The sequence below is a fragment of the Umezawaea tangerina genome (assembly GCF_003002815.1).
GTDB classification, from domain to species: Bacteria; Actinomycetota; Actinomycetes; order Mycobacteriales; family Pseudonocardiaceae; genus Umezawaea; species Umezawaea tangerina.
The window spans coordinates 401,023-631,708 of sequence record NZ_PVTF01000006.1; the positions used below are offsets into that span (position 1 = coordinate 401,023).

The following is a 230,686-nucleotide window of genomic DNA, read 5'->3' on the forward strand; positions in this document are numbered from 1 at the left end:
GACCGGTGTGGGCTGCACGAGTACGCACAGGAGGACGGCGTGAGCGCGCTGCGGGTCGACCCGATCGCTTGCCGGGCGCACGGTCTGTGCGCGGAGCTGCTGCCGGAGGCGGTCGACCTGGACGAGTGGGGCTATCCGCTGCTCCGCGGCAGTGAGCTGCCCGCGGGACTGCTCGCGGACGCCCGGCGGGCGGCCGCGGCGTGCCCGGCGCTGGCGTTGCGGGTCGCCGCCGGGCGATGAGCACCGTGGCGGGCCCCCGAAGAGCCCGCCACGGCGGGTCTCAGTGCCTGCTCAGGCTGGCGGGGAGCATCGAGTCCGCCGACGGCAGGTCGAAGTCGCCGAACACCCAGGTGCCGGGCGCGGACGGGTCGTCGCCCGCCCAGAACTCCGCCCAGAGCAGGGCGAACTCGTCCTCGGTGAGACGACCGTCGCCGTCGAGGTCCAGGCGGCCGAACACCTCGTCGGTCTCCGTGCGGCTGCCGGTCCACGCCTCGATGAGCTGGCGGTACTCCCCCGCGGTGATCTCGTTGTCCGCGTTCTCGTCGATGGCCTCGAACATCGCCCGCGCGGTGCCCGTGACGACGTCGAGCATGGTGGGCAGGCGCTCGACGACGTACAGCACCTCCTCGATGGTCACCTTGTTGTCGCGGTCCAGGTCGGACGCCTCGAGCAGGGTGTGCCACCAGCCCATCATGATCGACGACAGCCGCGCGTGGTCGCGGGTGCCCGGAGCCGCCCTGCGCAGCTCGGTCCACCTCATCGTCAGCTCGGCGAAGTCGGACTCCGTCAGGAAGCCGTCGCCATCGGTGTCCATCGCGTCGAACACGAGCGCGATCTTGCGTCTCTGGAACTCACTGGCCATGGCACCCAAGGTCACCCATCGGACACCACTACGACAATTGGCCACTCGGGTTCCGCCGACTACACGACCAGGTGACGCAAGCCGTTACTCCGTGTGCCCGAGCGCCAGCCACGCCTCGCGCCGCGCGCGTTGCAGCACGGGGTCGGCGACGGGTGCGGCGGCCAGCAGCCGACGGGTGTAGGGGTGCAGCGCCTCGGTCAGCACGTCGCGGGCCGGGCCCAGCTCGACGACCCGGCCGCCGTGCAGCACGGCGACCCGGTCGGCCAGCCGTTCGACGACGGCGAGGTCGTGGCTGATGAACAGGCAGGCGAACCGGAGCTCGGTCTGCAGCGAGCGGAACAGGTCCAAGATCCGGGCCTGCACCGAGACGTCCAGCGCGCTGGTCGGCTCGTCGGCGATCAGCAGCTCCGGGTCCAGCGCGATCGCCCGCGCGATGCCGACCCGTTGCCGCTGCCCGCCGGACAGCTCGTGCGGGTACCGCTCGCGCAACGACGTCGACAGCTGCACGGCGTCGAGCAGCTCGTCCACCTTGGCGGTCAGCTCGGCACCGCGCAGGGAACCGTGCAGCACCAGCGGTTGCGCGATGCTGCGGGCGATCTTGGCGCGCGGGTTGAGCGAGGACGCGGGGTCCTGGAACACCATGCCGATCCGGCCGCGCGCTCGTTTCAGCTCGCGGCCGCGCAGCCTCGTCAGGTCCTTGCCCGCCAGGCTGACCACACCGCCGCCGATGGCGGTGAGGCCGGTGATCGCGCCCGCGATGCTGCTCTTGCCGGACCCGGACTCCCCCACCAGGCCGAGGACCTCGCCGCGGGAGACGTGCAGGCTGACGTCGTCGACGGCCCGGAAACGGCCGTAGGACACCGAAAGCCCGGCCAGCGTGAGCACCGGGTCGTCACCGGGCACGTCCGGCACGGACCACGTCGGCTCGGTCACCGCCACGTGCTCGCCGCGCGCCACGACACCCGGCGACACCTCGGTCGCGTCGGGCAGGTCCGCGGGTGGCGGTGTGCTCAGCGAGACCACCGCCGACAGCAGGCGCTTGGTGTACTCGTGCCGCGGGGCCTCGAAAACCTCGGCGACCGGACCCTGTTCGACCACCCGGCCGTCGTGCATCACGACGACCCGGTCGGCCAGGTCCGCCACCACGCCCATGTCGTGGGTGATGAGCAGGACCGCAGCGTCCAGCCTGCCGCGCAGGTCGCGCAGCAGCTGGAGGATCTCGGCCTGCACGGTCACGTCGAGCGCCGTGGTCGGCTCGTCGGCGATCAGCAGCGTCGGCTCGTTCGCGACCGCCATGGCGATCACAACCCGTTGCAGCTGGCCGCCGGACATCTCGTGCGGGTACTTCCGCCGCGCCGTAGCGGGCAGGCCCACCAGTGCCAGCAGCTCGACCGTGCGCTGCTTCGCCTGCGCCGCGGTGCACTCCCGGTGCGCGCGGACGACCTCGGCGAGCTGGTCGCCGATCCGGAACACCGGGTTGAGCGCGGTCATCGGCTCCTGGAACACCATGCCGACCTCACCGCCGCGCACCGCCCGCAGCTCACCCGCGGGCAGCGTGAACAGGTCGCGCCCGGCGAGCAGGGCCCGGCCGGTGACCGACGCCGTGCCGGGCAGCAGGCCCAGCAACGACATCGCGGTCACCGTCTTGCCGGAACCCGACTCGCCGACGACGGCCACGACCTCCCCCGCGGCCACGGAGTAGCTGACCTCCGTGGCCGCGGGGATCCCGAACGCGACCGAGACGCCGTCGAGGACGAGCAGGGGCGAGGTCACTTGGCGATACCGGCCTGGAGGTAGTTCGGGTAGGACGGGAAGTCGGCGATGAAGAAGTTCGCCACCTTCGAGCCGTGCAGGAACGAGTTGCGGGTGTAGATCAGCGGCACGACGGGCGAGTCGGCCAGGATCTTCTTGTCCAGCTCCACCCACTTCTTGCCCGCGGCGGCCGGGTCGACCTCGCTCTGCGCGGCCTCGATCAGCTTGTCCACCTCCGGGTTGCTGTAGCGGGACGTGTTGTACCCGCCGTTGCCGATCTCCGACGAGGCGAACAGCGGCTGGATGTTCGCGTTGGCGCTGGGGAAGTCGGGCTGCCACGAGGCGAGCGTGAGGTCGTAGACGGCGTCCTTGGCGAGGTTCGTCTCGGCCTCGTAGGCGTCGGCGTCGAGCACGCGGATGTTCACCTTGATGTTCGCCTTCGCCAGCGACGCCTGGATGGCCTGCGCCTTCGTCGGGCCGTCGTTGCTCTTGGACACCACGAAGTCCAGGTTCTCCAGCCCGTTGGGGAAACCGCCCTCGGCGAGCAGCTGCTTGGCCTTCTCCGGGTCGCCCGCGGGCTGCGTCGGGTAGAGGTCGAACTGCTCGCGGCCCGCGATGCCCTGGGTGATCAGCGTGGTCGCCGTGTCACCCGCGAGCTGCGCGCTGCCGGCGGTGGCGATCTGGTAGGAGGTCTTGTCGACCGCGTACTGGAAGGCCTGGCGCACCTTGGGGTTCGTCAGCTTCTGGGTGTTGAGCGCCAGGTAGGCGAGCGCGCCGGTCTTCGACGTGACGAGCCGCTGCTTCGCGGAGGCGTTGCCCTGGAGCTGGGCGAGCTGCGCGGGCGAGGCGAACGAGGAGCCGAACGCGTCCTTGTCGTCACCGCTGTCCGCGACGAGCCGCTGCGAGACGACGGAGGCGTCCTGGCCGAGCTGGAAGACGATCTGGTCCGGCAGACCACCGCGGATCTGGTCGCTGCCCTTGTCCCAGTTGGGGTTGCGGGTCAGCGTGGCCTTCACACCGCGCTGGTACTCGGAGAGCTGGTAGGGGCCGGACGCGACCGGGTGCTCGCTGTAGTCGGCCTCGGCGCCCTTGCCCTCGGGGACCGGCGCGAACGCCGGGGTGCTGGTGATCCACGGCCAGTCGCCGTAGGGGCGGACCAGGTGGAAGATGATCGTCTTGTCGTCCGGGGTCTCGATCGAGTCGAGGCTCTTGCCCTCGAACGGACCCCGGTAGTCGGCGCCGCCGACGAGGAGCTGCTTGTGGTAGGCGAGGCCGCCGGAGAACGCGGGCGCGTAGGTGCGCTCGACGCCCCACTTGACGTCCTTGGAGCGGATCGGCGTGCCGTCGCTGAACTTCTGCCCCTCCTTGAGGGTGAAGGTCCAGGTCTTGCCGCCGTCGCTGGCCTTGCCCGTGTCGCCGAGGTCGGGGACGACCTCCACCTGCTTGCCCTCGGCGTTGAGCCAGCCGGTAAGCCTGCGGTGCACGAAGCCGAGCGAGGTGATCGGCAGGCTGCTGCTCTTGGCCGGGTCGTAGTTCAGCGTCTGACCCTCGTTGAGGATGCGCAGCGTGCCGCCCTGCTCCGCCTTGGACTGCTCGGCGCCCGTCGTCTTGGGGTCGTTCGCACCGCACGCGGCGAGCACACCGAGTGCCGCGACCACGGAGACCAGCTTCTTCGCTTGCATCGCCTTCTCTTCTCTCACAGGGACATCAGGTCAGGCGGGCCCGTGGGTCGAGCACGCCGTAGCAGAGGTCGACCAGCACGTTGGCCAGCACGATCAGGAAGGCCGCGAACAGCGTGCAGCCCAGCAGCAGCGGGAGGTCGCGCTGGGTGACCGCGTCGATCAGCAGCCCGCCGAGACCGGGCAGGCTGAACACCCGCTCGGTGATCACCGCGCCGCCGAGCAGCGTGCCGAGGTCGAGGCCGAACACGGTGACGATCGGCAGCAGGACGTTGCGCAGCGCGTGCTTGCCGATGACCTTCGACTCGCGCAGCCCGTTGGCGCGGGCCGTGCGGATGTAGTCCTCCCCCAGCGTCTCGAGCATCTGGGAGCGGGTCAGCCGGACGTAGACGGCCGCGTGCGAGAACGCCAGCACCAGCCACGGCAGCACCAGGTGCCACGCCCAGTCGACCGGGCTCTCGGCGAACGGCACGTAGCCGCCGACCGGGACCACGTCGAGGGTGAACCCCAGCACCAGGATGCCCAGCAGGCCGACGAGGTAGACCGGCGCGGACACCCCCGCGACCGAGCCCGCCAGCGTGACCCGGTCCAGCGCGGAACCCCGGCGCAGCGCGACGAGCACGCCCGCGCCGACCCCCGTGACCAGCCAGATGACCGCCGCGCCGAGGCCGAGCGAGAACGTGACCGGCAGGCGTTCGGTGATGAGCACCACGACGTCGGTGTTCTGCTGGAACGAGTAGCCGAAGCACGGCACCGAGCAGTGGATCGAGGTCGCGCCGACCCCGAACGTCCGGCCGGTCACGATGCCGCCGAGGAAGTCGAGGAACTGCCGCCACCACGGGTCGTCCAGGCCCATGAACTCCCGTGCCAGCGCGAGGTTCTGCTCCGTGCACGGGCGGCCGCAGGACAGCTGGGCCGGGTCCGACGGCACGAGGTAGAACACGACGTAGGTGATGAACACGACGACCAGCAGCACCAGCAGGGTGCCGACCAGCCTGGACGCGGCGAACCGGAGTGCCCTCATCAGCGCCGCACGTCCGTCTTGGGGTCGAGCGCGTCGCGCAGCCCGTCGCCGAACACGGTGAACGCCCAGGTCGCCAGGAACAGCGCGACACCGGGGAAGAACAGGAACATCGGGTCCGTCGACACCCAGTCGACCGCCGTGCTGATCGCCCGGCCCCAGCTCGGTGTGGGCGGCGGGATGCCGACGCCGAGGAACGACAGCGCCGCCTCCAGGCCGATCTTGCCGGGGATGGACAACGTTCCCAGGACGATGACCGGCGCCCACAGGTTCGGCAGCAGCTCGGACCGGAACACCTGCCACGGGCTCGCGCCCAGGATCCGCGCCGCCGACACGAAGTTCCGCTTCTTCAACGTCAGCACCTGCGACCGCACGATCCGCGCGATGGACGGCCACCCGAAGAACCCGATGACCAGGATCAGCAGCAGCGGCCGCGACACGCTGCTCGGCACCACGGCACCGAGCGCGATCATGAACACCAGGTACGGGAACCCGAGGAACACGTCCGCGGTCCACGTGACGACCCGGTCGTACCAGCCGCCCAGGTACCCCGCGCCAGCCCCGATCAGCACTCCCACCAGCACCGACACCGCCGTCGCTGCCAACCCGATCAGGAACGACGTCCGCGCCCCGTGCACCACGATCGCGAACAGGTCACGCCCGGTCAACGGCTCCACCCCGAACCAGTGCGCCCCGCTCACCCCACCCAGCACACCCGCCGGACCACCGGTTTCGGGGTTGAGCGCCCCGGTGCTGTAGCTGTACGGATCCTGACCCTCGATGGCGGTCAGCAGGTCCGCCGCGACCGCCGCGATGCCCAGCACCACGATCGTCACCGCCCCCGCCAACGCCCAGTGGTCCCGACGCAGCATCGCCCTGATGGCCGCACCCACCGACCTCGCGGGCGCCCCGACGTGTTCTGACAACGTTGACCTGCCTTGCCGTGGGCGAAGAAGCCCTCACCATAGGAAACGTTCCCGCTGGTCCGAACCAGCTCTCACCATGTGGGAACCGACGTCTCGATAGGGCCTCGCGGGGGAAGCACGCACAGGCCGGATGATGGCGGACCCACCCACCCCCGGCAATGCCCCCATCGGAACCTCGAAGTCCCACCCGTGTTCCCCTTGCGCCCGCCCGCGTCCCACTTGCGCCCCACCCGCGTCCTGCTTACGCCTCGCCCTCCGTCTCACTTGCGTCCTGCTTGCACCCCACCCTCACCCTGCTCACGCCTCACCCTCCGTCTCGTCCGCGTCCTACTCGTGCCCCACCCACGTCCTGCTCACGCCTCAACCTCCATCCTGTTTACGTCCTGTTCACGCACCACCCGAACCCTGCTCGCGCACCACCTGCGTACGCCCGCGCCCGCCCGCGTCCTACTTTCGCCCCACCCTGGTCCCACTTGCGCGCCGCCTTGTCCTGCTGCGCCCCGCCTGCGTCCAAGCCCGCGCTCGCCCACGTGTTACTTGCGGCCTCTCCGCGGCCGCCCGCAGCACGGTTACACCTTGTCGGTGACCTGGCTGCGTCTATGTCCGGCCAGGGAGCCCACCATGACGGACGCCGTCGCCACGTCGCTCTCCGGTGCGACCACCGTGCGGGCCGAGGCGGAGCGGAGCGCGGACCCGCCGAGCGAGCTCGCCGGCTGGCCGAGTCCCGTCCGCACCAAACCTGCGCCTGTTCGCGGCCTAGCCGCGTCGTGGTCTTGCCTGCGTGGTGCCGAGTCCGGCCTGCTCGTGCCGCGGTGGTGCGGGCGGTCGTCGATACTGGCGGTATGCGGGTCATCGCGCGCGACGGCGTCCACGAGATCGAGATCCAGCGGTCCCGCTTCCTGTGCAGCGCCGCCAGGGTCGCCGACGAGGCCGAGGCGGTGGCGTTCATCGCGGGCGTGCGCAAGGAACACTGGTCCGCCAACCACAACTGCACGGCGTTCCGCGTCGACGGCACCCAGCGCTCCAACGACGACGGCGAACCCTCGGGCACAGCAGGCGTCCCCATGCTCGAAGTCCTGATCCGACGCGAGCTGACCGACACCGCCGTCGTCGTCACTCGCTACTTCGGCGGCATCAAACTCGGTGCGGGCGGCCTGGTCCGCGCCTACGGACGCGCCGTCTCCGAGACCGTGGACGCACTCGGCGTCCGTGACCGAGCCGCATTCGCCACGTTCACGATCACGGTCGACCACACCGACGCGGGCAGACTCCAAAACGCCCTGCACAGCGCAGGCCACCTCATCGCCGACGTCGGCTACACCAACCAGGTCACCCTCACCGTCCACATCCCCGAGGCAGACGCCCCCACCTTCCACGACTGGCTCGCCACCCAGTCCAACGGAACCGCCACCGCCCTCCAAGGCCCACCCGTCACCCTGGACGTCTAGAGACACCGGGATCGCACCCCTAGCACCCGACCAGGCGCGGCCGGATCGCCCTGCTCGCACCTCTCTTTCACCACCAAGTCGAAGGCCTACAGCGATCAGCCGGCAGAACCGCGCCGCATCCTGCGCAACGGCGACCTCTCCTGGCAGACCACGGCACCGACCACCACGACAACGCCGAGCAGAACACCGCCCTCAGCGCTCACCTCCACTGGCGCAACGCCCAAGCCATCCCGAGACCGGCTTCGCCGTCAACTCACTCCTCCGCACCTGGGCCATTCCCCAGCCCGACACACCACCGGCTCTGCCCCGCGGCCAGCTCGGCATCGCCGCGGTCACCCGCCTGGATACCGCGATCGCACAACCCACGACCGGACACGTGGCGACTGCGTGACCGGCCGTGATTCCGGGATCACGACGCCTCTGCCGATCAGGTGGTGGCGGCCAGGCGTTCTTGGGCTTCTGCCATGTCCTCCTCGGTGGGTGGGTCGTCCTGGGTGAGCGCCTGACGCCAGTGACCGGTGAAGTCGACGGCGTTCTTGGACAGGCCGCGGTCGTGGACGAGGTGGCGACGCAGGGTGCGGACCGCGGTCGCTTCGCCTGCGAGCCAGGCGAAGGGAGCGCCGGGCGGGAACCGGGCTTGGCGGATGGCGTCGATCAGCAGTGCGCCCGGTGCTGCCGGGGTGTGGTGGCGGTGCAGCCAGTGCACGGTGGTGTTGTCGTTGTGCGACAAGGGTTGTTCTTCGTGCTCGTCGGTCACCTCCAGGTAGGCGATGGCAGGGATGTCAGCGGGCAACCATTCGAGGAGTGAGCCGATGGCGGGTAGGGCGGTGGCGTCACCCGCGAGGAGGAGCCAGTCGGCAGTGGTGATGGAAGTGGTGAGCGGGGTGGGTCTGGCGAAGGACTGGGAGGGGCCGAACATGGCCAGTCGATCGCCCGGAGCTGCTGTCTCGGCCCAGCGGGTCGCCGGGCCGGCGTGGTCGTGGAGGACGAAGTCGATGTCGATCCGACCGCTCTCGGGATCGTGACGACGGACGGTGTAGCTGCGCATCCACGGGCGTTGCGGCTCGGGGATGTCGTTGTACGCCTGGTACCAGGACATGAAGTCGATGTCCGGGTCCGGCAGCACGGGTTGCGGTTGACCCGGTCTGGGGAAGTAGAGCTTGACCTGCTGGTCCGGTTCGACCTGGACGTAGTCCGCCAGATCGATGCCGCCGAAGGTGATCCGGGCCATGTGCGGGGTCAGGCGGCCGACCTCCACGACCTCGATGTACCGGATCGGCAGTCGTTCCACGATGTCCTCCCTGAGGTCAGGCGCCCACGTAGGTGCGCAGGTGGCGGGCGGTGAGCGAGTCGCCGGACTCGACCAGGTCGGCAGGCGTGCCGGTGAACACGACCTGGCCGCCGTCCTGGCCGGCGCCGGGACCCAGGTCGACGAGCCAGTCGGCGTGCGCCATGACGGCCTGGTGGTGCTCGATGCAGATGACGGTGTTGCCGTCGTCGACCAAGCGGTCGAGCAGCGCGAGGAGCTGGTCGACGTCGGCCAGGTGCAGACCGGTCGTCGGCTCGTCGAGCACGTAGATCGTGGCCTTCTCGGCCATCTGGATGGCCAGCTTGACCCGTTGGCGCTCACCCCCGGACAGGGTCGTCAACGGCTGGCCGAGGCCGAGGTACCCCAGACCCACGTCCGCCAGGCGGTCGAGGATCGCCCGCGCCTGGCCGGTCGGGAAGAACTCGCGGGCCTCGGTCACCGGCATCGCCAGGACCTCGCTGATGTTCTTACCCCGCAACGTGTACGTCAGCACCTCGGGCGTGAACCTCTTGCCCTCGCACTGTTCGCAGATCGACGCCACCCCTGCCATCATCGCCAGGTCGGTGTAGACGAGGCCGATGCCCTTGCAGTTGGGGCAGGCGCCTTCGGAGTTCGCGCTGAACAGCGCTGCCTTGACGCCGTTGGCCTTGGCGAAGGCGGTGCGGATCGGGTCGAGCAACCCGGTGTAGGTCGCCGGGTTGCTGCGCCGGGACCCTCGGATCGCCGACTGGTCCACGACCGCCACCCCTTCCCGGCGCGGCAGCGAACCGTGGATCAGCGAGCTCTTGCCCGAGCCCGCGACCCCGGTGACGACGGTCAGCACCCCCAGCGGGATGTCGACGTCGACGTTCTTCAGGTTGTGCCGGTCGGCTCCCCTGATCTCCAGGTACCCCTGCGGTTCGCGCGGCTTCTCCCGCAGCTGAGCCCGGTGGTCGAGGTGCCGCCCGGTCAGGGTGTCCGACGCGCGCAGGGCGGGGACGTCACCCGCGAAGCACACCTGACCGCCCGACGGCCCCGCACCGGGACCGAGGTCGACCACGTGGTCGGCGATCTCGATGACCTCGGGCTTGTGCTCGACCACCAGGACCGTGTTGCCCTTGTCCCGCAGCAGGAGCAGCAGGTTGTTCATCCGCTGGATGTCGTGCGGGTGCAGGCCGACCGTCGGCTCGTCGAACACGTAGGTGACGTCCGTCAGGCTGGAACCCAGGTGGCGCACCATCTTCACCCGCTGGGCCTCACCGCCGGACAGCGTCGCCGACTCCCGGTCGAGGCTCAGGTAGCCGAGACCGATCTCCACCAGCGAGTCGAGCGTGCCCCGCAGGGTGGTCAGCAGCGGACCGACCGACGGGTCGTCGATCCGGCGGACGAACTCGGCCAGGTCGCTGATCTGCATGGCCGCGCACTCGGCGATGTTCCGGCCCGCGATCTTCGACGACAGCGCGGCCGGGTTGAGCCTCGTGCCACCGCAGGAGGCGCACCGGGCGAAGGTGACGGCCCGGTCGACGAAGGCCCGGATGTGCGACTGCATCGACTCGCGGTCCTTCGACAGGTACAGGCGCTGCACCTTCACCACGAGGCCCTCGTAGGTGACGTTGGTGTTGCCGATCTTCACCTTGGTGGAGGCCTTGTGCAGGAAGTCGTCCCACTGCTGCTCGGTGTAGTCCTTGAGCTTCGCGTCCGGGTCGAGGAAGCCGGAGTGGGCGTAGGTCTGCACGTACCAGGTGTCCTGGGTGAAGCCGGGGACGGTGATCGCGCCCTCGTTGAGCGAGCGCTCGCGGTCCACCAGCTGGTCGATGTCGATCGCCGACACCCGCCCGAGCCCTTCGCACACCGGACACATGCCCTCGGGGCTGTTGAACCCGAACGCCGTCGACGTGCCCACGTGCGGGACGCCGACCCGGCTGAAGACGATCCGCAGCATCGTCTGGGCGTCGGTCGCCGTGCCCACGGTCGACCGCGAGTTCGCCCCCATCCGCTCCTGGTCGACGATGATCGCCGCGCTCAGGTTGCGCAGCGCGTCGACGTCCGGTCTGCCCTGGCTGGGCATGAACGACTGGATGAACGCCGTGTACGTCTCGTTGATCAGCCGCTGCGACTCCGCGGCGATCGTGCCGAACACGAGCGACGACTTGCCCGACCCGGACACGCCGGTGAACACCGTCAGCCTGCGCTTGGGGATGTCGAGCGAGATGTCCGCCAGGTTGTTCTCCCGCGCGCCGCGGACCTCGATCACGTCGTGGCTGTCCGCGGCGGACCGCGGCTTGGCGGTCATCGGCCACTCACCTGCGTCATGGCGGCATGCATGCGGCCAAGGATCCCCCGGCACCCGCCGGATCGCCCGGTCTCGCCACTCGGATGGGACATTGTTCCCCACTCCCCCAGAGTCTCTTTATGGTGTAAAGTGATGCCTGGCTCACAGTACTTTATGCCGTAAGGAGATGCAAGATGGTCGTCTACGCCGGTCAGGGCGACGCACGGCGGTCCATGGACCTCATGTGGGGGCACAGGGGTCAGGACAGTCGGACGGCGCCCGGGCCGAAGCCCGCGCTGAGCGTGGAGGCGATCGTCCACGCGGCGATCGGCGTGGCGGACGACGACGGGATGGGCGGGCTGTCCATGCGCGCAGTGGGCCAACGGCTGGGGCGCACGGCGATGGCGCTCTACACCTACGTGCCCACCAAAGGCGACCTGGTCGACCTGATGTACGACCGGGTGCTGGGTGAGCTGCCCACCCACTACGACGTGGGGTTCGGGTGGCGGGGAACGGTCACCTCGTGGGCGGAGGACAGGCTGGAGTTCCACCTGCGGCACCCCTGGACGTTGCAGGTCTCGCAGGCGCGGCCGGTGCTCGGTCCCAACGAGTTCGCGGCGCTGGAGACGGTGGCGGAGATCCTGCACCGGACCGACCTCGGGCCTCGTCAGCTGCGCGGGATCCTCGGAGTGGTGCTGCACTTCGTGCGCGGGCAGGCGCAGACGATCGCCGAGGCGAGGGAGGCCGCGATGGCGACGGGGGTGTCGGACGAGGAGTGGTGGTACGCGCGGTCGCCACTGCTCGCGGAGGTGGCGCCGGACTTCGCGCGGCGGTTCCCGATGGCGGTGCGGATGGAGGAGGAGAAACCTGGGCCGGGGGAAGGGGAGGTGTACATGGAGAGCGCGATCTCGGAGTCGTTCGCGGTGGGGTTGGAGGTGATCCTGGACGGGATCGACGCGACGATCGCGAAGGCGGGGCGGGGATGAGCCGGGGCTTGGCGGGCGACAGCACGACTCCTGTTCAGAGGTCGAGGGCTCGGGACGGACCTGGCAGCGGAAGGCATAGGTGCAGCCTGGCAACCGAGTGGCCTAGTTACGACTCGACGACCGAAGAGTCGGGTTCACCCGGAGGTGGGAGGTTCGGGGCCGCCCCGGCGGCGGAGGGCCTTGATGCTGCCTTTTGATCAAGGGGCTCGGTTGCGGCTCGATGGCCGACGGCTCAGGGCCGACCCAAGTCGATCGAGAGCTTGGGTCCGACCTGGCGGTGGAAGGCCTGGGTGCGGCCATGCGGCCGAGGAGCCCGATTGCGACTGGACCTCCGAAGTCGGGACCCACCCGAAGGGTGAAGATCCGGGCCTGAACCGGCAGGGGAAGGGCTGGATCCAGCCTTGCAACCGAAGGGCCAGGTGCAACCGGGCGACTGAAGGGTCGGGGCCATCCGGAGGTCGAGGGGCGGGCCCCAGGTCGAAGGCTCGGGGCTGATCAGGCAGCGGAAGGCCTGAGTGCCGCCTTGTGATCGAGGGGATCGGTTGCGGCTCGGTGGTCGGAGGCTCGGAGCGGACTCGGGGGGCGGCAGCACAGGTCCGGTCTCGTGGTCGGACGGTCGGGTTGGTCTCGTGGTCGGATTTGAGCAGGGCGTGGCGGAGCAGGGTTGGCAAGGTTTGCCCAGTGGTGACGGTGGAAGGGGTGCGGTGGCGAAGCGGGTTGTGGTGTTCGGGCTCGGGGGCACGATTGCGATGGGGCCGTCGAGTGGTGGTGGGGTGGTGCCCGCGTTGTCGCCTGGTCAGTTGTTGGCGGCGGTGCCCGGACTGTCGGAGAGCGGGGTGGAGGTCGAGGTCGTCGACTTCCGGCAGGTGCCGGGTGCGTCGGTGACGTTCGAGGACGTGGCCGCGCTGGTCGAGGCGATCGGGGAGGTCGACGCGGACGGTGTGGTGGTCACGCAGGGGACGGACACCATCGAGGAGACCTCGTACCTGGTGGACCTGACGTACTCGGGAGAGGCGCCGGTCGTGGTCACCGGGGCGATGCGGAACCCGACGCTCGCCGGAGCCGACGGGCCCGCGAACCTGCTGGCGGCGGTTCAGGTCGCGGCCAGTGAGGAGGCGCGGGGGCTCGGGTGCCTGGTGGTGTTCGCCGATGAGATCCACGCCGCGCGGCGGATGCGCAAGACGCACAGCAGCAGCACCGGGGCGTTCCGGTCGCCCAACGGCGGGGCGCTCGGGTACGTGGTCGAGGGCCAGGTGCAGTTGCTGCAACGGGTGGCGCGTCGGGGAGTGTTGCCGCACAACGCTTCCAACCAGGCGCGGATCGTCATCGTCACCGCGGTGCTCGGGGACGACGGAGAACTGCTCGCCGGGCTGGAGGGGCGGGTCGACGGGGTCGTGGTCGCGGCGTTCGGTGCGGGCCACGTGCCGGTCTCGTGGGTGGAACCGTTGCAGCGGCTGGTTTCCCGTGTTCCTGTCGTGCTGTCGTCGCGCACCGGTGGCGGGTCCGTGTTCGCGGGGACCTACGGGTTCGCCGGGTCGGAGAAGGACCTGTTGGAACGCGGACTGATCTCGGCCGGGTTCCTGGATCCGTTGAAGGCCAGGCTGTTGCTGCGCGCGCTGGTGGGAACCGGCGCGGACGACACGGCGATCCGGGCGGCGTTCGACGAGGCGGGGAGGTGAGGTGAGGTCAGGAGGAGTGCAGGAGTAGCGGAACCGACTGCTCCGCTGTGGTGAGCGAGCCGTGTTGCCCTAGCAGGCGGGCGAACACGGGCTCCACGACCGAGCGGACGACGACCGCGGTGCCGTGGGCGGCCATCACCAGGTCGCCGATGCGCGGTCGGACACGGGCCGAGACCACGGGGCCGAAGAGACCTGCCGCGATGGCGTCGTCGCGACGCAGGAACCAGGCCTTGTCGCCCAAGAGGTGTTGCCAGGCGGCCAGCACGTCGTCGGTGGCACCGGGTTCGGTGTGGATGTGGCGGATGCGCGGTTCGCCGCCGAGCAGGCGGACGCCCGCGGACAGGGAGGGGGTGGTGTCGTAGTCGATCCGGTCCTCGTCGCCGACGGTGACCATGCCGTGGTCGGCGACCACGGCGAGGAGGGTGTCCTTCGGGAGGCCGCGGGCGATCGAAGCGGCCAACTGGTCGACGTAGGTGAGCTGCAGGCGCCACGGCTCGGTGCCGGGGCCGTACAGGTGGCCGAGTTTGTCCAGGTCGGCGTGGTAGGAGTAGCAGAACACGCGGTCGGCGGAGCGCAATGCGTCCAGGCTCGCACTCGCCAGGTCGCCCATGGCGTGCACGCCCGCGAACGGCGCACCGCGCAACACGGCCCGGCTGAGCCCGCTGCGCTGCTGCTCGTGGGGTGCGACCACGCGCACGGTCAGCCCTGCTTCGGCCGCGCGGTCGAACATGGTCGGGTGCGGCTGGACCTCCTCGGGGACGAGGGTGTCGCGCAGGTCGGTGAACGACGGCGCGCCGTGGTGGCTCCACGAGAGCGCGTTCAGCACCATGTCCTCCCCCGCCACGAACGTCGTCCCCACGACGCCGTGCTCCCCCGGCGTCAACCCGGTTCCCAGAGCCGCGATGCTCGTCGCGGTCGTCGACGGGAACCCCGCGGTGATCGGGTCACCCGCCAGCGAGGCGAGGAACGGCGCGGCATCGGCGTGCTCACGCAACAGCTCCCACCCGAGCCCGTCGACGAGCAACAGGCACGCCCGCCGCGCACTCGGCACACCAAGCACGTTCACCATGCCCGCCACGCCCAAGGCGGCCAGCAGCGACGGCACCACGTCGGACAGGGCACCGGCACCGTAACGGGGAACCATCTGCGTCTCCACGCCCACCGACACTAGTGCGCCGTTTCCTCGCCGGCGGGTCGACGGCCGGGGAATGAGGGGTGCGGCGTGCGGCAGAAGGGACAGGCGGTTGTGGGGCCTGGTCGGCCGGACAGGCGGGCACGGCCGGGGAGGCTGGCGGGGTGCGAGGTGGGACGGGTGGCACGTGGGTTAGCGGGGGCGAGGGGACGCCGTGGCTGGAAGACGTGGCGGACGACAAGACCGAAGGCGTTGCCGGGGGAGGTGACCGGAAGACGCGGCTGGCACGTGATCGGACGATGTGGTCGGGGTACGTGGTCGAAGGATGTCACCAGAGAAGGTCGCCAGCACGTGACCGGATGATACGGCCGAAGCAACATGACTGAAGCAGGTGATCAGAGGAGGCAGCCACCACACGACGGACGACGTGGGCGAAGCACATGACTGAAGCAGGTGACCGGACGAGGCAGCCAGCAGATAGCCGGACGAAGTGGGCGAAGCACATGGCTGAAGCAGGTGACCGGACGAGGCAGCCAGCAGATAGCCGGACGAAGTGGCCGAAACACGTAACCGGAGCAGGTGACCGGAGGAGGCGGCCAGCACATGACCGCACGACGTAGCCGAAACACATGACCGAGGCAGGTGACCAGAGGAGGTGACCGGCACGTGACCGGAAGACGTGGCCGGGGCAGGTGACAGGAGGAGGCGGCTGGTGCAGGTGGCCAGGAAACGTGACCGGAGTATTTGACCGAACCGAGCGACAAGAGGTGGGGGTGGAGCAGGTGGCCGGGAGATATGCCTGGAGCACGTGGCCGGAGGAGGTGGCTGGAGGACATAGTCGGAGCAGGTGACCGGTGGAGGTAGCTGGGACAGGTGACCGGGAGACGCGAGCGGAGCGCGTGACCGGACCAGGTGACCAGGGGAGGCGGTCAGTTGGTGGCCAGGAGACATGGCCGGAGCACGTGACCGGAAGAAGTGGCAGGAAGGCGTGGCTGGCCGGCTGCATGCCTATGTGGGCTCGGGCGCTGGTCACGATCCGTGGCAGCCCCGTCCCCGCACCGGGCCGTGGCCGCGATGGTCGGGGCTGGGGTGGTGCATGGGAGTTGTCTTAGGCGAGGCATTCGTGGAGTGGGATTCGGTCTCGTGGCGAGCGGGGAGCTAGCCGAGGCCGGCGAGTAGTTCTTCGCGGCTGTGTACGTGGGTCTTGCGGTATATGGATTTGAAGTGGTCGTTCACGGTGTGCGGTGAGAGGTGGAGTCTGCGGGCGATCTGCTTGCCGGGTAGGCCCTGCAAGGCCTGTTCGATGATCGTGCGTTCCGCCGGTGTGATGCCGTACCACGCGGCCACGGCTGGTAGGAGGACTGTACCGGCGGCGGGTTGGATGGTGATGACGACGTCGGTGTCGGGGGCGGGGGCGGTGCGTTCCGCGTGCAGGGCTAGCCAGCCGGTGGGGGTGGGGAGGCGGCTGAGGGTGGGGGCTTGGCGGGCGAGGTGGGTGATGTTGCGGATCGGGTCGAGCAGGTTGCCGCTCGAGGTCAGGGCGCGCAGTGCCGCGCGGGCGCTGGGTGTGCTGGTCGTGATCTCGTCGGCGGAGTTCACGACCACGACGCCCGGCGGGCTGTGGTGGACCGGGTGGAGGGGGTTGTCCGTCACGAAGCGCCGCACGCGGTCGGCCAAGGGGGTGACCAGGCGTTCGACGGCGGCGGACTCGGCGGTGGTGAACGAACGTCCGTGGCCACGCAGCAGCACCAGCTCGCCCCATCGGACGGCGACCCGTAGCGCGGCACCGAACCCGTCGGCGGCCATGGCCGAGCGCACCTGCGGGCCGTGCCGGACGGTCGCGTCCGGGCCCAGTCGGAGCACGGGGCCGGGTGTGCGCCACGGGCTCGGGCCGGACGCCGCCTCCTCGATCTCCAGCTCCCGCTTCGCCGACGGGCCGTAGGCGTTCTCCTCGGCGAGGAAGCACCCGGCGCCGGTGACCGGGTCGAGGCCGACCAGCAGGTAGCCGTCGTGCGGCACCCACCGCCCGACCCGCTCGGAGATCTCGGCGCCCAGCTCGGCCACGGTGCTCATCACGCCAGTGTGGGCCGCGGACATCCCCAAGTCGTGGGATTTTCGCGCGCACGGCGGCGTCGCAGACTGGCGACGTGGAACTGCACGAGTACGCGAACCTGGACGCCGTCGGACTGCGGGAGCTGATCGGCGCGCACGAGGTCAGCGCCGAGGAAGTGGAAACCGTTGCGCGCCAAGCACTGGAACGGGCGAACGCCGACGTGAACGGGCTGGCGGTGCCGCTCTTCTCCCCCGCACTGGCGCACGCGGACGACGGACCGTTCGCCGGTGTTCCCTTCCTCATCAAGGACAGCGGGCCGTTCGCCGAAGGCGTGCCGTTCTTCCTCGGCAGCAACAGCCTGGGACCTGGCGTCGTCGCGCGCCACGACCACGAGCTGATGGCCCGGTTCCGCGCCGCGGGCCTGGTCGCCCTCGGCCTGACGACCGTGCCCGAGCTGGCGGTCAGCTTCTCCACCGAGTCGGTCAGGCACGGTCCGACGCGCAACCCGTGGGCACTCGACCGCGGGGTCGGCGGATCGAGCGGCGGGGCCGCGGCGCTGGTGGCGGCAGGCGCGGTGCCGGTGGCGCACGCGAACGACTCGGCCGGGTCGATCCGGGTGCCCGCGTCGTGCTGCGGCCTGGTCGGGCTGAAGCCGAGCCGGGGGCGCACGCCGTGCGGGCCGGACCTGGGGGAGGCGGTGTTCGGCACGTCGTCCGACTTCGTCCTCACCCGCACGGTCCGCGACGCCGAGGCGCTGCTCCACGCCGTCGCCGGGCCGGGTGTCGGCGACAAGTACGGCGCCCCTCCCCTTCCCTCCGAGCCGGGCACCGGGCCGCTGCGGGTCGCGGTGACGACGCGGGCGTGGTCGGGCGTGGCGGTGGACCCCGAGGTGGCCGCGGCGGCCGTGCGCGCGGGCCGGGTCCTGGAAGGACTCGGGCACGTCGTCGTGGAGGCGAGTCCCGCGGTCGACTGGGACACCGCCCTGCGCGCGGCCGTGGTGCAGGTGATCGCTTTGGGCGCACCGTTCCTGACCGCTCCCCGACGCCCCGACCCGGCTCGGATGGAGGCGGTGTTGCGGCGGATCCTGGAGCTGGCCGGGACCGCGTCGGCGCTCGACCTGGTCGCCGGGTTCGACGCGCAGAACACCGTGAGCCGTTCGGTGGGCGCGTTCTTCACCGACCACGACCTGCTGGTCACGCCGACGCTCGGACGGCTTCCGCTGCCGCACGGCGCTTTGCGCTACGACGACCCCGAGCACACCGTGACGAGCTGGCTCGACTCGGTCTTCGCCTACGGCCCGTTCACCCTGGTGTTCAACATCTCCGGGCAGCCCGCGCTGAGCCTTCCCCTGGGGCACAGCGCGAACGGGCTCCCGATCGGTGTGCAGCTCGTCGCGCCGACCGGTCGCGAGGACCTGCTGTTCCGGGTCGCCCGCCAGTTGGAGGACGCGCTGCCGTGGCGGGACCGCGTCCCGCCGCACCACGTCGGCCGCGGGCTCAGAGCTCCGTCGTCGCCTTGAGCTTGACCAGCAGGCGGTCGAACGTGACGACCTCCTTGGCCGTGAGCACGGCGAACGCCTGGTGCAGGCCCTCGGCGTGCAGTCCCGCGACGCTTTCCAGCTTGCGCGTGCCCGCCGCGGTGATGCCCGCGAACAGCACCCGACGGTCGTCCGGGCACGGGCGTCGCTCGACGTACCCCGCCGACTCCATGCGGTCGACCAGCCGGGTGACCCCGCCGGTGGTGAGCACGATCTGGGCCGCCAGCACACCCATGGCCAACTGCCCGTCCTCGGAACGCGCCAGCCGCAGCAGCACTTCGAGCCACCCCAACGGAAGCGACTCGCGCTCCTCCAGCACCTGCCCGAGTGTTCGCTGGAGCCTGCCCGACACCTCGATGAGGTGGCCGAAGGTCGTGAGCAGGGGGTCGTCCAGCGGGGACTCGTCGTTCACCACCGAGCAACCATAACCCAGCTGACTTAACGGTCAGTTTGTTCTCCGACCTTTTTCCCGCAGAGGGATTCCGGTCCGGTCGACAACGGCGCGACCTGCTGTGACAGCGGTCATCATCATCCGATGACCATTCCTCCGACCTGTACTTATCAATGAACGAGATCAATACCAGCAGCAATTTTCGTTGGACGTGATGACAGTCCGGGCACACGCTGGTGACGTCGAATTCCACGTCCAGGAGGCACCCGTCATGGCGAACACCACCACCGCGCTCCCCGACACCGGGGCGCCGAGCCGCCGCCCGGTCGGCGCGGGCCCCGGCTTCTGGGTGATCGCCGCCGCGTTCCTCGTCGCGATGGCCTTCTCCACCGTGCCGACCCCGCTCTACGTGCTCTACCAGCAGCGCGACCACTTCTCGTCGTTCGTCGTCACGGTGCTGTTCGCCGCGTACGCGATCGGCGTGGTGCTCAGCCTGTTCCTCGCGGGCCACGTCAGCGACTGGGTGGGCAGGCGCAAGGTCCTCGTCTTGGCGCTGCTGCTGGAGGCAGCAGCGGCTGTGCTGTTCGTGGTCGCCACGACGGTACCCGAGCTGTTCGTCGCCCGGCTGCTGACCGGTGTCGGCGTCGGCATGCTCACCGCGACCGCGGCGGCCTACCTGTCCGAGCTGCACCGGACGCACCGGCCGCACGCCGGGCTGGGGCGCGCCGAACTGGTCGCCACGGCCGCGAACCTCGGCGGGCTCGGCGTCGGGCCGCTGGTCTCCGGCGTGCTCGCCCAGTACGCCACGGGCCCGTTGACCACGTCGTACGCCGTGTTCCTGGTGCTGCTGCTGGTGAGCGCCGCCGCGGTCGGGTTCGTGCCGGAGACGGTCGCCGTGGAGTCGCGGACCTACCGGCCGCAGCGGGTGTCGGTGCCGGAACTGGCGCGGGCGCACTACTTCGCCGCCGGTGCCGCCGCGTTCGCGGCCTTCGCCACCCTCGGCCTGTTCACGTCGCTGGCGCCCGCGTTCGTCGCGACCACCCTGCACCTGCCCTCGCGCGCGCTCGCCGGTGCGGTGGCGTTCCTGGTGTTCGGTGCGGCCGCGTCGACCCAGATCCTGTTCCGCCGCAGGAAGACCCGCCACCAGCTGGCGATCGGGATCGCGACGATGGGCGTCGGGCTGGCGGTCGTCACGCTGTCGATGTTCGTGGTGAGCCTGCCGCTGTTCCTCGTCGGCGGTGTCGCCGCGGGCGCGGGAATCGGCGTGCTGTTCAAGGGTTCCGTCTCGACGGTCGCCGCGCTGTCGTCGCCCACCTCGCGCGGTGAAGCGCTGGCGGGGCTGTTCCTGGCGGGTTACGTCGGGCTTGTGGTGCCCGTCCTGATCCTCGGTGCCGCCACCCAGTTCGTCGCCACGAGGTACGCGCTGCTCGGGTTCTCCGCCGCGGTGCTCGTCATCTCGGTGGCCGCCGGGCGCAGGCTGCTCAAGGACTAGCGCGGACGTACTGGTCGACCATGGCCAGCAGGGCCCGCAGCGCGGCACTCGGTCGCCTGGTCCCGGAGGTCGCGAGGGACAGCGTCCACCTCAGGTCCACTCCGGACAGTGCGATCGGGTGCACGTCGTCCGCGCAGCCGAGGTCCCAGTCCGGCACCAGCGCGACGCCGAGGCCCTGGTGCACGTAGTCCGGCACCGCGCCGAGGTTGGCCACCTCCACGGTGACCCTCCGCTCGACCCCCGCCGCCGCGAACGCCCGGTCGACGATCACGCGGTTGCCCCAGCCGGGCGGGGTGTCCACGAACTCCAGGTGCGCGAGGTCGGTCAGCCGCACCCGGTCCCGCCGCGCCAGCGGGTGGTCGTCGCGGACCAGCAGCACCATCGGGACCACCACCAGCTCGCGGGCGGCCAACCCGGCGGGCGGGGAGTCGGCCAACGCCAGGAAGGCCACGTCCAGCTCACCGTCCACAAGGGACTTCGCGAGGCCGCTCGTCCCGCTCGTGGCGGCGCGCAGCCTGATCGTCACCTCGGGGTGCTCGAGGTGGTAGCGGCCGAGCAGCCCCGGCAGGTCGACCAGCGACAGCCCGGTCATCGTGCCGAGGTTGATCGTGCCCCGGACGCCCTCGACGACCTCCTGCACGGCGTCGCGGGCCGCCTGCGCGGCGTCGAGCGTCACGCGCGCCTCGCGCAGCAGGGCACGCCCAGCGTCGGTGAGGGCCACGTCGCGGGTGGACCGGTCGAACAGGGGCGCACCGAGTTCGCGCTCCAGCGCGCGGATCACCGTGGACACGCCGGACTGCACGACCCGCAGCCTGCGCGAGGCGCGGGTGAAGCTCAGCTCCTCGGCGACCGCGACGAAGTACTCCAGGTGGCGCAGCTCCATCGGCGGAGTATCACACGATCCGGCGCGCCCGCCGAGGAGCGCCGCGGCCACCCGCGATTAGGCTGATCAGGTGCGTGACATCGCGGTATTCACCGGCACTGCCCATCCCGAACTCGCCGCCGAGATCTGCACCCACCTCGGCACGCCACTACTGCCCACCCGCGTCCAGCGGTTCGCGAACGACTGCCTGGAGGTCCAGCTCCAGGCGAACTGCCGCGAGCGGGACGTCTTCATCATCCAGCCGCTGGTCCCACCCGTCCAGGAGAACCTGGTCGAGCTGCTGCTGATGCTCGACGCCGCCCGCGGCGCCTCCGCGGCCCGCACCACGGTCGTGATGCCCCACTACGCCTACGCCCGGTCGGACAAGAAGGACGCGCCGCGCATCTCGATCGGTGCCCGGCTGGTCGCCGACCTGCTCGTCACGGCGGGTGCGAACCGGGTGCTGGCGATGACCCTGCACTCGCCGCAGGTGCACGGGTTCTTCAGCATCCCCGTCGACCACCTGCACGCCCTGCGCGAGCTCGCCGCGCACTTCAAGCAGTACGACCTGGGCAACACCGTCGTGGTCTCCCCCGACCTCGGCAACGCCAAGGAGGCCGCGCACTTCGCCCGCATCCTGGGCGTGCCGGTCGCGGCGGGCGCGAAGCAGCGGTTCGCCGACGACAAGGTGCACATCAGCGCGGTCATCGGACAGGTGCGCGGCAAGGACGTGATCGTCCTGGACGACGAGATCGCCAAGGGCAGCACCGTGGTCGAGCTGCTGGACCGGTTGCGGGAACGGGAAAGCGGCACGATCCGCGTCGCGTGCACGCACGGCCTGTTCTCCGACGGTGCGCTGGAACGGCTCGGCGCGGAGCCGGACGTGCTGGAGATCGTGTGCACGAACACCGTGCCGATCGCCGCGGAGAAGCACGTGCCGAAGCTGAAGGTGCTGTCGGTGGCCCGGCCGCTGGCCGAGGCCATGCGGCGCATCCACAACGGCGAGTCGGTGAGCACCCTGTTCGAGGCCCCCTAACCTGCCCCCTGCCCACCCCTGTCGACGTCCGCGACCGACGACACCGCGAGGTGCCCGGCAATACCGTTGGAGCACCACATTTGTGACTCCCCGGAGGCGAGAAATGGTCACACGCGAGACGTCATGGCCCGCAGGAACGCCGTGTTGGGCCGACCTCGGCGCGGACGTCGACAAGTCCACGGCGTTCTACTCGGCGCTCTTCGGGTGGGAGGTCGACAAGCTGGAGACCGCCGTGCTCGGGTACTGGACCGCCACGCTCGGCGGCCGCAACGCCGCTGGCCTGGGCGCCCAGCAGGACATGGCCCAGCCGCCGCAGTGGACGACCTACCTCGCCACGGACGACGCCGACGCGACCGCCGCCAAGATCTTCGAGGCAGGCGGGCACGTGGTCGTCGCGCCCATGGACGTGGAGGACCAGGGTCGGATCGCCATCGCGGTCGACACCGCCGGCGCGATGTTCGGCATCTGGCAGGCGGGGTCCCACACCGGGCTCCAGGTCACCGGTGAGAGCGGCTCCATCACCTGGAGCGAGAACACCACCCAGGACTTCGACGGTTCCCAGAAGTTCTACGCCGACGTGTTCGGCTACAGCTACGCCGACCTGAGCGACGACGACTCCCAGTACGCCACCATCACGCTGGGCGGCGACACCGTCGGCGGCATCGGCAGCGCGTTCGGCGACGCGCCCTCGGCGTGGCTGACGTACTTCGCCGTGGCCGACACCGACGCCGCGGTCGCCAAGGTCGCCGAGCTCGGCGGCTGGGTCGTCATGCCCCCGACCGACAGCCCGAACGGCCGCGCGGCCGTCGTCAGCGACGACCAGGGCGCCGTGTTCGCGGTGATCGACCCGTCCACGAAGGCCTGACGCGACAAGCGGAACACGACGGCCGCGGCCACCACGAGGTGGGCGCGGCCGTCGTGCTGTCAGCGGGAAGCCTTGCGGCGCTGGTGTTCCGCGACGTCGTCGAGCAGCGCCTTGAACCGCGCGTAGGCGTCCGGGCCGAGGCGGCGGGCGTGGCGGCGTTCCATCGCGGTCATGAAGGTGTCGGCCGCGCGCATCTGGTCGAGGCCGCGGCCGGTGGGGACGATGAGCTTCGCGCGGCGGTCGGCCGGGTCGGGGCGGCGCTCGACGTAGCCGAGGCGTTCGAGCTCGTCGACGACGGTGCCGATCACCTGCTTGTGCACGCCGGACGCGCGCGAGAGGTCGGTGGCGCGCACGCCTTCCCTGCGCAGGTGGGCGAGCACGGTGCCGTGCCGCGGCTGGAGGTCGGCGAAGCCCTTCTCGGCCAGGGTCGCGAAGAGGTCCCGCTGCACCGCCGACAGGAGACGCCCGGCCAGGACCCCCAGGTCCGGTGGCGAGTCCGGTCGTCCGGTGCGCGATGCCATGCGGTGGTCTCCTCGTGGTCACTGCGGGTGGCGGTCAAGCCTAGTTTCCGGCGTACCCCGCCACCTGTCGGGTGATGCGTCCGGACCGCGGAAATCCACGTCGCGTCGAGGACAGGAGTTGTCCGCGATCGCTCGTAGTGTCATCACCGACGGACCCGAACGATCGAAGGCGGACACCATGACCGGCAGCCTCACCACCACGACGACCGGCGAGCGGGCGGACCTGTTGGAGACGCTGGGCAAGCACCGGTTCTTCCTGCGGCACACCGCCCAGGGGCTGACCGACGAGCAGGCCGCGCTGAGCCCCACGGTGAGCGCGCTGTCGCTCGGCGGGCTCATCAAGCACGTCGCGAACACCGAGGCCGCGTGGCTGCGGTTCGTGCTGGGCGGCGCGGAGCTGATGGAGAAGGACAGCACGCCGTGGGACGAGCAGCACCGGATGATGCCGGGCGAGACCATCGCCGGGCTGCTCGAGCGGTACGAGGAGGTGGCGCGCGAGACCGACGAGGTCATCGCGACGCTGCCCGACCTGGACGCGGGGCACCCGCTGCCCGTGGCGCCGTGGTTCGAGAAGGGCAAGAGCTGGTCGGCGCGCCGGGTGTTCCTGCACCTGATCGCCGAGACCTCGCAGCACGCCGGGCACGCCGACATCCTGCGCGAGTCGATCGACGGCCAGAGGACGATGGGCTGACCGTCAGCCGGGCGGGGTGCCGCGCCAGAGGTCGAGCGCGGGCTTGAGGCCCTCGGCCAGGATCGGCAGCTCGGGGACCAGGGCGAGGCAGGCCACGACCTGGAGCTGGGCCGCGGCGTTCACCGCGGCCAGCACCCGGCGGTCCAGGGTCGGCAGGCCGAGCTCGGTGGCCGCCTCGTCGTAGGCGTCCTCGGCCTCCGGTCCGATCATGGCGAGGTCGAGCTCGACCGGACCCGTGGTCACGAGCTCGAAGTCGGCGTGCAGGTCACCACCCGCGGTGTGGACGAGGTTGTACGGCGGAGAGTCGCCGTGCACGGTCTGCACGGCGACGCCGGGGAACGCCGCGGCGAAGCCCGCGCGGGAGGTGAACGCCGGTTCGAGCCCGGCCCACTCGTGCCGGGCGCGCTCCAGGTCGGCCGGGGCGAGCAGCTCGGGGTGGGCTTCCAGGACGTCGAGGCTCTCCCCGATCGAGCCGTCGAACGACGACAGGAACGGCAGCTCACCGGGGTACTCGCGCAGGGCGGCGTGCAGGGCGACCGTCGAGGCGGCGTTGCGGGCGTAGTCGGGCTCGCGCTCCTCGACCTCGACGAACCGCCAGAACGTCATCGAGAACCCGTCGCGCACGACCGGCGAACGGGGCACCAGCGGACTGGGCGGGATGACCGGGAAGCCCTGCGCGGCAAGCCATCCGACCACGTCCAGCTCGTGGCGCTGACGGCGTTGCCGAGCGGCGAGGTCGGCCCGCAGCGATGGGGGCAGGACGGTGGGCACGCGCACGACCACGGGTGCCGGGGCGAGGTGCACGACGACCGAGAACACGTCGTGCAGGACCTCCGGCTCGCCGACCTCCAGCCCCAGCTCACGGCCCGCACCGACGGCGGCGGCGACGGCCCGTGCGGTGCGGGCGGCCAGGTCCTCGGGGGTCAGCGTTCCGGACACAACGCCCATCGTGCCATCGGCGTCCGCCGTCACGCCTCCCGATAACGGAGCGGGGGCCGTCCCACTTCCTCGGACGGCCCCCGCTCCCACCACCGGACTCAGATGCGCGGGGCCTCGGTCACCGTCCGGCCGTTGAGCGGCTGGGTCGCACGGGCGTTGCCCGCCGTGAACAGCGCCTGGAACCGGGCGATGGTCGCGGGCGACACCGTCTTCTCGGTGGTCAGGAACCACTGCACGCCCTCGGTGAACGGCGCGGTGGTCAGCGACCCGTTGTAGCGGAAGGTGGCGCGGTTGACGGGCAGCAGCGAGTCGAGGTCGACGTCCCGGACCAGCACGTCCTCACCGCACTCGGGGGTGAGGTGCGCCAGCACCTTGTCCACGGTGGACGGTGCGCCCGCGCGCAGCGGCACGCCGATCACCAGCAGCCCGCCCTCGGCGCTGCGGTGCACGAAGTGCATCTCCAACGGGTCGGAGCGGCCCGCGAACCTGTGCTCGGACGGCGTGTGGAAGTGGAACTGCTCCAGCTCGTAGCGGACACCGGCGAGCGTGACGTGGGCGGCGCCGGGCGTGACGAAGGCCTCCTCGGTCTCCTCATGGTCGCGCGTGGTGCACCCGGTGGCGCTCGCGGCGTCCTTGCGGATGTACTCCAGCTCCAGGTCGGAGTGCCCGTAGGCGACGTGCAGCTTCGGCAGGCCAGGGTCGATCCTGATCGAGCCGAGCGTCACGTCGATCGGGCTCTGGCTGGGCACCTGCGACTGCGCGGTCCCCCCGGTCGTCACGACGGTGACGGCGAGCGCCAACGGGAGGAGAGCGGTGAGGAGGCCTCTGCGTGCCACGATCAGAACCTTTCGGACGCCGCGGAGAACCGGTCGGCCCTCGACGGACGGTCAGCATGATCACCTGGTCAGGTGACGCCTGAGATGAGTTCGCACATCGTGGGACGCGGGTGATCCTTCCGGCAAGACCCCTGAAATGGACATACAGTTCAAACATCCAGCAATCGCACCGGTTTCCGGCGCTCGACCGGGTGATCTCCGCTACTCCCTGTCCACGGGCGCGTGCGGACCGGTCTCCGTAAGGTGCGGCCGGTGCCCTTTCGCCCCGTGCTGGCCGCCGCGCTGCTGGTCCTCGTCGTGCCGACCCCCGCCGCCGCGACTCCCGCGTGCACCGGGGTGGCGGTCGCGGTCGACCTGCCCGACGGGCTCGTGGTGCGCTGCGCACCCGGTGACTCCGGCGACGCCCGGACCGCGCTCGAACGGACCGGGCTCGCGGTGCGCGCGGGGACGTCCACCGGTCCGTACGGCGACCGGGGTTACGTCTGCCGGATCGAGGGCGTGCCCGCGGCGGCGGCCGACGCGTGCGACGGGCACGTCGACGGCAAGGCGCACTGGAAGGTGTGGCGGGTCGGCGTCGACCCGGTGGCGTGGCGGGGCAGCGGGACCGGCGGAGGTCCGGGAGCCCTGCGCGTCTGCCCCGGCTCGCTCGTCGGGTTCAGCTACGGCGCGCGGTCGAACACCATGTCCGCGCCACCGGACCGCGTGGTCGCCGAACCGGGGTGGCTGCCGCCGAACTGCTGACCCGCGGCGGCCGGTGGACCACTGTCCCACCCGGACCAGACCTGGGACGTGTGCTGCGGGCGGGAGCCGCCTTGTCCTACCTACTGGTGAGTCCGTCCACCGCACTGGCCGTCAGTGGACCATTGTGCGGATATCCTGCGCTCCTCGGACAGCGGAAGGTATCTGGTGGACTCGGCTGCGCGGACCAGTTCGACGGGGATGCGGTTCTCGGTGCTGGGGCCGCTGCGCGCGTGGCGCGGCGACGAGGAGCTGGACCTCGGCCCGCGGCAGCAGAGGCTGGTGCTCGCGGTGCTGCTCGTGCGCGCGGGCCAGCCGGTGCCGTTGAGCGAGCTGGTGGACGCGCTGTGGGACGAGGACGCGCCGAGCAGCGCGGTGAACGTGGTGCACCGGCACGTCGGGCAGCTGCGCCGGGTCCTCGAACCGGACCTGCCGCTGCGCGCGACCGGGCGGTGGCTGGTGCGCGACGGGAGCGGCTACCGGCTGCTGGTCGACGCGGACTCGACCGACGTGCTGCGGTTCCGCGCGCTGGTCGTGCGGGCCGCGGAGGCCGCAGCCCGCGGTGGGAACGCCGAGGCGGTCGCGGTCTACGTGGCGGCGCTGCGGCTGTGGCGCGGACCGTGCGCGCTGGGGCTGCGGCCGAGCTCGTGGGCGGACCCGACGTTCACGGCCGTCGACCGGGAGTGCCTGTCGGCGGCCACCGACGCCGCCGACGCCGCCCTGGCCTGCGGGCTGGCCAGGGACGTGCTGCCGACCGTGCGGGCCGTGGCCGCGCGCGACCCGTTGAACGAGGAGCTGCACGCGCGGCTGGTCCTGCTGCTCAGCGCCTCCGGGCACCAGGCGGAGGCGCTGGCGGAGTACCGGTCGACGGCCGCCCGCCTCGCCGCCGAGCTCGGAGTGGATCCGGGGCCCGCGCTGCGCGACGCGCAGCGGCGGGTGCTGCGCCAGCAGGTCCCCATCGGCGCCCCCGCCGAGGCGGAGCCCCCGGTGGTGCGGCCGGCGCAGCTGCCGAGGGACCTGTCGACGTTCAGCGGTCGGGACGGGGACCTGACCCGGATGCTGACCGCCCTGGACGCCGCGGACCTGCCGATGACGATCGCGCTGATCGACGGCATGCCGGGGGCGGGCAAGACCACGGTCGCCGTGCGGCTGGCCTACGAGGTCGCCAACCGCTACCCGGACGGCCAGCTGTTCGTGAACCTGCGCGGCTTCGACCCCGGCGGGTCCGCCGTGGAGCCCGCCGAGGTGCTGCGCGGGTTCCTGTACGCGCTGGGCGCGCCCGGCGACCGCGTCCCGGCCGACCTGGCCGAGCAGACCGGCCTGTACCGCGCCCTGCTCAGGGACAAGCGGATGCTGGTCGTGCTCGACAACGCCCGCGACGTGCGGCAGGTGCTGCCGCTGCTCCCCGACTCGCCGCACTGCCTGGTGATCGCGACCAGCCGCAACCGGCTGACCGACCTGGTCACCGACGAGGGCGCGCACCCGTTCACGCTGGACCCGATGCCGGTCCCGGAGGCCCGCGCGATGGTGGCGCTGCGGCTCGGGGTGGCGCGCAGCGCCCGCGAGCCCGAGGCCGTGGACCGGATCGTGGCGATGTGCGGACGGCTGCCGCTCGCGCTGGCCGTGGTCGCGGCCCGCGCGGCGACCTACCCGGACGTGCCGCTGTCCTCGATCGCCAAGGAGCTGGAGGACGCGCAGGGCAGCCTGGACGCGTTCGGCTTCGACGACACGAGCGACCTGCGCGCGGTGTTCTCCTGGTCCTACCGCACGCTGACGCCGGGGTCGGCCCGCGTGTTCCGGATGCTCGCGCTGCACTGGGGCCCGGACATCTCGCTGGCCGCGGGTGCCAGCCTGCTCGGCGTGCCGCCGCGGGAGGCGCGGGCCGGTCTGGCCGAGCTGACCCGCACGCGGCTGATGACCGAGCACAAGCCGGGCCGCTACCAGTTCCACGACCTCGTCCGCGCCTACGCGCTGGAGCTGGGCGCGGAGCTGGACTCCGCCGACGAGCGGCGCGAGGCGGAGAGCAGGCTGCTCGACCACCTGCTGCACTCCGCGAACAACATCCACCTGCTGCTGCGGGGTCCCCGGCCGCCGGTCCCGCTGGACGACCCGCTGCCGGGCGTGACACCGGAGACGGCCCGCGACTACGACGACGCGCTGGCGTGGTTCGGGGCCGAGCGGCACGTGGTCGAGAGCTCGGTCGCGACCGCGATCACCCACGGCGCCCCCGCCAAGGCGTGCCAGCTCGCGCTGACCATGCAGCAGTTCTACCAACGGCACGGCCTGCACCACAGCTGGTCGGTGGTCATGGAGCTCGGGCTGAAGGCCGCGCGCGAGGCGGGCGACCGGTACGGCGAGGTCCGCGCCCAGCGGAGCCTGGCGGGCGCCTACTACTACCTCGCCGACAACCAGCGCGCGCTGGCGCTCCTGCGCGAGGCCGAGCCCCTGATCGAGGAGCTCGGCTGGGACAGCGAGAGACCCTACGTGCAGCGCAACATCGCCGACGTCCTCTCCTACACGGGTCCCTCCGGCATCGCCGACTACCCGACCGCGCTGGAGTACTACCAGAACGCGCTGGAAGGGCACCGGGCCATGGCCAACGACCACGGCATGGCGCTGTCCATCGAGGGCATCGGCGAGTGCAAGCTGCGCCTGGGCCAACCGGAGGCGGCGATCGCCCTGCTCACCAGGTCGGCCGCCCTGTACCGGGAGATCGGCGACCGCAACGGCACGGCGAGCAGCTTCGCCACGCTCGGCGAGGCCCACCTCGTGCTCGGCAGACCGGAGATCGCGGCCACCCACCTGATGGCCGCGCTGGTGCTGCACCGGGGCGTGCACGAGCGCCGGGGCGAGGTCAACGACCTGGTGCTGCTGGGTGACGCGAGGGCCGCGCTGCAGGACCTGGACACCGCCCGCGCCGCCTGGGAGGAGGCGCTGGCCATCATGGTCGAGCACCACCTGACCTGGGCCGGCCCGACCGGCGGCACGCCCGCGGAGATCCGCGACCGGATCGAGGGCCACCCGTCGCACACCCCCTGACCGGACGGGGTGGGGGTCCCGACGTCGAGTCCCCCACCCCGTTCGCCTACTTCTTGCGCGCCTTCGTCTCGCGCGCCGAGTCCGTGCACACGGCCCCGACGTCCACGGTCTGCCCGCGGTCCACGTACACGTCAGCCAGTCCGACGATCTTCCCCCGCCGGTCCTTGCAGGTGAGCGTGTACGACTCCTTGGGCCCGTAGGTCGGCGGCACCGGCGACTCGAACTGCGCCCTGCCGCGGCCCCAGTCGTCGACCACCGACGGGTCGGCCTGGTGGAAGTTCACGAGCACCGCCGTGTACTCCCCCGCGGGCGGGTCGTACAGGACGGCCGTCTCGGTGTTCGTCCCGCCGCTGGCCGACGACGTCACCGTCTGCCCGGAGGCGTCGACGATGTAGAGGTCCCAGTCCGTCGCCGTGGTCCCCCAGTCGACCGTCACGGCCACCTTGCCGTTGTCGACCTCCGGCATCCCCTTGATGGTGAACGGGATCCGCTCGGCGGTCTGGTCCACCGGGAACCGGGTGTTCTCGGCGGGCACGCCCGCCGGGTTGGCCAGCTGGATGCTCTGCTGCGGGGGCGCCTGCGGCTCCCGGCCGTACCGACCGGCCACGTACGGCCGGGTGGACGGGTTGACCGCCCAGGAGAACTTCCCGCCGGTGGCGGTCAGCTTCGAGTCCAGCGTGTCCTGCACGTAGATCGGGGGCGCGGTCGAGCCGTCCGGCTGCCGCACCGGCGAGGTGGGCGTCTGGAACGACTTGTGCAGCGCCAGCTCGTACCCGCGCGGGGCCGTGCCGGTCAGCGTCGAGTGCGCGGCGGGCGTGGCGGCGTTCCTGAGCATGTCCAGGAAGGCCGCGCGGTTGCCGCCCTTGCCCGCGCCGGGTGCCGGGGCCTGGCCCAGGTACTCCGCGACGACACCGGTCTCGTACGGCGGGTGGAACCCGTCCAGGCCGATCTCCATCGTGTACCCGTACCCGCCGGTGGCCCAGTACGACCAGTCCTCCGTGGTGCCCGAGGTGTCGTAGAGCGCCCAGGAAGGCTGGCTCGTGTAGCCGTTGCGCGACGCCATCAGGTCGCCGAGCGCCTTGTTCGCGGGCTCGTCCAGCGGCGGCCGGGTCCCGAAGACGCCGGGGACGCGCAGCACCAGACCCGAGTAGGTGTGCAGGGTCAGCAGGTTCGTGACCTGGCGTGCCGACACGAGCTCGCGGATGTTCCGCGTCTCCGGCTCGGAGAACGGCGCCGCGCCGCGGAACGTCTCGCCCGACCAGCTCGTGGTCGCGCCCGCGCCGCCCCAGAAGCCCGCGTAGTTGCGGTTCGGGTCGGTGCCGCGCTGCGCGCCCGCCGGGTTCGCCTTGCACACACCGGTGCGGTACTGCTCCGGCGAGTCGGAGGCCTGGCAGTTCTTGCGCTTCATCTCGTAGTCGAACCGGGAGAAGTCACCCTTGGGCTCGGCCTCGCGGGAGATGGAGAAGCCGTCGGCGTTGACCACCGGGACGACGATGTTGCGGGTCCGCTTGACCAGGTCGCGGATCTCGGTGTCGTGGGCGTAGCCGTCGACCAGCTCGTAGACCCACTCCATGGCGTGCTCGGCCGACGGCCACTCACGGGCGTGGTGGGTGGCCATGAGCAGGTTGACGGGCTTGCCGTCGGCCTTGTTCGCGACGTTGGCGGCGATCTCCACGCCGACGACGTCGACGCCCTCGACGGTGGGGTGCGGCAGCGTGAACGCCTGGACGAGTCCGGGGTTCTTGCGCGCCAACTCCTTCATCTCGAAGTCGTACTCCCACAGGTGCCGGTAGGTGGTCCGACCGGAGGGGAGCCCGGTGACCTTGGTCCGCTCGGCGAACTCGACGTCCTTGCGGGCGTTGTCGCGCGAGGTGGCGGAGAGGTCGGGGTTCAGCACCTCGAACCGGAACCCGCTGTCCTGCAGCACCTTGCGGTCGTCGGCGCCCGCGAGCACCACGTCCACGCCGGTCGCGTCGGCCTTCTCCGTGACGTCCAGGCCGAGTCCGAGGAGCTTGTTCTTGTCCTGCTGGTCGGCCGTCGCCACCCGGACCAGCTCGGCCTGTTCGGGCGCGGTCTTCGCGGCCACACCGGGAGTGGGCGTGCCCTGCGGGGTGATGGCGAGGAAGTCGACGCCCAGCACGGCGCTGCGCGCGTCACCGGCGTAGCGGCAGCCCTGCACGACGAGCTGCTGCCCCTTGACCACGAAGCTCTCGGCCAGCTCGCGCGAGCCCAGCGCGGCGGAGGCGGCGACCAGCTTGCCGGTGGTCTTGTCGAACACCGCGACGTCCCAGTCGCCCGCGGTCTTGTCCTTCGCGGCCAGCCTGGCCTGGATGAGGCCGTCCACGGTGGAGGTCACCTCGCGGCGGTCCACGCCGGGCGTGCGGGCGGGCAGCGCGCTCGCGAAGCAGGACCTCGCGACCGCGCGGTCGGCGCGCAGGACGTTCTCCGCGGCCGCGCTCGTGGGAGTGGTCAGCCCGACCACCACGGCGGAGCCGATCCCCACCGCCAGCACTGCTCTGAGCACAGGTTTCCGTTGGGAAGACACCATGGACCACACCCCTCAGTCGGCCGGCAGCGTGCCGTGCGCGCGACACCGTACCCAGCGCGGATCGCGGCGCAGCACCCCTGGAAGTAGGGCTTTCTCAGCGTCTTGACAGGCGGTTCTGGGCGATTTCTTCGGTTCGACGGGCTTCATGGAGGCAGAGCGAACGACGAGGAGGACGCCATGCTGGTGGAACAGGTGACTCGGCCGGTCCGGTTGACCAGCGGGGCGTGCAGCGAGCGGGGCAGGCGCACGTACAACGCGGACGCCACGGGCGCCCACCGCGACCCGGTGACGGGCGGGCTGGCGTTCGCCGTCGCGGACGGCATCGGGGACTCCGAGCGGGCCGGGCACGCCGCCCGGCTCGCCGCGACGACGGCCGCGCGCGAGGCGGCGCACGTCGGGGCGGGCCGCGCGGTGGCCGCGGCGCGGGCGGCGCTGGAGGCGTGGCAGCCCGGCGACGAGCACCACCTCGCGGGCGACGCCGTCCTGGTCGCCGCCGCGCCCCGGCTCGGCGGCGGGTTCACCGTGGCGTGGGCGGGTGACGCGCGGGCGTACTTCTGGGACGGCGCGGCGCTGACCCAGCTGACCACCGACCAGACCGTGGCCGAGTACTTCCGCGAGCACGGGCAGAAGCCGACCGCGCGGATGGAGCACGTGGTGACGAACTCGGTGCGGCTCAGCGCGCCCGCGACGATCGGCCTGGCGCACGCGCCGCGCGGTCCCGGCAGGCTGGTGCTGACCTCCGACGGCGTGCACGGGCGGCTCACGCCCGAGGGTTTCCGGCTCATCATGGCCGGCGCGGGTGATCCGGGGACGACCGCGGCGCTGCTCGTGGCGACCGCTTTGCGGGCCGGCGGCACGGACAACGCGACCGCGTTGGTGGTCGACGTGGCGTGACGGCGGTTCATTTTCGGAACATTTTCCACCGCAAAACAGGAAAATGTGTGATTCACATCACATAGCCCGGTGAAGTTTCATCACAGCCGCTTCAGGCGTCCAGTTCACTCGATCAGGTGGCCACACCCCGGAAATTCGGCTCGAAGGGCCCGAAAATCACCGTGACACGAACCAAAAATATGGCTTTGACCAGCGTGAACGATGTGATTTGGCCCGCTCTTCCAAGTACGACCACGCGAAACCGACGCAGACGTGGCAAGATACCGGGAGAGATCAGGGTTCCTCGTCGTGAGGACCTGACTCAGGCTTACAAGGAGTTAGTCGCATGGCGCAGGGCACTGTTAAGTGGTTCAACGGCGAAAAGGGCTTCGGCTTCATCGAGCAGGACGGTGGCGGTCCTGACGTCTTCGTCCACTACTCGGAGATCACGGGCAGCGGTTTCAAGTCCCTCGACGAGGGTCAGCGCGTGGAGTTCGAGATCGGCCAGGGCCAGAAGGGCCCGCAGGCCCAGCAGGTCCGCACCGTCTGATCTGTTCGTGAAGTTGTGGGCTCGTACTCCAAGGGGAGTGCGGGCCCACACCGCGTTGTGGGGCCGGAAATCGCGTTGACCTCGACCTAGGTCGACGTCCTACGGTCGCCCCATGAGCATGGATGTCACCGCGTGGATGTCGTTGCACCACGTCATGAACGCCCAGGACAAGCGACCGTTCTCGAAGGCGACAGTCCGCCGCATCGCCCGGTTCGCGCGTCCGCACCGCGCACAGCTGGTCCGCTTCCTCGCCGTCAGCGTCGTCGCCGCCGTCCTCACCGTGGCCACACCGGTGATCGCGGGCCGGATCGTCACCGCCATCAACGACGGCGGCCCCCTCGACCTCGTGCTCACCCTCGCGGGTCTCATCGCCGTGATCGCCGTCGTGGAGGCGGGCATCGGACTGCTGTCCCGGTGGCTGTCCGCGGGCATCGGTGAAGGCCTGATCCTCGACCTGCGCACGGCCGTCTTCGACCACGTGCAGCGGATGCCCATCGCGTTCTTCACCCGCACCCGCACCGGCGCGCTGGTGAGCAGGTTGAACAACGACGTCATCGGCGCCCAGCGGGCGTTCAGCGACACCCTGTCCGGTGTCGTGAGCAACCTGGTGACGTTGCTGCTCACCCTGGTCGTGATGGTCGGCATCTCCTGGCAGATCACGCTGTTGGCGTTGGTGCTGCTGCCGGTGTTCGTCCTGCCGGCCCGCCGGATGGGCGGCAGGCTCGCCGCCCTGGAACGCGAGGCGGCCAACCACGACGCCGCGATGAGCACCCAGATGACCGAGCGCTTCTCCGCGCCCGGCGCCACGCTCGTGAAGCTGTTCGGCGACCCCGCGGGCGAGTCGGCCGAGTTCGCCACCCGCGCCCGGCGCGTGCGCGACATCGGCGTCCGCTCGGCGATGGTGCAGACGGTGTTCCTGACCGCGTTGACGATCGTCTCCGCCCTCGCGCTCGCCCTGGTCTACGGCCTCGGCGGCTTCTTCGCCCTGCGCGGTTCGCTCGAACCCGGCGCGGTCGTCGCGCTGGCCCTGCTGATCACCCGGCTGTACTCGCCGTTGACCGCGCTGGCCAGCGCGCGGGTCGAGGTGATGAGCGCGCTGGTGAGCTTCGAGCGCGTGTTCGAGGTGCTCGACCTCAAGCCGCTCATCGCCGAGAAGCCTTCCGCCACAACGGTTCCCGACGGTCCGGTCGCCATCGAGTTCGACGGCGTCACCTTCGGCTACCCGTCCGCCGACCGCGTCTCGCTGGCCTCGTTGGAAGAGGTCGCGACCCTCGACACCAGGGGCGGCGTCGACGTCCTGCACGACGTCTCGTTCCGCGCCGAACCCGGCCAGATGGTCGCGCTGGTGGGGTCGTCGGGCGCGGGCAAGTCCACCATCGCCCAGCTCGCCGCGCGCCTCTACGACGTCGACTCCGGCGCCGTTCGGCTCGCCGGTGTCGACGTGCGCGACCTGACCGCGGCCACGATCCGCTCGACGCTCGGCATGGTCACCCAGGACGGCCACCTGTTCCACGAGTCCATCCGCGCCAACCTCCTGCTCGCCGCCCCGTCGGCCACGGAGGCAGAACTGTGGGAGGTGCTGGAGCGCGCCCGGCTCAAGTCGCTCATCGCGAGCCTGCCCGACGGGCTGGACACGGTGGTCGGCGAGCGCGGGTACCGGTTGTCCGGCGGCGAACGGCAGCGCCTCACCATCGCCCGCCTGCTGCTCGCCCGCCCTCGGGTCGTCGTGCTGGACGAGGCCACCGCACACCTGGACTCCACGTCGGAGGCCGCGGTCCAGGAGGCGCTCGGCGAGGCGCTGGCGGGCCGGACCTCCGTCGTGATCGCGCACCGGCTGTCCACGATCCGCGCGGCCGACCTGATCCTGGTGATCGAGGACGGGCGGGTCGTGGAACGCGGCACGCACACCGGCTTGCTGGCCGCGGGCGGCCGGTACGAGGAGCTGCACCGGACGCAGTTCAGCCAGGAGAGCTCCGCGGCCTGACCGCTACTCCGGCACCCACTCGATGAGCTGGTCGAGGATGCGCGGGTCACCGGCGACCTTCAGCCGGTCCACCGGAACGCGGTCGTAGAACGACAGCACCAGATCGCTGGCCGTCGCCGTGGCCGACATGTCCGCGACCTCATCCGTCGCGGCCAACCGGTCGACCCACGCACCCTTGTCCGACAACCGGAGCCTCCAGGACTCCCCCTCGATCGCGTGGTAGTGCACCACCGCGGGCTCGTGCGGCCACGCGATCGTCGTCGAACAACAGGTCTCCTGGAACTCCTCGACCCCGTCCAACGCCACCTCTTCCGGCAACGGCCGCGGCACACCCGCCGTCACCTGCGCGTCGTAGGTGTGCACCGCGATCTCCTGCACCTGGTGGCGCGCAACAGCTCCACAGGTCGCAGGCGACTGCGCCCTCCCCCACCCGACCCAACACCCACGATCAGGCCCCGCCTCCCGAAGCGCGTCGAGCAGTTCCCGAGTCGAGTCCGCCATCCACCCAAGAAGCGCCTCCCGCTCCTCCGGCGCCGCCGGCACCACCGGCTGCGCCTTCGCACCAGCCGGCCCCGCCGCAACCGTGGCCGCCCAGGTACGACGCCCCACACCCAGGTGCTTCACCAGGTCGAACAACGTCCAGTCGGGGCAGGTGGGAACCTGCGCGTGGAGATCAGGAGCAGAAGCGACAGCCGCGCAGAAGGCGGCAGACCTTTCGTCGATCATGCGAAGCAGGTCGGCGAAGTCCGGGGTGTTGTGCACGCAGGGTGTCTACCACTGCGGTCCGAGAGGGGACAGCGAATTTCGCCACGGCCCGGTGGGGCGGTGGAGAGGCGGGGCGTCAGAGCCGGGCGGCGGGCTAGCAGGTTGGCGGGGCAGCGAGGCAGCGGGCGGCGGCAGCGGGCTAACAGATTGGCGTGGCGGCAGGGCAGCGGGCGTTGGGCAACGGGTCAGCAGACGGTGGGCTAACGGAGCGGCGGGTCAGCGCGGCGGCGGCAGGGGCTGCGGGGCAGTGGCAAGAGCGGGGCCAACGGGGCGGCGGCAGGAGCAGCGGGACAGCGGCAGGAGCGGGGGCGGTGGGCCAACAGGGCAGCGACGGCGATGGAGCTGCGGCGGGCAGCAGGACACCAAGTGGCCCATCAACACATGGCGGGCAACCTACCCAACGAAGCTGGAAGCGAGCACGCTCGTCCGCTCGTGCGGTCGGCTTGACTTGGGGTTTTTGGGCTTAAAATCGGTCGGCGGGCAGGCTCTACCACCTGCCCTTTTTCGCCCGACGAAGCCCAAAAAAGGGGCCCCAAGTCAAGCCGACCGCACCCGGAGACGGCTGTAGCGACACCCAGTGTCGAGCACCACCCAATCAATCCCCTCTGTCCACTATAGACACACCCCACCAGAGGTCCCCCCACCGCGCCCCCCCGAATCCGATGCTACGACACCCCACCGACAATTTCGTCACCCCCAAAACTACCCACCAGAAATTGTCGTACCCCATCACTACACTCAAATTCGGGGGGGGACCCCCGCGACGGGACACACACAAGAAGCTCCGGCCCCCCGCAAATCAAGCAACAGCGTGCAAATTGCCATCAGCACCCACGATGCACCGGGCGCTGTTCGTACCCCCCTGGACGAACTCGGTCACGCAGCGGCCGAGTTGGGCGTGGCCGTCGGCGTTGGGGTGGAAGGACTGCTGGGCCAGGTGGATGCCGATGGCGTCCAGGCCGCCGTGCACGAGGGCGTCGGGGTCGACGGTGATGCGGCGCTGCCATTCGCCGGTGGAGCTGGCGCCCTTGCTGCACGCCTCGTGGTTCTCGGTGGCGCGGGAGAAGTCGAGGAACTTCACGCCCGCGCGGGTGGCGGCGCCGCGCAGGGCGTCGGCGAACTGGGGGACGGCGACGGTCCGGCCGTACTGGGCGTCTGCCAGGCGCAGCGGGCAGCCGTAGGGACCGTGCAGGACGGAGTCCATCTTCTCGGTCAGCGGTGAGGCGTAGGAGGTGAGGACGAAGCTGTAGGACGAGTTCGAGTAGCCGGCCTGGGTCATCGCGGAGCGGACGTCGGCGATCGCGGCCTCGACCTTCGGCGCCATCGCGGCGAGGCGGGCGGGCCACTCGGTTTGCAGGCTGGAGCGGCAGGACGGGCCGAACGGGTTCAGCCAGGCCTCGATGCAGTCGACGATGGTGTCGGCGAACTGCGGGTCGTCGTTGGCGCCGATCTGCAGCACGACCGCGGTCACCCGGTTCTGCCGGGCGATGTCGATCAGGCGCCTGGCCTGCGAGCCCTCGGTGTAGTGCACGGTGTCGGCCAGCGACACGTTCGCCGAGTCGGCGCCGGAGCAGGCGAGGTTGAACGTCCGGTCGGCCACGTGGGTCTGGTGCACCAGCGCACGGGTCGAGCGGTGGCACCAGTTGCCGTTCTCGCCCTCGGTGCCGGGCTCGTAGGACCCCGCGCCCTCACCGGAGATGGCGCTGTCGCCGAGCGACACGATCGCCGTCGGCCGGGTGTCGCGCGGGGCGGCGGACACGGGTTGGGCGATGGCTCCGGTCAGGACCAGAGCGGCGAGTACTGCTCGAAGCGCACCGACGCGCATGGCGACTCCAGGAAGATCACGGCCATTTCGCGCCGGTCGACGCAAAACGACCGTAATATCGGCGTTACCGCACGACAATGACCCGAACGGTGCTCAAACCCCGTGGGTTCGGGTTCACGAACCGGTCGTTCTGCCCAGCCGGAACGTGAAGTCGAGCCGCCGCCACCCACCGTCGACGACCCGGCCGTCCGGGGTCGGCCCGCCGGTGGGGACGAAGTCGACGACGAGGTCGTCCTTCACGCCGAAGACGGTGTCGGAGTCGAGGTACTCGCCGCCTGCCACGAACAGCTGGGTGATGAGCTTGTGGTGGCCGGGCGCGGAGATCATGAAGTGCACGTGCGGCGCGCGGTACTGGTGGCGCCCGGTCGCCTGGAGCATCCGGCCGACGGGGCCGTCCACGGGGATCGGGTAGGCCGACGGCAGGATCGACCAGAACGCGAACCGGCCGTCGGCGTCGGTGCGGAACCGGGCGCGCAGCACCGGGCCGTCCAGGTCGGGCAGCTGGATGTCGTAGAACCCGTCGTCGTCGGCCTGCCACACGTCCACGACCGCGTCCGCGATCGGCGCGCCGTCCGGGTCGGTGACCCGGATGTCCGCCCACAGCGGGGTTCCGGCGACGCCCTCGGCGAGGTCGGTGCCGGACTCGACCGCGGGCGGGCCGTCCACGTAGAACGGCCCGAGCACCGCGGACGACGTGGAGTCGGGGGTGCGCGAGTTGGTCAGGGCGTCGACCACGCTGGAGAGCCCCAGGGTGTCCGACAGCAGCACGAACTCCTGCCGCACGTCGCTGCTGATCTGCCCCGTCCCGGTCAGGAAGTCGACGGCGGCCTGCCACTCGGCCTGGGTCAGGTCGTTGGTGGTGGCGAAGGAGTGCAGCCGCCGCACCAGGTCCGTCAGCAGCGAGCGGAGGCGCTTGTCCGGGGTGCGGGCGAAGCTCGCGACCACCTCGTCGGTGAGCCACCCGAGGTCGGGCACGCGGCTCGCGGGCCGCTTGCCGTGCCACGCGTCGGACAGCAGCGCGGCGACGCCCTCGCCGGTCACCTCGCGCGGGTTCTGGTAGACCCGCGAGGTGGAGAGCTCGACCGCGAGGGGCAGGTCCTCCCGCGGGAAGTCCAGCTGCCGCAACGAGGTCGGGCCGCCGACCGACTCGACCAGGTCGAACACCCCCGCGGGCGCGTCGGGCACGCCCAGCGCCCCGGCGATGCGCTCCATCACCTCGGGCACGGCCTTCGCGTTGTAGGCCATGACGTGCGGCAGGACCACGGTGTGCGTCTCGGCGTGCGGCAGGCCGAACGAGCCGCCGAGGGTGTGGCAGATCTTGTGGTGCAGGCTCATCCCGACCGAGCCGAGGCAGGTGCCCGCGAGCCACGCGCCGATCAGCAGGTCGGCACGGGTGTCCACATCGGACGGATCGGCTGCCAGCGCGCGCAGGCCCCTGGAGATGCGGGCGACCGCGTCCAGCGCGATGGAGTCGGTGACCGGCTCGGACTGCGGCGAGTACAGCGCCTCGACGGCGTGCGCGAGGGCGTTGACGGCGCTGGTGACCGACAGGTCGACCGGCAGGCTCAGGGTGAGGTCCACGTCGTAGACCACGGTCTCCGGCCGGATCTCCGGCGCGGACCTGGTCGTCTTGCGGCCCTCGGCCGTCTCGCCGAGCACCGCGGTCACCTCGGACCCGGAGTAGGTGGTGGGCACGATGACCTGCGGCACGTTGGTGCGCGCGGCCAGCGCCTTGGACAGCCCCGTGGTCGAGCCGCCGCCGATCGCGACCACGCAGTCGGCGCTGTTGGAGCGCAGCACGCCCAGCGCGTGCTCGGTCACCTCGACCGGGGTGTGCATGGCGGCGCCGTCGAAGCGGGCGGCCAGCAGCGGGCCGAGCGACTCCCCCACCCGCTGCGCCACGTCGTCCAGCCGCTTGCTCGCCAGCAGGAGCACGCGGTTGCCGCCGACCCTCTCCACCTCCGCCCGCACCTGCGAGATGGTGCCGGAGCCGAAGACGACGCGGGTCGACCGCACTTCGTGGACGAAGGGCTTCATCAGGCGCTGAACTCCGGGGTTCGGTCGGGGCTCGCGGCGGCGAGCAGCTTGGGCAGCGTGTCGAGTGTCGCGTCCGCACCGTAGCCGGGGCTACCCGGCTGCTGGCGCCAGGACTCGTCCAGACCGCCCGCGTCGAGGGCGTCGAAGCCCAGCTCGTCGACGAGCGCCAGCACGACCGCCTTCGCCGCCGCGTCGTCGCCCGCGACCGGCAGGGCGATGCGCCCCTCGGTGCCCGCGGGGACGCCCTTCTCCAGCAGGTGTCCGGCGTAGATGCCGTTGAACACCTTCACGACCGGGTGTCCGAGCTGGTCGGAGACCCAGCGGCTCTCGGTGGCGCCGTCCTCGATCGCGTCGATGCGGCCGTCGCGCCCTGGGTAGTAGTTGCCCGTGTCGATCACCGCCACGCCCTCGGCGGCCCCGTCGAGCAGGCCCTTCGGCAGGTCGGCGACCTTGCCCTCCGGGATGGCGACTACGACCACCTCGGCGCCGCGGGCCACCTCGGCGAGCGGGACCGCCCGCGCGCCGGTCTGCGTCGCCAGGTCCGCGAGCGTCGCCGGGCCGCGCGAGTTGGCCACGGACACGTCGTGCCCGAGCGCGGTGAGCCGCCGGGTGAGGGCACCGCCGATGTTGCCCGCTCCGATGATGCCGACCTTCATCGAGATCACTTCCCGTCCGAGTCGCCTGGGTGCAGCTTGCCCTCACGCGGTCCAACGCGCACCGCCATCCGGATCATTCCGCCGGGCCCGCAAGACTGCGGTCGCGGCGACCCGGCGCAGGGGGAAGATCCTCGCGAATCCGAGGAACGGGGTGGACCAGTCGGTGGCGCACTTACCCGAGTCCGGCGATCCCGGTCTGGACCCCGAGGTCGTGCGGCGGGCGGTCGGCGGCGACCAGGCGGCGACGAGGGCGCTGCTGGAGGCGATCAGACCGGTGGTGGTGCGCTACTGCCGGGCGCGGGTGGGGCGCCACGAGCGGACGTTCGGCTCGGCCGACGACGTCGCCCAGGACATCTGCCTCGCGGTGCTGACCGCGCTGCCGACCTTCCGGGACCAGGGCAGGCCGTTCCTGGCGTTCGTCTTCGGCATCGCCGCGCACAAGGTCGCCGACGCCCACCGCGCGTCGGCCAAGAACCGCGTCGAGCCCATGTCGGAGGTGCCGGACTTCGAGGAGGTCGCGGCGGGCCCCGAGGAACGGGCCCTGCTCGACGACCTGTCCACTCGAATGGGTGGTTTGTTGCGAACACTTCCGGAGCGCCAGCGGGAGATCCTGGTACTGAGAGTAGTGCTCGGCCTGTCCGCTGACGAGGCAGCGGAGGCCATCGGGTCCACGCCCGGAGCCATTCGGGTGGCGCAGCACCGGGCGTTGACCCAGTTGCGCAAGGCGGTGGGCGCTCCCGGTCGTTAGGCAGTTGTCAAGAAACCGATTTACATTCACGCCGTGGAGGACGAGAGCCCCGAGCTGGTGCTGCGCTCCGCGGTCGAGGCCGCGGTGCGCCAGGTGCTGGGTGCCGGCTCGGCACCCGACCCGTGCGTGGTGATCAACCAGGTCATGATCGACTTCGCCGTCCGGGTCGCCGCCGTGCAGCACCAGCTCGCCGCGGTGGCGGAGCGCGACCCCCTGGGCGGGGTGGCGCTGGCCCGCAGGCACCTCGGCGCGGCGTTCGGCCACTTCAGCGACGGGCGGGCCGCCGAGGGCCGGGCCGAGCTGATCACGGCGCGTGCGCTGCTGAACGGGTCCGGCGACGCCGACCGCAGCCACGAGTGGAGCCTCTGAAGCCGGAATCGGGGCGGAGGTAGGCTTTCCGCCATGGCTTCCCAGGCAGCGATCGGCTTCACGCGCGGCGCCCCCTCCTTGGACATCATCGACACCGAAGGGCTGGTCGAGGCGACCAGGCTCGCCTTCGCCGAGGACCCCGCGGGCACGACGGCCTACGGCACAGCGGTCGGCTACGCGCCGCTGCGCAAGTGGATCGCCGAGCAGCACGGCGTCCCGGTCGAGCAGGTGCTGGTCACCAACGGCTCGATGCAGGCCGACGCGTTCCTGTTCGAGCAGCTCGTCTCCCCCGGTGACGCGGTCATCGTCGAGGCGCCGACCTACGACCGCACGCTGCTGAACCTGCGCCAGCGCGGTGCCGAGGTGCACCCGATCGCGCTGCACGAGGACGGCATCGACGTCGACGCGGTGCAGGCGCTGCTGGAGAGCGGTGTCCGCCCGAAGCTCGCGCACATCATCCCGAACTTCCAGAACCCCGCCGGCTACACGCTGAGCGCGCCGAAGCGGGCCCGCCTGCTCGCGCTCGCCTCGCAGTACGGCTTCACGCTGTTCGAGGACGACCCGTACTTCTCGATCCGCTTCGAGGGCGAGCAGCTGCCCACGATGCTGTCGCAGGACACCTCCGGCAGCGTCGTGTACGCGTCGTCGTTCTCCAAGACGGTGTGCCCCGGCATCCGGGTCGGCTACCTCGTCGGGCCCGCGGAGGTCATCGCGGGCATCGCCAAGATCGCGACCACGACCTACATCTCCCCCAACATGGTGTCGCAGTCGATCGTGAACCAGTTCTGCCGCTCCGGGCGGCTGGACAAGTCCATCGACACCGTCCGCGCCGCGCTGCGGCAGCGCAAGGACGCCCTGGTAGCGGCGTTGGAGCGCGAGCTGCCGAAGGCGGAGTACACCGCGCCGCAGGGCGGCTACTTCATGTGGGTCCGGCTGCCCGGCGTGTCGATCGACGCGCTCGCGGACGCCGCGGCCGAGCACGGGGTGGCGTTCGTGAAGGGCGCGGACTTCCTGCTGGAGGGCGGCGACGACTCGGTGCGGCTGGCCTACTCCGGTCTGTCGGCCGAGGAGATCGACGAGGGCGTCACCCGCCTCGCGGCGGCCGTCCGCTCGCTCGACGCGTGATGCGGGACCAGCTCGTAGGGGAGTTCCTGGAGCGGCTGTCGGCACGGGTGTCCGCACCCGGTGGCGGTGCGACGGCCGCGCTGCACGCCGCCCAGTCCGCGGCGCTGCTGGGCATGGTCGCGCGGTACAGCGACGGGCCCAAGCACGCCGGGGACGCGGACGCGATCTCGGCGGTGCTGTCCGAAGTGGACGCTCTCCGGGTCGACGCCCTGCGGCTGGCCGAGGACGACGCCGCGGCGTTCACCGCCGTGACCGACGCCTACAAGCTGCCGAAGGGCCCCGAGCGGTCCGCGGCGATCGCGGAAGCGCTTGCGGGAGCCGCCGTCCCGCCGCTGCGCACCATCGCCGTCGCCGAACGGCTGGTCGCGCTGGCCGAGGTGCTGCTGCCCCTCGGCAACCGCAACGTGATCACCGACGTGGCCGCGGCGGCCGACGCGGCCCGCGCCGCGGCGACCACCGCCAGGGTCAACGCGGAGATCAACGGGGCCGCTGTGGAGTCCGATGTGGACGCGTTGGCCGCACGGGCCGACCGGGTCACCTCAAGAGTGCGCGAGGAGATCGCCAAGTGAGCACGTTGTCCGGCAAGGAGTTCGCCACCACGATCCGCGAGGACGTGACCGAGAGGGCGGCGAAGCTGGCCGTCGACGGCACGTCCGCGCGGCTGGCCGTGGTCACGGCGACCGCCGACGAGGCCGCCGCCTGGTACGTGCGGTCGATCGCGAAGGCCGCGGAGAAGGTCGGGATCACCTGCGACGTGGTGGACCTCGGTGCGGCCGCGACCGGGGCGGAGCTGGCCGAGGCGCTGACCGCGCTGAGCGCGGACGACGCCGTGCACGGGGTCATCCTGCAGACACCGCTGCCCGACGGCTTGTCGGTGGCCGACCTGGCCTCCAACATCGTGGCGCGCAAGGACGTCGACGGCTCGAACCCGGCCTCGCTCGGACGGCTGGCCGCCGGGCTGACCGCGTTCGCGCCCGCCACCGCCGCCGCCGTGGTGGCCCTGCTGGAGCACCACGAGGTGGAGCTGGCGGGCAAGCACGTCGTCGTCGTGGGGCGGTCGACCGTGGTCGGCAAGCCGGTGGCGCACCTGCTGCTGGACCGGGACGCGACGGTCACGGTGTGCCACTCGAAGACCGCCGACCTCGCCGCGGTCACCACGACCGGTGACGTCGTGGTGGCGGCCGTCGGCGTGCCGGGGCTGATCAAGGCCGAGCACGTCCGCGAGGGCGCGACCGTGGTCGACGTCGGCACGAACGCCACCGCCGACGGCGGTCTGGTCGGCGACGTCGACGCCGCCGTGGCGGAGAAGGCCGCGCTGACGCCGGTTCCCGGTGGGGTCGGCCCGGTCACCACCGCGTTGTTGTTGCGCAACACCGTGGAGGCCGCCGAGGCGGCGACGCAGCGGGTGGCGGTCCCCGGTCGGCGCAGACAGCCCAGCTGGCGCCGCTGACACCCCACCGCACGCACGACCCGACCGGTCGGTCCACTTCGGACCGACCGGTCTCGTGCGTCAGGCCTGGTTGAAGGTGTCCGGGTCGGGGCCGAGGCGCTTGCCCGTGTCGAGGCCGGACAGCGCGGCCACGTCCTCGTCGTCCAGGGCGAAGTCGAAGACGTCGGCGTTCTCCGCGATCCGGGCCGGGGTCACCGACTTCGGGATGACGACGGTGCCCAGCTGGAGGTGCCAGCGCAGCACGACCTGAGCGGGCGTGCGGTCGTGCTTGGCCGCGACGGCGGCGACGGTCCGGTCGGACAGCAGCTCGCCGCCCTGCCCCAGCGGGGACCACGCCTCGGTGGTGATGCCGTGCCGGGTGTGGAACTCGCGCAGCGCCGCCTGGTTGAAGAACGGGTGCAGCTCGACCTGGTTGACCGACGGCACGACACCGGTCGCGTCGACGAGCTGCTCCAGGTGCTCCGGCTGGAAGTTGGAGACGCCGACCGAGCGCACCCGGCCGTCGGAGAGCAGCTTTGCGAACGCCTTCCAGGTCTCCACCTGCAGGCCGCGCGCGGGCGTCGGCCAGTGGACCAGGTACAGGTCGAGGCGGTCGAGCCCGAGCTTGGCCAGGCTGGTGTCGAACGCGCGCAGGGTCTTGTCGTAGCCCTGGTCGGCGTTCCACAGCTTGGTGGTGACGAACAGGTCGTCGCGCGGCACGTCCGACTCGGCGATGGCGTGGCCGACGGCCTCCTCGTTGCGGTACGCCGCGGCGGTGTCGATGCTCCTGTAGCCCGCCGCGAGGGCGTGCGACACGGCGGCCTTCGTCTCGTCGTCGGGCACCTGGAAGACGCCGAAGCCGAGCTGCGGCATGGTGACGCCGTCGTTGAGGGTGACGTTCGGGATCGCGGTCATGAGGTGCGTCCTTCCACCGGTCAGGGGATCAGGGTGTTGGCGATGCCGCCGTCGGCGCGCAGCGCGGCACCGGTCGTGGCCGAGGACAGGTCGGAGGCGACGTAGGCGATGAAGTTGCCGATCTCCTCCGGCCGGATGAGGCGCTTGAGCAGCGAGGTGGGGCGCTCGGTCTCCATGAAGCGGCGCTCGGCCTCCTCGAACGGGACGTCGCGGCCGACGCGGTCGGCGATGAACTCGCGCACGCCCTCGGTCAGCGTCGAGCCGGGCAGCACGGTGTTGACCGTGACGCCGGTGCCCGCGACCTCCTGGGCCATGCCGCGCGAGACCGCGATCTGGGCGGTCTTCGTCATGCCGTAGTGCACCATCTCGGTGGGGATCTGGATCGCGGACTCGCTGCTCACGAAGATCACCCGACCCCAGCCGCGGCCGACCATCCGGGGCGCGTAGTGCCTGGCGAGGCGGATGCCGGACAGCACGTTGACCTCGAAGTAGCGCACCCACTCCTCGTCGGGGACCTCGAAGACGGGGACGGCGCCGAAGATGCCGAGGTTGTTCACCAGCACGTCGACGTCGGGCAGCTGCCCGACCAGGTCGGCCGCGCCCTCGGCGGTGGCCACGTCGGCGGCGATGCCGGTGACCTTCGTGGACCCGGTCTCCTCGCGCAGCCCGTCCACGGCGTCCGCGACGCGCCGCTCGTCGCGCCCGTTGACGACCACCGCCGCGTCCGCGAGCGCGAGGGCCCTGGCCGCCGCGTAGCCGATCCCGGAGCTGGACCCGGTGACCAGCGCGGTGCGGCCGGTGAGGTCGATCTTCACGGTGCTCCTTCTTGTAGGCGGTAAGCTGTAACCAGCGTAAGCAATACTTGCAGACGCCGACTGTTGCACACGCTTGATAGTGCACGCGTGGTCGACGACCCGCAAACCGGGAAGGGGTGAACCGTGTCACTGGCCGAGGACGCCACCGAGGCGCGCGCCCAGGGCTGGCGGACGCTCGCCGCACTGCACGCGCGCATCGAGGACAAGCTCGAACGCGCCCTGCAACGCGCGCACGACCTCTCCGTCAGTGAGTACACCGTTCTGGACGTGCTCGCCCGCCAGGACGACTTCCACCTGCGGATGTCGCAGGTCTCCCAGGCGGTGGTGCTGAGCCAGTCCGCCACCACGCGGCTCGTGACGCGGCTGGAGGACCGCGGGCTGCTCGGGCGGTACCTGTGCGCCACGGACCGGCGGGGCATCTACACCGAGCTGACCCCTGCAGGTGTCGCGCTGCTCGACGCGGCGCGGCCGACGCACGACGCGGCGCTGGGCGAGGCGCTGGCGGAGGCCGAACGGCTGCCCGAGCTCGCACCCCTGGTGACCGCGCTCGCCGGACTGCCCGCGTCAAGCACTTCCAGGTAGTGGACGGCGTTGACGCGCCGTGGCGGAGTTGGTCGGATCAGCCTTGTGAGAAACCTGGAACAGCTCGACGCGGCGGACGTCACCTTCGTCATCCGGGTGACCGCACCACAGGCTTCCAGGGTCGCGAACCGGGTGGCGGACGCGCTCAAGGCCGCGCTGGGGCAGGCGGCCGTGGACGTCGAGGTCCCGGTGCGGCGCGGCGGGCCCGCGCTGCGGGTGTTCCCCGAGTCCCGCCGGGTGCTGCACCGCGGGGAGGCGGTGGAGCTGACGCGGCTGGAGTTCGACCTGCTGCTGCACCTGTGCAGCCAGCCCCGGCGGGTGCACCGCAGGGCGGCGTTGATGCACCAGGTGTGGGGCGCCACGACCGTGGTGGACACGCGGACGGTGGACGTGCACGTGCGGCGGATCCGGCGGAAGCTGGGCGACGCGGCCGGGGTGATCGGGACGGTGCGCGGCGTGGGCTACCGGGTGGACCAGGAGCACCAGGTGAGGGTGGAGCGGGAGGACTGACCCCTTGCCGCACACCGTGCGCGGGGCACCACCGACGAGGTAGCGGGGCGGGAGGCGGCCTCCGGGCGGTGTCTACTCGGCGGCGTCGGGAAGTGGATCGCACTCCGGACCGTTGGTCCACAGCTGGTCGGCGGTTCCCTCGTCGAGGCGGCGGGCGTAGAGCTCGACCTTGCGGTGGATGACGGTCAACGCCTCCTGGAGGTCGTCGACCTGCTGCTGCACGTTCGCCTCGTGGCGGCGGAGGATGTCGAAGCGCTCGACCTCGTTGCCGGGGCCCGCCAGGACCAGGCCCGCGTAGCGCCGGATCTCGGGCAGGGGCATGCCCGAGGAGCGCAGCTTCGTGCACACCTTGAGCCACTCCACCTCCTCGGTCGTGAACACGCGCCTGCCCGCGGCGTTGCGCCGCACGGGGGCGACGAACAGGCCTTCCTGCTCGTAGAAGCGCAGGGTGTGGGTGGTGAGGCCGGTCAGCGCGCTGACCTGGCCGATGCTCAGGGTGGTCTCCGCGGCCGTGGACATGGCTCCCACTCTACGAGCTTGACTTCGAGTCGACTCGAACTCATAGCGTCGAGGGCGACATCGAGGAAAGGAACACCATGCCCTCCACCTGGTTCATCACCGGTACCTCCACCGGCTTCGGGCGCCTGCTCGTCGAGGAGCTGCTGGGGCGCGGCGACCGGGTCGCCGCGACGCTGCGCAAGCCGGAGGCGCTGGACGACCTGCAGGCGGAGCACGGCGACCGGCTGTGGGTCGGCCGGTTGGACGTGACGGACACCGAGCAGGTCCGGAAGGTCGTGGACGACGCGTTCCAGGAGCTCGGCACGATCGACGTGGTCGTCAACAACGCCGGTCACGGGGTGTTCGCGTCGGTCGAGGAAGCCACCGACGAGCAGATCCGGCAGGTCGTGGACACCAACCTGATGGGGTCGATCCACGTGATCCGCGCGGCGCTGCCGCACCTGCGCGCCCAGGGGCGCGGGCGGATCCTCCAGGTCTCGACGGCGGGCGGGCAGGCGACCTACCCGAACTTCGGGTACTACCACGCGTCGAAGTGGGGGATCGAGGGGTTCTGCGAGACGGTGGCACGGGAGATCGCGCCGTTCGGCATCGGGCTGACCATCGTGGAGCCCGGTGCCACGCCGACCGGGTTCGGCGGCTCGCTGGCGACCGCGCCGATCATGCCGGAGTACGAGAACACGCCCGCGGGTGACGTGCGGCGCGCGCTCGCGGACGGCAGCTTCACGTTGCCGAACGACCCGAGGAAGATCGCGAAGGCCATGATCGAGCTGGTCGACACCGGCGCGGTGCCGCTCCGCCTCCCCCTCGGGTCCGACACCTACCGCGACGTGCGGGCGGCGCTGGTGGCCCGGCTCGCCGAGCACGACGAGCACCGCGAGGTCGCGCTGTCCGTCGAGCGGGACTAGTCCCTAGGCGGAGTGGGCCAGCGCGCTGGAGAGGGAGTCGAACTCGGTGAACTCGTCGCGCACGCCCAGCAGGTCCAGCAGGCGGGAGACCTCGGGCGAGCGGATGAGGCGGAGGTCGATGCGGAAGGCGTGGGCGCGGCGGGCGGTCTCCAGCAGGCAGTCGACGCCGACCGAGCCGAAGAACGTGACCGAGGACAGGTCCAGGACCAGTGGTCCCGAGCCGGAGGCCACGCTGTCCAGGCTCCAGCGGAGCTTGCGGACGGTGGCGATGTCGATCTCCCCCGAGACGGAGACGACGGTCGCACCCGCCAACCGCCAGCGCTGGACGACGAGCGAACCTTGGATGTCCGTGGGCACCGGATGCTCCTCAGGGTTGCTGATCCGGTCCCCGACCTGGATCGGATCTCCTCCCCCAACGTAGCCGAGATCCGGTGCACCACAAGCCTTTCACCTGATCGAGGCAACGTCCCGCTGGGCTACTCGTGGGAGGGTTCACCCGTCGGCACACCGTCCGGGTGGCCCTCGGAGTCGATGGTGTCGCGGTGCCGCTGCATCAGCGGCAGCAGGAACCACAGCGTCGTGAACCCCACTCCGGCGACGACGCCGAACAGGATCGCCACCCAGCCGCCGACGATGACCTCACCGAGCAGCAGCACCGTTCCGGTCATCGCCGCGGCGAGGGTGCCGAGGCCGACGACGGTGAACCGGTGGGCGATGGTGATGATGTCCTCGCGCCTGCCGCGGCGGAACAGCATGCGGTGCCACGCGGCGGGCGCGGTCAGCAGCGCCACCGAGCAGGCCGCGAACAGGATCGTGACCAGGTGCGTGACCCGCACGTACCGGTCGATGTCCTGGTAGCGGTCGGTGAAGACGATCGACAGCAGGAAACCGAACAGGATCTGCACGCCCGCCTGCGCGACCCGCAGCTCCTGGAGCAGCTCGTTCAGGTTGCGCTTCAGGCGTTCCTGCTCGGATTCCTCGGCCTCGCTCATGGCTCAGTTGTACCCCGCGCCAAAACGGACAAACGAGTGCGAACGGCCTAGGCGGTCATGCCCTGCGGACGCGGTCGAGGATGCTGGTCACCGACTCGCGCAGCGCGGTGGCCGCGTCGCCCAGCAACGACGGCGGGGACGGCTTGCGGGGAGCGTGAGCGTCGTCGGCGTCGAGCTCCAGCAGCGCCCGGACGACCGCGACCACGACGTCGGGGTGGCCGAGCGGCAGGGACTCGCGCACGACCACGCGGACGTCCGCCTGCTGGCCGGTGGTGCGGTCCGGCCCCTCCTCGGGGTCGACCAGCAGCACCGACCGCACCAGGCCCCGGTACCGGTCGGCCAGGTACAGCGCGCTGGCCGCCGCGGGGCCGCCGGTCAGCAGGTGCACGGGCACGCCGCGGCCCTCGAACTCGGCCAGCAGGTCGGACACCTCGCGCCACGGGCCGTCGGCCGCGGGCAGCCTGCACCAGAGCACCTGGAGGTGCTCCACGAGCGGCTGCCACGTGGCGGGGAGGTCGCCGTGCCTGCCCACCCCGGCGGGGTCGAGCACGACGACGGCGGGCGCGTCCCTGGGACCCGCCCACAGCGCGGAAGGGCCTGCCGATCGGGTCTCGTCGACATCGCTCATGATCGGGTGTTACCCGGTTGCGGCCGCTTTAACCATCGGTTCGACCGCGTACACCCTGTAGGCGTCACGGATGGCTGCGCCACGTTGCGGACCCGCACCCCGCCGGGTCTCACGCCGTGCCCGATGCCGAAGTGCGCGTGCCCGTGGACGGCCAGTCCGCGTGGTTGCCGACGTTCTCCAGCGCCGGGCCCCGCGCGTCCTTGCCGAGGTGCACGTCGCCGACGGCGGCGATAAGGCCCGCCCGCACGGCGAGTCCTCAGTGGACTTCCGCACTTCCGGCCAGTCGAGCTGCTCCCGCAGCGCCCGCGCGAACGGCAGCAGCTCGCTGGAGTCGCAGCGGTGGCCGTCCGGCACGAGCAGCTCGCAGAGCATCACCTCGGTCGCGACGGTTCCTACTCCGGTGCCAGTGGTGGACTCTGCGGCAGCCCGTCCTGCTCCCCCATGCCCGCCAGCAGCTCCCGCACCACCTCGCGCGCGTTGCGGGTGGGCTTCCAGCCCAGCTCCGTGCGCGCCCGGTCGGTCGACAGGATCGGCGCACCCAGCGCCAGGTCGACCCAGCCGGGTGACGTCGGCTGCGCGTGCAGCCTCCAGGTGGCGGTCGCGAGTCCGCGGAAGGCGGACGCCGGGACGGGGACGTGCCGCGCCCCGACCAGTTCCGCGAGGTCGCGCGGACCGATCACCGGTTCGGCGGCGATGTTCACCGCTCCCGGCAGCCGGGTCTCCAGCACCCGCACGACGGCTTCCGCCACGTCGTCGGCGTGCACGAACTGAAGCACCAGCCCCGACGGCAGCGGCAGCACCGGGATGCGGCCGGACACCGCCATCCGCAGCAGTCCGGGACGGATCAGCGGGCCGAGGAAGAACCGCTTGATCTCCGAGGCCGCGTCGGCCTGCATGATCAGCCCCGGTCGCAGCCGGGACGTCGTGAGGTAGGGGTTGTCGCGCCGGACCTCGTCGAGCAGTCGCTCCACAGTGGACTTGTGCCTGCTGTAGGACGACGACGGGATGCCGCCGACCGGCCACCGCTCGTCGACCCGCCGGGTCTTGTCCGCCCGCGTGTACGCGCCGACCGACGACATGTGCACCAGATGCGGGACGCGGGCGCCGACGGCGGCGGCGAAGACGCGCTTGCTGCCCATGACGTTGGTGCGGTGCAACGCCCGCTCGTCCTGGCTGGGCTGGATGAGCCAGGCCAGGTGGACGACCGCGTCGGCGCCGAGCATCAGGTCGGCCAGCGGCTCCTCGGCGCCCGGCATGCCGATGTCGACGGCGGCCCAGTCGGCCCGTGAGTACGGCGGTCCCGAGGCGGGGACCCGGCGGGCGACCGCCGTGACCTCCACCTCGGGGGGAAGTGCGCGCAGCAGCGCCGTTCCGACGTTGCCGCTGGCCCCCGTCACGACGACCCTCATGCGCGCACCTCGCCCGGCTCAGTCCACACTGCGCACGACCACCGGGTCCAGGCCCTCGTCCGGGTCGCCGACCCAGCAGACCCACTCGTCGGGGTCCCGCGCGATCGGGATCATCGGCGCCCACATCCCGTGGCCGCCGAACCGCGCCTCGCCGGTGGTCGTCGGATCCGTTCTCCGCACAATCTCCACTTGTCCCATCTCCGTCCTCTCCGCGCACGACGACGCCCTCCTGCCGACGGGAGGTCGGCGGGAGGGCGTCACCGCGTCATCGGGGTCATGCGGACGGGGTACCCACGTTCAGCTGCGCGACACCGTCAGATCCCGCGCGGCGGCGTAGGCGGCCCTGACGGCCGGGGTGGAATCGGCCTCGTAGCTGGTGGTGCTCAGCGCCTCACCCCAGTGCGGAGGGGCTTCCGCGCCGCTCACCGCCCACGCGGCCTGGCGGGCCGCGCCGTCGGCGACGTACTCGCCGGGAGCGGGAACCAGGACGGGGCAGCCGAACACGGCGGGCGCGATCTCCCGCACCGCGGGCGACTGGGCGCCGCCACCGATGAGGAGCACCCGGCTGATGGGCGTGCCCACGGCGGCCAGCGCGTCGATCGCGTCGGCCAGGCTGCACAGCATGCCCTCCACAGCGGCCCGCGCGAAGTGCGCGGGGGTCGCGGTGTCCAGGCGCAGCCCGTGCAGCGCGCCGGTCGAGTCCGGCTTGTTCGGCGTGCGCTCGCCTTCCAGGTACGGCACCAGGACGAGCCCACCGGTGTCCGGGATGGACAGTGCAAGCCTGGACAGCTCCGCCAGGTCCACGCCGAGCACCCTGGCCGTCGCGTCGAGCACCCTGGAGGCGTTCAACGTGCAGACCAGCGGCAGGAACGTGCCCTCGGCGTCGGCGAACCCGCTCACCAGACCCGAGACGTCCGCCGACGGGTGCGGCGATCGAGCGAACGCCGTGCCGGACGTGCCGATGGAGACGATCACGTCGCCGGGCCCGACCTGGACGCCCAGCGCGGCACCGGCGTTGTCGCCCGCGCCCGCGCCGAGGACCGCTCCGCCCGCCGTCGTGCCCGCGTGGTCGGCGGGTCCGACCACGCGGGGCAGCACCGGTCGCTTGCCCAGCGCGAGGTCGAGCAGGTCGAGCCGGTACTCGCCGGTGGACGGCGACCAGTAGCCCGTGCCGCTGACGTCGCTGCGGTCGGTGACCAGGGCCTCCAGCCCCGGCGCGCCCGCGAGCTTCCAGGTCAGCCAGTCGTGCGGCAGGCACACCGCGGCGACGCGCGCGGCGTTGTCCGGCTCGTGCTCGGCGAGCCACCGCAGCTTCGTCACGGTGAGCGCGGCGACCGGCACGCTGCCGACCGCCCGCGCCCACTCCTGCGGACCGCCCAGCTCCCCGGTCAGCGCCGTCGCGGCGGCGGCCGACCGGGTGTCGTTCCACAGCAGCGCCGGGCGCACCACCTCGCCGTCGGCGTCGAGGCACACCATGCCGTGCTGCTGGGCCGCCACGGACACCCCGGCGACGTCGTCGAGGCCACCCGCGGCCTCGACGGCCTCGCCGAGCGCGGTCCACCACGCCGCCGGGTCGACCTCGGTGCCCGTCGGGTGGGACGCCCTGCCCTCGCGGACGAGGGCGCCCGTCTCCGCGTCGCGGACAACTACCTTGCAGGACTGCGTGGAGGAGTCGATCCCGGCGACGAGCATTATCAGCGAGCTCCCAGGAGGTGTTCGAGCGCCAACTGCGACAAGTGCACGAAACCGTAACCCTGCGCGCCCGCCGCGTCCACGTCGAAGTCCTCGAACGCGGACCTGTCCGCGAGCAGGTCGCGCGCCGTCTCACCGCGGGAGAGCGTCGGCAGCCCGAGCTCGGCCACCTTGGCCGCGGCCAGCGCCTCCTGCACCTCGGGGTCGGCGCGGAAGGACGCCGCGCGCTCCTTGAGCAACAGGTAGGTGCGCATGTTCGCGGCGGCGCTGGACCACACGCCGTCCATGTCCTCGGTCCGCAGCGGCTTGTAGTCGAAGTGCCGGGGACCGTCGTAGCCGCCGTTCTCCAGCAGGTCCACGAGGAAGAACGCGGACAGCACGTCGCCGTGGCCGAAGATCAGGTCCTGGTCGAAGCGCGGACCGTGCTGGCCGTTGAGGTCGATGTGGAAGAGCTTGCCCTGCCACAGCGCCTGCGAGATGCCGTGCACGAAGTTCAGGCCCGCCATCTGCTCGTGGCCGACCTCCGGGTTCACGCCCACCAGCTCGTGGTGCTCCAGCGTGGAGATGAACGCGAGCGCGTGCCCGATCGTGGGCAGCAGGATGTCGCCGCGCGGCTCGTTCGGCTTGGGCTCCAGCGCGAACCGGATGTCGTAGCCCTGGTCGATCGAGTACTGCGCGAGCGTGTCGAGCGCCTCGCGGTAGCGGTCGAGCGCGAACCGCACGTCCTTGGCCGCGTCGGTCTCCGACCCCTCGCGGCCGCCCCAGAGCACGAAGGTCTTCGCACCCAGCTCGGCGGCCAGGTCGAGGTTGCGCAGCACCTTGCGCAGCGCGTACCGGCGCACGCCGCGGTCGTTGCTGGTGAAGCCGCCGTCCTTGAACACCGGGTGGGTGAACAGGTTGGTGGTCACCATCGGCACGGTGACGCCGGTCTCCTCCAGCGCGTCCTTGAACAGCGAGATGCGCTTGTCGCGCTCGCCGGACTCGGTGCCGAACGGCACCAGGTCGTCGTCGTGGAACGTGACGCCCCAGGCGCCCAGCTCGGCGAGCTTGTGGACCGCGTGCACCGGGTCGAGCGCCGGGCGGGTCGCCTCGCCGAACGGGTCCTGCGCGCGCCAGCCGACCGTCCACAGGCCGAAGCTGAACCGGTCCGCACGAGTTGGCTGCTCCGCCACGGGTCCTCCTCCAATAAGTTTGATGCCTAAACTTATAGCGCCTTCGTCGGCAGGTCAACGTTTTCGCCACGTCGTCCAACGGCTACCATCCCCCGGTGTCCCCACCGCGGCCAGCCGGGCAGCACACCGTCCGACGGCACAACAGCGCCCTGGTGCTCAACGCCATCGCCGACCTGTCCGGGCACTCCCGCGCGGAGATCGCCGCGCGCACCGGTCTGACCAAGGCCACCGTGTCGAGCCTCGTCGACCGGATGATCGGCGCGAACCTGGTGGTCGAGGGCGCGGCGGCGGTCCGCACCGGCCCCGGCAGGCGCGGCACCGCCCTGTTCCTGGCCCCCGACGGCCCGCACGGGCTGGGCGTGGAGATCGGCGTCGACTACCTCGCAACCTGCCTGATCGACCTGACCGGCGAGGTCCGCGCCCGCTGGATCCAGTCCGCCGACAACCGCGTCCTGTCCCCCGCCCGTGTGCTGTCGCGCGTGACCAAGGCGGTGCGGACGGCGCTGGCCGAGGCCGACCGGATGGGCGTGCGGGTGGGCGGCATGGGCGTGGCCGTGCCGGGTCTGGTCGAGTCCGCGACCGGCATCCTCCGGGTCGCGCCCAACCTCGGCTGGCGCGAGGTCGACGTGCGCGGTGAGCTGCGCAGACGTGCCGACCTGGACGACATCCCGGTGCTCGTGGGCAACGAGGCGAACTTCGCCGCGCTCGCCGAGCTGTGGCAGGGCACCGGCCCCCGCGACTTCGTCCACGTGTCCGGCGAGATCGGCATCGGCGCGGGCATCGTCGTGGACGGCGGCCTGTTCGAGGGCGTGTCCGGCTTCGGCGGTGAGATCGGCCACGTGATGGTCGACCCGCGCGGTCCCGAGTGCGCGTGCGGCGCGCGCGGCTGCCTGGAACGGCTCGCGGGCCAGGAGGAGATCTACCGGCAGGCGGGCGTGCTGGACGACCGCGCGCCCGAGGAGCTGATCACCGACCTGCTGGACCGCCTCGCGCACCGCGACCGCAGGTCCGTCGCCGCCACCCGCTCGGCGGCCAGGTGGCTGGGCATCGCGCTGTCCGGTGTGGTCAACCTGCTCGACCTGCCCACCGTCGTGCTGGGCGGCACCTACGCCCGGCTGGCCCCGTGGCTGTGGGAACCGCTGCGCGACGAGCTGGCCCAGCGCGTCGTCAGCTCGACCTGGTCACCGGTCGAGGTGACCGCGTCCACGCTGGGCTCCGAGGCCGCGGTCCGCGGGGCGGCGGGCTCGGCCGTGCGGGCGATCCTGGCCGACCCCGATCCCTACGTCACCGCCGCGCTGGCCTGAGGACAGGGGTGGACGTCCCCACTAGGGGGCCGTCGGAACCCGCGCGCCACCGGCGGACGCGCGACGTGCGCGGTCCGCGGCGGGCGGGGGTGCGAGCCGGTGCCTGCGTCCTCAGCCGGACTCGCGGTAGCTCCCGGTGTACTCCGCCCACTTCCGGTGCCCGCCGACCCAGCGCCGCAGCAGCGCCACGTACCCGCGCACCTGCTCGTCCACCGGCGGCCCGAACGACGGCAGCTCGGCCGCCTTGCGGGTGAAGTCGCGGACCTCCTCGTCGTGGATCTCCACGGCGCGGTCCACGGCCTGGTCCAGCACGACGGACTGGGCGCGCATGGTGACCAGCACGAGGTTGTGCACGCCGCCGCGGGCGATCTCCGCCCGGTGGGTGTAGAGGTCCCGCGCGTACCCGACGATCCGGCACGCGGTGGCGGCCAGCTCGCGCAGGGCCGAGTGCTCGCGGACCGGCCGGGGCAGGTCGACGCCGTCGACCGGGCCCGCGAAGTGGAACATCGGGTGCAGCCCGACGGTGAGCTCGCAGACCTCGGCGTGCGCCTCCGGTGTCGGCACCGCGCCGAGGTGGTCGTCCAGGGCCGAGCGCGAGATGGCGTCGAACATCCGCCCGACCTCCGCGGCGAAGCCGTCCACCCACTCCGGACCGCCCAGGGCGAGGAGTCTGGCCCGCAGGTCCGCCATCGCGCCGACCCTCGGGTCTCCGGGCGGCACGGGCTCGTCGCGCAGCACGGCCAGCAGCAGCGCCAGGTCCTGGTCCGACACCCCGTCCTCGTGCAGCAGCGCGGCGAACAGGGCCCAGTCGCCCATCAGCCGCAGCTGCTCGTAGTCCGCCCGCGGGTACCCGTAGCCGACGAGATGGCCCAGCTCCTTGCCGGCCGCCTCGTTCATCGCGTGCGGCGGGAGCAGCCCGACCGAGACGGCCCAGCCGACCGAGTGATCGGTCACCAGGCCGTCCACCGCGTTCGACTCGGTGTCGAACGCGCACAACACGAACGGCGGCGAGATTTCCGCACGAGATCCGGGCACATCGAGTCCGCTGAGTGTGAACGCGCCTACGCTCATGGCTCAACCCACCTCCGTTGACTGTTCTCCTGGGCCGAGCGGCAGTGACCGGCCACCACCGAAAAATAACGGCGTTTCACAATCTTGGACAACCCCTAGCGGCCCCTATGCCACACCGCTCGGAATCCGGTCACTGGACGTCGTAGCACCAGCTCAGGACAATCGGAGGCGGGGACGAGGAGGTGAGCGGGTGCCGCGTGGGGAACGTCCGCTGGACGAGGGTGACACTCCGCTGCTGCGGTTCGCGGCCGATCTGCGCACCCTGAGGGACCAGGCGGGCGGTCGCACCTACCGCCAGCTGGGCACCAGGGCGCACTACTCGGCGACCACCCTCTCCGACGCCGCGGGCGGCCGGAAGCTGCCGAGCCTGGCCGTGACCTTGGCCTACGTGCAGGCCTGCGACGGCGACCCCGGCGAGTGGGAGGACCGCTGGCGCGAGGTCGCCGCCGAGGTCGCGCCCGCCGAAGCGCGCCGGGCCGACGAGGGCACGCCCCCGTACGCGGGGCTCGCCGCGTTCCAGCCCGAGGACGCGCCGTGGTTCTTCGGCCGCGAGCGGATGCTCGACGACCTCGTCGCCCGGATGTCGGAGCGGCGGCTGGTCGGGGTGTTCGGGGCGTCCGGCGCGGGGAAGTCCTCACTGCTGCGGGCCGGGCTCGTGCCCCGGATCGCCGAGGGCGGGCTCGACGACGGGTCGTGCCGGACCACGATCGTCGTCACGCCCTCCGAGCTCGACCTGAGCGCGGACGTGCTCGACCGGGTCGTCGGCGCGGGCGTGGACGAGCTGGTGCTGGTGGTCGACCAGTTCGAGGAGGTCTTCACGCTCTGCGGGGACCTGGCCGCGCGCACCGCGTTCGTCGAGGCGCTCCTGTCCGCGTCGCGCACCCGCTGCCGGGTGGTGATCGGGATCAGGGCCGACTTCTACGGCCACTGCGCCCTGCACCCCGGCCTGGTCGAGGCCCTGAGCGACGCCCAGCTGCTGCTCGGGCCGCTGTCCGCCGAGGAGCTGCGCCAGGTGATCATGCGACCCGCGGTCAAGGCGGGCTGCACGGTGGAGACGGCGCTGGTGACCAGGCTGGTCGCCGACGCGACCGGGCAGCCCGGCGTGCTGCCGCTGGTGTCGCACGCGCTGCTGGAGACCTGGCGGCGAAGACGCGGGACCGCGCTCACCCTGGCCGGCTACGAGGCGGCGGGCGGCATCCAGCACGCGCTCACCCAGACCGCCGAACGCACGTTCACCGCGCTGGAGACCGACCAGCGCGCCGTGGCGAGGCAGATCTTCCTGCGGCTGACCGCGCTGGGCGACGGCACCGAGGACACCAAGCGCAGGCTCACCCGCGGCGAGCTGGACGCCGACGACGTGGACACCCAGGTCGTGCTGGACCGGCTCGCGCACGCGCGGCTGCTGACCCTCGACCAGGACGCCGTCGAGATCGCGCACGAGGTCCTGATCCGCTCGTGGCCCCGGTTGCGCGGGTGGCTGCACGAGAACCGCGAAGGCCTGCGGACGGCCCGCCAGCTCACCGAGGCCGCCGCCACCTGGAACCTGCTCTCCCGCGAGCCCGACGCCCTCTACCGCGGCACCCGGCTGGACACCGCCGTCGAGTGGGCCGCGGGCGGCGAGGCCAGGCTCAGCACCCGTGAGCAGGAGTTCCTCGACGCCAGCCTGGCCGACCGCGACCGGGAGCAGGCGCTCGCACTGCGCCGGACGCGCAGGCTCCGGCAGCTCGTGGCGCTGCTGCTGGTGCTGCTCCTGCTCGCGGGCGGCGCGATCGTGCAGACGATCCGGGCCCAGGACGCCGCCGACGAGCAGCGCAACATCGCGGTGGCGCAGCAGATCGCGGGCGCGGCCGTGCGGATGCGCGAGTCCAACCGGCCGCTCGCCCAGCAGCTCAGCGTCGCCGCCTACCGGCTGGAGAGCACCAGGGACGTGGTGGACGGGCTGCTGACCACGTCGGCGGCCAACTGGAACAAGCACCTGATCCGCCGGGTGGTCCCGACCACGGAGGTCCCGATGGGGCCCGACGGCAGCGCGGTCCGCGGCAAGGGCCAGGTGCCGCAGCAGGACAGCTCCGGCGACCTCGGCTCGGTGCAGTCGCTCGGGTTCACCGCGGCGGGACGGGTCCTGGCGACCACTCCCGACGAGCTGTGGGACCTGACCGACGCGGGCAAACCCGTTTCGCTGCACCACTTCCCGAACCGGATGGTCGCGACCGCGCTGTCGGCCGACGGCACCCGGATGGCGACCGTCGACGACAGCCCCGACAACACCGTGCGGCTGTGGGAGCTCAAGCGGCCCGAGGCGCCCGCGTTCGTGTCGACCGTGCCGCACAGCGGACAGGGCGGCCGCGAGGTGCGGTTCGACCAGAGCGGTCAGGTGCTCGTCACCATCGACGACGACAGCACGACCACCCTGTGGCGGCTGGACCGGCCGGACGGACCGCACGAGTTCGGCAGGCTGACCAGCATCCCGCACATCTCCACGATGGCGCTGTCGCAGGACCGGCGGCTGATGGCCACCGGCGGCGCGGACGGCGTGATCCGACTGTGGGACATGGCCGACCCGTGGCACCCGGCGAAGCTCGTCGAGCTGGGGGTGCAGGCCGCGGAGGTGCGCGCGCTGGCGTTCTCCCGCGACGGCAGGCACCTCGCCAGCGCCGCGGGTGACCAGACCGTACGGCTGTGGGACATCTCCGACCCGCGCGCTCCCGGCGAGCCCGCGACGATCACCGGACCGACCACGTCCGTGCACACGGCGGTGTTCGTGCAGAGCGACGACGGCGGTGACGACGTGGTCGTGATGACGTCGAGCGGCGACGGCTCGTCACGTCGGTGGGACTTCGACGTGGCGCGGGCCGTGAGCCGCCTCTGCACGGGCAGCACGGCGCTGACCCGCGCGGACTGGGACCGCTTCTTCCCCGGTTTCCGGTTCACTCCGCCGTGCGGATGACCTGTGCTGCGGGAACACCCGGAAGAGCCGATACTCATTCGGGTGAGCACTCCTCGTGACGACCGCGCGACCGACCTCCACCCCACCGACCTCGGGGTGCCGGCCGATCCGTCGACGCCGGCCGACGAGTCGGTGACCCATCCGCCGGTGCTCCCCGACACCACCGACCCGGCTCCCGTCCCGACGCAGCCGCCCGCGTCGCACGTGAAGCTGAAGCCGACCAGGATCAGCGGCACCTGGGTCGCGGTCATCATCGCGATCTTCGTGCTGATCTTCCTGCTCGTCTTCATCCTGCAGAACCTCGCGGGCGTCACCATCCACTTCCTCGGCGGTGCCTTCACGCTGCCGCTGGGCGTGGCGCTGCTGTTCGCCGCCATCGGCGGGGCGCTGCTGGTCGCGCTGGTCGGCGCGGCCCGGATCATGCAGTTGCGGCGCCAGACGAAGAGGGCCCTGCGCTGAGGTCCCGCGTCGCCGGTTAGCGCCCGAGCGCGCGGCACACCACCTTGGCGAAGGTGTTGGGCGGCAACGGTTCCAACGCCGTCCACGCACTGTCCACATGCGACAGCGTTTCGTCGCGGAACGCCTGAACCGCGTCGCACGCCACCAGCTCCGCGGCCACCTCGCGCACGGTCAGGTCGTCGGCGCCGCCGCGCCCGGCCTCCCACACCCGTGCCGTCCGCTCCGGCGCCAACGGCATCGTCACCTCGCCCGACCGCAGGTCCTCCCCCGCGAGCTCGGCCACCGCGCGGCACCGGAGGGCGCCGGCGCCGTCGGTCGAGCCGGTCCGCCGCATGAGTCACCCCCATTACCCTGCGTGGTGGATGATCACGCAGTGCACAACCGCTAAGCGCTGGCCCTGACGACCAGGGACGTCGGCAGCAGCAGCGACGGCGGCAGGCCTTCCTCGCCCGCCAGCTCGGCCAGCAGCCGCCAGGTCATCGTCCGCCCCAGCTGCTCCACGTCCTGCTTCACCGTCGTCAGCGGCGGCACCGCCGTCGAGGCCAGGGCGAGGTCGTCGAACCCGACCACCGCGACGTCCTCCGGCACCCGCCGCCCGTTGGCGTGCAACGACTGCAACGCCCCCAGCGCCATGATGTCCGCCGCCACGAACACCCCGTCGATCGACGGGTCCCTGGCCAGCAGCTCGGTCATGGCCGCCGCGCCGCTCTCCGGCGTGAAGTCCCCGTAGGCCACCAGGTCGGACTCCATGCCGAACTCGCTGAGCGCCCGGCGCCAGCCGCTCAGGCGGTCCATCCCCACGGCCATGTCCTTCGACCCGGCGATGGTCGCGATCCGCTTCCGCCCCTTGGTCACCAGGTGCCGGGCGGCCTCCAGGGCGCCGTTGAAGTTGTCCGCGTCCACATAGGGCACGCCGGAGGCGCCCAGCGGACGACCGCCCACCACTATCGGCAGCCCGGCGTCGGCCAGCGTCTGCGGCAGCGGGTCCTGGCCGTGCAGGCTGATCACCAGCGCACCGTCCACGTGGCCGCCGCAGAGGTAGCCGACCAGGTCCTGCTCGTCGTCCTGCTGGCTCATCATCAGCACGAGCTGCACCCGGTGCCCGGCGAGCTCGGCGTGCACCCCGCGCAGCACCCCGGCGAAGAACGGGTCGGACAGCACGCGGCTGCCCTGCTCCGACACGACCAGCGCGATGCAGTTGGTCCGGCTGCCCGCCAACGTCCGGGCGGCCTGGTTGGGGCTGTAGCCCAGGCTCACGATGGCCGCGAGCACGGCTTCGCGGGCCCGCGAGCTGACGTACTGCTCGCCGTTGATGACCCTGGACACGGTCGACTTGGAGACCCCCGCCTGGCGGGCGACCTCTTCGATCCGCGCCCCGAGGCGGCGGCCGCGGGCGGCCTCAGTCATGCGGACCCGTACCGCTCACCCGCGCACCCAGGACGTCCATGGATCACATAATAGGTCCAGACGACCCCAGGACCAGCAGGACACCCGTTACCACCACCACACCACCCGACCGGGCCATGCCACCCACCGCACTCCCGCGGCGGCGGGTGGCGGCCCGCGCAGGGGGTGCGCTACCGGTCCTCGAGATCCCCCTCGGACTCCAGGAACACGGCCTGCAGGGCCGCCAGCGTCTCGGCTTCCGGGTGCTCCCACATGCCCCGGTTCGCCGCTTCCAGCAGCCGTTCGGAGATCCCGTGCAGCGCCCACGGGTTGGACTCGGTCATGAACTTCCGGTTCTCCGGGTCCAGCACGTAGGTCTCGGCGAGCTTCTCGTACATCCAGTCCGCCACCACGCCGGTCGTCGCGTCGTAGCCGAACAGGTAGTCCACAGTGGCCGCCAGCTCGAACGCGCCCTTGTACCCGTGCTTGCGCATGGCCGACAGCCAGCGCGGGTTCACCACGCGGGCGCGGAAGACGCGCGTGGTCTCCTCGTTCAACGTCCGGGTGCGCACGGCGTCGGGCCGGGTGCTGTCGCCGACGTAGGCGGCGGGCGCCTTGCCGGTCAGCGCGCGGACGGTCGCGACCATGCCGCCGTGGTACTGGAAGTAGTCGTCGGAGTCCGCGATGTCGTGCTCGCGGGTGTCGATGTTCTTGGCCGCCACGGCGATGCGCCGGTAGGCCGACTCCATGTCCGGCCGCGCCTGCACGCCGTCGAGCTCACGGCCGTAGGCGTACCCGCCCCAGACCGCGTACACCTCGGCCAGGTCGGCGTCGTCGCGCCAGTTCCGGCTGTCGATCAGCGGCAGCAGGCCCGCGCCGTAGGCACCCGGCTTGGACCCGAAGATCCGCATGGTCGCGCGGCGGGCGTCGCCGTGGGTGGCCAGGTCGGCCTGCGCGTGCGCCCGGACGTAGTTCGACTCGGCGGGCTCGTCCAGCGCCGCCACCAGCTGCACGGCGTCGTCCAGCATGGCGACCACGTGCGGGAAGGCGTCGCGGAAGAACCCGCTGATCCGGACGGTCACGTCGATCCGCGGCCGGTCGAGCTCGTCGAGCGGGACGGCCTCCAGACCGGTGACCCGGCGGGACTGCTCGTCCCACACGGGACGGACGCCCATCAGCGCGAACACCTCGGCGATGTCGTCGCCGGAGGTGCGCATGGCGCTCGTGCCCCACACCGACAGCCCCACCGACGGCGGCCATTCGCCCGTTTCGTCCCGGTAGCGCGCCAGCAGCGAGTCCGCCATCGCCTGCCCGGTCTCCCACGCCAGCCGCGACGGGATCGCCTTCGGGTCGACGGAGTAGAAGTTGCGGCCGGTCGGCAGGACGTTGACCAGTCCGCGCAACGGCGACCCGGACGGGCCCGCGGGCACGTAGCCGCCGTCGAGCGCGTGCAGGACGTTGGTCATCTCGTCGGTCGTCCGGGCGAGCCTCGGGACGATCTCGTCGGCCGCGAACTCCAGGATGCGCGCCACCTGGTCGGAGTCGGTGAGCCCGCGCGCCGCCTCGCGCGCCCAGCCCGCGTCCTCCATGCCCTGCACGAGCGCGCGGGCGGTGGTCTCGACGTCGTCGGTGGCGACGCGGGTCTCCGAGCCGTCCTCGTTGAGCCCCAGCGCTTCGCGCAGCCCCGGCAGCGCGGCCACCTGGCCCGCCCACATCTGCTTCGCCTGGAGCATCGCCAGCACGAGCCCGACGCGGGCGTCGCCGGTGGGCGCCTCGCCCAGGACGTGCAGGCCGTCGCGGATCTGCACGTCCTTGATCTCGCACAGCCACCCGTCGACGTGCAGGATGAACTCGTCGAACTCGGCGTCGTGCGGGCGGTCGTCCAACCCGAGGTCGTGGTCAAGCTTGGCGGCCTGGATGAGGGTCCAGATCTGCGCTCGGATGGCGGGCAGCTTCGCCGGGTCCATCGCGGCGATGTTCCCGTGCTCGTCGAGCAGCTGCTCCAACCGCGCGATGTCGCCGTAGCTGTCCGCGCGGGCCATCGGCGGGACCATGTGGTCGACCAGCGTGGCGTGCGCGCGCCGCTTGGCCTGGGTGCCCTCGCCGGGGTCGTTGACCAGGAACGGGTAGATCAGCGGCAGGTCGCCCAGCGCCGCGTCGGTGCCGCAGCCCGCGGACATGCCGACGGTCTTGCCGGGCAGCCACTCCAGGTTGCCGTGCTTGCCCACGTGCACCACGGCGTGCGCGCCGAAGTCGTCGGCCAGCCAGCGGTAGGCGGCCAGGTAGTGGTGGCTGGGCGGCAGGTCCGGGTCGTGGTAGATCGCGATCGGGTTCTCGCCGAAGCCGCGCGGCGGCTGGACCATCACCACGACGTTGCCCGCCCGCAGCGCCGCGAGCACGATCTCGCCGTCGGCGTCCTTGGACCGGTCGACGAACAGCTCGCCGGGCGCCTGCCCCCAGTGCTGCTCCATCTCCGCGCGCGTGTCGTCGGGCAGGGTGGCGAAGAACTCGCGGTAGCGGGCCGCGGTCATCCGGACCGGGTTGCCGGTGAACTGCTCCTCGGTCAGCCAGTCCGGGTCCTGCCCGCCCGCCGCGATCAGCGCGTGGATGAGCGCGTCGCCGTCGAGCTGCTCCACGCCGGGCAGCTCGCCGGGCGCGCCGATGTCGTACCCCTGCTCCCGCAACGCGGTCAGCAGCCGGACGACGCTCGCGGGGGTGTCCAGGCCGACCGCGTTGCCGATGCGCGAGTGCTTCGTCGGGTACGCCGACAGCATCACCGCGATCCTGCGTTCGGCGGGCGGGGTGTGCCGCAGCCGGGCGTGGGCCAGCGCGATGCCCGCGACCCGCGCCGCGCGTTCCGGGTCGGCGACGTAGACGGTCAGGCCGTCCTCGTCGATCTCCTTGAAGGAGAAGGGGACCGTGATGATCCGGCCGTCGAACTCCGGGATCGCGACCTGGGTCGCGGTGTCCAGCGGCGACAGGCCGTCGTCGCTGTCGTCCCACGCCGCGCGGCTGCTGGTGAGGCAGAGCCCTTGCAGGATCGGCACGTCCAGCGCGGCCAGCGCGCCGACGTCCCACGCCTCGTCCTCACCACCGGCGCCCACGGTCGCGGGCTTGCTCCCGCCCGCGGCCAGCACCGTGACGACCAGCGCGTCCGCCGTGCCCAGCACGGCCAGCAGCTCGGCCTCGGCGGTGCGCAGCGACGAGCAGTACACCGGCAGCGCGCGGCCGCCCTTGGCCTCGACCTGGTCGCACAGCGCGTGCACGAACGCGACGTTCCCGGCGACGTGGTGGGCGCGGTAGTAGAGGACGGCGACGGTCGGCCCGTCGGTGGTCTTGCCCTCGGTGACGGGCACAGGGCGTTCCAGCAGGCCCCAGTTCGGCGCCGGGACCGGCGGCGCGAAGCCGTTGCCGGTCAGCAGGATCGTGTCGGACAGGAAGTTGTGCAGCTCCGCGAGGTTCGCCGCGCCGCCGTGCGCGAGGTAGGCGTGGGCTTCCGCGCACACGCCGCCGGGCACCGTGGACAGCTCCATCAGCGGGGCGTCGGGGTTCTGCTCACCGCCGAGCACGACCACCGGGCGCGGGCCCGCCAGGACGGCGTCGAGGCCCTCCTCCCACATCCGGCGGCCGCCGAGGATGCGCACGACGACGACGTCGGCGCCCTCGACCAGCTCGGGGAGGTCGGCCACCTCCAGCCGCGACGGGTTGGCGAGCCGGTAGTCCGCGCCACTGGCCCGCGCTGACAGCAGGTCCGTGTCGGAGGTCGAGAGCAGCAGGATCACGCGAAAGCTCCACTCCGGGGTCCTCGCCCCAAGTCGTCGGCACACGGCGGAGCGGAGTTCCTGGCTCCCGGATCGCTCCGGTGACAGTGGCGGGACCGCGTCGGACTTCCACCGACTTCCTCGCTGCTTCGCCGTTCGGCCTGACAGTACAGCCGTCACGTAGCATCCGGCGCGTGCCAACGGAGCGAACCCACGCCGACGCCTGTCCAGGCGCTATCGACGTGCACCCCGCCGCCGACGGCGGGTTGGCGCGCATCCGGGTTCCGGGCGGAACTCTGACGAAAGTCCAGTTCAGGGCCATCGTGACGGCCTCGGCCGAGCTGGGTGACGGTCAGCTGGAGCTCACCTCGCGGGCCAACTTCCAGATCCGCGGACTGGCGGACGGGGCCCAGTTCGAGCTCGGCGACCGCATGGCCGAGGCGGGTCTGCTGCCGTCGCTGACCCACGAACGTGTGCGCAACATCATCGCCGCGCCCCTCTCCGACGACACCCAGGCCGTCGTCGACGCGCTCGACAGGGCGATCTGCGCCACTCCCGAGCTCGCCGACCTGCCCGGCCGCTTCCTCGTCACGGTCGGCGCCGAGGTCGCCGGACTGGGCGCCGACATCGGCCTGGTCGACGACGCGCTCCTGCTCGCCGGGCGCGACACCGGACTCAGGGTGGACGACCCGGTGGCCGCCGTGGTCGAGGCCGCCCGGATCTTCGCCGCCGAACGCGGGACGGCGTGGCGACTGGCCGAGGTGCCCGACCTCGTGGCCCGGATCACCGCCGCCCTGGGCACCCCCACGGCCTCCCCCGGCACCGTCGGCACGACTCCCCCGCCGCCCGGCCCGGCCGGTGACCGGTTCGTCGTCGGCGCTCCGCTCGGCCGCCTCGACGCCCGCCAGGCCGCCGCCCTCGCCGGCTTCCCCGTCCGGCTCACGCCGTGGCGCGGCCTGGTCCTGCCCGGCTCGCCCGACCTCACCGGGCTCGGGCTGATCACCGACCCCGACTCCCCCTGGCACGGCGTCACGGCCTGCACCGGACGGCCTGGCTGCGCGAAGTCGCTGGCCGACGTGCGGACCGACGCCCGGAACTGGCTCGGCACGCCCCACACCCGACCGGTGCACTGGGCGGGCTGCGCCCGACGCTGCGGACGACCGTCCGGAGACGTGATCGAGTTCGTCGCGACCGGCGACGGCTACGAGGAGACGAGTTGACGAGCTACCTCCAGGACGGCGCCGAGATCTACCGCCGGTCGTTCGCCACGATCCGCGCCGAGGCGGACCTCGGCGGGTTACCGGCCGACGTCGCGCGCGTGGCGGTCCGGATGATCCACGCCTGCGGGATGGTCGACCTGGTGCGGGACATCGCCTTCTCCGCCGACGCGGTCGCGAACGCGCGCGCCGCGCTGCTGGCGGGCGCGCCGATCCTCTGCGACGCCACCATGGTCGCGGCGGGCGTGACCCGCAAGCGGCTGCCCGCCGACAACGAGGTGGTCTGCACGCTCGGCGACAGCCGCGTTCCGCACCTGGCCGCACGGCTGGAGACCACGCGCAGCGCGGCGGCGATGGAGCTGTGGCGCGACCACCTGGAGGGGTCGGTCGTCGCGATCGGCAACGCGCCCACGTCGTTGTTCCGACTGCTGGAGATGATCGACGCGGGCGCCCCGAGGCCCGCCGCCGTGCTGGGCGTCCCGGTCGGCTTCATCGGTGCCGCGGAGTCGAAGGAGGCCTTGGCCGCCAACGACCTCGGGCTGGAGTACCTGGTCGTGCGCGGACGTCGGGGCGGCAGCGCCATCGCCGCCGCGGCCCTCAACGCGATCGCGAGCGAGGAAGAATGACGGGCACGCTGTACGGCGTCGGAGTCGGCCCCGGCGACCCGGAGCTGGTCACGGTCAAGGCGGCCAGGCTGATCGGCGCCGCCGACGTGGTCGTGTTCCACAGCGCGCGGCACGGGCGGAGCATCGCGCGGGCGACCGCGGCGCCGTACCTGCGCGAAGGGCAGGTCGAGGAGCAGCTCGTCTACCCGGTCACGACCGAGGACTCCGACGACTACCAGGGCGAGATCGACGCGTTCTACGTCGAGTGCGCCGCGCGGCTGGCCGCGCACCTGGACGCGGGGCGGGACGTGGTCGTGCTGGCGGCGGGCGACCCGTTCTTCTACGGCTCCTACATGCACCTGCACAAGCGGCTGGCCGACCGGTACCCGACCGAGGTCGTGCCCGGCGTGACGTCGGTGAGCGCCGGGTCCGCGGTGCTGGGCAGGCCGCTGGTGGAGCGCGACGAGGTGCTGACGATCCTGCCCGGCACGCTGCCGCCGGACGTGCTCGCCGAACACCTGGCGCACACCGACTCCGCCGCGGTCATGAAGCTGGGCCGCACGTTCAAGGGCGTGCGCACGGCGCTGGAGGCGGCCGGGCGGCTGGACGACGCGTGGTACGTGGAACGGGCCACCACCGGCAAGCAGCGGACGGCGCCGCTGTCCGAAGTGGACCCCGACACCGTGCCGTACTTCTCGCTCGCGGTGCTGCCCAGCGTGGTCCGGGAGCGCACGACCGTCGGCGAGGTCGTCGTGGTCGGTCTCGGACCCGCCGGGCGGGAGTGGCTGACGCCGGAGGCGCGGGCCGCGCTGGCGTCGGCGGACGACCTGGTCGGCTACGGCCCCTACCTCGACCGCGTGCCGCCGAACCCGCACCAGCGCAAGCACCCGTCGGACAACCGGGTCGAGGCCGAGCGCGCCGCGTTCGCCCTGGACCTGGCCAAGTCCGGCTCGCGGGTGGTCGTCGTGTCCTCCGGCGACCCCGGCGTGTTCGCGATGGCCAGCGCGGTGCTGGAGGTCGGCGACGAGGAGCAGTTCTCGTCCGTGCCGGTGCGCGTGCTGCCGGGGCTGACCGCCGCGCACGCGGTGGCCAGCCGGGTCGGCGCACCGCTGGGACACGACTACTGCGTGGTGTCGCTGTCGGACCGGCTCAAGCCGTGGGAGGTCATCGCCGGACGGCTGGAGGCCGCGGCGAGGGCGGACCTGGTGCTGGCGGTCTACAACCCGGCGTCGCGCAGCCGGACGTGGCAGGTCGAGGCCGCGCGGGACCTCCTGCTGGCGCACCGGTCCCCGGACACCCCGGTCGTGATCGGCCGCGACGTCGGCGGCCCTCAGGAGAGCATCGTGGTCGTGCGGCTGGCGGACCTGGACCCCGCGGTGGTGGACATGCGCTGCCTGCTGCTGATCGGCTCGACCACGACCCGGATCACCGGCAAGGGCCAGGTCTTCACGCCCCGCCGCTACCCCGCCTGACCCACGCCACGGCCGCGGCGACCGAGTCCACGGTCTCCGCGGCCGGGGCGGGCGGGCGGCGCACGACCACGACGGGCAGGCCGAGCGACCGGGCCGCGACCAGCTTCGCGGCCGTCTGCCCACCCCCGCTGTCCTTGGTCACGAGCACGTCGATCCGGTACTCCCGCATCAGCCCCACCTCACCGTCCACTGTGAACGGTCCCCGGTCGAGCAGCACGTGGAGCCGTTGCGGCAGCGGGGGTTCCGGCGGGTCGACCGAGCGCACGAGGAAGAACTGGGGGCACCCGGCGAACACCCCGACGTCCTGCCTGCCGGTGGTGAGGAACACCCGGCCGCCCGGCAGGCCCGCCGCGGCCTCCTCCAGCGAACCGACCCACCTCCAGTCGTCACCGGGCTCCGGCGCCCACCCTGGGCGGCGCAGCACCAGCAACGGGATCCCGACCCGCGCGGTGGCCTCGACGGCGTTCGCGGTGATGCGCGCGGCGAACGGGTGCGTGGCGTCCACCACGGCCGTGATCCCGTTGCCGCGCAACCACTCCACCAGCCCGTCGACCCCACCGAACCCGCCGACCCGCACCGCGCCCTCGGGCAGCCGCGGCTCCGCCACCCGCCCCGCCAACGACGACACCACCAGACCGGGCAGCTCCGCCGCCAACCGCCGCGCCTCACCGGTGCCGCCGAGGATCAGGATCACCGGGACAGGATATTCGCGGATCGCACTATCGTGTCATTGACACCCTGCGGTCCCGCTGGAAATCTCAATAGCAGCTGGAGGGGATGAATCGGGGGATTCTCTGGGGCCTCTCCAGCGGCAACAGGGGGAGGAATCCAGAATGGAACTCGTTTCCAGGTCGATCACGGCTTTGTCCGTCGCGGCCGCTCTGCTCATGTCCGGCGCGGCGACCGCACTCGCCGCGCCGCCGGGGGAAGCAGCCGTGTCGGTGCAGGCAGGCTGCCCGGACAACACTTGGTCCAACCAGGACAACCGCACCGGCAAGCTGGTCCTGACCGCCGCCAACATCCGCACCGGCCCCAGCACCACCTGCACATCGGTGGGCCAGGCCCAGACCAGCCACTCCGTCACCCTGCACTGCTGGAAACCGGGCCAGGACGGCACGTGGAGCCACGCGCGGGACAACAGCACCGGGAAGCAGGGCTGGATCAAGGACACGCTGCTGGCCGGGAACGGTGCCATGATCGCCTGCTGACCAGGCCAGGTGCGGCAGCCCGCGCAAGTCGCCCGACCTGCACCGCTCCATGACCGGTCGGGTCGGGCCCCGGCTCCTGAACAGTTCTGGCTCGGCGTGCACACCGAGCCAGGACTCGGGGCTCACCGCATCACGCCAGGGCTCAGGCCTCGGGGCTTGGGCCTCGGGGCTCAGGCCTCGGGGCTCAGGCCTCGGGGCTCAGGGCTCAGGGCTCAGGGCTCAGGGCTCAGGGCTCAGGGGCGGCAGCGTTCGGCTGAGTACAGGTGGCTGTCCAGGAACTGGGTGGCGCCCAGAACTCGGCCCACCACAATTACCGCCGTGCGGCGGATATCGGCGGCGAGCACCTGTCCGGCGATATCCGCCAAACTACCCCGCAACACCACCTCGTCATCACGGCTCGCACGCGCGACAACGGCCACCGGACAATCCGCACCGTAATTCGGGATCAATTCCGCGACCACTTCCTCGATCCGCTGCACGGCCAGGTGCAAGACCATTGTCGCGCCCGAGGTACCCAAGGTCGTCAGGTCCTCACCGGGCGGCATCGGGGTGGCGCGGGCGGAGGTGCGGGTGAGCACGACGGTCTGGCCGACGCCCGGCACGGTGAGCTCGCGCTTGAGCGAGGCGGCGGCGGCGGCGAACGCGGGCACGCCGGGTGTGACGTCGTAGGGGATGCCGGCCGCGTCGAGGCGGCGCATCTGTTCGGCCATGGCGCTGAAGACGGACGGGTCGCCGGAGTGCAGGCGGGCGACGTCCGCGCCGGAGTCGTGGGCCGCCACCAGTTCCGCGACGATCTCGTCGAGGGTCAGGTTCGCGGTGTCGACCAGGCGTGCGCCGGGCGGGCAGTGGTCGAGCAGTTCGACGGGGACCAACGCGCCCGCGTACAGGCAGACCGGCGATGACGCGATCAACTTGGCTCCGCGCAAGGTGACCAGGTCGGCGGCACCGGGTCCGGCGCCGATGAAGTGGACGGTCATGGGGTGTTGGGCGCGGCCGTCGGGGGCGCGCCCGCTCCTCTCCGGACGGGGGCGGGGTCCAGCTCCCCGGCAGCACGTCCACGAGGAGCCCCGGCGCCATCGTGCCCGATCCGGCGGACGCCCCCACCCCTGACCCGGTCGACGGAAGCGCAGGTGACGGCCCCACGTCGCCACCGAGGCCCGATTCGTATGCTATAGCTTAATCAGCTTGCTATAGGTTGTAGCGGATGAATGGAGTGATTCTTGAAGACACCTGTCGCACGCCCGCGTCGTCCCCGATGGCTTTCGCCCCGTCGCGGCGGGGCGGTGCTCGCGGTCGTGCTCACGGCCGCGGTGGTCAGCGCGCCCGCGGCCGACGCGCGCAGCACGCCACCCGCGGCCGGGGTCTGCCCGGTCGGCCTGGTGGAGAAGGCCACCTGCTACACGGGCCAGGACCCCGACGGCGCCTACTACGCGGTGGCGATCCCCAAGCGGTGGAACGGTTCCCTGGTCGTGCACGCCCACGGCGGGCCCGACTTCGCCTACGACGGGTCGAGCCCGGTCGAGGACCTCCGGCGGTGGGCGGTGATGGTCGACCAGGGGTACGCCTGGGTCGGGTCGTCCTACCGGCGCGGCGGTTACGGGGTCAGGATGGCCGCCGCGGACACCGACAACGCGCGCAGGCTGTTCACCCGGCGGTTCGGCAGGCCGGAGCGCACCTACCTGCACGGCCAGTCGTGGGGCGGCAACGTGGCGGCCAAGGTCGCCGAGACCTACGGCAGGCAGCCGGGCACCTACGACGGGGTGCTGCTGACCAACGGCCTGCTGGGCGGCGGGTCGCGCGGGTACGACCCCCGCGTGGACCTGCGCGTGGTCTACCAGTACTACTGCCGCAACCTCCCCCGGCCGACCGAACCGCAGTACCCGCTGTGGCAGGGGCTCCCGGCGGACTCCACCCTGAGCCCCGAGGACGTGCACGCCCGCCTCCAGGAGTGCACCGGCATCGAGGACGCCGCCGCCCGCACCCCCGAGCAGCAGCGCGACCTGGACGACATCCTGGCCGTCACCCGCCTCCCGGAGCGGACGCTGGACATCCACCTGCAGTACGCGACCTTCCTCTTCCAGGACGTCGTGTCCAACCGGCTCGGCGGGCGCAACCCGTTCGGCAACCGCGACGTGCGCTACGACGGCTCGCACGACGACGCGGCGCTCAACGCGGGCGTGGAGCGGTTCTCGCCGGACCCCACCGCGCGCCGCGACCTGTCCTACGACAGCGACCTGACCGGCCAAGTGTCCGTGCCTGTCCTCACGCTGCACGCGATCGATGACCCGCAGGTGTTCGTGGAGAACGAGTCCGCCTACCGCGCCACCCTCCAGGGCGCGGGCGGGGAGCGGAACCTCGTGCAGACGTTCACGACCGAGAGCGAGCACAGCGAGCTGAGCGACTCCGAGTACGCCGCGTCCATCTCCGCGCTCGACGCGTGGGTGCGCACCGGCCGCAAGCCGACGCCGCGGTCGGTCGCGGGCTCGTGCGGCGCGTTCGACACCACCTACGGCACCGGGTGCTCCTACGACCCGGAGTTCCGGCCCGCGCCGTTCGCCACGAAGGTCCGGCCCCGGCCGGGCGGCCTTGACTGGCCCGCGTTGACCGCGGCGCAGGAGTGCGCGTGGAGCCGGATCAGCGGCATCGGGATCGCCGCCTAGCCACACGGCTCGTGGTCCGTCGGAGCACCCCGGCGGACCACGACCCAGCCGTAGAGGTCAGTCGACCGGTTTGGTCACGGCCCAAGTGGTGACCGGCATGTGCGGGCGCCAGCCGGTGAAGCCGCCGACCGGCGAGGCGCGGTTGACGGCGATCCTGGTCAGGTCGCCACCGAGCCGGGGGTGCCAGGCCGCGATGACGGTCTCGGACTCCATGGTCACGGCGTTGGCCACGAGCCTGCCGCCGGGGAGCAGGGCGTCCCAGCAGGCCGCGAGGACACCGGGCGCGGTGAGCCCGCCGCCGATGAACACCGCCGACGGGCGTTCCAGGTCCTCCAGCGCCTCCGGTGCCTTGCCGACCACGACGTGCACGCCCGGCACGCCGAGGGCGCGGGCGTTGCGGCCGATCCGCTCGGCGCGTTCGGGGTGGCTCTCGACGCCGATCGCGCGGCACGACGGGTGCACGCGCGCCCACTCGATCGCGATGCTGCCCGCACCGGCGCCGACGTCCCAGAGCAGCTGGCCGGGCGCGGGCGCCAGCTGGGCCAGGCTGATGGCCCGCACCTCGCGCTTGGTGATCTGGCCGTCGTGCTCGAAGGCGTCGTCCGGCAGGCCGGGCACCCGCGAAAGCACCTTCGTGCCAACGCATTCGACCGCCAGCACGTGCAGCGGGTCCACGTAGGACAGGTCGGTGTGCACCCGCTCCCCCGGCCCGCCGAGGCGTTCCAGCACGGTCAGCTTGCTGTCGCCGTACCCGCGCTCGGCGAGCAGGTCGGCCACCGACGCCGGGGTCGAGCCGAGCACCAGGATGCGGCGGCCGGGGTGGATCACCGGGTGCAGCAGCTCCGCGGGGCGGCCCACCATGCTGACCACCTCGACGTCGTCCACCGCCCAACCGAGCCGGGCGCACGCCAGCGACACCGACGACGGGTGCGGCACGACCCGGACGCGGTCGGCGCCGAGCATCCGCACCAGCGTGGAGCCGATCCCGTGGAACATCGGGTCGCCGCTGGCCAGCACGCACACGCGGCGGTGCCGGTGGGTCTCGAACAGGCCGGGCAGCGCGGGCAGCATCGGCGACGGCCAGGTGACCCGCTCGAAACCGCCGGGCACCATCTCCAGCTGCCGGGCGTTGCCCATCAGCACCTGCGCGGCCTCGACCTCGGCCTTGGCGGCCGGGGACAGGCCCTCCCAGCCGTCGACCCCGATGCCGACCACGGCGACGGCGATCACACGGTCCCCAGCGCTCTGGTGACCCGGATCTCGATCACGACGCGCTCGGGGTTCACCCGCGGCGTCCGGTACCGCTCGGCGTAGCGCCGTTCGGCGTCCGCGACGGCCTCCGGTTCGCGCCGCACGAAGGCGCGCCCCTCCAACGTGGACCACCGGCGTCCGTCCACCTGGCACACCGCGACCCGCGCGCCCTCCTCGCCCGCGGCGAGGACGTGCCGCACCTTGTGCGACCCGCCGGACGTGATCACCCGCGCGACCCCCGCCTCCACGTCGAGCGTGACACCGACGGGCACCACGTGCGGGGTGCCGTTCGCCCGCACGGTGGTGAGCGTGCACAGGTGGCGCTCGGTCCAGAACTCCCCGAAGTCCGCGCCCTTGTTCGTCAGCATGCGCACATCATGCTTGATCCCACTGCTACCGTTGACGCATGCACGCAGCGCGTCGATTTAGCCACCCCCGGCCGGGAGCACCGGTCGCCGGGGTCGTCGGCGTGCGCTGAGCGGTTTCCCGGTGACGGACCGGCCGAGGGGAGTCCCCCGCCAGTCCACTCCACCAGATGGGAATCCACCATGTTGCTCTCCCGCGACCTCACCGACCCCGCACAGGGTCCCCACGCCATCCAGCTGATCCTCGACGACGTCCTGGCCGCCGTCCGCGACACCGCGGACACACGGGTGGTGCGCGAGGACCCGGTGACCACCGTCGCCGACAACTACACGAACCTGGGCTGCCCGGCGGAGGGCAGTCCGACCGGGCTGCTGCTGCGCACGCACACCTCCGCGATGGTGCCGCCCGCCCTGCGCGCCCTGGCCGCCGAAGGCGGGCCGTGGGACGTGCTGCTCGCCTGCCCTGGAGCGATCTACCGCGACGACCCGGTCGACCGCCTGCACATCCGCGCACCGCACCAGCTCGACCTGTGGTGGCTCGGCCGGACCGTCCACGACGTGGGCGACCTCGTCGTGCGCGCCGTTCGCGGGGCTTTGCCGGGCGTCACGGTTCGGCTGATCCCGGACTCGTACCCCTACGTCGAGGAAGCAGCGCATGTCGATGTGCTGGTGGACGGGCGGTGGGTGGAGGTCGGAGGGTGCGGGCGGGTGGCGCGGCACGTGCTGGATCGGGCGGGTGTGCCTGTGGAGGTGGGAGGGGTGGCTTTGGGGTTGGGGCTGGATCGGTTGTTGATGGTGAGGAAGGGGGTGCCGGATGTTCGGTTGTTGGCAGCGGTGGGGGCTGCTGCGCAGATGGTGGATCTGGCGCCTTATCGGGCGGTGTAGGCCACCAGTTGCCAGTTGTGCGGGGCGCTAGTTGTGCGGGGGTGTGGTCGATTTGACTTGGGGCCCCTTTTTTGGGCTTCGTCGGGCGAAAAAGGGCAGGTGGTAGAGCCTGCCCGCCGACTCATTGTAAGCCCAAAAACCCCAAGTCAAATCGACCACGGTTGCGTGCTGCGGTTGAGGTTGCGTGCTTCCTTGCTGCAGTAGGCTTTCGTTGGTGTTGCTTGCTTTCGTTGGTTTGGTTGGTGTTGCTTGCGTTGGTTTTGCTTGGTGTTGCTTGGTGTTGCTTGCTTTCTAAGTTTTGGCGGTGCCTCTGATCTCGTTGAGGTAGTTGTAGATCGTGTACCTGGTGACGTCCAGGGCGCCTGCTAGGTGGTCGACGGAGTCCTTGATGAGGAAGTAGCCGGCGTCGTCGAGGACCTTGACCACTTGGGACTTGTGGGTTTTCTTCATCAGTTCCACGGGGACGGTGGCATCGGCGACGGCTCGTTCCACGAGGAGGCGTTGGAGTGTGTCGACGTCGCCGGGGAAGGTTTCGACCACGCGTTCGGCGCGGCCGGTGGCGGCTTGGTCGCTGTTGACGCAGAGGCAGCCGACGGCGACGCCGTCGGCGTCGCGCAGGAAGACGGTGGAGGAGCGGATGACGCGGCCGTCGGGGGCGTAGGTCTCGTAGTTGGTGAGGTCCTGCGTGGTGCCGCGTCGGACCAGGCCGAGCAGGAGGTCGGTCATCGGGCCGCCCACCTCGCGGCCGGTGAGGTCGCCCGCGATGGCGACGATGGAGTTGGGGAGGGCGCCGAGGTCGTGCAGGACGACCTCGGTGCCCGCGCCGAGTGCGGCGGCCAGGCTGTTGACGGTGGGGACCAGTGCGGCCAGGACGTCCGAGCCGCCGGAGGCCTGTTCGATCTCGCGGTGGGCGACGGAGACCGGGCGGCGCACCTCGCGCAGGGCGGCGGCGAAGCGGGCGATGGTCGCCGGGGTGGTGGAGGCGTGCGGGGTGAGGCGGACGTGCTCGGGGCGGACGGTCGCGGTCACGCCGGTGGCGACCAGGGCCGAGCCGACCACGGACGCGGGGTGGTCGGGCAGCGTGAAGGCGAGGATGCCCGCGCGCCGGTCCTCGGCGGACACGACCGTGCCGCCCGCTTCGCGGATGATGTCGGTGAGCTCGTCGAGGCGGGCGGCGATGCGGGCGCCGATGGCTTGCACACCACCGAGCTCCACCAGTTCCAGCGCGTGCCCGAGCGCACCCGCGGCGACCGGGCTCAGGTTCGTGATGGACCAGCCCGCCGCGCCCTCGGCGACGGGGTGGACGTCGTCGTCGAACAGGCCGGGGTCGAGGGCGCCGGTCCAGCCGGACATGAGCGGGTCGAGGCGTTCCAGCGCGCGGTCGGACAGGACCATGAACCCGGTGGACCAGCCCGCCCGCAGCCACTTCTGACCGCCGACCACGAGGACGTCGGCGACCTCCCAGGGCTCGTCGACGACACCGAAGCCCTGGATGCCGTCCACGACGAGCAGCCGGTCGCCGACGGCCTCGCGGATGCCCGCCAGGTCGGCGCGGTAGCCGGTGCGGAAGTCGACGGCGCTCACCGACACCGCGGTGGTCGCCGGGGTGAGCGCCTCGTGCACCGCCTCCGGGGTCACCCAGCCGCGGTCGGGGCGCATCCACCGCACCTCCGCGCGGCCCGCCCGCTGCCACGGGTATGTGTTGGCCGGGAACTCCGCCGCCGAGACGACGACCTCGCCGGTCACTCCGAGCGCGACCTGGAACAGGCCCGTGCTGGTGTTGGGCAGCAGCGTCACGTGGTCGGTGTCGCTGCGGCACAGCCGGGCGGCGGCGGCCTTCGCCCGCAGCTCCTGCCGCATCAGGTCGTCGACCGTGGAGGGTCCGGCGGCGGCGGACGCCTCCAGCAGCCGCGTCGACGTGTCGACCACGGCGTGGGAGGGCGGCCCGAACCGGCCGAAGTCCAGGTACCCCTCCGGTTCGTGGAACTGGACGGAGTACGAGGAGGGGATGCGGTTGGTCACCTAGAGCACCTTTGCGAGGAACTGCCGAGTGCGTTGATGTTGCGGATTGTCCAACACCTCCCGAGCCGACCCGGACTCGACGACGGCCCCGTCGACCATGAACGCCACGTGGTCCGCGACCTCCCTGGCGAACCCGACCTCGTGCGTCACGACGATCATCGTCATGCCGTCGCGGGCCAGCGCGACCATGACGTCGAGCACCTCGCCGACCAGCTCGGGGTCCAGTGCGGACGTCGGCTCGTCGAACAGCATGACCTTGGGCTTCATCGCCAGCGCGCGGGCGATCGCGACGCGCTGCTGCTGCCCGCCGGACAGCTCGCGCGGGTACGCGCCGCCGCGGTCGCCGAGACCGACCCGCGTCAGCAGCTCCAACGCCTCCCGCCGGGCCTCGGCGGGCTTGCGGCCGAGCACCTGGATCGGCCCCTCGGTCACGTTCTCCATGGCGGTGCGGTGCGGGAACAGGTTGAAGCGCTGGAACACCATGCCGATGTCGCGGCGCTGGGTGGCGACTTCGCGTTCGGGCAGCTCGTGCAGCTTGCCGCCCTTGAGCACGAACCCGACGGGGTGGCCCGCGACCCAGATGCGGCCCGCGTCGATGGTCTCCAGGTGGTTCACGCAGCGCAGGAACGTGCTCTTGCCCGCGCCGGACGGCCCGAGCAGGCAGACGACCTGCCCCTCGTCCACGGTCAGGTCGACGCCCTTGAGGACTTCCGTGGACCCGTACGACTTCCGCACGCCGTGGGCGCGCACCAGCGGCTCGGTCACCGCACACCCTTCCCGTAGGCGCGTTCCAGGTAGTACTGGCCGACGTTCGCGACGCTGACGACGATCAGGTACCAGAGCGCGGCGGCGATCAGCGTCTCCATGATCTCCAGGTTGCCCGAGGAGATCCGGTTGGCCGCGTGGATGAGCTCGAGGAACCCGATCACCGACGCCATCGACGTGCCCTTGAGCATGTTGATGAAGTTGTTGCCGGTCGGCGGGATGATCACCCGCATCGCCTGCGGCAGCACGACCCGGCGGAACGTCTTGCCGGGCGTCATGCCGATGGCCTTGGCCGCCTCGATCTGGCCGGGGTCCACGCTGTTGAGCCCGGCCCGGACGATCTCCGCCATGTACGCGCTCTCGTTGAGCCCCAGGCCCAGCAGCGCCGCGACGAACGCGGTGATGATGACGTTGGTCGGCTCGTGCAGCACGAACGCGTCGGTGAACGGGACCGGGATCGAGATGAACTTGAACACCAGCGCGAGGTTGAACCACAGCAGGATCTGCAGCAGCACCGGAAGGCCGCGGAACAGCCAGATGTAGCCCCAGGCGAACCAGCGGGCGACCGGGTTGGGCGAGCGCCGCAGCAGCGCCAGCACGACACCGAGCACGATCGCCCCGGCCTGGGCGCACACCGCGAGGATCACGGTGTTCACCAGGCCGCCGAGCATGATCTCGTGGGTGAAGAAGCCGGGCACGTCCTCGTAGAGGATCTGCGCGTCGGCCAGCGCGATCCCGAGCAGCGCGAGCAGCCCGAGGATCAGCGCGCCGACGACCCAGCGCCCCCAGTGCCGGATCGGGACGACCTGGAGGTCCTCACTTGCCATTGAGGGTCACCTTCGAGATCGCCCCCTGGGAGACCTCCCAGGACTCGAGGATCTTGGTGTAGGTGCCGTCGTCGACGAGCGCCTGCAACGCCGCCTGGATCGACTTGCTGAGCTGCGGGTTGTCCTTGTTCACGCCGATGCCGTACGGGCCGCCGTTGATCGGGTCGGCCTTCACGACCTCGAAGTACTCGCCCTTGCCCGCGGTCTGCGCCACGTACACGGCGGTCGGCAGGTCGTTGAGGATCGCGGCGACGCGGCCGGTGCGCAGCTGGTTCTGGTTCTGGGTGTCGCTGTCGGTCGCCGTCACGGTCACCTCGCCCTTGCCCGCGGCGACGCACTTCGTGCTCTGCTCCTTGGCGTAGGCCTCCTGGCTGCTGCCGAGGTTGACCGCGACGCCCTTGCCGCACAGGTCGTCCGGGCCCTTGACCGAGCTGGGGTTGCCCTTCTGGACCATGATCGTGATGCCGGAGGTGAAGTAGTCGACGAAGTCGATCGCCTGCTGGCGCTCGGCGGTGTCGTTCATCGCGGCCATCGTCATGTCGATCCGGCCGGACTGGAGGCTGGTGATCAACGAGCTGAACGCCATGTCGCTGTACTCGACCTTGAGGCCGAGCTTGGCCGCGATGGCCTTGGCGAGGTCCACCTCGGACCCGATCGCCGTCTTGCCGTCCTCGGCGTAGAAGTTGTTCGGCGGGTTCTGGATGTTGGAGCCGACCTTCAGTGTGCCGGCGGACACGATCGCGGGCGGCAGACCGGCCGCGAGCGCGTCGTCCTTCTTCACCGAGGACACGATCGACTCGGTCGACGGCTTGGCCCCACCGGACGCGGCGGGTGGGGCCGCGTCCGGGTTCGCGCAGGCCACGAGGGTGGACAGCGCGACTGCGGTCATGGCGAACCTTCGGATCAACACGGCGCCTCCAGGTGTGGTGGCGAAAAGCTACAACTCCTTGTTGAAGAAGTCCACAGCGAGTTGAAATGAACCGGGGAATCCTGTGGCCCGTTCGTTCGTTGAACGGGGCAGAAGGACTGCTGTCGAGCTAGGAGGACACATGGCCACGGTGGAGCTGACCACGAAGAACTTCGACGAGGTCGTCGGTGGTTCGGACATGGTCCTGGTCGACTTCTGGGCCTCGTGGTGCGGTCCGTGCCGCCAGTTCGGTCCCGTGTACGACAAGTCGTCCGAGAAGCACGGCGACATCGTGTTCGGCAAGGTCGACACCGAGGCGCAGCAGGAGCTGGCGGCGACCTTCCAGGTCCGGTCCATCCCCACGCTGATGATCGTCCGCGAGGGCGTCGTGCTCTACGCGCAGCCCGGCGCGCTGCCCGAGGCCGCGCTGGAGGACCTGATCGACCAGGCCCGCAAGGTCGACATGGACGAGGTCCGCAAGGAGGCGGAGGCGCAGCAGGCGCCCGCCGAGTAGTCAGCGGTGCGGCGACCGGGGTCACGGATCCCGGTCGCCGCCCATCGCGCAGGCGCCCCTTGGCGGCGCGACCCGGTCGCGCTCCGACGACCTGCTCGCCTTGCTCTTGTCACCCCGCACCGGAAACACGATCGACCCCGCCGCTGTGCCGCAGATCTTGCCGCACCGGCCACTTCACCATTCCCCGCAGCGTGACCGCCGTCGACCCGACGTTGTCCACAAAGGACCGGAAAGCCGACGAGCCCCATCACGCGTTGTGCCGCCCATGCCCGTCGGGCAACCACTGCCGAGGTTCACCACACCGGGGTGGTTGGTTCGTCTCAACAGGGGGTAACCGCCGGTCAGAGAGGAGGCGGTCATGGACAGCGGTGTGCAGGAAGCGTCGACCGCACAGCTCGTGGGCAAGCTGTCGGAACAGGTCAGCAGGCTCGCCCAGGAGGAGATCAAGCTCGCGGTCGCGGAGTTGCAGGCCAAGGGCAAGAAGGTCGGCGTGGGAGCCGGGCTGTTCGGCGGGGCCGGTGTGCTCGCGTGGTTCGGCGTCATGTCGCTGATCGCCGGACTCGTGCTGCTCCTGGCCACGGTGATGGCGCCCTGGCTCGCGGCGTTCGTCGTCGCGGTCGGCGTGTTCGTGATCGCCGGCATCGTCGCCCTGGTGGGCAAGAAGCAGATCGACAAGGGCACCCCTCCCGTTCCGGAGGAGGCCATCCAGGGCGTGAAGCAGGACATCGCCACGGTCAGCGAGAGGGCACACCGATGAGCGGCAAGGAAGTCCCCACCGACCCGGCGGCGCTGCGCGCCGACATAGAGAAGACGCGGCAGGACCTCGGTGACACGGTGGAAGCACTCGTGCACAAGGTGGACGTGCCCGCGCGGGCGAAGGAGAAGACGTTGCAGGCCAAGGACAAGGCCACCGAGGCGGCGGTGAACGCCAAGGACGCGGCAGCCGCGAAGGCGGTGCAGGCCAAGGAGAAGGTGACCGAGGCCGCCGCCGCGCTGCCCGCGCAGGTGAACCTCAAGGCCCAGCAGGCGAAGGCGAAAGCCGCCACCGCGACGGCACAGGCCGTGGACGCGCTTCCGCCCCAGGTGACCGAGAAGGTCGACCAGGCGAAGGCCAAGGTCGGCGAGGCCGCCTCGCACGTGGCCGACGCGATCCCGCCGCAGGTGACCGCGAAGGTGGACCAGGCCAAGGAGAAGGCGGCCGAGGTCGTCGACTCGCTGCCCGAGCCGGTGGCGCAGCGCGTCGAGCAGGCCCGCAAGCACCCGGCCGTGACGGGAGCCGTCATCGCGGCCGTCCTGTTCGTGCTGTGGAAGCTCACCCGGCGCGGGAGGGCCTGATGAACAAGCTCCTCTACAAGCCGCTGGGCATGCTCGTCGGCGTGCTGGGCGGCGTGCTCGCCAGCGCCGCGTTCGGCCAGGTCTGGAAGCTCGCCACCGGCGAGAAGGAAGCGCCCAGCGCCACGCAGCAGGACCGCAAGTGGAGCGAGGTGCTGATCGCCGCGACCGTGCAGGGCGCGATCTTCGGCCTGGTCAAGGCCGCGATCGACCGCGGCGGCGCCACCGGGTTCGACAAGCTCACCGGCGAGTGGCCGGGCGACAAGCGCGACATGGACAACTGAGCCGACCGAGTCGGCTGGGCCGACCGCGACCGCCTCCCACCACCACCGAAGCGCCCGTTCCGTTCGCGGAACGGGCGCTTCTCGTCGTGACCCGGTTGCGGTCTTGACAGGAGGGCACGGTGGGCGCAGTTTGTTGCGTGTGACGGAACGCTGTGCGTGCTGCGCAACGACCGACGGTCCGGCAAGAACTTGAACGCGCAACTACCATGGCCGGTGGCAGCACGACCAGCGACCGAGGGAGCACGTAATGCCACAGCCAGAGGGCGCCGAGCTGGACCGCATCCGGGCCCACCGCGATGAGCTCAGGGGCAAGTACCTCAAGCCGCTCGCCGACCGCGGCCTGGCGCCGACGCAGGGCGTGCACCACATCGCCCTGGTCTGCCGCGACGTGGAGACGACGATCAAGTTCTACCAGGAGCTGCTGGGGTTCCCGCTGGTCGAGCTCGTGGAGAACCGCGACTACGCGGGGTCCAGCCACTTCTTCTTCGACATCGGCAACCGCAACCTGCTGGGGTTCTTCGACTTCCCCGGCCACGACCACGCGGACTACCAGGAGACCATCGGCGCCGTGCAGCACCTGGCGCTGTCGGTGTCGGCCGAGCAGTTCGCCGCGGGCAAGGCCAAGCTCGAGGCCGAGGGCGTCGAGTACCTCGGCCCGGACCGCGGTGTCGAGGACAGCGTCTACTTCCGCGACCCCAACGGCGTGGGGATCGAGTTCTACCGCGAGGAACTGGCAGTCTTCGACGGTGAACGACTGATGGGCTGACCGAGCAGTACGACGGCGCACGGCGAAAGACGGAGGACGAAAAGTGGCGCAGGAAGTCAGCGGTGTGATCGCTCGGGGCAAGGGGCTGCCGGTCGAGTTGACGACCATCGTGATCCCGGACCCCGGCCCCGGCGAGGCGGTGGTGAGGATCCAGGCCTGCGGGGTCTGCCACACCGACCTGCACTACCGCGAGGGCGGCATCAACGACGACTTCCCGTTCCTGCTCGGCCACGAGGCCGCGGGTGTCGTGGAGCAGGTCGGCGAGGGCGTCACCGACGTCGAGCCCGGCGACTTCGTCGTGCTGAACTGGCGCGCGGTGTGCGGGGCCTGCCGGGCGTGCAAGCGCGGCAGGCCGTGGTACTGCTTCAACACCCACAACGCGGCCCAGCCGATGACGCTCAAGGACGGCACCGCGCTGTCCCCCGCCCTCGGCATCGGCGCGTTCGCGGAGAAGACCCTGGTGCACTCGGGCCAGTGCACGAAGGTCGACCCGTCGGCCCGCCCGGCCGCCGTCGGCCTGCTCGGCTGCGGCGTGATGGCCGGTCTGGGCGCCGCGATGAACACCGGCAACGTGGGCCGCGGCGACTCGGTCGCGATCATCGGCTGCGGCGGTGTCGGCGACGGCGCGGTGGCGGGCGCGCGGCTGGCGGGCGCGGCGAAGATCATCGCGGTCGACACCGACCCGCGGAAGCTGGAGTGGGCCAAGGGCTTCGGCGCCACCCACTTCGTCAACGCCCGCGAGGTGGACGCGGTCGAGGCGATCAAGGAGCTGACCGACGGCTTCGGCGCGGACGTCGTGATCGACGCGGTCGGCCGCCCGGAGACGTGGAAGCAGGCGTTCCACGCCCGCGACCTGGCGGGCACGGTCGTCCTGGTCGGCGTGCCGACGCCGGACATGAAGATCGAGATGCCGCTGATCGACTTCTTCGGCCACGGCGGCTCGCTCAAGTCCAGCTGGTACGGCGACTGCCTGCCCAGCCGCGACTTCCCGATGCTCGTGGACCTCTACCTGCAGGGCCGGTTCGACCTCGACGCGTTCGTCAGCGAGGAGATCCCGCTCGACGGCGTCGAGGGCGCGTTCGAGAAGATGCACAAGGGCGACGTGCTGCGCTCGGTGGTGGTCTTCTGATGCGGGTCGACCACGGCGTCACCTCCGGCACGTTCTCGTTGGACGGCCAGACCTTCGACGTGGACAACAACGTCTGGGTGCTGGGCGACGACGCCGAGTGCGTGGTGGTCGACGCCCCGCACGACGTGGACGCGATCCTCAAGGTCGTGGACGGCCGTCGGGTGGTGGCGATCCTGGCCACGCACGCGCACGACGACCACGTGCGGGTGGCCCCGGCGCTGTCCGAGGCCACCGGCGCCCCGGTGCTGCTGCACCCGGCCGACCGGGTCGTGTGGGACCTCACGCACCCCGACCGCGCGCCGGACGGCGAGCTGGCGGACGGGCAGGTGATCACCGTCGGCGGCGGGGACGTCCACGTGCTGCACACGCCGGGCCACGCGCCCGGCGCGGTCTGCTTCCACGTGCCGTCGCTCGGTGTCGTGTTCACCGGCGACACGCTGTTCAACGGCGGCCCCGGCGCGACGGGCCGGTCCTACTCGGACTTCGACACGATCGTCGCGTCGATTAAGGCCCGGCTCCTCCCGCTGCCGCCGGACACGATCGTCCACACCGGACACGGCGACAGCACGACCATCGCCGCGGAGACCGCGAACGTCTGACCCGCAACGGTTCCGGGGAGCCCGCGGGCTCCCCGGACCGGGTCAGAACCGCGGCGCCCGCTTCTCCAGGAACGCCGCCACTCCCTCGGCGTACTCGGCGCTGTGCACTGCCTCGTCGTAGAGCGCCCGCACGGCCTCGTCCTCCTCGTGCATGCCGTCGGTGATGCCGGTGACGATCGTCTTAGCGCCGCGCAGGCTCACCTGGGCCCGCGACGCGATCGTCATCGCCAGCTCGCGCACCCGCGCGTCGACCGCCTCGGCCTCGTGGATCTCGTTGACCAGGCCGATCCGCAGCGCCGTCGACGCGTCGATGATCTCGCCACTGAACAGGATCTGCTTCGCCCACGACGGGCCGACCGCCTCGACCAGCCGCTTGGTGGAGGTGAAGTTGTAGACGATGCCGAGCTTCGCGGGCGTGATGCCGAACCGCGCGCCCGCCTCGGCGATCCGGATGTCGCACGCCAGCGCCATCTCGCAGCCGCCGCCGATGCAGAACCCGGAGATCGCCGCGATCGTCGGCTTGCCCAGCGTCGCGATCGCCCGCTCCCCGTTGTGCACCGCCTCGCCGTACCGCGCCGCGCCGTCCGCGCCCTTGCGCAGCGTCGAGAACTCGCCGATGTCCGCCCCCGCCGAGAAGTGCTCGCCCCCGCGCAGGACCAGCACCCGGATCTCGTCGTCGTGGCGCACGAGGTCGAGCAGGGAGGGCAGCGCGGACCACATGTCGTAGCTCATCGCGTTGCGCTTGGCGGGCCGGTCGATGGTCAGGGTGGCGACCGGACCGGCCGTGTCGAGGATCAGGTGCTCACTCACCCGACGAGCCTACTGGGACCGTTCCCGCCCCCGGTTCGACGGGAGTCGAACCTGAGGTGATTCCCGGAGTGGCCTCAGGTCCGGCTGCCGCGGGCCTGGATCGGCCTTAGCCTGTCCGGTATGCGAATCCTGCTGGCCACGACCTCCGGAGCGGGGCACTTCGGTCCGCTGCTGCCGTTCGGCGCGGCGTTCCGGGCGCTCGGCCACGACGTCCGCGTCGCCGCGCCCCGGTCGTTCTCCGCCGCCGTCGTCCGCGCGGGCTACCCGTACCTGCCGTGCGACGACGTGCCCGCGGACGAGATCGCCGCCGTCTACGAGGGCGCGGAGTCGAAGTCCGCCGCGGAGCAGAACCTCATGGCCGCCAGGGTCTTCACCGACCTCGCCCCGCGCGCCATCCTGCCCGGCATGCTCGCCGCGTTCGCCGACTGGCGCCCGGACCTGCTCGTCCGCGAGTTCGGCGAACTGGGCTCCTTCATCGCCGCCGAGGTCAACGCCGTCCCCCAGATCCAGGTACTGGTCGGCCTGCGCCGCTTCCACGACCTCATGAAGCCGGTCGTCTCCACGCACCTCAGCCCCCTCGCCGAGGCCCACGGCGTCCCCGTCGACCGCCTGTGGACCCTCCCCACCGCCTCCCTCGTCCCCGCGTCGTTCGACGAGCCCGGCCCCGACGTGATCCACCGCTTCCGCGCCGACACCCCATCCCCGGTTCCGTCCACACAGGACACTCCCCTGGTCTACGCCTCCTTCGGCACCGTCTCCGGCTCCATCCCCTTCGCCCGCGACGCCTTCACCGCCACCGTCCGCACCCTGTCCACCCTGCCGATCCGCGTGCTCGTCACCATCGGCGACGAAGGCGACCCCGCCGACTGGGCCTGGGTGCCGGACAACGTCCGCGTGGAGAAGTGGCTCCCCCAGCACGAAGCCCTCCGCGGCGCCTCCGCCCAGGTCTGCCACGGCGGCATGGGCTCCGTCCTGGGCGCCCTCACCGCGGGCGTCCCCACGGTCGTCCTCCCCCAGTTCGCCGACCACCCCGACAACGCCGAACGCCTCGCCGCCACCGGCGCGGGCCTCCGCGTCGACACCCCCGACACCCTCCTCGACGCCGTGTGCAGGGTGCTCGACGACCCCTCGTTCCGCACCGCCGCCCACCGCGTCGCCACCGAGATCGCCGCCCTCCCACCCGCCGGCAACGCCCTCGACCTGGTGTGACTTCTCCGCCGCCACCTGCGGCGGACCACTCCGTCAGGCACAATCGGTTCGCCAACCGAAGTATTCGACCTGGAGTGGCAACGCATGGTGCTGGTGTGGGTCGTCGGAGTGGTCGTGCTGGTCGCCGCCGGGTTCGGGGCGGTGGTGCTGCCGTGGTGGCGGGCGCGCGAGGTGGAGCGGCGGACGGCGTGGTCGGCGGCGCGGGCGGCGATCGAGAGCGCCGGGGTGAGTCGGGATGCCTCGATGTCCCGTGTGGACGAGGCGGAGCGGTTGTTGGCGAAGGCGGAGGCGATCGCGGCCGACCGGGGTGGAACGGCGGCGGCCAGGACCGCGTCGGAGTGCGCGAGCCGGGCCGACCGGTTGTGGCGGGAGGCCGTTGATGGGTAGGTGGGCCGGGTGGGTGCGGTGGGGTGCGCTCGGCGCGGCGGTGGTCGTGCTGGTGGTGTTCCTGGTGGCGCAGCGGCAGAGCATCGACGTGAGCTACGGGCAGTCCCCCTCGTCGTCCGGCCCGGTCCAGGAGGGCTCCGCAGGTGAGCTGAGCGACGCGACCGTGCCGTCGGTGGACGAGATGACGGCGATGGTGGCGGCCGACCCCGTCGTGCGGCTGCCCGGTTCGATCGCGCACTGGGACGAGGACCTGGTGCGCAAGGCGATCGGCGACGCGGGCATCCGGATCCTGGTCGCGCCGCCCGGACTGGACAAGGACGAGCGCGGCCGGGTGCGCGACGTGGACAACGCGCAGCTGCGGGTGATCGGCACGGAGGTCACCGGCAGCGCCTACCAGGCCTCGGCCGACGACCTGCCGAGCTGGCGGGCCCAGTTCGCGACGGGTGACGTGACGAGCCTGCTGCTCACGCTGGTCGCGAGCGTCCGCAAGCAGGACCCGCCCGGCGACGTCGACCTGTTCCGCTGGCGGCCGCCGACCGAGGCCGAGGTCACCGCCGTCGCGGCCGACCTGCGGGCGGGCGGTGTGCACATCGCCGACGGCGCGACGCTGACCGACATCCCGAAGTCGGCCGGACCCGCGTTCCCGGACGGCGCGCTCTACGCCGCGTTCCCCCAGCAGACCTTCGGCGAACCGGTCCCCGAGTACGGCCCGGCGCTGGCCGCGCTGTTCCCCGGCCGGGCGGTCGTGGTGGTCTACGGGTCGTGGATCGAGTACCACGGGCCCGACGCGGCGGACTTCGCGGACGTCGTCGCCGCGAGCTTCTACGGCCAGGCCGCCGACCGGATCAGCACGTACGCCTACCCGCAGGGCAACGTCCTGCACGCCTACCTGAACCGGGTGACCGACGTGCGGTACGCCGGGCTGTTCGACCGCCCGCTGCCCTACCTGCCGCTCGACCCGCTGCGGGTGGCGCTGCCCGCGCTGCCGTGGCTGTTCGCCGGGTGCGTCGTGGTGTTCCTCGCCCTGTCCACGCGCTCGCTGCTCGGCCCCCGCCGCGGCCCGCGGTCGGCGGGCGTGCCCGCTCGGCTGGCCGGTCTCACGGCGCTGGCCATCGAGATGTCCGGGCTCACCGACGAGAAGAGCGACCCGGCGCTGACCCGCGGCATCACCAAGCTGCGCGCGGCGGGCGACGCGCTGGCGGAGAACCTGCCCGACGGGCACGTCCGCACGCTGCTCGACAACGCGGAGGCCGAGCTGGACGACACGGCGTGGACGTTGGGGCGCAACGACTACCGCCCGTACAACTACCTCCGGGGCAGGTTGGCGTGAAGCGGGTCATGAGGTTCCTCGGCACGGCCTTCGGTGCGGCCGTGCTCGCCTGCCTGGTCCTCGCGGGCTGGGCGCTGTGGTCCGGCGGCGTCCTGGACGGCCCGGTCGCCCGGCAGGTCCGGTCGTCGTCGGTGTACGCCGCGCCCGGTGTCGAGCTGGACCGGGCGGCCGCCGAGAAGATCATCGGCAACCGCAGGCTGGTCGTCGCCTTCCTCTCCCCGGACGCCGACCTGAAGGCCGCCTGCAAGGGCGTGCACCAGGCCGCGGACGGCACGATCGCGCTGATGCTCAAGCGCGCCGACGACGAGTACGACAAGTACGCCTGCGCCCTGCTGCCCGACAGCGACGACGAGAACTTCGGCAAGGCGTTCGTCGCGGAGTCGATGATCCGCAACGGCGTCGACCAGTTCCCCGACCGGCCGCTGGAGGTTCTGAAGGTCGTCGCGGTCAACTACGACCTGCTGGTGAAGTCCGGCGCCGTGCCCGACGGCGCCCGCACGATCAGCCCGTCGCTGCCGCGGTACCTGGTCGCGGCCGCCGCCATCGCGGCCGTGGTGCTGGGTGCCGCCGGGATCTACTTCGGGGCCAGGCGGGCGGGCGGGCTCGCCACCGCCCGGCAGGAGCGGCGCGACGCCGCCGGTGACGCCCGCAGCGCGTTGGGCGCGAGCGCGGCGGTGCTGGCCCAGCAGATCATCGACCTCGACCGGCGGTACACGGCGACGACCGACAAGGCGTTCGCCCGGAAGTACCGGCGGATCACGACCGACTACACCGGCCTGCTGGCCGAGATCGCGGCGGGCCGGACGCACCCCGACGTGCTCACCACCCGCGTCACCGTGCTCAGCGAACGGTGCGCCAAGCTCTAGACGGTGATGACGACCTTGCCGGTCGGGTGCCCCTGCGCGAGGTAGCGGACGGCGTCGGCGGTGGCGCTCAACGGGTACGTCCGGTCGATCACCGGCCGGACCGTGCCAGCCTCGAGGTGCCCCCGCAGCAGTTCCAGGTCCGCACGCGGCTGGGAGGCGACGAACGTGCGGATCCGCTGCCCCACGACCAGCGACAGCACCATCCCGCGGAGCTGGCGGTCCATCCCGCGCAGCAGCCGCCCCTCCTCCTCGCCGCCGACGATGACCAGCGTCCCCTTCGGCGTGAGGGCACGCCGAAGGTGCGCCAACGTCCGGTTGCCCGCCGTGTCCAGCACGAGGTCGTACCGGGTGCCGTCGGCCAAGTCCTCGCGCGTGTAGTCGACGACCGCGTCCGCGCCGAGCGACCGGACGAGGTCCACCTTCGCCGGTCCGCACACCCCGGTCACCCGCGCCCCGAACGCCTTCGCCAGCTGCACCGCGTACGCGCCGACCCCGCCGCCCGCGCCGATGACCAGCACGTCCTGCCCCGCCCGCACCCGTCCGGTGTCGCGCAGCCCCTGCAACGCCGTGCACGCCGACACCGGCACGGCCGCGGCCTGCTCGAACGTCAGGTCCGCGGGTTTCGCCACGAACGCGTCCTCCGCTCCCACCGCGTACTCGGCGAACGACCCGCCGCACGTGCCGAACACCTCGTCGCCCACCGCGAACCGGCTCACCCCCGGCCCGACCTCCTCGACCACCCCCGCCACGTCCAGGCCGAGCGAACGGTCCTTCGGCACCCGCAGCCCCGTCACCAGCCGAACCGGGTACGGCAGCCCCGTCATCAGGTGCCACACCCCCGGATCCACCCCGGCCGCCCGCACCCGCACGAGCACCTCGCCGTCCCCGGCCACCGGTCTGTCGACGTCCACCAGTTCCAGCACGTCCGCGGAACCGTAGACATCTCGCACGATCGCTTTCACGTCATCTCCCCTGATGAGTACTGGAAAACCTCGTCGAGCGGCACACCGAACACCAGCGCGATCTGGAACGCCATTTCCAACGAAGGCGAATACCGCCCCTGCTCGATCGCGATCACCGTCTGCCTGCTCACCCCGATGCGCGCCGCCAGGTCCGCCTGCGTCATCTCCCCGTTGGCGAACCGCAACGACCGGATCGAGTTCGTGACCCTGGTCGCCTTCACCACGGCCCGAACCCCTTCCGGTAAGCCGCGATCTTCGCCACGTTCTCGGCCAGCGCCGAGAGCACGAAGGCCAGGTAGACGACGTTCGCGATCCAGAAGTGCGCCACCTCGGCCATCGCCAGCAGCAATGCCGCCACCGCCCCGACAACCACGAACGAATGCCCCGCGTGCTCCCCGAACCGGTAGATCTCCCGATCCCGCTGGTCCTTCTTCTCGACCTCTTTCGAGAACACCACCGCACTCACGATGTTCAGCACAATGGCCACCACGACCGCCCCCACGACCGTCCACACCAACGGCCGGACATAAGCGACGTCCACCAGCGCCGAACCACTTTTCCGCCCGAGCACCACCACGAGGTAGACCGCATAGGCGACCACCGACACCACCAAGGTGATCCACGACCGTCTTTCTTCGGCTGCCATGAATCGAATGTAAAGCAGCCCATACATGGTGTCAAGTTTGCTTAACATCACCGGCCATGGGGCGTCCAAGGGGTCTTCGGACGCGCAACAGGGCACCGGAGACGAAGCGGCCCACCCCGTGGGGTGGGCCGGTCGGTCAGGCGGCTTTCGGGTACATGTTGGCCATGCCCGGTGGTGGGGCGAACGGGTGCCAGTAGCCGTAGGGCTGGGAGAGGCGGTCGGCGATGACCCACATGACGGAGGGGTTGTAGGCGAAGCCGAGGTGGCTGCAGGAGACGGCCACGTTCTCGGCGCGCGGGCCTTCCGCGGAGCGGCAGCCCTGCCACGGGACGATGCCGTCGGAGCGCGAGTAGATCGAGGTGGCGGGTACCGGGAACGGGGGGCGGGTGTGCTCGGGCGGGGGCTGGGAGGCGCCTGCCTTGTAGAACCTGGCGAGCAGTTGGTAGACCGGGTTGGCCCTGGTGTGCTTCATGTCGGTCATCGCGTACGGGCTGCCCATGGTGATGACCTGGCGGACCAGCTCGGGGTGCTCCCTGGCGATCTCGCGGGCGAAGATGCCGCCGAGGCTCCAGCCGATGAGGCTGACCTTGTCCGTTTCGCCCAGTTCGCGGAGCAGGGCGCGGATGCCCTGGACGGCGGGGATGGTGGGGCCGATGTTGCGGCCGAGGCCCCAGCCGTGCACGTCGTAGCCGAGGCGGGACAGGAAGCGGCGCAAAGTCGCCGTCGTGGTGTCGGTGGCGCCGAGGCCGGGCAGGACCAGCACGGGGTGGCCGTCGCCGCTCGGGGCGGCGCGGAGCAGCTGCCGGGTGGAGGCGAACTGGCCGATGTCGACGGCGGCCCTCGTCGGCTCGGTGAGGTACCAGAGCAGGCTGGGGGCTTGACCCTCGACGAGCTGGAGAGGAGGCTCGTCCGGCAGCGGGAAGTGGGCGTCTGAAGGTAGGGCTGACATGGCCACCCTCCGTTCACTCGGCAGATCCACTACTCCATGTGTCCATGATGTTTCCTGAACGTGAATTGCGCCACCCCTAGAACGTCTCGGTTGGCCCCTCTCTCACCCCCTTAGCGCTGGACTGCGACTGACCGCCGGCCCTACGGTTCCACTGTGGACCGGATGAGCGCGATGGACGCAAGCTTCTACTTCGTCGAGGACGAGAACGTGCCGATGCACGTCGGGTCGGTGCTGGTGTTCGAGGGACCAGCCCCCTCCTACGGCGACGTGATCAGGCTTTTCCTCTCGAAGATGGACAGCGTGCCGCGCTACCGGCAGCGCGTGCGGAGCCTCCCGCTGCACGTCGGGCGGCCGGTCTGGGTCGACGACGACCACTTCCAGATCCTCTACCACGTCCGGCACACCGCCGTGCCCTCTCCCGGTGGTGACGACCAGCTGCGCAACCTCGCTGGCAGGCTGTTCGCGCAGCGTCTGGACCTGACCAAGCCGCTGTGGGAGATCTGGCTGGTCGAGGGCCTGGAGAACAACCGCTGGGCGATCATCTCCAAGGTCCACCACTGCCTGATCGACGGCGTGGCGGGCACCGACCTGATGCAGCTGCTGCTCGACGCCCGCAAGGACGTGGCGCTGCCCGAGCCGACCGAGTGGACCCCGCAGCGCAGCCCTTCCCAGCTCGACCTGGTGGTCGACGGTGTTCGTGACGCCGTGTGGACGCCGGTGAAGCACCTGGCCGCCATCCCGGCGTTCGCGCGGAGCCTGCGCAGCGGGTCCGAGCTGCTGGACATCGGTCGTGCGGTGCTCGGCAGCCTCCCCGGCACGGCCAAGCGCCTGACCTCGTCGGCGGCGGGCTCGCTGAACGGCCCGATCGGGCCGCACCGGCGGTGGGTGTGGACCAAGGCGGACCTCGCCGAGGTCAAGCGGATCCGCAAGGCCACCGGCGGCACCGTCAACGACGTCATCCTGACCGCCATCACGCACGGGTTCCGCGAGCTGCTGGCCAAGCGCGGCGAGCTGGTCGACGGCCAGGTCGTCCGCACGATGGTGCCGGTGTCGATGCGCGCCGAGAACGAGCACGACCGGCTGGACAACCGGGTCAGCGCCGTGCTGGTCAACCTGCCGGTCAGCTCGCTCGACCCGTTGGACCGGCTGTCCACGATCCGCGAGCAGATGGACGACCTCAAGGGCAGCCGCCAGGCCGCGGGCGCCGACGTGCTGACCAAGGCGGGCAACTTCGCCGCCCCCACGCTGCTCGCACTCGGCTCGCGCACCGCGATGCGGTTCCCCCAGCAGCTGCTCCAGACCGTGACCACGAACGTGCCTGGCCCGCGCGTGCCGCTGTACATGCTGGGCAGGCGCCTGCAGAACATCTACCCGTACGTGCCGATCGCCAGCACCATGCGGATCTCCATCGGCATCTTCTCCTACCTCGACGAGATCACCTTCGGCATCAACGCCGACTTCGACGGCGTACCGGACGTCCAGGTGCTCGCCGACGGCATCCGCTCCGGCTTCGACGAGCTCCTCGCCGTAGCGGCGGCCCCCGCCGAGTGATCCCCGGCCTCGTCCAGTCCGTCCTGCTGCTCGCCACCCGCCGGTTCACCGACCGGCGGGTAACCCTCCGCATCGGCGACGCCGACGCCTCGATGACCGTCACCGAGGTCGACTGCACCCTCGGCGCACTCGGCATGGCCCTGGGCCAGTTCGACGACGTCCGCCTGGTCGTGGAAGACGTCGTCTGGAAGCACCACACCGCCCACCGCCTAACCGCGACCTGCCACGACCTCCACCTCAACCCAGGCCCAACCCTGGTCGCGGGCCCAGTCACCATCGAACTGGTCCTGACCTCGTCAGACCTACCCGACCCCGTAGAAGTCACCCCCGACGGCACCCTCCGCTGGGCCTTCGTCCCACTCACACCAACAGTGGAGAACGGCGACCTCTGGATCACCACCGGCTACCTACCCCTGCGCAGACAGATCCCAGTCCCCCCACTACCAGGCGGCCTACACCTGACCACCGTCACCACCAGACCAAACGAGGTCGTCCTCACCGCACGCTCACCCCAATGGCGCGAACGCCTCCCCCTCAACTCCCTGACAAAACTCCTCCGCCCCGCCTAACCCCCAGACGTTGGACGCAGCCCACCAGCCCAGCCATTGGGCGCAGCCCGCCAGCCCAGCCATTGGGCGAAGCCCGCCAACGCGCATCCGGCGCGGAGCGCCTGGGGCCTCGTCGGCGCCAGCCGATGCCTTGTCCGACGCGCAGCGAGGATGCCTGAGTCAGGCGAAGCCTGATGCTGGCGAAGCCAGCCTTCCCCTCTGCCCCCGATCCACAGCGCCCTCCTGTCCGATCTTGCTTGTCAAGACAGCTCTATCGTCTTGACAAGCAAGATCGGGCATTGAGACAATCGCGCGCCGGGGGCTGGGCTTCCCAGGGGTGGGAGGGCAGGGCTGGACTTCGCGCGCCGGGGGCCGGGCTTCCCAGGGGTGGGAGGGCAGGGGCTGAACTTCACGCGCCGGGGGCCCAACTTCCCCAGTTGATGGGCACCCCATCACCCCACCTCAAGCCACCCCAACACCCTCTCCGCCACCACCTCCGGCACCTCGATCTGCGGCACGTGCCCAATCCCCTCGAACACGTCGAACCTCCACCCCGGATTCCGCGCAGCAGTAGCCCGCGCCGATCCCACCGGCACCAACCGGTCCCGGTCCCCCGACATCAGGAACACCGGCGCTTTCACGTTCTTCATCGCCCGCCAGTACGCCCCGCGCCGGGCGTTCACGTACACGATCGACTTCGCCGCGGCCAGGAACGCCCCGTCCAGTCCCGGTACTTCCGCCCGCTGCTCCACCAGGCTCATCGACGCCAGCACCAGCTCTTCGGGCACCTTCGACGAGTCGGCGCACACCAGGTTCATCACCTGCTTTACCTGTTGGCGCGGGGTCTGCCCGGACCGGGCTTTCGCGAGCACCCGTTCCCCCACTCCCGGCAGGGCGTAGAGGAAGAAGGTGGACATGACCAGCGGGTCCGGTCGGATGCCCAGGACCAGGGGGAGTGCCGGGTCGACCAGGACGAGGTGGGTCACGGTGTCCGGGTTCGCGGCGGCTTGCAGGATGGAGATCATCCCGCCCATCGAGTTGCCGACCAGCACCACCGGCTTGCGGACGACCTCGCGGAGGAACCGGTTGAGCAACTGGGCGTTGGCCGCGACCGTCGTCCGCCGCCCTTCGGGGTTGGTCAGCCCGAACCCGGCCAGGTCGACGGCGAGGACGTGCGCGTGCCCGATGAGCCGCGGGGCGAGCAGGCACCAGTTGAGGTGCGACCCGCCGAGCCCGTGCACGAGGACGATCGTCGGCGCGTCCGGGTCGTCCGGTCCGCCGAAGTCCACGTAGTGCACCGGGCCGGCAAGATCCGCGTAATGGCTGGTCCCGCCCCAGTTCGCCACGCTCATCGCTGTCATACCGACCAGTATGTCGCTTGGGGCTACCAACCGGTAGTCGAGCGTCAGGGCGTCTCCGCCGGTGGGCCGCCGGGGTACCCGTAGAGGCCGGGACCGTCGACGTCGACGGTGTCGAGGAACGCGGTGGACGCGGCGTACGAGCTGGCGACCAGCTCGGCGGTGTGGCTGAAGTCCAGCGGCGTCACGGGCTGCACGGGCGGGCCGGGCAGGTAGAGGACGGGGACGTCGGCGGAGGCGAGCTCGACCTCCAGCACGGCCTGGTTGCGCATGCTGAGGGTGGCCCAGAACAGCAGCGTCTCGGCGAGGGTCTGCGGCACGGTCGGCAGGTGTCCGGGGAACGCACAGTCCAGCACCACCAACGACTTCGCCCCCATCGCGAGGGCCTGGCGGATGGGCACGTTGGCGAGCACGCCGCCGTCGTAGAGGACGCGCCCCTCGTGGTGCACGGGCGGGTAGACGCCGGGGATGGCGCTGCTGGCCAGGATCGCGGGGACGAGCGCGCCGGTGCGGATGATGACCGGCTGGCCGGTCATCGAGTCGACCGCCACCGCGCCGAACGGGAGCCGCAGGTCGGCGAAGTCGTCCACCCCGCCGAGCCCCTGGGAGATCACGTCGGCCAGCCCGGTGTTCGGGAACAGGTGGGTCTTGCCGGTGCGCAGCGTGCGGAGCTGGGCGATCGGGCCGCCGGGGAACACCCTGGCGCGGGTCATCCGCTCCCAGATCAGCGCCAGCCGCTCCGGCGCCTTGTCGGGGTCGAGGGCGAGCAGCGAGCCGTTGACCGAGCCCACCGACGTGCCCACGACCAGGTCGGGGGCGATGCCGTGCTCGGCCAACGCGCGCAGCATCCCGACCTGACCCGCGCCGAGGCTGCCGCCACCACCCAGCACGAACCCGACCGGGCCGGGGAGATCCGGCGTCACGACGGCGGTCCCGCGGTGACACGGCACAGGTCGTGCACGGCCAGCACACGCTGCACCCCGACCTGACCCGCGCCAAAACCGCCGCCACCCAGCACGAACCCGACCGGACCGGGGAGGTCCAGCGTCATGACGGTGGTCCGGCGGTGACGCGGTGCAGCACGGCCTCCGCCGTGGTGGCCCAGTCGGACTCGACCCACCAGGTCGCGCCCGCGTCCGCCCAGTCCCGCACGGAGTCGCCGGGCTCGGTCACGCCCTCCGCGACCACGTCGTAGCCCTCCCACGGCAGGCCGATGTCCGCGCGTTCCCGTCGGGCCGCGGTGACGACCTCGGCCAGTTCGGCGGGTGTGCCGGGACCGCGGGCGCCGTTCGGGTCGAGCACGTTCGGCACCAGCCCGTCCCAGCGGACCGCCCGGCCGAGCGAGACCGGGCTCGGGTGCGCGCCGACCACCCACACCGGCACCCTGGGCCGCTGCACGGTCGGCGGCGGCGGGAAGAAGTCCGTCTCCTTCACGGAGTAGCGCTTGCCGTCGAACGAGAACGGCTGGCCGTGCATCAGCCCGTCGTAGACCGCCAGGCCCTCGTCCACGAGCAGCGCGCGCTCGGCGCGGCCGGTGTCCGGCTCGAACGCGGTCCAGCCGGGGTGCGGCGCGCCGAGCCCGACGGTGAGCTGGACGCGGCCGCCGGACAGCCGGTCGAGCGTGCCCGCCTTGGAGGCGAGGTCCCACGGTTTGCAGCGCGCCAGCGGGGTGAGCATCGTGCCGAGCCGGATCCGCTTGGTGCACATGGCCGCGGCGGTCAGCGCGACCCACGCGTCGACGCCCCACACCGCCTCGGCGAGGAACACCCCGTCCCAGCCGTGCGCCTCGGCCAGCACGGCCGCCTCGGCGACGTCGGGTGCGTCGAAGAAGGGCAGCACGACACCTGCTCGCATGGCACACCTCCGGCGAGCACGGTAACCCGGTGCACCGGAACCCGCCGCCGGTCGCGGGGCATGTCACGCCCGGCATTTTGTCTCGCAGGACAACTGCGCGCGGCAGGCGATCCGGGCGTACCGGACAACGCCCGAGAACATGAGATTTCCTCCGGTTGACGAACGCCGCGGTGAATTGCCCGACGCCGGCGAGAACAAAGCGGCCGGACCGCGCGCGGAATGTGGTCCCAACGGCGCAGTGAATTGCTCCGTCGACCCGACACCCGACCGACCGCCGGCACGTGAGGGCGGGCACAATGCCTGTCCGTGACGACTTCCATTCACCAGAGGATCGCCGACGAGCTCGGTGTGCGCGCGGGGCAGGTCACAGCGGCCGTCGACCTGCTCGACGGCGGGGCCACCGTGCCGTTCATCGCCCGCTACCGCAAGGAAGTGACCGGCACGCTCGACGACACCCAGCTGCGCACGCTGGAGGAACGCCTCGGCTACCTGCGGGAGCTCGAGGAGCGCCGCGCCGCGGTGATCGACTCCGTCCGCACGCAGGGCAAGCTGGACGACGCGCTGCACGCGCAGCTCCTCGCCGCCGACTCGAAGGCGCGGCTGGAGGACCTCTACCTGCCGTTCAAGCCCAAGCGGCGCACCAAGGCGCAGATCGCCCGCGAGCAGGGCCTGGAACCGCTCGCCGACCAGCTGCTCGAGGACCCGTCGCACAACCCGCAGGAGCTGGCGGCCGGGTTCGTGACCGAGGAGGTCGCGGACGTGGCGGCGGCGCTGCAGGGCGCCCGGTCGATCCTGGTCGAGCGGTTCGGCGAGGACGGCGACCTCATCGGCGAGCTGCGCGAGCAGATGTGGACGCGCGGTCGGCTGGTCTCGAAGCTCCGCGAGGGCAAGGAGGAGGACGGGTCGAAGTTCTCCGACTACTTCGACTTCTCCGAGCCGTTCACGAAGCTGCCCTCGCACCGGATCCTCGCGATGTTCCGCGGGGAGAAGGAGGAGGCGCTCGAACTGGCGCTGGAGCCCGAGGAGGCCCCGGAAGAGGGTCCGACCAGCTACGAGACCCGGATCGCGCAGCGGTTCGGCATCGCCGACCGCGGCCGTCCGGCCGACCGCTGGCTCAACGACACGGTGCGCTGGGCGTGGCGGACGCGCATCCTGATCCACCTCGGCATCGACCTGCGGTCGCGGCTGCGCCAGTTCGCCGAGGACGAGGCCGTGCGCGTGTTCGCGTCCAACCTGCGCGACCTGCTGCTCGCCGCACCGGCGGGCACCCGCGCCACGATGGGCCTGGACCCCGGCTTCCGCACCGGCGTGAAGGTCGCCGTCGTGGACGCGACCGGCAAGGTCGTGGCGCATGAGACGATCTACCCGCACGTGCCCGCGAACAAGTGGGACCAGTCGATCCACACCCTCGCGGCGCTGGCCAGGAAGCACGACGTCGAGCTGATCGCCATCGGCAACGGCACCGCCTCCCGCGAGACCGACAAGCTCGCGGGCGACCTGATCAGCAGGCACCCGGACCTCAAGCTCACCAAGGTCATGGTGTCCGAGGCGGGCGCGTCGGTGTACTCGGCGTCGGCGTTCGCGTCGCAGGAGCTGCCCGGCCTCGACGTGTCGATCCGCGGCGCGGTGTCCATCGCGCGCCGGTTGCAGGACCCGCTGGCCGAGCTGGTGAAGATCGACCCGAAGTCCATCGGCGTCGGCCAGTACCAGCACGACCTCGCCGAGGCGAAGCTGTCGAAGTCGCTGGACGCGGTGGTCGAGGACTGCGTGAACGCGGTCGGCGTCGACCTGAACACCGCGTCGGCACCGCTGCTGACCCGCGTCTCCGGCATCACGTCCGGGCTGGCCGAGAACATCGTGCTGCACCGCGACTCCAACGGCCCGTTCCGCTCGCGCAAGGCGCTCAAGGACGTGGCGCGGCTGGGCCCGAAGGCGTTCGAGCAGTGCGCGGGCTTCCTGCGCATCCCGAACGCCGACGACCCGCTGGACGGCTCCACGGTGCACCCCGAGGCCTACCCCGTGGTGCGGCGGATGCAGGAGGCCGTGGGCGGCGAGTCGGTGGTCGGCAACGTGGCGCTGCTCAAGTCGCTGCGGGCGGAGAGGTTCGTAGACGAGACGTTCGGTCTGCCGACGATCACCGACATCCTGCGCGAGCTGGAGAAGCCCGGCCGCGACCCGCGCCCGGCGTTCAAGACCGCGACCTTCGCCGACGGCGTCGAGAAGCTCGGCGACCTGCGGCCCGGCATGGTGCTGGAGGGCGTGGTCACCAACGTCGCCGCGTTCGGCGCGTTCGTCGACATCGGCGTCCACCAGGACGGCCTGGTGCACATCTCCGCGCTGTCCAACGACTACGTGAAGGACCCGCGCGACGTCGTGAAGTCCGGCGACGTGGTCAAGGTGAAGGTGATGGAGGTCGACATCCCGCGCAAGCGGATCGGCCTCACGATGCGGCTGCAGGACGAGCCGGGCAAGCCCAAGGAGCAGCAGCAGCGCGGTGGCGGCGGCCAGGGCAGGCCCCGCGGCGGTGGCGGCGGTGGCGGCCAGCAGCGGCAGCAGCGCCCGGACCGCGCCCCCGCGGGTGGGGCGATGGCCGACGCACTGCGGCGCGCCGGACTGGGCAAGTAGTCGGACGACTCCAGGAGGCAGCATGGGCCGGCCTGCACCGGGTGGGGACGACGTGGACGCCGTGGTCGTCGGATCGGGCCCGAACGGGCTGGTCGCGGCGAACGTCCTCGCCGACGCGGGCTGGTCCGTGCTGGTCCTGGAGGGCGCGGACACCCCCGGTGGCGCGGTGCGCACCGAGGAGATGACCGCGCCGGGGTTCCGCAACGACGTGTTCAGCGCGTTCTACCCGATGGGCGCCGGGTCGCCGGTGATCCGCGGGCTCGCGCTGGAGGAGCACGGGCTGCGGTGGGTGCACGCGCCGGAGGTGCTGGCGCACGTGCTGCCCGACGACCGGTCCGTGCTGCTGTCGCGCGACGTCGACCGCACGGCCGAGTCGGTGAGCGCGTTCGCACCCGGTGACGGGGACGCGTGGCGGGCGGAGTTCGCGCTGTGGCGGCGGATCCGCGACGACGTGCTGGACGCGCTGCTGCGGCCGTTCCCGCCGGTGCGGGCCGGGCTGGGGCTGCTGAGGTCGCTGGGCACCGCGGAGGCGTTGCGGATGACCAGGATGCTCACCCAGCCCGTGCGGGCGGTGGGTGAGGAGAAGTTCGCGGGCGAGGGCGCGCGGCTGCTGTACGCGGGCAACACAATGCACACCGACCTCGGACCCGACCAGTCCGGCGGCGGGGTGTTCGCGTGGCTGTTGACGATGCTGGGGCAGGAGATCGGGTTCCCCGTGCCGCGAGGCGGGGCGGGCGAGCTGACGAACGCGCTGGTGCGGAGGCTGGAGAGCCGCGGCGGGCGGGTGGAGTGCGGTCGGCGGGTGACGAAGGTGCTCCAGGCCGGTGGTCGGGCGATGGGGGTGCGGGACGCGTCCGGCACCGACGTGCGGGCGCGGCGGGCGGTGCTGGCGGACGTGCCCGCGCCGAACCTGTACCTGGAACTGCTGGACGTCGGGTCCTTGCCCGCGCGGTTGGTGGACGACCTGCGGCGGTTCGAGTGGGACGACGCGACCATGAAGGTGGACTGGGCGTTGTCCGGGCCGATCCCGTGGACGTCGCCGGACGCGCGGTTGGCCGGGACCGTCCACATCGGACCGGACGTGAACGGGTTGGCGGGCATCGCGAACGACCTGGCCTGCGGGAGGACGCCGCGGACGCCGTTCCTGCTGCTGGGGCAGATGACCACCGCCGATCCGAGCCGGTCGCCCGCGGGGACCGAGGCCGCGTGGGTGTACACGCACGTGCCGCGCGGGGAGCGGTGGTCGGCGGACCGGCTGCGGCGGCGGGTGGATCGGATCGAGCAGGTGGTGGAGCAGCACGCGCCGGGGTTCCGGGATCTGGTGATCGGGCGGGCGGTGCAGGGGCCCGCGGATCTGGAGTCGCGGAACGCGAGCCTGGTGGGTGGGGCGATCAACGCTGGTACCGCTGGGATCCACCAGCAGTTGGTGTTCCGGCCGGTGCCGGGGTTGGCGAGGGCTGACACGCCGGTGGATCGGTTGTTCCTGGCGGGGTCCTCGGCACATCCGGGGGGTGGGGTGCACGGGGCGCCTGGAGGGAATGCGGCTCGGGCGGCGTTGGTGAGGGACGGGTGGGGTGGGGAGGTGTACGGGGGGTTGATCCGGGGGTTGAACAGGGCGGTTTATAGCTAGGGGGGTGTGGGGGGGCGGGGGGCACCCCGGGCGCCGAGTGTTCTATGGTTCCCGAACCTTGTCAAGACGGTAGGGCTGTCTTGACAAGGTTCGGGAACCATAGAGATGGCTTTTCGGCGGGGTGCGTGGGGGGAGTGTGGGTGGGGAGGGCATCCGACGCTCCGCGACGGACAGGGCATCCTTGGCTGCGCCGTCGGACCAGGCATCCTTGCTGCGCTGCGGACAAGGCCCCAGGCGCTCCGCGCCGGATGCGCGCTGGCGGGCTGCGCCCATCGTGGTGTTGGCGTGCTCGCTGCGCTTCGGATGGGCGCTGGCGGGCTGCCTGTTGGGTGGGGGCCTGGAGGGGTTACTTGGCGCGGGTGCCCTTGGCTTTGACGAGGTCGGATTCGAAGAGGTTTTCGGTGACGGCCAGGCCGCCCTTGGTCTTGTCGTCGGGGCGGGCGATGTAGGACTGGGTGGCGGAGGGGCGGCCGGCTACGGAGAAGCGGAGGGGGCCGGTCAGGCCGTGGGTTTCCACGCCGTTGGTGGCCTGGAAGGCCCTGATGACGCCGTCGCGGGTGAGGTCCTTGTCGGCGCAGGCCTTCTCCAGGACGGCGGCGAAGGCGGTGGCGACCACGTAGCCGTGGTTGACGGCGCCGTTGGGTTCGACGTCCGGGTAGCGGGCCTGGAAGGACTTGGCGACGGCTTGGGGGCCTGGGGCGTCGGCGCCGTAGGGGGCGATCGGGGAGACGACCTGGACCTGCTTCATGACGGCGGGAGCCGCTAGGGACTTGAGGATGGCGGGGTCGTAGCCTGCGACGTTGACCAGGAAGGGGACGTTCCAGCCGAGGTTGGCGGCGGCGATGACGGCCAGTGCGGTCTGGGCGGGGCTGGTGCTCAGGACGACGGCCTTGGCGCCCGCGGCCTTCATGGCGGCGATCTGGGTGGTGAGGTTGTCGGCGGTCTCGGTGACGGACCTCTCGACGAGGGTGAGGTTCCACTGCTGGGCGGCGAAGGTGCTGCCCTCCAGGGCGTTGGAGCCGAAGTCGCCGTCGACGTGGACGTGGCCGATGGTGTCGCCGTCGGCGATGGCACCGGTGCGCTTGAGGTGGTCAAGGCCGTTCATGACGTCGATGTCGTAGGTGCCGCCGACGATCATCATGTTGGGGTTGCCCAGCAGGGCGGCCGACCAGGAGACGGGGGCGGCCAGGGCGCGGGTCTGGATGAGGTCGGGGGCGATGGCGGTCGTCATGGCGGCGCCGGTGAGGTCGAGGAAGCCGAGGACCTTCGGTTCGAGGTCGAAGTAGCCGTCCAGGGCGCGCTGGACGTTGAAGCCGTGGTCCTTCAGGACCAGCTCCACCTTGCGGCCGCAGATGCCGCCGCGGGCGTTGAGCTCGCCGATGAACAGCTCGTAACCCTTGATCCGGACCAGGGCGGTCGGCGAGAACGGGCCGGACATGTCGGTCAGCACGCCGAGCGAGATGGACTCGTCGGTGACACCGGGACCGGACTTGACCTCGACGGACTTCACGCCCGACGCGCAGGCCGTGGCGGTCAGGACGACCGTCAGAGCGGCGGCAAGGGCGTGACGGAACAAGAGCTACTCCCACCAGAGAAGTTACCTACTGGTAGCAGTCTATTCATCTCAAATGGCAAAAGTAGATGTTAATGTGATAGGTACCACCGTGATGAACTATTGACGTACGACTCCCGTACCCATCCACAGTGGACAAACGGCGCCCCCCGGAAACCGAGGAGCGCCGTCTTGCCTACAGGTAGGACCGTTGACCCTGCCCCCAGGACATCGCCGCGGCCAGCTGCGCGCGGCGACCGATCTCCAGTTTGCGGTAGATGCGGGTGATGTGGAGTTCGACCGCGCGGGTGGACACCGAGAAGTGCTCGGCGATCTGCCGGTTGGTCTTGCCCTCCAACATCATCAGCGCGATCCGCCGTTCGTGCGGCGTGAGCGGGTCGTGGTCGATCGAGTCGACCGCCTGCCCGTCACGTGGACGCACCAACGCGGGCTCGGGACGTTCCACCTGCGGTACGCCCATGAGGACGTGCCACTGGCGAACGCGGAGCTCCGCGATCACGTGCGACCGGATGTACGGGTCGGCTCGGATCAGCTCGCGGACCGCCTGCTCGTCCGAGGCCTGGCACAGCAGCATCGCCGCCGTGCCGTCACCGACCAACCCGCCGCCGATCAGGACTCCCTGATCGGCGAGACGCTTCCAGTAATCACGATGTGCCACATGAATCGATCTGCGCACGTCGCCAGCGTCCCTGAAAATCATCTCAATGATGAAAGCCACTGGTTGATCCCCATTTCATTCAGCGGCCGATAACAACAACTCCCCTACTTAACTGCGGTCATTTTGTCTAGTCAAGTGATGCAGATCACAGTACATATACCGAAGCCATATGAGGGGCATAGCGACGGGGTCAGTGGAGTCGTTTGACGAACCAATGATCCGCGTACGGACCCTCTGAGAAAGCAGGGACCTCGGCGTATCCGTGCCGTGCGTAGAGGGCCCTCGCCTCGACCAGGTCCTTGCGCGTGTCGAGCCGGATCGTCCCCGCCCCGAGCTCCGCGGCGGCCCGCTCGACGGCCTCCAGCAACGCCGCTCCACCACCCCGGCCCCGCCGGTCCTGCCGGACGAACACGCGCTTGAGCTCCACGGTCCCCGCGTCCACCCGCCTCAGCCCCGCGCACCCCACCGCGACCCCGTCGACCCGCGCGACCAGCAGGAGGTCCAACCGGTAGTCCTCGCCGTCGGCCAGCTCCGCGTCCACCTCCTCCTCGGTCGAGGGCCTCCCCCAGTAGCGACCGATGATCTCCAGCAGGTAGCCGCGCAGCAGCGCGGTGGCGTCGGCCGAGCCCACCGGCTCCACCGCCACGGTCCAAGTCGTCGTCACGCCGTCATCGTCACCGCGCTGTCCACCGGTTTTGGCGACGTCGCCGACCGTATCGGGAGCCGGACGCCGTGAGAAGGTGGCCCGGTGGTGAAACTCGAACGCGACGCGGCAGGCCTGGCCGTGCTGACCATCGACGCTCCCCCGCTCAACCTCTACACCGCCGAGCTGCACGACCAGCTCATCGCGGCGGTGGCGGAGGTCGAGGAGGACGCGCCCCGCGCGCTGCTGTTCCGCGCGGAGGGGAAGGTCGTGAGCGGTGGGGTCGACGTGTCGCTGTTCGCGGCGCAGAGCACCCCCGCCGAGGCGAAGGTGCTGTTCGACCGGATGCTGGAGCTGCCCGACCGGATCGCCGCGCTGCCGTTCCCGACCGTGTTCGCCGCCCACGGCCTCACGCTGACCTGGGCGTTCGAGGTGGCGGTGGCGTGCGACCTGATCCTGGCCGCGGCGCGGGCGAAGTTCGGGCTGGTGGAGAAGGTCATCGGGCTGACCCCGACGATGGGCGGCACGCAGCGGCTGGCCGCGCGGGCCGGGGTCGGGCGGGCCAAGGAGTTCGTGATGACCGGCGAGCGCTACGACGCGGCGACGCTGGAGCGGTGGAACGTGGTCAACCGGGTGCTGGCCGACGACGGCTTCGACGACGCCGCCCGCCAGTTCGCCTCGACCCTGGCCGCGGGCCCGACCAGGGCGCACGCGGCGACCAAGCAGGTCGTGGCGCACTTCGAGCACGGCGGGGTGCCGGAGGCGAACGCGCACGTCACGTCGATCGCCGCCGACCTCTTCACCACCGAGGACCTGCCGAACGCGGTCCGCTCGTTCCTCGCCGACGGGCCCGGCAAGGCCACCTTCACCGGTCGCTAGGCCCTAGCGCGGGTCGAACGTCGAGGACGCGTACCAGGCGAGCGCGGAGCGGAGCTCGCCCACGTCGTGGCCCTGGCGGGCCTTGCCCTTCTCGTGGGACACCGGGTAGGCGCGGTAGCCGCCCTTGTACGGCTTGAACGTGCCGTAGCCGAGGGTCTCCGGCTGGCCGGCGGCGTTCACCAGCCAGACGACCAGCCACGGCTTGCCGTGCCGGTACATGACCTTGACCCTCGACACGGCGTACCAGGGCAGCTTGCGCTCCTTGGTGCCGCACGACACCACCAGCCCGTCCGGGCCGATCTCCAGGCCCAGCTGCGGGCCGAGGCCGCCGACGAGGAGCCGGATGGTCCACAGCGCGAACACGACGGTGATGACGAGCGCGGCGGCCCTGATCATGTCGCCTTCCGGCGACTCCTGGAGGGCGAGCCCCACCGCCGCGACGAACGCGGTCATCGCGGCCCAGCCCAGGTCCACCGCCCTGGACCGGCGGAACCGCACGCCCACCGGCTGCGGCTTCTTCGGCTGGCCCGTGGCCGGAGTGGCGGGGATGACCTTGTCGACCACCGCCCGCACGGCCTTCTCGACCTGCTTCGCGGTGATCGGCGGGATGAGCTTCGCGGGCGCGGCGGGCGGGTCCTCGACCATCAGCCTGGTCGGCGGCTTGCTGTTCGGGGTGGGCAGCGCGCGCAGCTCGGTGTGCCGCTGCTCGACCAGCGTGCGGATCGGCGCGGGCAGCCACGTGTCGTCCAGGTGCGGCACGTCGATCACCGACAGCAGCCTGGCCGGGGTCGGCCGGTGCGCGGGCTCGCGCACCAGGCACGGCACTATCAGCGGCACCAGCGCCGGCGGCACATGCGACAGGTCGGGCTCCTGGTGCACCACGCGGTAGACCAGCGCGGACGTGGAGCCGTCGCCGAACGGGCCGCGACCGGTCGCGGCGTAGACCAGCACGGCGCCGAGCGCGAACACGTCGCTCTGCGGGCCGATCTTCGTGCCGACGACCTGCTCCGGCGAGAGGAAGCCGGGGGTGCCGAACACGACCCCGGCCTCGGTGAGCGCGGTGTGCTCCAACGCCCGCGCGATGCCGAAGTCGATCACCCGTGGGCCGTCCGCGGCGAGCAGCACGTTGGAGGGCTTGAGGTCGCGGTGCACCAGACCGGCACCGTGGATCGCGACCAGCGCCTCCGCCAGCCCCGCGGCCAACCGGCGCACGGACTGCTCGGGCAGCGGCCCGTGCGTCTCCACGGCCTGCTGGAGGGTCGGCCCGACCACGTACTCCGTCGCCATCCACGGCCGGTCGGCGTCCGGGTCGGCGTCGACGACCGCGGCCGTCCAGAAACCGCCGACGGCGCGAGCCATGTCGACCTCGCGGCGGAAGCGTTCGCGGAACAGCGGGCTCTCGGCCAGCTCGGCTCTGGCGACCTTCACCGCCACCGGGCGGCCACCACGGGATCGACCGAGGTACACCGAACCCATCGCGCCCCGACCGAGTGCTCTGAGCAGCACGTAGTCCCCGATGCGCTGCGGCCCGTCCACGGGCAGTGGCTGCACCTGGCATTCCTCCTCGACACCGACGCCACCTCCAGAGTAGAGCGAACCGACCCCTACTCGTGGTGACCAGCGACTTTCTCCTGCGGTCCGGTGCGGGTTCCCCGCTCCCACCTGGCCGAAACGGTTAGTTTCGGTCAACACTGAAGTCATAGTGATCAAAACCTGAGTGATGTCTCACGCCGGGTACTAAATCGATTCCTCCCAGGCAGGGAGGTTGCGAGGATGGAGGAGTGGCCGTCATGAGTGGAACTCCCGCCCCCTTCCGCCTGGCGTCCCTGGTGCCGCTGGCCGCGGTCAGCACCGCCGTCGGCCTCGGGACGGCGCTCGCGTTCCCGTTCATGTCGCTGTTCCTGAGCACCGAGGTCGGTGCGAGCCCGGTCGCGCTGGGCGCGTTCCTGCTGGTGATGCCGCTCGCGTCGCTGGTGGCGAGCACCTGGCTCGGCAGCGTGTCCGACGCGCGGGCGGTGCGCCGCACGCTGCTGATCGTCGGCGCGCTGGCCGGGACCGCCGGGTACGGCCTGTTCGCGGTGCTGCGGAACTACTGGGTGCTGCTGGCGGTGTCCACGACGCTCGGCGCGGTGGCGTCGTCGCTGCTGCCCCAGATGTTCGCCTACGCCAAGCAGGTGCTGGAACGCGGCGGCTCGACGAAGGCACCGCTGATCATCACGGTCCTGCGCACGCTGATCTCGCTGGCCTGGGTGGCCGGGCCGCCGCTGGCCGCGCTGCTCGTCGCGCGAGCCGGGTTCACCGGGCTGTTCGCCGTCACGGCGCTGGTGTTCGCGGTGGTGGCGCTGCTCAGCTTCCGGCTGCCCGAGGTGGCCGCGGCGCCGCCCGTGGAGGAGGTGGTCGAGCCGGTCGTGGTGGGCCCTCGGCCGAGCCTCCCGCTGTCCGTGGTGGCCTTCGTGCTGCTCCAGGGCGCCGTGACGCTCGGCGTTATCACACTTCCGCTGTTCATGACCGAGCAGTTGCACGGCACGACGACCGACGTCGGCCTGGTGCTGGGCCTGTGCGCCGCGCTGGAGATCCCGCTGATGATCGGCCTCGGGGTGCTGGCGACGCGGGTCGACCACCGCAGGCTCGTGCTCGTGGGCGCCACGGCGGCGCTGGCCTACCACGCGTGCATGCTGCTGGCCCAGGACACCTGGCAGGTCGCCGCGGCGCAGGTGTTCAGCGCCACCGTGATCTCCGCGGTGATGGGGATCGGCATCTCGTACTTCCAGAGCCTGGCGCCGGACCGCCCCGGTTACACCACGACGATGTTCACCAACTCGACCACGGTGGCGTCGATGCTCGCCGGTCCGCTGCTCGCCGCCGCGCAGCTGCTGACCTACCGGACCGCCTACGGCATGTCCCTGGTGATGTCCGTGCTCGGTCTCGCGTTCCTGCTGCTGGCCCGCCCCCGGACCCGCTGAGCACGGCGGAGGGGACCCGACGCCACCCCTGCCGCGGCGCCGAGCCCCCTCCGGGTTTCCGTGGGAGCTCCCGCCGCCCCTGCAGCGACAAGAACCCCTCCGGTTCGGTCCGGGTACCGCCGCCCCTGCAGCGGCGGCACCCCGACCGGGTTCGGTGGAGGATTCACCGCCCCTGCAGCGGCGAAACCCCCTCCGTGTTCGGTGGTGGTCCCGCCACCCCTGCAGTGGCGGAACCCCTCCGAGCTCCTGGACCTAGCGGTGCCCTCCCAGGCCGGTCCACTTCAGGCCCGCCCGGCTGAGCACGTCCGGGTCGAGCAGGTTGCGGGTGTCGACGACGACGGGCTGGCGGACCAGACCGGCGACCTTCGACCAGTCGAGCGTCCGGAACTCCGGCCACTCGGTGAGGACCACCAGCGCCTCGACGTCCTTCGCCGCGAGGTACGGGTCGTCCACGACCTCCATGCCGACCGCGGCCGACGAGCCGACGCCCATCGCCGGGTCGTAGCCGACCAGGTCGGCGCCCGCCTGCTTGAGCAGCGCGGCCACCGCGAGGGCGGGCGAGTCGCGCAGGTCGTCCGTGCCCGCCTTGAAGGTCAGGCCGAGCACGCCGATCCGCAGGTGCGACAGCGACCCGTTGCGCTTGCCCGTCACGGCGAGCCGGATCTTGTCGACCATCCGCTGCCGCTGCCGGTCGTTCGTGTCGATCGTGGCGCGCAGCAGCCGGAACTCGAAGTCGGCCGCGTCCGCGACCTGGAGCATCGCGTGCGTGTCCTTCGGCAGGCACGAACCGCCCCAGCCCGGCCCCGGCGACAGGAACGACTGGCCGATGCGGCGGTCGTAGCCCATGCCCTCGGTGACGTCGGAGATGTTCGCGCCGAGCCGCTCGCACAGCTCCGCGACCGCGTTGACGTAGGACAGCTTCATCGCGAGGAAGCAGTTGGCCGCGTACTTCACCATCTCGGCGCTGGCCGCGTCGGTGAGCACGGTCGGCGCGCCGAGCCGCGCGTACAGCGCCGCGACCCGCTCCGCCGCGTCCTGGTCGTCGCAGCCGACCACGATGCGGTCCGGGTTCAGGAAGTCCTTCACCGCGGAGCCCTCGCGCAGGAACTCGGGGTTCGAGACGACCGAGATGTCCGGGCGTCCCAGCAGCTCCGAGGTCAGCACCGTCGTGCCGACCGGGACCGTGGACTTGTTCACGATGACGCAGCCCTCGGCGAACACCTCGCGGCATTCGTCCACAACGGACTCGACGGCCTTGAGGTCCGCCAGGCCGCCGACGCCCATGGGCGTGGGGACGCAGAGGAACACGACCTCGGCGCCGCCCTCGTGCGCGGTGATGGCGTTGGAGGCGCCCACCACGAACGAGAGGCGGCCCGAGGCGATGCCCTCGGCGACCAGCTCGGGGAGACCGGGCTCCAGGATGTCGACCTCGCCGCGGGACAGCCGTTCGACCTTGTCGACGTCCACGTCCGCGCACACCACGCGATGGCCGAGGGAGGCCAGGCACGCACCCGTCGTCAGGCCGACGTACCCCGTCCCGATCACTGCGATCCGTCGGATGAACACCTGCAGTCACTCCCCTAGTCCTGTGTCTGGCGGTCGGCGCGCGGGCCGACGTTGGCTACAGCAGCGTCGTCGTGCCGTGGGCGACCGACGACGTGTACGCGTTGGTGCCGGGGAAGCTCGCCGTGTACCCCTTGAGCAGGACGCCCACCGTGACCAGGAGTCCCGAGGCGGAGTCGCACCGAGCGGTGCCCGTAGCGTCCGTGATCGCGGTGCACAGCGGGTTTCCCTCGACGGTGCGGAAGACGACGGTCTCGCCAACAACCGGGGCGCCGGTGTGCTGCTCGGTGAGCCGCGCGTCGATGCTCTTCACCGACAGCACGCTGGGCAGCGTGATCGCGAGCTTCGCCGAGCCGCCGGTCAGCACGGTCGCCGCGGCGGGCACGAAGTGCACGGCGACACCGACCGGCTTCTCACCGACGGGGATCGTCGCCGTGACCGCCCTGGTCGCCGTGTCGATCACCGACACGGTGCCCGAGGTGAAGTTCGTGACGTAGACCTTGCCGTCGTCGGGCGTGAGCGCGAGGCCGATCGGCCTGCCGCCCACCGGGATCGGCGCACCGTCGACCACGGAGACGTTGGGGTTGCCCACGTTCTCCAGGTTGAGCACCGACACCGTGTTGGATCCCGAGTTCGTCACGTAGGCGCGCTTGCCGTCGGCGGTGATGTCGACGCCGTACGGGACCTGGTTGACCGTGACGATCCGCAGCACGGACTTGCTGGCCGTGTCGACGACCGCGACGTCCTCGGAGTTCTTGTTGACGACCAGCAGGCGGCTGCCGTCGGGCGACACGGCGAGCGAACTGGGCCTGCTGCCGGTGTACACCGACGCGGTCACCGTGTTCGTCGTCGCGTCGACGACCGTCAGCGTCGTCGGGCCGGTGACGTCGTTGGCCACGTAGACGGTCTTGCCGTCCGGGGAGATCGCGACGCCGTCCGGGCTCGGGCCGACGTTCACGGTCTTGACGACGCTGAGGGTGGCGACGTCCACAACGGACAGCGTGCCGTCGCCGTAGTTCGTGACGTACACGAAGCCGCCGTCGGGCGCGACGACGACACCCGCGGGCTTGGAGCCCACCGGGATCCTCGTGTCGACCGAGTTCGTCGGCGCGTCGATCACCGAGAGCGTGTTGTCGCTGAGGTTCGTGACGTACCCGCGGGTCCCGTCGAACGCGACGTCCGCCGTGTACGGCGAGCTGCCCGCGTTGTCGGTGACCGTCCTGGTGATCGAGTTGTCCGCCGTGTCGATCACCGAGACGCCGCCGCCGTTGTTGGCGACGTACCCGAGCACCCTGCCCACCGGGGCCGCGGACGCCGCGGGCGTGGCGACGAGCGCCGACACCACCGCGGCGACGGCTAACACCGTCGTCGAGCGACGGGAACGATCGAGTACTGGCATGTGGAGCCTCCTGGCGCGCTGAACCCGACCTATCCCGGACATCGCGCGCCGAACCGTTGGTGTTAGCCGCTTTCCCGCATCGAGGTGTCCTCGATGGAGTGACGGCGGTCGGCGGCGAAGGCGCGCAGCACGTCGTCGTCGGTCACGTCGACCAGCCTGTTGCCCCACTTGTCGAGCGCCGCCCCGTCGACCACCGCGGGCCCGTCCGGGAACGGCCCCCTGGAGCGGAAGCCCAGCAGCTCGTCGAACACGCCGACGTAGCTCTCGGCCTGGGGCCGCCAGTCCAGCACCTTCTCGCAGCGCCGCCGCCCGGCCGCGCCGAGCTCGCCGCGCCGGTCGGGGTCGTCGAGCAGGTCCAGCAGCGCCTGGGCGAACCCGTCCACGTCACCGGGTTCCACGTAGACCGCGCAGTCGCCCGCCGACACCACCGTCTCGGTCAGCCGGTAGGCCACCACCGGGACGGCGTAGGCCATGTACTCCATGGTCTTGTTCATCGTCGACACGTCGTTCAACGGGTTCAACGGGTCCGGCGAGACACCGGCCGACGCGGTCGAGAGGTAGCGCGAGATCTGCTCCGGGCCGACGCGGCCGGTGAACTCCACGTAGTCGTCGAGCCCCCAGTCGGTGCTCTGCCTCTTCAGGTCCTCCAGGCAGTCGCCGAACCCGAGGAGCGCGAAGCGGACGTCGGTGCGGCCGCGGTCGAGCACGATCCGCTTGGCCACCTCCAGCACGCCGTCCACACCGTCCTGCGGGCCCATGATCCCCAGGTAGGCCACCAGGTGCTTGCCGCCGCGGCGCAGGGAGTCGTCTCCCGCGACCGGCCGCATGACCGAGGTGTCCGGGCCGGAGCGGACGACGGCGGTGTGCTCGCGGGGCACGTGACCGCGTTCCCAGGCGATCCTCTGGTACGAGGTGTTGGTGGACGTCACCCGGTCGGCGGTGTGGAACGTCCTGCGCTCCAACCACTTCAGGATCGCGAGCTGCGCGCGCCCGGCGACGCCCTTCGGCTTGCCGAAGCGGGACAGGAAGACCTCGGGGTTCAGGTCGTGGTGGTCGAAGAGGAACCTGACCCCCATCGTCCGCCACAGCAGGGCGAGCGCCCAGTAGGTGTCCGGCGGGTTGCAGGCCTGCATCACGTGGAAGCGGCTGCGGCGCCACACCTTCCGGCTCAGCCAGGCCGTGCGCAGCCAGCAGTACAGGAACTCCCAGGCGTAGCCGAGCACGCCCTCGGCCTGCGGCGGCGGCCGGTACTTGTACAGGTGCACCGAGTCCAGCACGGCGTAGGCCGGGTCGTCGGGCCCCTTCGGGCAGATGACCGAGACCTCGTATCCCGCGTTGACCAGTGCCCGGCACTCCAGCCAGACCCTGCGGTCCAGCGGGACCGGGAGGTTCTGCACGATGATCAGCACATGCGGCGCGCGTCTCACTGAACCCTCTTCCTGAGGTGAGCTGACGCTTCGTAGTCGCTCGCGGAGGGCAAAGGGTTACGGCTTCCGGCGAACATCACTGCCTGGCCGCTCACGGCTACGCGGCGTACCGCCAGCCGGTGTAACGCTGAGTGCATCCCGTTCCGATATCCGGGTCAAGCGGAAGGTGGTTCGGGGTGTACATCGCTTCTGCGCGGGCCGGCACGCGCACGCGGCTCGGCGCGGTGCCGAAAACGGTTGTGGCGCTGGGCGTGGTCAGTCTCCTCACGGACGTCTCCGCTGAGATGATCACCGCGTTCCTGCCCGTCTACCTGCTCTTCAGCCTCAACATCGGTTACGTCCAGTTCGGACTGCTCGACGGTCTGTACACGGGCGCGACCGCGGTGCTGCGGTTGGTGGGCGGCCACTTCGCCGACCGGCTGCGCAGACCGAAGCTGGTGGCGGGTGTCGGTTACGGCCTGTCCGCCGTCACCAAGCTCGTGTTCCCGGCCGTCGGCGCGTCCGCGCTCGGCATCGGCGGCGTGATCGCCGCGGACCGCGCGGGCAAGGGCCTGCGCACCGCGCCGCGCGACGCGCTGATCTCGTTGAGCGTCCCCACCGACCAGCTCGGCACCGCGTTCGGCGTGCACCGCAGCATGGACACCGTGGGCGCGTTGATCGGTCCGGTCGTGACGTTCCTGATCCTGATGAACCTCGGCACCGCGCCGACCCCGATCTTCGTCGTCAGCTTCGGCTTCGCCCTGCTGGGCCTGATCGTGCTCGGCTTCTTCGTGCCCGAGCGCCCGAAGGCCACCGCCTCCCCCGGTCCCGCGCCGAGCATCAGGGCGGGACTGGCGCTGCTGAAGGACGTGCCGTTCCGCCGGGCCGGTGTCGTCGCCGCCCTGCTCGGCATCGCCACCGTCTCCGACGCGTTCGTCTTCGTGCTCGTGCAGCGCACCACCGAGGTGCCGCTCGGCGTGCTGCCGCTGCTGCCGCTCGGCACCGCGCTGACGTTCCTGCTCTTCGCCGCGCCGCTGGGCAGGCTCGCCGACGTCGTCGGCCGCTGGCCGGTGTTCTTCGGCGGCCACGTGCTGCTGCTGGGCGTCTACCTGCTCCTGCTCGCCCCCGCGGGCGGGTACGGCGTGGCCGTCGCCGCGTTGATCATGCACGGCCTGTTCTACGCCGCCACCGACGGCGTGCTGTCCGCGTGGACCGGCGCCATGATCCCGCCGTCGCTGCGCGGCTCCGGCCTCGCCGTCGTGCAGACCGGTCAGGCGCTGGCGCGGCTGGTGTCCTCCATCGGCTTCGGTTTCCTGCTCCAGTACGCGGCGCTCGGCACGGCCGTGCTGACGGCCGTCTGCGCCCTCGCCGTGGCCCTCGTGGCCGTGCTCGTGGTGACCCGCAAGGAGACGACGTCGTGACGACCCGCACCCGGACCGCGCTCGGCGCGCTGCTCATCGTCGTCGTCGTGCTCGCCACCGGCGTCTACCTCTGGCAGGCGGGCGGCCCGTCCGGCACCGCCGCCGCGGCCGCGCCCGGCGGCGCCTCGATCACCCTCGTCGACCAGCGCGACGGCGGCGACGCCGTCTCCACCACCGACCCCGGCCAGACCGACGGCCCCCGCACCCCCACCGGCCTGCGCTGCCAACGCGTCTACACCGCAGGCGGCACCACCGTCTGCCTCCGCCTCGCGGGCATCGGCCCCAGCTTCGAGGCCGCCGTCATCGTCGGCGGCGCCGAGGTCAAGACCATCCCCCTGCCCGGCGTCCCCAGCCGCGCACGCGTGTCCGCCTCCGGCAAGGTCGTCTCCTGGACCGTCTTCGTCACCGGCGACTCCTACGCCTCCGCGGGCGGCTTCTCCACCCGCACCGGCTACTACGACCTCCGCGACGGCACCCTCGTCGAGTCCTTGGAGACGTTCGCCCTCACCGTGGACGGCGTCGCCCACACCGCGCTCGACGTCAACTACTGGGGCATGACCTTCCAGACCGACGACACCACCTTCTACGCCACCGTCGGCACCGGCGGCAGGCGTTGGCTCATCAAGGGCTCCACGTCCGCGAAGACCGCCGCCACCGTCCGCCAGGGCCCCGAGTGCCCTTCCCTGTCCCCCGACGGCAAGCACCTGGCGTACAAGAAGGCCACCAAGTGGGTCGGCCGCTGGGAGCTCGCCGTGGAGGACCTGGAGACCGGCACGGAGAAGGTCCTGCCCAACACCTCCGGCATCGACGACCAGGCCGCCTGGCTGGACGACAACACCCTCGCCTACGGCGTCCCCAGCCAACAAACCGGCGTCCCCGGCATCTACCGCGTCCAGTCCAACGGCACCACCGACCCCATCCTCATCGCCACCGCCGCCTCCTCCCCCGTCCCCAACCGCTAACCCAAACGCACAGCGAGCACGCACCCGCCCATCGGGCGAAGCCCGCCAGCGCGCATCCGGCGCGGAGCGCCTGGGGCCTTGTCCGACGGCGAAGCCGAGGATGCTTGGTCGGGCGGAGCCCGATGCTTGAGTCGGGCGGAGCCCGATGCTTGAGTCGGGCGGAGCCCGATGCTTGAGTCGGGCGGAGCCCGATGCTTGAGTCGGGCGGAGCCCGATGCTTGAGTCGGGCGGAGCCCGATGCTTGAGTCGGGCGGAGCCCGATGCTTGAGTCGGACGGAGCCCGATGCTTGAGTCGGACGTAGTCCGATGCTGGCGAAGCCAGACCTACCCCTGCCCCCGATACACAGCGCCCTCCTGCCCCACCCCTGTTTGTCAAGACAGCTTCACCATCTTGACAAACAGGGGTGGGGCATTGAGACAATCGCGCGCCGGGGGCCGGGCTTCGCGAGGGTAGGCACAACGCAACCGAGGGCCTGAGATAGCACGACCCGACCAAGGCCAAGCCCCACCTGGAACGGCCTCCGCCAGCCCTGAACACAAACGCCCCCAGAGGTCCCCCACCCGTGAGAACCCCCCAATACACAAGGTACTCAGGGGGTCCGACAAAACTCCCGACTCAAGGCCGGAACCAAGCCGTCCGCCAAGCCCTCCCGAAACCCGACAACCCCGAAACCGACATCCCCTCATACCCCACTGCCCTCAACGCCCCCACCAACGACCGCGTCACATCCCCCCGGTCGAAAGTAGGCCGAGGCGTCAAATCCCCCTCAGGCACCTCGAACCCGTCGTGCAACAACACCACCGCCCCCGGATGCACCGCCGGCAACGCCCGAGCAGCCACCTCCTCAGCCGCCCCGTCCACCCAGTCCGCCACCGTCGGCCCCCACACCACCGGGTCCAGCCCGGCCCGGCGGGCCGCCAGGAACGTCCCCAGCGACTGCGACCCGTAGGCGGGCCGGAACAGCCGCACCCGCCGACCGGCCACGGCTTCCAACCGCCGCTTCCCCTCCACGAGCAGCCGGTGCACCTCCCCCGCGGACCTCTCGGTCAACCGCGAGTGGTCGATCCCGTGCAGCGCGACCTCGTGCCCCTCGTCCAGAACCCGCCGCAGCAACTCCGGGTGCGCCTCCGCCCGCTCCACCAGGACGAAGAACGTCGCCGACAAACCCAGCTCCGCCAACGCGTCCAGCACCGCGGGCGTCCCGTCGGGGTCGGGTCCGTCGTCGTAGGTCAACGCCACGACCCGAGCATCGGTCCGCACGCCGCGCAACGACCCGACAGGACTCAGCACGCCGTCGGTGGCGCGTCGGACGCGGCGCTTCGCCGTGGGCGACAACGAGCCCGCCACCCGCGAGGCCAAGGAGCCGATCACCGCGCCACCCCCGAGGCGATCTCGACGACCTGCCGGGCGGCCCGCTCCCACGTGTAGTGGGCGGCCACCTCCTCCGCGCCCACGAAGGCGTTGTCGTACACCGAGTCGTCCAGCAACAGCTGCCCCACCACCTTCGCCAGCTCCTCCTGCTCGTCGGTGGACACCAGGTCCCCGGCCGTGATGATCTCCGGCATCGCGAACGCGTCGCGACCGACGCAGGGCAGTCCCCGCGACAGCGCCTCGACGAACGCGATCCCGAACCCCTCGAACCGCGACGGCAGCACGAAAAGATCATGCGAGTCGTACAGGGCGGAGATCTCCGACACCGGCAGTCGCCCGAGGAAGTCCACGCCCGGCGGCACCGCACCGTTCATCGGCCACACCTCGGGCCCGACGACGGTCAGGGTGATCTCGGGGTCGACCTCGCGCCGCAGGATCGCCAGCGCCCCGACGACCTGCTCACCGCCCTTGGTCGGGAAGTCCTTGCCCACCATCAGCAACCGCCGCCGGGGACCGGTCATCCGGCGGTTGTGCGCCGCCGCGATCCCGGCCGCCTCACCGCGGGCCGTCACGCCGGGGTTGACGACGTGCACCTTCTCGCGCGGCACACCGGTCACCTCGACCAGGTGGTCGGCGAACCACGAGCTCATCGCCAGCACCCCGGCCGCGCGCGCGTACACCGCCCGCTGCCGCTCGGCCGAGCGGACCACGTCGGCCCGTGTCAACGACGGGAAGTGGCTCAGCCCGCCGGGCCGGTCGACCAGGTCCAGCAGCACGTCGTAGCTGAGGTCCTGCAGCATCAGGTAGGGCCGGTCGAACGTCGTCAGGTCCTGGATCTGGAGCACGACGTCGCAGGGGTTGCGCGCCGACGAGCGCCGCAGCGTCCACTCGTCGAACCGCCGGGTCGACGCGGCGTGCCGCCACATCGACACCCACTGCCCGTCGACCCGGCGCGCGTGCGCGGCCTTGAAGGCGTTGCGCAGCAACGGCGGGTGCTCGACCCCGAGGTCGACCACGTCGACCTGCGAGCGCAGCGCCTCGCGCAGGTTCCACGGCGTGTGCGACCAGGTGAGCTCCGGTCGCGCGTCCCAGCTGCAGGCGAACCCCAGCCTCATATCCCGACCCCCGCCTTCACGTCGACCAGGACCGGCGCGTCGACGAGCTGGCCGCGGCGGGCCAGGCGCCAGAGCGCTCCGATGATGCCGATGAACAGGAACAGCACGCCGCTGATCATCGGGAAGCCGAGTCCGTCGAAGGTGACGAACGCCAGCGCGCACACCGCGATCGAGGCGGCTAGCGCCTGGCCGAGGTGGCGGTTCTCGTCGTCGTTGGCGCGCACCCTGATGCCGCGGGCGGTGACGAAGCCGATGACGAACAGCAGGATGAGCGCGGTCAGGCCGAAGAAGCCGGTCTCCACGATGCTGCCGAGGAACTGGTTGTCCAGCGTGATGAACGCCTTGGGCAGGAACGTGCCGAAACCGCGGCCGAACCACGGCGACTGGTCGATGAACTGGCCGACCACGACGTAGTCGTCGGTGCGGCCCTGGATGCTCGGGTCGTCCGACCAGCCGGTGAACAGACCGGTGATGGTGCCGACGAGTCCGGGGATCAGCAGTCGCAGCGCGACGACGAACACCGGTGCCACCAGCAGGGCGATGCCGCGCCGGACTCCGGACCAGCCCGCGAACAGGACGATGAACGCGACGAACATGCCGAGCGTGGCCGAGCGGGACACCGACATGGGGCTGGCGAGTCCGATGAGGACGACCGTGCCCCACCAGAGCCAACGCCTTTCCTTGACGTAGAAGGCGAGGTGCAGCGCGATCGGGAACACCATCGCCAGCACCACGCCGAACTCGATGGCGTGCGAGGCGGTGGCCGACACGCGGCGGAAGTTCGACCGGTCGGACACGTTGCCGATGTCGTAGTTGATCTTGAGTCCGGGGATGTGCCCGTACAGCTCGGCGACGTTGAACCCGGTGGCGAACTGGAGCAGGCCGATGAACGCGATGATCCCGGTGAGGACGACCACCGTGCGCAGCAGCAGCTCCACGCTCTTGCGGGACTTCAGCATGTCCGCGGCCACGAAGGCGATGCCCATCCACGACATCGTGGTGAGCAGCGCCCGGTCCGCGCCCGAGAGCTGGTCGGCGGGCAGCGGGTTCAGCGTGCCCAGGACGTAGGACAGCAGGATCGACAGCACCAGCAGCCCGACCGCGACGCGGGCGGGCTGGAGGTTGGTCTTCACGCCGGAACCGGGCAGCAGCCTGGTGATGAGCCAGAACACCACCAGGCCCATGCCGACGACGCCCGCGGGGGTGCCGCTGGCGCCGAGCGGGCCGATGATCAGCTGGGCGGGCAGGCAGAAGAGCAGCACGGCGAAGAAGGTCAGCAGACCTCGTGCGTCGCCCTTCTCCTGCCTGGTCGGGAATCCGCGCATGGCGTCAGTCGCGCTGGGACGGCCGCGCGCTCACCTCGAGCTCGGTCCGCGGCCAGGCGACGTGGTCGGGGTTTGGGATCGGCTTGATCCGCTGCGTCTCCTCGGCGATCCGGGGCCTGCGCATCGGCGGCCGCGAACGCTGCGCGGGCTGCGGGTCGGTGACCGGCGCCGACTTCACCGTGGGCGCCGCCTGCGGACTGGGCTTGGGCTGCGGGGCGGGCTGCGGCTGCGGAGCCGGTGGCGCGGCGGGCTTGGGCGCCTGGCCGTTCTGGGCGACGCCGTTGGTGGCCGGGGCCGGAGCGGCCTCCTCCACCTCGTCGTCGAGCTCGTCGTCGTCCAGCTCCTCGACGACCTCCACGACCTCCTGCGCCGCGGTCGCCTTCGCCCGGCGGCGGGTCTGCACGCTCTCCCGCAGGAACGCGATCAGCACGGTCAGCGCCAGCACGACGACCGCCATGCCCGCGAGCGCCCGCATCTGGCTGCCCCGCTGGATGTCCGCGTGCGTCGGCGTCGTCACCGGGCTCGTGGTGATGAGCAGGTTCTCCGGAGCCTTGAGGTCGACCTGGTTCTGGGTCAGCAGCTCGGTCATCGACTTCTCGATGACCTGCGCGGTGCGCAGGGCCGCCGCGCGGTCCTTGGAGTTCGCGGTGACCTGGAGCATCGGCGCCTCACCCGGCACGATGTCCACCAGGTACTCCGCCGTGCCTCCCTTGCCCACCATCTCCTCGACGGTGGACTTGTCGTTCATCCGCCGGGCGGTGATCTCGGCGACGATGCCGAGCGACCCGCCGAACCCGAGGTACGGGTTCGCCTGACCGGCCTGCGACGACCCCACCTGCGCCGGCACCAGCAGCACGTCGGACGCCTTGACCTCGTAGGTCGGCGGGACCATGAAGAAGATGCCGATCGCCGCGGCGACCATCACCGAGACGCCGACGGTCACCACGACCCACTGCTTGCCGAGCACCTTGAGGGCGCTGACGAAGTCGACGTCCGTGCCGGGGGTCTCCCGAGCACTCGTGAGCACCACTCGACGCCCGCGCTTCCTGTCCTGGCTCATTCGAGCACCTCCACCCCGTTGGCCCTGGCCAGCTCCCGTTGCCACACTTCCAACGACAGGAGGGTCCACAACCGCGGCTGTTCGTTCCTGCTGCCGGAGTCGTGCTCCGCCAGCAACGTCCGCACGGCCCGCCGGTCCAGCACCTCGCCGACGAACGACGAGGGGCCGGTCAGCAGGTCGTGCGCCATGTCCCTCAGGCCGTCCCGGAACCAGGCGTCCAACGGCACCTTGAACCCGGACTTCCTGCGGTCGACCACCTCGTCTGGCAGGTGGGCTCGGGCGACTTCCTTGACCACCCACTTGGTGACGCCCTTGCGCACCTTCACCGAGCTGGGCAGCGTGAACGCCAGCTCGACCAGGCGGTGGTCGAGGAAGGGCGGGCGGAGTTCGAGTGACGCGGCCATCGACATGCGGTCGCCGCGTTCGAGCAGGTTGTCCGCGAGCCACGAGTGCGAGTCCGCGTACAGCATGCGGTGCAGGGCGTCGCCCCGGCCGCGCTCGTACGGGCCCGTGGCGCTGCGGGCCGCCGGTCCGCCGAGCAGCGCGTCGCGCTCCTGCACGGTGAACGGCGCGAACCAGCCGCGCATCCGTTCCGCGGCGGTGGGCTCGGCCATCGCGCGCACCGCGACACCGAGCCGGGCCCGGCCCGCGGGCAGCGCGCGTTCCAGCCGGTGCAGGGCGGGCCCCCGCAGCGCGGCGGGCACGACACCCGCCCACCGGGTCGCCTGCGAGAAGCGGTGCTTCGGGTAGCCGCCGAACAGCTCGTCGCTGCCCTCGCCGGACAGCACCACCTTCACGTCGCGGCGGGCGAGCTGCGCAAGCTTGAACACCGCCACGTCGGCGGGCTCGGACAGCGGCGCGTCCCGGTGCCAGCTCAGGCTCGCCCACGACTCGCGGAAGTCGTCGGCGGTCACGATCACGTCGTGGTGCTCGCTGCCGACGATCCTCGCGACCTTGTGCGCCCAGTCCAGCTCGTCCACGCGGGGGTCGCCGAAGCCCGCGGAGAACGTGTGCAGGCCCGCGCCCTCGCGGGCTCGCGCCACCAGCGCGGTGATCAGGCTGCTGTCCACGCCGCCGGAGAGGTAGGCGCCGACCGGGACGTCGGCCACCAGCGCGTCGCGCACCGACTCGTCGAGCGCGTTCGCCACCAGCCGCACGGCCTCCTCGGGCGTGTGCGCGGCGACGACCGGCTCGCGGGGCAGCTCCCAGTAGGGCACCAGGGTCACGGCACCGGTCGCGCTGAGCCGCAGCCGGTGCCCCTGCGGCACCTTGCGGACGCCGTCCACCAACGTGAAGGGCGCGGGCACCGACCGGTGCGCGAGGTAGTCGTGCAGGCTCGCCCGGTCGACCTCGCGGGACCCGATGACCGGGAACAGCGCCTTGATCTCCGAGGCGAACGCGAAGACCTCGGAGTCGACGTAGTAGTACAGCGGCAGCACGCCCATGCGGTCGCGCACCAGGTGCAGGTCGCCGGTCTCCGCGTCGTGCACCGCGTAGGCGAACTGGCCGCGCAGCCTGCGCACGCCCTCCACGCCGTAGCGCTCGTGCAGCGCCAGCAGCACCTCGGTGTCGCCGCCGGTGCGGTACGGGTAGTCCACTTCGGACCGGAGCTGCCGGTAGTTGAGGATCTCGCCGTTGAACGCGACCGTGCGCTGCCCGTCGTGGCTCGCCATCGGCTGCGCCGACGAGCCCAGGTCGATGATGGAGAGCCTGGTGTGCGCGAAGCCGATCGAGCCGGACGTCCAGATCCCGGAGTCGTCCGGTCCTCTGTGGACCAGCCGCGACGCCATGGCGCGCAGCAGGTCGGCGTCGACGGGCGCACCGTCGAGCCTGCGGTACCCCGCTATCCCGCACACGGGCGGCCTCCCTCGGCCAGGTCGACGAGCTGCCGCGCGCGCGAGTCCCACGACGCCGGGAGCACCGACTCGCGCAGCCGCTCGCGCGACACCGGGGCGCCCTCGACGAGCGAGACGCCGACCAGCTCCACGAAGCCGTCCGGGTCCTTCGCGACCCGGACCCGGTCGGCGTAGTGGTCGATCTCGGGGAAGGCGGTGGTCACGATCGGCAGTCCCAGGGCGAGGTACTCCTTGAGCTTGATGGGGTTCGCGTGCTTGATCCAGTCGTTGTCGAGCCACGGCATCAGCGCGACGTCGAACGCCGTGCCGTAGGCCGGGATCTGCTCGTAGGGCTTGAACCCGAGCCAGTGCACGTTGGGGTACTTGGCGAAGCGCTCCATCGAGCAGGTCGCGTCGCCGATGAGGACCAGCGAGGCGTCCGGCAGCGAGGCAGCGACGTGCTCCAGCAGGTCGAAGTCGACGAGGTAGTCGTCCAGGCTGCCGAAGAACCCGATGATCGGCCCGGAGATGCCCGCCAGGTCGGGCGGGATCTCGGCGGCCGGTCGGCGGCGGAAGTGCTCCAGGTCCACGCCGTGGTCGAGGAAGTACGACCGGTCGCCGGTGGCGTCGTGCTCCTGGTCCTGCAACGCCCGGCTGACGTAGAGCACGTGGTCGGAGTGCTCCAGCAGCTCGTCCTCCAGCGCGGCGATGGTCCGCTGGTCCGACTCGGGGAACGCGGAGTGCCGGTCGGACCGGTTGAACAGCAGCGACCTGCGCTTCATCGGCGACACCACGTCCCACGCCGTGGGGATGGTCGCCACGACGACCGGGCTGCCCATCCGCAGCACGGCGCAGACCGCGCGCACCTGGGCGCGCACCAGCACCGAGTTCAGCTTGCGCAGCCACGGCTTGCCGTAGAACGGCAGCGGCAACGGGGTCATCACGTGGAAGCCGGGGACGTTCGGCAGCGGCCTGCGCACCAGCATCGCCACGCTGCGCGCCTTGCGCAGGATGCGGCGGAGGAACTGGGTGCTGCGACCGGGCAGGGGCATCCGCAGGCCGATGCTGTTGACGAGCAGCACCTTGCGCCGCTCGGCCACGCGGGTCAGCAGCTGGAAGTCCGAGTGCGCCCGGTTGTGGTACCACCAGTCCTGGGCGGAGAAGCAGAGGTAGCTCGGCGCGTCCGGGTCGATCGCGCCCGCGGAGTCGAGCGGGGCGGGCCACCGCCTCATCCCGACCAGCCCGCGCAACGCCGCGCGGTGCCTGGTCCGCGACGCGGAGTCACCGCGCACCGAGCGCAGGAGCTCGTTGAACGCCACGGCGAACCACATCGGGACGGCGCCGACGAGCCCGAAGCGCTCCCGGTGCAGCCGCACCTTGTTCGCCGCCATCAGCGACCACAGCCGCGGCGAGGACTCCAGCTCGCCGCCGAGGTGCACGGCCTTCGCGGCGGGCTCGTAGCGCACGGCGAACCCGCCGCGGCGGGCCCGGAGCATGAACTCGGTCTCCTCGGAGTAGAGCAGGTAGCGGTCGTCCAGCGCGCCCAGCACGTTCAGGCACTCCCTGGTGACCAGCCACGCGGCGCCGGACACCCACTCGGCCTCGCCCGCCTCGCGGTAGGCCTCGGGATCGGCGACGGTCTCGCCCAGCAGGCGGTACCGCCCGGCCCGCGTGCCGCCCAGGACGGCCTCGGCGAGCGTGCGCAGGACCGTCGGCGCCCGGCGCAACGACTTCTGCGGGACGCCGTCGCCGTCCACAAGGGCCGGTGCGACCACGCCGACGCGGCGGGCGGCGGCCGCCCGCAGGAGCGCGACCGAGCCGGGGGCGAGCCGGATGTCGGCGTTGAGCACGAGCACGTCGCAGTCCGGGGACGCGGCGATGCCCGCGTTCACCCCGGCGGCGAAACCGTCGTTGGTGGAGCGCGCGACGACCGTCGCGGTCGGAGCGACCCGCGCCACGACCTCGCGGGTGCTGTCGGTAGAGGCGTTGTCCACCACCACGACGCGGGACTCGCCCGCGCCGCTGAGCGCTTGCGGAAGCGCCGCCAGGCACCCCTCGACCACGTCCGCGCTCTGGTAGGTCACGACGACCACGGCCAGGGGGCGGACGAGTCGTCGGGGTTCGGCAACGGGGAACTGCTTCACGGCCACGTCCTCGGAAAGCCACGACGCACGGGTGCGGTCCCGGTGCGCGAACAACTCGGCATCATCTCTTGCTAGATCGACCAAGAAGAGGGCGTCGTTACGCTCCGTCCACCGTCCGGACCAACGACTACGCGGAGTTCCCCGGACGTCCACCTCGGTCACGAGAACACCCTCGGTACCACCAGTGGTACCGAGGGTGTGCGTCCCGTGCGCCCCAAGGGATCGAACCCGAGGGGACCCGGCCCTGGCGGGTCAGCCCTGGGCCTTGACCGCCTTGCCGTTCTGGTCCACGTTGCCGCCGCCGTCGGCGTTGCCCGGCAGCGCGTTGTGGAACGGCGCGTACTTGTACTCCGTGGTGAGCACGTTGTCCTTCACCACGAACGGCGGGGACGCGGCCGCGAAGATCAGGTGGTTCGAGCGGGTGATGTAGTTCTGCTCGATCGTCCAGTTCTTGCTGACCGCGTTCGAGCCCGACCCGGCACCGGGGTCGTTGTAGATGCCGATGCCGTTGTGGGTGTAGTCGCCGTCGCTGCGGATGCCGTCGATGTAGTTGTGCTTGACGACACCGTTGCTGGCGTTCGGGTTCATGTTGATCACGTCGGTGTGATCGCCGCTCTGGAAGTACGTGTCGTGCAGGAAGTTGTCCTGGATCAGGTAGGGGCCCTGGCCCTGGACCATGATCCCGATGTTGAAGCCGGAGATGTCGTTGCGCAGGAACGTGCCGCTGCGGTAGGCGACGATGCCGTTGCCGGACAGGCCCTTGCCGTTCGGCGCGATCGTCGTGTCCTGCACGGTCACGGTGCCGTTCTCGATCCACAGGGCGTGGAACTCGCCGCCGTAGACGCGGGACTGCGAGACGACCAGGTTGGTCGAGTCCGGGAGGTCGATGTGCAGCATGCCCGCGACCAGGTACTTCTCGATGCGGTAGGGATCGGCCTGCGACCCGCTGCCGGGGAGGCCCTGCTTCTTGATCCAGTCCGCCGTGACGAGCTGGTCGCCGCGGAGCTCCTTGAGGTCGGAGGTCCGGACGCCGGTGTTGGAGGCGTTCGGCCAGCCCGTGAGGCCCTGGGTGGGCGCGGTGGGCGGCTTCGGGAGCGCGGGCGGTGCCACGACCGCCGAGGAGGAGCTGGGGGCGGCGCTGCTGCTCGACGGGGCCGAGGACGCCGTGGAGGAGGGCGCGCTCGACGAGGTCTCGGGCGTGCGCACCGGGGAGAGCACGGGACTCGACGTCGAGGCCACCGGCCGGGCGCGCGCCGGGCTGCAGGCGGCGACACCGAGCACGGCGAGGACGAGGAGTGCGGAGGAGGCCAACAGCTTGCGGGTACGACGACCGTCGTTGACCTGTCTTGACGACGTGCGGGGATGCACGAGGAGAGCCCACCTTTCGTTGGCCAGTTCGATGACCGGTTCATTTCCCCCGCGACCGGCCAGCGCACCACGGCGTCGTTATGCCGCGGTTACCGTTTAGGCGGTCGAACGGTAACCCAAGGTCGGGACCGTCGCATTGCGCCGAACGGGCCAATCCGGCCGCACACCCGAGAATGGATCACTAAAATGCGAGGCATCATCACAATGAATTGATCTACCAAATTGCTGGTCAGAGGCGAAGAATGGGATTCAGGACCCCTAAAAGGCGCATCACACCCCTCCCCGGACCCGTTAGACCAGTGCTTCTACAACGCTTTGCACACGCAACTGAGATGGTCGTCACACCGCACCCGCCTCAGCTTCCCGACCTGCGGGTTTCGCGGTCTTGAGAGCTACGAGACCGCGCCGCATCGGATACACCACGGGCAGGTACAGCGCGAGCCCGCCGACGCCGCCGACGACCAGCACCAGCAGGTCCGGGTGGAGCTCGCGGGTCGCGAAGTACGGCACGACGCACAGCAGCACCGCGCCCAGCGCCGGGCGCAGCACCGCGGAGCCGAGCAGACCCGGCCGGATGCCCAGCCCGGTCAGCGCGACGAGGAACGCGGGCAGCACCACCACGACCGCGACGGCCATGTGCGCGATGCCGACCCCGGCCACGCCGTGCAGGTGCGCCCCGATCGCCAGCGCGGGCGTGAGCACCACGAGCCACAGCGCCTGCAGGCCGAGGGTCTGGCGCGCGCGGCCGACCGCGATGAGGACGTCGAAGCACAGCTGCAGCGCCACCCTGGCCAGGCCCAGCACCGCGAGGAACACCAGCGCGGTCGCCGCGCCCGCCCACTTGTCGCCGTAGACGAACCGGATCGTCGGCCCGGCCATGATCGCCAGCAGCCCGCAGATCGGCACCGCCGCGGCCATCAGCAGCCCCATGGACCTGGCGAACGCCGCGCGCAGCGCCACGAGGTCCTCCTGGAGCCGCGCGAACGCGGGCACGCTGACCCGCGCGACCGGGATCGACAGCAGCGTCACGGGCCAGCTGGACAGGTTGAACGCCAGCACGTAGAGGCCCAGGGTCTCCGGGCCGAGCAGGCGGCCGATCACCACGTTGTCCACGTTGACCATCGCCACCGCGAGGATCGTCGCCCCGGCCAGCGGCAGGCCGCCGCGCAGCAGCTCCTTCGCCACCGCCGGGTCCCAGCCGGGCCGGTAGCGGACCGGGGTGAACTTCAGGTGCAGCAGCCCGTTCACCAGGTTGCCCAGCAGCCTGCCCCACACCAGCCCCCACACACCGAAGCCGGTCAGCGCCAGCACGAGCGTGAGCCCGGTCGTGACGACGAACCCGGTGAGGTCGGCGTAGGTGCGCAGGTCCTGGCGGAACGAGCGGGTGAGCATCGCCGACGGCACCGCGAGGGCGCCGTTGACCAGGATCGCGAACGCCAGCACCCGCACCAGGTCCGTCGCCTCGGGCGCGCCCAGCGCCGTGGCGAACGCGCTCGCGCCCGCCTGGAAGCCCAGGAACAGCACGACGCTGAACCCGAAGATGACCGTGGTGGCGGTCGAGGCGACCTTGGCCACGTCACCAGGCCAGCGCACCAGGACCTGCTCCAGGCCGAGGTCGTTGATGTTGATCAGGATGACCAGCGCGACCGTCGCGACCGCGAACAGCCCGTAGTCGTTGGGCGTCAGCAGCCGGGCCAGGATGATGCCGGACGCCAGGTTCGCCAGCCGCGAGAGGAACGTGCTGGCGAAGCTCCAGCGCATCCCCTTGCGGACCAGCGTCCCGAGCTCCTCGGTCGACTCGGTGCTCATGTCGTGACCCGTCTCCCCCTGATCGCCGCCGTCACTTCGGCGAGCGACCTGTTCTCCATGAACGGCCGTTCGAACACGCGGTGGAACAGGTAGGAGCCGCCGAGCACGGCGGCCGTGCCGAGCGCGAGCAGCAGGCCGAAGCGCGGCAGCGGGTCGTCGACCAGCGCCGACACCAGGAAGTGGTCGACGAGCCAGAGCAGCGGCAGGTGCACCAGGTAGACGCTGTAGGAGAACAGGCCGACCCCGCTGAGCACCCGGCTCGCCAGCACCGCGCGCAGCGGCGCGAACCCGCCGCCCGCGAGCATGGCCAGCACCGCGGCGGTGCCGACGCCGACCAGCAGGTCGATCCAGAAGTAGCCGCGGTCGACCCACACCGAGCCGAACACCGCGGCCAGCACGACGAACGCGGCGAAGCAGGCGACGCCGACCGCGCCGAGCCACCGGGGAGCGGTCCGGCCCTCCTCCAGCACCATCGCGGCGGCCACGCCGAACACGAACAGCGCCAGGAACTGCGGGGTCAGGTTCAGCACGCCGTCGAGGGGGCCGACGTTCTCGCCGACCAGCTGCGCGGCGACCACCGCCGCGGTCGAGACGACGACCATCCACAACGGACCGATGCGGCGGCGCAGCAGGAGCACGAGCGGGAACAGGAAGTAGATCTGCCACTCGATCGCGATCGACCAGAACGCGCCGTTCGGCTTCGGGCTGTCGACCACGTCCTGCACCAGGAAGAAGTGCGCGACCACGCCCTTGAGCGTGATCGCGCGGCCGGTCAGCTCCGGCGTGACGAGCCCGAACACCAGCACGGACAGCCCGAGCGCGGCCCAGTACGGCGGCAGGATGCGCCACGCGCGCCTGCGCAGGAACCGGGCCACGCCACCGAGCCGGTACCCGCGCCGGGCGGGGGCGACGGTCAGCGAGAACCCGCTGACGACGATGAAGACCGCGACGGCGAGGTGCCCGTAGAGCAGCCAGCCGAGGAACACCGGACCCGTGTTCACCGGGTACGTGGGGTACACGGTGAACCAGATGTGGTGCAGCACGACGTAGAGCGCCGCCACCGCGCGCACGCCGTCCAGGTGCGACAGCCGCGCCCTCGCGGGCGCGGCCACCGTCCCGGTCCCCACCCCGGCGGTCATCGCCTGGCCAACCCCTCGCCGACCTGCTCGTACTTCAGGCCGCAGGCGCAGGTGAACAGCTCGTCCAGCGCCTCGCCGCACTCGCACACCCAACCGCGCACCTTCGCCGGGTTGCCCGCGACGAACGCGTGCGCCGGCACGCTCTTCGTGATGACGGAGCCCGCGGCGGCGAACGCGTGCGCGCCGATCGTCGTGCCGCACACCACGACCGCGCCCGCGCCGAGCGTGGCGCCGGACTCGACGCGGGTCGGCAGCAGCGCCTCCGGGCCCTTCTTCACGTGGGCGCGCGGCCGCAGGTCGTTGGTGAACAGGACGTTCGGGCCCAGGAAGACGTCGTCGCCGACCGTCACGCCGTCGAACACCAGCACGGCGTTCTTCACCGTGACCCGGTCGCCGAGCACCGCGCCGCCCTCGACGAAGGCGTGGTCGCAGATGTTGCAGTCCGCGCCGACGACCGCGCCGGGCAGCACGTGCGCCCAGGCCCAGACCCGCGTGCGCGGGCCGACGGAGTCGGACTCGCACAGCCCGAGCGGGTGCACCTTCACGGCGTCATCCGACACGCTTGCCCACCGCCTCGACCAGCGCGTCGCGAACGCGCTCCTGCTGGACGCGGGTGATGCCGGGGAACATCGGCAGCGACAGGATCTCGGCCGCCGCCTTCTCGGTCACCGGGTAGCCCTCGGGGCGGCCGTGGCGCTCGAACGCGCCGGTGGTGTGCACGGGCGTCGGGTAGTGGATGCCCGCGCCGATGCCCGCCGCCTGGAGGTCGGCCAGCACGCCGTCGCGGTCCGGCACGCGCACGACGTAGAGGTGCCACACGTGCTCGTTGCCCTCCGCGACACCGGGCAGCCGGACGCCGTCGACGTCCTTGAGCAGCTCGGCGTAGGTCGCGGCGGCGAGCTGCCGTTCGGTGTTCCAGCCGGCGAGCCGGGCGAGCTTCGCCCGCAGCACCACGGCCTGCAGCGTGTCGAGCCGGGAGTTGAAGCCCAGCGTCGGGTGCTCGTACTTGCGGTCGCTGCCGTGGTTGGCCAGCAGCCGCACCCGGCGGGCGACCTCCTCGTCGTCGGTCAGCACACCGCCCGCGTCGCCGAACGCGCCGAGGTTCTTGCCGGGGTAGAAGCTGGTGCCCGCGGCGTCGCCCCACGCGCCCATGCCCCTGCCGTGCTGGGTCGCGCCCTGGCACTGCGCGCCGTCCTCGACCACGACCAGCCCGTGCTCCCGCGCGATGGCCATGATCGGCTCCATCGGGGCGAGCTGGCCGAACAGGTGCACCGGCATGACGGCCCGCACGTCGGCGGCGACCTCGGCCAGCGCCGCCGGGTCGAGCAGCAGGTGCTCGTCGTCCACGTCGACCGGGACGGGCACGCCACCGGCGCGCACGACGGCCTCGGCCGTGGCGACGAAGGTGTTGGCGGGCAACGCGATCCGGTCGCCCTGCTCGACGCCCGCCGCGCGCAGCGCGAGCTCCAGCGCGTCGGTGCCGTTGGCGACGCCGACGCAGTGCGCGCGGCCCGAGTACGCGGCGAACTCCGACTCGAAGGCCGCGCAGTCCGGACCACCGACGAACGCGGTGGTCGCCAGCACCCTGGCGAAGCCCTCCGCGACCTCGTCGGCGATCTGGTCGCGCTGGATCCCGAGATCGACCAGTGGGACCGTCACGAGGCCACCCCCTGTCCCCTGTTCGGCGCGAGGCGGCGGACCACCGCGCGCAGCTTGTCCTTGACCGGCGCCGGCAGTCGCCGGGCCGTGAGCATCGCGACCGTGCGGGCGCCTTCGCGCGCCGTGGTCGTGCGGTTGCCGGGGGCGGCGGCCACCCGGCGGTAGAGCTCTTCCAACCCGCGCGCCGCGGGGTCCAGCCCGTAGTACCGCACGACGACGCCGCGGCCGAACTCCCCGAGCTCCTTGCGCAGCGGCCCGTCCTCGATCATCGGCTCGATCTGCGCGGCCAGGTCGGCGGGCGTCTCGGTGCCCTTGCCCAGCCCGTAGTAGCCGTGCTGCCGGAAGTAGCCCGCGGTGCTCTCGTCGAACGGCAGCGAGAAGCCCCGCTCCCCCAGCACGATGATGGGCTTCGCGAACGCCAGCGTGCGCAGCGCGGAGCCGCCCATGCCCAGCATCACGTCGGCCGCCTCGTAGGCCGGCCTGGGGTCGAGCAGCCCGCCGGTGAGCACCACGACGTCCGTGCCGTGCCGCCGGTTCACCTCGCCGGCGCGGGCCGCGACGCGTTCGGCCGCGGTGCCCTCGCCGACGATCACGAGCCGCACGGCGTGCTTCTCGGCCAGCAGGTCGACGGCCTCGATGCTGCGCAGCAGGCTCTCCAGCTTCAGCCACTCGACCAGCCGGGAGACCGTGACGATGGTGAGCTTGTCGTCGGTGAGCCGGAACTTCTCCTTGAACGGGGCGGGATCCACCGCGCCGGGGGAGTTGAAGGCGACGTCGACCGGCGGTTCGAGGAGGTCGACCGTGCCGGTGCGGGACCGGCGCGCGTCCTCGGCGAGCTGCCGGGTGCCGAACGTGGTGGGCAGCTGGCGCGGCACGAAGCTCGGCACCACCATGCCCATCATGGTGCACAGCAACGGGACCCGGTGCACGAGGTGCTCGCCGAAGTAGGCGTCGAAGCACTGCGGCCAGTCCCACACGTGGATCAGGTCGGGCTTCTCCGCGCGGACCGCGGCGCGCAACGCGCGCATGACCGCCGGGGACGGGTGGTTGGCCGCGTCGGGGGCGTCGACCAGCCGGAGCCCCTTGCTCCTGGCCAGCTCCGAGGCCGGGCCGGGCGCGGCGAACAGCACCACCTCGTGGCCGTAGGTGTCCCGGATGGTCGCGGCCAGCTCGATGGCGTTGGTCTGGGTGCCACCGAGCTCCAGCCGGTGCGCGAAGACGAGGATCCTCACCGCGACACCGCCTTCGGCCGCCGGGCGAGCTGCCGCGCGGGCGAGCCCACCCAGGTCTGCCCGGCGGGCAGGTCCTCCAGCAGCACCGAACCCATGCCCAGCAGCGAGAGCTCGCCGACGGTGACGTTCTCGCGCACCAGCGAGCCCGCCCCGAGGTAGGCGCACCAGCCGACCCGCACGCCGCCCGCGAGGGCGACCCGACCGGCCATGGTCACGCCCTCGTCCACCTCGTCGTCGTGGGTGAGCAGCACCTGCGGCATGGCCACGACCAGGCGGCCGATCCGCTGCGGCGCCGTGACCACGGCGCCCGCCAGCAGGATCGTGCCCGCGCCGATCTCGGTGCCCTGCGCCACGCTGGCGGCGGGGTGCACGAGCGTGGCCAGGCGTTCGTCGGGCAGCCCGAGCCGCCGGGCGATCCGGGGTCTGCTGTCCAGCGCGCGGGAGCCGGCCGTGCAGATCAGCACGGCCGTGTCCGGGTACTCGTGGACCAGCTCCGACCCGCCCAGCACGGGGGTGCCGTCGACCAGCGTCCCGTGCCGGGCGGGGTCGTCGTCGAGGAAGCCGAGCACGGTGTACGGGTCCGCACCGACCTCCGCGACCGCCGCGAGCGCCGCCAAGCACTCGCGGGCAAGACCACCCGCACCCACCAGCAGCAGCGGACGGGCAGCGCTCATCGCACGCCACCCGTCGCCACCGGCAGGCCCAGGGAGGCCTTGAGCGCGTCGACCACGGTGTCCTGCTCCCCCGCGGTCATGTCGTGGAACAGCGGCAGGATCAGCGTCCGCCGGGTCAGGTCCTCGGTCACCGGCAGGTCCCCGCGCGGGTGCCCGCGGTAGGCCGGTTCCAGGTGCGAGGCCATGATCCCGCGGCGCGCGGACACGCCGCGCGAGGCCAGCTCGGCCAGCACGTCGTTGCGCTCCAGCGGGCTGTCGTCGGGCAGCCGCACCCAGAACGACTGGTAGTTCGTCGTGCCGTGCTCCGGGTCGCGCACCATCCGCAGACCGGGCACGTCGGCCAGCAGCTCGTGGTAGCGCGCGGCGAGCTCGCGCCTGCGCGCCACGATGCCGTCCAGCCTGCCGAGCTGCACGAGCCCGACCGCGGCCTGGATGTCGGTGAGCCGGTAGTTGAACGCCGTCTCCAGGTACTCCTCAACGACCGCGGCGCCGCCGGAGTGCCGGTCCGCCGCGCTGACGCTCATGCCGTGCTCGCGCAGCCGCCTGCCGCGCACGGCCCACTCCTCGCGGTCCATCGTGACCATGCCGCCCTCACCGGTGGTGAGCAGCTTGCGCGGGTGGAACGACCACGCGGCCAGCAGCGCGCCGGTGCCGACCGGGAAGCCCTGGTACGTCGAGCCCGCGGCGCACGCGGCGTCCTCGACCACGTCGACCGACAGCGGGTCGCACAGCGCGCGCAGCGACTCGACGTCCGCGGGCACACCGGCCTGGTGCACGACCATGACCGCCTTGGTGCGCGGGGTGAGCACGGCCTTGACGGTGTCGGCGGTGAGGTTGCCGGTGTCCGGGTCGACGTCGGCGAAGACGGGGGTGGCGCCGGTGTAGCGGACGGCGTTCGCGGTGGCGATGAACGACAGCGACGGCACGACCACCTCGTCACCGGCGCCGATGCCGAGCAGGTGGACGGCGAGGTGCAGTCCGGTCGTGCACGAGGAGACCGCGACGCCGTGCGCGGCGCCGACCCTCGTGGCGAAGGCCTCCTCGAAGGCCGCGACGCGGGGGCCCTGGGCCACCCAGCCGGACCTGACGGCCTCGGCGGCGGCCTGGGCCTCCTCCTCGCCGAGAACGGGGCGCATCACGGGGATCATCGGGACTCCCCCTCGACGCCGCTCCGTGCCGTGCCTGCCATTGACCCTCCATTGTGGACTGCGAGACCGATGGCCTCGGCGAACGCGTCACCCCGGCGACGCCACGAGTGCAGCTGGGCGAACCCCTGCCTGCGGGCGACCTCGTCGGCGGTGCGCGGCGACCGGGCGGCCGCGAGGACCGCTTCGGCGAACTCGCCGTGCGAGCCCGCCGTGATGACTATCGGCGCGCCGGGGGCGTTCGTTTCGGCGTCCTCGCACAACCACCGGGTCGCGGGCAGGTCCGTGCTGACGGCGGGACGACCGGCCGCCAGGTACTCCAACGTCTTGAGCGGGAAGGACGCCCGGTTGAACTCGGTGTCGTGGTAGGGCGTGATGCCGACGTCGATGCCCTTGAAGTAGCCGGGCAGCTGCGGGAAGGGCACCTCGTCCACGTGCCGCACGTGCGGTCTCGCGACGAGGCCCGCCCACCGCTGCGGCTCCCACGACGGGTCGCGCGGACCGACCATCAGCAGCGAGACCCCGTTGTCCACCAGGGTCTCCAGGATGCCGATGTCGATCCGCGCGGTGATCCGGCCGATGAGGCCCGCGACCGGGTGCGGCAGGTCCGCCGCCACGGCGGGCACGTCGGCCGACTCCACGGTCCGGTAGGCGTCGGCGTGCACGCCGTTGGGCAGGAACTCCGGTGCCGCGCCGAGACCCGCCCAGCGCGACACCAGTGCGGGCGTCACGGCCACCACGGTGCTCGCGTCGGCGAGCGCCCGGCGTTCCTCACCGCGCAGCCAGTCGCGGTCCAGCCCCATCAGCTGACCGCCCGCGACCCAGTCGTCCGTCCCGTACAGGACGGTGCGGATCCCCTTGCCCCACTTGCCGAGCACGTCGTCGAACGAGAACGACACGACGGCGTGCGGGCGGCGGCCGGTCCGGCTCAGGGCCCAGCGGATCTGAGCGCGGACCAGCGGCCAGGTGGTGGCGCGGATGCCGGGGCGGGAGAGCCCCGGCAGCGCGACCGGTGTAAGCCTGGTGATGCCCGGTGCCGGTGCGGCGAGCCGGGGGCGGAACCCCCTGCCGACACCGGGTCGGTACCTCTCCGGTGTCAGCGGGGAGATCGGGGGGTCCACCCACAGCACGTCGGCGTACCTCGTCAGCTGTTCGGCCTGCTGCCGGTCGGCGCCGCGGACTCCGTCCCACGGCTTGCCCGACATCATGACGACCAGCGGGAACGGGCTCACCTGTCACCTCACCTCGTGGTTGTGAACAACTGCGCCACCCTGGACCTGAGCACTCCCACCACGGACGACACCGCCTGCGCGGGCGTGCCGTGGAAGAAGCCCGCCGGGCTCGCGGCGGCGGCGCCCGCCGAACCCGCGAACCCCTGCGGCGCCGGGGTGTTCGGCGTGTAGACGACGTCGACCCAGTAGTTCGTGTCGTTGCCGCCGTCGGGGAAGGCCGCCGACGACCCGTACTTGTAGAGGCCGTTCGGGGCTCCGCTCAGCGCCTTCGGGGCGTGCAGCGGCGTCCGGTCGACGCCGTTGAACTCGAACGTGCCCCTGGTGACCGAGTAGTGCCCGTTGGGCGCGAAGTAGCTCGCGACGTACTGCGTGTTCGCGGTCACCGCGATCGGCGTGGCGAACGTCGCCGTCTGCCAGCCCCCCGCGGTCTCACCGGTGAAGGTGACCGTGCCCAGCGAGGTCCCGGTGGCCGTCCACAGCGTCCCGGTGTGGGTGCCGGTGTTGCCCGCTCCCTTGTAGAACCGGATGCCGTTGACGACGCCGTCGCTCTCGGCGGTGAACCGGACGCCCAGCGACAGCGGGCCGTTGTCGTCGGCCGCGGCGATGGTCGGCGTGGCCGAGTCCGGGAAGATCGTGCACGGGCACCCGCTGGTCGGGGCCTGCGCCGTGGTGTAGGTCCACGTCACCGACCCGGCCATCGTGTTGCCCGGCCCGTCCTTCGCCCCGGACACGGTGGCCCGGTACGTCGTCGCGAACGCCAGCGGGGAGGAGGGCGTGAACGTCCACGTCCTGGTCGCCGCGTTGTACGCGCTGGTGCCGGCCACGTTCGCGCCGCCCGCGGTGGGCGCCAGGGTGAAGACCGGCGACGTGGGCTGGACGTCCTCGTCGAAGGTCACCGTGACCGCGCCGGTCGGCGGGACGCTCGTCACGCCGTCGGCCGGGCTGTAGCCGGTCACCGTCGGCGCCGTCGTGTCGGACGGCGCGTTGTTGGTGAACACCGCGTCCACGTAGTAGTTGCCGGACCGGTAGGAGTCGACCGGGAACCCGCCGCCCGCGCCGTAGCGGAACAGCCCGTTCTTGTCGCTCCCGCTGACCGGGGAGTGCAGCGGCGCGTTGTCGACCGCGGTCGTGAAGTAGTCGACGTCACCGGCGTAGCGGCCGACCGGGGCGTAGTAGGACACCACGTACTGGGTGTTCGCGGTGACCGCGACCGGGTTGGCGAACGCCAGCTTCTGCCAGCCGGTGGCCGACTCGCCGGTGAACGTGCCCGTCGCCAGGCGCGTGCCGCTCGTCGTCCAGAGGCTGCCGGTGTGCGTCCCGGTGTTGCCGGTGCCCTTGTAGAACCGGACGCCGGTGATCCAGCCGTTGGTGTCCGGGGTGATCCGGGCGCCGAGCTCGACCGCGTTGGTGTCGTTCACCGACGCGGTGACCGGGGTCGTGCTGTCCGAGAACAGCGTGCACGGGCAGGCCCCGATGCCGGAGGTGGTGAAGAACCAGCTCGTGGCGTTGCCCATCATGTTGCCGCTGGTGTCCGCCGCCTTGACCGTGGCCGTGTACGTGGTGGCCGCGCTCAGCGCCGCCGACGGCTGGAACCTCGCCGTGCGGGTGGCCGCGTCGTAGGTGGTCGTGCCGGTCAGCGGCGACGCGGCGTTGATGTCGCCGTTGAGCGTGAACACGACGCTCGACGGGTTGACCGCCTCGTTGAAGGTGGCCGTGATCGCCGACGACGTCGGCACGCTGCGCGAGTCGTTGCCCGGCCAGGTGCCGGTCACCGTGGGCGCGATCGTGTCGGGGTCGGGCTGGAACACCGCGTCGACCCAGTAGTTCGCGCCGCCGCCGTTGGTCGGGAACACACCGCCGGTGCCGTAGCGGTACACGCCGGACGGGCCGTCGGTACCGGTGGCCAGCGCCCGCAGCGGGGCGTTGACCACGGCGGAGTTCAGGCCGCCCGAGGTCGCCGAGTAGTACCCGTTGGTGGTGTAGGAGACCACGTACGTCGTGCCGGCGTTGATGTGCACCGGCGAGTTGAACGCGGCTTCCTGCCAGCCGGCGGTGGACTCGCCGGTGAAGGTGATCGTGGCCAGCAGCGTGCCGGAGTTGGACCACAGGCGACCGGTGTGGGAGCCGACGTTCTGCGCCCCCTTGTAGAACCGGACGCCCTTGACCGAACCGCTCACGTCCGCCTGGAAGCGCATGCCGAGCTCGACCGCGCCTGCGTCGTTGACGGTGACCGTGGCAGGCACCGCGCCGTCGTCCCACACGCTGCACGGGCACACGCCGGGGGTGGCGGGCTTCTGCGTGGTGAAGGTCCAGGACGTCGTGCCGGACATCGTGTTGCCCGCGGTGTCCTTGGCACCGGACACCGACACCGTGTACTTGGTGTTGCCCGCCAGGGGGCTGCTGGGCGTGAACACGGCGGTCTTGGTGGCGGCGTCGTAGGCGACGGTGCCCGCCACCGCGACGTTGGCCGGGTTCTTGACCGAGAAGGCGATCGTGGCCTGCTGCACCGGCTCGTCGAACCTCACCGACGGCTTCGCGGTCGTGGACACGCTGGAGCTGCCGTTGATCGGCGAGTCCACCGTCGCGCTGGGCGCGATCGTGTCCGGCGGCGCGGTCGTGTCGAACACCGCGTCGACCCAGTAGTTGCCGCCCTGGTAGCTGTTCGTCGGGAAGCCGGGGGTGCCGTAGCCGAACACGCCGTTGAGCGCGGTCTCGGCGGTGGCGGGGGCGTGCAGCGGCGGGGCGTCGAAACCCTTGTTGCGGAAGAAGTCCGCGTCCGCCGAGTACCTGCCGACCGGAGCGTTGTAGGACACCACGTACTGCGTGTTCGCGGTGACCTGGACGGCCGGGTTGAAGATCGCGTTCTGCCAGCCGGAGGCGGACTCGTTGGCGAAGGTCGCGGTGGCCAGCTGCTGGCCCGCCGCGGTCCACAGGCCGCCGACGTGCGTGCCGGTGTTGCCCGCGCCCTTGTAGAAGCGCATCCCGGTCACGTAGCCGGCCGAGTCGGTGGTGAAGCGGGTGCCGACGTTGATCTGGTTGACGTCGGTGCTCGCCTCGGTCCTCGGCTTCGCCAGGTCGGGGAACAGCGTGCACGGGCAGGTGCTCGTGACGCCGACGGTCGCGGGCGAGGCGTCGGTGTTCAGGCTGTCGTCGGTGGCACGGGCCTGGATGCTGATCGCGCCGGTGCGCGGGACGCTGCCGGAGTAGGTCCAGCTCTCCCGGCCGGTGGCCGGGTGCCAGGTCGTGCCGCCGTCGAGCGAGACGTCCACGTTGCCGACCCGGCCGCCGACGTCGGACGCCGTGCCGGTGACGGTGACGGTGTCGCCGCTGTTGACCACCGAGTTGGAGGTGGGGGTGGAGATGGTGGTCTGCGGGGCGGTGGTGTCGGTCGAGGTGCCCGGCGCGGTCAGCCCGGACATCATCGTGGTGGGCAGGATCCCCATGTCCCCGAACAGGTTCACGGTCGCCTGCTGCATCCGGACGTCGGTGTCGACGGCCGCGCCGTCGTGCTGGTCGTCCAGGCCCCAGGACCACTGCACGGTGCCCGCGCCGAAGACGATGGCGCCGCTGGCGGCCTTGTACATCGTCATCCGGTGGGTGGCCTCGCCCTCGGCGACGGACGTGCCGTAGTCCTGGATCTTGGCCTGCACCGTCTGCGTGGTCTTCGACAGCCGCACGGCGCCCTTGGGGCGGAAGCCGTTGTCGAGGTCCTCGTCCCACTCGTAGCCGAGCGAGTTCGGGGCCAGCGTCGCCACCGCGCCGGTCGCCTGGTTCGCGACGGAGGTGTTGCGCCAGAAGCGCATCTTGCCGTCGTCGGCTGGGACCTGGATCGCGTAGCTGCAGCAGTTCACCGTCCAGATCTGGCCGGTGAGGGCGTTCTCCGGTCTGCCGCCGTCCGCGGGCGGGCTGAACCGGGGGTCGCGCCAGGTGCCCGTCCACTGGGCGTTCGGGTCGATCTTCGCGTTGGCGTGGGTCTCCTTGTAGGTGACCAGCGTCCGGTAGGCCGTGTTCGACCCGTCGATGCTGTTCTCCCAGCGGGTCTTCCAGAAGACCTCGTTGCCGCTGAAGAACGCGAGGTGCACGCCGGCGTCGCGGGCGGCCTCGACGTTGGCGCGCTGCTGGCCCGACCAGTACTCGTCGTGGCCGGTGGAGATGAACAGCTTGTGGTTCTGCAGCAGCGCTCCGGCGCGGTCGGTGTCGATGCCGGAGATGTAGCTCATGTCGTACCCGTTGCGCTCGAGGAAGCGGATCATCGGGTACTCGGAGCCGAAGAGGAAGTCACGGCCGTCCGGGACGTCCGTGCGGGTGGAGAAGGGGCGGTTGTAGCTCAGCTTGTAGGCGCGCGAGTCGGGCTGGCCGCCGTAGAAGCTGTTGCCGCCCCAGGTGTTGTAGGCCTGCCACGTCGTGTCGGAGGTCTGGAAGACCATCTTCGCGTGGCTGCCGTCGTCGCGGACGACGAACGCGATCTGGTTGTCCACGTCCGCGTCGGTGCGCTGGAGGTGGGCGAGGTACACGCCGGACACCGCGTTCGACGGCACGGTCCAGGAGGCGGACTCCTGCCAGTTGCCGCAGTCGACGAGACCGGTGGAGGCCTGGGACAGGCAGGCGGGCTGCGAGCGGGGGGTCACCGGGATGGAGGTGGCCCACTTCCGCGCGCCCGCGCCGTTGTAGTACCCGAGGCGGTAGATGTCGATCTTGTACGGCGACGAGGTCTTGATCTTGAACTTGACGGTGTCGCCGATGTTGGCGCTCATCGTGGTCGCGAACCCCTCGATGCTCGGGTCGCCACCGCCCGTCGCGTCCCAGTTGGTGTCGCCGGTCTTGGAGTTCTCGCAGGCGACGGGGTTCACCACCGGTGCGTCGCAGGGGGCCGCCGAAGCGGCCGTGCTCAACAACGCGATGGGAACCACCGCCGCCGCCACGAAGACCACGAAGGCCATGATCCTTCTCAGCACGGGATGTCTGCTTCCATCCGTGCCACCGACCAACGACATGGCCGTCCGCCTCTCAAAGCCGCCACGCACAACGATTACGACCCCAGGGATCCAGCCGCCCGGCGGGACCTCGGCTCCCCAGCCGATCGGTCACGCGCCGTGATTGTCATTCGGGTTGTTGTTCGGACGAGGACCACTCATCGTTACAACGTTTGGCGGGTAGCGGGCCGAAAGTTGTTCAACCGCAGCGACATACGCCCAACCGGTCCTCTTTGGTCACGCAGGGCGACCGGCGGACTCCGCGGCCCACCAGTCGACCAGACCCCGAAGACCGTCCGACAGCCCGATCTCCGGCTTCCAGCCGAGGTCCCGCGCGGCCGCGCCGATGTCGGCCAGCCTGCGCGTGACGCCGTTCACCTTGCGCTCGGGACCGTGCTCCAGCTCCAGGTCCGACCCCATGGCCGCCAGCAGCTCCAGCGCGAGTCCTTTGAGGCTGGTCTCCTGGGAGCTCGCGATGTTGTAGACGGTATCCGTGACGTCCGCGCGCGCCGCGAGGACGTTGGCGCGGGCGATGTCGTGGACGTGGACGAAGTCCATCGTCTGCGCGCCGTCGCCGAAGATCAGCGGCGGCTCGCCGGAGTTGATCCGCTCCATCCACCGGATCAGCACCTCGGTGTACAGCCCGTGCACGTCCATCCGCGGTCCGTACACGTTGAAGTACCGCAGCGCCACGTAGTCCAGGCCGTTCATGGCGTGGAAGCTGCGCAGCATCCCCTCGTTGAACGCCTTCGCGGCGCCGTAGAAGGTGTCGTTGTTGTACGGGTGGTGCCGCTCGGTCGTCGGGAACGACTCGGCGAGCCCGTAGACCGACGCCGACGAGGAGGCGACCACCTTCTTGACGTTCGCGGCCGCGGCGGCCTCCAGGACCGTGAAGGTCCCGTCCACCAGGCACTCCAGCGCGAGCCGCGGTTCCTCGGCGCACTGGGTGATGCGGATCGCGGCGAGGTGGAACACGAGGTCGATGCCCTCGGTCAGCCCGCCGACGAGGTCGCGGTCGTTGATGTCGCCCTCGACGACCGTGACCCGGTCGCTCGCCAGGGCGTCGGCCAGGTTCTCCCGGCGGCCGCGGACGAAGTTGTCCAGCACGACCACCTCGGTGGCCCCGGCCTCGACGAGCTGGTCCACCACGGCGGAGCCGATGGTACCCGCTCCGCCGGTGACCAGCGCGCGCTGGCCCGCGATGGGCTGCTGGCTCATGAGGTGCCGCCTCCACTGCTCGTTGGTCCGTCGACCTGCTGCACGGGGACGAACGCCCCGCCGTTGGCCAGGCTCTCCGACGCCGCCTCCAGGATCGCCAGCACGCGCAGGCCGGCGCGGCCGTCGGTCAGCGGCGGGCGGCCCTCGGTGATCGAGGCCGCGAACTCCGCCATGACACCGCGCAGCGCCTCGCGCTCGGGCAGCGCGGGGGCGACCATGTCGCCGGTGCGGTAGGAGATGATCTTGTGCTCGCGTTCCCGGTCGACACCGCGGTCGTAGACCGACAGGCGCTGCGTCGGGTTCAGGTCGTCCCACACCACCGTGCGGGCCGAACCGCCGATCACCATCGTGCGGATCTTGGTGGGGGACAGCCAGTTCACGTGCACGTGCGTGATGGAACCGTTGGACAGCCTCATGGTCAGGTGCGCGACGCAGGCGTGGCCCGCCCCGATGGGGTCCGAGCCGTGCGCGGAGACCTCGACCGGCCGCACGTCGTCGGGCAGGATCGCCTCGAAGATCGACAGGTCGTGCGGCGCCAGGTCCCACAGCACGTCCACGTCCGGCTGCACCAGGCCGAGGTTGATCCGCACCGAGTCGATGTACTGGATCTCGCCCAGCTCGCCGCCGCGCACGAGCTCGCGCAGGTGGCTCACGGCCGGGGTGTAGCAGAAGGTGTGGTCCAGCATGAGGGTCAGGCCGCGGCTCTCCGCGGCGTCGACCAGCTTGCGGCCGTCGGCGAAGTTCGCCGCCAACGGCTTCTCCACCAGCACGTGCTTGCCCGCCTCCAGCGCGGCCATGGCGACCGGGAGGTGGGTGGCCGCGGGGGTCGCGATCGCGACCGCGTGCACCTCCGGGTCGGCCAGCACGTCGTCGAGCGAGCCGGACACGGCGACCGTCGAGTACTCGCCGAGCACGCGGCGGGCGCGCTCCACGTCGAGGTCGCAGAGGTAGCGCAGGTTCAGCCCTGGAGTCGCCTGTGCGTTGCGCACGAGGTTCGGACCCCAGTAACCCGCGCCGATCACGGCGATGCCGATCGGCGTCACGTCGTCCCTTTCCATCAGTAGGCTCCTTGGCCGCCGAAGACGGCGCGGAAGGTCTTCCACAAGATGAGCGCGTCGAGGGCGAGAGACCAGTCCTCGACATAGCGCAGGTCGAGTCGCACGGACTCTTCCCACGAGAGGTCGCTTCGGCCGCTGACCTGCCACAGCCCGGTCAGTCCGGGCTTCACCAGCAGGCGGCGGCGCACTTCGGGGGCGTACTTCGCGCTCTCCTCGGGCAGCGGCGGCCGGGGGCCGACCAGCGACATGGTCCCGGAGAGCACGTTGAGCAGCTGCGGCAGCTCGTCGACCGAGTAGCGGCGCAGCAGTCTGCCGACCTTGGTCACGCGGGGGTCCTTGCGCATCTTGAACAGCACGCCGGAGCCCTCGTTGACCGACGCGAGCTTGGTGCGCAGCGCGTCGGCGTTGGTGACCATGGTGCGGAACTTGACGATCGTGAACTCCGCGCCGTCCTTGCCGACGCGGCGCTGCCGGTAGAACACCGGGCCCCGGCTGTCGATCATCACGGCGGCGGAGACGAGCAGGAGCAGCGGGGTGAACGCGAGGATCAGGGCGATGGCGCCGATCCGGTCGACGCACGCCTTGATCGCCCAGCGGAAGCCGGTGAACGCGGGCTCGCTGACCCGCAGCAGCGGCATGCCCAGCACACCGGTCACGTGCAGGCGCGGGCCCGCGAAGTCCATGAGGGCGGGCGCGACGACCATCTCGGTGCCGGTGCCCTCCAGGTCCCAGGCGAGCTGCTGGAGCCTGCGCGGCGTCCAGTAGGCGTCCGGGGTGACGGCGACGATGCGGTACCCGCCGCGGCGGACCTGCTCGGCCAGGTCGCGGAAGCGGCCGACGACCGGCACGCCCTCCAGGTCGATGCCGAGCGCGGCCCGGCCGTCCAGGGTGCAGATGGCGTCGACCCGCCAGCCGAGGTGCGTGGCCTTGCGGGTGCGGGAGATCAGGTCCCCGACCGTCGCCACGTTCCCCGCGGCGAGCACCGGCAGCAGGCAGCGTCCTTCGGAGCGCGCGCGGTGCAGCGGCCTGCGGAGCAGGTAGCGGAGGGGGAAGACGACGAGCGCGATGGCCGGGCCCACCACGAACACCCAGAGGCGGGCGCCGGGGATGTCCACCGCGAGCGCGCCGAAGCCGAGCGCGACCACCGACGCGAACAGCCCCCTGCCGAGCCTGCGGAACTCCTCCGCGCCCTGGCCGAGCACGTTCGCGTTCCACACCCGGCTCAGGTACAGCGAGCCGAGCACGACGGCCACCGTCAGCACCTCGAGCGTGAGGATCGACATGGGGACGAAGGCGCTGTGCCGCGCCGCCATCAGCCCGCCGAACGAGGCGACGACCAGGATGGTCGCCAGCACGTCGCCGAGGATGACGCCCCGTCGGTACCGCGACTCCCACGCGGCCACCGGCGGGTGCGTCTGCCGAGGCGACTGCACCGTGCCCGTCGGGACGATCCCCACGACCGGTCTGCGTCGTGTGGGTTGGACCTGCTCACTCATCGTGGTTCTCCCCCGGTTCGGCCGGTTCGGACGTGCACGTTCGCAGGGCGTCCCCGAGGACCCGCGTGGTACGGCAATTGGTTGACCGACAGCTCATGCGAAACCGGACATCTTTGAACGCGACGAACCGGCACTTGCAAACCATCATTCGTTCGATCACCCACGGGCGTTACAGACATAGTCCGACCCGACTCGGGAATTTCCGAAAGTGACCCGGCAGGTTCACCGGGTAACCACCGGTGACACCCATTACCAGTTGGCGACGCGTTAGACCAAACCGACGAGGAGACTGCTCGAAACCCCTACAAACAGATGAGCCGCACGACATATCGTTCCGACCCGGCGGCCCGTTACAGACACTCTGCGTAGAGTTCTCCAAGTAGGCGTACGGCCGCACTTGATGGGCCGAAAGACCCTTGTCCCATGTGGACGAACCCGCTGCGCGATCACCCATTCACCCTGCGGAGGCAGCTATTCAGAGCAGCAGGCCGTGGCGTTCCCGTGACGGCGGGAGAAACGCGGGCGCCCGGTTGGCTCAGCGCGCGCTACGCGGATGATCAGCACTTAGTTGAACGATGTGGCGTACGTCATCCTCGCCTTCCGGCGCGCCGCCGCGAGAACGCGGTGAATCCGTGCGGGCGCGTTTCCGGTCACCGCCGGGGTGGATCCGGTCGGCGACTCGGCCGGGAAGATCACCGCGTTGGGACGGATGAACCAAGAAGTCGAGCAGGCCTCGCATAATCGGGGCGGCAGTATTCATCGGGAATCCATCGGGCATTCGACATCCGGATGAGGACACAGCCGTTATCCGGATGTCGGCACCCACTTGATGAGGGTGCCGACACCCACTTGACGGGAATGAGCGACCGAAAAGGAGCGGTCGGGAAAAACTGGCAACGGAACGACGTCCGCGCCCTAGTGCGCGGCGTGCAACCGGGCGCGCTCGTCACCCACGGCGACCACGTCGCCGTGGTGCAGCTGGGCGCCGCGCCGGATCTCCAGCCTGCCGTTGACGGTGACCTCGTCGCCGTCGATGAGCTCCTTGGCGTGCGAGCCGTCCTCCGCCAGTCCGGCGAGCTTCAGGAACTGGCCGAGCCTGATCATGTCGTCGGCGATCTGCACGTCTCGGATGGGCGGCTTGGTCATCGGCACATGGTACGACTTGACCATGAACAAGTGGGTATCCGTGGTGGTGGGCGCACTGCTCGTCCTGTTCGGCGCGGTGTGGACGCTGCAGGGTCTGAACGTGATCAAGGGCAGCTTCATGACGGGGCAGCAGCTGTGGACGGCGATCGGCCTGCTGGCCGTCATCGGCGGCATCACGCTGCTGGTCACCGGTCTGCGCAAGAAGCGCACCGGGTAACCAGGAATGCACGAGGTCGAAACGTCCGCGCAACGAGCCGTGCGTGGTTCCGTCTAGCGTGTCCGTGACGGACGATGCACTCTGGGTGGCGACGTGGTGGTCATGGTGGACGGCTCGGGCTTGGGTGCGGCGGGTGGCGGGCGCAGGCGCCGCCGCTCCCTGCGGGGCGAGGTCGGGCAGACCGGGGCCAGGTTCGGGTCGCCCTCGCTGCGCCGGACCATCGAGGAGGAAGAGGTCGAGCCTCCGCACGAACCGGAGCACTTGGCGGAGGCGGTCCCCAAGCCCCGCAAGGCGCGGCGCTCGCTGCGCGGCCAGGTCGGGCAGACCGGCGCGAGGTTCGGGTCGTCCGCGCTCCGGCGGACGCTGGAGCAGGAGCCCGAGGAGACGCCCCTCGAGGAGACGGCCGCGTTCGAGCACGACTTCGACTACGTGGAGCCGATCCCGGAGCCGCAGTACGAGGACCAGCGGTACGGGGTCCCCCAGCAGGAGGAGCCCCACTACGAGGAGACCGGCAAGTCGCTGGTCCGCCCGTACGCCTGGACGGGCGGCCGCACGACGGCGGACCACGACCTGCGGCTCGAGACCCTGATCTCGGTGACCGAGGGCGGTTTCCACACCGCCATGCGCTCCACGAGCCCGGAACAGCGGTCGGTCGTGGAGATGTGCGCGCTGCCGCGGTCGGTGGCCGAGGTCTCCGCGGTCCTGTCGATCCCGCTGGGGGTGGCCAGGGTGCTGCTGAGCGACCTCATCGGCATGGGGGTCGTCTCGGTGCACGAGACCAACGGCGGCTCGGCGGGCGGCCAGGCCGACCTCGTGCTGCTGGAACGCGTTCTCCACGGTCTCCGCCGCCTCTGAGGCATATGCTTCGCCACCGGAAGAGGTGGTGATCATCGTGAGCGACGGCGCCCGCTGGAGCGCGGGGGCTGTGGCGCGCACGCTCGGCATCTCCCCCACGACCCTGCGGACCTGGGACCGGCGCTACGGGCTCGGCCCGCGCACCCGCGAAGAGGGCAAGCACCGCCGCTACGACGACATCGACGTGGCCAGGCTGCGCCGGATGCTGGAGCTCACCGGGCAGGGCGTCGCGCCCGCGGCCGCGGCCACCATGGCCCGCGGCGGCGTCGGGCCCGTCCCCGAGTTCCACGACCTCGTCAGCGCCTCGGACCGGCTGGACGCCCCGAGGCTGACCCGGCTCACCACCGCGCTCGTCTCCGCACTGGGCGTGGTGGAGGCGTGGGAGGCCGTGCTGATGCCGTTCCTGGTCGAGCTCGGCGAACGGGCGGAGGACCGGGGCGGCGGCATCGGCGTCGAGCACGTCGCGACCGACGCCATGCTCCAGGCGCTGCACCGGGTCGGGGACCCGGTCGAGAACGGCCGACTGCCCGCGCTGCTGGCGAGCGCCCCGGAGGAGCAGCACACCCTGCCGCTGGTGGCGCTGGCCGCCGCGCTGGCCGAACGCGGCTGCCCGTCGCGCAACCTCGGTGCCCGCGTGCCGCCCGCCGCCCTGCTCAGCGCCGTGCGCCTGCTGTCGCCGAGCACCGTGGTGCTGTGGGCCCACGACCGGGCGCACGCCCGGAGCGTGCCGCTGGAGGAGGTGGCCGAGGTGTCCGCGGTGCTGCTCGGCGGATCCGGCTGGGACGGCCTGCCCCTCCCCGAGGGCGCCCGGCGGCCGGTGTCCCTGCGCGACGCGGTCGAAACCGTGTTCATCATCTCGGGTGTTCCGAGTTGAACCGATATTGAATCGAATTTAGAGTGGTGACCACCGAGCGAGGATGTGGTCACATGCCCGAGTTGTCCCGACTGCCGGTTCCGGTCGCCGAATCGTGGGACTGGCAGCTCCGCGGCCTGTGCCGCGGCGTCGACAGCTCGTTGTTCTTCCACACCCCCAACGAACGCGGCGCGGCCCGCGACCGCCGGGAGACCAGGGCCAAGGAGATCTGCGGGAACTGCCCCGTGCAGCGCGAGTGCCGCGAGCACGCGCTCACCGTGGAGGAGACCTACGGGGTGTGGGGCGGGCTGGGCGAGAGCGAGCTGCGCAGGCTGATCTCGCTGGCCCACAAGCGCTCGTGAGCTACCGCCCGAGGGACTCCCGCAGCTCGGCGAACGCGTCCCCCAGGTCGGGGAGCTGGTAGTGGGCGTTGAGGCCGCTGGGGTTGGGCAGCACCCAGAGCCGGGCGTCCGCGAGGAGTTCCTCCTGCGCTCCCACCACGGCCTTCTTGCGCCCGAAAGCGGTCCGGTACGCCGTGATCCCGACGACGGCGACCACCTCTGGCCGGTGTTCCGCGGCCATCTCGGCCAGCCGCACGGCTCCGGCGCGCAGTTCTTCGGCGGTCAGCTCGTCGGCGCGGGCCGTGGCCCTCGCCACCAGGTTCGTGATGCCCAGCCCGAGACCGAGGAGCTCGTCCTGCTCGGCGGCGGCGAACACGCGTGGCGTGAACCCGCCGCGGTGCAGCGCGGGCCAGAACCTGTTGCCGGGCCTGGCGAAGTGGTGCCCGGTGGCCGCGGAGTACAGACCGGGGTTGATGCCGCAGAACACCACGTCCAACCCCGGACCGAGGACGTCCGGGAGGAGCTTGCCCCGCGCGGCGGACAGGTCGGGGCTCATGCCCACATCATCCACCACCCCTAGTCGGCCGCGGACGATCAGGGGTTGTCGGGGCCCCCGCGCCGCGCGAGCCTGGGTTTCGACACCAACCGAGGAGTGTTCGACATGAGCTGGTTCCCCAGGGCGCTCGGGGCCGCCACCGCCGTCTACAGCGCGGCCGTCATCGCCAAGCCCGAGGTGCTGACCGGGCCGACCGGCCTCGGCGACTCGCCCTCGTCGCGCACGCTGGGCACGGCCGTGGGGGTGCGCGACCTGGTGTCCGGGTTGGCCGTCGCGCTCGCGCCCTCGAGTGTGCCGCTCCGACTGGCGCTGCTGGCCAGGGTCGCGATGGACATCGGCGACAGCGTCGTGCTCGGCCTGGCCGCTCCGGACAAGGCGACCCGCACCAAGGTCGTCGGCGTCGCGCTCGGCTGGGCCGCGGTCAACGCGCTCGCGCTGCTCGCGACCCGTGGGAAGACCGACGAGGACCAGGGCTGGCAGTGGGACCCGCGCTGGTCGGACCCGAGCTACTGGGCCGACCCGGCGAGCTGGGAGCGGGAGCGCGGCGACCAGGCCGTGTAGCCCGCGCGCTCGGCCTCCTCTACCGAGCGGAACCGGACGTCGCCCTTCATCCGGCGGTAGTACGGCGAGAGCTCGGTGTGGAAGATCCGCGACTTGGAGTTGCCCTTCACCGGGAGGTCCACTTCGGACTCCGGCTCCGGACGGCGCGGCCCGGGTTCCGGAACGTCCACTTCGGACTCGGTCCGCGCGGTCCTGGTGCGTGGCTCGGGGACGACCACGACGGTGGGCGCGGCCAGCGCCGCGACCGGTCTCGGGGCCGCGGCCGCCTCGGCGCGCAGCCTCCGGACGAGCGCCCTCATGGGCAGCCAGGTGAGCAGCGAGCCGGCGAGGAACGCACCCGCGCACAGCACGAACATCTGCGTGAACAACCAGAGCACAACGAACTCCTAGGGTCTGTTTCCCGACTCCCGTCAGAGGGGAGCCGGGCACGGGGCGGTGCCCGCTGTCGTCGCACGTGGGCCGTCCGCCGTGTCCGGGGCCGCCCCTGGCCCGACCGGGCCCCGGAGTGGTGACCACGGTCCTCGACGGGAGTCTCCCGCCAAGCCACTCGCCCGGTTCGGCTCCCCGGCGGGTGTCGCGGTCACCCCGCTAGCGGACGAGGATGTCCACCTGGCGGGAGGTGTCGGTGGACTCGGGCGCGTCGTCGAGGCTGACCGCCGTCTCCACCATGGCCGGGTTCACCCCCTGTCCGAGGACGACGTCGCGGACCATGCGGGCGCGGGTCTCGGCCAGGCCGCGGGCGTCTGCGGCGGCCGCCGACGCGTGCCCGCGCACCGTGATGGTGGCGCGCGGCGCGACCAGCAGCATCCGCGCGACCCGTTGGACCAGCACCGGCCCGTGGCCCTGCCACGTCGTGGTGTCCGGCTGGAAGCGGATGCTGCCGTTGCCGCCGACGAGCCGGTTGATCGAGTCGCCGAGCGCGGGCAGGTCGAGGGCGCTGTCCTGGATGGACGGTCCCACCTCGATCGCCGGTGCGACGCGCAGGTTCCCGGCGGCACCGGTGAGCACGCCCCCGAACGTCGTGGCGCGCTGCTCGTCCACGACCGTCGCGCGCGCCGTCAGCACACCGCCCTGCACCACGCCGGTGAAGTCGTGGACGCCGTTGTCCACGACCGCGCCCGCGATCGAGGCGGCCACGGCGGGCGCGACCGGGAGCCGCTGCCCCGCCTTCGGCGCCAGCACGTCGGTGACCCGGTGGTCACCCGCGCGGGCGGTGACCGCCTCGACCAGCGCACTGCGCTCGGCGGCGTCGGCGGGCGTCCCCGCCAGCACGATCTCGTTGGCGCGCACCAGGAGCAGCAGCTGGCCGGGCTCGGCGTCGTGCACCGTCACGGCGGTGACACCGGGCACCGCGGCCACGAGCGCCTGCACCCGCGCCGACTCCCGCGGCACGACACCGGACACGGTGACCCGGCGCCCGTCGACGGACACCGCGCCGTCGGCGTTCCCGGACTCGTCGATGGCGTGCGCGACCCGGTCGCCCAGGTCCCGTTCGATCCGGTGCCCTTGCACCAGCACGCCGGTCGCCGCCAGGAGCGCGGGCACGAGGACGGCGCCGACGAGCCAGGGTCGCGGTGGTCGGGGTTTCAGCACCGGGTGTTGGTACCCGATGGCGGTGTCCAATTGCGAACCGCGATACCGGAAATCGCAGGTTGTGGCCGCAAGTTCACCCGACGAGGTGACACCAATCAGCCAGGATGATGATCATCACCCGTCGGCCGGGCGAACCACCGTGACACCCCGGCCGCTCCTCACCCGCCGGACCTGGCCCGCAGGTGGGCGCGTTCGCCCTGCCTGCCGAACAGGCTGAGCACCTCGACGGGCGTGCTGTCGGCGCTGCCGAACCAGTGCGGCACGCGGGTGTCGAACTCGGCGGCCTCGCCGGGCGTGAGCACCATGTCCCGGTCGCCCAGCACGAGCCGCAGCCGCCCGCTCAGGACGTAGATCCACTCGTAGCCCTCGTGCGTCTTGGTCTCCGGGACGCCCGACCCCCTGGAGGGGACGACCAGCTTGTAGGCCTGCACGCCGCCCGCGCGCCGGGTCAGCGGCACCATGGTCAGGTCGCCGCGCTTGACCGGGCGCAGGTGCACCCGCGGGTCGCCGGTCGCGGGCGCGCCGACCAGCTCGTCGATCTGCACCCCGTAGGCGCGCGCCAGCGGCAGCAGCAGCTCCAGCGTCGGCTTGCGCTGGCCCGACTCCAGCCGGGACAGCGTCGAGACGGAGATGCCGGTCGCGGCGGACAGGTCGGTCAGCGTGGTCTCGCGCTGCCTGCGCAGCGCGCGCAACCGGGGGCCGACCGCGGTGAGCACGGAACTGAAGTCGTCGTCCACGTTGCCATAATGGCAAAGATCTTTGCCCGCTGCCCGGCCTCCGCCGCACAGTGGTGGCATGAACGAGGACGTGGTGGACGTGGTGGTGGTCGGCGGCGGGGCCGCGGGCCTGAGCGCGGCGGTGGTGCTCGGCAGGGCGCGCCGCTCGGTCGTGGTGGTGGACGCGGGGGCACCGCGCAACGCCCCCGCGGCGGGGGTGCACGGGTTCCTGACCCGTGACGGGATGAGCCCGGCGGAGCTCGTGGCGACCGGCCGCGAGGAGGTCGTCCGCTACGGCGGCGAGGTCGTGTCCTGCGTGGCGACCGGCGCCCGGCGGGTCGACGGAGGGTTCGCCGTCGACCTGGCCAACGGCGACGCGGTGCTCGGACGGCGGTTGGTCGTGGCCACCGGGCTGGTCGACGAGCTGCCCGACGTGCCGGGGCTGGCGCAGCGGTGGGGCCGCGACGTCGTGCACTGCCCCTACTGCCACGGCTGGGAGATCCGCGACCGGGCGATCGGCGTCCTGGGCACCGGGCCGATGGCCGCGCACAGCGCGCTGCTGTTCCGGCAGTGGAGCGACGACGTGGTGCTGTTCCGCGGCGCCGCGTCCGAGCTCACCGCCGAGCAGGCCGAGCAGCTGGCCGCGCGCGGCATCACCGTCGTCGAGGACGAGGTGGCCGGGCTGGAGGTCCACGACGACCGGCTCACCGGCGTGCGGCTGCGCTCCGGCGAGGTCGTCGCCCGGCAGGCCCTCGCCGTCACCTCCGCACTGCGCTCCCAGGCCGACGTGCTGCGCGCGCTGGGCCTGGAGACCGCACCGCTGGAGATCATGGGCCACCGCTTCGGCGACCACGCCGAGGCCGACCCCACCGGCGCCACCTCGATCCCCGGCGTGTGGGTCGCGGGCAACGTCACCGACCCGCTCGCGCAGGTCGTCATGGCCGCGGCCGCCGGGGTGAAGGCCGCGGCCGCGGTGAACGCCGACCTGATCGCCGAGGAGACCGCCGCGGCCGTGGCCGAGCTCCGCTCCCGCGCGGCGGTGGCCCGATGACCGAGGCGTTCTGGGAGGAGCTGTACCAGGCCCGCGACCGGGTGTGGAGCGGGAAGCCGAACAGGTTCCTGGTCGACGTGGTCGAGCCGCTCACGCCGGGCACCGCGCTCGACCTGGGCTGCGCCGAGGGCGCCGACGCCGTGTGGCTCGCCGGCCGCGGCTGGAAGGTGACCGCCGTCGACGTCTCGCCCACCGCCCTGCGTCGCGCCGAGGCCGCCGCCGAGGGCCTGGGCATCTCCTTCGAGCGGCACGACCTCGGCGAGACGTTCCCCGAGGGCACCTACGACCTCGTCTCGGCCCAGTTCCTCCAGTCACCCGTGGAGTTCCCGCGGGAGGAGGTGCTGCGGCGGGCGGCCGCCGCGGTCGCGCCCGGCGGGCTGCTGCTGGTCGTCGAGCACGCCTCCGCTCCTCCGTGGTCGGGGATGGGCGGCGACGTCCGGCTGCCCACGGCCGCCGAGACCCTGGCCGGTCTGCGCCTGGAGGACGGGGCTTGGACGGTCGAGCGCGCGGACGCGCCGGAGCGCGAGACCACCGGACCGGAGGGGCAGACCGCGACCGTGGCGGACAACGTCATCGCCGTCAAACGGGTGAATTCACCGGGCTGAGGAAGGGCGTTGTAGGTTGCCCCCGTCCACGTACCTGGAGGGGATCCCTTGACCCGCAACGCTTTCCGCAGTGCCGTCTACCTGCCGCCGTTCGGCCCGTTCGGTGATCCGGCGGTGCTGGTCGACCTGGCCGTGCGGGCCGAGGCGGCGGGCTGGGACGGAGTGTTCCTGTGGGACCACGTGGTCGCGGGCGGACTGCCCGTCGTGGACACCTGGACGACGCTGGGCGCGATGGCGCAGGCGACCTCGCGGGTGCTGCTGGGACCGATGGTCACCCCGTTGGCCCGACGCCGCCCGTGGGTGGTGGCCCGGCAGGCCTCCACGGTCAGCAGGCTCTCCGGCGGGCGGCTGGTGCTGGGCGTGGGACTGGGGTCCGACGAGTCCGGCGACTTCAGCCGCTTCGGCGAACCGGTCGCCCCCGCCGTCCGGGCGTCGATGCTGGACGAGGGCCTCGACGTCCTGCGCGCCGTGTGGTCGGGCGAGGCGTGGCGGCACGACGGCCCGCACCACCGCGTGGACCTGCCGGCATCGGCACCCGAACCGCACCCGATCCCCTTGTGGGCCGCCAGTTCCACCGGCGGCCCCGCCGTGCTCCGCCGAGCCGGGACCTGCGACGGCGTCTTCCCCAACCCGGAGGACCGCACGATGTCCCCCGCCGACGTGGCGGCCCTCGCGGCGGCGGTGCGCCCCACCGGACGGCCGTTCGACATCGCCGTCACCGGCAACGCCAGCCACGCCTGGGAGGAGCCGAAGCACGTCGACCTCACCGGGCTGGCCGACGCGGGCATGACCTGGTGGATGGAGTCCCTGATCCACTTCGACCCGCTGGCGCTGTCCCTGGAGGTCGTCGACGCCGGACCGCCGCGGTGAGGTGGTGGTGACCGGTCACCGCGCGCGGAGCGGCGACCGGTCACCGGTCTCACCCCGCGATGTCGCGCGGTCGCGCGTCCTCCACCGTGGGAGCCTGTGGCACCGCCTCGGAGCGCGGCTCGGCGGACGCGAGCCGCGCGACCAGGGCGGGCGTGACACCCCGGTAGGCCGCCGGGTCGATCGGGTTCAGCCAGTGCGAGGCGCGGACGCGGGCCTTGATGTCCAGGTCCAGGTCGCCGAGCACCTCGTCGACGTTGTGCATGGAGAACGGGATGATCTTCGTGCCCCGGCAGTGGTGCCGGTCGGTGGCGTCGTCCATGAACTCCAGCTGCTCCACCACCGCCCGCCGCATCGCCGCGTCGTCCGGCAGCTCCACGATCCCGGCGACGTCGGCGGCGATCCACACCGCGGCCATCTCCGCGTTCAACGGGCTGAAGAACGACGAGTTGTAGCCGTTGAAGTACAGCCCCGGCACGCCGATCGGCCGGATCTGCCGGTACAGCAGGAAGTTCCCGCGCTCGTCGAACAGCCGCTCCTGCACGTCGGGGTCCAGGAACGGCACGCCCTGGGTGAACCCGGTCGCGCACACCACCAGCTCGGCGGGCAGGACGGTGCCGTCGGCCAGCTCGGCCCACGGCTTCCCCTCCTTCTCCAGCAGCCGGGTGATGACCTGGTCGCGGCGGACCGCGATGGCCCCGTCCTCGACGCCCTCGAAGAACCCCTCGGTCGCGAGGCCGATGGCCCCGCGGACGATGTCCTCCATGTGCCCCTTGGGAACCAGCCCGAGCTTCGCGAGCCCGAACTGCCGCACCGACACCGAGCCGACCGAGTTGAGCATGCTCCGCCGCACCCCGTTGCCCGGCCCGTGCAGGAACTTCTCGAACCCGCGCAGCCGGATGTAGCGGAACAGCGCCTCGCCCATCCGGGTCAGCAGCAGCATCTTGAAGTTCAGCACGCCCGCGATCCTGCGAGGCACCTTCCACAGCAGCTGCCGGGCGATCACGTCGGTGCTCGCGGCGACCTTGCTGATCGGCACGGCCACGTCGCAGGCCGACTTGCCGTAGCCGACGACGAGCACGTGCTTGCCGCGCGCCTCCTCGGCGTCGTGGAACTCCGTGCCCGCCAACAGCTCCCCGCCCGCGGCGGTGAACTCCTCGACGCCGGGGTAGGCCGGGACCAGCGGCTCGCAGAACACGCCGTTCGCGACGACGAGCCGGTCGAACACCTCGGCGCCGTCACGGGTCAGCACGGTCCACCGGCCGTCGGAGGTGCGCGCCGCCGAGGTCACCTCGGTGCCGAGCCGCAGCACCTCGTCCACCCCGAACTCCGCGGCGTAGGCGGCGAAGTAGGCCTGGATCTGCGCGCCGGTAGGCCACTCGGGGTAGTCCTTGGGCATCGGGAAGTCCGACAACGAGTACTGCGCCTTGGAGCTCTGCGTCGTCACGCCGGGGTAGCGCCGGGTCTCGCTCCACACCCCGCCGACGTCGGGGGTCCTGTCGTAGACGAGCACGTCGTGACCGGCTTGCAGCAGCACCTTGGCGGTGGTGAGGCCGGCGACCCCGGCACCGATGATGGCGATCCTCATGGCTGCTGGACCTCCGCGGGGAGCCGCAGCTCGATGCCGAAGTCCGCCATGATCCCCTTCATCGCGGAGATGTCCTTCGGACCGGGGGGCATGTCCGCCAGGGCCTGGTAGTACCGCTCCAGCCCGGCGGGCGAGACGACGGAGATGACCCGCGACTCCTCGCGGTAGGGGTTCTTGAACGCGTGCACGACGTCGCGGGGCAGGAACAGGTAGTCGCCCTGCTCCAGGACGAAGTCCTCGCCGCCGAGGTGGACCTCGAGGCGTCCGGTGAGGCAGATGAACGACTCGTCCTCGCGGGTGTGGACGTGCGGGGGCGGGCCGTTGGTCTCCGGCGGGATCGTGTACTCGAAGAGCGAGTAGGCGTCGTGGGTGGACTTGCCGTCCGTCTTCATCGTGATGCCGAGCCCGATCGCCGCGATCGCGTGGCCGTCGCGGGAGGGGAGCAGGTAGCCACCGCCCAGGGTCACCGGGGTCTCCTTCGGTCGTCGGGTGTGTCAGCGCTCACAGCGTGGGGTGGGGTGCCGACATCCGCCAAACCGGAGTCCCGCTCAGCGGGACTCTTTCTCCCGCGGTGGTCACCTCCTGGTGGCGTACGCCCTCGACGCGGCGGCCGCGGCGAGCCGCACCGCGGGTCCGATCCGGTCCGGTTTCACCAGGGTGGTCGGGCCGGTGACCGACAGGGCCGCGACCACGTCGCCGAGCGGGCCGAAGATGGCCGCTGCCACGCAGTTCACCCCGATGTTGCCCTCCTCTCGGTCGACCGCCCAGCCCCGGTGCGGGATGGCCGCGAGCTCGCGCAGGATCGCCACGGGCGTGGTGAGCGTGCGCGAGGTCCGCGGCGTGAGGCCCGCCGCCAGCACCGACTCGACGGTCGCGACGTCGGAGTAGGCGAGGATCGCCCGCCCCAGTCCCGAACAGTGGGCCGGTATCGTCCCGCCGACCTGGGACAGCATCGGCATCGGCTGGTGACCGGTGATCTTCTCCACCACCAGCACCTGCGCGCCCTTGAGGACGCCGAGCTGCACGGTGGTCCTCGTCGCGTTGTACAGGTCCTGGAGGAACGGCAGCACGGCCTCGCGCAGCTCGTGCCGGATCGGCGCCAGGCCGGAGAGCTCGAACAACCGGTTCCCGATGCGGTAGCGGTCCTTCGGCTTGTCCAGCCAGCCGAGCTTGATCATGCGGTCGGCGGTGCGGTGCGTCGTCGACCTGGGCATGCCGCACCGGGCCACGAGCGCGGCCAGGGTCAGCTCCCGGTGCGTGGCGTCGAACGCGCCCAGGATCGCGGCCGCCCGGTCGAGACCGCCCACTGCTTCCGAAGTGCCGTCCCGCTGAGCGGGACTCATCGTTGGCTCCACGAGTTCACACGGGCCAGGCTAACCCCGTAGCGACCGGCGACACACCGAGCTCCAGGAGGCCCGTCATCACCACTCGGACCGCACTCGTGGGTGGCGGCGCCACCGGCATCGGGCACGCGACCGCCGAACACCTGGCGCGCGCCGGCCACCAGGTCGTGATCACCGGACGGCGCGTCGACGCGCTCGACGCCGCGGTGCTGCGGCTGAAGGCGAGCACCGGCGCGGACGTGCACGGACTGGTCAACGACGTGGCGGACCCGGCGGCCGCGCAGGCGGCCGTGGACGAGGTGGAGAGCCGGTTCGGCTCCTTGGACGTCCTCGTGCTCAACGCGGGCGGCCCGCCTCCCGGCCGGATCCTGGACGTCGGCGACGAGCAGTGGCGGGCGGCGTTCGACCTCCTGCTGCTCGGGCCGCTGCGGCTGGCCCGGCTCGCGCTGCCGAGGATGGCGACCGCGGGCTTCGGCCGGGTGGTGTTCGTGACGTCGACCGCGGTGCGGCAGCCGCAGCCCGACCTCGCGGCATCGGTCGTGCTGAGGTCCGCGGTCACCGCCGCCGCGAAGCTGCTCTCGCGGGAGTACGCGGACATGGGCGTCACGGTGAACTGCGTCGCGCCCGGCGCCACGGCGACCGACCGGCGCAGACAGGTCCTGGCCAACCGCGCCGAGGCCGCGGGCCGCGACTACGCCGAGATCGAGGCGCACGACGCCGAGAGCATCCCCGCGGGGCGCGCCGGGCAGCCGGGGGAGATCGGGGCGGCGGTGGCCTTCCTGGCCTCCGAGGCCGCGAGCTACGTGAACGGGACCGTGCTGGCGGTCGACGGTGGACGAACGGAGACGATCTGATGGCCGAGTCCGGACCCGACTTCAGCATGGCCGACTTCCTCGGCTCGATAGCCGACGTCGTCCGCCCCAGCACCCTGCGGCCGGTCGTCGTGCGGGCGGCGGAGCTGGAGACCCTGCCCGCCGCGCAGGTGCACAACCCCACGACGCTGTCCATCGCCGGGAAGCTGCCGACCGCGACGTTCGAGATCTTCCGGCAGACCATCCCGCCGGGCCTCACCTCGGACATGCAGCGCCACCACCACGAGACCGTGCACTACGTCATCTCCGGCGACGGCCACAGCGAGGTCGAGGACGAGACCGGGACCTGGTCGACCGGCGACTTCGTCTACACGCCGCCGTGGACGTGGCACCGGCACTACAACGACTCCACCGAGCACCCGGTCGAGTTCCTGACCATCGAGAACTCCCGGCTGCTCAACGCACTCGGCGTCGGACGGCGGCAGAGCGCCGGTCTGGCGACCCTCGCGGAGGCCCGCGCCCGCTTCAAGGAGGAGACCTCGTGAGCGACCTGCCCGAGCACATCAGCATCTGGGGCGAGCTGGCGGACGTGGACCACCAGCTGCGCCACGTGCACGTCGACGGGGTCCGCACCCGCGTGCTGCAGGCCGGGTCCGGACCGGACCTGGTCCTGCTGCACGGGACCGGCGGCCACCTGGAGGCCTACGCCCGCGACATCGCGGGGCTGGCGGCGGACTTCCGGGTCACCGCCTACGACATGGTCGGCCACGGCTGGTCGGACCTGCCGGACAAGCCGTACACGATCGACGTGCTCTCGGCCCACCTGATCGGGCTGATGGACGCGCTCGGCATCGGCTCCGCGCACCTGTCCGGCGAGTCGCTCGGCGGCTGGGTGGTCGCCTGGACCGCCGCGCACCACCCGGAACGCGTCGACAGGCTGGTGCTGAACACGCCCGGCAACATCGCCAACAAGCCCGAGGTGATGGCCAGGATGCGCGACAGCACGATGGCCGCCGTGCGAGACCCCAGCGACGAGACCGTGCGCCGCCGCGTCGAGTTCCTGTTCCACCACAAGGAGATGGTGACCGACGAGCTGGTGGGCCTGCGCCGGTCCGTCTACAGCCGACCGGGCTTCGTCCAGGCGATCACCAACACCCTCGTGCTCCAGGACCCGTTGGTGCGCAAGGACTTCGCCTGGGACCCGAGCTGGGTCGGCAAGGTGGCGGCGCCGACGTTGCTGCTGTGGACCGAACACGACCCCACCGGTGGTCTCGACGAGGCCGCGATGCTGCTGGAGTGGCTGCCCGACGCCCGCCTGCACGTGATCGCGGACGCGGGGCACTGGCCGCAGTGGGAGAAGCCCGACGAGTACCTGCGGACCCACCACGACTTCCTCGTCCTCGGCAAGGACCCGGTATGAGCGAGATCATCGGCTTCGTGGGCATGTCCCACTCGCCCTTCGCGACCATGACACCGCCCGCGGACCCGGCGCAGCCCGGCGGCGCGTTCATGGCCGACGCCGACCGCGTCGCCGAGGCCGTGGCCCGGTTGGCGCCCGACGCCGTCGTCGTGGTGGGGCCCGACCACTTCCACGCCAACTTCTACGACGTGATGCCGCCGTTCGTCCTCGGTGTCGAGGAGGCCATCGGCTTCGGCGACTTCGACAGCCGGTCGGGACCGCTGCCGGTCGCCTCGCAGCTGGCGTGGTCGATCCGCGACGGGCTCGCGGCCGACGGGTTCGACCTGTCGCTGTCCTACTCGCTCACCGTCGACCACGGCGTCGTGCAGAGCTACGAGATGGTGACCGGCGGGTCCCCGATCCCGCTGGTGCCACTGGTCGTCAACACCGCCGCGCCGCCGCTGCCGTCGATGGACCGCTGCGTCGCGCTCGGCCGGGCGCTGGGCGCGGCGATCCGCGGGTCGGAGTTCGCCGGACGGGTGCTCGTGGTCGCCAGCGGCGGGCTGTCGCACTGGCTGCCGTCCAACGACCCCCGCGAGGTGGACGGGGACAGGCGCGAGTCGGTGATCCACGGGCGCAAGGACGTCCGGGCGGTCGCCGCCGTGCGCGAGCCGAGGGTGCGGGCCATGGGCGGCAACCCCGACGCGCGCGTGAACGCGGACTGGGACGACTGGTTCCTCAAGCAGCTGGTCGCCGACGACGCGGCGCCGGTCACGGCGCTGGGCGACGCGGCGCTGGAGGACAACGCGGGCAGCGGCGGGCACGAGATCCGCTCCTGGCTGATCGGGCAGGCGGCCGTGGGGCTGCCGCTGGTGTGGACGAGCTACGAGCCCGTTCCCGAGTGGATCACCGGGATGGGCATCGGCGCGACTTTCGAGGTGACATGACGACCGACGTGTCCGGGACCCGCGTGGCTTCCCTGCGACTGGCTTCCGCCCGCGCCGAACGACGGCCGTGCGCCCCGGTGCGCGACCTGCTGCCCGAGGGCGACATCGCCGCCGCCTACGCCGTGCAGTCGGTGTGGGTGCGGGAGCGGGTCGCGGCGGGCGCGACCGCGGTGGGCCGCAAGATCGGGCTCACGAACCCGGCCGTGCAGCGGCAGCTCGGCGTCGACCGGCCGGACTTCGGCGTGCTGCTCGACGACATGGCCTGCTCCGCGTACGCGCCGATCGACATCGGCAGGCTGCTGCAGCCCAAGATCGAGGCCGAGATCGCGTTCGTGCTCGCGCACGACCTCGCGGGCGACGGGGCGATCGGCCCGGCCGAGGTCGCCGCCGCGACCGGGCACGTGGTGGCCGCGCTGGAGATCGTGGACAGCCGGATCGCCGACTGGGACATCCGCATCGTCGACACCGTGGCGGACAACGCGTCGTCGGGGCTGTTCGTGCTGGGCGACAAGCCGGTGCCGCTGGACGGCCTCGACCTGCCCTCGTGCGCGATGAGCCTGTGGCGCGACCACGAGGTCGTGTCGCAGGGCCACGGCTCGGACTGCCTTGGCGACCCGCTCACGGCCGTCGCCTGGCTGGCCACGACCTCCCGCGACCTCGGGTACCCGTTGCGCGCGGGCGAGGTCGTGCTGTCCGGGGCGCTCGGTCCGATGGTGCCGGTCTCCCCCGGCGACCGGTTCCGGGCCTCCGTCACCGGCGTCGGCGAGGTCTCCGCCGCGTTCTCCGGGGGCACGTCGTGAAGGTCGCGGTGATCGGCTCCGGCAACATCGGCACCGACCTGATGATGAAGGTGCTGCGGCTGGGCGAGCACGTGGAGATGGCCGCGCTGGTCGGCATCGACCCCGAGTCGGACGGTCTCGCACGGGCCCGTCGGCACGGCGTCGCGACCACGTCCGACGGTGTCGAGGGCCTGGTCGCCATGCCGGGGTTCGACGACATCGGCCTGGTCTTCGACGCCACCTCGGCGGGCGCCCACGCCGCCAACGCCCGTGCCCTCGCCCCGTTCGGCACCCGGCTGGTCGACCTCACCCCCGCCGCACTCGGGCCGTTCGTCGTCCCCGCGGTCAACCTGGAGCGGCACCTGGACGCGCCGGACGTCAACATGGTCACCTGCGGCGGGCAGGCGACGATCCCCGTGGTCGCGGCCGTGTCGAGCGTGACGCCCGTGCCGTACGCGGAGATCATCGCGTCGATCGCCTCGAAGTCCGCCGGGCCGGGCACCCGCGCCAACATCGACGAGTTCACCGAGACCACGGCGTCGGCGATCGAGTCCGTCGGCGGCGCGGGCCGCGGCAAGGCCGTCATCATCCTCAACCCGGCCGAACCGCCGCTCGTCATGCGCGACACGGTGTTCTGCCTGGTCGCCGACCCCGACCACGGCCTGATCACCTCGTCGGTCGAGCGCATGGTCGCCCAGGTGTCGGCCTACGTCCCCGGCTACCGCCTCAAGCGCCCGGTCCAGATCACGCCCGTCGACGACTCCGTGCACACCCTCGTCGGCGACCAGCGCGTGACGCACCGGGTGAGCGTGTTCCTCGAGGTGGAGGGCGCCGCCCACTACCTCCCCGCGTACGCGGGCAACCTCGACATCATGACCTCGGCCGCCCTGCGGGTCGGCGAACGCATCGCGGAGGCGACCCGATGACCAGGCGGCTGTTCATCCAGGACGTCACGTTGCGGGACGGCATGCACGCCACCCGCCACCGCATCCCGCCGTCGAAGGCGGCCGAGGTCGCCGCCGCGCTCGACGCCGCGGGCGTGGACGCCATCGAGGTCGCCCACGGCGACGGCCTCTCCGGTGCCAGCCTCACCTACGGGCCCGGCAGCAACACCGACTGGGAGTGGATCGAGGCGGTCGCCGCGTCCATCTCCCGCGCCCGCCTCACCACCCTGCTGCTGCCCGGCATCGGCACCGTCTCGGACCTCAAGCACGCCTTCGGTCTCGGCGTCCGCTCCGTGCGCGTCGCCACCCACTGCACCGAGGCCGACGTGGCCGCCCAGCACATCGCCACCGCCCGTTCGCTGGGCATGGACGTGGCCGGGTTCCTCATGATGAGCCACCTCGCACCGCCGGAGGAGCTGGCGCGGCAGGCCAAGCTCATGGAGTCCTACGGCGCGCACTGCGTGTACGTCACCGACTCCGGCGGCAGGCTCACCGTCAACGGCGTGCGCGACCGCGTCCGCGCCTACCGCGCCGTCCTCGACCCCGCCACCGAGATCGGCATCCACGCCCACGAGAACCTGTCGCTCTCGGTCGCCAACTCCCTCGCCGCCGCCGAGGAGGGCGCCACCCGCGTCGACGCCTCCCTGGCGGGCCACGGCGCGGGTGCGGGCAACTGTCCTATCGAGCCGTTCATCGCCGTGGCCACCCTGGAGGGCTGGGGCCACGGCTGCGACCTGTTCCGCTTGCAGGACGCCGCCGACGACCTCGTCCGCCCCTTGCAGGACCGCCCGGTCCGGGTCGACCGCGAAACCCTGACCCTCGGCTACGCAGGTGTCTACTCCAGCTTCCTCCGCCACGCCGAGTCCGCCGCCGCCACCTACGGCGTCGACGTCCGCGTCCTCCTTCTCGAAGCGGGCAACCGCGGCCTCGTCGGCGGCCAGGAGGACATGCTCGTCGACATCGCCTTGGACCTGACGACCAGGTGACCCCTGTGCGACGCTCGCCCCCATGCGTCCTTCACTGTTCGAGCACGCGGGCGGCACCCCCGCCTTCCTCGCACTGGCCGCCGCCCACCACACCCGCTGCCTCGCCGACCCCGAACTGAACCACCCCTTCTCCAAAACCGACCAACACCCCGCCCACGTCGAACACCTCGCCGCCTACTGGGCCGACTCAGGCACAGGAGTACCCAAAGACCTCGACATGCCACGGTGGGACTGGAACGGCTTGGTCTCACCATCAACCTGAAACCAAGCGGGCACCCACAACACCGGAACCAAAAGCCAACGACCCAACAACGCCGGAACAGCAAACACAAGTCACCCAACAACGCTGAAAGCGAACACCGCCCACCCAACAACGCCGGAAGCGAGCACCGCCCACCCGACGAAGCTGGAAGCGAGCGGTGCTCGTCCGCTAGTGCGGTCGGCTTGACTTGGGGTTTTTGGGCTTAAACTTGCGGCGGCGGGCAGGCTCTACCACCTGCCCTTTTTCGCCCGACGAAGCCCAAAAAAGGGGCCCCAAGTCAAGCCGACCGCACCCGGAGACAGCTGTAGCGATACCCCCGGAGTCCGCTGTAGCGACACCCCCGGAGACCGCTGTAGCGACACCCCCGGAGACCGCTGTAGTGACACCCCCGTAGTCCGCCGCAGCGACACCCCCGGAGTCCTCGCCACCGATACCCAGCGCCGAGAACCCAGCCCCCAACTACTGCACAACCACCCCCACCCCACCAGCCGTCAACCGCCAATCCCCCCTCGCGAACAAAGCAGCATCGATCTCCCCGGCCTCCTTCACCCAGTCGATCATCAACTGCCGGATCTCCTGCTGCTGGTTCACCAGCACCGGCGCCGTCGAGATGTGCGGGAACCCCCCACCCCCCGACTGCCGGTAGTTGTTCACCGCCACCACGAACTGCTGGGCCGGGTCGACCGGCACACCCCCGTACGACAGCCCGGTGATCCGCTCCCCCGCCCCCTTCGCGATGTCGACGTCGTAGGTCAGCGGAGCGTCCAGCCCGAACGCGATGTCGTAGTTGTAGTCCGGTGTCCCGTTCGGGGCCGTGGTCGTGGGCGCGTTCGTCACCGAGTCCGCCGGGAACGGTCCGGCGGAGGTGACCTGCTTGAAGTACCGCGCGCTGTACTCCAGGTAGTCCTTCAGCTGCGCACCCGTCAGCGTCACCGCCAGCAGCGTGTTGTCGAAGATGTACAGCCCCGCCACGTCCCTGATCGTCACCTCACCAGCGGGGATCGCCGCCGCCCGGTTGAACGGTGCCGCGAGGGCGAGGATCGGCAGGGTGTTGGCGGGCAGGGCCTTCTTCACCTCGTTCGCCTGCACGAAGTTGATGAAGTCGAGCGCCGCCGTGTCCTCGTAGCGGGCGGTCGCCGCGGACATGGCCACCTTGTTCGTGCCGACCTTGGAGTTGACGTAGGTGACGACCTTGGCGTGGTCGGCGGTCAGCAGGCGGACGATCTTGGGGTCCTCGGCGACGGTGTTCGAGTTGAGGACCTGCGAGCGGGAGGCCTTGAGGGTCCAGCCGCCGCGCGGGGCCCATTCGAGGTCGAAGTCCATGAGGCTGAGGCGCTTGCCCCAGAACAGGGGCTCGGTGATGAGGACCTGCTTGCCGGTCGTCTTGTTCGCGACCAGGCGCTGCGGGATCTCCACGTGGGCGTGGCCCACCAGGATCGCGTCGATGCCCGGCACCTGCTCGGCGACCAGGGTGGCCGCGTTCTCCGGGTAGGGCAGCGCGTCGCCGTAGGACGACGACGTGTCCGCACCGGAGTGCGCGGACACGACGACCAGGTCGACTCCGGCGCGGCGCATCCTCGGCACCCAGACCTTGGCCTGCTCGACGAGACCGGGGAAGGTCATCTTTCCCTGGACGTTGGCCTTGTCCCAGATCGCGATGCCGGGGTTGGTCAGCCCGAGGATGCCCACCCGCAGCGGGGCCGTGCCGGTGCGCCACACCGTCTTCACCACGTACGGCTTGAACGCGGGCTGCCCGGTGCGCTCGTCGACCGCGTTCGCGCCGAGCAGCGGGAAGCGCAGCTGCTGCTCGAACGTGCGCAGCAGCGGGATGCCGTAGTTGAACTCGTGGTTGCCCAGCGCCGCCGCGTCGTAGCCGATGGCGTTCATCGCCGCCGCCATCGGGTGCACCCGGCGCCGGGTGATCGGCTCCACCTTGGCGTAGTAGTAGGCCAGGGGCGTGCCCTGGATCGTGTCGCCCGCGTCCAGCAGCAGGGTGCGGTGCGCCCCGTGCTGCTCGCGGACCGCGCTCACCAGGGACGAGATCTTCGCCAGGCCGATGTCGTTGTGGCCGGAGTCGTCGAACTCCTTGTTGGCGAAGTAGTCCCAGTTGAACACGTTGCCGTGCAGGTCCGTGGTGCCCATCACGGTCAGCGTGAACGGCCTGTTCACGCCTCGGGTGTCGGCCTGGGCGGCCGCCGGGCGGAAGCCCGCGGCGGCGAGGACGCCCGCGGCGGTGCCCGCGAGCACGGCGCGACGCCGGACTGGAGATTCGCTCATGCCGGGACCGTACGTCTTGACCGTTGACGGAACCGCAGGTCAAACCCCCGACGTCGGCTGCTCCCGGTACCGGATCTCCAGCATCGTGCACCCCGCCACCGTCCGGTAGGGCCCGTGCGGCATCCCCGGCGGCCTGCACGCGTAGTGCCCCACCCCGTACGTCTCCCCCGACGTCAGGTCCGTCAGGTCGCCCTCCAGCAGGTACACCTCCTCCACGTACTCGTGCCGGATCACCCCGGCCTCCGACGTGTCCACCCCCGCCGCCCACCGCGCGACCCTGGTCAGCACCACCTCGTCCGCCGCGCTCAGCACCCGTTCCCGAACCCCCGGCACCCCCGACTCGGCCCACGGCACACCCTCGACCGCGAAGAACTCCCGCTCCTGCTTCACTCGTGTCTCCCATGCGTTCAGTAGACCGACGGGTACCGACAAGAACAGGCCCGAAGGTTGTCGCTGAACCGGGTGAACTTCACACCCGGCCGCTAGCCTGCCCAGATGTTCCGACGCGCTTGGCCTTTCCTGCTGGCCGCGGTACTCGCCCTCCAGGCGTGCGGCACACCCGACCACACCAGGGTCGCCGCCACCTCCGCTGGCACCCCGGACTGCCCGGACACGGGCTTCGACTGCGACCTCGAGAAGAGGTTCGCACAGGTGGAGACTTACACGTCCACCCGTCCCGGCACCATCGGCATCGTCGTGAGAGATCGGAAAACCGGCGCCACCTGGCGCAACTCCCACGCCTCGGACCTCGTCTGGACCGCCTCCACCATCAAGCTCGCCATGGTCGTCGACCTCCTGCGACGCGACCGCGACCACGAGCTCACCCTCACCGACGACGACCGTGACCTCATCAAGAAGATGCTGCACAGCTCCGACGACGCCGCCGCCGACGACCTGTGGAAACGCTACTCCGGCCCCGACCACACCGCCTTCAACAAAGCCTTCCCCACCTACGGCATGACCGACCTGAAACCCCAGGAGGGCTACGCCGACACCTTCCCCTACTGGGGCTTCCAGAAATGCACCACCAACGACCTAGACCGCCTCATGTCCTACGTCCTGACCGATCTGCCGAAGGACGACCGCACCCCACTACTGGAAGCCATGCGCACCGTCGGCGAAGAACAACAATGGGGCGTCTGGGGCGCCGGCCCAGCCGCACAGCCGGGAAACAAGGACGGCTGGTCCGAAGAAGACACCGGCTGGGTCATGAACACCGTCGGCTTCGCCGGCCCCGACGAGCGCTACACCCTCGCCATCATGAACGACCTGCACCACCAGGGCGGCTACCAGGAAGGCCGCGACACCGACACGGAAATCGCCCGCCTCCTCTTCAACAACAAATTCTGACAAAACCAAACCCGCTCCGCCCAACACACAGCAAGAACGCCTTCCCTGCCCCACACACAGCGAGGACGCCTTCCCTGTCCAACGCGGAGCGAGGATCCCCCACGGGCGAAGCCCGCCAGCGCCCATCCGGCGCGGAGCGCCTGGGGCCTTGTCCGCCGCGCAGCAAGGATGCTCAGTCCGACGCGCAGCGAGGATGCCCTGTCAGGCGCAGCCTGATGCCCTCCCCACCCACACCTCCCACACGCACCCCGACGAGAAGCCATCTCTATGCCCACCACCGCTTGTCAAGACAGCCCTATCGTCTTGACAAGCGGTGGTGGGCATAGAACACTCGGCGAGCCGGGGTGCAAACACCTCACCCATCAACTCAAGACGACCCAGCCCCCTCACACCCCGCACACCGAGACCCCACCCATCACACCTGCCGAGTAGGCATCACCACGATCTGCCTCAAGTTCACATGCCGCGCCCGGCTCACCGCATAAGCCACCACGTCCGCCACCTCCTCGGCCGCCAGCCTCCCCGCGACCCCGATCCACGACTCCACCTCCTCCGCCGCCCCCCGATCCAGGTGCGTCAACAACTCCGACTCCACGAACCCCGGCTCCACATTCGTCACCCGCACGTCCTTCGGCCCCAACTCCACCCGCAGGTTCGCCGACAGGTGCGTCACCGCCGCCTTCGTCGCGCAGTACACCGCGTAGTCCGCGAACACCGCGTGCGCCCCCACCGACGAGATGTCCACCAGGTCGGCCGTCCCACCACCGGCGGCCACCGCGACCAGGTCCGACGTGAACTCACCGATCACCCGGAGCGCCCCGGTGACGTTCAGGTCCACCATCCGCGCCCAGTCGTCCGACCGGACGTCCGCGATGGGCGCCGCCAGCATCACCCCGGCGTTGTTCACCACCAGGTCGACCCTCCCGAACGCCTCCCGCACGGCCGCCCCGCCCGCCGCGACCGACTCCGCCGACGTCACGTCCACCTCGACGGCCAGCGCCCGGCCCCCGTCAGCGGTGATCTTGTCCGCCAGTTCCGCGAGCCGGTCGCCCCGCCGCGCGAACAGCGCCACCTTCGCCCCGCCGGCCGCCAACGCCAGCGCCGTGGCCGCCCCGATCCCGCTCGACGCCCCGGTCACCACGGCCGTCCGATCATCCAGTACAAGATTCGTCATGCCCACAACGCTGTCGTCGACGGGGTCCCGTTGGGAGGCTCGCTTCTTGGTAGTACCCCCAGAACCACCCACAACCCGCACCGAGGGGGCAGACTGTCCACATGAGCCGCGAACTCGGGGAGTTCCTCCGTTCCCGCCGCGCCCGCATCAAACCGACCGACGTGGGTCTGTCCGCCGGTCTGCGCCGCCGGGTGCCCGGTCTGCGCCGCGACGAGGTCGCGAGCCTCGCCGGGGTGAGCGTGGAGTACTACGTCCGCCTGGAGCAGGGGCGCACGGCCGGGGTGTCGGACTCGGTGCTGGACGCCGTGGGCCGGGCGCTGCGGTTGTCCGACGTGGAGCGCACGCACCTGCACAACCTGGTGCGCCCGGCGGACGGGAGCTCGGGGTCGACGCCGGTGAGCCCGACCGTGCAGCGGCTGATCGACCTGATGGACTCGGTGCCCGCGATGGTGCTGGGCAAGCACCTGGACGTGCTCGCCTACAACAGGCTGGCCGACGCGGTGTACGGGTTCTCCGCGCTGCCCGCGGCCGAGCGGAACATGGCCCGCAGGGCGTTCCTGAACCCGACGGCGCACCTGTTCTACCCGGAGTGGGACGCCGTGGCCGAGGAGACGGTGGCGTACCTGCGGCTGGAGGCGGGCAGGTTCCCCGAGGACCCGGAGCTGGCGTCGCTGGTCGGCGAGCTGTCGATCAAGAACGAGGTGTTCGGGCGGCTGTGGGCGCGGCACGACGTGAAGGACAAGGTGTTCGGCCGCAAGCTGGTCAACCACGACCTGGTCGGTGAGCTGCAGGTCGAGTGGCAGACGTTCATGCTGCCCGGCGAGGTGGGGCAGCACCTGCTGACCTACGTGCCGGTGCCGGGCTCGGCGACGGCGGACAAGCTCGCCGTGCTGGCGAGCTGGGCCGCGTCATCCCCCGAGCCGAGTCAGCTGACCAGCTGAGCGAGCCGGATGTAGGCCGAGGCGTCGCCGACGACGTCGCCCGTCCGCCCGGTCTGGTCGATCACGACGCGCACGGCGTCGCCGCGCCGGGACAGCGCCCGGCGGACGGCGACCGCGCCGATGCCCGGCGGGGTGCGCAGGTACGCGCGGTGGGCGCCGACGGCCCGTGCGACCGTCAGCAACCCGTCGAGCACGAGGTCGGGTGACGCGGTGAGCTCCACGACCTGCGCGGGGCTCACCGCGTCGCACACGACCACCGGGCGGTCGACGGTCGCGCTCGCGGCCAGCGCCCGCCACAGCGGGGACCTGGCCTCGAACAGCACGGCTATCAGCCTGCCGAACTCGGGCGCCGCGGCGGTGGCGCTCCGGTCAAGAGGTCGGCGGTTGACCACTGCCCTGGTCCTCACGGCGCGGTGGCACGCCCGGAGCCTGCTGGCCGCCGGGCATCTGCCCCTGGCGGCCCTGCTGCCCCTCGACGCGCTCCACGATCGACTTCGCGGTGGTCTTGCCGTCGGTCGTCTCGCCGATGACGGTCACCGTGTCGCCGTTCGCGATGCTGCTGATGTCGGTCTTGGTCTGCTGGTCGGGCCTGCCCGCGCCACCGATGACGGTGCTGCTGTCGATCGTGTACGTCCTGGTGTACCCGTCGGTGCTCTTGACGCCGATCGACGAGCTGGACACCTCGGTCACCGTGCCCACCTGGAACTCGCCGTGCAGCGACGTGCCGAAGCCGCCGAGGGCGCCACCACCGGGGAAACCGCCGCCCATGCGGCCGTACCCGCCGGGCCCGCCACGACCGCCGGGGCCCATGTCGGACGCGCCGACAGCGCCGTTGGCGGCGTAGATGGCCGTCCCGCCCGCGGCGGCGATGCCGACCGCGATGGCGACGGCCGCGACGGTCTTGCGGCCGGACCAGCTCGGCCGGTCCGCGGCCGGTTGCTCGGCACCCCAGGCGGGCTCCTGCGGTGGCACGGCCGAACCCGGCTGCTCCGCCGGTGTGTTCTGGTCGGTGCTCATCGTCCATCCTCCTGCGATCGTCCAACGGGCGTCCGCCGCGTTGTGAGGACAACGGTCCCGTCGTTGCCTGTGTAGGCGCTGTGCGTCCGTTGGGCGACCGCTGTGGGCCTGCCTGCCCCGCTCACAGGTGGTACACAGGGTTCGCACAGCCCCGGCCCAACGGCCCAGCACAGGATTCGGACATGCGCGCAGTGACGACCAGCAAGAAGCACGCCGAACTCCGCCGCCCGGACGGCCAGGCCGTGCGGGTCCTCGTCGTCGACGACGAGTCGACCCTGGCCGAGCTGATGTCCATGGCGCTGCGGATGGAGACCTGGGAGGTCCGCACGGCGCTGGACGGCGCGTCGGCCGTGCGCACCGCGCGGGAGTTCCGCCCGGACGCCGTCGTGCTGGACGTCATGCTGCCCGACTTCGACGGCATCGAGGTGCTGCGCAGGCTCCGCGCCGAGCAGCCGAACCTACCCGTGCTGTTCCTGACGGCGAAGGACGCCGTGGAGGACCGCATCGCCGGGCTGACCGCCGGTGGCGACGACTACGTGACCAAGCCGTTCAGCCTGGAGGAGGTCGTGCTGAGGTTGCGCGCGCTGATGCGCCGCACCGGCGTGACCGAGGCGACGGCGGGCGCGGAGCTCGTGGTCGGCGACCTGCGGCTGGACGAGGACACCCGCGAGGTGCACCGCGGCGGCCGGTCGATCGACCTGACCGCGACCGAGTTCGAGCTGCTCCGCTACCTCATGCGCAACCCCAAGCGGGTCCTGAGCAAGGCCCAGATCCTCGACCGGGTGTGGAGCTACGACTTCGGCGGGCAGGCGAACATCGTCGAGCTGTACATCTCCTACCTGCGCAAGAAGATCGACGCGGGCCACGAGCCCATGATCCACACGATGCGGGGCGCGGGCTATGTCCTCAAGCCGGCACCCTAGGTCCTGGTCGCTGCGCACCCGGATCATCGCGGAGCAGATGGCGCTGCTCACGCTGGTGTGCCTGATCATCGGCGTGGTCACGATGGTGGCGCTGCGGGACTTCCAGATCAAGAAGCTCGACGAGCAGGTGCAGTTCGCGTCCAACAGGGCGTCGGAGTTCCGCGGCGACCGGTCGCCGCCCAACGGGCTGCCGAGGCTCCCCGGTCTCGGCGGGAGCAACGACCGCAACCCGCTGTCGGGCCCTGGCCAGGCACCGGGCACCCTCTCCGCGACCGTGCACGGCGGGACGATCACCCAGGCCCTGCGGCTCACGCCCGGTCGCGGCGACCAGGAGTCCGTGCCCGACGAGGCGCGTCCTCAGCTCATCGGGCTCCAACCGGACGGCAGGCCGCACTCCGTGACGCTGGAGGGGATCGGCGAGTACCGGCTGATCGCCGCCGCCACACCGTCCGGCGACGTGCTCGTCACCGGGCTGCCGCTGACCCAGGTCAACGCCACCGTGCTCCAGCTCGGCTTCGTGCTGGGCGGCGTCGCACTGGCAGGTCTGCTCGTGGCCGCGCTGGCGGGCGCGTTCATCGTGCGCCGCACGCTGCAACCGCTGCAACGCGTCGCCGGCATCGCGACACGGGTCTCGGAGCTGCCGCTGCACGAGGGCGAGGTCGCCCTCGCCGTCCGCGTGCCCGAACGCGACAGCAACCCCAACACCGAGGTCGGCCAGGTCGGCCTCGCGCTCAACCGCATGCTCGGCCACATCGGCAACGCCCTCACCGCCCGCCACGCCACCGAGACCAGGGTCCGCCAGTTCGTCGCCGACGCCTCCCACGAGCTGCGCACCCCGCTCGCCGCCATCCGCGGCTACGCCGAGCTCACCCGGCGCAGCAAGGCCGAGGTCCCACCCGAGATCGCCCACGCCATGAGCCGCGTCGAGTCCGAGGCCGACCGCATGACCGTCCTCGTCCAGGACCTGCTCCTGCTGGCCCGCCTCGACGCGGGCCGCCCCCTCGACGACTCCGAGGTCGACCTCACCAGACTCGTCCTGGACGCGGTCAGCGACTCCCGCATCTCCGCCCAGGCCCACAACTGGCAACTCGAGCTCCCCGCCGAACCGGTCACCGTCCGCGGCGACGCCGACCGCCTCCACCAGGTGCTCGCGAACCTCCTCTCCAACGCCCGCACCCACACCCCACCCGGCACCACCGTCACCACCGGCCTGTCGGTCTCCCCGGCCCACGGCGTCGAGCTCACCGTCACCGACAACGGCCCCGGCATCTCCCCCGACCTCCTCCCCGACGTCTTCGAACGCTTCGCCCGCGGCGACAGCTCCCGCTCCCGCGCCGCCGGCAGCACCGGCCTCGGCCTCTCCATCGTCTCCGCCGTGGTCGCCTCCCACGGCGGCACAGTCGGCGTAGCCAGCGAACCCGGCAAAACCAGATTCACCGTCCGCCTACCAATCCACAGAACCGCAACCGCCACTTCACAACGCACCTAACGCACCAACCAGCGCACCAACAACCAACGCACCCAGCCCCCAACGACGCTGAAAGCGAGCGGCACCCGTCCGCTGGCGGCCGGCTTGACTTGGGGTTTTTGGGCTTAAAATTGGTCGGCGGGCAGGCTCTACCACCTGCCCTTTTTCGCCCGACGAAGCCCAAAAAAGGGGCCCCAAGTCAAGCCGGCCGCACCCCCCACGGCCGCAGCGACACCCCGCTCACCTCGCCACCGACACCCGACGCCGAGCACCAACACACGCCGAAGCCACACACCCGAAACACACACCCAAAACCCCACCCGAAACCCCCACCCACACAGCTCCCACACAGCAAAGCCACAAGGACCGCCCAGCCACGCCCGACAACCTCACCCCATGACGGTCGTCGACTCCCAAGCCCCAGCCTCCCTCGCGCCGCCCATCACCCCCGACCCGGCACCGAGATCCCCCCGCTGGGCCCGTCCCGCCTTCTTCGTCCTGCTCGGCGCGACCGCTCTCCTCTACCTCTGGCAGCTGGGCGACTCGGAGTGGGCCAACGCCTACTACTCGGCCGCCGCCCAGGCCGGGTCGCAGAGCTGGGAGGCCTGGTTCTTCGGGTCGACCGACGCCGCCAACTCCATCACCGTCGACAAGACCCCGGCCGCGCTGTGGTTCATGGGCCTGTCGGCCAGGGTGTTCGGGGTCAACGCGTGGAGCGTCCTCGTCCCGCAGGCGTTGATGGGTGTCGGCAGCGTCGGCCTCCTCCACGCCGCCGTGAAGCGCACGTCGGGTCCGGCCGCCGGGCTCATCGCGGGTGCCGTGCTGGCGTTGACCCCGGTCGCCGTCCTCATGTTCCGCTTCAACAACCCGGACGCGCTGCTGGTCCTCCTGCTCGTCGCGGGCGCCTACTGCACGATCCGCGCCACCGAGCGGGCCAGTTGGCGGTGGCTCGCGCTGGCGGGCGTCGCGGTCGGGTTCGCCTTCCTGGCCAAGATGCTCCAGGCCTTCCTGGTGCTGCCCGCGTTCGGTCTCGGTTACCTCTTCTTCGCCCGCACCACCGTCACCCGCAAGCTCCTCCACCTCGCCGGGGCCCTGGGCGCGATGGTCGTCGCGGGCGGCTGGTGGGTGGCGGTGGTCGAGCTCGTCCCGGCGGGTTCCCGCCCGTTCATCGGCGGTTCGCAGACCAACAGCGTCCTCGAGCTCACCTTGGGCTACAACGGTTTCGGCAGGCTCACCGGTGACGAGGTCGGCAGTGTCGGCGGCGGCGCGGGCGGCGGCTGGGGGTCGACGGGCTGGGCCCGGCTGTTCGGCGGCGAGATGGGCGGCCAGATCGCCTGGCTGCTCCCCGCGACCCTGGTGCTGCTGGTCGCGGGCTGGTGGGCCGCCCGCGGCCCGGCCCGCGCCGCGCTCGTGGTGTGGGGCGGCTGGCTGCTCGTCACGGCGGCCGTGTTCAGCTACATGAACGGCATCATCCACGGCTACTACACCGTGGCGCTCGCCCCCGCGATCGGCGGTGTGATCGGTGTCGGCGCCGCGGCGCTGTGGCGGCGGCGGCAGGACCCGATGGCGCTCGCGGCGCTGTCCGGCGCCGTCGCGCTGGCCGGGATCCAGGCCTACCTGCTGCTCGCCTCCTGGTCGTCCGCGTTCGCGATCGCCGTGCTGGTGCTGGGGTTCGTCGGCGCGGCCGGGTTCTTCTTCAGCCCCAAGGTGTTCGTCCCGATCGCGCTGGTCGCCGCGCTGGCCGGACCGGGCGCCTACTCGGTCGCCACGGCCTCCACCGCGCACACCGGCGCCATCCCGTCGGCCGGTCCGGCGGGCACGGGCGGGTTCCGCGGCGGAGGCGGCGGCACGGGCGGCGCGATGCCCGGCGGTGGCGGCGGCATGGGCGGTCTGCTCAGCGCCCCCACGCCCGGCGCGAACCTGGTCTCGTTGCTGCGCGGCGGTTCCCAGACCTGGGCCGCGGCCGCGGTGGGCTCCAACAACGCCGCGGGCTACCAGCTGGGCAGCGGCATGCCCGTGATGGCCGTCGGCGGCTTCAACGGCACCGACCCGGCGCCGACCCTCGCCGAGTTCCAACAGCTCGTGGCGGACGGGAGGATCCACTACTTCCTCGGCGGCGCGGGCATGTCCGGGTCCACCGGCAGCGACGACGCGCAGGAGATCGCGGCCTGGGTCGCGCGGAGCTTCCAGGGCACCACCGTCGACGGCGTCGCGGTCTACGACCTCACAGTCGGCGCACAGCGATGACACACGAAGCACCCAGCCCCGACCTCGAAGTTGGGCTCATGACAGTCACGACGCTGCGGCCCGGTGCGAGTCCCATCGCGACGAACACCAAGACCCCCGTCCTGGACGTGGTGGTGCCGGTTTACAACGAAGAGGTGGACCTGGGGCCGTGCGTGCGCAGGCTGCACGCCGAGATGGCGCGGAGCTTCCCGTACCCGTTCCGGATCACCATCGCGGACAACGCCAGCACGGACGGGACCGCCGCCGTCGCGCGGGAGCTGGTCGAGGAGCTGCCCGAGGTCGTCGTGGTGCACCTGGAGCAGAAGGGCCGCGGCCGGGCGCTGCACCAGGTCTGGCTCGGGTCGGACGCGCCGGTGCTGGCCTACATGGACGTCGACCTGTCGACGGACCTGGCTGCGCTGCCGCCGCTGATCGCCCCGCTGATCTCCGGCCACTCCGACATCGCGATCGGCAGCAGGCTGGCCCGCGGCGCGCGGGTGGTCCGCGGCCCGAAGCGCGAGTTCATCTCCCGCTGCTACAACCTGCTGCTGCGCGGCACGCTGGCCACCCGGTTCTCCGACGCGCAGTGCGGGTTCAAGGCGATCCGCGCGGACGTCGCGAAGCGGCTGCTGCCGCACGTCGTGGACACCGGCTGGTTCTTCGACACCGAGCTGCTGGTGCTCGGCGAACGGGCGGGCCTGCGCATCCACGAGGTCCCGGTGGACTGGGTGGACGACCCGGACAGCAGGGTGGACATCGTGTCGACCGCCATGGCGGACCTCAGGGGCGTGGCGCGGCTGGGCCGGGCGCTGGCGACCGGCGGGCTGCCCATCGCGGAGCTGCGCCAAGCACTGGGCCGCGCGCCGCTGGAGAGCGCGACCCCCGGTGTTCCGACGGGGCTGCTGCGCCAGCTGGTCCGGTTCGCCGCGATCGGCGTGACCAGCACGCTGGCCTACCTGCTGCTGTTCCTGCTGCTGCGCGGCGGGCTCGGCGCGCAGGGCGCGAACCTGGTGTCGCTGCTCGTGACGGCCATCGCCAACACCGCGGCCAACCGCCGCTTCACGTTCGGGGTGCGCGGTCGCGACGGCGCGGGCAGGCACCAGTTCGAGGGGCTCATCGTGTTCGGGCTCGGGCTCGCGCTGACCAGCGGATCCCTTGCCCTGCTGCACAGTTCGACCGATCCCGGCCAGGTCGCCGAGGTCGCCGCCGTCGTCGGCGCCAACCTGATCGCCACCGTGTTGCGCTTCCTGCTGCTGCGCAACTGGGTGTTCCGTCCGCGTACCGCTGCGATTCCCCTGGAGAACGAGTCATGACCACGACGCTGGCGCCGAGCGCGACTACCGTCGCCCCCGTGGAAGCGAAGCCCGACCCCACGCCGAGATGGGTGCGACCCGCGTTCTTCGCCCTGCTGGCGGGCACCGCGATCCTGTTCCTGTGGAACCTGTCCGCCTCCGGGTACGGCAACGGCTTCTACGCCGCCGCGACCCAGTCCGCCACGCAGAGCTGGAAGGCCTGGCTGTTCGGGTCGCTGGACTCGGGCAACGTGCTGACCGTCGACAAGCCCCCGGCGTTCCTGTGGGTCAGCGGGCTGTTCGCCCGGATCTTCGGCTTCTCCACCTGGACCGTGCTCGCACCGCAGGCGCTGGAGGGCGTCGCCGCCGTGGCCCTGCTGTACGCCACGGTGAAGCGCACCTCCGGCCCGGTCGCCGGTCTGCTGGCCGGTGTGGCGCTCGCGCTGACCCCGGTCGCGACGCTGGTGTTCCGGTTCAACCTGCCGGACGCGCTGCTGGTGCTGCTGATGATCGCCGCCGCGTACTGCGTGGTGCGGTCGCTGGAGAAGGCCAGCCCGTGGTGGCTCGCGCTCGCGGGGAGCGCCATCGGGTTCGCCTTCCTGGCCAAGATGGGCCAGGCGCTGCTGGTGCTGCCCGCGCTCGGCCTCGTCTACCTGGTCGCCGCGCCGACCGGGCTCGGCAAGCGGCTGCTGCACCTGCTCGGCGCGGCCGTCTCGATGACCGTGTCCGCGGGCTGGTTCATCGTGCTGGTCGAGCTGTGGCCCGCCGACTCCCGCCCCTACATCGGCGGGTCGACCAACGACAGCCTGTGGGAGCTCGCCGTCGGCTACAACGGCCTCGGCCGGTTGTTCGGCCAGGGTGGCGGCGGTGGCGGCGGCCTGGCCGGTGGCGGCAACACCGGGTTCGGCGGCGCGTCGGGGATCGGCCGGATGTTCGGGGCCAGCTTCGGCTCCGAGGTGTCCTGGCTGCTGCCCGCGGCGCTGGTCGGACTGGTCGCCGGGCTCTGGTTCACCCGCCGGGCGCCGCGCACCAGCGTCACCCGCGCCGCGCTGGTCCTGTGGGGCGGCTGGATGGTCGTCACCGCGCTGGTGTTCAGCTTCATGAGCGGCATCATCCACCCGTACTACACCGTCGCACTGGCTCCGGGGATCGTCGGCACCGTCGCCATCGCCGGTCGTGAGCTGTGGCGGGGCCGGGCTCACACCCCCGCCCGCGCGACGCTGGCCGCGATGGTCGCGGTGACCGGGTTCTGGGCGTTCATCCTGCTCAACAGGGTGCCCACGTGGCTTCCGTTCGTGCGCTGGGTGATCGTGGTCGCCACCGTGGTGGTCGCCACCGCCGTCGCGTTGGGCGTGCCGCTGGCCCGCAAGGTCCTGCTCGCCGCGCTGCTCGCCGTCGGCCTGCTCGGCACCGTGTCCTACTCGCTGGCCACGGCCGCCACCTCGCACAGCGGCTCGATCCCGACCTCCGGTCCCGGCGCGTACGTCTCCGGCGGGTTCGGCGGCGGCATGGGCGGCCCCGGCGAGGAGTCCTCGACCGGCGGTGAGCTGACCAAGCTGCTCCAGGCCACCACCGGCACGTGGGCCGCCGCGACGGTCAGCTCGCAGAGCGCCGCGAGCCTGGAGCTCAGCTCCGGCAAGGCCGTCATCGGCATCGGCGGCTGGAGCGGCTCCGACCCGGCCCCGACGCTGGCCGAGTTCCAGCAGTACGTCGCCGACGGGCGGATCGGGTACTACGTGCCCGGCGGCCGTGGCGGCGGCGGGATGGGCGGCGGGGGCGGCGGCAACGAGATCGCCACCTGGGTCGCGGCCAACTTCACCGCGATGACGGTCGACGGCACGACCGTCTACGACCTGAGCGAGTAGCCCCGTCGAAGGACGCGCGCGTGGCCACCGGGCCGCGCGCGCGTCCTCACGTCCGGGGACGGGTGGTGGAGGCGCGTTCGACCAGGTCGACGCCGATGGTGACGGCCTTGCGCGGTTGTTTGCCGGTCTCGATCGACCCGATCAGCATCCGCACGGCCGTGGCCGCCTTCTCGCCGATGTCCTGGGCGATCGTGGTGAGCTTGGGCGTGACGTAGGCGCACAGGTCGAGGTTGTCGAAGCCGATGACGGAGACGTCCTCGGGCACGGAGGCGCCGCTGTCGGCGATGCCCTCCATGATGCCGATCGCGAGTATGTCCGCGGTCGCGAACACCGCCGTGGCGCGCGGGTGGGCGGTGAGCAGTCGTAGGCCCACCTCCAGGCCGTCGGCGTGGGTCGTGTTGACCGTCTCGATCAGGTCGTCGTCCCAGGTCAGACCGGCGTCGGCGAACGCGTCGAGGAAACCCTCGAACCGCTGGTGCACCACGCCGACGTCGGAGAACGAGGGCCCCGCGAACAGGATCCGGCGGTGGCCCAGCGCGATCAGGTGCTCGGCGGCCAGCTTGGCGCCCGCGAAGTCGTCGGCGCGGACGCCGGTGGTGATCCGGTTCTTCGAGTAGCTGTCGACGGCCAGCACCCGGACACCGCCGATCGTGGCCTTGCTGATCCGGTCCAGCTCCTCGTCGAGGAACCCGAGCAGCACCGCGCCGTCCAGGCTCCACGACTGGAGGGCCTCGGTGACCTCGTCGGGGTGGGCGATGCCGCGCAGCAGCAGGTGGTAGCCGCGCTTGCGCAGCTCGCGCTCGATCTGGCCCGCGATGGCGACGTTGTGCGGGCTGATCATCATGCTGTCCTCGTCGGCCGCCGGGACCAGCAGCCCGATCAGCCGCGACGACTTGGCCGCGAGGCTGCGCGCGGACGCGCTCGGCACGTAGCCGCGCTCGGCCACGATGCGCCGCACGCGCTCGATGGTCTCCGGCGAGACGCGCGCCTTGTTGCCGTTGACGACGTTGGAGACGGTCATCATGCTCACGCCCGCCTCGTCGGCGATGTCCCGCAGGGTGACCCGCACCTGTCGAGCTCCTCTCGTCCTGGCACCCAGGATACGACTCCCGGTTCGCCGCGAAGACCGCTTCCACCGTTGACACGGTGCCGGGGGTCACACTACCGTCCGACTAGGTGGAGCGCTAAACCTAACCCGCGGATCCGGCGGCCGGAGCGTCCACAGTGGTTCGTCCACGACCAGTCGTCCAGGGATGGAGCTCCGTGAGCACCAGCACATCGACCTTTGTCCGCAACGCTTCCGGCGAGTCGACCGCGTGGTGGCGCACCGCGGTGATCTACCAGGTCTACCCGCGCAGCTTCGCCGACGGCAACGGCGACGGCACCGGCGACCTCGCCGGGGTGCGGTCGCGGCTGCCCTACCTGAGCTCGCTCGGCGTCGACGCCATCTGGTTCACCCCCTGGTACTCCTCACCGCTGGCCGACGGCGGGTACGACGTCGCCGACTACCGGGCGATCGACCCGGCGTTCGGCACCCTGGAGGAGGCCGAGTCGCTGATCGCGGAGGCCGCCGCGCTGGGCATCCGCACGATCGTCGACATCGTGCCGAACCACGTGTCCGACCAGCACGAGTGGTTCCGCGCCGCACTGGCCGCCGAGCCGGGATCGCCCGAGCGGCAACGGTTCTGGTTCCGCGAGGGCCGGGGGCCCGACGGGTCGCAGCCGCCGACGGACTGGATCTCCAGCTTCTCCGGCGGCACCTGGACCCGGACGACGAACGGCGACGGCACGCCCGGCGAGTGGTACCTGCACCTGTTCGCCCCGCAGCAGCCCGACCTGAACTGGAACCACCCGGACGTGCGGCGCGAGCACGAGGACGTGCTGCGGTTCTGGTTCGACCGCGGGGTCGCGGGCATCCGGATCGACTCGGCGACCATGCCGGTCAAGGACGACAGCTTCCCGGTGCTCGTCGACGAGCGCGGTCCCGGCGGGCACCCGTTCGTCGACCGCGACGGGCTGCACGACATCTACCGCGGCTGGCGCGCGGTCGCGGACTCCTACGAGGAGCCGAGGATGCTCGTCGGCGAGATCTGGCTGGCCGACCACCGGCGGTTCGCCCGCTACCTGCGCCCCGACGAGATGCACACGGCGTTCAACTTCGACTTCATGATGCGCCCGTGGGACCCCGCGCAGCTGCGCGAGTCCATCCAGACCACTGTGGACGCCCACCGCCCGGTCGGCGCGGCGCCGACGTGGACGCTGTCCAACCACGACGTCACCCGGCCCGCGACCCGGTTCGGCCGCGAGGACAGCTCGTTCGGCTTCGCCGCGCGGCGGTTCGGCATCCCGACCGACCTGGCCACCGGGCGGCGCCGGGCACGGGCCGCGGCCCTGCTGACCGGCGCGCTGCCGGGGTCCCTTTACCTGTACCAGGGCGACGAGCTCGGCCTGCCCGAGGTCGAGGACCTGCCGCGCGGCGCGCTCCAGGACCCGATGTACTTCCGGTCCGAGGGCGTCGACCCCGGTCGCGACGGCTGCCGCGTGCCGCTGCCGTGGACCGAGTCCGGACCGACCTTCGGGTTCGGTGACGGCACCGCGCCGTCGTGGCTCCCCCAGCCGGTGGGCTGGGGCGGCTACTCGGTGCAGGCGCAGGAGGCCGACCCCGGCTCGACGCTCTCGCTCTACCGCTCCATGCTCGCCCTCCGGCGGTCCGAGCCCGCGCTGCGCGGGGAGGACTTCGCCTGGGTCGACTCCTCCGACGGGGTCGTCGCGTTCCGCCGCGGCGAGGACCTGCTGTGCCTGGTGAACCTGGGCCCGGCGGCCGTCGCACTGCCCCCGCACTCCTCAGTCCTGCTCACCAGTGACGGCCTGGTCGCCGGCACTCTCCCCACCGACACGGCCGTCTGGCTGCGCAGGTGAACCACGCCCTTGGAGGGACGATGAGGTCCTCGAAGTCCATCGCAGTTCTGGCGGTCGCCACCGCCACCGCCGCCGCGCTCGCCGCGTGCTCGGGTGGTGGCGGTGCCGAGAGCGCCGACGGCAGAACCCTGGTCAACGTCTCGCTCGACCCCGGACTGGAACAGGGGGCGATCGACGCGTTCAACACCCGCGTGTCCCAGTTCGAGGCGGCGAACCCGACCATCGACCTGGTGCCGCGCGAGTACAAGTGGGACGCCACGACGTTCACCACGCAGCTCGCGGGCGGCACGCTGCCCGACGTGTTCACCGTCCCGTTCACCGACGGGCGGGGGCTGATCGAGCGCAAGCAGATCGCCGACATCAGCGGGCAGGTCGCCGAGCTGCCCTACGCCAAGAGCTTCAACGAGAAGGTCGCGCAGGCCGGGTCGGCCGCGGACGGCAGGATGTGGGCGGTGCCGATCGCCGCGCACGGCCAGGCGCTGCACTACAACCGGACGCTGTTCACCCAGGCCGGTCTCGACCCGGACAAGCCGCCGACCACGTGGGAGGAGATCCGGTCGGCCGCCAAGCAGATCTCCGAGCGCACCGGCCAGGCCGGGTACGCGATGATGACGAGCGGCAACACCGGCGGCTGGATCGCCACCACGATGGACTACGCCTTCGGCGGCCGCACCGAGAAGCTCGACGGCGACAACGCCAAGTCCACTGTGGACACCCCGGAGATGGTCAAGGCGCTGCAGACCGTGCGGGCCATGCGGTGGGACGACAACAGCATGGGCTCCAACTTCCTGTACGAGTGGGGGACCATCAACCAGGACTTCGCCGCGGGCCGGATCGGGATGTACGTCTCCGGTGGCGGCAACTACGGCTCGCTGGTCGCGCAGAACGCGATGAAGGCCGACGACTACGGCGTCACGGCGCTCCCCCTGTCCGGTGGTGCGAACGCCGGTGTGCTCGGCGGCGGGACGCTGGCGGCGGTCAGCGCCAAGGCACCGGACAAGGTCAAGGCCGCGGCCGTGAAGTGGATCGACTTCTACTACCTGGAGAAGCTCACGAACCAGGACGCCGCCGTGGCCGACGCGAAGTCCACCGCGGACTCCGGCCAGGCCGTCGGCTCGCCCGAGCTGCCGGTGTTCGACAAGGCGTCGTTCGACCAGCGGCTGGGTTGGATCCAGCAGTACGTCAACGTGCCGCTCAAGCAGATGGCTCCCTACACCGACAAGATGTTCGACCAGCCGCTGGTCCCGGAGCCGACCCGCTCCACCCAGCAGGTGTACGCGCTGCTCGACCCGGTGGTGCAGTCCGTGCTGACCGACCGGAACGCCGACGTCACCGCGCTGCTGAACGGGGCGCAGACGCAGGCACAAGCCCTCCTGGACAAGAAGTGACGGCCCCACCCGTGGCGGATCGGGGGGTGCTGCCCGCCGCGGCTCCCCCGCCCGCCGCACCCGCGCGCCGCAGGACCCGGCGCTCGCCGGTCTCCTGGGTGCGCGGGGGCGGGCTGGGCACCCTGGTGTTCCTCCTGCCCATGCTCGTCGTGTTCGGGCTGTTCTCCTGGTCGCCGATCGTCCAAGCGGTGGTGATGAGCTTCCAGGAGACGAACCTGGTCACCGCGCCGACCTTCGTCGGGCTGGACAACTTCCGGGCCGTGCTGGACGACCCGCTGCTGTGGACCGCGGTGAAGAACACGCTGTGGTTCGCCGTGCTGGCGCTGCTGCTGGGCTACCCGGTCCCGCTGCTCGCCGCGGTGCTGATGAGCGAGGTCCGCCGGTTCAAGGGCCTCTACAGCGCGCTGGCCTACCTGCCGGTGGTCATCCCGCCGGTGGTGGCCGTGCTGCTGTGGAAGTTCTTCTACGACGCCAGTCCCACCGGCGTGTTCAACACGGTGCTCGGCGCGGTCGGGATCGGTCCGGTGCCGTGGTTGCAGGACGCCGGGACCGCGATGGTGTCGCTGGTGATCGAGGCGACCTGGGCCGCGGCGGGCGGCACGATCATCATCTACCTCGCCGCGCTGACCAGCGTCCCGCCGGAGCTGTACGAGGCGGCCGAGATCGACGGCGCCTCGGTGTGGGGCAAGGTCTGGCACGTGACGATCCCGCAGCTGCGGGGCGTCCTGCTGATCACGTTCATCCTGCAGATCGTGGGCACGGCGCAGGTGTTCCTGGAGCCGTTCCTGTTCACCGGCGGCGGTCCGGCCAACGCCACCACCACCGTGCTGCTGCTCATCTACGACTACGCCTTCGCCAACAGCCTCGGCGGCGACTACGGCTCGGCCACCGCGCTGAGCCTGATGCTCGCCGCGGTGCTGGCCGTCCTGTCCGCGATCTACTTCCGGCTGACCCGCTCCTGGAGCACCTCATGAGCGACCGCGGCGTGCTCTCGACGTTCGACTGGCGCAAGCCCCGGATCCGCGGCACCGCGGCCGTGGTGCACGCGATCCTGCTGGTGCTGCTGTTCATCGCCGGACTGGGCCCGATGCTGTGGCTGGCGAAGGCGGCGATCACGCCGACGCAGGACACCCTGCGCCACCCGCTCGCCCTGTGGCCCAACGGGGTCGACCTCGCGAACCTGGCGACGGCGTGGACGCGGGTGCAGATCGACAAGTACTTCCTCAACACGGTCTGGATCGCCGCCGGGTCCTGGTTCGCGCAGGTCCTCGTGGCCACCACGGCGGGGTTCGCCCTGTCGGTGCTGCGGCCCCGCTACCGCAAGGCGCTCAGCGGTGTCGTGCTCGCGACGCTGTTCGTGCCCGCGGTCGTGCTGCTGGTGCCGCTGTACCTGACCGTGGTCGACATGTCGATGGTGAACACGTTCTGGGCCGTGTGGCTGCCCGCGGGCGCGAACGCGTTCAACATCCTGCTGGTGCAGCGGTTCTTCGACAACCTGCCGCGCGAGGTCTTCGAGGCCGCGCGCGTCGACGGGGCCGGGCCGTTCCGGCTGTTCCGGTCCGTCGTGCTGCCGATGTCCCGGCCGATCCTCGGGGTGGTGTCGGTGTTCGCCGTCATCGCCGCGTGGAAGGACTTCCTCTGGCCCATGCTCGTCCTGCCCGACCCGGCCGTCCAGCCGCTGTCGGTGCGGCTGCCCGCGTTGCAGCGCTTCATCGAGCTCGACGTGTTCCTCGCCGCGCTCGCCATCTCCACGGTCATCCCCGTCGCCCTGTTCCTCGCCTTCCAGCGCCTCTTCCTCAACGGCGGCGCGCTGTCCGGTGCCGTGAAGGGCTGAAACCACAACGGAACGGAAGTCATCGTGAAACCACCAAGGCGCCATGGACGTCGCCTCGCCACCCTGCTGGCCGTCACAGCTCTCGCGCTCTCCCCGCTGGTGCACGCCAATGCGGCGACCACCCGTGTCGAGGCCGAGCGCGCCACCCTCTCCGGTGGCGCGGCCGTCGCGACCGACCACACCGGTTACAGCGGAACGGGGTTCGTCGGCGGGTTCACCGACGGCAACAGGGGCGCGGCCAAAGCCGCGTTCGCGGTGTCCGCCTCCAGCGCGGGCGACTACGCGCTCGGCCTCGGCTACGCCAACGGCACCGGATCGGCCAGGACCCTGACCCTGACCGTCGACGGCGCCTCGCCGCGCCAGGTCACCCTGCCCGCCACGGCGGGCTGGGACAGCTGGGCCACCTCGACCACCACGGTCGCGCTGACCGCCGGTTCGCACTCGGTCGCCTACGCCTTCGGGTCGGCCGACAACGGCAACGTGAACGTCGACTACCTCGACGTGACCCCGAGCTCCCCCGGTGACAACCCGACCACGGGCCCGTTGTTCGAGGCCGAGCGCGGAGCGCTGTCCGGCGGCGCGGTGACCGCGACCGACCACACCGGGTTCACCGGCACGGGGTTCGTCGGCGGCTACACAGACGGCAACAAGGGCAGTGCGAGGACCACGTTCGCCGTGTCCACCACCAGCGCGGGCGAGAAGTCGCTGGCCGTCCGGTACGCCAACGGGACCGGGGCGGTGATGACCCTCTCCCTCTACGTCGACAGGACCAGGCTGCGCCAGATGTCGTTGCCCGCCACCGCGAACTGGGACACCTGGTCGACCGCCACCGAGTCCGCCACCCTGGGCGCGGGCAACCACGCGATCGCGGTCGCCTTCGACAGCACCGACTCCGGCAACGTGAACCTGGACAGCCTGACCGTCACTTCGGTGGTCGTCGGACCGCCCGCCGGTCCGGGTGAGGCGGAGTCCGCCTTCCTCTCCGGCGGTGCCGCGGTCGGCACCTCGACCTCCGGGTTCAGCGGCACCGGCTACGTCTCGGGCTTCGGCACCACCGGAGCCCGACTGGTCCGCACGGTCGCGATGGCCGACGCGGGCACGGCGACGGCGACGATCCGGTTCGCCAACAGCAGCGGCGCGAGCCGGACGCTGGGGGTGACGGCGAACGGCCGCGACGCCGGGACCGCGACCCTGCCCTCCGGTGCCGACTGGCGCACCACCACCGTGCCGGTGCCGCTGCGCGCGGGCGTGAACACCCTGGCGCTCACCGGCACCGGCGGCGACGCGCTCGTCGACAGCGTCGTCGTGGCGGGCGAGACCGCACTGGCGGCGCGCGGCGCGACGCTGCCCTACACCGAGTACGAGGCGGAAGCGGGCAGCACCAACGGGTCCGTGCTCGCGGCCGACCGCACGTTCAAGACCGTGCAGTCGGAGTCCAGCGGCAGGCGCGCGGTGCGCCTGACGACGGGGCAGTCAGTCAGCGTCACCCTGACCAAGCCCGCCAACGCCGTGGTCGTGCGCTACTCGATCCCGGACAGCGCGGACGGCGCGGGCCAGACCGCCCCGCTCGCCCTGTACACCAACGGGACCAAGAAGCAGGACCTGAGCCTCACGTCGGCGTTCAGCTGGGTCTACGGCACCTACCCGTACACCAACACCCCGGCCGAGGGGAACGCCCACCACTTCTACGACGAGACCAGGGCCCTGATCGGCGACCAGCCCGCGGGCACGGTCGTCAAGCTGCAGAAGGACTCCGGCTCCGCCGCGTACGTCGACGTCGACCTCGTCGACGCCGAGGTCGTCCCCGCCGCGGCCCCGGCACCGACCGGCGCGCTCGACGTCACCTCGTACGGCGCCGTCCCGAACAACGGGTCCGACGCCACCGCGGCGATCAGGAACGCCATCGCGGCCGCCTCCGCGCAGAACAAGCCGCTGTACGTCCCGGCCGGGACGTTCCGGATCACCGCGGCCGTCGACGTCGCCAACGTGAAGATCTTCGGCGCCGGGCCGTGGCGCACGGTGATCCAGGGAACCGCCAACCGCGGCGGGTTCTTCGCCACCGGCGGCAACGTCACGATCGCCGACCTGGCGATCTTCGGCGACGTCCGGTCGCGCCTGGACAACGCCTCGGACGCGGCGATCGAGGGCGACTTCGGCACCGGATCCCTCCTCCAGAACATCTGGACGGAGCACACGAAGGTCGGGATGTGGCCGGACTCCGGGACGAACGGGCTCTACGCGGTCGGCATGCGGATCCGCGACACGTTCGCCGACGGGGTGAACATCCACGCCAAGGACGGCATCGCCACGACGAACGTGCGGATCGACCAGTCGACGTTCCGCAACACCGGGGACGACGCGCTGGCGATGTTCTCGGAGTCGGCGGCGGTGACGGGCAGCGCGTACACGTTCAACACGGTGCAGGTACCGCTGCTGGCCAACGGGATCGGGATCTACGGGGGCAACGGGAACCGGGCCGAGGACAACGTGGTGTCGGACACGGTGACGGCGTCGGCGGGGATCGCGATCAGCACGCGGTTCAACCCGGTGGCGTTCTCGGGGACGACGGGGGTGCGGCGGAACACGTTGACCCGCACCGGCGGTCTGGAACCCAACTGGCCGGCGCAGCTGGGCGGGTTGTGGATCTACGCCGACACCAAGGACATCACCGCACCGATCGTGGTGTCCGACATGACGATCACGGACAGTCTTTACCAGGGGATCCTGGTGAGCTTCCAGAAGACGGTGACGGGGTTGAGTTTTGACCGGGTGACGGTGAACGGGGCTGGGACGTACGGGATTGAGTTGAACGCGGTTGGTAGTGCGTCGGTGGCTAACACCGTGGTGACGGGGGCGGGGTCTGGGGGGTTGTTGAACTCCTCGGGGTACGTGTTGAACAGGGGGAGTGGGAACTCGGGGTTCTAGGGAGGCGGAACCTGGCTCTCGGTTGCGTGGTGGGTCGCCCCTGGTGAAGCCCGGCACCCGGCGCGAAATTGTCTCAATGTCTCACCCCTGCTTGTCAAGACGGTTAAGCTGTCTTGACAAGCAGGGGTGAGGCAGGAGGGCGCTGTGTATCGGGGGCGGGAGGGGATCTGGCTTCGCCAGACATCGAGCTGCGCTCGACAGGGCATCGGGCTCCGCCCGACAAGGCATCCTCGGCTGCGCCATTGGACAGGGCATCGGGCTGGCGCCGACAAGGCCCCAGGCGCTCCGCGCCGGATGCGCGCTGGCGGGCTGCGCCCGACTGGGGATCCTCGGCTGCGCCGTTGGAGGGGAAGGCATCCGCGCTGCGCGTCGGACTGGCGGCAGGCGGGGATTGCTGTTGGTCAGGCTTGGGCGGTTGGGCGGATGACGATTTCGCCGACGTCCACGTTTGCGGGTTGGTCGATGGCGTAGGCGATGGCGGCCGCGACTGCGGTGGGGGGCATGGAGGCTGAGGTTGTGGCGGCGATTTGGGCTTGGACTTCTGGGCCTGCGGTGGTGCGGGCGCCTTCGGTGTTGGTCATGCCGGGGGAGATGATGGTGACGCGGAGGTCTTCTCCCGATTCCTGGCGCAGGCCTTCGCAGATGGCGCGGACGGCGAACTTGGTGCCCGCGTAGACGGCCATGGTGGGGACGATGCGGTGGCCCGCGGTCGAGGCGATGGTGACGAAGTGGCCGGAGCGCTGCTCGCGGAAGACGGGTAGGGCCGCGGCGATGCCGTAGAGGACGCCTTTCACGTTGACGTCGACCATGGCCTCCCAGTCGTCGACCTTGAGGTCGTCCATCGGGGAGATGGGCATGACGCCGGCGTTGCCGATGAACACGTCCAGGCGTCCGAAGCGCTCCTTCGCCAGGTCGACCAGTGCGGTGACGTCGGGGCGGTTGCGGACGTCCGTCGGAAGGAAGGCGACTTCGGCGCCCAGGGCGGTCAGGTGGGTGGCGGCCTCTTCCAGGCGGTCGGCGCCGCGGGCACCCAGGACCAGTTTGGCGCCGCGTTCGGCCAGCAAGGTCGCGGTGGCCCTGCCGATTCCGCTGCTGGCGCCGGTGATGGCGACGACCTTGCCGTCGATTCCGGACATGGGACTCCTCCGGTGGGGTGGTGACGTAGGATTGAAGCGGACAACTGTCCGGTTGAGTCCAACGTAACGGACACTTGTCCGGTTAGCAAGGAGGCGGGATGGTTCGGCGGGCGGACGCTGAGCAGAACCGGGCGCGGATCCTGGAGGTGGCGCGGGTCGCGTTGGAGGAGTCCGGGGAGGCGACGCTGCAGTCGATCGCGAAGCTGGCGGGCATCGGGCAGGGGACGCTGTACCGGCACTTCCCGAACCGCGAGGCGCTGGTGATGGCCGTGCACCGCCGGGACGTGCAGGAGCTGCTGGACGTGGCGCCCGCGCTGCTGGCGGCCCATCCCCCGCTGACCGCGCTGCGGCTCTGGTTCGACCGGCTCGCGGTGTACGGGCGGATCAAGCACGGGCTGGCGGGGGCGTTGCACTCGGTGACGCGGGACAAGCTGGCGGGTGAGGGCTACGACCCGGTCGTGGACACGATCGCCCTGCTGCTGTCCGCGTGCCAGGACGCTGGGGTGGTGCGGTCGGACGTGGACGCGGAGGAGGTGTTGCTGCTGGTGGGGTTCCTGTGGCGCATCGACCTCGACGACAACTGGGACACCAGGTCGGCGCACCTCCTCGATCTGGTGATGGACGCGCTGCGCGGGAGTGCCGACCGGCTCCCCGACGCCTGAACGGGCACAATGGGCCATGCGCCGCAGACCGCGTTGCGCACGTTGGAGGACAAGGTGAGCCTGGCCCGCACCGCCCGGAACCGGGGCAGATCCCGGCCCGCCGTGGGAACCGAGTGCTTCGAGGGGGTATCCGGGCACGTGACGGGCGTGTCGCGAGCGATGACGTCCTCTTGATCACGACCGACGTGGTCGTCCACGAGGGCGCCGCGGTCGTCGAGGTGTCCGGCCACCTTGACCTGTTGACCTACGCCGCGCTGCGCGACCTGCTGCTGAAGTGCGCGGTCGAGGAGCCGACGGCGATCGTCGCGCACCTGACCCGCGACTTCACGATCCGCGGCACGGCCGAGCTGAGCGTGTTCGCGACGGTGTGGATGCGGGTGTCCGAGTGGCCCGGTGTGCCGGTGATGCTAGTCGCGGACGACGAGGTGCTCGGGGAGGCGCTGTCCACCAGCGGCGTCGCCCGGTTCGTGCCGCGGTACCCGACGGTGCGGGCGGCGCTCGACGCGGTCGGCCTGCCGAGGGAACGGCGCAGGCACGAGGTGCGCTTCCCGTTCTCCAGCACCACACCGAGGCTCGCGCGGGCGTTCGTGCGGGACACCTGCGCGCGCTGGGACGTCCTGTCGGTCGTGGACGACGCCGTGCTCATCGCCAGCGAGCTGGTGGAGAACGCGATCCGGCACGCCGGGTCCGCGCCGTCGCTGCGGCTGGAGCTGCGGCCGGGCCAGTTCGCCATCGCGGTGCGCGACGAGGACCCGTCACCGCCGAGGCCGAGGCCGCTGGACAACGAGCAGCCCGGCGGGCGGGGAATGCCGCTGGTCGAGATCCTGAGCCGGGCCTGGGGCACGTCGCCGAGCCCCCGCGGCGGCAAAGTCGTCTGGGCGGTGCTCCCGATTCCCGACGACGCTCCGACCGGCAGGTAGCGTTACCCGGTGTGACCGACCGCACCGCCGAGCCGCTCGACGCCTTCGAGAACGTGCTGGCCCACCTCAAGGAGTCGAGGGGCTTCGACTTCACGGGGTACAAGCGCGCGAGCCTGGTCCGGCGCGTCCAGCACCGGATGAGCCAGGTCTCGGTCACCGACTACGCCGAGTACGTGGACTTCCTGGAGCTGAACGCCGACGAGTTCGACGCGCTGTTCAACACCATCCTGATCAACGTCACCGCGTTCTTCCGCGACCCGGACGCGTGGGACCTGCTGCGCGACGAGACCATCCCGGCGCTGCTGGCCGAACGCGACCCCGACGACCCGATCCGGGTCTGGTGCGCGGGCTGCGCGTCGGGCGAGGAGGCGTACAGCGTCGCGATCCTGCTGGCGGAGGCGTTGGGGCCGGAGGGTTTCCGGCGGCGGGTGAAGATCTACGCGACCGACGTCGACGAGGTGGCGCTCGCCCGCGCGCGGCACGCGACCTACACCGGACGCGAGCTGGAGGGCGTGCCGGAGGCGTTGCGCGAGCGGTACTTCGAGGTCCAGGACGACGGCAGGTCCTCGTTCCGCAAGGACCTGCGGCGGGCGGTCATCTTCGGCCGCAACGACCTCGTGCAGGACGCCCCGATCTCCCGGATCGACCTGCTGACCTGCCGCAACACGCTGATGTACTTCACCCAGGAGACCCAGTCGAGGATCCTGGGGCGCTTCCACTTCGCGCTGGTGCCGCGCGGTGTGCTGTTCCTGGGCAAGGCCGAGATGCTGCTCGGCCACACCCGCGTCTTCGACGCCGTGGACCTCAGGCGGCGGGTGTTCCGCCGGGCCGAGAACGGCGCGCCGGGCGGCTCGCACCTCGTCGCGCGCTCGTCCGCGCAGGACCGCCGGGTCGACATCGGCGGCCTGGACCGGTTGCGCGAACTGGGTTTCTCGGCCAGCCCCGTCGCACAGGTCGTCGTCACCGGCGACGACGTCGTCGCCCTCGTCAACCACCGGGCCGAGACCACCTTCGGCCTGTCGGCCAAGGACGTCGGCCGCCCTCTGCGCGACCTCGACCTGTCCTACCGCCCCGTCGAGCTGCGCGGCTACGTCGACCAGGCCAGGCTCGAACGGCGGACGCTGCGCGTCAAGGACGTCGAATGGGACCGCGGTCCCGGCGGCACCACGTGGTTCGAGGTCCACGTCAGCCCGCTCGTCGACTCCGGCAACGGGATCCTCGGCGTCTCCATCGCCTTCCACGACGTCAGCGCCGCCCGCGGGCTGCTGGTGGAGCTGGAGCAGGCGAACACCCGGCTCGAGTCGGCGTACGACGAGCTCCAGTCGACCAACGAGGAGCTGGAGACCACCAACGAGGAGCTCCAGTCCACTGTGGAGGAACTGGAGACGACGAACGAGGAGCTCCAGTCCACCAACGAGGAGCTGGAGACCACCAACGACGGGCTCCGGGCGGCGAACGACGTCCTGCGCGAGCGCGGCGGCGAGCTGGACCGGCTCAACGGGTTCCTGGAGTCGGTCCTCACGTCCCTGCGGGCCGGGGTGGTGGTGCTGGACACCGGGATGCGGGTGCTGGCGTGGAACACGGGGGCCGAGGAGCTGTGGGGGGTGCGGCGCGGCGAGGCCGAGGGCACGCACCTGCTGGACCTCGACATCGGGCTGCCGCTGCCCGAGGTGGGGGCGGTGGCGCGGAAAGCGTTGGAGGACGGGGGTTTCACGGCCGAGGTCGAGCTGGCGGCGGTGAACCGGAAGGGGCGGGAGGTGCGGGTGCGGGTGGTGTGCAGCTCGCTGCGGTCCTCGGGTGGCGAGGTCGGCGGGGCGATCCTGGTGATGGAGCAGGTCGGGTAGGCGCGGGCGGGCCCGGAGCCGCACCCTCCGGCGAAGCCCCGACCCACCGCGCCTCCCGGACGGCTACGCCTTGCGGACCGGCATGAAGTAGCCGAACGCGGCGATGCCGACGGCCGCGACCACGACGTGCATGACGACCAGCGCCGCGACGCCACCCCAGGTGGTGCCCGGCTGCGACTTGCTCAGGCCGATCATGACGTCCGGCACGAAGCTCACCAGCACGACGACGGGAGCACCGATGCGCAGGAAGCCCGCGGCGTTCGCGACCTTGGCCCGGACGACCGCCCACGCGATGCCGCCGATGAGCAGGCCCAGCACGCTGAGGAACGTGTAGGCGGGGAACGTCAGCGGGGGGAACTCCTCCGAGACGCCCGCGGCGTGGGCGATGGCGGCGATCACGGCGTCCAGGGCCACGGAGACGACCGCCGCGCCGAGGATCGCGACCGGCAGCGCGAAGGCGAGACCGCGGGCGCGCGGGGTGGCGGTGGTGGACTGGGACATGGCACTCCCGAGGTGGAGGCGACCGCGGACGGCCGCCGGTTTCAAGGTCACGTCGAACCTACCGACGTAGCTTGAAAGTTCAACCTTTTCGGGGAGAGCGTGTCACGTTCGTGCCATCCGGCGACCCTAGTGGGCCGCGGCCTCGTCGAGGTCGCGGGCGATCACGAACTCGCGCAGCAGGTCGGTCAGCTCCAGCGGGCGCAGGACGGTCTTGGAGTCGGCGACCAGCCGGAACGGGACGCCGCGGTCGCGGCAGGCGGTGCGCAGTTCGAGGAGCATGCTCAGCCCGGTCGACCCGAAGAAGGTCACGCGGGTCAGGTCGAGCACCAGGGGGCCGTCGAGGTCCGCCAGGACCTGCCTGGCCACACCTTCGACGCCCGGCACGGTGTCCATGTCGAGCTCTCCGCCGACCTCGACGACCACGCAGCCGGAGATCCGACGCGCCACTGCTTCGACATCCGAGAATTCCACAACCATCGCCCCGACCGGTCGAGAGGTACCTGCGATCCGCGGCTGTCTGCTCAACCACACCGAGCGTAACCCCCTTGGGGACCGTCGGCCGCATCGAATCGGTTCAGAATCGCGACTCGCGAGGATGATCCGCACCACCAGCGGGAACAGGTCGCGGCCGCGGCGCCACAACCACGGGACGCCCTTCACCAGGAGCCAGGCGGCGTGGTGCAGCGGCGTGATCCGCACTCCCCCGGTGCACTCCAGGCTCACGTCGGCGACGCCCAGCAGGCTCGCGAACTCCCGCGCCAGGCGGCGGTGCCCCAGTTCGGAGGGGTGCAGGCGGTCGACGCTCCAGGTCGACGGGTCGTAGGCGCCGGGGAGGCGGTCGAGGTCGACGCAGCCGATGCCGTGCCGTTCCACGACGGTGTCGACGACGGCGTTGAGGGAGGCGATCCGGTCGGACAGGGCGCGGCGCAGCGGGCCCGGCAGGCGGAAGACACGGCTGTGGTCGTGGAAGCGGACGGTGACGACGGCGGCGCCCGCGGCCCGCAGCGCGCCGACGACGTGGTCGAGGTCGTCGTGCAGCCGGACGGGGTCGAAGTCCGAGCGCAGGGTGTCGTTCATGCCGGCCAGCACGACCACCGCGTCGGGCCGCGCGGACAGGGCGTCGGCGAGCTGCACGGTCCGCACGCAGCCGATCCGGGCGCCGGGGAACGCGAGGTTGCGGTAGTCGGTGAACGACGCGGCGAGCAGCGGCCCGAAGCCGCGCCAGCCACCGGGAACGGGGTCGCCGATGCCGACGGAGGTCGAGTCGCCCAACACCACGAGGCTGCGCACGCCGCTACGGTCGCGCAGGCGGGTGTCGGCGGGGAGAAGCGGCGGCGAACGCCGCGTGCGGGTTACCGGAATGCCGGGTACAGCTGCAGGTTCGTCGCCTTGTCGCCGTAGCGCTGGACGAGCGCGGCGATCACGGCGTCGGCGTGCTCGACGATCTCGGTCACGTGCAGCGAGGCCGCGTCGGTGCGCAGCCGCACCCAGCGCGAGGTGAGGATCGTGCTGCGCGGCGGGGCGTCCTGGCCGCGGTGGCCGCTCTGCTCGGTCGCGGTGAGCTTGGCCAGCGCGCGCCACGTGGACAGCCACACCCACAGCAGCTGCGACTCCAGCAGGCGCGGCAGGAACACCGCGTCGTCGTCCAGGTCCGGCCACACCGAGCCGACCTCGGCGCGCCACGCGGCGACCATGGCCTCCGACATGCCCGCGGGCAGGCCGTAGGCGCACCAGCAGGACGGGAACGGCACCCGCAGGCAGGCGGCGTCGAACACGATGTCGCGGACGCAGCCGCCCTCGAAGTCGAGGAACCGCACGCCCTTGCTGGTCACCAGGTGGTTGTCCGGGCACGACGTGGACGGGCTGAACGCGCGGCGCCGGGACGACACGAAGCCCTTGACCGAGGCCGCGGCGAACTCGCGCGCCTTGGTCGAGGTCTCGACCTCCAGCGCGCGCTCCAGCAGGTCGGGCAGACCGTCCAGTGCGGCGTGCACGTCGACGGCCACCGGGTCCTGGCAGCACTGGCTGCCCTGGCGGCGCATCAGCGCGTCGAAGTCCGCGTCCCGACCGGCCGTGGTGGCGTGCAGCCTGCCCATCGCGTGCGCCCACGACAGCAGCCCGCGCTCGGCGGCGCGGGCGTCCTGCCCGAGCAGCTTGTCCGCGAGTCGCGGGGCCTTGCCGAGGTCCTCCAGCACGACGAGCCGCTTGCGGATGTCGTGCGCGACGAGCTCGGGGGTGAGGCGCTCCTCGGAGGGCAGCGCGGTGAGCAGCTGGTGGCTGACGGTCTCGTGCGCGAACGGGTCGCGGTCGGCCGCGGCGGGCGGGTAGCGCTTCACCACCAGCGTGCGGGGTAAGGAGAACGGGGTCGCGGCCACCCGGACGCGGACGACGACCGACCGGCCTGCTCCCCCGAGGTCCTCGGGATCGGCAAGCCTGATCTGTGCCCCGAACCGCCCGCTCAGCACCGACTGCGCGGCCGCCACCGCTTCCGCGATCTCGGGCGTGGCGTCGTCGTCGACGTGTGGTGAGCCGGCGGTGATCTCCACGCTCATCCCTTCCGACCCTACTCCGAATGGCCATGGTGCCGTCGTGCCTGACAGAAGTCGGTTGGGCATCGTGACGGTAGTGCTCAACCAGCAATGACTACCACTACTTGTCGGTAACGGCTACGAACCATACGAGATGTGGCACCGTCATCCGGTCGACAACGGCCTACCGGGGTCATTCGCCCGGTTTTTCCGACTCCGCACGGCCAGGACCAGCGCCGCCGCCACGACGATGCCGACCAGGTTCACCACCAACTGTCCCGCCGACTGGGCGCAGCGTTCCCACTCACCGAGAACAGCGGCTACGGCGGCGTAACCCGCCGCCGGGACGGTGGTGACGGAGATGAAGACGCCGACGAGCGCGGCCGACTTGGCCGAGGTCATCGACAGCATCCCCGCCGCGCCCGCCAGGAGCGCGACGATCAGCGAGAACGGCCCGACCGTGAACACGAAGTCGACCTGGTGGGCGTCGAGCACCATCGTCCGGTCGAACAGGCCGGTCACCGAGCCGAGCAGCGCACCGCCCGCCGTCACCAGCATGGCCAGCGGGAACCCCACGGCCAGCGCGATGCCGGCCCTGCGCACCAGGTCCCAGCGCCGCAGCACGAGGCCGACCGCGATGGCGGCGAGCGGCCCGAACTCCGGCCCCACGACCATCGCGCCGACGATCGTCACCGGCGAGTTCGTCACGACGCCGACGGCGGCCAGCAGGCACGCGATGGTGAGGAACGCCTGGAACGTGGCGTTGAGCCGCGACTCCTCGCCGGTGCGGGACAGCAGCTCGTCCCACACCACGGCGTCCGCGCCCTCACCGGGTGCGGCCAGCTCGGCCTCGTCGGCGGCGTCCGACAGCGCGGTGTCGATCTGCTCCAGCGTCAGGCCGCCGTGCTTGTCGATGCCCAGCCCGCACAGGGAGGCCACCACCTCGTCGGTGGCCTCCCGTGCGATGTCCGCCTCGACGACGTCACCCGCGGGCTCGACCGCCGCGCCGCGCAGCAGCACGACGTGCGTCGCGCCGGGGTGTTCCTTCAGCACGGCCAGGACCCGGTCGGTGACGTCGACCGGGCTGACCGCCCGCAGGTGGAGCACTTACTTGTCTGCCGCTGGCTTGTCCGCCGCTGGCTTCGCGTCCACGCCGGCCTCCTTGCGCTGCAACGGGGTGATCGGCGCCGGGGCCGCGGTCAGCGGGTCGTAGCCGCCGCCGGACTTCGGGAACGCGATCACGTCGCGGATCGAGTCCGTGCCGGACAGCAGCATGGCGATGCGGTCCCAGCCGAACGCGATGCCGCCGTGCGGCGGGGCGCCGAACTTGAAGGCGTCGAGCAGGAAGCCGAACTTCTCCTGCGCCTCCTCCGGCCCGATGCCCATCACGTTGAACGCCCGCTGCTGCATGTCCGCGCGGTGGATGCGGATGGAGCCGCCGCCGATCTCGTTGCCGTTGCAGACGATGTCGTAGGCGTAGGCCAGCGCGTTGCCGGGGTCCTCCTCGAACCGGTCCCGCCACTCCGGGGTGGGCGAGGTGAACGCGTGGTGCAGCGCCGTCCACTTGCCGCCGCCGACGGCGACGTCGCCGTCCTTGAGCTTCTCGGCCGACTCGAACATCGGGAAGTCCACGACCCACACGAGCGACCAGGCGCTCTCGTCGACCAGGCCGACGCGGGACGCGATCTCGACGCGCGCGGCGCCGAGCAGCGAGCGTGCGCCGTCCGGGTCGCCCGCCGCGAAGAAGACGCAGTCGCCGGGGTTCGCGCCGACGACCTTGGCCAGGCCCTCGCGCTCGGCCTCGGACAGGTTCTTGGCGACCGGGCCGCCGAGCGTGCCGTCCTCGGCCACGAGCACGTAGGCCAGACCGCGGTGGCCGCGCTGCTTCGCGAACTCCTGCCAGCCGTCGAGCGTGCGACGGGGCTGGTCGGCACCGCCGGGCATGACGACCGCGCCGACGTAGGGCGCCTGGAAGACCCGGAACGGGGTCTCCTTGAAGTAGTCGGTCAGCTCGACCAGCTCGACGTCGAAGCGCAGGTCGGGCTTGTCCGAGCCGTACTTCGCCATGGCCTCGGCGTAGCTGATCCGGCGGAACGGGCGCGGCAGCTCGTGGTCGGCCAGGCCCTTCCAGAGCGCCGAGATGATCTGCTCGCCGAGCTCGATCACGTCGTCCTGCTCGACGAAGCTCATCTCGATGTCGAGCTGGGTGAACTCCGGCTGGCGGTCGGCGCGGAAGTCCTCGTCCCGGTAGCAGCGGGCGATCTGGTAGTACCGCTCCATGCCGCCGACCATCAGCAGCTGCTTGAACAGCTGCGGCGACTGCGGCAGGGCGTACCAGGAGCCGGGGCGCAGGCGCGCGGGCACCAGGAAGTCGCGGGCACCCTCCGGGGTGGACCGGGTGAGCGTCGGGGTCTCGATCTCGACGAACTTCGCGGCGTGCAGCACCTCGCGGGCGATGCGGTTGGCCTCGCTGCGCGCGCGGATCGCCTTGGCCGGACCGCTGCGGCGCAGGTCCAGGTAGCGGTGCTTGAGGCGGGCCTCCTCGCCGACGTCGAGGTGGTCGTCCAGCTGGAACGGCAGCGGGGCCGACTCGTTGAGGACCTCCAGCTCGGTCGCGTAGACCTCGATGGCGCCGGTGGGCAGGTCCGGGTTCGCGCTGCCCTCGGGGCGCGCGGTCACGTCGCCGACGATCTTCACGACGAACTCCGAGCGCAGCCGGTGGGCGCGCTCGGCCATCTCGCCCTCGCGGAAGACGACCTGGGCGACCCCGGAGGCGTCCCGGAGGTCGATGAAGATGACCCCGCCGTGATCGCGCCTGCGGGCCACCCACCCGGTCAGGGTGACGGACTGCCCGGCGTGCTCGGCCCGGAGCGTCCCGGCCTCGTGCGTGCGCATCACGGGTGCTGCTCTCCTCATGCTCGTCTAGCTGACTGGCGACTGGCAGTCAAGGCTAGCCAACTCCCCCGTGGGCATGGCCAGCAGGTTTCCGATCCACTTGTGGGTGACAGTCGAAACCGTAGGATCCCGGCGTGCGCAAACCCCTGTTGGTGATCGTCTCCGTCGTGCTGCTGACCTCGGGCTGCGCGACCAGCGTGACCGGGAGTCCGGTGGCTGGACCGGCACCCGCCTCCACGCCGGTCACCACGTCGAGCGGCTCCGCGGGCGCGTGCAAGTACAGCGACGACACCTCGCCGGGCGCGGCCAAGCCGTTCGGCAAGCCGGACCCCGACCCGGACCGCTCGCCGTCCACGATCACCCTCGCCACCAACAAGGGCGCGCTGACCATCCAGCTCGACCCGGCGCAGGGCCCGTGCTCGGTGCAGAGCCTCCGGTTCCTGACGGCCAAGAAGTTCTACGACGGCTCGTCCTGCCACCGGCTGACCACCAACCCGAGCCTGGGCGTGCTCCAGTGCGGCGACCCGACCGGCACCGGGACCGGGACGCCCGGCTACCAGTTCGACGACAAGCTGCCGGTGCGCGGCGCCTACCAGCGCGGTGTCGTGGCGATGGCCAACGCCGGGCCGGGCACCAACGGCAGCCAGTTCTTCATCGTCCACGGCTCCGCCCAGATCAACCCGGACTACCCCGTGGTCGGCAAGGTCACCGCCGGGATGGAGATCGTGGACCAGATCGTCGCGGGCGGCGTGAAGGGCGGCTCGGAGGACGGCACGCCCGCCACCCCGCTGTCGATCACCACCGCTACCGAGAAGAAGTGACGGCCAGCCGCACCCGGTAGGTCCACCACCACGTCTTCACCACCGGCAGCCGCCGGTTGGCGACCTCGTGCAGCGCGGCCAGCCCGATCTGCTCGTCGCTGTACCCGGCCTTGCGCAGCCCCATCGACCCGCTCTGGCTCAGCGCCAGCTCGTAGAGCCTGCGGGCGTCGCCGGACTCCTTGCCGTGCAGGCAGACCTCGGTGACGTGGGCGAAGAGCCCGCTGGCGCGCAACCGGTCCACGTGCTCGCCCTTGGCCCTGGGCGGCTGGAAGTCGTGCTCCTGCTCCATGCCGCGCAGGTGGGCCTCGAACTCCGCCCACGCCGCGTCGACCTCCCGGTCGACCGCGGGCGGCCAGTCGCAGTCGAACGCCACGAACACCCCGCCGGGCCGCAGGATCCGGGCGATCTCGGGGAACGCGGTCGCCGGGTCGAACCAGTGCAGCGCCTGGCTCGCCGTGACGACGTCGGCGCAGTCGTCGGGCAGCCCGGTCGCCTCCGCCGTGCCGTCGACGACCTGGAACCGCGCCGGGTCGAGCCGCTGGTGGGCCAGCTCCCGCATGTCCGCCGACGGTTCCACGGCGATGGCCCGGTCCCACAGCAGCGTCGCGCCACCGGTGCCCGCGCCGAGGTCGACGACGTCCGGGTCCTCCACGTCGACCCACTGGCGGACCAGCTCGACGATGTCGGCGGGCGGTTTGGGGCGCGCGCGGTCGTAGAGCTCGGCGAAACCGGCGAAGCGCTCGGTGGAGTCGGTCATGCGGTCGATCCTGCCGGCTCCGGCGACCGGCGGCCGGTCGGCGCTGGGCCGACCGGCCGAACCCCTTGCGGCGACTGCGGATCCGCGCGCCGACCGCTCAACCCGGACTACGCCCCGGCGCCCTCTTGCGGTAGGAAGTCAACGGGCACAAGCGATGGCGGGGACGGGCGGTCGCGTGCGGACGGCGGGACGAGGGGTGGCCTGATGGACGCGGGCGGCGGGGACCAGGGGGCCGGTTCGCCGGACTTCGGCCCGTACCACGTGCGGGATCTGCTGGGGCAGGGCGGCATGGGCGTCGTGCACCGCGCCTACGACAGCGCCCGCGACCGGGTCGTCGCGTTGAAGCGGCTGCCGGGTTCGGTGACCGACCGGGAGTACCGGGCCAGGTTCCAGCGGGAGTCGCGGATCGTGGCCGGGCTGAGCCACCCGAACGTCATCCCGGTGCACGACTTCGGCGAGATCGACGGCCAGCTCTACCTCGACATGCTGCTGGTCGAGGGGATCGACCTGCGGCGGGCCATGGGCGTCGGCGCGGTCGACCAGGACCGCGCGCTGCGGATCCTGACCCAGGTCGCGGGGGCGCTGGACGCCGCGCACGAGCACGGCCTGGTGCACCGGGACGTCAAGCCCGCCAACATCCTCATCGAGTTCGGCGACGGCACCGGGAACGGCGACGGCGGCGAGCACGCGTACCTGGCCGACTTCGGCATCGCCCGCGAGACGTCGCCGGAGGCGACCGTGCTGACCCGGTCGGGCGAGCTGATCGGGTCGTGGGACTACATGGCGCCCGAACGGCTCTCCGGCGGCCGGGTCGACGGCCGGTCCGACCAGTACTCGTTGGCGTGCGTGCTGTTCGAGTGCCTCACCGGTCGGCTGCCGCACGCCGCCACCGACCCGGCCGCGAAGGTCGCGGCGCACCTGCTGCACCCGGCGCCCGCGCCGTCGGTGTTCGTCCCGACCATCACCCCGGCGCTGGACGCGGTCGTCCTGCGGGGCATGGCGAAGGACCCGGCCCGCCGGTTCCCGAGCGCGACGGCGCTGATGACCGCGGCCGCCGAGGCCGCGTACTCCGGTGCCACCGTGCGCGGTGCGAGCGCGACCGCTCCGGGTCCGGTGCTGGTGCGCGACCAGGCCACGCTGGTCCGCGCGGTGATGCGGTCCACGGCCGCCCGCAGGCCCGCGACCCTGGTCATCCCGCACGACCGCCCGCCGACGTGCCCCTATCCGGGGCTGAGCGGGTTCGAGCCCGCGGACGCCGAGCTGTTCCACGGCCGCGGCCACGTCGTCACCGACCTGCTGGTGCGCTTGGCCGAGCAGCTCGACGTCGGCGAGCCGCTGGTGCTCGTCGGCGCGTCCGGCGCGGGGAAGTCGTCGCTGCTGCACGCCGGTCTGCTGCCCGCGCTGGACGCGGCCGACGACGCGTGGCCCTCGATCGTGCTCACCCCCGGCGCGAACCCGGTCGGCGCGCTCGCCGCGGCGCTCGCGGACCGGTCGACCATCGTCGCCGCCGAGTGGGAGCGCGTCGTCCGGGAGACGCCCGGCCGGTTCGGCTCGGTGTGCGCGCGGTCGGTCGTCGCCGATCGCGGCCGGATGGTGCTCGTGGTCGACCAGTTCGAGGAGCTGTTCACCCACGGGACGCCCGAGGCCGACCGGGCCGCGTTCGCGACCGCGCTGGCCAACGCGCGGCCCGCGCTGGTGGTGCTGGCGGTGCGCGCCGACCTGCTTGACCGGTGCATCGAGCTCACCCCGCTCATCCCGGCGCTGAACTCCCCCGTGCTGCTGGGCTCGATGGACGCCACCGAGCTGCGGCAGGCGATCGTCAGCCCGGCCCGCGACTCCGGTGTGGACGTCGAGCCCGGCCTGCCGGAACGGCTGATCGCCGACCTCGGTGTGCGCGGCGAGGTGGGCTACGACCCCGGCGCGCTGCCCAGGTTGGCGCACGCGCTGCGGGAGACGTGGAACCACCGGGACGGGCCGGTGCTGACGCTGGCCGCCTACCGCCGTTCGGGCGGGATCGACGGCGCGGTCGCGCGCACCGCCGAGGAGATCCACTCCGGGCTCGACCCCGAGGGGCGGCGGACGCTGCGCACGGTCCTGCTGCGGCTGGTGACCGTGTCCGACGACGGCACCGTGACCCGGCGGCGGGTCGACCCGCACGAGTTCGCCTCCGGCGACGGGGACCCGGCCGTGGTGGACCGGCTGATCGCGGGCAGGCTCGTGACGGTGGACGCGACCGGCGCGCGGCTGAGCCACGAGGCGCTGCTCACGGCGTGGCCGCGGCTGCGGGACTGGGTCGACGAGGACCGCGCGGGTCTGGTGCAGCGCCGCAGGTTCGGCGACGCGGTGCGGGTGTGGGCGGAGTCCGGCAAGCAGCCCGACGACCTGTACCGCGGCGTCCGGCTGGCGGCGCTGGGGTCCTGGTTGGGGACCGTCGACGACCTCGGGCCCGACGAGCGGGAGTTCCTGGACCGCTCGAACGAGGCCGAGCACGCCGAGCAGCTCGCCGCCCGGCAGCGGACCAGGCGGCTGCGCGGGATGGTCGCCGCGCTGAGCCTGCTGCTCGTCCTGGCGTCGGTGGCCGGGGTGGTGGCGTTCGAGCTGCGCCGGACCGCGCAGGGCGAACGGGACCGGGCGGACGCGGGCAGGCAGCTGAACCTGTCCCGCCAGCTCGCCGCCGAGTCCGCGCTGGCCAGGGTGGTCGACCCGCGGCGGGCGGCGCTGGGCGCGCTCGGAGCCGCGCGGGCGGGCGACACCGTCGAGGGCCGCAGCGCGCTGCTCGGCATCGCCGCGGACGGCTACCGCGGCCGGATGTCCGGGCACCAGGGCGCCGTCACGTCGGTGGCGATGAGCGCGGACGGCCAGGTCGCCGTGAGCGGCGGCCGGGACGGCTCGTTGCGGCTCTGGAGCGTGCCGGACCGCAGGCAGATCGCCGTGCTCGCCGACGGCGACGGCTGGTACCGGACCGTGTCGATGAGCGCGGACGGCAAGCTGCTGGCGGCCGTCGACGTGCTGAAGAAGACCGTGCAGCTGTGGAGCGTGCCGGACCGCAAGCTCGTGTCCGCGGTGCCCGGCGAGCTCGTCGAGGCGACGCTGTCCGCGGACGGCCGCAGGATCGCCACGTTCGACGAGACGAGGGTCTCGATCCGCGACACCGCGACGCTGGCCGAGACCGCGGGCTTCGCCACCACCCACGCGACGATCATGGTCCTGAACGCCGACGCGTCGTTGATCGCGACGACCGGTGTCAAGGACGTCAAGGAGGTCGAGGTGCACCGGACGGCGGACGGCTCGCCGGTCGCGGTGCTGGGCGAGCACACCGACGACGTCACGGCGCTCGCGTTCGACCGCGCGGGCACCACCCTGGCCAGCGCCTCGGCCGACGGCTCGGTGCGGCTGTGGGACACCGCCCGGTGGACCACCCGCAAGGTGATCAAGCCGGACTACGAGGCGCACGCGCTGGTGTTCGGCCCGACCGGGTCGACGCTCGTCACCGGCGGCCTCGGTACCACGGTCGCGGTGTGGGACGCGGTGACCGGCTCGCTGCTGCTCCAGTACTCCACGGGGCCCACGACGGTGCTGGGGCTGGCCCTCAGCGGTGACGGGCACACCCTGCTCGGCTCCGAGTCCGGCGGCGCGGTGACCAAGTGGGAGACCGGGCGCAGGGTGTTCGGCACGCAGCAGGCCGCCCTCACCGGTGTGGCCTACCAGCCGGGCGGGACGGTGTTCGCGGCCACGGCGGGCGACGGGTCGGTGGAGCTGTGGGACAGCGCGACCGGCGCACTGGTGCGGAAGTTCAAGGCGCACGACGCCGAGTCGACCGAGGCCGCGTTCAGCCCCGACGGGTCCGCTCTGGCCACCGTGGGCGCCGACGGCGCGGCCGTGCTGTGGGACGTGGCGACCGGTGCCGAGCTGCGGCGGTTCACCACACCGGGCGCCGAGCTCTCCGGCGTGGCCTTCAGCCCGGACGGCAAGTCGGTCGCGGTGTCCAGCCGCACCCCGGCGACCGCGGTCAAGGGCACCGACCTCGACGAGCTGGTCGTGCTGTCCGCGAGCGACTTCTCCGTGGTGGACAGGCGTTCGACCAGGGACGAGCCGCGCAACCCCGAGACGAACCCGATCGACCCCAACTACCCCTTGGCGGCCGCGTTCAGCCCGGACGGCCGAACGCTCGCCACCGGGCTGTCGGGCGGCAAGGTCGCGCTGTGGAACCTGGTGGACCCCGGCTCCGCGCTGACGATCCTCCAGGGGCACGACGGCGCGGCGGCGACGGTCGCGTTCAGCCCGGACGGCACGACGCTGGCCACCGGTGGCGGGGACCGGCTCATCCGGCTGTGGCGGGTGCGGGACGGCGTGCAGGTCGGCGAGCTCGCGGGCAGCGACTCGACCGTGCGCGCGGTGGCCTACAGCCCCGACGGCAGGACCATCGCGAGCGCGAGCCAGGACACCGTGATGCGCCTGTGGGACGTACCCGGCCGTCAGCAGCTGGCCCGCCTGGAGCGGCACTGGAACGACCTCAACGCGGTGGACTTCGACGACTCCGGAGACCGGGTCGCCAGCGCGTCGGCCGACGGCACGGTGCTGGTCTGGGACGTCGTCCCCGACCACGCCCTGCGGACGGTCTGCGGCCTGCTCGACCGCGACACGATGGCCCAGGACTGGCAGGCGCTGGGACCCGACCGGGGCGACCCGCCCACCTGCCCGAGCTGAGGAGCGGCCGTGCCCAGGGTGGTGGTCAGGGGAACCGGGATGGCCTCGGTCGTGCTGGGGTCGGGCGAGTCGCTGCTGTTCGGGCGGGCGCCGCACTACGCGCTCGGTCCGCACCGGGGGCCGGGCCGGACCGCGCTCACGTTGCCGGGCTGCGCACCGCACGTGTCCCGGCTGGTCGGCGAGCTGGTGGTCGGGACGGACACGGTGACGCTGACCTGGCTCGGTGCCGGGGAAGCGCAGCTGTCCGGGCTGTTCGACGCGCCCGGCGGGGCCCGGCGGGTGGTGCTGACGCGGTCGGCGTCGGCACTGCTCGACGAGGGCGAGAACCAGCTGGTGCTGCTGCTCGGCCGGGTCGGCGGTGACGGGGGTTTCACGGACCTGCTGATCACGGTGGACGTGGAGCGGGTGGACGTCGTCCGGGCGGCCACCCCCGGACCGCCGTCGGGGGTCGACGAGACGCGGACCGGGCCGGGGCTGGTCCGGGGTGGGCGGGACTGGTACGTCGCGCTGGCGTTGACGGAACCGTGGCTGGTCGGCGAGGACGACTACCCGCGGCCGCCGTCGAACCGGGAGATCTTCGAACGGGTCGAGGGCTGGCACGGGTACGCGTGGAGCCTGCACCGGCCGCAGCGGGTGGACGACGCGATCCGGGCCATCTCGGCGCTGGCCTTCGGGGTGCGGGACGACCCGTTCCGGGCACCGCACGTGGGGCGGTTGCAGAACATCAGGTTCGCGGTGGCGCGGCGGGCGGCGGAGATGCGGCTGGTGACGGCCGCGGACCTCGCCGAGGTGGAGAGGACGGCTCGGGCGCGCAGGAGCGTTGGCGGACAGGGGAAAGAGGGCGGTCCGGCGCCCGGCGCGTGATCGGGCCGGGAGTCGGGAAGCGGAAACTTCCACCCTCGGCTTGCTCGCCGGAACGCCCGGCGCTCCCTAGCCTTCCAACCATGCGCAGACCGGAGAACCGGTCGACTCCCCTGCTCCACCGCGATGTTCCGCCGTACCCGGATCCGGACGGCGGTGCCTCGCCGTCGCCGAGAGGAACCGCCATGGTCCAGCCATTTCCCCCCGAGTCCCCGCGGGTGCCCACGCCGTCCGCGACCGACGCGCCCCGGCCGCCCGCACCGCCCGCGAAGTCCACGTGGCCGGAGCGGCCGCGCAAGTCGACGGGCATGGTCGTGCTGCTGGTCGTGCTGACGCTGGCCAACTCGCTCTCCCTGCTGGTCGGCCTGATGGGCTGGGCCGACGAGGTCGAGCACGGCGCGGAGATGGACGAGCCGCTACTGCAGGCGTTCGTGTTCGGCAGCCTGATCAGCGTCGTCGCGCTGGTCGGGATCGGCGGCGCCTGGGCCACCCGGATCTGGGGTCCTCGGCTCTACGCGGGCTGTGTCGTCGTCAGCGTGCTGATGAGCGTCTTCATCCTGCACGGCTTCTCGCCGCTCAGCCTGATCGGTGTCGCCCTCGCGGTCGGGCTGTGGCTCAGCGCCGAGTCCAGCTGGCAGTAGCGGGATCCCGAGCGGCGGAGTGTCCATCGTGGACACCCGCCGCTTCCGGTCGCGGACGAGCAGGGCGATGGCGACCAGGAGCACGAGGACGGCCGCGGCGCCCAGGAACGCGGAGCAGCGGACGAGGCGGTCGGGCAGCGGGTCGGGGTCTCCGCCCTTCCCGATCGCCAGCTCGCGGTAGGCGATGGCCTGTTCGTGGGACGGGGTCGCCGCCAGCACAGCGTCCAGGTACTCGACGGCGCCGTCGAAGTCGTTCGCGTAGTAGCGGTCCAGGGCGGCGCGGTAGTCGCGGTCCAATGGGCCGGGTTCGGCGGTGATCCCCTTGCCGCGCAGCAGTTCCGCGAGGGTGGTGGTGGCGCTGGCGAAGCGGGTGTCGCCCAGGGAGCTCAGGATGCCGACCAGGCGGCCCTGGGAGTCGACCACGGGGCCGCCGGTCATGCCGTTGTCGGCGGTGGCGCTGACCTCGTAGAACGGCCGCGTCCCCCTGGTGCGGTGGCCGGAGACGCGGCCGTCGCGGCTGCTGGGCTCCAGACCGGGGTCGACGGGGTCGGTGTCGGACACGGGGTAGCCGATCGCGAGGACCGGCGTGCCGACCGGCGGGGCGTCGGGGCGCAGCTCGATCGACGGCAGGTTCTGGCGCGGGATCCTGAGGACGGCGACGTCGCCGTCGTCGGGGGCGACCAGGTCCACGACGGTGGCGGGGGCGGAGTCGGTCCGGCGTTCGCCGCCGTCGCGTTCCGAGCGCTCCACCGCGATCCGCCGGTCCACCGGGCGGCCGGGGTTCGCGCCCTCGGCGACCGCGCGGTCGGCGAACGCCTGTCGCGCCTTGGCCGGGTCGCCGATCCGGCCGACCTTCGCGAGGTCGGCGACGGCCGCGTCGAACAGGAGTCCGGCACCACCGGCGGGTCCGGTGTGGACGCACCGGCTCGCGGTCGCGACGTACCCGTCGGGCGCGACGACGACACCGGTGCAGTGGGTCCGCACCTCGTACCCCGCGGTGCCGCCGAACACCTCACCCGTCAGCTTGTCCCGCACCCACCCGTGCCAGTCGACCGTGACGGCCACGACGCCCGGCCTGGCCAGGGCGGCGGCGAGCTCTTCGGGACTGGCCGGTTGCGCGGCCAGGGCCGGCGGCGCGACGAGGAGCGCGGCCGCGCACAGCCCGACGACCCGCATCAGCCGTACACCCCGAACGCCGACGTGCGCTCCCACACCGACCGGTAGCCCGTCTTCCCGTTCTCGACGACCCTCTTCCCCTCGCAGGTGTACTCGTCGACCTCGGTGTAGTCGGTGTCCCCCGTCACCAGCTCGGTGTTGATCAGCCCGCGCTGGTCGTAGTACGCCCACGTGAGCGACGAGTTGCCCCGCTTCGAGTAGGTGACCGCCTTGTCGTCGGCGGCCCACCGGTACTCGATGCTGCCGTTCCCGACCATCCGCAGCTCCCGGCCCTGGAAGACCGTCGTGATCACGAAGTCCTTCTGCCGCTCCACGATCGTCCCGTCCGGCCGGAACTCGAACTCCCGCCCGCTGCCGGTGAACCGCATCTCCGGCTGGTTCGTGTAGAACTTGACCATGAAGGTCTCGTCGACCGACCGCCACGACCCGACGAGGCAGATCGACGGCCCCGCGGGCCTCGACGACGACGGCCGCGCACTCGGCGACGGCGACCCGACCGGCTCCGCACCACCGGCCGCCCCTCCGCAACACGACTCCGGCCCACCCCCGGTCGCCACCACCGCCGTCACCGCTGTGGATGCGAGGAGCGCGCACGCCGTGGCGACGGCCATGAGCACGATGACGGACTTCCCGGGTAACACAGGCGAACCGCTCACGCACCCATGCTATTGAGCGGGCCGCCGCCGACGGGTCCTGAGAAAGCGGAAGTTTCCGAAGTGTGCCCCGACCGGGTAGTGGGGCTGGGCCGTCCGAATGAACCTGGGCGGGCGGGCCGTTCGGCAGGTTCGCCGGACCGGGCGGTCTACCTATGGTCGAGGCATGACGAGCACCCTGGACCTGCGTGGTGAGGACTTCCTCGGTGATCCGCAGGGCGTGCTGCGCGGGTTGCGGGAGGCGGACTGGTTCGCGGAGACGGCGATGGGGCCGGCGATCCTGCGGTACGACGAGGTGCGGGCGTTGTTGTCGTCGTGGTCGTTGCGGACACCGGGGGTGGACTTCCTGGCGGCGCAGGGGATCACGGACGGGCCGGTGGTGGAGGCGGTGCGGGGGTTCCTGCTGAGCGCGGACGGGGACGACCACCAGCGGGTGCGGCGGTCGGTGGGCAAGGCGTTCACGGTGCGGCGGGTGGAGGACTTCCGGTGCCTGGCTGGGGATCTGGCCGACGAGCTGGTCGCCGGGCTGGGGAAACGGGCCGGGCAGGGGGCCGGGACCACGCGGAACGAGGGACCTGGGAGCGGACTGGGGAGCGGGCCTGGAAACGGGCCGGGCGGTGGACCTGGGAGTGGGGTGGAGAGCGGGGGCGGGTTCGACTTCGTCGAGGGGTTCGCGCAGCCGTTCGCGTTGGGGGCGTTGTGCCGGTTCGTGGGGATTCCCGAGGACGTGCGGCGCGAGGTCGGCGAGTGGACGGCGGACGTGGGGCTGGTGTTCGGGTTGGGGGTGGCCGAGCACGTGCCGCGGATCGAGGCCGCGTTGGAGAACCTGCACGGGTTCATCGACGACCTGCTGGACCAGCGCCGCCGCTCACCGCAGGACGACCTCCTCAGCGCGCTGGTCGACCAGTCGCTCACCGAGGCGGAGCTGCGGTCGCTGGTGATCACGCTGTTGTCGGCGGGCCACGGTTCGGTGCGGCACCAGCTCGGCAACGCGATGGCGGCGTTCCTGGCGCACCCCGACCAGTGGCGGCTGCTGGCCGCCGACCCGTCGCTCGCCGAGCAGGCCGCGGAGGAGGTCGTGCGGCACAGCCCGTCCGCGCTGCTCGGGCTGCCGCGCGTCGTCAAGGAGGACATCCGGGTCAACGGCACGACGTTCGCGGCGGGCAGCTGGGTCCTGCCGGTGACGGGGTCCGCCAACCGGGACGCGGCGGTGTACGACGAGCCGGACCGGCTGGACATCACGGTCGCGCGGACGGCGCACCTGACCTACGGCGGCGGCATCCACTACTGCCTCGGTGCCGCACTGGCACGCGTCGAGCTCCAGGAGGCGCTGCCCCGGCTGGCCGCCGCGATGCCGGACGTCCGCGCCGACGGCCCGGCGAAGTGGTTGCCCCCCAACGAGGTCGGGTACGGACCGCTGTCCCTGCCGCTACGCACCCCGTGACAGCACCGCGGGCCCGACCCGGTGGTCGGGCCCGCGGTGGTCGAGGGGACTACGCGGAGGGGGCCAGGAACAGCAGGCGGTTCGGGGAGCCCGAGCCGGGGTTGGTGACCTTGTTGGGGGTCGCCGCCGCGACGAGGGCCGAGGAGACCTGGGCCGGGGTGGCGGTGGTGTGGGTCTGGAGGTAGCGGGCGGCGACACCGGCGACGTGCGGGGTGGCCATCGAGGTGCCGCTGATCGTGTTGGTGGCGGTGTCGCTGGTGCCCCAGGACGAGGTGATCCCGCTGCCGGGGGCGAACAGGTCGAGCACGCTGCCGAAGTTGGAGTAGCTGGCGCGGGCGTCGGTGCGCTCGGTGGCGCCGACGGTGATGGCCTGCGTCACGCGGGCCGGGGAGAACGTGCTGGCGTTGGCGTTGCTGTTGCCCGCCGCGACGGCGTAGGTCACGCCGGAGGCGATCGAGCGGCGCACGGCGTCGTCGATGGCGGTGGACGCGCCGCCGCCCAGGCTCAGGTTCGCGACAGCGGGCTTGACGGCGTTGGCGGTCACCCAGTCGATGCCCGCGACGACCCCGGCGAGCGTACCGGAACCGCTGTTGTCGAGCACGCGGACCGCGACGACCTTCGCGCCCTTCGCGACGCCGTACTGGCTGCCCGCGATGGTGCCGGCGACGTGCGTGCCGTGGCCGTTGCCGTCCTGCGCTACGGCGTCGTTGTCGACGAAGTCACGGCCGTTGGCCGCGCGCCCGCCGAACGTCTGGTGGCTGATCCGCACGCCGGTGTCGATCACGTACGCCGTGACGCCCGACCCCGTCGACGTGTAGCTGTAGGCCGAGTCGAGGGGCGGGTTCGCCTGGTCGATCCGGTCCAGACCCCACGACGGCGGGTTCGACTGCGTCGTCTCGACGTGGAACACCTGGTCCTGCTCCACGTACTCGACGGCCGGGTCGGCCGCGAGCCGCTTCGCCTGGGACTCCGAGAGCTTCACGCTGAAACCGCGCAGCGCGCTGCCGTACACGCGGTCCACGGCGCCACCGAACCGGGCCGCCACGGTGTTCGCCGTGGCCTCCGTGCTCGACAGCGCCGCGGGTGTGTCCTTCAGCTTGACGACGTAGCTGCCGGACACCTTCTCCTTGGCGTCGGCGGAACGGATCTCGCCGGTCGCGGCCTGTGCCGGGGAAGCCAGCAGGGTTACGGCCGTGGTGACCACCGCGGCCACCCCGACACCGGCCAGGAACCGGACCTGTCGTGACTCTCGCATTCGTGAACCCCATTCTCGGATTGTGTCCGCCACGTCCACAGGGAGGGGAAGTGGCTGGTCACAACCGTAAGCAGCGAACGAGAACAGGGGAAAGGCCGAAAGATTGCCAGTTCATCGCGAGATGTCAAAACATGTTTCTACCTCGGGTTTCCCAACCCGTGAAAACCATTGACGAGAAAGGACTTCCAGTGTTCCGCGGGAAATGACAGCATTCCGACAGCGGGGTTTTTTGAATCACGGATGGCCACCACGTTACCCGCGAAGGCCACCTCGACACATGCGTCGTTGCTGCCACCGCCGCTACGGCTGCTCTTGCGCCAAGCAAGCCGGGAAGCGTCCACATTGGACAATTAGATCGCCTCACTCACTCGGATCCGAGGATCCGCTCGATCAGTGCCAGCGAATCCGCCGGTGAGAGCGCCCGCGAGCACAGGTGGTCGAAAAGAAGTCTAGCCCTGGAGACCTCATCGACCTCCTCGATGTGCGTGGATCCGGTGGGATAGGAGACGTACAGCAACTCGGGGTCATGCGGGTCCGGAAACTCCAACACGATGAAGGACCCGCTGATGCCACCATGACCACCCAAGCCGGTCGGCAACACCTGGAGCGTGATCGTCGACAGCTCGGTCATGCCGATCAGGTGCAGCAACTGCGCCCGCATGACCTTCGGTCCACCTATGGTCTGCCGCAGGGCGGCTTCATCCACCAGGGCGACGAGCCGCAGCGGATCCTCGTCGGCGACAAGCCGTTCCTGACGGATAAGCCGGACCGCGACGTCGTTCGCAAGCTCCTTCTTGGTGCGCTTCAACTGATGCAACTCGAACAGCGCCCGCATGTAGCCCTCGGTCTGCAACAACCCCGGCAGGTGCAGCAGGGTCAGCTCGCGCACCACCGCGGCCTCGGTCTCGACGTCGACGTACCCCATGTCCTTGATGCCGTAGCTGACCCACCAGCCGGGCTTGAGGGCGTCCCTGGTGCGGTCGACGAGGTCGGGCACGAACTGGTCGTACACGTCCATCATCGACCGCACCAGGTGCACGTCGACCCTGGTCTCCCCGGCCTCTATGCGTTGCAGCGAACTGCGGGACTTGTCGAGCAGGACGCAGGCCTTGTCGAGGCTCATGTCGGCCTCTTCGCGCATCGTCCGCAGGCGCTGCCCCAGCCTCCTGCGGCGGAACGTCGGCCGCTGTTGCGTGGTCACCGGACCTTTCTACCGATGCCCGCCGCAGGACTGGGATTCCCGCTACCCGAACGGGTTACGGGCCCGTCAGGCGTTCGGCGCCAGGAACAGCAGCCGGTTCGGGGAGCCCGAGCCGGGGTTGGTCACCTTGTCCTTGGTGGACGCCGAGACGAGCGCGGCGGACACCTGGGCGGGCGTGGCGTTCTTGTTGTTCTGGAGGAAGCGGGCCGCGATCCCGGCGACGTGCGGGGTCGCCATCGAGGTACCGCTGATCGTGTTCGTCGCCGTGTCGCTGGTGTTCCACGACGAGGTGATGCCCGAACCGGGCGCGAAGATGTCCAGCACCGAGCCGAAGTTCGAGTAGCTCGCGCGGGCGTCGGTGCGCTCGGTGGCGCCGACCGTGATGGCCTCGGCGACCCGCGCCGGGGACGACGTGCTCGCGTTGGCGTTGCTGTTGCCCGCCGCGACGGCGTAGGTCACGCCGGAGGCGATGGACCGGCGCACGGCGTTGTCGATCGTGGTGGAGGCGCCGCCGCCCAGGCTCATGTTGGCCACGGCGGGCTTGACGGCGTTCGCGGTCACCCAGTCGATGCCCGCCACCACACCGGCGGTCGTGCCGGAGCCGTTGTTGTCGAGCACCCGCACGCCGACGATCTTCGCGGCCTTGGCGATGCCGTACTGGCTGCCCGCGATGGTGCCGGCGACGTGCGTGCCGTGGCCGTTGCCGTCCTGCGCGACGTTGTCGCCGTCGACGAAGTCGCGGCCGTTGGACGCGCGCCCGCCGAACGTGCTGTGGCTGATCCGCACCCCGGTGTCGATCACGTACGCGGTGACGCCCGCGCCGGTCGAGGTGAAGTCGTAGGACGAACTGAGCGGCAGGTTCGCCTGGTCGACCCGGTCCAGCCCCCACGACGGCGGGTTCGCCTGCGTCGTGTCGACCTGGAACACCTGGTCCTGCTCGACGTACTCGACGGCGGGGTTGGCCGCGAGCCGCCTCGCCTGGTCCTCGGACAGCTTCACGGTGAACCCGCGCAGCGCGGTGCCGAACACCCGGTCGACGCCGCCGCCGACACCGGCCGCGGCCCGGTTGGCCGACGCCTCCGCGGTGGCCTCGGTGACCTCGCTGTCCTTGAACTTCACGATGTAGCTGTTCGGAACCTTGTTCGCGGCGTCCGCGTCGCGGATCCCGCCCTCCGCCGCGGTGGCCGGGGACGCCAGCAGGGTGGCCGTCGTGGCGGCCAGCACCGCTGCCGGGATGCCGGCCAGGAACCGGACCTGTGGTGACTTTCGCATTCGTGATTCCCGTCCTCGAACGGTGTCCGGACGCCGTTCCACCCAACGCCTGCAGGGGCGTGGAACGGGCCCGACCACCTGGTCGATTCACACTTTTCTCACACTGTGCGCTACAGCCCCATCGCTGACGCTCAAGCAGCCTAAGCAATAAGCTGAACGGGTGAAAGACGGGAACATTCACACCCGTTTTACTCTGTTAAAACAGTTTCTACCTGCGGTTTTGCCCGAGAAAATGACCGTTCCTACTCGCATTCTGGACTTGCCGGTCTATCGACCCCCCTATGCCAGTAGGGGTGGTTTCACACCGTCCCGAAAGGACTGGAAACGTTCCTGCGAAACGGCGGAAATTCGCCGGCCGGATTCGCGGAATGGCGTACCCGGTGCGGTCGGCGGAGTCGTGCGCCACCTGCCGCACCGGGTCCTGCCTACAGCGCCGGGTCCCAGTACAGGAGCCTGCCGAACGGCACCGGTGTGCCCGCGGCCACGATCGCCGCGGACACCTGCGCGGCCGTGGCCGTCGGGTTGAACTGGAGGTAGCGGGCGGCGACACCGGCGACGTGCGGCGCCGACATCGAGGTGCCGCTGAGGGTGTTGACGGCGGTGTCGCTGGTGTTCCACGCCGACACGACGTTCTGGCCCGGCGCGTAGACGTCCACACCCGGCCCGTAGTTGGACGACGACGACCTGGTGTCGGTGATCGTGGACGCCCCGACGGTCAACGCCTCGGCGACGCGCGCGGGCGAGTAGTTCGCGACGTCGGTGTTGCTGCCGCCCGCGGAGACCGTGTAGGTGACACCGCTGAGGATGGAGGTGCGCACGGCGTCGTCCATCGCGACCGAGGCGGAGCCGCCGATGCTCATGTTGGCGACGGCGGGCTTGACCGAGTTGTTGGTCACCCAGCCGACCCCCGCGATGACGCCCGCCGTGGTACCGGAACCGGTGGGGCCCAACACCTTCACGCCCCACGCGGTGGCCTGCTTGGCGATGCCGTAGGTCGTGCCGATCGCGGTGGCGGCGACGTGCGTGCCGTGGCCGTTGAGGTCGTCGGCGACCGGGTCGTTGTCGACGAAGTCCCAACCGTCGCGGGCGCGGCCGCCGAAGTCGACGTGCGTCTTGCGGATGCCGGTGTCGATCACGTACACGTTCACGCCGAGACCGGTGGACGTGTAGCTGTACGCGTGGTCCAGCGGCAGGGCGCGCTGGTCGGTGCGGTCGAGGCCCCACGTCGGGTTGAGCTGGGTCGCGGTGGAGTGCACGACCTGGTTCTGCTCGACGTACTCGACCGACGGGTCGGCCGCCAGGCGCCTGGCCTCCTTCTCCGACATCGAGGCGGTGAAACCGTTGAACGCGCCCGTGAGCACCCGGCCGCCGACGGCCGCGGCGAGCCGGTCGCCGCCGCTCCTGACCTTCACGATGTAGCTGCCGGGGATCGCGGTCGGCGACCCGGCGGCGAGGACGACACCCTCCGCGGCCCGGGCGGGTGCGGCGGCGAGCGCCACCCCGAGGACGGCCACCCCTAAGCACGACAACAGCTTGCGCATGGCGGATTCCCTTCTACGCAGGGCGGTGGCCCCGACGCGGGACGCGTCGGGGCCACCGTGGGGAACAGCGAACTAGGCGGTCGGGGACCGGAACAGCAGGCGGTTCGGGGAACCGGAACCGGGGTTGGTCACCTTGCCGGTGGTCGCCGTCGAGGTGATCGCGGAGGACACCGTGGCGGGCGAGGCGGTCGGGTTGGACTGGAGGTAGCGGGCCGTCACGCCGACCACGTGCGGGGTCGCCATGGAGGTGCCGCTGATGGTGTTCGTCGCGGTGTCGCTGGTGTTCCACGACGAGGTGATGCCCGAACCGGGCGCGAAGACGTCGAGCACCGAGCCGAAGTTCGAGTAGCTGGCGCGGGCGTCGGTGCGCTCGGTGGCGCCGACCGTGATGGCCTGCGTCACGCGGGCCGGGGAGAACGTGCTGGCGTTGGCGTTGCTGTTGCCCGCGGCCACGCCGTAGGTCACACCTGCCGCGATGGAGGAGCGGACCGCGTCGTCCAGCGCGGTGGACGCGCCGCCGCCGAGGCTCATGTTGGCCGTGGCGGGCTTGACGTGGTTGTTGGTCACCCAGTTGATGCCCGCGACGACACCGGCGGTCGTGCCGGAGCCGCCGTTGTCGAGCACGCGCACGGCGACGATCTTGACGCCCTTCGCGACGCCGTACTGGCTGCCGCCGATGGTGCCTGCGACGTGCGTGCCGTGGCCGTTGCCGTCCTGCGCGACGTTGTCGTTGTCCACCGCGTCGTAGCCGTTGACCGCGCGGCCGCCGAACGTCTGGTGGGTGATCCGCACACCGGTGTCGATGACGTAGGCGTTCACGCCCGCGCCGGTCGAGGTGTAGCTGTAGGAGGAGTTGAGCGGGAGGCTGGCCTGGTCGATCCGGTCCAGACCCCACGACGGCGGGTTGGCCTGCGTGGTCTCGACGTGGAAGACCTGGTTCTGCTCGACGTACTCGACCGACGGGTCGGCGGCCAGGCGCTTGGCCTGCTTCTCCGACGCGGTCGCCGCGAAGCCCTTGAACCCGCCCTCGTACGTGCGGTCGATCTTCGCGTCGAACTTCGACGCGAGCGAGTCGACCGACGCCGTGGAGAAGTCCTTCAGCTTCACGATGTAGCTGCCGGGAATCGCCTCGGGCGCCCCCGCTGCCCGGATCGTGCCCTCGGCTGCCTGCGCGGTGCCTGCCAGGGTGATCGTCGCGGCGGCCGCGACCACCACCGCCCCGGCACCCGCCAACCAGCGCACCTGTCGTGTTTCACGCATTCGTCTGTTCCTGTCGTTCGCAGGGACGGCCGACGAAGTGACCCGTGGGCAGCGGAAGACGGGGTACGACGACCGCGTGTCACGCCCGTGATCAGGCGCTCCACGTCTTCCGAGGCTATTGAGGATCCGAGATGTCCGAAATCGACCAGATGCCTCAGTGGTCCTACTCACGTCGTGGGGCAGCAGGGCCACGCCGATCGTCGCATACCTCCGGAGGTACGCCCCCGTGCGTACGTCGGGAATGAACAGGGCCGAAAGTCTCGACAATCGGGTGTTTCATTAACAGTGTCAGCTGCTGGAATGGCGACGGAACATCCCCGAACGGCTGTACCCCCGTCCTGATTTGTCACAGTAGGGTCGCTCCCGCTGTAGTTCCCCCAGAACGGAGTGGGTAATGGTCGGCCATGCCACCGAAACGGCCGAGGAGTTCGCCGAAACACTGCGTGCCGCGATCCGCGCGAAAGGCTTGAGCCTCGACCGCATTCGGCACCGCCTGCAGATGCGCGGAGCACCGATCAGCATCACGGCGCTGAGCTACTGGCAGTCGGGCAGGCGCAGGCCGGAACGACCGGACTCGCTGCTCGCGTTGGGCCACCTCGAAGACGTGCTCGACCTCCCCGAAGGGGCGTTGAGCCAACTCCTCGGACCACCGAGGCCGCGCGGACGCGGCCGGGTCCGTCCCCCGACACCGCAGGTCCAGGGCGCGGGGCGGGACAACGTCCGGCTCGCGCAGCTGCTCGCGGGCGTCGACACCAGTTCCGACACCGGGCTGAGCCGGGTCTCCCAGCAGGACCGGGTCGAGATCGGGGCCGACGGCGGGACCCGCAGACTGCGCTCCCGGCACACCCTGCGGGCCGACCGCAGCGGCGTCGACCGGTGGGTGCTGGTGTACGACACCGACGCCCCCGGCAACCCGCTGCCCTCGGTCGGGATGCTGCGTTCGTGCAGGCTCGGGCGGTTGATAGCGGACCCCACCAGCGGGATCCTGGTCGCCGAGCTGCTGTTCCCGAAGCCGTTGCGGCAGGGCGAGACGCTGGTGCTGGAGTACGAGCTGCTCCAGGACGAGGCGCCCTACCCCGCGCTGGAGACCTCGCACTTCCGCCGCTTCCGGCTGCCCGTCCGGGAGTACTCGCTGGAGGTCCGCTTCGACTCCCGGTGCCTGCCCGCGCGGTGCGAGCGCTTCTCCACGCCCGATCTCGAGCAGGGCACCGAGATCGAGGTGGACGAGTGGGGTTACGCGTTCGCCACATCGCGCGACTTCGGGCCGGGAATTTTCGGCATCAGATGGGAATGGGTTCTTAGCTAAACTAATAGGACCGGGGCAGGTTCAGGGTGTGCTGCGCCACGTAGTTGAGGATCATTTCCCGGCTCACCGGGGCGATTCGGGAAATACGTGACGCGGACAACAGCGAGCCCAGTCCGTACTCGGTGGCGAGACCGTTGCCGCCGTGCACCTGGATGGCCAGGTCGACCGCGGTGGCAACCGCTTCCCCGGCCGCGTACTTCGCCATGTTGGCCGATTCACCGGCCGCCTTGTCCTGCCCCGCGTCGTAGAGCGCGGCGGCTTTCTGGGTCATCACGCGGGCCAGCTCCACCTGGATGGCGCACTGCGCCAGCGGGTGGGCCAGCCCCTGGTGGGAGCCGATGGGCGCCCCCCAGACCGACCTGGTGCGGGCGTACTCCGCCGCCTTGTCCAGGGCCCTGCGGGCCATACCAGTGGCGAACGACGCCGCCATGATGCGCTCCGGGTTGAGCCCGGCGAACAGCTGGGCCAACCCGGCGTCCTCGGAGCCCACCAGGGCGTCCGAGGGCAGGCGGACGTCGTCGAAGAACATGGTGAACTGCTTCTCCGGCGAGACGATGTCCATCTCGATGGGCCGGTAGGTCAGGCCCGCGACGTCCGTGGGCACGATCATCAGCGCCGGGCCGGTCTCGCTGAACGCCACGACCAGCACGGCCTGGACCTCGTCCACGCCGGAGATGTAGTACTTGCCGCCGGACAGGACCCACTCGTCGCCGTCGCGGCGGACCCTCGTGGCGAGCCGGTGCGAGTTCGAGCCCGCGTCCGGCTCGGTGATCGCGAACGCCATCTTGGTGGTGCCCTCGGCGAAGCCGGGCAGCCACCGCTGCTTCTGCGCGTCGGTGCCGAAGCGGGCGATCACCGTGGCGCAGATGGCCGGGGAGACCACCATGAGCAGCATCGGGCTGCCCGCCCGTGCCAACTCTTCACAGACAGCGGCCAGGTCTCCGATGCCGCCGCCACCGCCGCCGTACTCCTCCGGTACCGCCACTCCGAGGTATCCGAGCTTGCCCGCCTCGGCCCACAGCTCGTCGGTCTTCTCCCCCGCGCGGGCCTTGGAGACGAAGTACTCGTGGCCGTAGCGGGAGCCCAGGTCCGCCACGGCCGCGCGCAGCGCCCGGCGCTCGTCGCTCTCGGTGAAGTTGATGCTCATCTCATGCTCCCTGTCCGCTCGACTCCGCGAGCGAGTCGTCGGCCACCACGACCAGCACGTCGCCCGAGTCGACCTGCTGCCCTTGGGTGATCCGCAGCTCGGTGACCGTGCCCGCGGTCGAGGCGAGGACCCGGTGCTCCATCTTCATCGCTTCCAGCACGAGCAGCTCCGCGCCCGCCTCGACCCGTTGCCCCTGCTCGACCGCGACCCGCACGACCGTGCCGGGCATCGGCGCGACCGTCGCGCCGGGCGCCACCTTCGTCTCCGGGGCGGGGAAGCGGGGCACGACCCTGAGCGTCACGGCGCCCAGCGGCGAGTCGACCTCGACGGTGTCGCCGTAGACCGCGACGTGGAAACGTTTCCGCACACCATCGAGTTCGAGCGTCACCACGTCTTCGTTCGCGTCCACAACTGTCAACGGGAGGTTCGTGACCACGCCGTCGCGGGTGTGCCGGTACTCGACGTCGACACCCTCGTAGCTCACCCGCTGCGGCTGCGACGGCAGGTTGCGCCAGCCGCTGGGCAACGCGCCCGTGCGCCGTCGCGCGGCCTGAGCCAGTGCCGCGGCCAACGCGCTCGGCGCTAGGTCGCGCTCCTTGGCCGGCGTGAGGCGGTGCTCGTCGAGGAACCCGGTGTGGGTGTTGCCGTCGACGAACTCCGGGTGCCGCAGGACGTCCACGAGCAGGTCGCGGTTCGTGACCAGGCCGTGGACCCGGCTGGCCGCGAGCGCGGCGGCGAGCTTGCGGGCCGCGCTGGTCCGGTCCGGCGCCCACGCGATCACCTTGGCCAACATGGGGTCGTAGTGCACGCCGACGACCGAGCCGCTCTCGACACCGCTGTCCACGCGGACGTCGCCGGGCACCTCGAACCGGTGCAGCGTGCCGCTTGCGGGCCGCCAGTCCCGCGTCGGGTCCTCGGCGTAGAGGCGGACCTCGATCGCGTGGCCGTTCGGCGTCGGCGGTTCGGCCGGGAGCCGCGCGCCTTCGGCGATGGCGAGCTGCCAGGCCACCAGGTCGACCCCGAAGACCAGCTCGGTGACCGGGTGCTCGACCTGGAGGCGGGTGTTGACCTCGAGGAAGTGGAAGTCGCCGTCGGAGAACAGGAACTCGACGGTGCCGGCGCCGACGTACCCGATCGCCTCCGCGGCGGCCGTGGCGGCGTCGTAGAGCCGTTGGCGCGCCTCGGGACCCACCGCCGGACTCGGGGTCTCCTCCACGATCTTCTGGTGCCGCCGCTGGATCGAGCACTCCCGCTCGCCCAGCACCCACACCGTGCCGTGCGCGTCGGCGAGCACCTGCACCTCGACGTGCCGGGCGCCCTCCAGCAGCGGTTCGCAGAACACCGTGCCGTCGCCGAACGCCGACTCGGCCTCGCGCCGGGCACCCGCGACGGCCTCCGCCAGCTCCTCCTTCGCCCGGACCACCCGCATACCCCGGCCACCGCCGCCCGCGGACGCCTTGACCAGCAACGGGAACACGTCGGCGGTCTCGGGGTCGAGCTCGGCCAGCACCGGCACGCCCGCCGCGGCCATCCGCTTCTTCGCGGCGACCTTCGACCCCATGGCCTCGATGGCCTCCGGGGTCGGCCCGACCCAGGTCAGCCCGGCGGCCAGCACCGCGCGGGCGAAGTCGGCGTTCTCGGAGAGGAACCCGTAACCGGGGTGCACCGCGTCCGCCCCGGCCCTCAGAGCGGCGTCGACCAGCAGGTCGGCGCGCAGGTACGTCTCGGCCGGGGTGGCGCCGGGCAGCCGGACGGCCGCATCGGCCTCCTCGACGTGCGGCGCGTCGGCGTCCGGGTCGGAGTGCACGGCGACCGGCGAGATGCCGAGGTCGCGGCACGTGCGGATGACGCGACGGGCGATCTCGCCGCGGTTCGCGATCAACAAGGTCTGGATCATGGTCACATCCGGAAGACGCCGTAGCCCTCGGCGCCCTTGATCGGTCCACTGTGGACGGCGGACAGGCACAGGCCGAGCACGGTCCGGGTGTCACGGGGGTCGATGACCCCGTCGTCGTACAGCCGACCGGACAGGAACGGAGCCAGCGACTGCTGCTCGATCTGCCCCTCGACCATCTCCCGCATCGCCGCGTCGTGGTCTTCGTTGTAGTCCTGCCCCTTCGCCGCCGCGGCCTGCCGCGCGACGATGGACAGCACCCCGGCGAGCTGCACGGGGCCCATCACGGCGGACTTGGCGTTGGGCCAGGTGAACAGGAACCGCGGGTCGAACGCCCGCCCGCACATCCCGTAGTTGCCCGCCCCGTAGGACGCGCCCAGGTTCACGGTCAGGTGCGGCACCCGGCTGTTCGACACCGCGTTGATCATCATCGCGCCGTGCTTGATGATCCCGCCCTGCTCGTACCGCGCGCCCACCATGTAGCCGGTGGTGTTCTGCAGGAAGAGCAGCGGGGTGTCCGCCGAGTTCGCCAGCTGGATGAACTGCGTCGCCTTCTGCGACTCCTCGCTGAACAGCACCCCGCGCGCGTTCGCCAGGATCCCGACCGGGTACCCGTGCAGGTCGGCCCACCCCGTGACCAGGCTCGTGCCGTAGCCCGGCTTGAACTCGTCGAACCGCGAGCCGTCCACGATCCGCGCGATCACCTCGCGCGGGTCGAACGGGACCCGCGGGTCGGTCGGCACGAGCCCCAGCAGCTCCTCGGCGCCGTAGAGCGGTTCCTCCACGGGTTTCGGCTCCGGTCCGAGCTTGCGCCAGTTCAGCCGCGCCACGATCCGCCTGGTCAGCCGGATCGCGTCCACCTCGTCCTCGGCCACGTAGTCCGCCAGTCCGGACACCGTGCCGTGCATGTGCGCGCCGCCCAGCGCCTCGTCCTCGGCCTCCTCGCCGGTGGCCATCTTGACCAGCGGCGGACCGCCGAGGAACACCTTCGAGCGGTCCTTGACCATGACCACGTGGTCGGACATGCCCGGCACGTACGCCCCGCCCGCGGTCGCGTTGCCGAACACCGCCGTCACCGTCGGGATGCCCGCCGCCGACAACCGCGTCAGGTCCCGGAACGCCCGCCCGCCGGGGATGAAGATCTCGGCCTGGCTCGGCAGGTCCGCACCGCCGGACTCGACCAGGCTCACCACCGGGAGCCGGTTCGCGAACGCGATGTCGTTGGCGCGGAAGGTCTTGCGCAGCGTCCACGGGTTGCTCGCGCCGCCGCGCACCGTCGGGTCGTTGGCCACGACCAGGCACTCGACGCCCTCGACGACACCGATGCCCGTGACCACGCTGGCGCCGACCGGGAAGTCCGTGCCCCACGCCGCCAGCGGTGACAGCTCCAGGAACGGGCTGTCCCGGTCCACCAGCAGCTCGATCCGCTCGCGGGCGAGGAGCTTGCCGCGCTTGTGGTGGCGCTCGGTGTACTTGGGCCCACCACCGGCCAGCGCCTTGGCCTGCTCGCCGTCCAGCTCCGCGATCTTGCCGAGCAGCGCGGACCGGTTGTCGTGGTAGTCCGCCGATCCGGTGTCCAGCACCGAGTGCAGCGTGGTCATGACGTGTACCCCAATCGGCGGGCGGCCAGTTCGGCCATGACTTCGGTGGTGCCGCCGCCGATGCCGAGGATGCGGGCGTCGCGGTAGTGGCGTTCGACCTCGGCGTCGCGCAGGTAGCCGAAGCCGCCGTGCAGCTGCACGGCCTCGTCCACGACGAAGTCGCAGGCGGCGACGGCGGCGTTCTTGGCGAAGCAGACCTGGGCGACGCACTCGCGGCCGTCGGCGATCATCGCGGCGACCTCCCTGGTGTAGGTGCGGGCCAGTTCGGTGCGCTGGGCCATCTCGACGAGCTTGTGGCTGACCAGCTGGCGCTTGACCAGCGGCTTGCCGAAGGTCTCGCGGGTGCGGACGTAGGCGAGCGTGAGGTCGAGGCAGCGCTGGGCGGTGGCGTAGGCCTCGACGGCCATGGTGATGCGCTCGACCTGGAACTGGCGCATGACCAGGGCGAAGCCGCCGTTCTCCGGTCCGACCAGGTTCGCGGCGGGGACGCGGGTGTCCACGAAGGACAGTTCGGCCGTGTCGGAGCAGTGCCAGCCCATCTTCTCCAGCCTGCGCACGACCTCGATCCCCCGGTCGACCACCAGCAGGCTCACGCCCCCGTAGCCGGGGCCGCCCGTCCGGACCGCCGTGGTCACGAAGTCGGCGCGGGCACCGGAGGTGATGAACGTCTTGGTGCCGTTGACGACGTAGTCGTCGCCGTCGCGGACCGCGGTGGTGCGCAGGGCCGCGACGTCCGAGCCGCCGTCGGGCTCGGTGATGGCGAGGGCCCCGATCAGGTCGCCGGCGAGGGTCGGGCGGACGAACCGGTCGACCAGGCCGGGGTCGCCCGCGTCCACGATGTGCGGGAGGGCGATGCCGTGCGTGAACAGCCCCGCGACCAGACCGGACGAGCCGCCCGCCTGGATGATCTCCTCGGTCATCACGACGCTGTCGAGGAGGTCGCCGCCGCTGCCGCCGACCTCCTCGGCGAAACCGATGCCCAGCAGGCCGACCTTCGCCGCGGCGCGGTGCAGGTCGCGCGGCAGTTCGCCTGCCCGTTCCCAGTCGTCCAGGTGCGGCACGACCTCGCGTTCGGTGAACTTGCGGACCGTGGCCCGCAGCTCCTTGCGTTCTGGGGTGGCGAAGAGGTCGGCCGTGATGCCCGAGGACTCGCTTGCGGGATCGAGCGTGCTCACAGCAACGCCTCCGGGATGTCGACGTGCCGGGAACGCAGCCACTCGCCGAGCGCCTTGGCCTGGGGGTCGAAGCGGGTCGACGAGGCCACGCCGTCGCCGAGCAACCCGTGCAGGACGAAGTTGAGGGCGCGGAGGTTGGGGAGCTCGTAGCGGACGACCTCGCCCGCCTCGGGCAGGAGCTCCTTGAGGCGGGCGACGGTCAGCTCGCCGACCAGCCACGCGTAGGCCTCGTCGGTGCGGACCCAGACGCCGAGGTTGGCGTCGCCGCCCTTGTCGCCCGAGCGGGCTCCCGCGATGGTGCCGAGGGGGACCTTCATACCGCTACCACCTTCCCGTCGGGCAGGGTCGCCTGGTGCGCGACGCGGTCGCGGGGCACGTACGCGGCGCGGTAGACGCCGAACGGGGTGCCGTCCGACGGGGGCGCGGTGACGTGGAAGCCGGGGTAGGAGCCGAGCGCCAGCTCGATCGCCGTGCGCGAGAAGGCCTTGGCGCGCTTGGGGTCGGGCGTCTTGATGGTCACGTGCAGCAGCGCGCTGGCCGTCTCCTCGGTGTCCGCGTCCGGCTGGTCGGTGCGGGCCAGCGTCCAGGTCAGCCCCTCGGTGCCCAGCGCGCCCTCCAGCTGCCTCCGCACCAGAGCGGCCTTCTCGGGGACGTCCAGTCCACTGAGGACGAACGTGGTCCCGTTGCGGAAGCCGCCGAGGCTGTTGAGGCACACCTTCAGCGTCTCCGGCGGCGGGCTCCCCCGCACTCCCGAGATCCGCACACCGCGGGCGTGCTCCGCCAGCTCGATCGTGTCGAAGTGGCTCACCACGTCCGGTCCGGGGTAGGCCGGGTCGCCGATCTCGTAGAGGAGCTGCGCGGTGACCGTGTCGATCGTGACCGCTCCCCCGGTGCCCTCGTGCTTGGTGATCACCGACGAGCCGTCGGCCTCCACCTCGGCGATCGGGAAGCCCGGCCGGTCGACGTCGAGCGAGGTGAAGAACGAGTAGTTGCCGCCGGTCGCCTGCGTCCCGCACTCCAGCACGTGACCCGCCACCGTCGCGCCCGCCAACGCGTCCCAGTCCTCGCGCGCCCACCCGAAGTGCGCCGCCGCGGGCCCGACCACCAGCGACGCGTCGGTCACCCGCCCGGTCACCACGACGTCCGCCCCGGCCCGCACGCACTCCGCGATCCCCCACGCCCCGAGGTAGGCGTTCGCCGTCAACGCCTCCGGGAAGTCCGCCCGCAGGTCGTCCCCCGTCACCACACCGATCCTCGCCCCGACGCCGAGCTTGTCGATCGCCGCCGCCAACCCCCGCGGGTTGAGGCCGCCCGCGTTCGCCACGACCGTCACCCCGCGCTCGACGGCCAGCCCGAGGCAGTCCTCCATCTGGCGCAGGAACGTCTTCGCGTACCCGAGACCCGCGTCCTTCACCCGGTCGCGCCCGAGGATCAGCATCGTCAGCTCGGCGAGGTAGTCACCGGTGAGCACGTCCAGCTCACCGCCCTCCAGCATCTCCCGCACGGCGCCGAGCCGGTCGCCGTAGAACCCCGACGCGTTCCCGATCCGGATCACGACGCCACCCTCCCGGCGCCGGGAGGGCCCGCGAACGCCTGCGCGATGGGCAGCCACTGCTCGGCGACCGGACCGGTGGCGGTCACCGCGAGGTCGTCGCGGTGTGCTCGCTGGGTGACCAGCAGGCAGAAGTCCAACGCCGGACCGGTGACGCGGTCCGCCGCGTCCTCCGGCCCCCAGACCCACGGCAGACCGTCCGGTCCGACCAGCTCGACCCGCACCGGGTCGGTGGGGACCTCCAGGCCGTTGACCAGGAACGCGAACGGGATCGTGCGGACGCCGATGTGGGCCACGTGGCGCAGCCGCTCCGTCGGTTCGCGGTGCACGCCGAGGGCGTCCGCGACGTCCTGGCCGTGCGCCCACGTCTCCATCAGCCGGGCCGTCGCCATCGACACCGGGCTCATCGGCGGGCCGAACCAGAGGAGCTTCTCGCCCTGCGGCACGGCGGCGAGCGCCTCGGCCAGCTGTTCGCGGCCCGCTCGCCAGTACGCCAACAGGTCCGGTCGGGCCGCGCATTCGGCGGCGCGGTCGTCCACGGTGTGCTCGGTGTAGTCGGACAGCCCGGCGCGGAAGGCATCGGGATCCTTGATGGCGAGCAGGGAAACGTGGTCGGTCCACGCGAGATGTCCGATCTGGTGCGCGACCGTCCAGCCCTCGGCGGGCGTCGGCACCGACCAGTCCTCCAGGCCGGCGACCAGGTCGTCCAGCTCCGCGCTCTCCAGCCGCAGGTCGTCCAGCACGTCGATGATCACCGCTTGCCCTCCTCAAGGGCGGCTTCGAGCATCCCGGCCCAGTGCCGCACTATGCCCGCCCGTCTTCTGTGGTCGTCCGCGAGCTGGTTGGCCAACGCCAGGCCCCGCACCAGGTCCAGGGTGATCTGCACGGCCTCGCGCACCCCCGGTCTCGACTCGTCGGCGCCGAGCAGCTCGACGGCCAGCCGGTGCGTCTCGCGCCCGATCTTCGTCTGCAGCGGCAGCACGATCGTCTTCAGCTCGGCGTCCGTCCGCGCCGCCACCCACAGCTCCAGCGCGGCGCTGAACAGGTCGCTCGCGTAGAAGTCCGCGATCAGGCCGACCACGGCGACCGGGTCGCGGCCGACGCCGACCGCCCGTTCCTTCAGCTCCAGCACGCTCTCGGCACCCAGGTGCTCGACCGCGCCCGCGACCAGCTCGCCGCGCGTGCGGAAGTGGTGCAGCTGCGCGCCGCGCGAGACGCCCGCCCGCTCGGCGACCAGGATCGTGGTGGTGCGCGCCCAGCCGCGCTCGACGAGGCACTCGACCGTGGCCTCCATCAGCTTGCGCCTGGTCTCCCGGCTGCGGTCGGCCTGCCGCTGCCTCACCTCGAGTGCCATACCCCGGATCCTGGCCCGGAACCAACAAACAGTCAAGCCTGATTGTTGTGCGGAAAGTGATCCAGGCCACCGTGGACTGTCCACTGTGGGTGGTGCGGAGGTCCGCAGGACGGCCGGTGGCGGAAGGAGGAGACGACTGACCCGACCGTACGATCTTTGGTGAATTCTCGACGCCACCCCTTTCGCTCAGGGTGATCGACCGCTAACCCTAAGACGCCGTTCCCCCCTGCCCGGTGTCCTACGGAGAACAAATGCGAGCGTTCCGCGTCATCGCCTTACCCCTGTTGGCCGTCCTCTCCCTGCTGGTCGGCACCTACTCCGCCGCCGCGGCCCCCCGCGCGATCACCAAGTACGTGGCGCTGGGCGACTCCTACGCGGTCGGCGTCGGGACCTACGGCTACGACAACCCCGACGACCCCTGCCGTCGCGGCCCGTACGCCTACCCCCGCCTCTGGGCGGCCGCGCACCCGTCCGTGGCGTTCACCGAGGCGTCCTGCTCCGGCGCCAAGACCGCCGACGTGCTCAGCACGCAACTCCCGCTGGTCACCGCGGACACTTCACTGGTCACCATCCAGGTCGGCGGCAACGACGCCGGTTTCGTCGACGTCCTCGTCGGCTGCACGTTCGGCTCCGACTCCGACTGCGTCACCCGCACCCAGGCCGCCAGCGAGGTCGTCCGCACGACGGTCGCGCCCGCGTTGCAGAAGACCTACGCGGCCGTCCGGGCGAACGCCCCGTCGGCCAAGGTCGTCGTCATCGGCTACCCGCGCATCTACAAGCCGGGCGGCACGTGCTTCGGCCAGCTGAGCGCGCCCAAGCAGGCGGCGATCAACGCGTCCGCGGACGTGCTCGCGGGCGTCACCGCGACCCAGGCGGCCGCGGCGGGCTTCACGTTCCTCGACGCGCGAACGACGTTCAACGGTCACGAGATCTGCACTTCCGACTGGTACCTGACCGCACTGGAAATCTTCAAGCTGAACGAGTCGTTCCACCCGAACAAAAAGGGTCACCAGCTCGGCTACTTCGGCCCGCTGAACGCCATTACCGGCTGATCCGCCAGAAAGCGAAACACCCCTTGGGACGGTGCACCCAAGGGGTGTTCGGCGTGCTCGGACAACTACGTGACAACGGTGCTTCCGACATATGAATGGGGAACAAAACACCAGCTCAGCAGGGAAATCACCGTCCGTAGTGTTACGGCGGTGGAATTAACATGTGAGCGAGGTTGCAAGTTTTCAGCCCATCAACGCATTGACCTGACCGGGGGTAACCGCTTAACTCCGAGTAGTCCCTGTCACTCTTTCGAGAATTGCTGGAGTGCAAATGCACGGGTTGCTCCACCGAACCAGCACGGACGATCTGGTGATCGCGCTGAACCCGTTCTCCACGACCTCCCCGAGAATGACGGCGGCCGCGGTGCGGGCGGGGGCGCTCGGCGTGCTGGACCTCGGGACGGGCGACCGGGCCGCGCGGTCGGCGCTGAGCCGCACCGCCCGGTGGACCAACGGCCCGTTCGGCGTGCGGGTCACCGCGGGCTGCGCGCTGACCGCGGCGGACCTGCCCGAGCAGGTGTCCGCGGTGGTCCTCGCCGTCGGCGCGACCGCGCGCCCGGAGGACTTCCCCGGCCTGCGGGTGCTGGTCGAGGTGACCGACCGCGACCAGGCCCACGACGCCGTCCTGCACGGCGCGCACGGCGTGATCGCCCGCGGCCACGAGAGCGGCGGGCGGGTCGGCGACCTGGCCACGTTCGTGCTCCTGCAACAGCTCCTGGCCGACCTGGACGCGCCCGTGTGGGCCGCGGGCGGCATCGGGCCGAACACGGCGGCCGCGGCGGTGGCCGGTGGCGCGGCGGGGGTCGTGCTGGACGTCCAGCTCGCGCTGCTCGCCGAGTCCGAGCTGCCCGCCGACGTGACCGGCGCGATCGCCACGATGGACGGTTCGGAGACGACCGTCGTGCACGGACACCGCGTGCTGCTCCGCAAGGGACCCGGAGCACCCGCGGCACCCGACCCCGACGCGCTGACCGGCCCGCTGGACACCCGCTTCCTGCCCGTGGGCCAGGACGGCTTCCTGGCCGCCGTTTTCCGCGACCGCTGGGGCACCGTCGGCGCGGCCGTCCGCGGCGTGCGCGACGCCGTCACCCGCGCGCTCACCGGTCCCGGCGCCGACGCCCTCGGCCCGGACTCCGCGGGCGCCCGCGCGATGGGCACCGCGCTGCCCGTCGCGCAGGGTCCGATGACCAGGGTCAGCGACCAGCCCGCGTTCGCCGCCGCGGTCGCCGGAGGTGGTGGTCTGCCGTTCATCGCGCTGGCGCTGTCCACCGGTCCGCAGACCCGCGAGGTGCTGACCAGGACTCGCGAGCAGCTCGGCGACACCCCCTGGGGCGTCGGGGTCCTGGGCTTCGCCGCCGAGGACGTGAAGTCCGCCCAGCTCGACGTGATCCGCGAGGTGCGGCCGACGCACGCGATCATCGCGGGTGGGCGTCCGGCGCAGGCGGCGGCGCTCGACGAGGTCGGCGTCACCACGTTCCTGCACGTGCCCTCGCCCGGTCTGCTGCGGCAGTTCCTCGCGGCCGGGGCGCGGCGGTTCGTGTTCGAGGGCGCCGAGTGCGGCGGCCACGTGGGGCCGCGCAACAGCTTCCCGCTGTGGGAGGCGCAGCTGGCCGTGCTCGCCGAGTGGACGGACGCGGGCCACCCGGCCGACGACGTCCACGTGCTGTTCGCGGGCGGCGTCCACGACGAGCGCTCCGCCGCGATGGTGGCGGCGCTGGCGACCCCGCTGACCGAGCGCGGCGGCGCCATCGGCGTGCTGATGGGCACCGCGTACCTGTTCACCGAGGAGGCCGTCGCGGCGGGCGCGGTCCAGCCGCTGTTCCAGCGCCAGGTCGTGGCGGCCGCGAGCACCGCGCTGCTGGAGACCGCGCCCGGTCACGCGACCCGCTGCGTCACCAGCCCGTTCACCGACGAGTACGCGGCCGTGAAGCAGGAGCTGCGCGACCGCGAGGTGCCCGACCGCGAGGCGTGGGAGCGGTTGGAACGGCTCAACGTCGGCAGGCTCCGCGTGGCCAGCAAGGGCATCGAGCGGGTCGGCGACGTGCTGTCCGAAGTGGACGAGGACCGCCAGCTCGGCGAGGGCATGTTCATGGCCGGTGACGTCGCCGTGCTGCGGTCGGAGGTCACGACCATCGCCGCGCTGCACGCCGGTGTCACCACGGGAGCCGCCGCGTTCGCCGCCGGGCGGGCCGCGGAGCTCGGCCTGGTGGAGCAGGAGTCGTCGGCCCCGGCGGTCGCGCCCCTCGACATCGCTGTCATCGGCATGGCCTGCATGTTCCCGCAGGCGCCCGACCTGCCGACGTTCTGGGCGAACGTCCTGTCCGGTGTGGACGCCGTCACCGAGGTGCCCGCGGTCCGCTGGGACCCGGCGGTGTACTACGCGCCCGACGGCAACGGCGACCGCACCCCCTCTCGCTGGGGCGGTTTCCTGCCCGAGATCCCGTTCGACCCGTTGCGGTACGGCATCCCGCCCACGTCGTTGGCGAGCATCGAGCCGGTGCAGCTGCTGGCGCTGGAGGCCGCGTCGCGGGCGCTGGCCGACGCGGGGTACGCGGAACGGCCGTTCGACCGCTCCCGCACGTCGGTGGTGTTCGGCGCCGAGGCGGGCAGCGACCTGTCCAACGCGATGACGCTGCGCACGGTCCTGCCGAGCTACTTCGGCGACGTGCCACCGGGTCTGCGCGACCAGCTGCCGACGCTGACCGAGGACTCGTTCCCCGGTGTGCTCGCCAACGTCATCGCGGGCAGGATCGCGAACCGGCTCGACCTCGGCGGCGCCAACTACACCGTGGACGCGGCCTGCGCGTCCTCGCTGACCGCGGTCGACGTGGCGTGCAAGGAGCTCACCAGCGGCACCAGCGACGTCGTGCTGTGCGGCGGCGCGGACCTGCACAACGGCATCAACGACTACCTGCTCTTCTCCTCGGTGCACGCGCTGTCGCCGACCGGCCGCTGCGCCACGTTCGACAGCTCCGCCGACGGCATCGCGCTCGGCGAGGGCGTGGCGTGCGTGGTGCTCAAGCGGCTGGCCGACGCCGAGCGCGACGGCGACCGGGTGTACGCCGTGATCAAGGGCGTCGGCAGCGCCAGCGACGGCCGGTCGCTCGGCCTCACCGCGCCGCGGCCGGAAGGCCAGCGCAACGCGCTGGAACGGGCCTACCGCAACGCGGGCATCTCCCCCGCCGAGGTCGGCCTGGTCGAGGCGCACGGCACCGGGACCGTGGTGGGCGACCGCACCGAGCTCGCCACCCTGACCGACGTGTTCGTAGAGGCGGGCGCCGCGCCTGCCGGTTGCGCGGTCGGGTCGGTGAAGTCCCAGATCGGGCACACCAAGTGCGCCGCCGGGCTCGCCGGGCTGATCAAGACCGCCCTGGCGCTGCACACCGGCGTCCAGCCGCCGACCCTGCACGTGACCAAGCCGAACTCCGCCTGGGTGGCGGGCACCAGCCCGTTCACCTTCCACGACGGCCCGCGGCCGTGGTCGGCCGAGCCCGCCGACCGGGTCGCCGGGGTGAGCGCGTTCGGGTTCGGCGGCACGAACTTCCACGTGGTGCTGCGCGGGTACGACGGCGCACCGCCGCCCGCGCACGGGCTGGACGAGTGGCCCGCCGAGCTGTTCACCTTCCGCGGCGAGGGTGCCGTGCAGGCCGCCCAACAGCTGCTGGCCCTGGTCGAGGCGGGCGGATGGCGGTTGCGCGACTACGCGTTGAGCGCCGCCAAGCGCGCGGACCTCGGCCGCGGCGAGGTGCGGATCGCGGTCGTCGCGTCCGATGTGGACGACCTGGCCGCCAAGCTGCGCCGGGCGGTCGCGGGTGAGGACAAGCCCGCCGACGGGATCTTCCAGGCCACCGGCGTGACCGGCGAGGTCGCGTTCCTGTTCCCCGGCCAGGGCAGCCAGCGGCCCGGCATGTTCGCCGAGCTGTTCGTGGCGTTCCCCGAGCTCCAGCGGCACGTCCAGGTCGGCGCCCGGTGGGCCGACGTGCTGCACCCGCCGACCGCGTTCGACGCGGCGGAACGGGCAGCGCAGCAGGTCGCGATCACCGACACCAGGGTCGCCCAGCCCGCGCTGGGGATCGTCGGGCTGGCCGCGTTCGACCTGCTCACCGCGGCCGGGGTGCACCCGGACATGCTGGCGGGGCACAGCTACGGCGAGCTCGTCGCGCTGGCCGCGGCGGGCGCGTTGCCCGCGGAGTCCCTGCCCGCGCTGAGCGCGGCGCGGGCTGAGTCGATCCTCGCGGCGACCGGCGACGACCCCGGCGCCATGGCCGCCGTGACCGCGCCCGCCGCGGCGTTCGCGGAGCTGCTGCCCGAGTCCGTCGTGGTCGCGAACCTCAACTCCCCCAGGCAGACCGTCGTCTCCGGACCCACCGCGGACGTCGAGGCCGCCGTGGTGGCGCTGGAGGCGGCCGGGTTCCGGGCGAAGCGGATCAAGGTGGCGTGCGCGTTCCACAGCCCGCTGGTCGCCTCGGCGGGCGCGGCGTTCGCCGCCGCGCTGGAGGACGTGCGGGCACCGGAGGTGCCGGTGTGGTCGAACCGGACCGCCGCGGTGTACCCGGACGACGTCGCCGCCGAGCTGGCCGCGCAGATCGGGTCGCCGGTGCGGTTCGCCGAGCAGGTCGAGGCCATGTACGCCCACGGCGCCCGCGTCTTCGTCGAGGCCGGTCCCGGCTCGGTGCTCTCCGGCCTGGTGTCCGCGACCCTCGGCGACCGTCCACACCGGACCGTCGGGCTGGAGTCCCACGGGCAGCACGGTGTCCGCGGTTTCCTCACCGCGCTCGCCCAGCTCGCCGTGTCCGGTGTCGACCCGCGCACGTCGTGGCTGCACCGCGGCCGCGACTCCGTCGACGCCTCCGTGCCCCGCAAGACCCGCACGGCCGGGTGGACGGTCGACGGCCACCTGGTCCGCACCGCCGCGGGTGCCATCCCCGCGGGCGCGCTGCGCCCCGCCGAACGCGTTCAGGAGATCCCCATGGCTGTGCAAGGCGGCGGCGGTTCCGAGGAGGCGCTGATCGCGGAGTTCCTGCGCGGCAGCCGGGAGATGATCGCCGCCCAGCGCGACGTGCTGCTCAACTACCTCGGCACGGCCGAGCGGGTGCCGGTCCAGCGGGTCGCGTCACCGGCGCGGCCCGTGCTCCAGCCCGTGGTCGTGCAGCCGGTCGTCATCGAGCAGGCCGCGGTCGGGGTGGTCGCGGCGCCGAACGCGATGCAGACCGTGCTGGAGATCATCGCCGAGCGCACCGGCTACCCGATCGACATGATCGAACCGGACCTCGACCTGGAGGCCGACCTCAGCGTCGACTCCATCAAGCGCACCGAGATCGCAGGCGAGCTCGCCGCCCGGCTGGGCGTCACCGCGGACCTGGAGACCCTGTCCCAGGCCCGCACCGCGGCCGCCATCACCGCACTCCTCGGCGCGGGCACGACCGCCGTCGCCGTCGCGGCACCCCCGACCGACGTGCTCCGGACCGTGCTCGACATCATCGCCGAGCGCACCGGCTACCCGACGGACATGATCGAACCGGACCTCGACCTGGAGGCCGACCTCAGCGTCGACTCCATCAAGCGCACCGAGATCGCAGGCGAGCTGGCCCTCCGGCTGGGCGTCGCGGCGGACCTCGAACAGCTGTCGCAGGCCCGCACGGCGGCCGCCATCACCGCGCTGCTGGGTGGCGGCGCACCGCCGGTCGCCGCGGTCGCCGCGCCGGTGGAGAGCGCGGAGGCGGTCGTGATCGCGCCGCACCGGCTCGTGATGACCGAGTTCGCCCTCCCGGCCGCCGTGGCGCCGGAGTCGTTGGCGGGCAAGCGGTTCCTGGTCGTCGGCGAGGGCCACGAGCTGGTGGCGCGGCTGGTCGACCTGGGTGCCGAGGTGACCCGCGACGCGGCCGTGGTGGTCGACGGCGTGTTCCACCTCGACCGGACCGCCGAGCTGCCCGAGGCGTTCCCGCTGTTCCGGTCGCTGCTCGCCACCGCGCCCCGCTGGCTGATCGCGGCCGGTGCGGGCGAGGGACTGCGCGGGTTCATGCGCAGCGCGGCCAGGGAGTACCCGGACAGCGCGGTGAAGGTGCTGGAGAACGCCTCCGTCGACGCCCTGCTGGCCGAGCTGGGCGCCACCGACGGCGAACCGGTCGTGCGGGTCACCGACACCGGCCGGGTCGGGCTGCGGATGGTGGAGACCGACCTCGGGCCGCTGGGCAGCTCCGGAGCAGGCCCGGCGGGCGACGGTGCCGCGGAGGCCGCGGCCATCGGGCTGGACCGCGACTCGGTCGTGCTGCTGGTGGGCGGCGCCAAGGGCATCACCGCCCGGTTCGCCGCGACCCTGGCGGGCGCGAGCCGGTGCGGGCTGGAGCTGTTCGGCCGCACGGCACTGCCGACCGAACCGGAGCCCCCGGCCATCGCGGCGGCGGCCGACCCGGCGGCGCTGCGGACCGCGCTGATCGCGGGCGGCCTGCGGTCGCCCGCCGAGATCGAACGCGAGATCGGCCGCATCGTGGCCGTCCGCGAGGTCCGCGACACCGTCGCCCGGCTCACCGGGCTGGGCAGCCGGGTCCGCTACCACTCGGTGGACATGCGCGACGTGGAGGCGGTGCACCGCGCGGTCAAGGAGATCCACACCGAGCACGGCAGGCTGGACGGCG

General features: G+C 71.6%; 199 protein-coding genes, 3 pseudogenes and 1 riboswitch (2 of these 203 running past the window's edge). Of the genes and pseudogenes, 88 read left to right on the forward strand and 114 right to left on the reverse strand.

Going from position 1 to position 230,686, the window contains the following annotated elements:
* On the forward strand, window positions 1-43 hold the final stretch of the coding sequence (locus tag CLV43_RS22075) for an NADH-ubiquinone oxidoreductase-F iron-sulfur binding region domain-containing protein (RefSeq protein ID WP_106189133.1). 1,061 nt of this gene lie to the left of the window's left edge; only the last 43 of its 1,104 coding nucleotides appear in the window; the start codon falls outside the window, past its left edge; the stop codon is at window positions 41-43.
* Complete coding sequence (locus CLV43_RS22080) at window positions 40-240, forward strand: ferredoxin (protein ID WP_106189134.1); 201 nt, start codon at window positions 40-42, stop codon at window positions 238-240. Before CLV43_RS22075 ends, CLV43_RS22080 begins: the two co-directional genes overlap by 4 nt.
* Before the next feature lie 40 nt (window positions 241-280).
* Here the strand turns inward: CLV43_RS22080 and CLV43_RS22085 are convergent, their stop codons facing one another.
* The 5 genes from CLV43_RS22085 to CLV43_RS22105 form a co-directional block, all read right to left on the reverse strand.
* Window positions 281-862: an EF-hand domain-containing protein gene (locus CLV43_RS22085; protein WP_106189135.1), complete on the reverse strand. Its 582-nt coding sequence runs from the start codon at window positions 860-862 to the stop codon at window positions 281-283.
* 84 nt (window positions 863-946) lie between these two features.
* On the reverse strand, window positions 947-2,635 hold the full coding sequence (locus tag CLV43_RS22090) for a dipeptide ABC transporter ATP-binding protein (protein WP_106189136.1): 1,689 nt from the start codon (window positions 2,633-2,635) through the stop codon (window positions 947-949).
* Complete coding sequence (locus CLV43_RS22095) at window positions 2,632-4,296, reverse strand: ABC transporter substrate-binding protein (protein WP_106189137.1); 1,665 nt, start codon at window positions 4,294-4,296, stop codon at window positions 2,632-2,634. Before CLV43_RS22095 ends, CLV43_RS22090 begins: the two co-directional genes overlap by 4 nt.
* 25 nt (window positions 4,297-4,321) lie before the next feature.
* Entirely contained in the window at window positions 4,322-5,317 is a 996-nt protein-coding gene (locus CLV43_RS22100; protein WP_106189138.1) for an ABC transporter permease, read from the reverse strand.
* On the reverse strand, window positions 5,317-6,186 hold the full coding sequence (locus CLV43_RS22105; protein ID WP_106189348.1) for an ABC transporter permease: 870 nt from the start codon (window positions 6,184-6,186) through the stop codon (window positions 5,317-5,319). Before CLV43_RS22105 ends, CLV43_RS22100 begins: the two co-directional genes overlap by 1 nt.
* A gap of 896 nt (window positions 6,187-7,082) precedes the next feature.
* On the opposite strand from CLV43_RS22105, the gene CLV43_RS22110 reads away from it, so the two are divergent.
* Window positions 7,083-7,688: a YigZ family protein gene (locus tag CLV43_RS22110; protein ID WP_106189139.1), complete on the forward strand. Its 606-nt coding sequence runs from the start codon at window positions 7,083-7,085 to the stop codon at window positions 7,686-7,688.
* 427 nt (window positions 7,689-8,115) lie between these two features.
* Here the strand turns inward: CLV43_RS22110 and CLV43_RS22115 are convergent, their stop codons facing one another.
* Both CLV43_RS22115 and CLV43_RS22120 read right to left on the reverse strand, forming a co-directional pair.
* On the reverse strand, window positions 8,116-8,979 hold the full coding sequence (locus CLV43_RS22115) for a siderophore-interacting protein (RefSeq protein WP_106189140.1): 864 nt from the start codon (window positions 8,977-8,979) through the stop codon (window positions 8,116-8,118).
* A 16-nt stretch (window positions 8,980-8,995) separates the two neighbouring features.
* Window positions 8,996-11,269, reverse strand: coding sequence for an ATP-binding cassette domain-containing protein (locus CLV43_RS22120; protein ID WP_106189141.1), 2,274 nt, complete (start codon window positions 11,267-11,269; stop codon window positions 8,996-8,998).
* A gap of 173 nt (window positions 11,270-11,442) precedes the next feature.
* On the opposite strand from CLV43_RS22120, the gene CLV43_RS22125 reads away from it, so the two are divergent.
* Window positions 11,443-12,234: a TetR/AcrR family transcriptional regulator gene (locus tag CLV43_RS22125; protein ID WP_106189142.1), complete on the forward strand. Its 792-nt coding sequence runs from the start codon at window positions 11,443-11,445 to the stop codon at window positions 12,232-12,234.
* Window positions 12,235-12,956: 722 nt separating this feature from the next.
* Window positions 12,957-13,913 carry an asparaginase gene (locus tag CLV43_RS22130; RefSeq protein WP_211304496.1) on the forward strand — a complete coding sequence of 319 codons (957 nt, stop codon included), beginning with the start codon at window positions 12,957-12,959 and terminating at the stop codon, window positions 13,911-13,913.
* Between the two features lie 7 nt (window positions 13,914-13,920).
* Here the strand turns inward: CLV43_RS22130 and CLV43_RS22135 are convergent, their stop codons facing one another.
* Both CLV43_RS22135 and CLV43_RS22140 read right to left on the reverse strand, forming a co-directional pair.
* Window positions 13,921-15,057, reverse strand: coding sequence for an alkaline phosphatase family protein (locus CLV43_RS22135; protein WP_106189349.1), 1,137 nt, complete (start codon window positions 15,055-15,057; stop codon window positions 13,921-13,923).
* 1,146 nt (window positions 15,058-16,203) lie between these two features.
* A complete protein-coding gene (locus CLV43_RS22140; RefSeq protein WP_211304472.1) occupies window positions 16,204-17,118 on the reverse strand; it encodes a helix-turn-helix transcriptional regulator in 915 nt (304 codons plus the stop codon).
* A gap of 74 nt (window positions 17,119-17,192) precedes the next feature.
* Here CLV43_RS22140 and CLV43_RS22145 point away from each other — a divergent pair, with 74 nt between their 5' ends.
* Window positions 17,193-18,617, forward strand: a complete 1,425-nt coding sequence (locus CLV43_RS22145) for an amidase (RefSeq protein ID WP_106189144.1) — start codon at window positions 17,193-17,195, stop codon at window positions 18,615-18,617.
* On the opposite strand, the gene CLV43_RS22150 is transcribed toward CLV43_RS22145, so the two are convergent.
* Window positions 18,595-19,050 carry a MarR family winged helix-turn-helix transcriptional regulator gene (locus tag CLV43_RS22150; protein WP_170155962.1) on the reverse strand — a complete coding sequence of 152 codons (456 nt, stop codon included), beginning with the start codon at window positions 19,048-19,050 and terminating at the stop codon, window positions 18,595-18,597. The two genes, CLV43_RS22145 and CLV43_RS22150, sit on opposite strands and share 23 nt — an antisense overlap.
* Before the next feature lie 247 nt (window positions 19,051-19,297).
* Here CLV43_RS22150 and CLV43_RS22155 point away from each other — a divergent pair, with 247 nt between their 5' ends.
* A complete protein-coding gene (locus CLV43_RS22155) occupies window positions 19,298-20,518 on the forward strand; it encodes an MFS transporter (RefSeq protein ID WP_106189146.1) in 1,221 nt (406 codons plus the stop codon).
* On the opposite strand, the gene CLV43_RS22160 is transcribed toward CLV43_RS22155, so the two are convergent.
* Entirely contained in the window at window positions 20,508-21,401 is an 894-nt protein-coding gene (locus CLV43_RS22160) for a LysR family transcriptional regulator (RefSeq protein WP_106189147.1), read from the reverse strand. The two genes, CLV43_RS22155 and CLV43_RS22160, sit on opposite strands and share 11 nt — an antisense overlap.
* Window positions 21,402-21,471: 70 nt before the next feature.
* On the opposite strand from CLV43_RS22160, the gene CLV43_RS22165 reads away from it, so the two are divergent.
* Together CLV43_RS22165 and CLV43_RS22170 are read left to right on the forward strand one after the other, a co-directional pair.
* The gene (locus tag CLV43_RS22165; RefSeq protein WP_106189148.1) at window positions 21,472-22,416 is read left to right on the forward strand and encodes a ribose-phosphate diphosphokinase; all 945 of its coding nucleotides are present in this window, start codon (window positions 21,472-21,474) and stop codon (window positions 22,414-22,416) included.
* Between the two features lie 103 nt (window positions 22,417-22,519).
* Window positions 22,520-23,281, forward strand: coding sequence for a VOC family protein (locus CLV43_RS22170; RefSeq protein WP_106189149.1), 762 nt, complete (start codon window positions 22,520-22,522; stop codon window positions 23,279-23,281).
* 59 nt (window positions 23,282-23,340) lie between these two features.
* On the opposite strand, the gene CLV43_RS22175 is transcribed toward CLV43_RS22170, so the two are convergent.
* The gene (locus tag CLV43_RS22175; RefSeq protein WP_106189150.1) at window positions 23,341-23,802 is read right to left on the reverse strand and encodes a MarR family winged helix-turn-helix transcriptional regulator; all 462 of its coding nucleotides are present in this window, start codon (window positions 23,800-23,802) and stop codon (window positions 23,341-23,343) included.
* Between the two features lie 178 nt (window positions 23,803-23,980).
* On the opposite strand from CLV43_RS22175, the gene CLV43_RS22180 reads away from it, so the two are divergent.
* A complete protein-coding gene (locus CLV43_RS22180) occupies window positions 23,981-24,493 on the forward strand; it encodes a DinB family protein (protein ID WP_106189351.1) in 513 nt (170 codons plus the stop codon).
* A 3-nt stretch (window positions 24,494-24,496) separates the two neighbouring features.
* Here CLV43_RS22180 and CLV43_RS22185 read toward each other — a convergent pair whose 3' ends face one another.
* Both CLV43_RS22185 and CLV43_RS22190 read right to left on the reverse strand, forming a co-directional pair.
* The gene (locus tag CLV43_RS22185; RefSeq protein WP_245886799.1) at window positions 24,497-25,432 is read right to left on the reverse strand and encodes a phosphotransferase; all 936 of its coding nucleotides are present in this window, start codon (window positions 25,430-25,432) and stop codon (window positions 24,497-24,499) included.
* 98 nt (window positions 25,433-25,530) lie between these two features.
* The gene (locus CLV43_RS22190; protein WP_170155963.1) at window positions 25,531-26,268 is read right to left on the reverse strand and encodes a carbonic anhydrase family protein; all 738 of its coding nucleotides are present in this window, start codon (window positions 26,266-26,268) and stop codon (window positions 25,531-25,533) included.
* Window positions 26,269-26,520: 252 nt separating this feature from the next.
* Here CLV43_RS22190 and CLV43_RS22195 point away from each other — a divergent pair, with 252 nt between their 5' ends.
* Window positions 26,521-27,009 carry a hypothetical protein gene (locus CLV43_RS22195; protein ID WP_146174867.1) on the forward strand — a complete coding sequence of 163 codons (489 nt, stop codon included), beginning with the start codon at window positions 26,521-26,523 and terminating at the stop codon, window positions 27,007-27,009.
* Window positions 27,010-27,174: 165 nt separating this feature from the next.
* A complete protein-coding gene (locus tag CLV43_RS22200) occupies window positions 27,175-30,045 on the forward strand; it encodes an AfsR/SARP family transcriptional regulator (protein WP_146174868.1) in 2,871 nt (956 codons plus the stop codon).
* A gap of 46 nt (window positions 30,046-30,091) precedes the next feature.
* Here the strand turns inward: CLV43_RS22200 and CLV43_RS22205 are convergent, their stop codons facing one another.
* Complete coding sequence (locus tag CLV43_RS22205; RefSeq protein WP_106189353.1) at window positions 30,092-32,593, reverse strand: M14 family zinc carboxypeptidase; 2,502 nt, start codon at window positions 32,591-32,593, stop codon at window positions 30,092-30,094.
* 177 nt (window positions 32,594-32,770) lie between these two features.
* Here CLV43_RS22205 and CLV43_RS22210 point away from each other — a divergent pair, with 177 nt between their 5' ends.
* The 3 genes from CLV43_RS22210 to CLV43_RS22220 all read left to right on the forward strand — a co-directional run bounded on the left by CLV43_RS22210 (window position 32,771) and on the right by CLV43_RS22220 (window position 36,000).
* Window positions 32,771-33,487, forward strand: a complete 717-nt coding sequence (locus tag CLV43_RS22210) for a PP2C family protein-serine/threonine phosphatase (protein WP_106189154.1) — start codon at window positions 32,771-32,773, stop codon at window positions 33,485-33,487.
* A 325-nt stretch (window positions 33,488-33,812) separates the two neighbouring features.
* On the forward strand, window positions 33,813-34,016 hold the full coding sequence (locus CLV43_RS22215) for a cold-shock protein (RefSeq protein ID WP_106189155.1): 204 nt from the start codon (window positions 33,813-33,815) through the stop codon (window positions 34,014-34,016).
* Between the two features lie 118 nt (window positions 34,017-34,134).
* Window positions 34,135-36,000, forward strand: coding sequence for an ABC transporter ATP-binding protein (locus CLV43_RS22220; RefSeq protein ID WP_211304497.1), 1,866 nt, complete (start codon window positions 34,135-34,137; stop codon window positions 35,998-36,000).
* A 3-nt stretch (window positions 36,001-36,003) separates the two neighbouring features.
* On the opposite strand, the gene CLV43_RS22225 is transcribed toward CLV43_RS22220, so the two are convergent.
* The 4 genes and pseudogenes from CLV43_RS22225 to CLV43_RS22240 form a co-directional block, all read right to left on the reverse strand.
* The gene (locus CLV43_RS22225; protein WP_245886859.1) at window positions 36,004-36,726 is read right to left on the reverse strand and encodes a maleylpyruvate isomerase family mycothiol-dependent enzyme; all 723 of its coding nucleotides are present in this window, start codon (window positions 36,724-36,726) and stop codon (window positions 36,004-36,006) included.
* Window positions 36,727-37,564: 838 nt separating this feature from the next.
* Window positions 37,565-38,590: a GDSL-type esterase/lipase family protein gene (locus CLV43_RS22230; RefSeq protein WP_106189158.1), complete on the reverse strand. Its 1,026-nt coding sequence runs from the start codon at window positions 38,588-38,590 to the stop codon at window positions 37,565-37,567.
* A gap of 114 nt (window positions 38,591-38,704) precedes the next feature.
* Entirely contained in the window at window positions 38,705-40,627 is a 1,923-nt protein-coding gene (locus tag CLV43_RS22235) for a maleylacetate reductase and hydroxyquinol 1,2-dioxygenase domain-containing protein (protein WP_106189159.1), read from the reverse strand.
* Window positions 40,627-41,298: pseudogene (locus CLV43_RS22240) on the reverse strand (NADPH-dependent F420 reductase); the annotation flags it as partial. The gene CLV43_RS22235 and the pseudogene CLV43_RS22240, both read right to left, overlap by 1 nt.
* A gap of 136 nt (window positions 41,299-41,434) precedes the next feature.
* Between CLV43_RS22240 and CLV43_RS22245 the strand changes: the two are divergent.
* From CLV43_RS22245 to CLV43_RS22265, 5 genes are read left to right on the forward strand one after another with little or no spacing between them, the layout of a single operon-like run.
* Window positions 41,435-42,031, forward strand: a complete 597-nt coding sequence (locus CLV43_RS22245) for a sigma-70 family RNA polymerase sigma factor (RefSeq protein ID WP_245886801.1) — start codon at window positions 41,435-41,437, stop codon at window positions 42,029-42,031.
* Between the two features lie 33 nt (window positions 42,032-42,064).
* Window positions 42,065-42,400 carry a hypothetical protein gene (locus CLV43_RS22250; protein ID WP_106189161.1) on the forward strand — a complete coding sequence of 112 codons (336 nt, stop codon included), beginning with the start codon at window positions 42,065-42,067 and terminating at the stop codon, window positions 42,398-42,400.
* Between the two features lie 33 nt (window positions 42,401-42,433).
* Window positions 42,434-43,525, forward strand: coding sequence for an aminotransferase-like domain-containing protein (locus tag CLV43_RS22255; RefSeq protein WP_106189162.1), 1,092 nt, complete (start codon window positions 42,434-42,436; stop codon window positions 43,523-43,525).
* Window positions 43,525-44,094: a cyclodeaminase/cyclohydrolase family protein gene (locus tag CLV43_RS22260; protein WP_106189163.1), complete on the forward strand. Its 570-nt coding sequence runs from the start codon at window positions 43,525-43,527 to the stop codon at window positions 44,092-44,094. The genes CLV43_RS22255 and CLV43_RS22260 overlap by 1 nt, the downstream gene beginning before the upstream one ends.
* Window positions 44,091-44,975 carry a bifunctional 5,10-methylenetetrahydrofolate dehydrogenase/5,10-methenyltetrahydrofolate cyclohydrolase gene (locus tag CLV43_RS22265; protein WP_106189164.1) on the forward strand — a complete coding sequence of 295 codons (885 nt, stop codon included), beginning with the start codon at window positions 44,091-44,093 and terminating at the stop codon, window positions 44,973-44,975. The genes CLV43_RS22260 and CLV43_RS22265 overlap by 4 nt, the downstream gene beginning before the upstream one ends.
* 60 nt (window positions 44,976-45,035) lie before the next feature.
* Here CLV43_RS22265 and CLV43_RS22270 read toward each other — a convergent pair whose 3' ends face one another.
* Both CLV43_RS22270 and CLV43_RS22275 read right to left on the reverse strand, forming a co-directional pair.
* Complete coding sequence (locus CLV43_RS22270; RefSeq protein WP_106189165.1) at window positions 45,036-45,869, reverse strand: aldo/keto reductase; 834 nt, start codon at window positions 45,867-45,869, stop codon at window positions 45,036-45,038.
* A 20-nt stretch (window positions 45,870-45,889) separates the two neighbouring features.
* Window positions 45,890-46,684, reverse strand: a complete 795-nt coding sequence (locus tag CLV43_RS22275; protein WP_106189166.1) for an SDR family NAD(P)-dependent oxidoreductase — start codon at window positions 46,682-46,684, stop codon at window positions 45,890-45,892.
* Between the two features lie 123 nt (window positions 46,685-46,807).
* Here CLV43_RS22275 and CLV43_RS22280 point away from each other — a divergent pair, with 123 nt between their 5' ends.
* Both CLV43_RS22280 and CLV43_RS22285 read left to right on the forward strand, forming a co-directional pair.
* The gene (locus tag CLV43_RS22280; RefSeq protein ID WP_106189167.1) at window positions 46,808-47,266 is read left to right on the forward strand and encodes a MarR family winged helix-turn-helix transcriptional regulator; all 459 of its coding nucleotides are present in this window, start codon (window positions 46,808-46,810) and stop codon (window positions 47,264-47,266) included.
* A 45-nt stretch (window positions 47,267-47,311) separates the two neighbouring features.
* Entirely contained in the window at window positions 47,312-47,776 is a 465-nt protein-coding gene (locus CLV43_RS22285; protein ID WP_245886803.1) for a winged helix-turn-helix domain-containing protein, read from the forward strand.
* Between the two features lie 72 nt (window positions 47,777-47,848).
* On the opposite strand, the gene CLV43_RS22290 is transcribed toward CLV43_RS22285, so the two are convergent.
* Window positions 47,849-48,295, reverse strand: a complete 447-nt coding sequence (locus tag CLV43_RS22290) for a MerR family transcriptional regulator (protein ID WP_106189168.1) — start codon at window positions 48,293-48,295, stop codon at window positions 47,849-47,851.
* 77 nt (window positions 48,296-48,372) lie between these two features.
* On the opposite strand from CLV43_RS22290, the gene CLV43_RS22295 reads away from it, so the two are divergent.
* Window positions 48,373-49,200 (forward strand): SDR family oxidoreductase, encoded by an 828-nt coding sequence (locus CLV43_RS22295; RefSeq protein WP_106189169.1) that lies wholly within the window; start codon window positions 48,373-48,375, stop codon window positions 49,198-49,200.
* A gap of 3 nt (window positions 49,201-49,203) precedes the next feature.
* Here the strand turns inward: CLV43_RS22295 and CLV43_RS22300 are convergent, their stop codons facing one another.
* The 9 genes and pseudogenes from CLV43_RS22300 to xylA all read right to left on the reverse strand — a co-directional run bounded on the left by CLV43_RS22300 (window position 49,204) and on the right by xylA (window position 55,093).
* Complete coding sequence (locus CLV43_RS22300; RefSeq protein ID WP_170155964.1) at window positions 49,204-49,557, reverse strand: STAS domain-containing protein; 354 nt, start codon at window positions 49,555-49,557, stop codon at window positions 49,204-49,206.
* A gap of 119 nt (window positions 49,558-49,676) precedes the next feature.
* Entirely contained in the window at window positions 49,677-50,192 is a 516-nt protein-coding gene (locus tag CLV43_RS22305) for a DUF6328 family protein (RefSeq protein WP_106189171.1), read from the reverse strand.
* Window positions 50,193-50,247: 55 nt separating this feature from the next.
* The gene (locus CLV43_RS22310) at window positions 50,248-50,820 is read right to left on the reverse strand and encodes a hypothetical protein (protein ID WP_106189172.1); all 573 of its coding nucleotides are present in this window, start codon (window positions 50,818-50,820) and stop codon (window positions 50,248-50,250) included.
* Window positions 50,821-50,829: 9 nt separating this feature from the next.
* Window positions 50,830-50,975: pseudogene (locus CLV43_RS49380) on the reverse strand (metallophosphoesterase); the annotation flags it as partial.
* Window positions 50,930-51,067 carry a hypothetical protein gene (locus CLV43_RS47895; protein ID WP_170155965.1) on the reverse strand — a complete coding sequence of 46 codons (138 nt, stop codon included), beginning with the start codon at window positions 51,065-51,067 and terminating at the stop codon, window positions 50,930-50,932. The pseudogene CLV43_RS49380 and the gene CLV43_RS47895, both read right to left, overlap by 46 nt.
* Window positions 51,068-51,212: 145 nt before the next feature.
* Window positions 51,213-52,229 (reverse strand): NAD-dependent epimerase/dehydratase family protein, encoded by a 1,017-nt coding sequence (locus CLV43_RS22320; RefSeq protein WP_106189173.1) that lies wholly within the window; start codon window positions 52,227-52,229, stop codon window positions 51,213-51,215.
* 18 nt (window positions 52,230-52,247) lie between these two features.
* On the reverse strand, window positions 52,248-52,418 hold the full coding sequence (locus CLV43_RS47900) for a hypothetical protein (protein ID WP_170155966.1): 171 nt from the start codon (window positions 52,416-52,418) through the stop codon (window positions 52,248-52,250).
* 108 nt (window positions 52,419-52,526) lie between these two features.
* Window positions 52,527-53,921: a xylulokinase gene (xylB, locus tag CLV43_RS22325; protein WP_211304473.1), complete on the reverse strand. Its 1,395-nt coding sequence runs from the start codon at window positions 53,919-53,921 to the stop codon at window positions 52,527-52,529.
* Window positions 53,922-53,923: 2 nt separating this feature from the next.
* Window positions 53,924-55,093, reverse strand: a complete 1,170-nt coding sequence (gene xylA / locus CLV43_RS22330; protein WP_106189175.1) for a xylose isomerase — start codon at window positions 55,091-55,093, stop codon at window positions 53,924-53,926.
* A 95-nt stretch (window positions 55,094-55,188) separates the two neighbouring features.
* Here xylA and CLV43_RS22335 point away from each other — a divergent pair, with 95 nt between their 5' ends.
* Window positions 55,189-56,397: an ROK family transcriptional regulator gene (locus tag CLV43_RS22335; RefSeq protein ID WP_106189176.1), complete on the forward strand. Its 1,209-nt coding sequence runs from the start codon at window positions 55,189-55,191 to the stop codon at window positions 56,395-56,397.
* A 111-nt stretch (window positions 56,398-56,508) separates the two neighbouring features.
* On the opposite strand, the gene CLV43_RS22340 is transcribed toward CLV43_RS22335, so the two are convergent.
* Window positions 56,509-57,468: a terpene synthase family protein gene (locus CLV43_RS22340; protein ID WP_146174869.1), complete on the reverse strand. Its 960-nt coding sequence runs from the start codon at window positions 57,466-57,468 to the stop codon at window positions 56,509-56,511.
* Window positions 57,469-57,658: 190 nt separating this feature from the next.
* Here CLV43_RS22340 and CLV43_RS22345 point away from each other — a divergent pair, with 190 nt between their 5' ends.
* Together CLV43_RS22345 and CLV43_RS22350 are read left to right on the forward strand one after the other, a co-directional pair.
* Window positions 57,659-60,415 (forward strand): nSTAND1 domain-containing NTPase, encoded by a 2,757-nt coding sequence (locus CLV43_RS22345; protein ID WP_106189178.1) that lies wholly within the window; start codon window positions 57,659-57,661, stop codon window positions 60,413-60,415.
* 42 nt (window positions 60,416-60,457) lie between these two features.
* Complete coding sequence (locus CLV43_RS22350) at window positions 60,458-60,874, forward strand: LapA family protein (protein ID WP_425445763.1); 417 nt, start codon at window positions 60,458-60,460, stop codon at window positions 60,872-60,874.
* Window positions 60,875-60,890: 16 nt separating this feature from the next.
* On the opposite strand, the gene CLV43_RS22355 is transcribed toward CLV43_RS22350, so the two are convergent.
* The 3 genes from CLV43_RS22355 to cobN form a co-directional block, all read right to left on the reverse strand.
* Window positions 60,891-61,208: a polyprenyl synthetase family protein gene (locus CLV43_RS22355; protein WP_106189179.1), complete on the reverse strand. Its 318-nt coding sequence runs from the start codon at window positions 61,206-61,208 to the stop codon at window positions 60,891-60,893.
* 50 nt (window positions 61,209-61,258) lie between these two features.
* Window positions 61,259-62,281, reverse strand: coding sequence for a LacI family DNA-binding transcriptional regulator (locus CLV43_RS22360; protein ID WP_106189180.1), 1,023 nt, complete (start codon window positions 62,279-62,281; stop codon window positions 61,259-61,261).
* A gap of 170 nt (window positions 62,282-62,451) precedes the next feature.
* Entirely contained in the window at window positions 62,452-66,042 is a 3,591-nt protein-coding gene (cobN, locus tag CLV43_RS22365; RefSeq protein WP_106189181.1) for a cobaltochelatase subunit CobN, read from the reverse strand.
* Window positions 66,043-66,096: 54 nt separating this feature from the next.
* Window positions 66,097-66,164, reverse strand: a riboswitch (cobalamin riboswitch).
* Between the two features lie 51 nt (window positions 66,165-66,215).
* On the opposite strand from cobN, the gene CLV43_RS22370 reads away from it, so the two are divergent.
* The 3 genes from CLV43_RS22370 to cobJ are packed head-to-tail and all read left to right on the forward strand — an operon-like array spanning window position 66,216 to window position 69,315.
* Window positions 66,216-67,241, forward strand: a complete 1,026-nt coding sequence (locus CLV43_RS22370) for a hypothetical protein (protein ID WP_106189182.1) — start codon at window positions 66,216-66,218, stop codon at window positions 67,239-67,241.
* A complete protein-coding gene (locus tag CLV43_RS22375) occupies window positions 67,238-67,864 on the forward strand; it encodes a precorrin-8X methylmutase (protein WP_106189183.1) in 627 nt (208 codons plus the stop codon). Before CLV43_RS22370 ends, CLV43_RS22375 begins: the two co-directional genes overlap by 4 nt.
* Window positions 67,861-69,315 carry a precorrin-3B C(17)-methyltransferase gene (gene cobJ, locus CLV43_RS22380; RefSeq protein WP_106189184.1) on the forward strand — a complete coding sequence of 485 codons (1,455 nt, stop codon included), beginning with the start codon at window positions 67,861-67,863 and terminating at the stop codon, window positions 69,313-69,315. Before CLV43_RS22375 ends, cobJ begins: the two co-directional genes overlap by 4 nt.
* On the opposite strand, the gene CLV43_RS22385 is transcribed toward cobJ, so the two are convergent.
* Window positions 69,290-70,006 (reverse strand): cobalt-precorrin-6A reductase, encoded by a 717-nt coding sequence (locus tag CLV43_RS22385; RefSeq protein ID WP_245886863.1) that lies wholly within the window; start codon window positions 70,004-70,006, stop codon window positions 69,290-69,292. The genes cobJ and CLV43_RS22385 overlap by 26 nt on opposite strands.
* Before the next feature lie 142 nt (window positions 70,007-70,148).
* On the opposite strand from CLV43_RS22385, the gene CLV43_RS22390 reads away from it, so the two are divergent.
* Entirely contained in the window at window positions 70,149-70,523 is a 375-nt protein-coding gene (locus tag CLV43_RS22390) for an SH3 domain-containing protein (RefSeq protein WP_106189185.1), read from the forward strand.
* 233 nt (window positions 70,524-70,756) lie between these two features.
* On the opposite strand, the gene cobM is transcribed toward CLV43_RS22390, so the two are convergent.
* Window positions 70,757-71,500, reverse strand: coding sequence for a precorrin-4 C(11)-methyltransferase (gene cobM, locus CLV43_RS22395; protein WP_106189186.1), 744 nt, complete (start codon window positions 71,498-71,500; stop codon window positions 70,757-70,759).
* Between the two features lie 306 nt (window positions 71,501-71,806).
* Between cobM and CLV43_RS22400 the strand changes: the two genes are divergently transcribed.
* Window positions 71,807-73,183 carry an alpha/beta hydrolase family protein gene (locus CLV43_RS22400; RefSeq protein ID WP_211304474.1) on the forward strand — a complete coding sequence of 459 codons (1,377 nt, stop codon included), beginning with the start codon at window positions 71,807-71,809 and terminating at the stop codon, window positions 73,181-73,183.
* A gap of 57 nt (window positions 73,184-73,240) precedes the next feature.
* On the opposite strand, the gene cbiE is transcribed toward CLV43_RS22400, so the two are convergent.
* Together cbiE and CLV43_RS48540 are read right to left on the reverse strand one after the other, a co-directional pair.
* A complete protein-coding gene (gene cbiE / locus CLV43_RS22405) occupies window positions 73,241-74,413 on the reverse strand; it encodes a precorrin-6y C5,15-methyltransferase (decarboxylating) subunit CbiE (protein ID WP_211304475.1) in 1,173 nt (390 codons plus the stop codon).
* Window positions 74,410-74,802 carry a pyridoxamine 5'-phosphate oxidase family protein gene (locus CLV43_RS48540; RefSeq protein ID WP_106189189.1) on the reverse strand — a complete coding sequence of 131 codons (393 nt, stop codon included), beginning with the start codon at window positions 74,800-74,802 and terminating at the stop codon, window positions 74,410-74,412. Before CLV43_RS48540 ends, cbiE begins: the two co-directional genes overlap by 4 nt.
* A gap of 180 nt (window positions 74,803-74,982) precedes the next feature.
* Here CLV43_RS48540 and CLV43_RS22415 point away from each other — a divergent pair, with 180 nt between their 5' ends.
* Window positions 74,983-75,684, forward strand: coding sequence for a tRNA ligase subunit PheS family protein (locus CLV43_RS22415; RefSeq protein WP_170155967.1), 702 nt, complete (start codon window positions 74,983-74,985; stop codon window positions 75,682-75,684).
* 291 nt (window positions 75,685-75,975) lie between these two features.
* Here CLV43_RS22415 and CLV43_RS22420 read toward each other — a convergent pair whose 3' ends face one another.
* From CLV43_RS22420 to CLV43_RS22435, 4 genes are read right to left on the reverse strand one after another with little or no spacing between them, the layout of a single operon-like run.
* A complete protein-coding gene (locus CLV43_RS22420) occupies window positions 75,976-77,706 on the reverse strand; it encodes an aminotransferase class V-fold PLP-dependent enzyme (protein WP_106189191.1) in 1,731 nt (576 codons plus the stop codon).
* Window positions 77,707-78,471, reverse strand: coding sequence for an amino acid ABC transporter ATP-binding protein (locus CLV43_RS22425; RefSeq protein WP_106189192.1), 765 nt, complete (start codon window positions 78,469-78,471; stop codon window positions 77,707-77,709).
* A complete protein-coding gene (locus tag CLV43_RS22430; RefSeq protein WP_106189193.1) occupies window positions 78,468-79,298 on the reverse strand; it encodes an amino acid ABC transporter permease in 831 nt (276 codons plus the stop codon). The genes CLV43_RS22425 and CLV43_RS22430 overlap by 4 nt, the downstream gene beginning before the upstream one ends.
* Window positions 79,288-80,187 carry an ABC transporter substrate-binding protein gene (locus tag CLV43_RS22435; RefSeq protein ID WP_106189194.1) on the reverse strand — a complete coding sequence of 300 codons (900 nt, stop codon included), beginning with the start codon at window positions 80,185-80,187 and terminating at the stop codon, window positions 79,288-79,290. Before CLV43_RS22435 ends, CLV43_RS22430 begins: the two co-directional genes overlap by 11 nt.
* Window positions 80,188-80,347: 160 nt before the next feature.
* Between CLV43_RS22435 and trxA the strand changes: the two genes are divergently transcribed.
* The 7 genes from trxA to CLV43_RS22470 all read left to right on the forward strand — a co-directional run bounded on the left by trxA (window position 80,348) and on the right by CLV43_RS22470 (window position 84,829).
* The gene (gene trxA / locus CLV43_RS22440; protein ID WP_106189195.1) at window positions 80,348-80,719 is read left to right on the forward strand and encodes a thioredoxin; all 372 of its coding nucleotides are present in this window, start codon (window positions 80,348-80,350) and stop codon (window positions 80,717-80,719) included.
* 358 nt (window positions 80,720-81,077) lie between these two features.
* The gene (locus tag CLV43_RS22445; RefSeq protein WP_106189196.1) at window positions 81,078-81,476 is read left to right on the forward strand and encodes a phage holin family protein; all 399 of its coding nucleotides are present in this window, start codon (window positions 81,078-81,080) and stop codon (window positions 81,474-81,476) included.
* On the forward strand, window positions 81,473-82,054 hold the full coding sequence (locus CLV43_RS48545; RefSeq protein ID WP_106189197.1) for a DUF3618 domain-containing protein: 582 nt from the start codon (window positions 81,473-81,475) through the stop codon (window positions 82,052-82,054). The genes CLV43_RS22445 and CLV43_RS48545 overlap by 4 nt, the downstream gene beginning before the upstream one ends.
* Window positions 82,054-82,335: a DUF4235 domain-containing protein gene (locus CLV43_RS22455; protein ID WP_106189198.1), complete on the forward strand. Its 282-nt coding sequence runs from the start codon at window positions 82,054-82,056 to the stop codon at window positions 82,333-82,335. The genes CLV43_RS48545 and CLV43_RS22455 overlap by 1 nt, the downstream gene beginning before the upstream one ends.
* Window positions 82,336-82,582: 247 nt before the next feature.
* Entirely contained in the window at window positions 82,583-83,101 is a 519-nt protein-coding gene (locus tag CLV43_RS22460; protein WP_106189199.1) for a VOC family protein, read from the forward strand.
* 43 nt (window positions 83,102-83,144) lie between these two features.
* Window positions 83,145-84,230 carry an S-(hydroxymethyl)mycothiol dehydrogenase gene (locus CLV43_RS22465; RefSeq protein WP_106189200.1) on the forward strand — a complete coding sequence of 362 codons (1,086 nt, stop codon included), beginning with the start codon at window positions 83,145-83,147 and terminating at the stop codon, window positions 84,228-84,230.
* Window positions 84,230-84,829 carry an MBL fold metallo-hydrolase gene (locus tag CLV43_RS22470; RefSeq protein ID WP_106189201.1) on the forward strand — a complete coding sequence of 200 codons (600 nt, stop codon included), beginning with the start codon at window positions 84,230-84,232 and terminating at the stop codon, window positions 84,827-84,829. The genes CLV43_RS22465 and CLV43_RS22470 overlap by 1 nt, the downstream gene beginning before the upstream one ends.
* 42 nt (window positions 84,830-84,871) lie before the next feature.
* Here the strand turns inward: CLV43_RS22470 and CLV43_RS22475 are convergent, their stop codons facing one another.
* Entirely contained in the window at window positions 84,872-85,639 is a 768-nt protein-coding gene (locus CLV43_RS22475) for an enoyl-CoA hydratase/isomerase family protein (protein ID WP_106189202.1), read from the reverse strand.
* A 120-nt stretch (window positions 85,640-85,759) separates the two neighbouring features.
* Between CLV43_RS22475 and CLV43_RS22480 the strand changes: the two genes are divergently transcribed.
* The 4 genes from CLV43_RS22480 to CLV43_RS22495 all read left to right on the forward strand — a co-directional run bounded on the left by CLV43_RS22480 (window position 85,760) and on the right by CLV43_RS22495 (window position 89,431).
* A complete protein-coding gene (locus CLV43_RS22480) occupies window positions 85,760-86,848 on the forward strand; it encodes a glycosyltransferase (protein ID WP_106189203.1) in 1,089 nt (362 codons plus the stop codon).
* An 84-nt stretch (window positions 86,849-86,932) separates the two neighbouring features.
* A complete protein-coding gene (locus CLV43_RS22485) occupies window positions 86,933-87,235 on the forward strand; it encodes a DUF6403 family protein (RefSeq protein ID WP_106189204.1) in 303 nt (100 codons plus the stop codon).
* Window positions 87,228-88,565, forward strand: a complete 1,338-nt coding sequence (locus tag CLV43_RS22490; protein WP_106189205.1) for a hypothetical protein — start codon at window positions 87,228-87,230, stop codon at window positions 88,563-88,565. The genes CLV43_RS22485 and CLV43_RS22490 overlap by 8 nt, the downstream gene beginning before the upstream one ends.
* Window positions 88,562-89,431 (forward strand): hypothetical protein, encoded by an 870-nt coding sequence (locus CLV43_RS22495; RefSeq protein WP_211304476.1) that lies wholly within the window; start codon window positions 88,562-88,564, stop codon window positions 89,429-89,431. The genes CLV43_RS22490 and CLV43_RS22495 overlap by 4 nt, the downstream gene beginning before the upstream one ends.
* Here CLV43_RS22495 and CLV43_RS22500 read toward each other — a convergent pair.
* From CLV43_RS22500 to CLV43_RS22515, 4 genes are all read right to left on the reverse strand, one after another.
* Window positions 89,428-90,393: an NAD(P)-dependent alcohol dehydrogenase gene (locus CLV43_RS22500; RefSeq protein ID WP_106189206.1), complete on the reverse strand. Its 966-nt coding sequence runs from the start codon at window positions 90,391-90,393 to the stop codon at window positions 89,428-89,430. The two genes, CLV43_RS22495 and CLV43_RS22500, sit on opposite strands and share 4 nt — an antisense overlap.
* The gene (locus CLV43_RS22505) at window positions 90,390-90,617 is read right to left on the reverse strand and encodes a helix-turn-helix transcriptional regulator (RefSeq protein WP_106189207.1); all 228 of its coding nucleotides are present in this window, start codon (window positions 90,615-90,617) and stop codon (window positions 90,390-90,392) included. The genes CLV43_RS22500 and CLV43_RS22505 overlap by 4 nt, the downstream gene beginning before the upstream one ends.
* Entirely contained in the window at window positions 90,611-91,066 is a 456-nt protein-coding gene (locus CLV43_RS22510) for a hypothetical protein (protein WP_245886806.1), read from the reverse strand. Before CLV43_RS22510 ends, CLV43_RS22505 begins: the two co-directional genes overlap by 7 nt.
* Before the next feature lie 109 nt (window positions 91,067-91,175).
* Window positions 91,176-91,988, reverse strand: a complete 813-nt coding sequence (locus CLV43_RS22515) for an esterase/lipase family protein (RefSeq protein ID WP_106189208.1) — start codon at window positions 91,986-91,988, stop codon at window positions 91,176-91,178.
* Between the two features lie 162 nt (window positions 91,989-92,150).
* Between CLV43_RS22515 and CLV43_RS22520 the strand changes: the two genes are divergently transcribed.
* Together CLV43_RS22520 and CLV43_RS22525 are read left to right on the forward strand one after the other, a co-directional pair.
* Window positions 92,151-93,539, forward strand: a complete 1,389-nt coding sequence (locus CLV43_RS22520; RefSeq protein ID WP_245886808.1) for a WS/DGAT/MGAT family O-acyltransferase — start codon at window positions 92,151-92,153, stop codon at window positions 93,537-93,539.
* Entirely contained in the window at window positions 93,536-94,108 is a 573-nt protein-coding gene (locus CLV43_RS22525; RefSeq protein WP_106189210.1) for a hypothetical protein, read from the forward strand. The genes CLV43_RS22520 and CLV43_RS22525 overlap by 4 nt, the downstream gene beginning before the upstream one ends.
* A 431-nt stretch (window positions 94,109-94,539) precedes the next feature.
* Here CLV43_RS22525 and CLV43_RS22530 read toward each other — a convergent pair whose 3' ends face one another.
* The 4 genes from CLV43_RS22530 to CLV43_RS22540 are packed head-to-tail and all read right to left on the reverse strand — an operon-like array spanning window position 94,540 to window position 97,299.
* Window positions 94,540-95,448, reverse strand: coding sequence for an alpha/beta fold hydrolase (locus tag CLV43_RS22530; protein ID WP_211304477.1), 909 nt, complete (start codon window positions 95,446-95,448; stop codon window positions 94,540-94,542).
* Window positions 95,449-95,492: 44 nt separating this feature from the next.
* Complete coding sequence (locus CLV43_RS22535) at window positions 95,493-96,368, reverse strand: patatin-like phospholipase family protein (RefSeq protein WP_245886810.1); 876 nt, start codon at window positions 96,366-96,368, stop codon at window positions 95,493-95,495.
* Complete coding sequence (locus tag CLV43_RS50090) at window positions 96,365-96,496, reverse strand: hypothetical protein (RefSeq protein ID WP_281262173.1); 132 nt, start codon at window positions 96,494-96,496, stop codon at window positions 96,365-96,367. Before CLV43_RS50090 ends, CLV43_RS22535 begins: the two co-directional genes overlap by 4 nt.
* Entirely contained in the window at window positions 96,493-97,299 is an 807-nt protein-coding gene (locus CLV43_RS22540) for an LLM class flavin-dependent oxidoreductase (protein ID WP_106189213.1), read from the reverse strand. Before CLV43_RS22540 ends, CLV43_RS50090 begins: the two co-directional genes overlap by 4 nt.
* Window positions 97,300-97,605: 306 nt before the next feature.
* On the opposite strand from CLV43_RS22540, the gene CLV43_RS22545 reads away from it, so the two are divergent.
* Entirely contained in the window at window positions 97,606-99,924 is a 2,319-nt protein-coding gene (locus CLV43_RS22545) for a Tex family protein (protein ID WP_106189214.1), read from the forward strand.
* Between the two features lie 22 nt (window positions 99,925-99,946).
* Window positions 99,947-101,554 (forward strand): phytoene desaturase family protein, encoded by a 1,608-nt coding sequence (locus CLV43_RS22550; protein WP_106189215.1) that lies wholly within the window; start codon window positions 99,947-99,949, stop codon window positions 101,552-101,554.
* Between the two features lie 346 nt (window positions 101,555-101,900).
* Here CLV43_RS22550 and CLV43_RS22555 read toward each other — a convergent pair whose 3' ends face one another.
* From CLV43_RS22555 to CLV43_RS22565, 3 genes are all read right to left on the reverse strand, one after another.
* Window positions 101,901-103,130 (reverse strand): ABC transporter substrate-binding protein, encoded by a 1,230-nt coding sequence (locus CLV43_RS22555; protein ID WP_146174870.1) that lies wholly within the window; start codon window positions 103,128-103,130, stop codon window positions 101,901-101,903.
* A gap of 172 nt (window positions 103,131-103,302) precedes the next feature.
* Entirely contained in the window at window positions 103,303-103,845 is a 543-nt protein-coding gene (locus tag CLV43_RS22560) for a helix-turn-helix transcriptional regulator (RefSeq protein ID WP_106189217.1), read from the reverse strand.
* A 130-nt stretch (window positions 103,846-103,975) separates the two neighbouring features.
* Window positions 103,976-104,449, reverse strand: a complete 474-nt coding sequence (locus tag CLV43_RS22565; RefSeq protein ID WP_106189218.1) for a GNAT family N-acetyltransferase — start codon at window positions 104,447-104,449, stop codon at window positions 103,976-103,978.
* 84 nt (window positions 104,450-104,533) lie between these two features.
* On the opposite strand from CLV43_RS22565, the gene CLV43_RS22570 reads away from it, so the two are divergent.
* Entirely contained in the window at window positions 104,534-105,307 is a 774-nt protein-coding gene (locus CLV43_RS22570; protein WP_425445764.1) for an enoyl-CoA hydratase/isomerase family protein, read from the forward strand.
* Between the two features lie 3 nt (window positions 105,308-105,310).
* Here CLV43_RS22570 and CLV43_RS22575 read toward each other — a convergent pair whose 3' ends face one another.
* Window positions 105,311-106,858: a serine/threonine-protein kinase gene (locus tag CLV43_RS22575; RefSeq protein ID WP_106189219.1), complete on the reverse strand. Its 1,548-nt coding sequence runs from the start codon at window positions 106,856-106,858 to the stop codon at window positions 105,311-105,313.
* Between the two features lie 239 nt (window positions 106,859-107,097).
* Here CLV43_RS22575 and CLV43_RS22580 point away from each other — a divergent pair, with 239 nt between their 5' ends.
* Window positions 107,098-108,270 carry a sugar efflux transporter gene (locus CLV43_RS22580; RefSeq protein ID WP_106189360.1) on the forward strand — a complete coding sequence of 391 codons (1,173 nt, stop codon included), beginning with the start codon at window positions 107,098-107,100 and terminating at the stop codon, window positions 108,268-108,270.
* A 252-nt stretch (window positions 108,271-108,522) separates the two neighbouring features.
* Here CLV43_RS22580 and CLV43_RS22585 read toward each other — a convergent pair whose 3' ends face one another.
* The 3 genes from CLV43_RS22585 to CLV43_RS22595 form a co-directional block, all read right to left on the reverse strand.
* Window positions 108,523-109,836: a UDP-glucose dehydrogenase family protein gene (locus tag CLV43_RS22585; protein ID WP_106189220.1), complete on the reverse strand. Its 1,314-nt coding sequence runs from the start codon at window positions 109,834-109,836 to the stop codon at window positions 108,523-108,525.
* Window positions 109,837-109,891: 55 nt separating this feature from the next.
* Entirely contained in the window at window positions 109,892-111,232 is a 1,341-nt protein-coding gene (locus CLV43_RS22590) for a beta-propeller fold lactonase family protein (RefSeq protein WP_106189221.1), read from the reverse strand.
* Between the two features lie 62 nt (window positions 111,233-111,294).
* Complete coding sequence (locus CLV43_RS22595; RefSeq protein WP_106189222.1) at window positions 111,295-112,659, reverse strand: glycosyltransferase family 4 protein; 1,365 nt, start codon at window positions 112,657-112,659, stop codon at window positions 111,295-111,297.
* A gap of 176 nt (window positions 112,660-112,835) precedes the next feature.
* On the opposite strand from CLV43_RS22595, the gene CLV43_RS22600 reads away from it, so the two are divergent.
* Complete coding sequence (locus CLV43_RS22600; RefSeq protein ID WP_106189223.1) at window positions 112,836-114,059, forward strand: MFS transporter; 1,224 nt, start codon at window positions 112,836-112,838, stop codon at window positions 114,057-114,059.
* Window positions 114,056-115,021, forward strand: coding sequence for a TolB-like translocation protein (locus CLV43_RS22605; protein ID WP_106189224.1), 966 nt, complete (start codon window positions 114,056-114,058; stop codon window positions 115,019-115,021). Before CLV43_RS22600 ends, CLV43_RS22605 begins: the two co-directional genes overlap by 4 nt.
* 616 nt (window positions 115,022-115,637) lie before the next feature.
* Here CLV43_RS22605 and CLV43_RS22610 read toward each other — a convergent pair.
* From CLV43_RS22610 to CLV43_RS22705, 20 genes are all read right to left on the reverse strand, one after another.
* Window positions 115,638-116,393 carry a polysaccharide deacetylase family protein gene (locus tag CLV43_RS22610; RefSeq protein WP_170155968.1) on the reverse strand — a complete coding sequence of 252 codons (756 nt, stop codon included), beginning with the start codon at window positions 116,391-116,393 and terminating at the stop codon, window positions 115,638-115,640.
* On the reverse strand, window positions 116,390-117,508 hold the full coding sequence (locus CLV43_RS22615; RefSeq protein WP_106189226.1) for a glycosyltransferase family 4 protein: 1,119 nt from the start codon (window positions 117,506-117,508) through the stop codon (window positions 116,390-116,392). Before CLV43_RS22615 ends, CLV43_RS22610 begins: the two co-directional genes overlap by 4 nt.
* Window positions 117,505-118,833 (reverse strand): O-antigen ligase family protein, encoded by a 1,329-nt coding sequence (locus CLV43_RS22620; protein ID WP_106189227.1) that lies wholly within the window; start codon window positions 118,831-118,833, stop codon window positions 117,505-117,507. The genes CLV43_RS22615 and CLV43_RS22620 overlap by 4 nt, the downstream gene beginning before the upstream one ends.
* Before the next feature lie 4 nt (window positions 118,834-118,837).
* Window positions 118,838-119,893, reverse strand: a complete 1,056-nt coding sequence (locus tag CLV43_RS22625; protein WP_146174872.1) for a YveK family protein — start codon at window positions 119,891-119,893, stop codon at window positions 118,838-118,840.
* On the reverse strand, window positions 119,890-121,749 hold the full coding sequence (asnB, locus tag CLV43_RS22630) for an asparagine synthase (glutamine-hydrolyzing) (protein WP_106189229.1): 1,860 nt from the start codon (window positions 121,747-121,749) through the stop codon (window positions 119,890-119,892). Before asnB ends, CLV43_RS22625 begins: the two co-directional genes overlap by 4 nt.
* Window positions 121,737-123,926, reverse strand: coding sequence for a glycosyltransferase (locus CLV43_RS22635; RefSeq protein WP_245886811.1), 2,190 nt, complete (start codon window positions 123,924-123,926; stop codon window positions 121,737-121,739). The genes asnB and CLV43_RS22635 overlap by 13 nt, the downstream gene beginning before the upstream one ends.
* A gap of 198 nt (window positions 123,927-124,124) precedes the next feature.
* A complete protein-coding gene (locus tag CLV43_RS22640; RefSeq protein ID WP_146174873.1) occupies window positions 124,125-125,240 on the reverse strand; it encodes a right-handed parallel beta-helix repeat-containing protein in 1,116 nt (371 codons plus the stop codon).
* A 339-nt stretch (window positions 125,241-125,579) separates the two neighbouring features.
* On the reverse strand, window positions 125,580-127,049 hold the full coding sequence (locus tag CLV43_RS22645) for a lipopolysaccharide biosynthesis protein (protein ID WP_106189231.1): 1,470 nt from the start codon (window positions 127,047-127,049) through the stop codon (window positions 125,580-125,582).
* A complete protein-coding gene (locus tag CLV43_RS22650; protein WP_106189232.1) occupies window positions 127,046-128,188 on the reverse strand; it encodes an acyltransferase family protein in 1,143 nt (380 codons plus the stop codon). The genes CLV43_RS22645 and CLV43_RS22650 overlap by 4 nt, the downstream gene beginning before the upstream one ends.
* Window positions 128,185-128,748, reverse strand: coding sequence for an acyltransferase (locus tag CLV43_RS22655; RefSeq protein WP_106189233.1), 564 nt, complete (start codon window positions 128,746-128,748; stop codon window positions 128,185-128,187). Before CLV43_RS22655 ends, CLV43_RS22650 begins: the two co-directional genes overlap by 4 nt.
* Window positions 128,738-129,847 (reverse strand): DegT/DnrJ/EryC1/StrS family aminotransferase, encoded by a 1,110-nt coding sequence (locus tag CLV43_RS22660; RefSeq protein ID WP_245886812.1) that lies wholly within the window; start codon window positions 129,845-129,847, stop codon window positions 128,738-128,740. Before CLV43_RS22660 ends, CLV43_RS22655 begins: the two co-directional genes overlap by 11 nt.
* The gene (locus CLV43_RS22665) at window positions 129,844-131,079 is read right to left on the reverse strand and encodes a glycosyltransferase family 4 protein (protein WP_170155969.1); all 1,236 of its coding nucleotides are present in this window, start codon (window positions 131,077-131,079) and stop codon (window positions 129,844-129,846) included. The genes CLV43_RS22660 and CLV43_RS22665 overlap by 4 nt, the downstream gene beginning before the upstream one ends.
* The gene (locus CLV43_RS22670; RefSeq protein WP_106189235.1) at window positions 131,076-131,753 is read right to left on the reverse strand and encodes a PglD-related sugar-binding protein; all 678 of its coding nucleotides are present in this window, start codon (window positions 131,751-131,753) and stop codon (window positions 131,076-131,078) included. The genes CLV43_RS22665 and CLV43_RS22670 overlap by 4 nt, the downstream gene beginning before the upstream one ends.
* On the reverse strand, window positions 131,750-132,901 hold the full coding sequence (locus CLV43_RS22675) for a DegT/DnrJ/EryC1/StrS family aminotransferase (RefSeq protein ID WP_211304478.1): 1,152 nt from the start codon (window positions 132,899-132,901) through the stop codon (window positions 131,750-131,752). The genes CLV43_RS22670 and CLV43_RS22675 overlap by 4 nt, the downstream gene beginning before the upstream one ends.
* Entirely contained in the window at window positions 132,898-134,130 is a 1,233-nt protein-coding gene (locus CLV43_RS22680) for a glycosyltransferase (RefSeq protein ID WP_106189236.1), read from the reverse strand. The genes CLV43_RS22675 and CLV43_RS22680 overlap by 4 nt, the downstream gene beginning before the upstream one ends.
* 8 nt (window positions 134,131-134,138) lie before the next feature.
* The gene (locus CLV43_RS22685; protein WP_211304479.1) at window positions 134,139-139,085 is read right to left on the reverse strand and encodes a DUF4082 domain-containing protein; all 4,947 of its coding nucleotides are present in this window, start codon (window positions 139,083-139,085) and stop codon (window positions 134,139-134,141) included.
* A gap of 255 nt (window positions 139,086-139,340) precedes the next feature.
* Window positions 139,341-140,321 carry an SDR family NAD(P)-dependent oxidoreductase gene (locus CLV43_RS22690; protein ID WP_106189237.1) on the reverse strand — a complete coding sequence of 327 codons (981 nt, stop codon included), beginning with the start codon at window positions 140,319-140,321 and terminating at the stop codon, window positions 139,341-139,343.
* Window positions 140,318-141,379: a Gfo/Idh/MocA family protein gene (locus CLV43_RS22695; RefSeq protein WP_106189238.1), complete on the reverse strand. Its 1,062-nt coding sequence runs from the start codon at window positions 141,377-141,379 to the stop codon at window positions 140,318-140,320. Before CLV43_RS22695 ends, CLV43_RS22690 begins: the two co-directional genes overlap by 4 nt.
* Window positions 141,379-142,875 carry a sugar transferase gene (locus tag CLV43_RS22700; protein ID WP_106189239.1) on the reverse strand — a complete coding sequence of 499 codons (1,497 nt, stop codon included), beginning with the start codon at window positions 142,873-142,875 and terminating at the stop codon, window positions 141,379-141,381. Before CLV43_RS22700 ends, CLV43_RS22695 begins: the two co-directional genes overlap by 1 nt.
* A gap of 915 nt (window positions 142,876-143,790) precedes the next feature.
* Entirely contained in the window at window positions 143,791-144,021 is a 231-nt protein-coding gene (locus CLV43_RS22705) for an RNA-binding S4 domain-containing protein (RefSeq protein ID WP_106189364.1), read from the reverse strand.
* 22 nt (window positions 144,022-144,043) lie between these two features.
* Here CLV43_RS22705 and CLV43_RS22710 point away from each other — a divergent pair, with 22 nt between their 5' ends.
* The 4 genes from CLV43_RS22710 (at window position 144,044) to CLV43_RS22725 (ending at window position 146,308) form a co-directional block, all read left to right on the forward strand.
* Window positions 144,044-144,238: a hypothetical protein gene (locus CLV43_RS22710; protein WP_106189240.1), complete on the forward strand. Its 195-nt coding sequence runs from the start codon at window positions 144,044-144,046 to the stop codon at window positions 144,236-144,238.
* Between the two features lie 102 nt (window positions 144,239-144,340).
* Window positions 144,341-145,093 (forward strand): DUF742 domain-containing protein, encoded by a 753-nt coding sequence (locus tag CLV43_RS22715; RefSeq protein WP_106189365.1) that lies wholly within the window; start codon window positions 144,341-144,343, stop codon window positions 145,091-145,093.
* Between the two features lie 28 nt (window positions 145,094-145,121).
* Entirely contained in the window at window positions 145,122-145,967 is an 846-nt protein-coding gene (locus CLV43_RS22720; RefSeq protein ID WP_245886813.1) for a MerR family transcriptional regulator, read from the forward strand.
* Between the two features lie 53 nt (window positions 145,968-146,020).
* On the forward strand, window positions 146,021-146,308 hold the full coding sequence (locus tag CLV43_RS22725; RefSeq protein WP_106189241.1) for a WhiB family transcriptional regulator: 288 nt from the start codon (window positions 146,021-146,023) through the stop codon (window positions 146,306-146,308).
* 1 nt (window position 146,309) lies between these two features.
* On the opposite strand, the gene mug is transcribed toward CLV43_RS22725, so the two are convergent.
* Window positions 146,310-146,843, reverse strand: a complete 534-nt coding sequence (mug, locus tag CLV43_RS22730) for a G/U mismatch-specific DNA glycosylase (protein WP_106189242.1) — start codon at window positions 146,841-146,843, stop codon at window positions 146,310-146,312.
* A gap of 105 nt (window positions 146,844-146,948) precedes the next feature.
* On the opposite strand from mug, the gene CLV43_RS22735 reads away from it, so the two are divergent.
* On the forward strand, window positions 146,949-147,404 hold the full coding sequence (locus CLV43_RS22735) for a hypothetical protein (RefSeq protein WP_211304480.1): 456 nt from the start codon (window positions 146,949-146,951) through the stop codon (window positions 147,402-147,404).
* On the opposite strand, the gene CLV43_RS22740 is transcribed toward CLV43_RS22735, so the two are convergent.
* The 3 genes from CLV43_RS22740 to CLV43_RS22750 form a co-directional block, all read right to left on the reverse strand.
* Window positions 147,350-147,781: a sunset domain-containing protein gene (locus CLV43_RS22740; RefSeq protein WP_106189243.1), complete on the reverse strand. Its 432-nt coding sequence runs from the start codon at window positions 147,779-147,781 to the stop codon at window positions 147,350-147,352. The two genes, CLV43_RS22735 and CLV43_RS22740, sit on opposite strands and share 55 nt — an antisense overlap.
* Before the next feature lie 211 nt (window positions 147,782-147,992).
* Window positions 147,993-148,997 (reverse strand): BON domain-containing protein, encoded by a 1,005-nt coding sequence (locus tag CLV43_RS22745; RefSeq protein ID WP_146174874.1) that lies wholly within the window; start codon window positions 148,995-148,997, stop codon window positions 147,993-147,995.
* Window positions 148,998-149,155: 158 nt separating this feature from the next.
* Window positions 149,156-149,734 (reverse strand): helix-turn-helix domain-containing protein, encoded by a 579-nt coding sequence (locus tag CLV43_RS22750; protein ID WP_245886814.1) that lies wholly within the window; start codon window positions 149,732-149,734, stop codon window positions 149,156-149,158.
* Window positions 149,735-149,792: 58 nt separating this feature from the next.
* On the opposite strand from CLV43_RS22750, the gene CLV43_RS22755 reads away from it, so the two are divergent.
* Genes CLV43_RS22755 through CLV43_RS22765 form a run of 3 tightly spaced genes read left to right on the forward strand, consistent with a single transcriptional unit; the run spans window position 149,793 to window position 152,239 of the window.
* Complete coding sequence (locus CLV43_RS22755) at window positions 149,793-150,764, forward strand: NAD(P)/FAD-dependent oxidoreductase (protein ID WP_106189246.1); 972 nt, start codon at window positions 149,793-149,795, stop codon at window positions 150,762-150,764.
* A complete protein-coding gene (locus CLV43_RS22760; protein WP_106189247.1) occupies window positions 150,761-151,369 on the forward strand; it encodes a class I SAM-dependent methyltransferase in 609 nt (202 codons plus the stop codon). The genes CLV43_RS22755 and CLV43_RS22760 overlap by 4 nt, the downstream gene beginning before the upstream one ends.
* Before the next feature lie 48 nt (window positions 151,370-151,417).
* Window positions 151,418-152,239 (forward strand): LLM class flavin-dependent oxidoreductase, encoded by an 822-nt coding sequence (locus CLV43_RS22765; protein WP_106189248.1) that lies wholly within the window; start codon window positions 151,418-151,420, stop codon window positions 152,237-152,239.
* Window positions 152,240-152,288: 49 nt separating this feature from the next.
* Here the strand turns inward: CLV43_RS22765 and CLV43_RS22770 are convergent, their stop codons facing one another.
* The 3 genes from CLV43_RS22770 to CLV43_RS22780 all read right to left on the reverse strand — a co-directional run bounded on the left by CLV43_RS22770 (window position 152,289) and on the right by CLV43_RS22780 (window position 155,167).
* Window positions 152,289-153,824: a flavin-containing monooxygenase gene (locus CLV43_RS22770; RefSeq protein WP_106189249.1), complete on the reverse strand. Its 1,536-nt coding sequence runs from the start codon at window positions 153,822-153,824 to the stop codon at window positions 152,289-152,291.
* Window positions 153,821-154,291: a cupin domain-containing protein gene (locus CLV43_RS22775; protein WP_245886818.1), complete on the reverse strand. Its 471-nt coding sequence runs from the start codon at window positions 154,289-154,291 to the stop codon at window positions 153,821-153,823. Before CLV43_RS22775 ends, CLV43_RS22770 begins: the two co-directional genes overlap by 4 nt.
* 108 nt (window positions 154,292-154,399) lie before the next feature.
* Window positions 154,400-155,167, reverse strand: coding sequence for an IclR family transcriptional regulator (locus CLV43_RS22780; protein WP_106189250.1), 768 nt, complete (start codon window positions 155,165-155,167; stop codon window positions 154,400-154,402).
* Between the two features lie 98 nt (window positions 155,168-155,265).
* Between CLV43_RS22780 and CLV43_RS22785 the strand changes: the two genes are divergently transcribed.
* Genes CLV43_RS22785 through dmpG form a run of 7 tightly spaced genes read left to right on the forward strand, consistent with a single transcriptional unit; the run spans window position 155,266 to window position 161,034 of the window.
* Window positions 155,266-156,021: an SDR family oxidoreductase gene (locus CLV43_RS22785; protein WP_245886823.1), complete on the forward strand. Its 756-nt coding sequence runs from the start codon at window positions 155,266-155,268 to the stop codon at window positions 156,019-156,021.
* Window positions 156,021-156,524, forward strand: a complete 504-nt coding sequence (locus CLV43_RS22790) for a cupin domain-containing protein (RefSeq protein ID WP_106189251.1) — start codon at window positions 156,021-156,023, stop codon at window positions 156,522-156,524. The genes CLV43_RS22785 and CLV43_RS22790 overlap by 1 nt, the downstream gene beginning before the upstream one ends.
* Window positions 156,521-157,399, forward strand: a complete 879-nt coding sequence (locus CLV43_RS22795; protein WP_106189252.1) for an alpha/beta fold hydrolase — start codon at window positions 156,521-156,523, stop codon at window positions 157,397-157,399. Before CLV43_RS22790 ends, CLV43_RS22795 begins: the two co-directional genes overlap by 4 nt.
* On the forward strand, window positions 157,396-158,325 hold the full coding sequence (locus CLV43_RS22800) for a DODA-type extradiol aromatic ring-opening family dioxygenase (RefSeq protein WP_106189253.1): 930 nt from the start codon (window positions 157,396-157,398) through the stop codon (window positions 158,323-158,325). Before CLV43_RS22795 ends, CLV43_RS22800 begins: the two co-directional genes overlap by 4 nt.
* The gene (locus CLV43_RS22805) at window positions 158,322-159,125 is read left to right on the forward strand and encodes a 2-keto-4-pentenoate hydratase (protein ID WP_106189254.1); all 804 of its coding nucleotides are present in this window, start codon (window positions 158,322-158,324) and stop codon (window positions 159,123-159,125) included. The genes CLV43_RS22800 and CLV43_RS22805 overlap by 4 nt, the downstream gene beginning before the upstream one ends.
* Complete coding sequence (locus CLV43_RS22810) at window positions 159,122-160,030, forward strand: acetaldehyde dehydrogenase (acetylating) (protein ID WP_281262174.1); 909 nt, start codon at window positions 159,122-159,124, stop codon at window positions 160,028-160,030. The genes CLV43_RS22805 and CLV43_RS22810 overlap by 4 nt, the downstream gene beginning before the upstream one ends.
* On the forward strand, window positions 160,027-161,034 hold the full coding sequence (dmpG, locus tag CLV43_RS22815; RefSeq protein WP_106189255.1) for a 4-hydroxy-2-oxovalerate aldolase: 1,008 nt from the start codon (window positions 160,027-160,029) through the stop codon (window positions 161,032-161,034). Before CLV43_RS22810 ends, dmpG begins: the two co-directional genes overlap by 4 nt.
* A 721-nt stretch (window positions 161,035-161,755) precedes the next feature.
* Here the strand turns inward: dmpG and CLV43_RS22825 are convergent.
* Window positions 161,756-163,573 (reverse strand): bifunctional metallophosphatase/5'-nucleotidase, encoded by a 1,818-nt coding sequence (locus tag CLV43_RS22825; protein ID WP_106189256.1) that lies wholly within the window; start codon window positions 163,571-163,573, stop codon window positions 161,756-161,758.
* 39 nt (window positions 163,574-163,612) lie between these two features.
* Window positions 163,613-163,963, reverse strand: coding sequence for a cupin domain-containing protein (locus CLV43_RS22830; RefSeq protein WP_106189257.1), 351 nt, complete (start codon window positions 163,961-163,963; stop codon window positions 163,613-163,615).
* A gap of 261 nt (window positions 163,964-164,224) precedes the next feature.
* On the opposite strand from CLV43_RS22830, the gene CLV43_RS22835 reads away from it, so the two are divergent.
* Window positions 164,225-164,923 carry a class A beta-lactamase-related serine hydrolase gene (locus CLV43_RS22835; protein WP_245886827.1) on the forward strand — a complete coding sequence of 233 codons (699 nt, stop codon included), beginning with the start codon at window positions 164,225-164,227 and terminating at the stop codon, window positions 164,921-164,923.
* Window positions 164,924-165,338: 415 nt separating this feature from the next.
* On the opposite strand, the gene CLV43_RS22840 is transcribed toward CLV43_RS22835, so the two are convergent.
* Entirely contained in the window at window positions 165,339-166,097 is a 759-nt protein-coding gene (locus tag CLV43_RS22840; protein ID WP_106189370.1) for an SDR family oxidoreductase, read from the reverse strand.
* 101 nt (window positions 166,098-166,198) lie between these two features.
* On the opposite strand from CLV43_RS22840, the gene CLV43_RS22845 reads away from it, so the two are divergent.
* Window positions 166,199-167,038 carry a helix-turn-helix transcriptional regulator gene (locus CLV43_RS22845; RefSeq protein ID WP_106189259.1) on the forward strand — a complete coding sequence of 280 codons (840 nt, stop codon included), beginning with the start codon at window positions 166,199-166,201 and terminating at the stop codon, window positions 167,036-167,038.
* Here CLV43_RS22845 and CLV43_RS22850 read toward each other — a convergent pair.
* Both CLV43_RS22850 and CLV43_RS22855 read right to left on the reverse strand, forming a co-directional pair.
* A complete protein-coding gene (locus CLV43_RS22850; protein WP_106189260.1) occupies window positions 167,023-167,430 on the reverse strand; it encodes a hypothetical protein in 408 nt (135 codons plus the stop codon). The two genes, CLV43_RS22845 and CLV43_RS22850, sit on opposite strands and share 16 nt — an antisense overlap.
* A complete protein-coding gene (locus CLV43_RS22855) occupies window positions 167,408-168,055 on the reverse strand; it encodes a hypothetical protein (RefSeq protein ID WP_245886829.1) in 648 nt (215 codons plus the stop codon). Before CLV43_RS22855 ends, CLV43_RS22850 begins: the two co-directional genes overlap by 23 nt.
* A 182-nt stretch (window positions 168,056-168,237) precedes the next feature.
* Between CLV43_RS22855 and CLV43_RS22860 the strand changes: the two genes are divergently transcribed.
* From CLV43_RS22860 to CLV43_RS22880, 5 genes are all read left to right on the forward strand, one after another.
* Window positions 168,238-168,978, forward strand: a complete 741-nt coding sequence (locus CLV43_RS22860; RefSeq protein WP_106189261.1) for a response regulator transcription factor — start codon at window positions 168,238-168,240, stop codon at window positions 168,976-168,978.
* Complete coding sequence (locus CLV43_RS22865) at window positions 168,956-170,467, forward strand: sensor histidine kinase (RefSeq protein ID WP_106189262.1); 1,512 nt, start codon at window positions 168,956-168,958, stop codon at window positions 170,465-170,467. The genes CLV43_RS22860 and CLV43_RS22865 overlap by 23 nt, the downstream gene beginning before the upstream one ends.
* 375 nt (window positions 170,468-170,842) lie before the next feature.
* Window positions 170,843-172,693: an ArnT family glycosyltransferase gene (locus CLV43_RS22870; RefSeq protein WP_106189263.1), complete on the forward strand. Its 1,851-nt coding sequence runs from the start codon at window positions 170,843-170,845 to the stop codon at window positions 172,691-172,693.
* A gap of 38 nt (window positions 172,694-172,731) precedes the next feature.
* Window positions 172,732-173,985, forward strand: a complete 1,254-nt coding sequence (locus CLV43_RS22875; RefSeq protein WP_245886830.1) for a bifunctional glycosyltransferase family 2/GtrA family protein — start codon at window positions 172,732-172,734, stop codon at window positions 173,983-173,985.
* Window positions 173,982-175,829 (forward strand): ArnT family glycosyltransferase, encoded by a 1,848-nt coding sequence (locus CLV43_RS22880; RefSeq protein ID WP_106189265.1) that lies wholly within the window; start codon window positions 173,982-173,984, stop codon window positions 175,827-175,829. The genes CLV43_RS22875 and CLV43_RS22880 overlap by 4 nt, the downstream gene beginning before the upstream one ends.
* Before the next feature lie 46 nt (window positions 175,830-175,875).
* Here CLV43_RS22880 and CLV43_RS22885 read toward each other — a convergent pair whose 3' ends face one another.
* Window positions 175,876-176,898, reverse strand: a complete 1,023-nt coding sequence (locus CLV43_RS22885; RefSeq protein WP_106189266.1) for a LacI family DNA-binding transcriptional regulator — start codon at window positions 176,896-176,898, stop codon at window positions 175,876-175,878.
* A gap of 194 nt (window positions 176,899-177,092) precedes the next feature.
* Between CLV43_RS22885 and CLV43_RS22890 the strand changes: the two genes are divergently transcribed.
* Genes CLV43_RS22890 through CLV43_RS22910 form a run of 5 tightly spaced genes read left to right on the forward strand, consistent with a single transcriptional unit; the run spans window position 177,093 to window position 184,895 of the window.
* On the forward strand, window positions 177,093-178,748 hold the full coding sequence (locus tag CLV43_RS22890) for a glycoside hydrolase family 13 protein (protein ID WP_170155970.1): 1,656 nt from the start codon (window positions 177,093-177,095) through the stop codon (window positions 178,746-178,748).
* A 20-nt stretch (window positions 178,749-178,768) separates the two neighbouring features.
* A complete protein-coding gene (locus CLV43_RS22895; RefSeq protein ID WP_106189268.1) occupies window positions 178,769-180,136 on the forward strand; it encodes an ABC transporter substrate-binding protein in 1,368 nt (455 codons plus the stop codon).
* 11 nt (window positions 180,137-180,147) lie between these two features.
* Window positions 180,148-181,110 carry a carbohydrate ABC transporter permease gene (locus CLV43_RS22900; RefSeq protein ID WP_245886833.1) on the forward strand — a complete coding sequence of 321 codons (963 nt, stop codon included), beginning with the start codon at window positions 180,148-180,150 and terminating at the stop codon, window positions 181,108-181,110.
* Entirely contained in the window at window positions 181,107-181,970 is an 864-nt protein-coding gene (locus CLV43_RS22905; RefSeq protein WP_106189269.1) for a carbohydrate ABC transporter permease, read from the forward strand. The genes CLV43_RS22900 and CLV43_RS22905 overlap by 4 nt, the downstream gene beginning before the upstream one ends.
* 24 nt (window positions 181,971-181,994) lie before the next feature.
* Window positions 181,995-184,895 carry a CBM35 domain-containing protein gene (locus CLV43_RS22910; RefSeq protein WP_106189270.1) on the forward strand — a complete coding sequence of 967 codons (2,901 nt, stop codon included), beginning with the start codon at window positions 181,995-181,997 and terminating at the stop codon, window positions 184,893-184,895.
* Between the two features lie 401 nt (window positions 184,896-185,296).
* Here CLV43_RS22910 and CLV43_RS22915 read toward each other — a convergent pair whose 3' ends face one another.
* On the reverse strand, window positions 185,297-186,031 hold the full coding sequence (locus CLV43_RS22915; protein WP_106189271.1) for an SDR family oxidoreductase: 735 nt from the start codon (window positions 186,029-186,031) through the stop codon (window positions 185,297-185,299).
* A gap of 98 nt (window positions 186,032-186,129) precedes the next feature.
* Between CLV43_RS22915 and CLV43_RS22920 the strand changes: the two genes are divergently transcribed.
* From CLV43_RS22920 to CLV43_RS22930, 3 genes are all read left to right on the forward strand, one after another.
* Window positions 186,130-186,693: a TetR/AcrR family transcriptional regulator gene (locus CLV43_RS22920; protein WP_106189272.1), complete on the forward strand. Its 564-nt coding sequence runs from the start codon at window positions 186,130-186,132 to the stop codon at window positions 186,691-186,693.
* A 170-nt stretch (window positions 186,694-186,863) separates the two neighbouring features.
* The gene (locus CLV43_RS22925; RefSeq protein ID WP_106189273.1) at window positions 186,864-187,613 is read left to right on the forward strand and encodes an ATP-binding protein; all 750 of its coding nucleotides are present in this window, start codon (window positions 186,864-186,866) and stop codon (window positions 187,611-187,613) included.
* An 11-nt stretch (window positions 187,614-187,624) separates the two neighbouring features.
* Window positions 187,625-189,457 carry a CheR family methyltransferase gene (locus CLV43_RS22930; RefSeq protein WP_106189274.1) on the forward strand — a complete coding sequence of 611 codons (1,833 nt, stop codon included), beginning with the start codon at window positions 187,625-187,627 and terminating at the stop codon, window positions 189,455-189,457.
* Window positions 189,458-189,520: 63 nt separating this feature from the next.
* Here CLV43_RS22930 and CLV43_RS22935 read toward each other — a convergent pair whose 3' ends face one another.
* From CLV43_RS22935 to aspS, 5 genes are all read right to left on the reverse strand, one after another.
* Complete coding sequence (locus CLV43_RS22935) at window positions 189,521-189,958, reverse strand: DUF6069 family protein (protein WP_106189275.1); 438 nt, start codon at window positions 189,956-189,958, stop codon at window positions 189,521-189,523.
* Window positions 189,959-190,084: 126 nt separating this feature from the next.
* Window positions 190,085-191,248, reverse strand: a complete 1,164-nt coding sequence (locus tag CLV43_RS22940) for an anti-sigma factor antagonist (RefSeq protein ID WP_106189276.1) — start codon at window positions 191,246-191,248, stop codon at window positions 190,085-190,087.
* A gap of 62 nt (window positions 191,249-191,310) precedes the next feature.
* Window positions 191,311-192,510 (reverse strand): hypothetical protein, encoded by a 1,200-nt coding sequence (locus tag CLV43_RS22945; protein WP_106189277.1) that lies wholly within the window; start codon window positions 192,508-192,510, stop codon window positions 191,311-191,313.
* A 141-nt stretch (window positions 192,511-192,651) separates the two neighbouring features.
* Window positions 192,652-193,593: a DUF389 domain-containing protein gene (locus tag CLV43_RS22950; protein WP_106189278.1), complete on the reverse strand. Its 942-nt coding sequence runs from the start codon at window positions 193,591-193,593 to the stop codon at window positions 192,652-192,654.
* On the reverse strand, window positions 193,594-195,384 hold the full coding sequence (gene aspS / locus CLV43_RS22955) for an aspartate--tRNA ligase (protein ID WP_106189279.1): 1,791 nt from the start codon (window positions 195,382-195,384) through the stop codon (window positions 193,594-193,596).
* Between the two features lie 131 nt (window positions 195,385-195,515).
* Here aspS and CLV43_RS22960 point away from each other — a divergent pair, with 131 nt between their 5' ends.
* A complete protein-coding gene (locus CLV43_RS22960) occupies window positions 195,516-196,202 on the forward strand; it encodes a peptidylprolyl isomerase (protein ID WP_106189280.1) in 687 nt (228 codons plus the stop codon).
* On the opposite strand, the gene CLV43_RS22965 is transcribed toward CLV43_RS22960, so the two are convergent.
* Window positions 196,186-196,959, reverse strand: a complete 774-nt coding sequence (locus CLV43_RS22965) for a class I SAM-dependent methyltransferase (RefSeq protein WP_106189281.1) — start codon at window positions 196,957-196,959, stop codon at window positions 196,186-196,188. The two genes, CLV43_RS22960 and CLV43_RS22965, sit on opposite strands and share 17 nt — an antisense overlap.
* Before the next feature lie 204 nt (window positions 196,960-197,163).
* Between CLV43_RS22965 and CLV43_RS22970 the strand changes: the two genes are divergently transcribed.
* Window positions 197,164-201,666, forward strand: coding sequence for a serine/threonine-protein kinase (locus CLV43_RS22970; protein WP_106189282.1), 4,503 nt, complete (start codon window positions 197,164-197,166; stop codon window positions 201,664-201,666).
* A gap of 9 nt (window positions 201,667-201,675) precedes the next feature.
* The gene (locus CLV43_RS22975) at window positions 201,676-202,530 is read left to right on the forward strand and encodes a hypothetical protein (protein WP_245886834.1); all 855 of its coding nucleotides are present in this window, start codon (window positions 201,676-201,678) and stop codon (window positions 202,528-202,530) included.
* 413 nt (window positions 202,531-202,943) lie between these two features.
* On the opposite strand, the gene CLV43_RS22980 is transcribed toward CLV43_RS22975, so the two are convergent.
* Window positions 202,944-204,344 carry a S1 family peptidase gene (locus CLV43_RS22980; RefSeq protein WP_106189283.1) on the reverse strand — a complete coding sequence of 467 codons (1,401 nt, stop codon included), beginning with the start codon at window positions 204,342-204,344 and terminating at the stop codon, window positions 202,944-202,946.
* Entirely contained in the window at window positions 204,344-205,000 is a 657-nt protein-coding gene (locus CLV43_RS47195) for a hypothetical protein (protein WP_146174876.1), read from the reverse strand. Before CLV43_RS47195 ends, CLV43_RS22980 begins: the two co-directional genes overlap by 1 nt.
* A 163-nt stretch (window positions 205,001-205,163) precedes the next feature.
* Between CLV43_RS47195 and CLV43_RS50095 the strand changes: the two genes are divergently transcribed.
* Entirely contained in the window at window positions 205,164-206,441 is a 1,278-nt protein-coding gene (locus CLV43_RS50095) for a cytochrome P450 (protein WP_106189286.1), read from the forward strand.
* Window positions 206,442-206,490: 49 nt separating this feature from the next.
* On the opposite strand, the gene CLV43_RS23000 is transcribed toward CLV43_RS50095, so the two are convergent.
* The 6 genes from CLV43_RS23000 to CLV43_RS23025 all read right to left on the reverse strand — a co-directional run bounded on the left by CLV43_RS23000 (window position 206,491) and on the right by CLV43_RS23025 (window position 212,970).
* Window positions 206,491-207,696 carry a S8 family peptidase gene (locus tag CLV43_RS23000; RefSeq protein ID WP_106189287.1) on the reverse strand — a complete coding sequence of 402 codons (1,206 nt, stop codon included), beginning with the start codon at window positions 207,694-207,696 and terminating at the stop codon, window positions 206,491-206,493.
* A gap of 137 nt (window positions 207,697-207,833) precedes the next feature.
* Window positions 207,834-208,037, reverse strand: a complete 204-nt coding sequence (locus CLV43_RS23005) for a DUF397 domain-containing protein (protein WP_342749806.1) — start codon at window positions 208,035-208,037, stop codon at window positions 207,834-207,836.
* A 23-nt stretch (window positions 208,038-208,060) separates the two neighbouring features.
* A complete protein-coding gene (locus tag CLV43_RS23010; RefSeq protein ID WP_106189289.1) occupies window positions 208,061-208,897 on the reverse strand; it encodes a helix-turn-helix domain-containing protein in 837 nt (278 codons plus the stop codon).
* Window positions 208,898-208,963: 66 nt separating this feature from the next.
* Window positions 208,964-210,169, reverse strand: a complete 1,206-nt coding sequence (locus CLV43_RS23015) for a S8 family peptidase (protein ID WP_106189290.1) — start codon at window positions 210,167-210,169, stop codon at window positions 208,964-208,966.
* A gap of 425 nt (window positions 210,170-210,594) precedes the next feature.
* Window positions 210,595-211,710 (reverse strand): S8 family peptidase, encoded by a 1,116-nt coding sequence (locus CLV43_RS23020; RefSeq protein WP_106189291.1) that lies wholly within the window; start codon window positions 211,708-211,710, stop codon window positions 210,595-210,597.
* A 72-nt stretch (window positions 211,711-211,782) separates the two neighbouring features.
* Complete coding sequence (locus CLV43_RS23025) at window positions 211,783-212,970, reverse strand: S8 family peptidase (protein WP_106189292.1); 1,188 nt, start codon at window positions 212,968-212,970, stop codon at window positions 211,783-211,785.
* Between the two features lie 499 nt (window positions 212,971-213,469).
* Between CLV43_RS23025 and CLV43_RS23030 the strand changes: the two genes are divergently transcribed.
* A complete protein-coding gene (locus tag CLV43_RS23030; protein WP_146174877.1) occupies window positions 213,470-214,276 on the forward strand; it encodes a hypothetical protein in 807 nt (268 codons plus the stop codon).
* 1 nt (window position 214,277) lies between these two features.
* Here the strand turns inward: CLV43_RS23030 and CLV43_RS23035 are convergent, their stop codons facing one another.
* The 7 genes and pseudogenes from CLV43_RS23035 to CLV43_RS23065 all read right to left on the reverse strand — a co-directional run bounded on the left by CLV43_RS23035 (window position 214,278) and on the right by CLV43_RS23065 (window position 222,999).
* The gene (locus CLV43_RS23035) at window positions 214,278-215,417 is read right to left on the reverse strand and encodes an acyl-CoA dehydrogenase family protein (protein ID WP_106189374.1); all 1,140 of its coding nucleotides are present in this window, start codon (window positions 215,415-215,417) and stop codon (window positions 214,278-214,280) included.
* Window positions 215,418-215,424: 7 nt separating this feature from the next.
* Window positions 215,425-217,320, reverse strand: coding sequence for an ATP-binding protein (locus CLV43_RS23040; protein ID WP_106189294.1), 1,896 nt, complete (start codon window positions 217,318-217,320; stop codon window positions 215,425-215,427).
* Between the two features lie 2 nt (window positions 217,321-217,322).
* On the reverse strand, window positions 217,323-218,918 hold the full coding sequence (locus CLV43_RS23045) for an acyl-CoA carboxylase subunit beta (RefSeq protein WP_106189295.1): 1,596 nt from the start codon (window positions 218,916-218,918) through the stop codon (window positions 217,323-217,325).
* Window positions 218,915-220,093, reverse strand: coding sequence for an acyl-CoA dehydrogenase family protein (locus CLV43_RS23050; RefSeq protein WP_425445765.1), 1,179 nt, complete (start codon window positions 220,091-220,093; stop codon window positions 218,915-218,917). Before CLV43_RS23050 ends, CLV43_RS23045 begins: the two co-directional genes overlap by 4 nt.
* Window positions 220,090-221,588 (reverse strand): annotated as a pseudogene (locus CLV43_RS23055) (acyclic terpene utilization AtuA family protein). Before CLV43_RS23055 ends, CLV43_RS23050 begins: the two are co-directional and overlap by 4 nt.
* Window positions 221,589-221,644: 56 nt before the next feature.
* Entirely contained in the window at window positions 221,645-222,400 is a 756-nt protein-coding gene (locus CLV43_RS23060) for a TIGR03084 family metal-binding protein (RefSeq protein ID WP_211304481.1), read from the reverse strand.
* Window positions 222,397-222,999, reverse strand: a complete 603-nt coding sequence (locus CLV43_RS23065; RefSeq protein WP_106189296.1) for a TetR/AcrR family transcriptional regulator — start codon at window positions 222,997-222,999, stop codon at window positions 222,397-222,399. Before CLV43_RS23065 ends, CLV43_RS23060 begins: the two co-directional genes overlap by 4 nt.
* Window positions 223,000-223,250: 251 nt before the next feature.
* Here CLV43_RS23065 and CLV43_RS23070 point away from each other — a divergent pair, with 251 nt between their 5' ends.
* Window positions 223,251-224,051, forward strand: coding sequence for an SGNH/GDSL hydrolase family protein (locus CLV43_RS23070; protein WP_106189297.1), 801 nt, complete (start codon window positions 223,251-223,253; stop codon window positions 224,049-224,051).
* 271 nt (window positions 224,052-224,322) lie between these two features.
* On the forward strand, window positions 224,323-230,686 hold the 5' portion of the coding sequence (locus CLV43_RS23075) for a type I polyketide synthase (protein WP_106189298.1). It continues 449 nt past the right edge of the window; only the first 6,364 of its 6,813 coding nucleotides appear in the window; the start codon lies at window positions 224,323-224,325; the stop codon falls past the right edge of the window.

Bases quoted from the DNA above. Each gene is read 5' to 3' on its own strand.
- CLV43_RS22085 (WP_106189135.1), bottom strand. From the start codon at position 862: ATGGCCAGTGAGTTCCAGAGACGCAAGATCGCGCTCGTGTTCGACGCG.
- CLV43_RS22095 (WP_106189137.1), bottom strand. From the start codon at position 4,296: ATGCAAGCGAAGAAGCTGGTCTCCGTGGTCGCGGCACTCGGTGTGCTC.
- CLV43_RS22100 (WP_106189138.1), bottom strand. From the start codon at position 5,317: ATGAGGGCACTCCGGTTCGCCGCGTCCAGGCTGGTCGGCACCCTGCTG.
- CLV43_RS22105 (WP_106189348.1), bottom strand. From the start codon at position 6,186: ATGCTGCGTCGGGACCACTGGGCGTTGGCGGGGGCGGTGACGATCGTG.
- CLV43_RS22110 (WP_106189139.1), top strand. From the start codon at position 7,083: ATGCGGGTCATCGCGCGCGACGGCGTCCACGAGATCGAGATCCAGCGG.
- CLV43_RS22120 (WP_106189141.1), bottom strand. From the start codon at position 11,269: ATGACCGCCAAGCCGCGGTCCGCCGCGGACAGCCACGACGTGATCGAG.
- CLV43_RS22125 (WP_106189142.1), top strand. From the start codon at position 11,443: ATGGTCGTCTACGCCGGTCAGGGCGACGCACGGCGGTCCATGGACCTC.
- CLV43_RS22135 (WP_106189349.1), bottom strand. From the start codon at position 15,057: ATGGTTCCCCGTTACGGTGCCGGTGCCCTGTCCGACGTGGTGCCGTCG.
- CLV43_RS22140 (WP_211304472.1), bottom strand. From the start codon at position 17,118: ATGAGCACCGTGGCCGAGCTGGGCGCCGAGATCTCCGAGCGGGTCGGG.
- CLV43_RS22155 (WP_106189146.1), top strand. From the start codon at position 19,298: ATGGCGAACACCACCACCGCGCTCCCCGACACCGGGGCGCCGAGCCGC.
- CLV43_RS22160 (WP_106189147.1), bottom strand. From the start codon at position 21,401: ATGGAGCTGCGCCACCTGGAGTACTTCGTCGCGGTCGCCGAGGAGCTG.
- CLV43_RS22170 (WP_106189149.1), top strand. From the start codon at position 22,520: ATGGTCACACGCGAGACGTCATGGCCCGCAGGAACGCCGTGTTGGGCC.
- CLV43_RS22175 (WP_106189150.1), bottom strand. From the start codon at position 23,802: ATGGCATCGCGCACCGGACGACCGGACTCGCCACCGGACCTGGGGGTC.
- CLV43_RS22180 (WP_106189351.1), top strand. From the start codon at position 23,981: ATGACCGGCAGCCTCACCACCACGACGACCGGCGAGCGGGCGGACCTG.
- CLV43_RS22205 (WP_106189353.1), bottom strand. From the start codon at position 32,593: ATGGTGTCTTCCCAACGGAAACCTGTGCTCAGAGCAGTGCTGGCGGTG.
- CLV43_RS22210 (WP_106189154.1), top strand. From the start codon at position 32,771: ATGCTGGTGGAACAGGTGACTCGGCCGGTCCGGTTGACCAGCGGGGCG.
- CLV43_RS22215 (WP_106189155.1), top strand. From the start codon at position 33,813: ATGGCGCAGGGCACTGTTAAGTGGTTCAACGGCGAAAAGGGCTTCGGC.
- CLV43_RS22220 (WP_211304497.1), top strand. From the start codon at position 34,135: ATGGATGTCACCGCGTGGATGTCGTTGCACCACGTCATGAACGCCCAG.
- CLV43_RS22225 (WP_245886859.1), bottom strand. From the start codon at position 36,726: ATGATCGACGAAAGGTCTGCCGCCTTCTGCGCGGCTGTCGCTTCTGCT.
- CLV43_RS22230 (WP_106189158.1), bottom strand. From the start codon at position 38,590: ATGCGCGTCGGTGCGCTTCGAGCAGTACTCGCCGCTCTGGTCCTGACC.
- CLV43_RS22235 (WP_106189159.1), bottom strand. From the start codon at position 40,627: ATGAAGCCCTTCGTCCACGAAGTGCGGTCGACCCGCGTCGTCTTCGGC.
- CLV43_RS22255 (WP_106189162.1), top strand. From the start codon at position 42,434: ATGGCTTCCCAGGCAGCGATCGGCTTCACGCGCGGCGCCCCCTCCTTG.
- CLV43_RS22260 (WP_106189163.1), top strand. From the start codon at position 43,525: ATGCGGGACCAGCTCGTAGGGGAGTTCCTGGAGCGGCTGTCGGCACGG.
- CLV43_RS22270 (WP_106189165.1), bottom strand. From the start codon at position 45,869: ATGACCGCGATCCCGAACGTCACCCTCAACGACGGCGTCACCATGCCG.
- CLV43_RS22290 (WP_106189168.1), bottom strand. From the start codon at position 48,295: ATGTCCACGGCCGCGGAGACCACCCTGAGCATCGGCCAGGTCAGCGCG.
- CLV43_RS22295 (WP_106189169.1), top strand. From the start codon at position 48,373: ATGCCCTCCACCTGGTTCATCACCGGTACCTCCACCGGCTTCGGGCGC.
- CLV43_RS22305 (WP_106189171.1), bottom strand. From the start codon at position 50,192: ATGAGCGAGGCCGAGGAATCCGAGCAGGAACGCCTGAAGCGCAACCTG.
- CLV43_RS22310 (WP_106189172.1), bottom strand. From the start codon at position 50,820: ATGAGCGATGTCGACGAGACCCGATCGGCAGGCCCTTCCGCGCTGTGG.
- CLV43_RS22320 (WP_106189173.1), bottom strand. From the start codon at position 52,229: ATGAGGGTCGTCGTGACGGGGGCCAGCGGCAACGTCGGAACGGCGCTG.
- xylB (WP_211304473.1), bottom strand. From the start codon at position 53,921: ATGCTCGTCGCCGGGATCGACTCCTCCACGCAGTCCTGCAAGGTAGTT.
- CLV43_RS22340 (WP_146174869.1), bottom strand. From the start codon at position 57,468: ATGAGCGTAGGCGCGTTCACACTCAGCGGACTCGATGTGCCCGGATCT.
- CLV43_RS22355 (WP_106189179.1), bottom strand. From the start codon at position 61,208: ATGCGGCGGACCGGCTCGACCGACGGCGCCGGCGCCCTCCGGTGCCGC.
- CLV43_RS22360 (WP_106189180.1), bottom strand. From the start codon at position 62,281: ATGACTGAGGCCGCCCGCGGCCGCCGCCTCGGGGCGCGGATCGAAGAG.
- cobJ (WP_106189184.1), top strand. From the start codon at position 67,861: ATGACGGGCACGCTGTACGGCGTCGGAGTCGGCCCCGGCGACCCGGAG.
- CLV43_RS22390 (WP_106189185.1), top strand. From the start codon at position 70,149: ATGGAACTCGTTTCCAGGTCGATCACGGCTTTGTCCGTCGCGGCCGCT.
- cobM (WP_106189186.1), bottom strand. From the start codon at position 71,500: ATGACCGTCCACTTCATCGGCGCCGGACCCGGTGCCGCCGACCTGGTC.
- CLV43_RS48540 (WP_106189189.1), bottom strand. From the start codon at position 74,802: ATGCTGACGAACAAGGGCGCGGACTTCGGGGAGTTCTGGACCGAGCGC.
- CLV43_RS22415 (WP_170155967.1), top strand. From the start codon at position 74,983: ATGTTGCTCTCCCGCGACCTCACCGACCCCGCACAGGGTCCCCACGCC.
- CLV43_RS22430 (WP_106189193.1), bottom strand. From the start codon at position 79,298: ATGGCAAGTGAGGACCTCCAGGTCGTCCCGATCCGGCACTGGGGGCGC.
- CLV43_RS22435 (WP_106189194.1), bottom strand. From the start codon at position 80,187: ATGACCGCAGTCGCGCTGTCCACCCTCGTGGCCTGCGCGAACCCGGAC.
- trxA (WP_106189195.1), top strand. From the start codon at position 80,348: ATGGCCACGGTGGAGCTGACCACGAAGAACTTCGACGAGGTCGTCGGT.
- CLV43_RS22445 (WP_106189196.1), top strand. From the start codon at position 81,078: ATGGACAGCGGTGTGCAGGAAGCGTCGACCGCACAGCTCGTGGGCAAG.
- CLV43_RS48545 (WP_106189197.1), top strand. From the start codon at position 81,473: ATGAGCGGCAAGGAAGTCCCCACCGACCCGGCGGCGCTGCGCGCCGAC.
- CLV43_RS22455 (WP_106189198.1), top strand. From the start codon at position 82,054: ATGAACAAGCTCCTCTACAAGCCGCTGGGCATGCTCGTCGGCGTGCTG.
- CLV43_RS22460 (WP_106189199.1), top strand. From the start codon at position 82,583: ATGCCACAGCCAGAGGGCGCCGAGCTGGACCGCATCCGGGCCCACCGC.
- CLV43_RS22470 (WP_106189201.1), top strand. From the start codon at position 84,230: ATGCGGGTCGACCACGGCGTCACCTCCGGCACGTTCTCGTTGGACGGC.
- CLV43_RS22480 (WP_106189203.1), top strand. From the start codon at position 85,760: ATGCGAATCCTGCTGGCCACGACCTCCGGAGCGGGGCACTTCGGTCCG.
- CLV43_RS22485 (WP_106189204.1), top strand. From the start codon at position 86,933: ATGGTGCTGGTGTGGGTCGTCGGAGTGGTCGTGCTGGTCGCCGCCGGG.
- CLV43_RS22490 (WP_106189205.1), top strand. From the start codon at position 87,228: ATGGGTAGGTGGGCCGGGTGGGTGCGGTGGGGTGCGCTCGGCGCGGCG.
- CLV43_RS22510 (WP_245886806.1), bottom strand. From the start codon at position 91,066: ATGTATGGGCTGCTTTACATTCGATTCATGGCAGCCGAAGAAAGACGG.
- CLV43_RS22515 (WP_106189208.1), bottom strand. From the start codon at position 91,988: ATGTCAGCCCTACCTTCAGACGCCCACTTCCCGCTGCCGGACGAGCCT.
- CLV43_RS22520 (WP_245886808.1), top strand. From the start codon at position 92,151: ATGAGCGCGATGGACGCAAGCTTCTACTTCGTCGAGGACGAGAACGTG.
- CLV43_RS22530 (WP_211304477.1), bottom strand. From the start codon at position 95,448: ATGACAGCGATGAGCGTGGCGAACTGGGGCGGGACCAGCCATTACGCG.
- CLV43_RS50090 (WP_281262173.1), bottom strand. From the start codon at position 96,496: ATGACGCTGGACCTCCCCGGTCCGGTCGGGTTCGTGCTGGGTGGCGGC.
- CLV43_RS22540 (WP_106189213.1), bottom strand. From the start codon at position 97,299: ATGCGAGCAGGTGTCGTGCTGCCCTTCTTCGACGCACCCGACGTCGCC.
- CLV43_RS22550 (WP_106189215.1), top strand. From the start codon at position 99,947: ATGGGCCGGCCTGCACCGGGTGGGGACGACGTGGACGCCGTGGTCGTC.
- CLV43_RS22580 (WP_106189360.1), top strand. From the start codon at position 107,098: ATGAGTGGAACTCCCGCCCCCTTCCGCCTGGCGTCCCTGGTGCCGCTG.
- CLV43_RS22590 (WP_106189221.1), bottom strand. From the start codon at position 111,232: ATGCCAGTACTCGATCGTTCCCGTCGCTCGACGACGGTGTTAGCCGTC.
- CLV43_RS22615 (WP_106189226.1), bottom strand. From the start codon at position 117,508: ATGAGGCTGGGGTTCGCCTGCAGCTGGGACGCGCGACCGGAGCTCACC.
- CLV43_RS22620 (WP_106189227.1), bottom strand. From the start codon at position 118,833: ATGCGCGGATTCCCGACCAGGCAGGAGAAGGGCGACGCACGAGGTCTG.
- CLV43_RS22625 (WP_146174872.1), bottom strand. From the start codon at position 119,893: ATGAGCCAGGACAGGAAGCGCGGGCGTCGAGTGGTGCTCACGAGTGCT.
- CLV43_RS22645 (WP_106189231.1), bottom strand. From the start codon at position 127,049: ATGAGCACCGAGTCGACCGAGGAGCTCGGGACGCTGGTCCGCAAGGGG.
- CLV43_RS22650 (WP_106189232.1), bottom strand. From the start codon at position 128,188: ATGACCGCCGGGGTGGGGACCGGGACGGTGGCCGCGCCCGCGAGGGCG.
- CLV43_RS22670 (WP_106189235.1), bottom strand. From the start codon at position 131,753: ATGAGCGCTGCCCGTCCGCTGCTGCTGGTGGGTGCGGGTGGTCTTGCC.
- CLV43_RS22675 (WP_211304478.1), bottom strand. From the start codon at position 132,901: ATGATCCCCGTGATGCGCCCCGTTCTCGGCGAGGAGGAGGCCCAGGCC.
- CLV43_RS22690 (WP_106189237.1), bottom strand. From the start codon at position 140,321: ATGAGCCAGCAGCCCATCGCGGGCCAGCGCGCGCTGGTCACCGGCGGA.
- CLV43_RS22695 (WP_106189238.1), bottom strand. From the start codon at position 141,379: ATGGAAAGGGACGACGTGACGCCGATCGGCATCGCCGTGATCGGCGCG.
- CLV43_RS22700 (WP_106189239.1), bottom strand. From the start codon at position 142,875: ATGAGTGAGCAGGTCCAACCCACACGACGCAGACCGGTCGTGGGGATC.
- CLV43_RS22705 (WP_106189364.1), bottom strand. From the start codon at position 144,021: ATGACCAAGCCGCCCATCCGAGACGTGCAGATCGCCGACGACATGATC.
- CLV43_RS22710 (WP_106189240.1), top strand. From the start codon at position 144,044: ATGAACAAGTGGGTATCCGTGGTGGTGGGCGCACTGCTCGTCCTGTTC.
- CLV43_RS22715 (WP_106189365.1), top strand. From the start codon at position 144,341: ATGGTGGACGGCTCGGGCTTGGGTGCGGCGGGTGGCGGGCGCAGGCGC.
- CLV43_RS22725 (WP_106189241.1), top strand. From the start codon at position 146,021: ATGCCCGAGTTGTCCCGACTGCCGGTTCCGGTCGCCGAATCGTGGGAC.
- mug (WP_106189242.1), bottom strand. From the start codon at position 146,843: ATGAGCCCCGACCTGTCCGCCGCGCGGGGCAAGCTCCTCCCGGACGTC.
- CLV43_RS22735 (WP_211304480.1), top strand. From the start codon at position 146,949: ATGAGCTGGTTCCCCAGGGCGCTCGGGGCCGCCACCGCCGTCTACAGC.
- CLV43_RS22755 (WP_106189246.1), top strand. From the start codon at position 149,793: ATGAACGAGGACGTGGTGGACGTGGTGGTGGTCGGCGGCGGGGCCGCG.
- CLV43_RS22760 (WP_106189247.1), top strand. From the start codon at position 150,761: ATGACCGAGGCGTTCTGGGAGGAGCTGTACCAGGCCCGCGACCGGGTG.
- CLV43_RS22770 (WP_106189249.1), bottom strand. From the start codon at position 153,824: ATGAGGATCGCCATCATCGGTGCCGGGGTCGCCGGCCTCACCACCGCC.
- CLV43_RS22780 (WP_106189250.1), bottom strand. From the start codon at position 155,167: ATGAGTCCCGCTCAGCGGGACGGCACTTCGGAAGCAGTGGGCGGTCTC.
- CLV43_RS22790 (WP_106189251.1), top strand. From the start codon at position 156,021: ATGGCCGAGTCCGGACCCGACTTCAGCATGGCCGACTTCCTCGGCTCG.
- CLV43_RS22800 (WP_106189253.1), top strand. From the start codon at position 157,396: ATGAGCGAGATCATCGGCTTCGTGGGCATGTCCCACTCGCCCTTCGCG.
- CLV43_RS22805 (WP_106189254.1), top strand. From the start codon at position 158,322: ATGACGACCGACGTGTCCGGGACCCGCGTGGCTTCCCTGCGACTGGCT.
- dmpG (WP_106189255.1), top strand. From the start codon at position 160,027: ATGACCAGGCGGCTGTTCATCCAGGACGTCACGTTGCGGGACGGCATG.
- CLV43_RS22825 (WP_106189256.1), bottom strand. From the start codon at position 163,573: ATGAGCGAATCTCCAGTCCGGCGTCGCGCCGTGCTCGCGGGCACCGCC.
- CLV43_RS22840 (WP_106189370.1), bottom strand. From the start codon at position 166,097: ATGACGAATCTTGTACTGGATGATCGGACGGCCGTGGTGACCGGGGCG.
- CLV43_RS22845 (WP_106189259.1), top strand. From the start codon at position 166,199: ATGAGCCGCGAACTCGGGGAGTTCCTCCGTTCCCGCCGCGCCCGCATC.
- CLV43_RS22855 (WP_245886829.1), bottom strand. From the start codon at position 168,055: ATGAGCACCGACCAGAACACACCGGCGGAGCAGCCGGGTTCGGCCGTG.
- CLV43_RS22860 (WP_106189261.1), top strand. From the start codon at position 168,238: ATGCGCGCAGTGACGACCAGCAAGAAGCACGCCGAACTCCGCCGCCCG.
- CLV43_RS22865 (WP_106189262.1), top strand. From the start codon at position 168,956: ATGTCCTCAAGCCGGCACCCTAGGTCCTGGTCGCTGCGCACCCGGATC.
- CLV43_RS22870 (WP_106189263.1), top strand. From the start codon at position 170,843: ATGACGGTCGTCGACTCCCAAGCCCCAGCCTCCCTCGCGCCGCCCATC.
- CLV43_RS22875 (WP_245886830.1), top strand. From the start codon at position 172,732: ATGACAGTCACGACGCTGCGGCCCGGTGCGAGTCCCATCGCGACGAAC.
- CLV43_RS22880 (WP_106189265.1), top strand. From the start codon at position 173,982: ATGACCACGACGCTGGCGCCGAGCGCGACTACCGTCGCCCCCGTGGAA.
- CLV43_RS22895 (WP_106189268.1), top strand. From the start codon at position 178,769: ATGAGGTCCTCGAAGTCCATCGCAGTTCTGGCGGTCGCCACCGCCACC.
- CLV43_RS22905 (WP_106189269.1), top strand. From the start codon at position 181,107: ATGAGCGACCGCGGCGTGCTCTCGACGTTCGACTGGCGCAAGCCCCGG.
- CLV43_RS22915 (WP_106189271.1), bottom strand. From the start codon at position 186,031: ATGTCCGGAATCGACGGCAAGGTCGTCGCCATCACCGGCGCCAGCAGC.
- CLV43_RS22920 (WP_106189272.1), top strand. From the start codon at position 186,130: ATGGTTCGGCGGGCGGACGCTGAGCAGAACCGGGCGCGGATCCTGGAG.
- CLV43_RS22935 (WP_106189275.1), bottom strand. From the start codon at position 189,958: ATGTCCCAGTCCACCACCGCCACCCCGCGCGCCCGCGGTCTCGCCTTC.
- CLV43_RS22945 (WP_106189277.1), bottom strand. From the start codon at position 192,510: ATGAGCGTGGAGATCACCGCCGGCTCACCACACGTCGACGACGACGCC.
- CLV43_RS22965 (WP_106189281.1), bottom strand. From the start codon at position 196,959: ATGACCGACTCCACCGAGCGCTTCGCCGGTTTCGCCGAGCTCTACGAC.
- CLV43_RS22970 (WP_106189282.1), top strand. From the start codon at position 197,164: ATGGACGCGGGCGGCGGGGACCAGGGGGCCGGTTCGCCGGACTTCGGC.
- CLV43_RS22980 (WP_106189283.1), bottom strand. From the start codon at position 204,344: ATGCGGGTCGTCGGGCTGTGCGCGGCCGCGCTCCTCGTCGCGCCGCCG.
- CLV43_RS50095 (WP_106189286.1), top strand. From the start codon at position 205,164: ATGACGAGCACCCTGGACCTGCGTGGTGAGGACTTCCTCGGTGATCCG.
- CLV43_RS23000 (WP_106189287.1), bottom strand. From the start codon at position 207,696: ATGCGAGAGTCACGACAGGTCCGGTTCCTGGCCGGTGTCGGGGTGGCC.
- CLV43_RS23015 (WP_106189290.1), bottom strand. From the start codon at position 210,169: ATGCGAAAGTCACCACAGGTCCGGTTCCTGGCCGGCATCCCGGCAGCG.
- CLV43_RS23020 (WP_106189291.1), bottom strand. From the start codon at position 211,710: ATGCGCAAGCTGTTGTCGTGCTTAGGGGTGGCCGTCCTCGGGGTGGCG.
- CLV43_RS23025 (WP_106189292.1), bottom strand. From the start codon at position 212,970: ATGCGTGAAACACGACAGGTGCGCTGGTTGGCGGGTGCCGGGGCGGTG.
- CLV43_RS23030 (WP_146174877.1), top strand. From the start codon at position 213,470: ATGCGCGGAGCACCGATCAGCATCACGGCGCTGAGCTACTGGCAGTCG.
- CLV43_RS23040 (WP_106189294.1), bottom strand. From the start codon at position 217,320: ATGATCCAGACCTTGTTGATCGCGAACCGCGGCGAGATCGCCCGTCGC.
- CLV43_RS23045 (WP_106189295.1), bottom strand. From the start codon at position 218,918: ATGACCACGCTGCACTCGGTGCTGGACACCGGATCGGCGGACTACCAC.
- CLV43_RS23065 (WP_106189296.1), bottom strand. From the start codon at position 222,999: ATGGCACTCGAGGTGAGGCAGCGGCAGGCCGACCGCAGCCGGGAGACC.
- CLV43_RS23070 (WP_106189297.1), top strand. From the start codon at position 223,251: ATGCGAGCGTTCCGCGTCATCGCCTTACCCCTGTTGGCCGTCCTCTCC.